Origin of the sequence: Methylophilus sp. 3sh_L (assembly GCF_046766015.1) — a bacterium.
Lineage (GTDB): Bacteria > Pseudomonadota > Gammaproteobacteria > Burkholderiales > Methylophilaceae > Methylophilus.
In genome coordinates, this window is the sequence record NZ_JBKOUF010000001.1 from 909,378 (window position 1) to 1,113,401 (window position 204,024).

A 204,024-nucleotide genomic window follows, 5' to 3' on the forward strand; every position below is an offset into this window, starting at 1 on the left:
TCACGGGTTTTTTGCAGGCAATATTGTTGCGGTGTCATTGTTTAAACAGGGCTTTCAGCAAAATCAGTGGCCAATCATAGGCTTTTAAGGTGGGGCGATGATGATAGATATCGCCACGGCAGGATTTTAATTTATGCGCGATACGTTCGCCACCTGCAATCATCATGCGTAGCTCAAACCCGATTCTGCCAGGCAGGGCTCTCCCCAACGGCTTGCCTGACTTTAATAGGCGCTCTGCCCGCAATACTTGTGTCAAAAAGAACTGTTGCCAGCCGCTGTCCAGACGTTGTGAACGCAAATCCTGCTCACTGATGCCAGCGACATGCATTTCTTCCTGGCTCAAGTAAATACGCCCGGCCTCGCCATGCTTTTGCAGATCCAAGGCAATATCCTGGTAAAAATTGATCAATTGCAGGGCGGTGCATATGTGGTCAGACCATTCCCGATGTTGGGCAGTGTCACTGCCATAGAGCTGCAACATCAGGCGTCCGACCGGATTGGCCGAGCGGCGGCAGTAGTCCAGTACCTCATCAAAGTTGCGGTAACGGGTTTTCACCACATCCTGCTTAAAAGCGTCGATCAGGTCTATCAAGAGTTGTACATCCAACTGATGCGAACGTATCACCGTTTGCAAGGCATGGAACAACGGCATTGCGGGCTGGATATAAGCTTGAATCAATAATAGCTCGTCTTCATAGACTTGAAGCGCTTGCAAGCGCGCTGTTTCGCTGGCCTGGCCTTCATCTGCAATATCGTCTGCCTCGCGTGCAAACTGGTAAATCACCGTGACCGCATGACGTAGAGGTGCCGGAAGCAGTAGGGAGGCGACCGGAAAGTTTTCATAGTGCGTGTGCGCTAGGGTGAGGCTGGGTTGCGGCTGGGCGGGCTTGGAAAAGGCTTGCATGGCTTAAGTATGCCATAAATCCATGATACGCTTATGCCTTGCAGATGAACAATCATAAAGAGAACGTATGTTAGGTATTATTGGGGGCACTGGGCTCACCGCACTGGATAATTTGAATATTTCTAAGCGCCTGATTGTGCGCACGCCGTATGGCGAACCCTCGCAGCCACTGGTGTTTGGCGAAATCAACGGCAAGGAAGTCGTGTTCCTGGCACGTCATGGCGGCGGCCATACCATTCCGCCGCATGCGGTCAATTACCGCGCCAACCTGTGGGCTTTGCATTCAGTCGGGGTGTGCGATTTGCTGGCGGTTGCCACTGTTGGCGGCATTACGCGTAACCTGATCCCTGGCGATATTGTGTTACCAAACCAGATTCTGGACTATACCTATGGCCGCAATAATACGTATCACGACGGCATAGAGTTGCCGGTGCGGCATGTAGACTTTACGCAGCCTTATTCGCAAGCCATGCGTGAGCGTTGCCTCAAAGCAGCTGCCGATGTCGGTTATAGCCTGGTGGATGGCGGGGTCTATGCCTGCGTACAAGGCCCGCGGCTGGAGACGGCGGCAGAGATAGACCGCTATGAACGCGATGGTGCCACGATTGTCGGGATGACAGGCATGCCGGAAGCGGTGCTGGCGCGTGAACTTGGCGTGTCTTATGCGGCGATCTGCCCTGTCGCCAACTTTGCCGCTGGCCGTGGAGATAGTACGCAATCCATCCAGTTTGAGCAGGTGATGCCCTTGCTCCAGCAAACCATGGATAAAGTGCGCATGGTCATTGCGCAGTACTTGTCTGATAATGATTGTGCCGCCGGTTAAACCTGAGGAATCAGCATGGCAGTGAAACCAGTATTACGCATGGGGGAGCCGCTGTTATACCGTGTGGCGGATAAGGTCACGGAGTTTGATACGCCTGCCTTACATGACTTGATTCAGGATATGCATGACACCATGTCGCACATGCAAGGCGCGGGGATTGCCGCGCCGCAAATCGGGGTCAGTTTGCAAGTCGTGATGTTTGGTGTAGGCGCCAATCCACGTTATCCAGGGGCTGAAGCCGTGCCTTTTACCATTTTGATCAATCCGGAACTCACGCCGGTGGATCCTGCGGAAGAGGAGGGCTGGGAAGGTTGCCTGTCTGTACCAGGAATGCGTGGCCTCGTGCCGCGCTACCAGCATCTGCATTACAGGGGGTTTGATCCGCAAGGCAATGTCATTGACCGTACGGTAAGCGGCTTTCATGCACGCGTGGTTCAGCATGAATGCGACCACTTATTTGGGGTGCTTTACCCCATGCGCATCCGTGATCTGACAAAATTTGGCTTTAATGATGTACTTTTTCCTGGAATAACGCTTCCAGATGACTGATTGTTTGCTATAATGCGCGCTTTCGGGAAGAGTGGCAGAGCGGTTTAATGCAACAGTCTTGAAAACTGTCGAGGGTTAACGCCCTCCGTGAGTTCGAATCTCACCTCTTCCGCCAGACATGAAATGCCGCAGTTTTGCGGCATTTCTATTTGCAGTTTTTAAATTCACATTAAGGAACCGTCATGGCTCAAATCATCATCGACAGCAACCCATCCCAAGAGAAACTCAAAGAGCTGGGCGTCTCCAGCTGGAACATCTGGGATTGCCCACCTTCAAAATTCCCACTGGACTTCACCATGACAGAAAAAGCTTACGTGCTGGAAGGTGAATTCAAAGTAACGCCTGCAGGCGGCGAGACTGTTACCATCAAAGCGGGTGACTATGTAGAGTTTCCAAAAGGCCTGAAATCCCAGTGGGAAGTGGTTAAGCAATTGAAAAAACACTACAAACACTTTTAATCAGAAGTTTTATTTAAATATTCAATAAAAAACCCTGTCGATTTGGCAGGGTTTTTTATTTGATGTAACCGCCGGGCGGGTGCTATGGCAAATTGTTACTTAGTGGGGCTGATCTTTTTGGATATTTTAGTATTCCATACACAACAAATAATTACTCCAAGTAAAAGCAACTCAACTGCTTTTGATTCAGGAACAGCAGTAACTCGATAACTTAAATTATCAAGTGCAAATTGAAGACCATTGTTAGCCACAAAAGGCCCATTAGACACTCCACCAAAAGAATGAAATTTAATTTGATTAACATTTTTCCAATTAAGAGTGACTAAAGTCGGAGCTTCTCTCGAGGTTATGAGCAAAATTGAATTGGTTTGAAAGCCATTTAGGTATCCTGTGACTTCAATATTAAGTTCATTCCGCCATGCCGCCGTAATATAAAACGAGTTTAAGGTGAAGGAGTCATTTAAATATGAACTTATATATGCATCGAAACCGGAATCATTAAAAGCCACCGCTGATGAGCTGACTACGCCACTCTCATATCCACTTTTTGGTAGGGAGAAACTGGTGAAGCCAGAGGGGCTTTCGTAATACACCGTAGATGTCCTAAATTTGACACCATCTATGACGGAAAAATTACTCCAATTCAGACCTGCATAATTATATGGAACTGATACTGATCCATATATATTTGCATCTAGGTCATCGAAATTTACAAGAGTAGCTGCGGCATTCGCTAGACTAGAGTGCAACGTAACGCAATATAACGATAACAACTTAAATTTTTTTAAAAGCTTATTCATAGTTTCTGAGAACCTAACAATTTAGTAGTAAGTTAAAAATAATTTTCTCTAAGCATTCTCACTTAAATTAGTTACAATTTTTCAATAATTTTCTAATCTTAGCATATAAAAACTTGTGACTTTTATATAGATTTTATTTTTCGCTAGGCCAAAAGGGCTATTGCCATAATTTTGGTGGCTCTATAGAATTAATTTAAAATCAATTAATTATCAGGATGAGGTTAGTTATGAAGCTCACTACAATGATTGCGACGGCCGCTTTTGTATTCTCTTCCGGTGCTTACGCTGGGCTCAATGCAAGCACCGTGACATCTACATACTACGCTAATGGTGGAGCGTATTTATTTGGAAACCCAACGACCACATTTAATGTGTCAGGAACCTCAGAAAAGCTGGTGTTCGATTCTTTTGATATCACAGTCACTGATAACAAGATCACTTATAACTTTCTTAAAGACACTTACTTTGACTACTCCGCCGAGTCTTACTCAAATAATGGGATATCAATCAACAATGGTAACTTGCTGAGTTTCGCTGGTGCCGACGCAATTACTAGCGTGACTTATGATTCGAAGTCTTTCACAGATATTGGCCTTGGATTAACTTTTAATGCAAACCAAGTTGGTCTCAATTGGGAAAATGTTTCTTTCAAGGCTGGTTCAACAGTGGTTTTGAATTTGGTCACAGTCCCAGTTCCCGAGCCTGAAAATTTTGCATTGTTGCTGGCAGGGCTGGGATTAATTGCTTTGCGTCGCCGTCAATCATAAGATTGAGCGCTTAAACAAAAAGCCCTTGGCAAAAATGCCAAGGGCTTTTTGTTGTGATAATGTGACGTTAGAGGGCGTTTAACGCTAATCCGAGGTCATTTAGTGTTGCTTCATCTAAGACTGCGCCATGGCAATTAGAGATTAAGAAGCTATCTTCTACACGGTTGCCTAGCGTGTTAATTTTTGCATTGTGCAAGGCAATACCATGTTGCTGGAAGATTAATGCCATGCTGGCGAGTAATCCCGGCCGGTCATTGGCGATAATATCCAGTTGCTGCAAGTGTTCTGCTGCGTTTTGAGGATGAGGAACAGGTTTAAAACTGACCTGGGTCGTAATCGGCATGTGTTTAACTTGCCGGCTGACACGGCCGCGAATTGGGGTGAGTGGTTCGGTGTTCTGCAGCTCTGCGTTGAGGCCTTGCTCAATATGCTTCAATAAACCGTTATAGCTGATCTGGCGAGTGTCGGGCTCCAACACAATAAAATTATCCAAGGCATAGCCGTGCGCAGTGGTGTAAATTTTGGCCTGCACAATGTTGTATTGCATGCTGTCAAAAAAATGGCAGATGCGGGCAAAAATTTGTTTTTGGTCGCGGCTGTAAATCATTACCTGTATGCCATCCCCCTTCGGGCTGAGTCTGGCCCGCACAATCGCTTGTTCTGTACGCAGATGTGGAATCAGCAAGCGGCTTTGCCAGGCGATTTCATCGCTGTCAAACCGGCTGAAATAGCCGTTGCCGAAAGCTTGCCACAGTGCAGCGACCGAGGGCTCTTTCAGGTTAAAGCTACTCAGTTTTTGCAAGACCTCTTGCTTACGCAAGCTGAGCTGGGCTTCGGTATCCAGGGATTGCTGCAGGACGCGGCGCGTCTGTAAAAACAGGCTTTCCAGCAGCTTGGCTTTCCACGCATTCCATACATTCGGGCTGGTACCGCGGATATCTGCGACGGTCAGTAAGTATAAGGCTGTCAGTCTGTATTCAGTGCCCACCAGGCGCGCAAAGTTTTCAATAACATCCGGGTCGGATAAATCACTTTTTTGCGCGGTACTGGAGAGTTTCAGGTGGGCCTCTACCAGCCAGGCAACCAGTTCGGTATCGGCTTTGGGTAAGCCATGTTGCTTGCAGAAGCGGCGTGCGTCCAGCGTGCCGAGCAGGGAGTGATCACCCCCCCGGCCTTTGGCAATATCATGAAAAATGGCTGCCAGATACAATAAATGCGGTTGGCTAAATTCATTAAACAGTTGGCTACATAATGGAAACTCATGGCGCAAGTCTGGCTTGGCAAACCGCCTGAGGTTGCGTAAAACGTTCAGCGTATGTTCATCTACAGTATAGACATGAAACAGGTCATGCTGCATTTGGGCGATGACGCGGCCAAATACCGGGATGTAACGACCCAGGATGCCATAACGGTTCATGCGCCTCAGGCTGCGATGCACGCCTTCACGGCTTTTCAGAATCTGTAAAAACAAGGCCTTGTGGTTGGCTTGCTGCCGGAATTGGTGATTGATCAGGGGTTGGGCCACCTGCAATGCGCGCACCAGTGGCGCACTAAATCCTGTAATTTCCGGGTATTGCTGCAAGAGTTGAAAACATTGCAGGATCGTTTCTGGTTTACGTTGAAACAGGTCTGGATCGTTTGCACTCAGCAGGCCTTGTGACAGCGTGAAGTCGGCGGTGAGTACTTGCGCTGGCGTTTGTTCAGGATGAATTCGTGCATGAAGTAATTTGAGCAGCACTTCATTTTCAATAATGATGGCCTTGGCGCTGCTGTAGAAGCCTTGCATCAATTGTTCGCTGGCCCGTTTTTGCGGGGTCGTCACATACCCCATTTGTTCGGCGAGCGTGTTTTGAAAATCAAATACCAGGCGGTCTTCCCGCCGTTTAGCCATCAGATGCAAGCGGATGCGCAGGTTTTGCAGCAAGCGCTCGTGCTTTTTTATTTGCATCGCTTCATGCCGACTTAATAATCCTGACTGGGCAAGGGCTGCCCAATCATTACCCAAGCCCTGGCTTTGCGCGACCCAGAGGATCATATGCAAATCCCTGAGCCCGCCCGGGCTCTCTTTGATATTCGGCTCCAGGTTATAAGCCGTGTCATGAAATTTGGCATGACGGATTTGTTGCTCACGCAGTTTTTCGGCGAAAAAACGGGGTTGATCCAGCGCTGCATGCAGCGACTGCACCAGGGACTTAAACATTTGCCTGTCGCCAGTGAGCCAGCGTGCTTCAAGCAAGTTGGTCATGATGGTGACATCCAGCTGCGCCTCGTTCAGGCACTCTTGCAGATTACGCACACTGTGGCCAATATTCAGGCCGATATCCCACAAGCTGCCTATCAATGACTCCACCAGTGCTTGTAACGCAGAATCGCTGTTTTCCGGCATCAGAATCAGGAGGTCTATGTCCGAGTAGGGGAACATATCGCCACGGCCATATCCGCCTACGGCAATCAAGGAGGCGGAATCAGGTAAGGCGTAGGCCTGCCAGATTTGTTTGAGGAGATGATCTAGGGCACGCGTGTGTTGTTGTAGCAGTGTTTTGGCCTGGGGCTTGGCGAGATAGGCATCGGCCAATTGTTGGCGGGTCAGTTGCAGTGACTCCCGCCACTGTTTGAGTTGTTCTTTGCCAATAACTGTCATGCGCGAGTGACCATCGACATGCCTGCGTTAGACGGTGGGCCGGGCGGGTGTACCCGCAGAGATGGTCATGATTTCAAAGCCTTCTTCAGTGACGAGTACGGTATGCTCCCATTGTGCAGATAGGCTGCGGTCCTTGGTGACTACGGTCCAGCCATCCGGCATGAATTTGATGTCACGGCGGCCAGCGTTAATCATGGGTTCAATGGTGAAAATCATGCCGGGTTTGAGTGTCAAGCCAGCACCTGGTTTGCCATAATGCAAGACTTGGGGTTCGCAGTGGAATTTTTTGCCGATCCCATGCCCGCAGAATTCACGCACAATACTGTAGCCATTTTTTTCTGCAAATGACTGAATGGCGTAGCCAATATCACCCAAGGTATTGCCTGGTTTAACCTTTTCAATGCCGCGCCACATTGCCTGGTAGGTGAGGTCACACAGCCGTTTGGCCTGCGGGGAGACGCTCCCGACCATAAACATACGTGAAGTATCGCCGTGATAGCCGTCTTTGATGACCGTGATATCAAGATTAACGATGTCGCCGGTTTTTAGTTCTTTTTCGCTGGGGACGCCATGGCAGATTTGCTGGTTAATCGAGGTGCAAATAGACTTGGGGTAGGGGGTATGGCCATCCGGGGCATAGTTTAGCGGGGCAGGAATCGCTTGCTGCACATTGACAATGTAATCATGACAAAGCTGGTCCAGTTTATTGGTGGTCACCCCTGCGACCACAAACGGTGTGATGTAATCGAGCACTTCAGAGGCCAGGCGGCCAGCGACGCGCATTTTTTCAATCTCTTCGGGGGTATGCAGAACAATTGCCATATCAGGTGTGACCGCTCTTACGTTCATCCGTTGCCCTGGCGGACGACAGAATTATTAACTAAAACATCATTCTAACATAGACGCATAGTAGTCATGATGTTTGGCCTGCCTTGCTAAAGAAACGCTGAGGCGTGACGTTAATAGGGTTAAGTCATAAAAGAAACTGACTGGCATTCGTGTAATTGATCCCGACATGGCACTTGATTGCAATGATTTATACTCGGGCATGATTTTAGTTGGAGTACCCTTATGGTGACACTCACCGAAGCAAGAGCCAACCGCACGGTTAAAGACTGGGTGGCTTTTTTTAAGGCGGCAGAGATACCTGTTTTACGGCAGACTGCCAGAGAGATTGCTCAATTGCAGGCGCGCGAGGATGAAACCGGTGCGCGTGATATTACCCGCGTGGTGATCAACGATCCGCTTATGATGTTTAAGGTATTGGCTTATGCCAATAATCATCGTAGCCGCCACCAGTTGCAAGACCTGGTGCAGGTGGAGCAAGCGATTATCATGATGGGTACCGGGACATTTTTCGCGCAAATTCCGACCGTCCCGCATGTTGAAGACGTGTTGCATGAGCATATGTCAGCCTTGATTGATTTACTCAAGTTGATGATACGCGCGCATCGGTCGGGCTATTTTGCCGCAGAATTTGCCGCGCATTTGATGGATTTGCACGCAGAAGAAGTCAGGGTGGCAGCCTCGCTACATGATTTTGCCGAAATGCTTATGTGGTGCTTCAATCCTGATGCGATGGGTGAAATCAGTCAGCGTCAGGCGGCAGATAAAACCTTGCGCAGCCGGGTGGTGCAACAAGAGGTGCTAGGCTTCCGATTGCTGGAGTTGCAGGCCGAGCTGGTGCAGGTATTTAATTTGCCGCCGTTGCTCAGCGACCTGATGGATGAAGCGCGCGCCGACCTCCCCAGAGTGCGTAATGTGAAACTGGCCGTCAATTTGGCCAGACATTCTGCCGATGGTTGGGATAATGCCGCCTTGCCTGATGATTACAAAGACATCGCTGACTTATTGCATGTGGATGTAGAGCGCGTCAAACATATCGTCGGCGTGCCATCCCATTAATTAGGGCGGTTTATTTGCCTGCAATCAGCCGTTCATGCTGTTGCGCCAGCAAGTCAGTGATCGCTTGGTGCAGGCGGTCTATCACTTGTTCCCAGGATTCATCATCGCCTTGCCTGAACAGGCGCATGCCTGGGTACCACGGACTATCTTCGCGCTGTTGTAACCAGCGGAAGTGAGGATATTCTGGCAGCAGTAACCATACTTGCTTGCCCAGCGCAGCGGCCAAATGGGCGACTGCCGTGTCCACCGAAATGACCAAATCCATTTGCATGATCAGCCCTGCAGTGGCGGTGAAATCAGTTAATTCAGGGTGATGGCATTCCAGCATGGGAAAACGCTTGAGCATGATATGGTCTTCACGCCGGAATTCTTTTTGCAAGCTGTGCCACTCGACTTCCATATTCAGTAGCGGCGCCATGAGAAACAGCGGGATACTGCGCAAGTGATCATATTTGTTTGACGCGTCCCCACACCAGTTGAGGCCGATCCGCAAACGCCGCCCTGGGCCAAGCAATTGTTGCCAGGGTTCTGTGTGGCGGGGTTGTACGCCCAGATAAGGCAAGTTGGCCGGAATCGTATCTACAAGCGTGTTAAACACCGCTGGTAAGTTCAGCATGGGGCAGAAAACATCAAAATGCGGCATGCTATGCCCATCTTGCCGCACGACGAGTATCGTCACGTCATGTGCCCAATATTCATTCAATAGCTCAAATAAAGCATCCGGGACGGCCAATACCAGGTGGTTAGGCTTACAAGCCTGAACCATTGGCAGGTAGCGGCAATATTGCAGCGTATCACTTAAGGATTGCTCAGCCCAGATCAGGATCGTTTTGCCCACCAGTGAGCCAGAGGATGGCCATAACCGGGTTAAATCCGGCCTAAATTTATCCTGCAGCACCTGAAAACGTGCAGCATACATGGGCCAGCCCGATTCATATTCCCCACGCGCCAGTTTTAGCATACTCATGGTATAGCGGGCTTGCGCATGATTGGGCGCCAATTTTAGGGCAGTTTCCAGGCAAGGGTAAGCTTCTTCATGCTGCCTGTTCTCATACAGCGCCAAACCCAGGTGACACTGTGCTGCAGCATAACCAGGATTGAGCTGCAGGGCCTGGCGGAAATCGGCAATGGCCGCAGTATATTTGCCGAGCTGGCATAACACGACTCCGCGGTTGTTATAGGGCAAGGGGAGGTTAGGTTGAAAGCGGATGGCCTCATCAAAACTGAGTAAAGCCTCTTGTGGCTTACCCTGCGATTGCAAGATGAGCGCACGTTGATGATAAGCATCGGCAAAGTCAGGCTGGATGCGGATAGCCTGGTTCATACATTGTAACGCTTCGTCCATTTGTTGCAATTGCATGCACAAGGCGCCCAGGCGGTAGTGAAAATGTACGTGCTCGGGGTGTGCAGCCACCGCCTGCCTCAAGACATTGGCGGCTGGTTCGATCTGCTGTAATTGCAGCATGAGGTCGGTGCACTCGCTAAAGGCATTGATATGCTGTGCATCCAGCTTGATCGCCGTCCGCAGACGCAAAATGGCTTCCTGGGCGCGGCCCAGGTTTTTAAGTGCACGGGCATCCAGGTAGTAGAGCTGGGATTGTTTGGCATCAAGGGCAATGGCTTGCTTGTAGCACTCATGTGCCGCCTTGAACTGTTGGGTGCGCATATGCAAGTTGGCCAGCTGTACACGAAGCTCCAGCAAATCTGGCCGCAGACTGATCGCTTGCAGCAAATATTGCTCAGCCGCATGAAACTCCTGGTTTTGCAGCATCAGGCCTGCCAGCTTTTGATAGGCATCCCACTTTTGCGGATCCGCAGCAATCAGTTTCAGCAGTTTTGCAATGGCTTCATTTTTCATGGGATAACTTGCAACACTTCAAACGATTGCGGATGACCTTAAATGGATGGATGGCGGATTAAGGTACAATAAGCAGCTGTCAGCGTCAACGACCTGAATGTCATTCACCCCCAGAAAGGAAACACAATGCTGATCAAACTGATCATGTACGGCCTGTTGTTATGGTTGGCCATTTGGGGCTATCGCCAGTATCAGCAGCCCACTACACGTGTCAGCGTCGGCATGAAAGCCCCTGCATTCAGCCTGCCAGATGCGCAAGGAAATATGCGCAAACTCACTGAATGGCAGGGCAAATGGGTGGTCCTGTATTTTTATCCCAAAGACGATACCCCAGGCTGCACGCGTGAAGCCTGCCAATTCAGGGATGATATCCAGCAGATTCACGCACTCGGGGCTGAAGTCGTGGGCATCAGTGTCGATACGGTTGCCAGTCATGCCGCATTTGCGCAAAAGCACAGATTATCTTTTCCGTTGCTGGCTGATAGTAGCGGTCAGGTCGCAGAAGCCTATGGCGCCTTATTCAACCTCGTTGTATTTCAAGCTGCCAAACGCATGACCTTTATTATTGACCCCCAAGGCGTCGTTGCCGAGGCCTACAGCAATGTCAATCCAGACGGGCATAGCGAAGCCATCATCCGTGACCTCAAACGCCTCTCGGCTTTCTAATGAACATGACCATGCAAGCTCTTTCCCTGATCGTCGCCCATGCAGATAACCGTGTCATCGGCCACAATAATCAATTGCCTTGGCATTTGCCCGAGGACCTAAAGCGTTTCAAACAACTGACCATGGGACATCACATCATCATGGGCCGCAAAACCTATGAATCACTGGGACGGTTGTTGCCTGGGCGTACGACCGTGATCGTGACGCGTGATACTGAATATGCCGTTGAAGGCGCCAAAGTCGTACATTCACTGCCACAAGCGCTTGCAGCCTGTGCTGGTGATGACGAGCCATTCCTAATTGGCGGAGCAGAGATGTATGCGCAAGGATTGCCTTATGTTACAAGGCTATACATTACGCGTGTCTATGCACATGTCGGCGGGGATGCATTTTTTCCGGAAATTGAGATGCATGATTGGGAGCTCGTGACTGAGGATGGTCACGTGTCGGTCAATGGATTGCATTACAGCGATATGGTTTATCAGCGACGCTGATAAACACAATTTATTGTATTAATTGATGGACAAAAGATAAAGGTCCTTCTTTAAAGCATGTTTAATCTTAGTTGAAGGTAGTCGAGATTCTCCTCATTCAGGCATAGTGTGAGCAGAGTATGTGCTGCGTCTGCGCAAGCAGCGAGTCAAGTGGTAAGTCGTCATTCCGGCGGAGGCCAGGATCCAGATCAGGTGAATGCTTAGCTGAATCAAGAGTGACTGCCACACTGCAATTCTTAGATGTTTTTGGGAAATCCACATTCCTTTTTCGCCTGTTGGCGAGTTCGAGTTGCTTTTCTTTGCTTGAGCAGGTTATGGTTTACTTTTGAGTGTGCTCTCCAGATGGAGGTGGTCTTTATTTCGCCTTCAGGCGACCATTCTTTCTTATGCTTGTCCATAAGAAAGAAGGCAAAGAACAAGACACCCTAGCTTCCGCTTGTTCCCTGCGTTGCTCACCAAAATAAGCGCTTGCAGAACTCATCCTAGCGGCCTGCACAAAACGCAGGCCACCGCGGGATTCGGACAGCCGCTCGCTTCATCTTATTTTGCCTGCGCTACTCGGCGCGGCAGATAGGGGCCCGAAAACCCCATGAGCGCCACATTTTGCGAATTAAAGAAACGACTAGTGTTTTTCAGCCGCGCAGTTTCACGAATATAAGTTTGGCGAGATGAATCCCATCCCATCACGCTGAGTAGCGCAGGCGAAGTGGGAGTTTTCGGCCATCGGCTGTTTGAGTTCCGCAACAAGCCACGAAGTATGTGGCTTGTCAGGGCGAGTTTCGATGGCTGCCCGCTTTGCCGAGCAACGCAAGGGAGCCGAAGGCCGTGATGGTTGGGTGCCCTCTTCTTTGGTTACTTTCTGTGGGGCAAGCAACAGAAAGTAACTCGCCGAGAGGCGAAACATAACACTGCATAAAATAGCAAAGGTAACCATTAAGTTGCCTTTGCTGAAGCTCAGTAAAAAAATATGTGAGTGAAACTAAAAATTTAATCTTCCTGCTTCACACAGTCGACGTAATACACGGCTTTACCATCCACGACTTGCTTCACCAAACCATGGTTGTCCGTCTCAAAGCCCGGAAATTTCTCGTTAAACTCTCGCGCAAACTTGAGGTAGTTCACAATGACCTTGTTAAAGCGTTCACCTGGAATCAGCAAGGGAATACCCGGCGGGTAGGGCGTTAACAGCACGGCTGTCACGCGGCCTTCCAGTTCATCAATGGCCACACGCTCAATTTTGCGGTGCGCCATTTTCGAGAACGCATCGGTCGGCTTCATGGCAGGCACCATGTCAGACAAATACATTTCTGTGGTCAGGCGGGCGACGTCGTTGGCTTTATAGACTTCGTGAATTTGTGTGCACAAGTCTTGTAGGCCAACACGCTCATAGCGGGGGTGTTTCTGCACAAATTCTGGCAGCACTTTCCATAGGGGCTGGTTCTTGTCGTAGTCGTCCTTAAACTGTTGTAGCGCGGCCACCATGGTGTTCCACCGGCCTTTGGTAATGCCGATGGTGAACATGATGAAGAATGAGTAGAGGCCGGTTTTCTCAACAATCACGCCGTGTTCAGCCAGGTATTTGGTGACGATGGCTGCGGGGATGCCGAACTCCTCTGAGAATTCGCCATCTACATCCAGTCCTGGCGTGATGATGGTGGCCTTGATCGGGTCTAGCATGTTGAAGCCTTCGGCCAGGTTGCCGAAGCCGTGCCAGCGTTCATTGGCTTTGAGCATCCACGCATCACGTTCTTCGAGGCCGTCTTCTGACAAATCTGTCGGTCCCCAGACTTTAAACCACCAGTCGGTGCCCCATTCTTCGTCGACCTTGCGCATGGCACGGCGGAAGTCTAACGCTTCTTTGAGGGATTCTTCTACCAGGGCCGTGCCGCCTGGGGCTTCCATCATTGCCGCGGCCACGTCGCAGCTGGCAATAATCGAATATTGCGGGCTGGTGGAGGTGTGCATCAAATAGGCTTCGTTGAACACGTCACGGTCCAGGCGGTTCTGGTCTGCATCCTGCACCAGAATCTGCGAGGCCTGGCTCAGGCCTGCCAGCAGTTTGTGTGTAGACTGGGTAGAGAACACCATAGATTCTTTACAGCGTGGGCGGTCGGCGCCAATCGCATGATAGTCACCGTAGAAGTCATGGAAGGTCGCATGTGGCAACCAGGCTTCATCAAAGTGCAGGGTGTCTATCTTGCCATCCAGCATTTCCTTGATTTCTTCCACGTTATACAACACGCCATCATAGGTGGATTGCGTGATGGTCAATACGCGTGGTTTGGCGTTTTTGTCGGTGGCAAAAGGGTTGCGCTCGATTTTTTTCTGGATATTTTCCCAGGCAAACTCGCTTTTCGGAATCGGGCCGATAATGCCAAAGTGGTTACGCGTTGGCATCAGGAATACCGGCACCGCCCCGGTCATGATGATGGAGTGCAATACGGATTTATGGCAGTTACGGTCAACCACCACAATGTCACCAGGCGCGACGGTGGAGTTCCAGACGATCTTGTTCGAGGTCGAGGTGCCGTTAGTGACAAAATAGAGGTGATCACAGTTGTAAATGCGCGCAGCGTTACGCTCAGAGGCGGCCACCGGGCCGGTATGATCCAGCAATTGACCGAGCTCATCAACGGCGTTACAGACGTCTGCACGCAGCATGTTCTCGCCAAAAAACTGGTGGAACATCTGGCCGACCGGTGATTTCAGGAACGCGACGCCGCCGGAGTGACCGGGGCAGTGCCAGGAGTAGGAACCATCAGCCGCGTAATGCGTCAGCGCCTTGAAGAAGGGCGGTGGCAGGCTATCCAGATAGGCTTTCGCTTCGCGGATAATCAGGCGCGCCACAAACTCTGGCGTGTCTTCATTCATATGAATAAACCCGTGCAGTTCACGCAGCACATCGTTGGGGATGTGGCGGCTAGTGCGGGTTTCGCCGTGCAAAAAGATAGGAATTTCTTCGTTGCGGTAACGGATTTCTTGCACAAAGTTACGCAGTTGCTCGATGGCTTCTGGTTTCTCTTCAACGATTTCCTCATCATCAATCGACAGGATAAAGGCTGAGGCCCGGCTTTGCTGTTGGGCAAATGAAGTCAAGTCACCATAGCTGGTCACACCAAGCACTTCCAGACCTTCGTCTTCGATCGCTTTGGCCAATACCCTGATGCCCAGGCCAGACGAGTTTTCCGAGCGGAAATCTTCGTCAATAATCACAATGGGAAATCTAAATTTCATAGAGGAATCCTTTTACCGCTTAAGACACAGAGGCACAGGGAAAGCCTGCGCTTAACCCTGTGCCTCTGCCGTGAAATATTCTGGTTGTGTTCAAGAGTATGATTATATCTTTGGTAATGTGACACCAATTTGACCTTGGTATTTTCCACCACGGTCTTTGTAGCTGGTTTCGCAGACTTCGTCAGACTCCAAGAACAATACTTGCGCACAGCCTTCACCTGCGTAAATTTTGGCGGGCAAGGGGGTCGTGTTACTAAATTCCAGTGTGACATAGCCTTCCCACTCCGGTTCAAACGGCGTCACGTTCACAATAATGCCGCAACGTGCGTAAGTGGATTTACCCAGGCAAACCGTGAGTACTGAGCGCGGGATACGGAAATATTCAACCGTCCGTGCCAGAGCAAACGAATTAGGCGGGATGACACAATAGCCTTTGCCCGAGACTTCGACAAATGACTGTGGATCAAATTCCTTCGGGTCAACAATGGTGCTGTTGATGTTGGTAAATACGCGGAATTCGTCCGCACAGCGGATATCGTAGCCATAAGAGGAAGTGCCATAAGACACAATTTTTTGACCATTCACCTCACGCACCAGATTCGGCTCAAACGGCTCAATCATGCCGTGTTGTTCAGCCATCCTGCGTATCCATTTATCCGACTTAATGCTCATTACGATATCCAGTCATTTGCGTCCTAAACGCATGTAATAAAGAGAAAAAAGCGGAGTTTAAACTCCGCTTTTAGTGAGTGCAAATAATAACAACAATTACTGTTAAATTTGCAATTTTTTTAGGCTTGGTGGCGAATTAATTCCGCCCTGGTGTATGAACACCACAGGATTATTTATCGCCGCCTAATTCAATGCTATAGCGCCAGAACTGGTCTTCAGCTTCAAAAATCACTTTAGACGCTTCTGGATCACGGCTGCCAGCAGGATACTGATGTACTGGACGCTTGTCTTCTGCCCAGGCTTTCACGACTGGATCTACCAGGCGCCATTGGGCTTCAGCTTCTGAGATGTGCAGGTAGTTGGAGTTGTCACCTTGCATCAGGTTGAGCAACAGCGCCTCGTAAGCATCTACAGAGTCATCCGAATCCCAGCGGTTGGCAGCATCCAGTTGGATGGTGCGGGTTTGTACATCCAGGCCAGGAATCTTGGACTGGATTTCAAGCTTGATGCACTCACGTGGCTGGATACCAATAATCAGCCAGTTCTGGTCCTGATCATTGATTTGCAACGGCGCTTTTTTGAAGCGGATAGAAATGCGGGTGTCGGCTTCGTGCAAGCGTTTTGCCGTACGGATGTAGAACGGCACGCCTTTCCAGCGTGGGTTGTCAATAAACAGTTTCAAGGCAGCATAGGTTTCTACCACGCTGTCAGTGTTGCCCAGTTCTTCGAGGTAGCCTGGTACTTTTTCGCCATTGATTTCACCTGCGCTATATTGCGCGCGGAAAGCATGCTTTTCCAGTTCGTTGACTGGGATCGGACGAATCTGCTCCAGCAACTTGATCTTGGCGTCACGCACGCCTTCTGGGGTCAGGTCTTTTGGCAGCTCCATGGCGGTGAGGGCCAGCGTCTGTAAAATATGGCTTTGCAGCATGTCGCGCAGGGCACCTGTGCTGTCGTAGAACTGCGTGCGGTCACCTACACCCAGCATTTCGGTGTTGGTGATTTGCACGTGGTCAATATACTGGTTGTTCCAGATCGGCTCTAACACGGTGTTGGTAAAGCGTTGCAGCAAGATATTTTGCAATGCAGATTTACCCAGATAGTGGTCGATACGGTAGATCTGGCTTTCTTTCAGGTGCTTGGTGATTGCCGCTTGCAGTTCTTTGGCAGAGGGCAGGTCGGTACCAAATGGCTTCTCGATCACCACACGGCGCCAGTATTTGTCTTCTTGAGTCAGGCCAACATTCGCCAAGGATTCAACCACTGGAGCGAAGTCCACCGGACGCACAGACAGGAAGTAAGCCAGGTTTTGCGGGAATACTTTTTCGTCGCTCAGCGTGGCTTTCAGTTTATTGAAAGCATCTGGGTCAGTCGGCGGGTTGGCATGGTAAAAGTTACGGGCAATAAAACGCTCAAAGACTTTTTGGTCGTAACCTTTTTTGAATTTGGCATCCAGCATGGATTTGATGTCCGCACGCCAGGCATCCAGATCAACCACTTGACGGCCAACGCCGATAATTTTCATGTCATCAGGCAGGCGGCCCAGCAGGTCGAGCCTGAACAAACCAGGATACAGTTTTACGCGGGCCAGGTTGCCACTTGCGCCAAACAATACCAGGGTGCATGGATCAATTTTATTCGTCATTTCTAACCTTAAGATAAAAATGTAAACGGGAAAGGGCTAGCCTTTCCCATATGTCTATGATTCGCGCGATTAAGTTCTCAAACTTAGTCGTGTCAGCATGTCGCTCTCAACAAATAAGCAAAAAGCCTCTCATGGTGAGAGGCTTGTTCACTTACTTGGTTTTTACTGAGTGACCACCGAATGCATTACGCATCAGTGACAGCAGTTTGTAGCTGTAGCCTTCTGAGTCCTGGCTACGGAAACGTGCTTGCAATGCAGTAGTCAGCACTGGCGCTGCCACACCTTGCTCAACCGCTTCAACCACGGTCCAGCGGCCCTCACCAGAGTCAGCCACGTAAGGTGCAATTTCTTGCAGGCTTTGGTCTTGTTTCAGGGCTTCAGCAGTCAAGTCAAGCAACCAGCTACGCACCACGGAGCCATGACGCCACAATTCAGTGATTTGTGCCAGATCCAGATTGAACTCTTCTTTACCTTTGATCAGGTCCAGGCCTTCAGCAAACGCTTGCATCATGCCGTATTCGATACCGTTGTGGATCATTTTAGTGAAGTGACCAGAACCCACTGGACCGACGTGCGCCCAGCCGCGATCAGCGTGGGTCAATGCCTGTGCGTAAGGTGCCAACACATCTGCAAATTGTTTTTCGCCGCCGTACATCAGGCAGTAGCCGTTGTCCAGGCCCCATACGCCACCGGAAGTACCACAGTCGATAAAGCCGATACCATGTTCAGCCAACATTGCGCCACGGCGCTGACTATGCTTGTAGTTTGAGTTGCCGCCATCGACGATGATGTCGCCTTTGTTCAGCAGGGGGATCAAATCTTTGATTTGGTTTTCGGTGATTTCGCCAGCTGGCAACATCAACCAGACAATTTTTTGGCCTTCGAGTTTGCTCACTGCATCAGCAACAGAAGTCGCTGCTTCCAAGCCTTCTTCTTTAACCAGACGGTTAACGAACTCGGTGTTAAAGTCAAAACCAACCACGTTAATTTTGTGACGCAGCAAGCGAGCAGCCATGTTACCGCCCATTTTGCCCAAGCCAATCATTGCTAATTTCATTCGGATTTTCCTATGGTATGAGGAGAGTTTAAGAGACACCCATCTTTTGGATGGCATGAACCCGATCAGTGCTTCGGATAATTTTGCAGAATTATCATGTCGAGTCAGCTATAATTATAACAAATGCAGTCACGGTCTAAAAGGCTGCGCACGCTTTTTTGTATTGTTTTTTACAGGTTTTCTATGTCTTTGAATGTTCAAACCCGTTGGCACTCGTTTCAATCCCAGGAAGAAATCAACCAGGCAGCACTCAACCGGATATTGGCGGCAGCAGACGCTGCCATTGCCAAATACGGCAGTTTTCTGATTGTGCTGGCTGGCGGCAGTACGCCTAAAGCCGTTTATCAGTTACTGGCAAAAGCCAATGCGGACTGGTCCAAGTGGCATGTCTACCACAATGATGACCGCTGTTTGCCGGTCGATCATGCTGACCGCAACAGCAAAATGGCGCGTGATGCCTGGTTAAGCCATGTGGCGATTCCAGAAAGTCAGATTCACGACATTCCGGCAGAGCTAGGCAATGTGGCAGGCGCGCTGGCCTACAGTGAAATTCTGCAAGGGGTACGCACCTTTGACCTGGTGATTTTGGGGCTGGGTGAGGATGGGCATACCGCCAGTTTATTCCCAGGCCAGGCGGTTGATAACAGTGCCGATGCTGTGCCAGTGTTCAACTCTCCCAAGCCGCCTGCGGACCGCATTACCATTAGCCAACAGCGGCTGAATGATACGCATGAAGTCATGTTCCTGGTGACGGGGGCGGGTAAGCAGGAGGCGGTGGATAACTGGCGTCAAGGCGTCGCGATTCCGGCCACATTGATTCAATCGCCCAATGGTGTGGATGTCTATTGCTTTGGCGTCGTGTTGAAATAAAAATGCACCAATAAAAAACGTAAGCTGTAAAACGCTCATTGAGATACCCTCATAGATTCTTCTATGAGGGTTTTTTATTTGCAGCCTGTGTTAACAACCAGAGGAGTTGACTGTGACAGTGGGCGTTGCGCCAAAACTTAATGCGTATTGATAGTTAACGCTGCACATGGCAGGGTTGGGTGTATTTGCAATATAAAACGAAGTAAACAAGATATTGCTGGTATCCATTTGAAAACCGGAAAACGTCATCCACAAACTGATGTGGGAGCCGTCCATGTTTGAGGTTGGATAGCCGTTATACATGGCTCTTAAAGTCGGGTCGTCGGGCGAAGCAATGACTTCGTTTGACCAGTCTGCGACATTGCAACCCTCTGTGATAAAACATTGGGCATGAGCCATTTGCATTGCGCTTTTTACGGAGCCAGCCAACGCATTAAGGGAGGCAATGCGCGCGTTTTTATCAACACTCGCAAAACGCGGCAAAGCGGTGGCTGCCAAAATAGCCAGAATGGCGATGGTCGTGACCACTTCTACCAGCGTAAAACCGGTGAAATACCTCTTAGTGATGGCCGTTGGTCTCTGATGATGCTTCATGATTGCTTGGTGCATTGTTTGCGATATCGCTGGAAATCAGTAGCGATTCGTGGGCTTAGCCAACATGTGCTCGCTTAAATGGCAATAAAACTTAAGATAACAAAATTAAATGCATATTGAAGTGATAAAAAGAATAGTTAAATAAATTTTAACCGGCTATTTGCATGGACTGCACTCCCTCAGTTCAACGGGGAATTAAAAGCGTTAGCTGAGCGTGACTAAGGCTTTAAGTCAGCCTTTGAGCCAGATTAAAAAGGGGGGGGCTACTCTAATTAGTCGTGCTGACTGTCTGTAGGGATTTTTCTTGCAGTAGTTTTTCGAGCAGTGCGATTTGCTGTTGCTGCAACTGAATCAGATCCTGCCACTGTTGCTCGCGCAAACCATCCATTTTTTCGTGCAGTAACAAAATTTCCAGCTCCGCTTTCAAATTCACTTCGTAATCATGCTCGGCCTGGCGGCGGTCTATCTCGGCCTGCCGGTTTTGTGACATCAGGATAATCGGTGCCTGAATCGAGGCTAGCATCGATAAAAACAGGTTGAGCAGAATGTAAGGGTAGGGGTCAAACGCGCGGTCATAACGCAACAGAATGACTGAGTTTAAAATGACCCAGCAGATCAATATCAGGATAAATATAAAGATAAACGTCCATGAACCACCAAAGCGAGCCATGGCATCGGCTGCACGTTGACCCGGGCTAGGGGTTTCGTGTGTATGGTGAGGTGCAAGATTGCGGGAGAGGGGGTGGCGGTCGGTCAGATGCCTGGCCACCCGCTGCATGTGCTCATCCATGGCCTCATATTGCGCCCCCATCAATTCTTCGGCGATATGGTGTTCACGCAATGCCATCGTTTTTTCCTTTGAGTGAGGCGCCATCCATCTTGATCAGATGTGATCAATCAGGTTTTTTGAATCACGATATTGGGGAATTTGGCACTGTGATCCAGGCTGGCAATCGCGATTTTGCTTGCCGCTTTACGTGCAATCTCTTTATAAGTCTCCGCAATTGCGCTATCTGGATTTGCCACCACGGTAGGCTGCCCACCATCCGCTTGGATGCGGATGCTCATATCCAAAGGCAAACTGCCAAGTAAATCCACGTTGTAATCTTTAGCCATTAATGCACCGCCGCCAGCGCCAAAAATATGTTCTTCATGGCCGCAGTTGGAACAAATATGCGTACTCATGTTTTCCACAATGCCTAAAATCGGGATGCCCACTTTCTCAAACATTTTGAGTCCCTTGCGCGCATCCAGCAGGGCGATGTCTTGCGGGGTGGTGACGATGATCGCACCTGTGACCGGGATTTTTTGTGCCAGGGTCAGCTGGATGTCGCCCGTGCCAGGAGGTAGGTCAATCACCAGGTAATCAAGATCTTGCCAGCGGGTATCTCGCAGCAATTGCTCCAGTGCACCGGTGACCATCGGTCCACGCCACACCATAGGCGTGTCGGTGTCAACCAGAAAGCCGATACTCATGGCCTGGATGCCATGCGCACGCATGGGTTCTATGCTCTTGCCATCGGCGCTATCCGGCCGGCCAGAAATGCCTAGCATCTGTGGCTGGCTAGGGCCGTAAATGTCGGCATCGAGCAAACCCACCGTGGCACCTTCAGCAGCCAGGGCCAAGGCCAGGTTGACCGAAGTGGTGGATTTGCCGACCCCGCCTTTGCCAGAGGCCACGGCAATGACGTTTTTCACGTTGGGTAATAAATTGACGCCACGTTGTACGCTGTGCGCCACAATGCGGCTGCCTACATTGACGGTGATGTTGCCGATGCCGTCTATGCTTTTTAACGCCTCGGTGATTTGTGCACGGATCAGGTCCAGCTGTGTAGCGGCAGGGTAGCCTAGCACCACATCCAGGCTGACATCATTGCCATTGACTTGTATATTTTTGATTGACTTGCTGCTGACAAAGTCCTTGCCAGTATTGGGGTCTATGCTCAGTTTGAGCGTGCTTTGAATCACAATGTCGCTGATGGTCATGCCTAGAGTTCCTACAGAAATGCCTGACTAATTAAATCAGGAATTCTACTCCAACGCTGTTTATTCGTCATGCAATCTCTGCGTTGGTCGTGGCTGGCTGTAAGCGCACACAAGGACTATGGTCAGGATAGTGTTTTTGAAAGGTCTCAAAGCAATGCGCCCAACTCCATTGGCTGCGTGCCTGCTCGCGTATGGCCTCCTTATCCAGCAATGAACACTGCACAATCGCTTGCGCAAGATCCTCGGTGAGAATGCCTGAAAAGCCGTGCTTGATGACATCCCTGGGGCCCGTCACGTCAAATGCCGCCACGGGCAGGCCGTTACACATGGCCTCTATCATCACAATGCCAAACGTATCGGTGCGGGAAGGGAAGGCAAACACATCGTGTTGGGCATAAAGGGCCGCCAGCGCCTTACCATATTGATAGCCAACAAAGTTGACGCGCGGGTATTTCTGCTTGAGTACGCTCAAATAAGGGCCATCGCCCGCAATGGTGATCTCAAACTGATCCTGAAACACACAAATGGCATCCAGGTTTTTTTCACGGCTGACCCGGCCAACATTCAAGACCCGCAGTTTGTGGCTGGCCGCTTGCGGCTGGGCAACGCTCAATAATTGCTCAGAAACCCCGCGTGACCAAATGACCAGATGCTTGAATCCATGCGTTTGCAGAGTCTGGCGCATACTTTCGGTAGTGACAAAAGTGGCATGTGCGCCCTGGTGAAACCAGCGTAAATAAGCATACGTCCAGCGCGCCGGAATCCGCCACATTAACTCAAGGTATTCAGGAAAACGGGTGTGATAAGACGTGGTAAATGCAATCCCGCGCGATTTGCACCAATGGCGTGCCACCAGGCCCATCACCCCCTCAGTGGCAATATGCAATTGTTTGGGCTGGATACGGTTAAGCGTACGCCATAAGCGAAAAGGTTGAATGTTTAGCTGAATTTCTGGATAAAACGGTAAAGGAATCCAGCGGTAAAGACTGGGATGCAATACACGAAACCGCAAGTTGCGGGATTTGGCCACCCGCCGCAGGTTTTTATAGGTCGTAGACACGCCATTGGTTTGCTGAAAAGTGTCCGTCACAATCAACATCGTCATCACACAAGCTCCACAACAAAGTTCAATGATCTTGCCAAGCCTGCATGACGGGTTTATGAACATCTCGCTTTAAAGCTGCGATAACCATTGTCCAGTTGATGATGCCTGCGCACATGCTTCATGGGTGTTCAGCTCGCTGTAAGCTTTGGCCATCCCCCGGTAAGTTAGGCGTAAGGCAGGCTTGTTAAGGTAGCCACATCGACGACAGCTGCACACCAGCCGCTAAAAGTCTCGGTAATACAAGCTTTTGATTCAGTTGAACAATAACTCTGGAGAACACGCATGAACAAACTACTTGCACTCACTTTGTTGGCTATCAGCTACACCCACCACGCTAATGCAGACACCTTGCTACAAACTGTGGATCAAGAAGGCGACTTCAAAACCTTTTTGCAAGCCGTGAAGACCGCTGGCCTGGAAAGTACGCTGAACGAAAAAGGCCCGATTACCCTGTTTGCCCCTAACGATGCTGCCTTTGCCAAGTTGCCTAAAGCAAAACTTAAAGCGTTAATGGCTAACCCAGCCGAGCTCAAAAAAGTGCTCAGCTACCATATCTACCCTGGCAAAATTACCTCGGCAGACGTGAGTGCCGGCAAGGTTAAATCGCTAGAAGGCGCAGATTTGAAATTAACAGTAGGCGATGGCGTGAAAGTGGAAAACGTCAAAGTCATTGGTGATGAAATCAATGCTGATAACGGTGTGATCCATACCATGAGTGCGGTGCTGATTCCAAAAGGCTAGAACACTTTTAGTTATTAAATTTCATTTGCAGAATGCTCGTTTGATCAAGGCTTCTGCAAATGAATAGCCTTTTTATTCAACCAATCCATCCAGCTTTTTAGGCCGAAACTCCTCATTCAAAGTCTCAAAAGCAGACCGTTTGGCCTTCATTTAGGTTTGAAGTATCACCTGTGCAGCCATTTCCGCTTCTTCATCTGCCGGAATGACGAGGATGGGTTTCGATGTGGTTTCACTGATCCAGGCTTGATGGGTTTGGTTGGCGTTTGGGGACAAACGAAAGCCTAAAAATGACAGCGGGTCACAAATGAGTGTTCTGATTTGGCTGGCGTGTTCGCCTATGCCTCCTGTAAACACCAATGCATCAATGCCGCCTGCTTTCGCGGCATAACTGCCTATCATGGCGCGCACGCTACGCGCAAAGTAATCCACCGCAAATTTTGCGGCAGGGCTGTCGCTTTCAAGCAGGGTTTGAATGTCGCTACTTTCGCCGTTAGAGAGCGCGAGCAGGCCGCTTTGATGAAAAATAAGATCCTCTAATTGTGTGTGATCCAATTCTTTTGCCAGTGCCAGCATCACGCCGGGATCCAGGTCGCCACTGCGCGTCGCCATCGGGATGCCGCCTGCTGTGCTGTAACCCATGCTGGTATCGACAGATTGCAGATTTTCAAGCAGGCATAAACTGCATCCGCTGCCAAGATGGGCCACAACGATGTGGCCTTGCGTGATCGTATGGTCCAGCAATCCAGGTAGCTGCTTGGCGATATGCGCATAATTCAAACCATGAAAGCCAAATCGACGTAGCTGCGCTGATTCGGGGATGGCGTAGCGGTATGCCAATGCTGGCAGGTTGTAATGAAAACCATTGTCAAAACATGCCCACTGCGACAGTCGGGGGTGGCCGGAATAGTGAGTTGCACAAAGCCTGACCCCAAGCAAGTTGAGTGGGAGATGCAACGGTGCGAACGAAACCAGTGTTTCAAGACGATCTTGCTCTTCCACCGTCAGTAAACGCGCCGTGTCCTCAATATGGCCACCAAACACAAAACGGTGGGCGATACGGGTTGGACGGGCAGCCCCCAACTCTGCAAAAAGCTGTTTAAATGCAGACTCAAAGCCCTCTATGACGGGAAGGTTTGGGTCGATACGATAATGGTAATTCTGGCGGGCTTTGTCAGATGCAAAGTAGGCCGCTTTGAGGCTGGATGAGCCGCAGTTGATCACCAGTAAAGACTGGTCATCATTCAACATGTTTTGCGTGCTTACTTCTGCCATTGCCACTCATCCTCTTCAGGCATATCCACGCCATGCTCATAGGCGTATTCACAGCAGGCGAGCTGGCGGTTCAGGAGTTCCTCTTGCACATGGGCACCGATATTGCGTAGGCCGGGGATACGGTAAATGGCCTCAATGGCCAGGCTGAAACGGTCAATCTTGTTCTGGATGGCCAGCTCTAGCGGTGTGTTGATACTGCCTTTTTCGCGATAGCCCCTCACATGCAGGTTTGCGTGATTGGCGCGCCGGTAAGTGAGCCTGTGAATCAGGTAGGGGTAGCCGTGAAAATTGAACAAGATGGGCTTGTCCGTGGTAAACAGGCGGTCAAATTCCTTATCGGATAAGCCATGCGGATGCTCGCTATCCGGGGTCAATTTATATAAATCGACGACATTGATAAAGCGGATTTTTAGCGCAGGGAAGTGGTGCATGAGCAGCTGGGTGGCAGCAAGCGCCTCTTTGGTCGGAATGTCGCCCGCACATGCCATAATCAAGTCGGGTTCACTGCCCGCGTCGCTGCTGGCCCAGTCCCAAATCCCCAGCCCCTTTGCGCAATGAATGGTCGCACTGTCAATATCCAGATACTGAAGGTGTTTTTGTTTGTCGCAGACAATCACATTGATGTAATCAGTGCTGCGCAAACAGTGATCCGCCACTGAGAGCAAACAGTTGGCATCGGGGGGTAAATAGATGCGGGTAATTTCCGCGCTTTTGTTGGCGACCAGATCCAGGAATCCCGGGTCCTGATGCGTAAAGCCGTTATGGTCTTGCCGCCAGACCGTGGACGTAATCAATAAATTCAATGAAGAAACCGGCGCACGCCAACTGACTTTTTTCGACATCTCCAGCCATTTGGCATGCTGGTTAAACATAGAGTCGATTACATGTACGAATGACTCGTAAGTGGATAGAAAACCGTGCCTGCCTGTTAATAAATAGCCTTCCAGCCAACCTTCCAGCGTGTGCTCAGACAAATACTCCATGACTTTGCCATCTGCCGCCAGCTCACCGCTATCGTCATCTTCAGGCAATCTATCCGCCAGCCAGGTCTTTTTGCTGGCGGTGTACACGTCCTGCAGTTTGTTCGAGCTGGTTTCATCCGGGCCAAATACGCGAAAATTGTTGGGGTTGGCCGATATCACATCACGCAGCATGCAACCCAGCGGTTGCGTATTGGAGTGAAGGGCGCCTTCTGCCCGTGATGCCATGACAGCGTACTGGCGGTAGTCTGGTAAAGCCAGCGGCTGGCGCAACAGTCCGCCATTGGCATGCGGATTGGCACTCATGCGCCTGGTGCCGCGTGGCGCTAACTCAGCCAGCTCAGGCAATAGATGCCCCTCTGCATCAAATAAGCTTTCAGGTTGATAGCTGCGCAACCACGATTCCAATTGCGCAAGATGTTCAGGGTTCTCCGCAGGTTTGCTGATAGGCACTTGATGCGCGCGCCAGCTGTTTTCCACTTGATGCCCCTCCACTGTTTTGGGGCCAGTCCAGCCTTTGGGGCTGCGTAATACAATCATGGGCCAGCGAGGGCGGCTGGTATCATTGTTGGTTCTCGCGTTTTTCTGGATATCCTTAATTGACTGAATAGCGGCTTCAAGCGCTTGCGCCATCTCCTGATGCATGCGCTCGGGATCATTCCCCTCCACAAAAATGGGTGTCCAGCCATAGCCTTTGAGCAACTCTTCGAGTTCCTGGTGTGATATACGCGCCAACACGGTGGGATTGTTGATTTTGTAGCCATTGAGATGCAACACCGGTAACACCGCCCCATCCCGAATAGGGTTCAGGAACTTGTTTGAATGCCATGCGGTGGCTAAGGGGCCAGTCTCCGCCTCACCATCACCGACCATCACAGCGACCAATAAATCCGGATGATCGAACGCAGCCCCAAAGGCATGCGAAAGGCTGTAGCCCAGTTCACCGCCTTCATGAATGGAGCCCGGCAATTCAGGCGTGCAATGGCTGCCAAATCCTCCTGGAAACGAAAAGTCTTTGAAGAAAGCACGCATACCCAGTTCGGTTTGGGCTTTGTCTGGGTAGATTTCGCTATAAGTGCCTTCCAGATAGGCCGGAGCGAGTACGCCGGGTGCACCATGTCCAGGCCCTGCCAGAAAAATCGCATTCAGGTCGTATTTTTTGATCATGCGATTGATATGGATGTAAGTGAAGCTAAGACCTGGACTGGAACCCCAATGGCCGAGTGGCCGTTGTTTGAGATGACAAGCTTCCAGCGGCTTTTTTAACAGCGGGTTGTCCTGCAAGTAAATCATCCCCGCAGCCAAAAAATTACACGCCGACCAATAACGATTGATGCGGTTGAGTTCATTTTGATCTAATAAAACCCTGTGTTCAGTCATATGCGCAACCCTCTCATTTTCACTGATCATTTGAGTAGTATGTCACTCACTATGGCAAATGGTTTGGTATAAATCAAAAGAAACTACTTTGAAATAGCAATGCCAGCAGCACGCTGCTTCCAGGAATCTGTTTCTAACCCACTTGTAAAGTGTAGAAGTAAGCTGCACTGAATGTGAGCAAAGACTGAGGAATAAGCTTTACGTGGCAATCATTGAAATAGATACGGAGTAAATCGCGGAAAGTGCGTGCTGTTTGCTAAAATAGCGCTTTTACTTTCAATCCTGTTGTCATGACACGCAAAATTCTGGTCACTTCTGCACTCCCTTATGCCAATGGCAGCATCCATCTAGGCCATTTGGTGGAATATATTCAAACTGATATCTGGGTGCGTTTTCAAAAGATGCAGGGCCACACTGTGCATTATGTTTGCGCGGATGATACGCATGGCACGCCGATTATGTTGCGTGCTGAAAAAGAGGGCATTACGCCTGAGGCGTTGATCGAGAAAGTCCACGCTGAACATAGCAGCGACTTTGCTGAATTTTTGGTGCAGTTTGACAACTATTACTCGACCAATTCGCAAGAAAACCGCGAACTGGCGTCTGGCATTTATAGAGCGCTCAAGGCCAACGGCAAAATTGCCAGCAAAACGATTGAACAATATTTTGATCCGGTGAAAAGCATGTTTTTGCCGGACCGCTTTATCAAAGGCGAATGCCCTAAATGTCATGCTAAAGACCAATATGGGGATAACTGTGAAGTGTGCGGCGCAACTTACAGCCCGACTGACCTGATTAATCCATTCTCGGCAGTGTCCGGGGCAACGCCAGTGCGTAAGGAAACAGAGCATTACTTTTTCAAACTGAGCGAGTGCGCTGACTTTTTGCGTGACTGGACCCGATCCGGCACCTTGCAAGCCGAAGCGGCCAACAAGATGAGTGAGTGGGTGGGCGAGGTGGGGGAGAACAAACTCTCTGACTGGGATATTTCGCGCGATGCACCTTATTTTGGCTTTGAGATCCCGGATGCGCCAGGCAAGTATTTTTATGTCTGGCTGGATGCGCCCATTGGTTACATGGCCAGCTTTAAAAACCTGTGCGCCAAGGCCGGGATTGATTTTGATGAGTATTGGAAAAAGGATTCTTCTACCGAGTTGTACCATTTTATCGGCAAGGATATTCTGTATTTTCATGCCTTGTTCTGGCCAGCCACGCTGGAATATTCCGGTCACCGCACACCTACACAGGTGTTTGCGCATGGCTTTTTGACTGTGAACGGCGAAAAAATGTCCAAGTCGCGCGGCACGTTTATCACGGCGCGCAGCTACCTCGAGCACGTCAAAAATCCTGAGTATTTGCGTTACTACTATGCCGCTAAACTGAATGGCAGCATGGAAGATATCGACCTCAACCTGGAAGATTTTGTTGCCCGGGTAAATAGTGACCTGGTGGGCAAATATATCAATATCGCCAGCCGTACGGCAGGGTTTATCGCCAAGAAGTTTAATAATCAGGTCATTCCGGCGCAGCATGCTGTGATTGATGAAATGCGTGCCGCTGCGCCTACGATTGCCGAAGCCTTTGCTGCACGTGACTTTGCGCGTGCCTTGCGTGAAATCATGAAGTTGACCGATGCGGCGAATGGGTATGTCGCCGAAGCGGCACCTTGGGTGGTGGCCAAAGACGAAAGCAAGGCTGCAGAGTTGCACACCATTTGCAGTAACGCGCTGGAAATGTTCCGTCTGTTGACGATTTACCTGAAGCCCGTGTTGCCAAACATCGCTAGTGCGGTAGAGCAGTTTTTGAGTATTCCAGCTTTGCAGTGGTCGCATGTGAACCAAGGGCTGGCTGCGCAAACGATCCAGGCATATAGCCACATGGTGACGCGCCTGGAGGCCAAGCAGATTGAGGCGATGGTCGAAGCCAATAAAGAAAGCCTGCAAGCCGCTGCGCCAGCGGCCACTGAAGCCAAAACGACTGCTAAAGCTGAAGCCAAAGTGGAAAACAAGGCTGCCGAAGAAGGCGCTTATATTTCAATTGATGACTTTGCCAAGGTGGATCTGCGGATTGCCAAGATTGTCAGCGCCGAACATGTGGAAGGCGCTGAGAAGTTGCTGAAGTTGCAATTGGATATTGGTGAGGAGAAACCGCGTCAGGTGTTTGCCGGTATCAAGGCTGCCTACGATCCGGCGACGCTGGTTGGCCGGTTGACTGTGATGGTGGCTAACCTGGCACCACGCAAAATGAAATTCGGCATGAGTGAGGGGATGGTGCTGGCGGCCAGTGATGAGCAGGGTGGCCCTTATATCCTCTCGCCTGATAGTGGTGCGCAAGCAGGCATGCGTGTGAAATAAGCCGTTGTTGGAATTGGCGTCTGCCTTAATCAGGGCAAGCGCCTTTGCGCAAAATCAAGCATGAGTGGGCTTTTTTCTGCTTTAATCGTGATTTGGAAAGTAAGCTAACACATTGATTTATATTATATTCAATCATATAATATAAAGTTATAGATTGTTTCACGGATGCTCCATCACCCAATGGCAACCCCTTTAGCAGTGAGCAGTGCAAATCCCTGGCAAGGGCTGGATATCCAGTCCGAGTGGGAGCGGTTTAGTCAGCGCGATGCTTCTGCAAATGAGGTATGGACCTCGCATGTCTGGGTCGACAACATGCATTGCGCCGCCTGTAGTGGCCGCATAGAGCAGACCATGAAACAAATGCGCGGCGTGCTGGCTGTGCATGCCAGTGCGGCTTCCAAACGCGTCCGCGTGGTTTGGGATGCCCGCCAGATTTCTCCCTCCCAATGGTTTGCTGGTCTCAATGAGATTGGCTATCCCGCCCTCCCGCTTAACGAATACAACGCCATCAGTGACAGAACGGTGCAACAGCGCAAGATGCTGTGGCGGCTGGTGGTTGCCGTATTTTGCATGATGCAAGTCATGATGTATGCCTATCCCACCTATTGGACAGGCAGCAATGACATGGCCCCCGATATGGTGCAGTTGATGAAGTGGGCATCATGGGTGTTGACGCTGCCGGTCATGCTGTTTTCTGCGACGCCATTTCTTTCCCAGGCTTGGACCAGCCTCAAGCAGCGCCAATTAGGCATGGATGTGCCCGTGTCGCTAGGTATCCTGGCGGCCTTTATCATGAGCACCTTGGCGACCTTTGTGCCAGGCGGCTGGTGGGGCGATGTGGTGTATTACGATTCACTGACCATGTTTGTGAGCTTTTTACTGGTTGGCCGCTGGCTGGATGTGAAGCTGCGCAACCGCACGGCAGGCGCGCTGGAAAACATGATGCGGCGTTTGCCGCATGCCGTACTTAAGAAAAATGAAACCGGTGAATGGGTGCAAATTGCCGCCAGCAATATTAATGTCGGCGATGTGCTATATGTGCGTCCGGGTGAGGTGTTTGCCGCAGACGGCAAGATCCTCGCTGGGAACACCAGTGCCGATGAGTCCATGCTAACCGGTGAGTCTGAGCCAGTGTTGAAACCTGCTGGCGCCACGGTAATTGCCGGCTCTGGCAACCTGACTTCTGCCATTGAAATGCAAGTGGAGCAGGTGGGTGAGGGTACGCAGTACCATGCGCTGGTCAATCTGATGGCTTCTGCCTCGACCGAAAAACCTGGGATCGCCTTGTTAGCAGATAAAGTTGCGCAACCCTTTTTGTGGGGTGTGTTACTGGCTGCGTTATATGCCCTGATTTTCTGGTGGACCACCGACCCGGCTAAAGCGATTATGTCGGCGGTGGCGGTACTGGTGGTGACCTGCCCTTGTGCCTTGTCGCTGGCGACCCCTGCTGCCATGCTGGCGAGTGCTGGCACGTTTGCCAAGGGCGGTGTGCTGATCCGCCGTTTACAGGCGATCCAGGCGCTCAGTGAAATTGACACCATTGTGTTTGACAAGACTGGCACCCTGACTGAGAGCTTGCAAGAGGTGAGTCTGGTCGAGGTGGCGCCCGCGCAAGACCGCATGGCGTTGTTAGATATCATCGCCAGCATGAGCCGCGATTCACTGCATCCGGTGGCGCAGGCGTTGCATGTGTTTGCCACCCGCCAAGACGCGAGTGACCTGCTTGAATTGCAAGATTGGCAAGAAATTGTGGGTGGTGGCATGTCTGCGACCTTGATCACAAAAACCGGCGAGACGATGCCTTTAAAATTGGGCAATGCTGAGTTTTGCGGCATTGCGGTGAAGCCGGAACATGAAGCATTACGGACGGTCTATCTGGCCAGCAACGGCCAGATGCTGGCGACATTGGCATTGTCAGAGCAAGTAAAGCCACACGCCAAGGCGGCGGTTTCACAATTAATTGCATCCGGGCTTGATATTCAGCTGTTATCTGGTGATAGAATAGCGGCCGTTAAAAACCTTGCATCGCAACTGGGTATTCAGCGCGCAGCAGGGTTACAAAAAGCAGAAGATAAGCTGCAGCATGTCAAGCAGCTGCAACAACAGGGGCGGAAAGTGTTGATGGTTGGTGATGGTTTGAATGACGGCCCTGTCATTGCAGCAGCGCATACTTCTATTGCAATGGGTTCCGGCGTCCCTTTGACGCAGGCACAGGCCGATATGGTGGTGTTGGGCAATGATATCGGCGTGCTGGTTTCGCTCATTTCGCACTGCAAGAAAACCATCCTCATCGTAAAACAGAATTTGTTGTGGGCGGCGTTGTATAACGCGGCCGGGGTGCCTTTGGCGATTATGGGGCTGCTACCTGCCTGGTTAGCCGGGTTGGGGATGGCGGCCAGTTCGTTACTGGTGCTGTTAAATGCATTGCGATTGACCGACTGGGATAAGTCGGCCTGGCAGAAAGGTTAGGCATCGCTCAATGGAAATTGCATATTTACTGATCCCACTGGCCGTGTTGCTGGTGTTTGTGATTTTGGGTGGCTTGTGGTGGGCCATTCAAACCGGGCAATTTGAAGACCTGGAGGAAGAGGGGTCCAGAATTCTCGAGCAGGATTAGGAATTCTCAAGCAGGACCGGGGATTCTTGAGCAGTATTGATGTGAGTCAAATCAAATTTGTGACATCTCTGAGAAGATCAGGGTGAACAACTAGAAGTTTTTTTAGTGTTGGGTGTTTGTTTTAATCATTGGGAGAAATCCATGCAAAATGCAACCGTGAAGGCTGCGACCTACAACGATAGTGTAGTCCGCCAGTTCGCAATCATGGCAGTGGTTTGGGGTGTTGTGGGTACACTGATGGGCGTGATTGTTGCGTCCCAGCTGGTGTGGCCAGAGCTGAACCTGGGCCTGCCGTTTACCTCTTTTGGCCGCTTGAGACCACTGCATACCAACGCAGTGATTTTCGCGTTTGGTGGCTGTGCGTTGTTCGCGACTTCGTACTATGTCGTGCAACGTACCTGCCAGACACGTTTGTTTAGCGACAAATTGAGTAGTTTTACTTTTTGGGGCTGGCAAGCGGTGATTGTTTCCGCAGCGATTTCCCTGCCATTGGGTTATACCCAAGGTAAGGAATACGGTGAACTGGAATGGCCAATCGATATCCTGATTGCCTTGGTATGGATTGCTTATGCAATTAACTTCTTCGGTACCATCGGTATCCGTAAAGTGAAACATATCTATGTAGCTAACTGGTTCTACGGTGCATTTATCCTGGCGGTGGCTTTGTTGCACATCGTTGAAAGTGCAGCGATTCCAGCTGGTTTCATGAAGTCCTACTCTGCTTATGCCGGCGTACAAGATGCGATGGTGCAGTGGTGGTATGGTCACAACGCGGTTGGTTTCTTCCTGACTGCAGGCTTCCTGGGCATGATGTACTACTTTGTGCCTAAGCAAGCTGAGCGTCCAGTGTACTCTTACAGCTTGTCTATCGTGCACTTCTGGGCATTGATCTTCACTTATATGTGGGCGGGTCCTCACCACCTGCATTACACCGCTTTGCCTGACTGGACACAGTCCTTGGGTATGGTGTTGTCCTTGATCCTGTTTGCACCAAGCTGGGGTGGCATGATCAACGGTATCATGACGCTGTCTGGCGCATGGCACAAACTGCGCACTGACCCTATCTTGCGCTTCCTGATTGTTTCCCTGTCTTTCTACGGCATGAGTACCTTTGAAGGTCCGATGATGGCGATCAAGACAGTGAACGCTTTGTCTCACTACACTGACTGGACCGTAGGTCACGTGCACTCTGGTGCTTTGGGCTGGGTTGGTTTCGTGTCTATCGGTTCCCTGTACTTCCTGATCCCACGTTTGTTTGGTCAAAAACAAATGTACAGCGTGAAAGCGATTGAAGTGCACTTCTGGATGGCAACCATTGGCGTGGTGTTGTACATTGCAGCGCTGTGGATCTCTGGCGTGATGGAAGGTCTGATGTGGCGTGCGATGAATGCTGACGGCACATTGGCATACACCTTCGTTGAGAGTGTGAAAGCCAAGTTCCCATACTACTTCACACGTGCTTTGGGTGGTTTCCTGTACATGAGTGGCCTGGTCATCATGTTGTGGAACACAATTAAAACAGCAACTAACGGCAAAGCGGCGACTGTAGAAGTGCCTGCTGTGGTTGCTCACGCTTAAGGAATTCACTATGGCAACGCATCAAAACAATAGTGGCAACTTTCACGAAAAAATTGAAACCAGCAACTTCCTGCTGATCGTGTTGACCTTCATCACGATCTCATTCGGTGGTCTGGTCGAAATCGTGCCTTTGTTCTTCCAAAAGTCCACAACCGAGCCTATCCGTGGTTTGGAGCCTTATACTGCATTGCAATTGGCTGGCCGTGACATTTATCTGCGTGAAGGTTGCTACAACTGCCACTCACAGATGATCCGTCCTTTCCATGCTGAGACACTGCGTTATGGTCATTACTCTGTCGCTGGCGAGTACGTTTACGATCACCCGTTCCAATGGGGTAGTAAGCGTACTGGTCCTGACTTGCACCGTATTGGTGGCAAGTACAGTGATGACTGGCACCGCGTGCACCTGCACAACCCACGTGATGTTGTTCCAGAGTCCATCATGCCAGCCTACCCATGGCTGGAAGAAAACCTGGTTGACGACAAAACCATTGGTGACCATATGGCTGCGCTGCGTAAAGTTGGCGTGCCTTACACCGACGCGCAGATCAAGGCTGCCGGGGATGAAATCAAAGGCAAAACCGAGCAGGATGCACTGGTGGCTTACCTGCAAGTGTTGGGTACACACCTGAAATAAGGAGACGCGCCATGGATATCAACATACTACGCATATTTTTTACAGTACTGAGTTTCGTCCTGTTTGTGGCAATTTTGATTTGGGCATGGCGCAATCGCAACTCCGCGCAATTCAAGGACGCGCAGAATCTGCCGTTCGATCAAGACTAAATACTGCGCGGAAAGGTTAAGGAAAACATCATGAATGATTTTGTAAATGGTTTTTGGCCGATCTGGATTTCGACCATTACCTTGGGCGGGATTGCTTTCTGTGTCGGTCTGCTGATTTTTGCAAGCCGCGTCAAAGTGCCTTTGGATAGTGATAACACCAATGGTCACGAGTGGGATGGCATCAAGGAAATGAACAATCCGCTGCCGATGTGGTGGGTAGGCTTGTTTATCATTACCGTGATTTTTGGCTTGAGCTATCTGTACCTGTTCCCAGGGTTGGGTACCTACAATGGCAAGTTCGGCTGGACAGAAGTGAAGCAGTATGAAGCTGAAGTGGCCAAAAACAACGAGAAGATTGCACCGTTGTATGCCAAATACGCAGCCATGCCAGTAGAAGAAGTAGCCAAGATTCCTGAGGCACGTGATATCGGTAAGCGTATTTTCCTGAACAACTGTGCAGCTTGCCACGGTTCAGATGCCAAGGGTAGCCGCGGCTTTCCTAACCTGACTGATCACGACTGGTTATATGGTGGCGCACCTGACACCATCAAGTTGACCATCACCAATGGCCGTAACGGCATCATGCCGCCAATGGCTGCTGCGGTAGGTTCAGAAGAAGACGTGAAAAACGTGGCCAACTATGTATTGAGCTTGTCTGGCAGTATTCATGACTCTGGTCGTGCCAATGCCGGTAAAGACAAGTTTGTGGTCTGTGCTGCTTGTCATGGTCCAGAAGGCAAAGGTAACCAAGCGATTGGCGCACCTAACCTGACAGACAACATCTGGTTGCATGGTCAAGGTGAAGCTGCCATTATCAAGCGTATCCACGAAGGTAAAAACAATGTGATGCCAGCCTGGAAAGAAAAATTCAGCCCAGAGCAAATTCACTTGCTGACTGCTTATGTTTGGGGTCTTTCCAACAAATAGGCGAATGCAAATAATCCATGAGCGATATTAAACAAAACGCTGTGAATAAAACCACCATCCCTGAACAGGAGGTGGTTTTATCACTTTATAAGTCCGCAGATAAGATCTATGCCCGTAGTGTCTCCGGATTATTCAACAACTGGCGCTGGGTTATGGTGTGGGCCACCCAACTGTTTTTCTATGGGGTGCCTTGGCTGCAATGGGATGGCCGTCAGGCCATGCTGTTTGACCTCGATGCGAAACGCTTTTACATCTTCGGCCTGATCTTTCATCCGCAGGACCTCATTTACCTGTCGTTTTTGCTGATTGTTTCTGCGTTGTCATTGTTCCTGTTTACGGCGATTGCCGGTCGCTTATGGTGTGGTTATACCTGTCCACAAACGGTGTATACCGAGATTTATATGTGGATGGAAAATAAAATCGAGGGCGATCGTATCGCACGTATGCGTCTCGATGACAGTAAATGGAATCTGAATAAGATCACGCGCAAAACGCTCAAACAACTCGCCTGGATCTGTTTTGGCTTGTGGACAGGCGTGACGTTTGTCGGTTATTTCTCTTCCATCCGTGAGCTGGTGCCTAACATCCTGAGCTGGCAATTGGGCGGTTGGGAAACCTTCTGGATTTGTTTTTACGGCTTTGCCACCTATGGCAACGCAGGCTACATGCGCGAACAGGTCTGCAAATACATGTGTCCGTATGCCCGCTTTCAGAGTGCCATGTTTGATGATGACACCATGATCGTGACCTATGACGAGGCCCGTGGTGAGCCACGCGGGGCACGTTCTAAAAAAGCTGGCGAAAATGCCAATGGCCTGGGCAGTTGTATCGATTGCAGTATCTGTGTGCAAGTCTGTCCCACCGGCATTGATATCCGTAAAGGCTTGCAATACGAGTGTATCGGTTGCGGCGCCTGTATTGATGCCTGTGATGACGTGATGGACAAGATGGGCTATGCCAAGGGTTTAATCAAATACTCCACGCAAAACGGCATGACCAACCGCTGGACCCGTCAGCAAATGCTGCAGCGTCTGCTCCGCCCACGCGTGATCATTTACACCACGATTCTGGTAGCGCTGACCGTAGGGATGATCGTCAGCCTATACTTCAAGCCAGACTTCAGGCTGGATGTGTTGCGTGACCGTGCGGTGATGTCCCGCTACACCGATGAAGGCATGATTGAGAACGTCTACAACCTCAAACTTGAAAATGATACCGAAGCGGTTCATGACTATACATTGAAGGTCACTGGCTTAGATGGCTTGGTGGTGCATTTTGCAGATGATAATACCCAGGATTTCAAAGGCTTGCGTCCGTTTGAAACCCGTAACGTGATCGTTGAGCTGGAATTGCCTGATGGCGTGACCCGCGCCGGTTCGCACAAAATCTTTTTTGAAATGACGGATTTACAAAGCAGCGAAACGGTCAAAGAAAAATCGGTCTTTATCGTGCCGAGTAATTAATGGAGCAGACTTTGTCACAGAATCAAACACAGCAGAAACCGGCCACGCAAGGGACTGACCCAAAACGGTGGTATCAGAACCCTTATGTCTGGATGATTATTGGCGGCCCCTCTGCTGTGATTGTGGCTTCATTCATCACCTTGTATCTGGCCATTACCCACCCGGATCCGGCCATTGATGATTACTACCGCAAGGGGATAGAAATCAACAAGACGCTGGATGCGCAAGCACAAGCAGGCCAAACCGATGCCATGGCACCCGCGATACAGGCACGTAACCATGCGCAGACTGGCCTGAAACCTGCTGAGCAGTAATTCTTCTACTGCATCATAAACGTGTAGGCTTGCTTTTAACCTCTCTTAGATGAGAGGTTAAGCTTTTTTGAGGACGCGTTTAAGCAAAGACGCGTACGTTGAAACCACGCGCTTGTAAGGCTGCAGCATATCGCTGTAACAGGCTTAAATCTGGCGTTTGAATGCTGGCTTGCGTATCTTGTTGGCTAGCTCTGGCAATGCTATATAGTAAAATGCCTGCAATATTTTCTTTGAATGGCTGTAGCGCTTCAATATAGCCGTCTAGTGACGGCGTCGTAACCAGCTTGTTTTCCACTCGCCGCTGCATCACAGCGGTTTGCACCCAAGTCGGACACAGTTGGCTACAAGCCTTTAACCGTTGCAAATGCAAGCTGAGGGGCAAGCGGGCGTCGTTCACGGTCAACATCTCTGCGTCATTGCCTGCATCCAGCTTAAACCAGACTTCACCTTCCATCTGCTGCAGTACGTGCATCGCCTGCTGTGTGGTGGCCAGATGCATCTGGCTGCCATTGGTAATCAGCCTGACCCGCGCCGGACGATCTGCCTCAGGTTTCTGGCTTAATAATTGTTGAACGCAGCTTAAGGCGGCAGAAAATTGCGGTGAGGTGGTGGGTTCGCCGTCTCCGGCAAAGGCAATATCCTGTACATAGTCAGACACGGCAAGTGACGCCGCTGGCAGATGTTCTGTTAACCAATCCAGGCAAGCAGTGAGTTCGTCTTGCAAGCGCGGCATGTCGATCTCAGGCGAGGCGCCGCGTTGCAGCCCGGGCACCTGGCAATAAATGCAATGCCAGTTACAGCAGTGGTTTGGATGCAGGTTGATGCCAATCGAAAGGCCCTGTGCACGGCGGGACCAGACTGGGTAAATATACTGCCAGTCTTGTTGTTCTGCTACCTGGCGCAGGCTATGAAACAGAGCTAAAGGCTGTGTCATCCCTTAGGCAGTTAAAACAGGGAAATGCCCGCTAGCAGGTGCTGGCATTAAAAATGGTTTTGAGTTTTTCGTGGTCCAGAATGCGGATATTTTTTTGCTTGACCTCGATAATGCCTTCATCACTGAATTTGGAGAAAGTGCGGCTCACTGTTTCCAGTTTCATACCCAAATAACTGCCGATTTCCTCACGTGTCATGCGTAAAATCAATTCGCTCTTGGAGTAACCGCGGGCATGCAGACGCTGCAGCAAATTGAGTAGGAACGCTGCCAGGCGTTCTTCGGCGCGCATATTGGCCAATAACATCATGACGCCGTTTTCACGTACGATCTCGCGGCTCATAATTTTGTGCACATGGCGTTGCAACACAGGAATTTCGCGCGACAGGTCTTCCACATGATTGAAAGGCATCACACAGACTTCGGCATCTTCGAGCGCAATCGCATTACAGTTATGTTTGTCGCTGACAATGCCATCCAGCCCCATGATTTCTCCCGCCATCTGGAAGCCAGTGACTTGTTCGCGGCCATCTTCAGAAACGACGCAGGTCTTGAAAAAACCAGTGCGGATCGCGTACAGCGTGGTGAAGGCATCGCCGCTGCTGTAGAGGTGACCGCCTTGTTTGACTTTTTTGCGGGTGGCAACCATGCCATCCAATTTGGTCATTTCTTCCGTGCTCAAGCCGACTGGTAAGCATAACTCACGCAAGTTGCAATTGGAGCAGGCGACCTTGAAACTGGATTCTGCGTGCATGGCAGGCGTCCTTGACTGACGTTGAACATGCGACGAATTATACGCTTCTTCGGTTGCGATTTCATTGAACATGGGCGGGCCTCTTCCTTTTGTATTTAGGCGCATTATGCAGCAGGCCTTACCCCGTGCATTTGACATGCGTCAAAAAGCCCTGCATTGGTTTATGGCACAGTAGCACCACTCAACCCGTAAAGCCCAGTTGCGGGATACCGATAGGAAAGAATTTGCCACAAACCATGAACTCCCCGTTGCTGATTACTCAAGAGCATATTGAGCGCTATGACGTCTCCGGGCCTCGTTATACCTCTTATCCAACCGCTGACCGCTTTGTGGAGGCGTTTGACGCCGCCGCTTATCTGAAGGCTGCCGAGCAGCGCAATATCAGTAACTGGGCGCAGCCGCTCTCGCTGTATGTGCATATCCCGTTTTGTGCTTCGCTGTGTTTTTATTGTGCCTGCAATAAAATCGTCACCAAGCGCTATGAGCAGGGTGCGATTTACCTCAATTACCTGCAGCGCGAGCTGGATTTGCACCTGGATAAATTTGCCAAAAAGCAAACGGTTAACCAGTTGCATTTGGGCGGCGGCACGCCAACTTTTCTGAGTGATGAAGAGCTGACACGCCTCATGCAGATGTTCAGGCAAGCGTTTGCATTTGCAGAAGAAGGGGAGTACTCGATAGAGATTGATCCGCGCACTGTTAATCAGCAGCGCCTGCAACATCTGCATGATCTAGGTTTTAACCGTCTCAGTTTTGGTGTGCAAGACTTTGATGCCGATGTGCAACAGGCCGTGCACCGGGTACAGTCTTATGCGCAGGTGGAAAGCTTGATGCAGCAAGCGCGGGCCATGGGGTTCGAGTCGATTAATACCGACCTGATTTACGGCTTGCCCAAACAAACGCCGGCGACCTTCCGCCAGACCATTAGCCAAATCATTCAATTGCGGCCAGACCGCATCGCGCTGTACGGTTATGCGCATTTGCCATCGCGCTTTAAACCACAACGCCGCATTTTGCAGGCAGTCTTGCCGCATGCTGTGGATAAAATTCAAATGCTGTCGGAAGCGATTCAGCAACTGATGCTGGCGGGCTATGTGTTCATCGGCATGGATCATTTTGCCTTGCCTGATGACCCGCTCGCGATTGCCAAACAGCAGGGCAGGTTGCACCGTAACTTTCAAGGCTACAGCACCATGGCTGATCAGGATATCCTGGCCTTGGGCGTCTCGGCGATTGGCAAGGTGGGCGCTACTTATAGCCAGAATGCCAAAACCCTCGAAGAGTATTACGACTTCCTCGATCAAGGCCAACTCCCTATTGTGCGTGGCCTGGCCTTAAGCCGCGATGACCTGATCCGCCGTGCCGTCATTATGGCAGTCATGTGCCATGGCGAGTTGAGTTACGAATCCATTGAGTTGTCTTACATGGTCAATTTCAAGCAATACTTTCAAGCCGAAATTGCACAGCTGGCGGAAAAAGAAAAGCAAGGGCTGGTGGTGCTTGAAGAAGACGGCCTTAAAGTGACTGAAATGGGTTGGTATTTTGTGCGCGCAATCGCCATGGTGTTTGATCGCTATTTGCAGCACGATGCCAACCGTGCAAGGTTCTCCAAAATCCTTTAAACTGCTGGCATGTTAGCCAGTTTACTCTTGACTGCTTTTGTCATGGGGCTGGCAGGCGGCCCGCACTGTGTGCTGATGTGTGGCGCAGCTTGCGGCGCCATGCAAACGCCGCCGAATCCCGCCAGTCCCCAGCGTTCCATTCCTCTCCGAGTCGTCCAGACCATCCCCTGGAGTTTTTACCTGGGACGCATGCTGGGCTATGGCCTGCTGGGTGCCATTGCAGCCGAAACCTTGCGCGGTTTAGCCTGGTTATCTAATCAAAGTCATTTGTTTCAGCCGCTATGGACGTTCTCGCATACGCTGATATTTGCCTGGGGCGTCTTACTGCTCATCCTCGGCCGACAGCCGCAATGGGCGGTGCAGCGGGCCCAATTGATCTGGGCCTGGATCAAGCAGCATACTTCCCATGCCAAATTTGGTTACCTGTTGACGGGTTTTGTCTGGGCCTTACTCCCGTGTGGCCTGCTTTACTCGGCCGTGATGCTGGCCTCACTCCAATCGCAATGGTTGCAAGGCGCACTGGTGATGATCGCTTTTGCCACCGGTTCCGCCACCATCCTCGCCTTGGCGCCGTTTTTCTGGCGCGCTGGCCAGCAAAGTCTGCCGCGCTGGTTTAGTGAGGCGGCAGGCATGCGCTTGAGTGGTGGCTTGCTGATTGCCCTCAGCCTGGTAGCGCTGTGGATGGATGTCATGCATCACGACAAACTGTGGTGCCAGTTGTTATAACCGTGCCCAATCATTGGCTTGAGTCGCAGCCGCAAGTTGGACTGATTCACCCCCCTGTATTGCCTACGCCCTTAAATTCCGCTAACTTACGATTGTTAAATTAAATTAACATTCGGGAGGGGCGATGATGCGATGGCTACGTATCTGTTTTTGGCTGTGGTTGATCAGCCACAATTTGACATCAGCCTATGCGCAAGTGCCAGAAATATTGTTGGCCCAGGTCTATCATGACGGCCTCCATGTCGATGATTACCTGGTCAGTGAAAAACTGGATGGCATACGCGCCGTCTGGGATGGCAAACAACTGATCAGTCGCCAAGGGCATCCTATTCATGCTCCGGCCTGGTTTGTAAAAGACTTCCCCAAACAAGCGCTTGATGGCGAGTTGTGGATGGGTCGCGCGCAATTCGAACGGCTTTCTGCCACTGTACGCCGCTCTCAGCCAGATGAAGCAGAATGGCGCCGCGTCGCCTACTATGTATTTGAATTACCCACAGCACCAGGTTCCTTTGTACAACGCGCCCGGCAAATCGAGCAACTGGCCCAGCGTCACCCTAGCCGCTACCTCAAAGCCATCAAACAGTTCCGCGTAGCAGATACCGCCGCGCTCAAGCGCACGCTGGACTGGGTAGTGGCGCATAAAGGTGAGGGCCTCATGTTGCATCAAGCCGATGCGCCTTACCTGACTGGCCGTAGCCACGTGTTGCTCAAACTCAAGCCGCATCTGGATGCTGAAGCCAAAGTCCTTGCCTACGTGCCCGGCAAAGGCAAATACCAAGGTAAAATGGGTGCATTAGTGGTCGAAACCGCGCAAGGCATACGCTTCAAACTTGGCACTGGCTTTAAAGATGCTGACCGGGCACATCCACCGCCTATCGGCAGCCAGGTGACGTTTACCTATCGCGACCTCACCAAAAACGGCAAACCAAAATTTGCCCGCTTTTTAAGGGTGCGGCCACCGGAATAATTGAAACAGAAAGGATCACACAATGAAATGGATGCTTGGACTCGCAGTCACATGTTTTGCAATGAACGCCTATGCGTTGGATTTAAGCGGTGTTTACAGCTGTACCGGTGACGATGCACATGAAGGCAAATACACCGGCACAGTCACCATGAAATTGCGCCCAGAGCACAGTAAAGGCGCGGATGCCAGCTATGATTTTGAACTGGCTGTGCCGGACTATGGCACTTATAAAGGCCACGCCGCCGCGCACGGCATGCATGCGGCGATGCATTTTGCCTTGCCGATGGAAAATGGCGAATATGGTGGCAAGACGCATGATTATGGAACCGGGATTGCCGAATTTAAGAAAAATGCCAAGGGGCAGTTGAGTTTTAGGAAGTTTTATTTTGAGCCTGGGTTTAAAGGTGGCAATACGGGAGTCGAGGAGTGCGTGAGGAAGTAATTTTTGTTTTAAGGCTCAAGTATTTTGTGTAGCGTTGGTTTCGCCTCTAGGCGAGTTACTTTCTGTTGCTTGCCCCACAGAAAGTAACCAAAGAAGAGGGCCCCCAGCCATCACGGCCTGGCGGCTCCCTTACTTTGTCTCCGCTACTCAGCGTGATGGAATGGGATTTGTCTCGCCAAACTACGAGCGTAGAAGTTTGGACCGTTCAAAAAAATAATGCTTTTATTCAATCCGCCAACAATGGCAGTCGCATGGTGTTCCGGGGTCCCCATCTGCCGCGCCGAGCAACACAGGGTTGGCGGGAGTACTCGGCCATCGGCTGTCCGAGTTCCGCAACAAGCCACGAAGTCTGTGGCTTGTCAGGGCGAGTTTCGATGGCCGCCCGCCAATCCGAGTAGCGCAGGAAACAAGCGGAAGCTGGGGTGCACTTTCTTTTGGTTACTTTATCTTTGTACAAGCAAAGAAAAGGAACTCGCCGAAAAGGCGAAAAGTCACTCATCGAGTCAACACTTGGCGCACAATAAACAGAACAGACCTTGCAAGCAAAAAGCCCAACAAATCTGACTACGAGCGTAAATCTTAAGCTAGATGTAAGCCGTCATGCTGCATCCCCATTCGCATGCCATGATAAAATCACCCCCCTATGACCGCTGTCTCCTCCATCCAACTCATCAGCCAACTCGAAAAACAACTCTCCCAGTGCATGCTGGCTGACCGCTTTCCGCTCAAGCGCCGGTTGAATCAGTTGCGTGACGCGCTTAAACAAAACAAACCTGTCGATAAATCTCTGGTTGATATCGCACATAAGGTGCAAGCTTCGCAGCAAAGATTGCAAGCCCGCCAGGCGGCGTTGCCTCAGCCTGATTACCCGCCAGAGTTACCGGTGAGTGCTAAAAAGGATGAGATTGCGGCGGCAATTGCCAAGCATCAGGTAGTCATTGTGTGCGGTGAAACCGGCTCCGGTAAAACAACGCAATTGCCTAAAATTTGCCTCGAACTAGGGCGCGGTGTCAGCGGGTTAATCGGCCATACCCAACCACGCCGGATTGCTGCGCGCTCGGTGGCGTCACGGATTGCGCAGGAGCTGAAAACACCGCTGGGTGAGGCGGTGGGTTACAAGGTGCGCTTTAATGACAAGTTGTCTGCCGATAGTTATGTCAAACTGATGACTGACGGTATTTTGCTGGCGGAGACGCAGAGCGATAAATTCCTTAACGGCTATGACACCATTATTATCGACGAGGCGCATGAACGCAGCCTGAATATTGATTTTCTGTTGGGCTATCTCAAACAGTTACTCCCCAAGCGGCCAGACTTAAAAATCATTGTCACCTCGGCGACGATTGATGCGGACCGCTTTTCTAACCACTTTGATGGCGCGCCGGTGATTGAGGTGTCCGGGCGCACCTATCCGGTGGAAATCCGTTACCGGCCTTTAGGCAACAAGACGACCATGGTGGCCGTTGAGGTGCCGGTGGATGATGGGCTGGATGATATAGACCGCTTTGCGCAAGACCTGATGGGGATCAAGCGCAAGCCGCCACGCACCGAGACACGCTGGTTGGAAGAGGATGACGAAGAAGAGGTGATGGAAGATGCCATCCTTGATACGGCCGAGGATTTATTGCGTTTGGGTGATGGCGATATCTTGGTGTTTTTGCCGGGTGAGCGTGAAATCCGTGATACAGCAGAGCATCTGCGTAAATACCAGGGCCGCTCGCCCAAACTCAAGTCGATTGAGATTCTGCCGCTGTTTGCGCGCCTGAGCATAGAAGATCAGCAGAAGATTTTCCGGCCCAGTGGTCAGCGCCGCATTGTGCTGGCCACCAACGTCGCGGAAACCTCGCTGACGGTGCCTGGCATCAAGTATGTGATTGATACGGGGCTGGCACGGGTCAACCGCTACAGCCCGCGCGCCAAGGTCGAGCAATTGCAGATTGAAAAAATCTCGCAAGCGGCGGCCAAGCAGCGGGCAGGGCGCTGCGGCCGTGTCTCAAATGGTATTTGCGTGCGCTTGTACGGTGAGGAGGATTTTAACCAGCGTCCGGCATTTACCGATCCAGAGATTTTGCGTAGCTCGCTGGCCAGCGTGATTTTGCGCATGGCGGATTTACGCCTGGGCGATGTGGCTGAGTTCCCGTTTATTGAAGCCCCTTCTTCACGCCTGATCAGCGATGGCTATCAGTTGCTACAAGAGCTGGGCGCGGTGACCGAGCGCCGCGAGATTACCGAACTGGGCCGCCAGATGGCGCGCTTGCCGCTGGATCCGCGTGTGGCACGCATGATTCTGACCGCCAAAAAAGAAGGCTGCGTGCGCGAGATTCTGATCATTGCCAGCGTGCTAAGTATCCAGGATCCGCGTGAGCGGCCCATGGACAAGCGTGAGGCTGCCGACAATGCACATGCCAAATTCAAGGCCGATGACTCTGATTTTATGAGTTATCTCAAGCTGTGGGATTGGTATGAGCAGGCGCTCAAAACCAAGAAATCCAACCGCGACTTGCTCAATCAGTGTCACCAGAACTTTCTCTCCTTTTTGCGCCTGAAGGAATGGCGTGAATTGCATGCACAGTTGCTGGAGATGGTGGATGAGCTCGATATCAAGCCTAATCAGCAAGAAGCGAATTACGCGCAAATCCACCGCGCTTTGCTGTCCGGCTTGCTAGGCAATATCGGCTTTAAAGATGGCGATAGCGAAACCTATGCCGGGGCGCGTGGCATCCGCTTTACCATTGCGCCTGGCTCGGTGCTGAAGAAAAACCGGCCTAAGTGGGTAATGGCTGCCGAACTGGTCGAAACCACCAAGCTGTATGCGCGTGGCGTTGCAAAAATCGACCCGGACTGGATAGAACCGATTGCGCACGAGGGCGGCGGTAAAGGCATTACACAAAGCCATTACACCGATCCGCGCTGGGACCGTAAAACCGCGCAGGTGGTGGCTTGGGAGCGGGTCAGCCTGTATGGGTTGACGATTGTGCCTAAACGCCGCGTGCATTATGGGCCGATCGCACCAAGCGAGGCACGCGAGATTTTTATCCGCGAAGCCTTGGCCAATATGGCGTTTGATACGCGGGCCCCGTTTTTTGAAGCTAACCGCCGCCTGATTGCCGAAGTAGAGGCACTGGAGCATAAAGCCAGACGTCAGGACGTGCTGGTCGACGAACACCAGTTATTTGTATTTTATGACCAGGTAGTGCCGCCCATAGCCGATCCTTATCGCGTTTACAACGGTGCGGCGTTTGAGAAGTGGCGTCAGGATGCCGAAAAGACCAATCCCAAAGTCCTATACCTGACCCGGGAATCGCTGATGCGGCATGGTGCCAGCGCCATTACAGAAGTACAGTTTCCCGAGAGCATGGTCATCGATGGCGAAACCGTGCCACTCAAATACCGCTTTGAGCCTGGACATGTTTTGGATGGCGTGACGGCGACGATACCACTGGCCTTGCTCAACCAGCTGGATGCTACCGTCACTGACTGGCTGGTGCCAGGCATGGTACGCGACAAAGTGACCGCGCTGATTAAAGCCTTGCCCAAAACCCTGCGCCGCGTCTGTGTGCCGGTGCCGGAGTTTGTGACTGGTTTTCTTGAGGCCAAGCAAACGGCGCAGCCATTATTACCCGCCCTGGCTGAGTTTATCCAGCAAAAAACCGGGCTGAGGCTCAAGCCGGAAGAGTTTGATCTGGCCGGCCTGGAACCGCATCACCGCATGAACTTTAGCGTGGTCGATGAAAAAGGCCGCGAGCTTGGCATGGGGCGCGACTGGAACCAGCTCAAAAAACAGCTGGGCTCTGCCGCACAATTGACGTTTAGGACTGGCTCACCCGGGATTGAAAAATCCGGGCTCAAGCAGTGGGATTTTGGCGACTTGCCAAAAACGCTCACCTTTAGCAAAGATGGCCGTCAACTGACCGGCTACCCAGGGCTGGAGGACAATGGTGACAGTGTGGCCATCAAACTGTTTGATACGCCAGAAGCGGCCTTGGCCGCGCACCGTAAAGGCGTCTGCCGCCTGATGCGTTTTGAGCTCAAGGAGCAGGTCAAGCAGCTAGAAAAAGGCCTGCCCGGCTTTAACCAATATGCCTTGCTGTTGCGCGCCATTATGAACCCTGACCAGTTGCGTGAAGATATGCTGCAATGCATTGCTGACCGTGCGTTTATCGCCGAGGACGAGTTACCGCGGACTAATGCCGAGTTTATGCAACTGAAGACGCGGGCGCGGACCCGCTTGCCAGCGGTGACCGAGGCGCTGACCCGGCAGGCGCAACTGATTGCCAATGAGTATCAGGTGCTGGTTGCCCAGTTACAGAAAATGACGCCGGTGACGCAGAAAATCAAACGCGAGTGTGAGCAACAATTACAGGGCTTGTTATCCCAAGGTTTTTTCAGTAATACCCCCTGGGAGCAATTGCCGCACCTGCCGCGTTACCTCAAAGCCATCAAGCTGCGTATAGACAAATATCCGACCAGCATAGAGCGTGATAGCCGTCATGCGCAGGCATTGGCACAACTTGAGCAGCGTTGGCAGCAAAAAATCGAGCAGCTGCGCAAGGCGCACCAGCCTGTAACCAACCAGTTACAAGACTTTGCGTGGCAATTACAGGAGTTGCGTGTATCATTATTTGCGCAGGAATTAAGAACGCCTTATCCTGTCTCAATCAAACGTCTTGAAAAACTCTGGCAAGAAATGCAATAGTATCGCGTGACCACTGCTAACCTGTGACCCATCCTGTTCATGCAGCCTTCTCCCTTTGAACCATTCAGTACGCCCAATTGGCTAAAGCCCAAGCAACGCGAGCGCGTATTGCGGATTCCGGCACGCCTGATGTGGGCTATCCTGGTGTCGCTGTTGTTGCATGCGATTTTGTTCTGGGGGTTTTTACTTGATTTGCTCAAACCGCTTGAGGAGCCAGCGCAAGAGCCGCTGAATATTGTGCTGGACTTGGGGTTGCCGGTGCCCAACAAGCCCAAGGTGGTTGAGCCGCCGCCAGAAATCCCCCCGATGCCGCAACCGCGGCCAGAGCCTAAACCAAAGGCCAAGGCTGAGCCCAAGTTGCCTAAAAAGATTATTCAATCGCAACGGCCGGATAATGCCTTTAAGTTGCCCGAACCCCAACAGCAACCTAAGCCGCAACCCAAGCCTGAGCCTACGCCTAACCTGCCACCGCCGCCTGTGGAAGATTTTTCCAGCATGATCAAGCGCAAGCAGACGGACCGTTTTGCCGATGAAATGGCGGCCAAGCAAGTCAATGATGCAGCGGCAGCGGCAGAGCGTGGGCCATCCGAGGATGAGCGCCGCACCAAAAACATCATGAATAACCTCAAGTTTGGCACCAACGGCTTATTCCAGATCCGCCGCATGGATCCATTCAACGCGACCTTTAGCTTCAAAGGCTGGGTCAATGATTACACCTCGGCCAATACCCAATACTACGAGGTGGAAGCGCGGAGTGGCGAGGATATCCGGCTGGTGATGGTACGTCGCATGATTAACATTATCCGTGAGCACTATAACGGCGATTTTGACTGGATATCCAACCGTCTGGGCCGCACCGTGACCTTGTCTGCGCGGCCTGCAGACAGTGCCGGTCTCGAAGACTTTTTGATGAAAGAGTTCTTTGGGCCCAATTATAAAAACCAGGATATTTACGGCCACTAGCGCCCGCATACACCAATGGCAGACGACTTTGTAACCCCCACAACGTCGCATCGTCAGGACTGGCAATTCCAGCTGGTATTGTGGTCAGGCATGGCCTTGACTACATTGGCCGGGGTCTGGCAGTTTGCCAACCTCGGCGTGACGCTGCTCACCTTGCTGTATATGTTATGGGTATTGTGGGCGGCTTATTTTTTGCGGTTTGCCACAGCCATGCTGACTGCGGTGACTGCAGTCCTGTTGATCAATTTCTGTTTTATTGAACCGCGGTACACCTTGCGCGTGGCGAGCCTGCACTCGTGGGTGATGCTGATGGTGTTTGCTGTGCTGGCCTTCACGGTGAGCCGTGCCATGCAGCAGCTTAAGCTGCAAATGCAGCAGGCGCAATTGGCCGCGCAGCAATCCCGTTTTTTTCAAACGCTGGCAGAAGTATTATCCAGCCACATGCGCGTTGAAGACTTGTTGCAGGCGGCTTGCCAGCAGCTACAACAGGCGTTTGGCTGGCAAGTGTGCGTGGTGCAATTGATGCCAGGCATGCCACTGCAGCGGCTGGCCGGTGCGCCAGCATTGCAGGTGCAGCCTGCTAGTGTGCAATGGGCGCTAGACTACCAGCGTGCCATAGGCGCGGGGACTCAGGATTGGCCGGAACTCGGCCATTGTTTACTCCCGTTTGGTCTGCCACATCTTGAAGTCATGGTTGTCGCCATGCCGCTTGGTCAGGCACCAGACCTGCATTTTTTACAACGGCTGGTCCATCAATGTGCTGAGGCCACGCTCAAGCTCAGGCAGCAAATTGCCCTGGCAGACGCCGCCCGTGAGACCTGTGAGGCTCAGTTCAAAAAAACGCTGTTAACGGCGTTGTCACATGATATGCGTACGCCACTCACGGCGATTCTGGGCGCAGCCAATGTGCTGGCCGACCAGCAGATTACGCTGGCGCCCACGCAGTCATCGCAGCTATTGCAAAGCATACAGGCGGAGGCGGGGTATTTAAGCCAGGCGACTGAAAACATTCTCACCCTGGTCAAGCTTGAAGCGGGTGAGCGCGCATTGCACCGTGAGTGGCAGTCGTTGCAAGAAGTGGTGCAACATGTTACGCAGCGCTATTTGCAGCGCACACCGCCAGTCGCCCTGGCCTTTAGCTCAGGCGATAAAAGCGAAGAATGGCTGGTGCATATGGATGCGGTGCTGGTGGCGCATGCGCTCTCCAACCTGGTGGATAATGCGTTGCAATGGCGCACGACTGAAACCCCCGTTGCTTTGCAATTGATGAGGGAAGGCGGCTGGCTGGTGTTGGCGGTGATCAACGAAGGTCCAGGCTTTGCGCCCGACTTCGAGATTGCCTCTTTTCACTCACGCCGCGCTGCGCGCAGTGGTAGCCGCGGGTTTGGTCTGGGCCTGAGCATCGTCAATACCATCATGCAACTGCATCAGGGACAATTGCAGCTGATGCAGGCGTCATTAGATCAAGCGCCATCAAATCAAGCCACATTAGATCAGCCTACTATCGTCCAGCGCACCTGCGTGCGTATGCTGTTTCCATTTGTGCCCAGCAACAGCTTGAGTCCAGAAGAGGTCGCATGAGCAAGCCAGTCGATCAACACGCGCATCCACACCTGCTGCTGGTTGAAGATGATCCCGGTGTTTACCAGTTTCTGCTGCCTGCATTGTCTGCACATGGCTATCAAGTGCAGCATGCGCGGGATTTGGCCCAAGCCCGTCAGGCCAGCGGTTTTGCCATGGTGATTCTGGACCTCGGCCTGCCGGACGGGCAGGGCGAGCAATTGATTCCGCATGTGCGCCAGTATTCCGATGTGCCTATCCTGGTGCTCTCAGCGCGGCAGGATGAGGCAGACAAAGTGCAGTGCCTTAACTTAGGCGCAGATGATTATCTAATGAAGCCGTTTGGCTTGCAGGAATTACTGGCCAGGATACAGGCCGCTTTGCGGCGCACGGCCCTGATGCAAATGCGCGACCATCTCTATCAGCACGCCGGGATCAGCATCAACCGCGCCAGCGGAATTATCACCAAGGCGGGAATGCCTCTGCACCTGACGCCGATTGAGCATGCTTTACTGATGCAGCTGGCCAGTAAACCTGGCAGTATCTTCACTCACGCACAATTGCTGCAAGCTGTGTGGGGCCCGGAATATCTGGACGACACGCAATATCTGCGTATCCACATCGGCCGGTTACGCGCCAAACTGGAGGATCAGCCTGCTGAGCCTAAAGTTGTCTTAACCGAGCTGGGGATCGGTTACCGGTTGGCTTAACCATTGCTGCCATCACGGATGCCGTTTTAATCATTTAAACATTGCATCATGTATATGCGATTGATATACGCCTGATTGCACACTGTTTCCATTAATCAACCATAAGGGGATGTGATGGAAACGTTTTCCACCAAAAAAAGCAGTCTGGCCGCCTTGGCCTTAGGGGCGATCGGTGTCGTGTATGGCGATATCGGTACCAGTCCGCTCTATACCGTACAGGTCATTTTTAGCGAGAGCACCGGTGTGCCGCTCAACCAGCCCAATATCCTGGGTGCGATCTCCTCTATTTTCTGGTTACTCATGTTTGTGGTGACCTTTAAATATGTGTTGTTAGTCCTGCGGGCACATAACAAAGGTGAGGGCGGCGTGATGGCCTTGCTGTCGCTGGCAGTCTCCAGCTTGCGGCCACAAGATAAGCGCAGCACCCTGTTGTTATTGCTGGGGGTATTGGGTGCCGCCTTGTTTTATGGCGATAGCGTGCTCACGCCAGCCATTTCGGTATTGTCTGCCGTAGAAGGCCTGCAAGTAGCCTCGCCTGCATTATCGGCACAAGTGTTGCCGATTTCCATCGGCATCCTGATCGGCTTGTTCTGGGTTCAGCGTCATGGCACGCATGCCGTCGGGCGTTTTTTTGGCCCGGTGGTGATTGGCTGGTTCCTGGCGCTGGCGACCATTGGGGTATGGCAAATCAGCCAGGCACCAGAGGTGTTACAAGCCATTCATCCCCAATATGCCTGGCAGTTTTTGCAATCACGCGGTGCGGGGGTATTTATTGCCATCGGCGCCATTCTGCTGGCTGTGACCGGTGCAGAAGCCTTGTATGCCGACATGGGTCACTTTGGCCGTCCAGCCATCCAGCTGGCTTGGTTAGGCCTGGTGTTTCCATGCCTGATTTTGAACTACCTGGGGCAGGGCGCCTTGCTGTTGCATCATCCTGAGGCAGCCAGCAACCCGTTTTACCTGTCGTTTCCTGAGCCGTTGCTGATTCCTGCCGTGATTTTGGCCACTCTGGCTACCATTATTGCCTCGCAAGCCGTGATTTCTGGCGCTTTCTCCATGACACGCCAGGCGATTCAATTAGGCTTTTTGCCACGTATGCGCATTATCCATACTTCGGCCAGCGAATCCGGCCAAATCTACATGCCTTCAGTCAACTGGGCCTTGCTGCTTGCCGTCATCATCGTCTGCCTGGCTTTCCAAAGCTCCTCTGCGCTGGCATCTGCCTATGGCATTGCGGTGACCGGCACCATGCTGATTACCACCATCCTCATGTTTGTCGTGATGCGTCACCGCTGGCAGTTTCCAGTGTGGCTGGCCGGCCTGCTCACCGCCGTATTAGCGAGCGTAGACGCTATCCTGCTCAGTTCAGCCTCCATGAAGTTCATGCAAGGCGGCTGGTTCCCGGTCGCCCTCAGTGTGGTGTTGATCCTGTTTATGACCACCTGGAAAAAAGGCCGTTACAGTCTGCTCAACGGCATTGCGCAGTCAGACCCCAAATTGCTGCCATTTATTGACTCCCTGGCCCACTGTACGCTGCCAAGGGTAGAACGCACCGCGGTATATATGGTTTCCAACCTTGAAACCGTGCCACAAGCCCTGTTGCATAACCTCAAACATAACCAGGTATTGCATCAGCACAATCTGTTTGTGAACGTGATTTTTGAAGAAGTGCCGTTTATGAATGCGCAAGAGCGGATTGTGGTGACGCGGCTGGCACAAGGCTTCTGGCAAATACAGTTACGGTATGGCTTTATGCAACATCCTGATATCCCGCAAGCCTTGCGCGCCGTAGAGCTCGATGGCAAAACCCTGGATCCATTCACCAACTCTTATTTTTTAAGCCGCGAGATTATCGTGCCCGATGTGGGTGGCGCCATGCCGCGTTGGCGTGACCAGTTATTTTCGGTCATGACGCGCAATGCCAGCAGTGCGGTCGAGTTTTTTAATATCCCGGCCAATAGTGTGATTGAGCTAGGCAGCCGCGTGCAATTGTAGTGGGGTGTAGGCAGCAACTTTTGCTAGTTGCTGCCTTTTTGAGCTGAATGATCATTTTTTATCAGATTTAGGCCTTAGCCTATTCGGGCTATTTTGTTAAAAAGCGTGTTCGCCTTATAATTCACAATGAATTAACTATATAAACTATTTGAGGAATATCTTTATGTTTTGGAAACTGGCTTGTGCAGGGGTCATGTTTGCAGCCTTAAACGCAAATGCAGCCGTCACTCAATTTTCATTTTCAGGTTCTGACCAGAATGGCGTTGGTAACAATGGTAAAACGGCAATTGTTGATCTGGTAAACTCGACTAAGACTTTCGATTTGGTTGGTACCTTGGATTTAGATGGTACTTTGCAAACAAATCAGAATCCAGGTTATGTGTTCGGTTTATATAACAGCGGAGTTTTGGTCAAAGGTCTTTCAGATTTTACAGCGTCTTCTGGGGATGTTTACAAGTTCAACTTTACTAATCTTGCTTCGGGTGATTACACCCTGAGATTTGATATCAGAGGTGGTGGTAACTACCAATTAACTGGCAGTATTACTCCATTATCCACAGTCGTTACCCCAGTCCCCGAGCCAGAAAGCATGGCTTTGATGCTGGTTGGTTTGGGCGCAATTGCTGCCCGCCGTTATAAAAAGGCTTAATCAGCCCTAAGCAAAAAGCCCCAGTGATGGGGCTTTTTTATTGGCTAGGTTTTGTGGCTCCCCGCCGCATGTTGTTCATGCAGCAGTTTATACACCTGTTCAATTTCCTTTTGCTCTGCAACATCCAACACGCCGTCATGGTTGGCATCCATGTGCTCAAAGGTTTTTTTCTGATGCGTTGGATCGCCTTGCAAATACTCTTGTAACGAAATCACGCCGTCGCTGTTTTCATCTAGGTAACTAATACTGTAGTTAACCGGTAGTTTGCTACAGTCTGGCATGGCAGGATGCTCATCCGCGTGCGAGTTTTGGTAGAGCGATGGCACCAAAAAAACCATAAAAGTGAAGACAGGAATTTTCATATTTAATCACCCAATTAAGTGAATAATATGATTAACGCGATAGCTAACTGGTTCCGTGCTAAGTGTAAGTTTTGCAAGATTTAATAGATCGTGCAGGCAACAAAAAACCCGCCGCAGCGGGTTTTCAGTCATCTAGTCATCCAAGCAATCCTCGCCTTAATGATCATCCCCATGCCCCGCAATTTTATCCATCCAGGCGAACAGCACGCCGGTGATGATAAAGGTCAGGTGGATGCCCACCAGCCAGGCCATTTGCTCGGTGGTGAAGCTGGCTGTGCCCGAGCTCTGATGCACAAAGGCTTTCAACAGGTCGATGGCAGAAATCGCCACAATCGAACCGATCAGCTTCAGCTTGAGGCCAGAGTAATCGACTTTACCCATCCACTCAGGGCGGTCTTCGCTGTCTGCCGTATCAATGCGTGAGACAAAGTTTTCATACCCGCTAAAAATCACCATGATCAGCAAGTTACCGACTAGGGTGATATCGACCAATGCAAGTAGTGACAGCACGGTTTCTTGCTCAGTGAGCGAACCCAGATGCGCGGCAATATGCATAAATTCCTGGCCAAACTTCACCAGTAAAATCACCAGACCGCCAACCAGGCCGAGATACATCGGCGCCATCAGCCAGCGGCTTTTAAAAATCAAACTCTCTAAAATTCTTTCCAACAACTTCGCCATGAAAACTCCATTTTTTAGTGTTACTACTTATAAGATATCTCGAATAAATATTCGAGCGGGATGAAGTGCAAGGCGCCCGGAGCGCAGAAACCGCAGTGTACACAAAGTACATGAGGATTTAGAGCACCGCGTAACGCCGCAATTCGCCCGCGCAGTTATTTATTTTTAGAACTGTGTGAGCATGTCACGCACAGCTTGCTCATCAATCCCCTTGCCGATAATCACCACGCGGCTAATTGGCTCATCTTCATCCCAGCCTTCAAGCAGCGTAGGCGGGTAGGGCGTAAAGTGCACGGCGTGGATCGCCAGCGGGGCAGGCGCATCTTCCACATGCAAAATGCCCTTCATGCGCAACAGCTTTTCACCATGCGTCTGGCACAGCTTTAAAATCACGCCTTTAAAATCGGCATAAGCCATCGGCTTGGGCAGGTAGACGGTAAACGTGCTCACACCATCATGCGCAGGCGCCTTGGGCAAGGTACCTTTTTTCGCCGCACTAAACCCACTGGCCGGGGCACGCAACCAACGCTGCGGGCTCGCCTGCTTGCTGGCAAAGTCAAACAATCCTACATCAATAATCTGCATCGGGTCTATCTCGCCATGCAACACAAATTGCTGTGTCGCATTGGGGTTGATTTCGCTCAGCTTGGCCTGCAAGGCTTCAATCTGTTCTGGCGTGGCCGTGTCACGCTTGGTAATCAGCAACACATCCGCCACCGCGGCTTGTTTAAGCGCTTCTTTCTGCTCGGCAATTTGCTGCAAACCATACGCCGCATCAATCGTCACCACTACCGCGTCTAATCTGTAAACAGACTCAATCACCGGCTCATTCATCAAGTTAGCTAAAATCGGGCCAGGGTCGGCCATACCAGTGGTTTCAATCACCAGGCGGTTAAATTCCGGCACCGCCTGCAAACTGCGCTTAAAGAACAAATCACGCATGGTGTCAGCCAGCTCATTTTTGAGCGAGCAGCACAAACAGCCAGAACTCAACAACACCGTGTTATCGGCAATATGCTCGCTCTCAATCGTTTGCGAAATCTGGCTATTGGCAAAAATCTGGTCTAAACCTGCTTCACCGAGTTCATTGATGATCACGGCGGTGTCTTTCATCGCCGGGTTATGCAGCAGCTTGTTGAGCAGGGTGGTTTTGCCGCTACCCAGAAAACCTGTGAGTAGCGTGACGGGGATACGTTTATCCATAACATTTCTAATAAAACGAGAGTGGCGGTATTTTAACGTGGATGGTTGCGGGTAGTGCTAAGTGTTTCGACTTATATTGAGATTCAAAGAGATATTCCAAGAAGTATGTATGGTCTTAAAAGACTTGTATAAACCAGATTTAACCAAAGATCTCTTTTTCGATTTCGGCATATATCTGAGTGTTAGGTGATACTAAGGGTGCCATCGTGTCTCTTAAGAAGGCGCATTTGTTGTTTCCACACTTGGTCATATTGAGTTTGCAAATTAATATGCTCATCAAGAATATTAAGATCCAATCGAAATCAATACCGATCCGTTAATTATTTCTGAGCGTTTCCCAATCATCCCGCAATAGATGCCATGGTAAAAAATCTTAAAACAAATTTCTGTGATAGTGATTAATATATTAACCTCTATGAACAGCAAAGCTGTCGTGAACGCCATGGCATGTGTCTTGATGGTAACGGCGGTGATTGTAGAAAGAGTGCTTGGTGAGTTTTTTCTATGGGTTAAAAGTCATCGTAAATTGTATGCAAGCCAAGGGCAAGCTGGAGAGTGAAGGCGATCTAGTGATCCTAATAGGTAATGTATTTTGCGTCGAAGGTTTTAAAGGTAATGGCTTTGATAATCACAAGAAGTCTTTGATAATCACAAGAAGTAAATAGAGAAAGATTTGGATTTCTTAAAGTCTTTCTCTTTGATTTTACTTTCGCATGGTACGAACATTCAACTTATTTGCGCATACTTATGCCCAATCTATTTAGCGCATTCATGGTAATAATCGCAAACGTCAGGTCCGAGATTTCTTGATCAGTAAAATGCGCTTTTAATGCGCTAAAAACATCATCTGGTGTGCCTGAAGTGGTGATGTTGGTCACGGCATCCGTCCAGGCAAGGGCTGCGCGTTCTTTTTCGGTATATTGGTCACTCACTTGCCAGCCGCCTAATTGGTCAATACGGGAGTTGCTTTCACCAGCCGCACGCAGTGATTTGGCGTGAATACCTAAGCAATAAGCACAGCCATTGATGTGTGAAACACGTAGGTTGATGAGTTCAACAAATGGTTTGCCAAGGCTGCTTTTTTCGAGCTGGTGATTAAGCGCTGTGTAGCTAGCCATCAGCTCAGGTGAGAGTTCCCAGAATGCGAGACGTGGTGTCATATTGTTTCCTTTCAAGTTAAAAAATAAGTGTTTAGTTGGCGAGTTTGGCCAGGATTTCGTCGGTGTGTAACCGTGCTTGAGCGACGGCATATTTAGCCGCTTCAGGCCCGTGGTTCATGGCTTCGAGGTAAATGAATTCGATGCTGGTAATGCCTACCGTGCGTAGTATTTCTGTCAGGTAAGGTGTCAAAAAGTCAGGTTGCCAGGCGGGTTGGCGGGTGTGATGCCCACCAGAAGACACAATAATGTAGGTGCGTTTGTCACCAATCAGGCCCACTTTGCCTTGCGGGGTGAGTTTGATGGTGCGGTGCGCGCGTACCACATGGTCTATCCAGGCTTTAAGCACCGAGGGCACGGTGTAGTTATGCATGGGCGTGGCAATCACCAACACATCCGTCGCTTCCAGTTCTGCAATCAGCGTGTCTGAGAGCTGCAAGGCTTCTTGCTCGGCAGCGGTGCGCATGCTTTCCGGCTTTTCTGAGGCCAGCGTATGTTGGCTGTTAACGTGTGGAATAGGGGCATTACTAAGGTCCCGCAACACCACATTTTTAGCGGGTAATGCTTTGCTTAACCCTTTTACAAACTCTTGTGCAAACTGGCCACTGTGCGAACCTGCAGTTTTTGGGCTGCATTGGATATATAGAATGTTGTTCATGTTAATTCCCCAGTTCGTATGAAAAGTGCATGCCCATGGCCAGCATGCCCATGCGGTAGTAAAAGCGTTGTGCGAGTGCGTTGCCGATGCCGGTATCTAAAATGACCTTGCTGTAGTGCTGCGTTTTGGCCAGCGCAAAAATATATTGCAGCAGGCGTTCGCCCAGCTTCTGGCCGCGGCGGCTTTCGCTGGTGATCAGGTCATCCACATAAATAAAATGGCCGTGGATCAGCATTTCTTTATCCCGGTAACCGGCGAGGGCGACGGGCACATCACCTTCTAGCGCCGCCAGCAGGCGGTAACCGCGTTCACGCATGCGCGTGACTTGTTCTAGGAAGCTTTCTGCGCTGATGAGGTTGGGGCGCAGCTCGCGCATGACGTTGAAGCAGGCCAGGACTTCTGCGTCGCTTTCCGCATGCTTGAGTAATATCTGCTGTGTTTTAGCTGCCATGTGCTGCTCCTGAGTATTGATGAACATGTGCACACTGTAGGACTTTGATGACATAATTGACAGGGACATGTTTTAACAAAATGAGTAGGCCATGATGGGTGTTGAACTATGAAATCACACGCGATGAACATTCACTTTGACGCCAATAGCGCCCAGCCGATTTATTTGCAGATTTACCAGCGCTTTCGTGAAGCGATTGCTGAAGGCTTATTGAAACCCGGTGACCGTGTGCCTTCGCTGCGCAGCCTAGCGGCGGAATTGAACCTGGCGCGCGGCACGGTAGAAACCGCGTATGAAATGCTGGTGGGGGAAGGTTATTTTTTGGCGCAAGGGCAGGCGGGGACGGTGGTTGCCCCTTTTTTGGGAGAGCACGCAGGCCAGTTACGCCGCCCGGATGAGATGGTGCCATCCCCTTATCAACGCTCACGCAACTTGAGCGAAACGCCACCGGCACTGCGGATGGGCCTGCCAGCGCTGGATGCTTTTCCACGCAAGTTGTGGGCAAAGCTTGGCTGCCAAGTACTCAAGTCTGCCACGGCTGCTGATATGGGCTATCCTTCGCCGTTGGGCCTGATGTCGCTACGGGCGGCCTTGGCGGCTTACCTGAATGTCTCGCGCGGGATTGCCTGCAAACCGTCGCAGGTGATTATTACGGATGGTTACCGGGGATCTCTGGATTTGATCTGCCGTGCATTCTTGCAGACGGGAGATCAAGTCTGGATGGAAGACCCCGGCTACCCGGCGGCGATGAAACTCATGCAAGCCGCAGGCGGGGCCATTGTGCCGGTGCCGGTTGACCAGGCGGGCATGGTGGTGAATACGGGTATTGCTAAAGCGCCGCAAGCCAAAATCGCAGTGGTGACGCCGTCTCACCAAAGTCCATTGGGCGTGACCATGTCTTTGGAGCGCCGTTTGGCTTTGTTGGAATGGGCCGCAAACAAGCAGTCGTGGATTGTGGAAGACGATTATGACGGCGAATATCGCTATGCTTCGCGGCCATTGCCCGCGCTCAAAAGCCTGGATGTGCAGGACCGCGTGATTTATTGCGGCGCGATCAGCAAGGTCATCTCTCCCGCGTTACGGCTGGCTTATCTGGTGATCCCGGAATCACAAATTGCGCATATCGAATCCGTTTGCCAGATATTCCAGAATGGCTGCCCGTGGGCTACGCAGGCGACGGTAGCGGAATTTATCACCCAGGGCCGTTTTTCCCGCCACCTCAAAAAAATGCGCACGCTCTACAAACAGCGGCGTGAGCAATTTGTGCAGGCGCTGCAAGAGACTTTTGGCAAAGACATCCGCATTGAATTACAGGCTGGCGGCATGCATCTGGTTGTGCGGTTTAATAAGGATTACGACGATCAATACCTGGCGCGTCACCTGAATGAAGCCGGGCTGGCCGTGCATGCCTTGTCCGCTTGGGTCATGCAATATCCCTGCGGGCAAGGGTTGATCATGAGTTTCACCAATGTGCATACACTGGACTACGCCAGGGAGCTGGCGCAACGCATGAAACAGGTGGTAATCAGTAGCCTATAGGGAATGAGAGAATAAAATCTAAGCCTTCCTGGGCTCTTGTGAATTGCACGTTTGTGGAAGAGGCCTTGAAAGCGAATGTGACCCGCCGCCAACACCAGCAAGCGTTTATTGCACGAGGTTTGGCTTCTTCGGCGCTGGCTAAACAAAATCAGGAGTCCTACAGCGCAGAAGCGGTGCTGGCTGAGTTGCAGTCTGTGCTAAATCAATAGTCAATGCACTTATTTTTCATGCGCTAAAACTGACAATGCTGCTCTCGCCAAAAATCCACTGCGAGTTTCATGGTTGGCTGCAACATAGTGGTCTATACGGTTAAGCACAAATTTAGGCAGGCTGATATTGACGCGTTCTGGTTTTGCGTCTAACTGGGTCAAATCCACATCCACAAATCCCCAGGCGGCATCACTAAACGCTGGCTGGGTTTTAAGGGATTCAATTTCACTGACCTTGATATCCACAGATTCGCCCAACTCTAGCAGCGTTTCAATATGTCCAGTGATCGCTTCTTTCGCGTTTGTAAGGGCTTCGTCTACGGTGTCCCCAAACGAGAAACAACCGGGTACGTCTGGCACTGTGACGCCATAACTGGAGTTGGGTTCTTTATGAATAGCGATGGGGAATAACATGCTATTTCCTTTCTCTTACTTGAGTCCTGCTTGCTTCAATATACTACGTACTGTGCCAAGTGGCAGGTCCTTTTTAGGATGCGGAACAGTCACCAGGCCGGGTTTTATTGGGTGCTTTAAATGGTGGTGACTGCCTCTGGTCCTCACTACTTCCCAACCATCTTCATGCAGTAATTGCAATAATGATTTGGAGTCCATCTAAAGCTCCTTTTTATATTTTTGTGTATATTTACACAAAAATATGGGAGGGTCAATTTTGTGGTTAACCGTTGATCTGGATTAAATTAAGAAAAATATAGCGGAGAATTTCCTGAGCATTTATTGTCATAACCATATGCAAACAAAACCATTGCGGCTTAACCCTAAAAAGCTGTTACATTCTAAGTGGACAGCGGTAAAGCCTGTGAATAAAGAAAAACACTTTATGGTGACCAAGCTCATCGTAAGCGGTGAGAAGATGGGTGACGAGGAGACGCAAGTGATTGAAGCCGTTGAGTTAGAAGCGGTGATGACTGGGCGCGTGCAGGTGCTGGATTGGCATGCGTTGCAGAACCGCGAGGTATGGAAACAGGGGTGGGTAGCGTGAAAAATATTGCGGTGATTGGTGCGGGGATGGCGGGCTTGTCTTGCAGCCAGGCGTTGCAGCAGGCCGGGTATCTGGTGACGGTATTTGAAAAGAGCCGTGGGCCTTCCGGGCGGGTGTCTACGCGCCAGGGTGAAGGCTGGCAATGTGACCATGGCGCGCAGTATTTTACGGTGACGCAGCAGCCGTTTGTAACGCAGGTGCAAAAGTGGTTGCAGTTGGGCGTGGTGGCTGAGTGGCAAGGGCGCTTGTATGAGGCGAATGAGGTTAGTTTGCGGGCCAAGCAGTCTGAAAAGCAACGCTATGTGGGCGTGCCCCGTAATACTTGCCCGGCCCGACAGATGGCGCAATCTTTAACCGTGGAGTTGGAGCAGACGGTGCAGCAGATTACCTTTGCCGAGGGTAAATGGCGCGTGCACAGCAAAGAGCACGGTGTGTATCCGCAGGAGTTTGATAAAGTGGTGTTGGCGATTCCGGCACCGCAGGCGCAGGCCTTGTTAGGCTTTAACCTGGAGCTGCAGGCGCTGGCGGCCAGTGTGAAAATGCGGGGTTGCTGGGCGTTGATGGGGCGTTACGCGCATACACTGGATTTGCCTTTTGATGGCTTGTTTGTAAATGCGGGGCCGCTCAGCTGGGTGGCAAGGGATAGCAGCAAGCCGCATCGCCTGCATGAGGGCAGCGCGGTGAAAGAGGTTTGGGTGCTGCATGCAAGCGCTGAATGGTCTGAGGCCAATATTGAACGTGCGCCTGAAGAGGTCGCCTTAGAACTGCTGGCTGCATTTAAGGCGTTAGGGGGCGAAGCTCCTTTGGAACACAGTGTGCACCGCTGGCGCTATGCGGATTGTGCCAATTACATGCACCAGGGCTTTGCCTGGGATGCCGCACAGCAGCTTGGGTTGTGTGGCGACTGGCTCAATGGCGGCAAGGTGGAGGGAGCCTGGATGAGTGGCTATCAGCTTGCACAGGCGATGATACAGGCCTGCGAGCCTTGCTATTGATTAAGGATTACTTGTATTCGTTGTCTTGGGGAGTTTTGGCATCACCCATTTGCGGAACATCAGCGGTGTAATCAGTGTGGTCACTACACCCATTAATACCAGCACCGAGAACAGGTCCTGCCCGATAAAGCCGCGTTCATAGGCAATGCTGGCGATGACCAGCTCCATCACGCCGCGGCCATTCAAGATAAAGCCTATGCCTAAGGCATCGCTTTTGCTCAACCCGATGAGGCGCCCACCCAGCCACCCGGCCAGGATTTTGGTCACAATCGACACCACCAGCACTACGGCCACAAACCAGACCGAATCTATGACCTGGATTTTGAATTCTAGGCCCAGGTAAGCAAAAAACACCGGAGCCAGAAAGCCGCCCGTGATTGAGCTCAGGGTCAGCTCTAGCTCTTTGTAGCGCGCAGGCGAAAAGAAGGTTCGGTCTATGAGCAGGGCACCAAAAAAGGCGCCGATGATGAAGTGAAAGCCGAGGGCTGCACTGACTGAGCCAAACATGAGCACTAGCAGAAGCAGCAAGCCAAACAGTGCTTCGTTGCCGATGAGTGCGACCAGTTTTTCTGACAGCTGGTCGATGAGGATGCCTCTTTGCACCACCTGTTTGATCAGCACACTGATACTCACAATCATCGTCATGAGCAGGATCAGCTTCCAGCTGGCATTCAAGGTGGCACTGGCGACGGCCTGGTAGGATTTTTGTTCGGGCAGGTTGAGAATCACCCCTAATACCAGTAGCGCGGCAATATCGTTAAAAATCGCCGTGGCGACAGAATAACGGGCAATGGTGGAATCCAGCAGCTTAAAACTCTGCAAGATGCTCACGGTGACCGGGAGGGCGGTGATTGAAACGCACAGGCCCAGAAATACCGTGCGGCTGACATCTAGGCCAAAGCCTACCCCGACTAAAATGCCGCCGGTGAGGGGCAGTAAAAAGCCCAGTAGGGCAATGACCGCGCCTTTGCCGCGCATGGAGTCGATGACTTCCTTGAAATTCATTTCCAGCCCGGCCGAGAGCACGATTAAAAAGACGGCAAACTCGGAAAGGCCTGAGAGGGCAGGGCTAGGTGTGATCAGGTTGAGCAAGCTGGGGCCAAGCATCACGCCAGCCAGCATTTCGCCAATTATGGCCGGCTGATTAAAGCGGCTGAAGATCTGCCCGAGCAGGCGGGCAGTAACGATCAGGATCAGTAGCGACGTGAGTAATGGCATCGGCTTCTCTTAGGTTGGGCAGCACGCCACAAGGTGGATCAATGGGATATTTGCGCGAGAGTGCTTGAGGGTTGAACCACTCACAAAAAACCACAGACGTTGCAGGGATGATTTGGCTGCGTGCATGCAAGATAGAGTGTAACGGATTTAGGCGCGTGTGGCATGTCTGCAGACGCTGGTGGCCACGTAAGCGGAGATTCGAGGCAATAGCCGTCGCAAAAAAACCAACAAGTGCTGGGCTTAATGCGTAAACACTTGCACCATTTCTTTGCGGTTTTTGCGCGCACGCTTGTCGGCATACATGCGGTTGTCCGCAATCCGCATCAGGGTTTCGCTGTCTTTGGCCTCATGGGCAAAGACAATGCCTACGCTGGTGCCAGCGCCGACGATGCCCTGCGTTTGCATTTGCAGATGGGTGTATTCCAGCTGGTGCTGGCACCACTCCACATCATCTTCATGGCAGACAATGGCGAACTCATCCCCGCCCAGGCGGTAAAGCTTGCCATGCGTATCAAGCTTATTCGCTAGGATACGGCTAAAGCTTTTGAGCAGTTGATCACCCGCTTCGTGGCCATATTGGTCGTTCACCTGTTTCAGGTTGTCGATATCGAGGAACATCAGGCAGCCATGCTCGGGAAAATGCAGCATCTGGTTCTCTAGCGCATGCCGGTTAGGGATGCCGGTGAGGCGGTCAGTCATGGCCAGCGAGCGGGTAGTTTCCAGTTCGACCAGCATGTGCTCTTTTTCTTGATGCAGGCGGGTGATCTGGTAGGCCACCAGTAGCGACAACAACACCGCTTCTATGGTCACCGAGATTAATCCGAGTTGTTCAACCGACCAAGTATTTGCGGTGACGCGATCCGCAGTGATGGTCAAGCCGCCCAAGATGCCAAACACGGAAATCGCCAGCAGGTATAACTGCGCGATGCGTTGCCCTTTTAAACTGAGGCGGACGCCGCAGGCCAGGCCAAAAACCAAGAAAATGGCTACGCCTAACCTGGCCATTTCCAGCATCCAGTGCGGAGAGATCATCGCTACTACCATCAGCGCCAGCACGCTGAGCCTGGCCACGATAGAAGCTTTATAAAGGTTGGCATGGTGGAGCGAATTGATCCGCAGCAAATGGCAGACAAAGCTGATATAGGCCAGGTTGGAAAACAGGATGGGCAGGCTGGTCAGGTAAAACCAGTGCCAGCCGAACAGTTGCTTGAACAGGCCGAGCACGGCGCTTTGAAAAATCAGGTTACCCAGGATAAACAAGGCATACATGCGCTCGGTGACGTGCCCAGGCATCATGCCGATGGTCATGTAATAACTGAAAATGCCCAGCAAAATCCCCAATAACAATAAGCTGGTCGCGGTGCTGGTATTGGTTTGCTGCTGGTAGCTGGCCAGGTCGGTCACAAAGACTTCTGGTTGCGCCAGGTAATAAGGGGATTGTAGCCAGGTGATCAGGCGGTAGGTGCCCGCATCAAGCTGAACGATACGCCCGTGCCTGAGTAGAAAAGCATCGCCAGGCTCACTGCTGAGTCCCCCCGCAACTATTTGCAGAGTCTGGTGACCATCCGAGATTTCGTGCTGGAACTGGGCGATGGTGGTGGTATTTTTAAAGTCGATGACATATTGCCCTGCTTGCGAGATGGTGAGCACGCCTTGGCAGACAAACCGGCCCCCTTGCAAGGGGATATTGCCAACAATGACGCCTTCGCTGCTCATGCAAGTGGCGCCAGATAAACGCGCTTGCGCCTGGGCTTGCGGACTCAGCCAGGCACAAAGCAGAATCAGGGCGCAAAGGAAAAAGCGTGGCAAGACAGCGGTCCATCAATCGTTATTATCACGGTGCAGTTTACATGAAAAATTCTTCAGGCTCTTGTGGGTGAAGAAATTAAAAAACGCAAAGAATTACTAACTAAAGTGTGATTTTTACCCCGTGCAAACAGGGGGAGCGTCCTGCCTATGATGTGATGGGCGGATTTTCACGGGATGCCACGATGCCTGCTCACGGTTGGCCTGGGGCGGCTTTGAGCTGGCTGGCGATCTGGTCACTGAGTTTGTCCAGGTCTTGGCCCAGCGCACGGACCAGTGCCGGATAACCATTCTCGGCCAGAGGGGTGCTGAATTGAAACGGCTGGATTTTAAGCAGCTGGTTATCGGCCGATACCCATTGCCACTGGCCGCTCATGATGGCCTCGCCGCGTTGATGGCCTTGAAACTGGTCGACGCGTAATTGCAGACGGCTGGCGCGCATTTTTGCACCGGGTAAGGCATCCGTGACCAGTGTGTCAGGCAGGCGTTGCGCCAGGCGGCTGCGCAGGCCTTGGCGTAACTCCTCAGACAAGGAGGCACTCCACAAATGATCTCGGGTCGCCTGGATGGTAATGTCGTCCAACTGGATCAGGATACGGTCACTGTCCAGGGCATCGGCGAGGGTAAGGTTGCCCAGGATCAAGGTGTGAGTTGGTGGTGTGGTGGCGCTGGGCAGGTTGACTTCGGGCAGGCTGTAGCGCTGTGTATTGACCGGCGTTCGGTTACCCAGGCAGGCGCTCAGTGACAGGCAGCAGAGCAGCCAAACCATTGTTTTGAATAAATGGGTTCGCAATAAACGGGTGCGCAAGACAGGGTTTCGCAATAAAAAAGTATACATAGGCATAAAGACTGTCCTTATGGGGCGGCCGGGGCCAGCGGCAGCGGGTCGTTACCGGGTTTGCGGTCAAACAGCAGGGCATTCGGCTGTTCGTTCAGCGTTCTTACCAGCGGCTGCACTTCCCGCAATACTTTTTCCAGCCGTTGCAAGGTACTGCTCAGTTCCTGGTAAGCCGGCGAGTCTGGCGACAGCCCTTTGATGGTGGTACGTAACTCCTGCATGGTCTGGTTCAGGTTGGCCGGCATTTGCTGGAACTCCGGCTGGGCCACAAACTGGTTCACCTGCTGGCTCAGTGCACGGATTTCACGCAAGGTTTGTTCGGACTGTTGCAGATTCTTGTCCAGGCCATTCAATACCGGTTCCACATTCAGCTTGTTCAGTTTATCCAGCAGGTCAGACAGTTTTTGTTCGATCTGTGCCAGGCTGGTGGCGGAGGTAGGCAGCACTGGCAGCCCTTCAAACGTTTCGCGTTTGTAGCGGGTTTTAGGCGCATGCTTATCCATATTAAGGTCAACGAACAGTGACCCGGTCAGCAGATTGCCCGGCTTCAGCGTGGCATGCAGACCATGTTTAAGCATGCTATTGAGGCGCGCTTTCCATTCGTTCAGGTCTGCCTTGCCACTGTCTGCCAGGCGGCCTGGTTCGAGGTGGATGAGCACAGGAATGGCATAGTTGAAATCCTGTTTACGCGCAGGGGAGTTGAATTTCCACGGCACTTGCATCACGGTGCCTACCCGTAGCCCGCGGAACTCGACCGGCGCACCATTGGATAATCCGCGCACCGTATCATCCACCAGCAGCACATATTCCAGATATTGTTCATAGGTTTGCTGGCGCGCCGCTTCTTCATTGGCATATAACTCAAAAGTGGTTTCGGAGGGCACCGGTTTTCCCATGGGCCGATTGTCGGCATGGCCAAAACTGACCCCGCCTGCAATCAGTGATTCTACCGTCGGGATATTGGCTTTGAAGCCTTCGGAGTCGAGCTTGAGGTCTATGCCGACCGTGGTCCAGAAACGCGTATTTTCAGTGATCAAGACGTCATAGGGGTGTTCGATAAATAATTCATGCTGCATCTTGCGTTGCTGCGGATCAAAGGTGGCGCTGGCGACGCGGCCCACCCGCAGGCCCTGATAAGTCACCGGGTCACCCACGCGCAAGGCGTTACCCACGGTGCCGATCAGGTTAATATGCACGCCCTTTGCACCATTTAATGAAATTGGCGCCTGGTCGAGCACGGTAAATTCGTCTGTTTCTTCCTGGCTTTTTCCCGGCTGCAGCTGGATATAGGCGCCAGAAATCACGGTATTGAGGCCACTGATGCCTTCAAGGCCGATGCGGGGTTTGACCACCCATAATTGGGTGTCTTTGACCAGCAAAGGTTGTGCATCAGGCGCGATACGCGCGATGACCTGGATATGCCCGAGATCTTCAGACAGTTTCACTTGTTCGACCAGGCCGATATCGACGCTATGCACCTTGATTTTGGTTTTGCCGGCTTCAATGCCTTCGGCGTTCGTCATGGACAGCGTAATCTGCTTGCCCGCCTTGGTGTAGTTGTCATAGATCAGCCAGCAACCGATCAGCAGTGCGACGATCGGCACGATCCAGATCGGCGAGATGCTCGCCTGTTTGCCGACCCGGGCGAGTAAATGATCATCAGGCGTATCAGTCATGTTGTTTTCCTTGAGTATCCCAGAGCAGGCGTGGATCGAACGCCATCGCCGCCAGCATGGTGGTGATCACTACCGCACAAAATGCCAGCGCTGCCGGCCCCGGCAGCACCGACATCAGGTTACCGGACTGGATCAGCGCAACCATGATGGCAACGACAAATACATCGACCATGGACCAGCGGCCGACAAATTCAGTTAAGTGATAAAGACGGGTTTTTTGCAAGGCGCTGAGCGGGCCAGGATGTTTCACCAACCAGGATAACAGGATTAGCACCAGCATTTTGAGGATGGGCACCAGTACGCTGGCGACAAAAATCACCGCCGCAATTGGTTGCGAGCCGTGCTGCCACAGCTCCAGCATGCCACCGATAATCGTGGCAGCATGGCTTTGCCCCAGTGAGGTGGTAATCATCATCGGGTAGGCATTGGCCGGGATATACAAAATCATCGCCGTCAACAACAGGGCCCAGGTGAATTGCAGGCTGTGTGGCTTGCGCGCATGCAATACGCTGCCGCAACGGACGCAATTGCTTGGGTGGTGCGCTGATAAATGGTTAATCAGGCCGCAGGTGGCGCAACCGGTCACCTGTTGCGCCGCCGCATTCATGCCGCAACGGATATCCTCTGGCGTTTCCGGTTCCCCTGCCAAGCGGTACCACAGCCAATCAATGTCCACCGAACGCGTGGTCATCAGCAACAGCAAGGCAAACACACAATAGGCCCAAAAGGACGCACCCAATTGCACGTCGGCCATGCCTGTCAGTTTTACCAGGCTGATCAGGGCGGCCACCATAAACACATCCGCCATCATCCACGGATGCAGTTGGGAAAACAGGCGCGCAATCACATCGCTATACGCCTTGGGCACCGTACGCAACACATTGGCCTGCATGGCAATGACGCCAACCAGGTACAAGCCCGGCAGCACAATTGCCGTACAGGCCACAATAAAAGCGACGACGGGTTGATGCGATTGCAACAGGGTAGAAGCCGTTTGCGGCAGCTCGATCTGGTTATCCAGCCCCCCAGCATCCACGCTGATAAATGGGAAAGCCACCGCCATCAACAAGGTGATAAGCGCACTGGCTGCCAGCGCGATGCTGCGTTGTACCGGATGCAAATACCGCCGGGCCAGCACATGGCCGCAACGCGGGCAATTGGCGTGTTGGCCCGGCCGCAGTACCGGGATGGCACTGACCATGTCGCAAGCTGGGCAGGCACGCAAGCGTCGCCATTTGGTCGGTTGCTGGGTCGTCATAGAGAGGATAACTGGCAGTGAATACTCAGGATTAACTGGCTTGATACAAGCATACTAATGGGATTGGATTTGATCAGGCAAGAAAAATTCCGTGCCGCCGCATGGGATAAAGATTCTCTGACAGCAGGATCAGTCTGTCTAGGCTGTCTTGCGGCGGGCTTTTGTCAGAGCATAAGGGTTCCTAAAACATCATTGGTTTAAACAGTGAGTGCTTGAATCTGGATTTATTTTTAAACCTGTATTTTTTTAAGCTGTATTTTTTAAACCAAGGATTTATTTTCAAAGCAGACTTCAAGGAGAACCCCATGAGAACGGAATCCCGCCCGGCTTCAAAAAACGCGATGCCTGCCAGCGCAGCCAAACACGATGTCATCGTCTTGCTCAAACAGGACCATAGCAAGGTGAAAAAGTTATTCAGCCAGTTTGATAAGTTGGCGAAACAGCAGGAGATGAAAGCCAAAGTGAAAATTGCTGACCAGATTTGTGCAGAGTTGATTGCACACACCATCGCCGAAGAAGAGATTTTTTATCCGGCTGCCCGCGAAGCGACGCATGCGGATGATATGCTCAACGAGGCCAATGTGGAGCATGACAGTGCCAAGGACTTGATTGCAAAGATTCAAAGTATGGACCCGGCCGATGAGATGTATGACGCCAAAGTGACTGTGTTGGGTGAGTATATTGAACACCATGTGGAGGAAGAGGAGGGCGAGATGTTTCCTAAAGTGCGGGGAACCAAGGCGCTGGACCTCAAGGAAATGGGCGCCATGTTGAGTGCACGCAAGCAACAGTTGATGGCGCAACTGTGTCCGGCCGGGGACGAGGTGGATACCAAGCAACTGGCGCGCATGATGCGGGGCGAACACGCCCATTAACGGCTTCAATTACCCCCATTAACAGCTTCAGCCCGAAGAAACAACGAAGAAACACGGAAAAAAACAGGCGCCACTGGCGCCTGTTTTTGTTGATATCTTGCAATGTGAATCAATAGCCCTAGTGATGCTGGATAACCAGTGTGACATAGCAGCAAGGCGATGTTTCAGGCATGAAAACCGGCCAGCCGCATACAGAACCGCAGCAGCAGACTGACCAGCCCCAACGCTGCAATACTGGCCAGCCAGATCAGACATAACCAGCCAATCCGGCGCGCCCAGCTGGGGCGACGGGCGGCCATTGTGACCTGGTCAGTTGGCGGTGTGGTATGCGTGTCCATCTTAGTGATAGTGTTCATCCCGGTTTACTTTGCCCCGGAAAATATAGTAGCCCCAGGCGGTGTAAATCAAAATAATTGGAATGATGATGAGCGCACCAATCAAGGCGAACATCTGACTGACTTGCGGCGCTGCGGCGGCCTGAATCGGCAGGTCAGGCGGAATAATGTTAGGCCAGATGCTGATGCCCAAGCCGGCATAGCCGAGCAGCACCAAAGCCAAGGTGTAGAGGAAGGGGCTGGTTTCAGCCTGTTGGCGCAGGGCACGTTGCAAGTGGTAAAAGCAGAGGCCAACCAGCAAGGGCACGGGCGAAAGCCATAACAGATTGGGCATGCTGAACCAGCGGCTGGCAATGCGGCTATCCATCCAGGGCGTCCATACGCTAATGATGACAATAATGGCGAACAAGGCAGTGGCAACGTGTTTGGACAAGCGGTAACAGGTCGCTTGCAGCTCGCCATCGGTTTTCATGATCAGCCAGGTGCAGCCAAGCAAGGCATAGGTGACCAGCAGCCCAACGCCGGTAAACAGTGAAAACGGTGAGATCCAGTCCAATGCGCCGCCTGCGTAGGCCTGGTGCGCCATCGGGATGCCTTGCAGGTAAGCCCCCAGCGTCATGCCTTGGAAAAAGGTGGCTGCCATCGAGCCGCCGGTAAAGGCTTTGTCCCAGAAATGTCTTTCGCTGTCTTTGGCGCGGAACCTGAACTCAAATGCGACGCCGCGGAAAATCAGTGCCATCAGCATCAACAGCAAGGGCAAGGCAAAGGCACTTAAAATCACTGAATATGCCAGCGGAAATGCGGCCAGCAAGCCGGCACCGCCCAATACCAGCCAGGTTTCATTACCATCCCAGACCGGCGCCACCGTATTCATCATCAGGTCGCGGTCGCTTTTGTCTTTAAAAAAAGGATACAGAATGCCAATGCCGAGATCGAAGCCATCCATGATGATGTACATCATGATGCCAAACAAAATAATCACAGCCCATACCAAAGACAAGTCCATTGATGAATCCTTTTATTCCCTCGGTTATTCCCTGGATTGATTACCCGCTGACGGATCAGAGGCCGGCGTGGGCGATTTGGTCTCAGGGTGGAACTCTGGCGCCAATGCAAACGGATTGGCTTGATCCAGTTGGGGCGAAAGCGCATCGCCATGTAAGGCTTCGCCTGTGCTGGGTCCGGCTTTAAGCAGCCTGAGCAAAAAGCGCGTCCCCATCCCAAACACGGCCAGGTAAATGATGACAAACAGCGTGAGGGTGAGCGCCACTTCGCTGACTGGATGCGGTGTCACCGCCTGCGCGGTGCGTAGCACACCATACACTACCCAAGGTTGGCGGCCAATTTCGGTGGTAAACCAGCCGGCGAGGATCGCGATGATGCCCGCTGGCCCCATGACCACCGCGAATTTGAAGAACAGCGGGCAAGTGTAAAGTTGCTTCTTCAACCGTAGCCACAGGGAAGACACTGCCAGCAAAATCATCAATAAGCCGAGGGCGACCATGATGCGGAAGGTCCAGAAAATGATGGTGGCATTCGGGCGGTCCTGACGGTCAAATTCTTTGAGTGCCGGAATTTGTTCCGTGAGTGAGTGGCGCAAAATCAGGCTGCCCAGCACCGGGATTTCAAGCACAAAATGATTTTTTTCTTGTTGCATGTCTGGCCAGGCAAACAGGATCAGTGGCGTCGGCTCGCTGCCTTTGTTCTCCCAGTGCGCTTCAATGGCGGCGATTTTGGCAGGTTGATGCTTGAGGGTATTCAAGCCATGCATATCGCCAATCAAAGCTTGCAGGGGCGCAATCAGCAGTATCAGCCACAGACCCATTGAGAACATTTTACGCAGGCCGGGGTTGTCCTGCTTGCGCAGAAAGTGCCAGGCAGCCGTGGCAACCACCAGCAAGGCCGTGGCTAGATAAGCGCCTATGACCATGTGCGTAAGCCGGTAAGGGAAAGAGGGGTTGAAAATAATTTGCCACCAGTCTACCGGCACCACTTTGCCCGCCATCAGCTCATAGCCTTGCGGGGTTTGCATCCAGCTGTTTGAAGCCAGGATCCAGGTGGCCGAAATCAAGGTGCCGACCGCCACCATCAAGGTCGAGACAAAGTGCAGGCCGGGCCCGACTTTGTTCCAGCCAAACAGCATCACACCGAGGAAGCCGGCTTCAAGGAAAAATGCGGTGAGGACTTCATAGGCCAGTAGCGGGCCGGTGACACTGCCGGCGACATTGGAAAACCCCGCCCAGTTGGTGCCAAACTGGTAGGCCATGACCAGGCCGGACACCACGCCCATGCCAAAACACAATGAGAATACCTTGATCCAGAAGTGGTAAAGGTCCAGGTAGACGCTTTGTTTAGTCATGAGCCAGCGTGCTTCCAGCACGGCCAGGTAGCTGGCGAGGCCGATGGTGATGGCCGGGAAAATGATATGAAACGAAATTGTAAAACCAAACTGGATACGTGCCAGCGTCAGTGCCAAATCAGACATATTGATCTTTCTACCACCTTACCACTGCCGGAGAGGGATCTCACCAGCTGTTGCGGAAATCAATCGTATAGACTGCACACCAGCAGATTAAGTTTGCTCATTGGTGCTTCGTAGTCAAAAAATATACACAGTCATTAAATGGCAAATGCAAATAAGCTGCTTTAATAAGTAAAAAGCCTTGCAATGGTGCAAGGCTTTTAGCAACGATCATCGACCACTCAATGATGATCAATGTCTTTGATCAGCTGTTGTTGCAAGAGGATGTCGCTGGGTAAGCTGGTAGCTGCCATCAAGTCCACCATGCCATTATTTGCAACAGGGTCGACGACATGGCTTGACGGAGTATGTCCTGTCCCATGATCGGGCAATAGGTCCGCAATGTGTAGAGGTTCTGTTGCAGCTGGGGCGTTGTCTGTGGCAAAAGCAGAAAATGCAGAGTCTGGAAGCAGCAAAGCGGCCGTGTCCAGGAAGCTATCGCCTGCCTGTAATGAGGCCAGAACATGTTGCAGCAGTTGTGCGTCAATCGCATCGTCACTGGCATGCGGCAGGTAATCGGCGTTTAATTGGGCGTTTAAGGTCATGCTTTGCTGACCTTGCACCCTCAAGCTATCACCCGCGGTTGTCTCCAGTGAAACCTGTGCGCCTTCATGCGCCACAATCCGTTCACCTTCACGTAACCACTCTCCAGCCACCAATTGCCGCTGCTGGCCCATTGCATTGACGACTTCAACCTGTCCCTCCAGGTGTGAAATCTTTGCCACCATGTTATGCATCTTTATATCTCCTCATGCATATTATAGTTCAGAACCCTACAAACCCAGACCTGTCAAGCTTGGACAAGTCAAATATTACAAAAATTTGCCGAAAATTTGCGGCTGGAATGGCAATTTGCAGATGGCTGCGCAGCCGCTAAAAAAATATAAAATATTTCGCAAAAAGTAGTTGACCAAGGGCCGAGGCCTCAGTAATATAGCGCCTTCAAACGATGTACCGATTCCTCAATAGCTCAGTCGGTAGAGCGCCGGACTGTTAATCCGTAGGTCCCTGGTTCGAGCCCAGGTTGAGGAGCCAAATAGAATAAGGCCTTGCAGAGATGCGAGGCCTTTTTGCTTTTGAGCAGAATTGCGAAGCGCTTCGCAATTATTGCCATGTTGAAGAAATTCGATCAAGAAATAGGCCATCCGAAGATGGCCTTTTTTACAGGGATGTACGACCTGTGCATTCAGGTGAATGCGTCATCGATTATATAGCAGATACTGCTGCAAGATCATCATTCAAAAACTCTGGTCAAGAACACTAACAACGTGCCAACGCAAAAATAAAACCATTAAAAAATCAGGCCATCGGAATAAGGTAATATTGGTAATGTTAATTTTTAAAAGTTCAAATAATCAATATATATCAATATGTTATATATAAAAATTAAAGGTAATTAAATAGTAATTTTTAGGTAACTAGATTACATTTTTAATGTGTAATTTACTCAAAAATAAAAGCTAATAAAATCATATAGTTATAAAAAATTACCTTATTTATTACTAAAAATTACCTTTGAAAGGTAATTGATGAATCTATATTCCATGCGGGTTACAAGGCCGTTTAATAGTTTCATTACTAAAGTTACCTCTTTCCGATGAGCAACTCTGATTGCAGACATACTTCAGGCCATATAGGAATAAAAACGGCACTGCATGACATATGTGCATGATTTTGAATTTTCAGCTAGATAAAAAAACATCAATAAGAACCCAGAGCAGGCCTTGCGTAGACCAGGTCATGCATGTGCATGGTTTTGGGCACATAAAGCGGGTGGGCGTGGCGGGGTCACGAGCGCGCGCGCCGGGTCAGAATTGCCTATTTTTTAATCATTTTTGATTTTGGATTTCAATGGGCAAAAAAAAACCGCCCGGGGGCGGTTACAGGATCATTGTGGTGATCTTAACGCTATGATCAGGCTGGCGTGGTTGCTGCTAGTTCGTACTCCCTAAATCTGATCACCTCATCGCCCAGCCATTCATTGAGCGATAGCATGGCAGTTTGTATCGGCTTGAGTTCATTGATGTAGCATACCTTTGCTGCTTTCTCAGCATCGCCGAAGCCGCCTGTATTGTTGGGGATAATCCCCATGAGTTGAGGCGGCACCCGGTGAATGGCCAGCATGTCATCACGGCTGATATTTTTAATGCCGGTGAACTCATCTTTGGCTGCGGCCTCTGCCACAGGTATGATCTGGATCCCTTTCTCTTTCCCCCCGGGTGCATAGACAAACAGGTTACGAAAATTACCCGGCCCCTTGGCATCTTTTAGCGCTTGGCGAATGGCATCAATGTCACCTTTCTCCTGCGCAGAATCAGTCATGTAAAGGATATACCCAGCATGGCTACCATTCTTATAATAGCGGCGGCGGAATAAGGTTGCGCTTTCATTAAGCATAATTGAGTTGATCGCTGACAGATATTGCGGCAGACCGTAAATTTCCTGGTTAATGTCTGGCGACATCAAATGAAACACATTGCCTTTATATTCTGTGAACTCGTTATACTTCGGCACGTAAAAATACTGCTCAGGATCCAGACCAACACGCATGTATTTTGCAGGCAGAATATCGCCCTTGATTTTGTTGCCAAGGATAGACTTTTGCTTCGCATAATAACTGTTACCAAAAACCACAAAATTCAGTGCAAAACGCTGAAACATCATAGAGTCCATGTACTTTGTCGGTTCAAACGTCCCTGAGAGGATATTGCACTTGACCGTTAAAGCGCTGTCGTGATGCACTGCGGCGTTACGCATCTGCGCAAGTCGCGTAAAGTCCACTGGCGGCTCATACCATTTATCTGTCTTGTTGCACTCGATATAGTCAAAAATATCGCGCTTGCTGATGGCCTCAATATCATCGCCAAAGGTAAAGGCCATGACATCATCATCGGTTTGTGTTTTCTTACTCATGAATAAATCTCCACAATGGATTGTTTGTCCGCATTTGCTGCCAGCGGCTCGTTGTAAATGGCGTTAATAATTGCCCAGGCGATATCTGCATGGCTGGTTTTCTTGCTGCGGTCAGACTTGTAAGTCATTGAGCGGCCGCTCTCGGTGAGGGTTTTTTTGATCGAGATAAAAGCGCTGACGATATCTTTATCGCCTGCATCAAACTCCAGGCGGCGCTTGCTGATCACCTGTTTCGCTTTCAGCACCATCAGTGACTTAAGCTCCTGGTTGTAGTTTAGCCCCTGCGCACCTGGGAAGAATTTGACCACCAACTGATGCACAGCTGATCCAATGCTGGTCGCATCAATGGTGATCTTCTCCACGTTGTAGCGCAGCGTGATCTGCCTGATAAACTCGGCTTGCTTCTCATAGTCATCAGACACATGAAATTTATGTTTCTCGATCACCCTAAACTTACCGCCTGGCACCAACGGCGGGGCAATCACCGCAAGTGCCTGGCTGTCTCCACCATTGCTAGGGTCGTAACCAATCCACACGGGGCGATTGCCCAATGGGCGCGTGGCGAATGGTTTGTAATCCTCCCAAACCTCCCAGCTATCCACCATGCACAACTGCATTTCGGACATAGGGAACACGCTGAGCAAGTCATCAATAAACATGCACATCAGCAAGTTGTTGAATTCGTCGGTGCTGTATTCGCGCCGCAGCTGCTCAATATCAAACAAATCGCAGCCACTTCGCACCGCATCCATCACGGTCACAATCTGGCGCCACTGACCATCCGGGCAAAGCATGCCAGCGTTAAGGCGTGGGTCGTTTGCGTCAAGAATCAGTTCCTCATTCTTGCCAGCAAAGAGTTCACCGGTCCAGAATGAATAAGCCTCATGCTGAATGCTCGAAGGCGTAGAGAAATAAGTCTGGCGCCAGTGCTTATGCATCGCCATGCCAGAGGCCACTTTCCTAAATTCGGCAAACTTACCAATCCAGAAAATTTCATCCATATAGATGTTGCCGTGATAACTCTGAGCCGTACGTGCATTGGTCCCCAAAAAGTGCAGCTCTGCACCATTAGGTAAGAAAATCGGATCGCCTTTTAACTCAAGATCAGCCGCTTGCATGGCAAAAGACTTGATGTATTCCTTGAACACATGCGCCTGAGCCTTACTCGCAGACATAAAAATCTGGTTACGCCCAGTCTGCAAAGCATCGTCCAGCGCCTCCCGGGCAAAATACCAGGTCGCACCAATCTGGCGGCTTTTGAGAATATTGCGGATCCGATGCTCAAGGCCCGCGTCGTACCAAAGCTTTTGATAACCAAACAGGTTATCGAGCAAAGCGGTGTGTATTTTTTCTGCCTGCTCTTCGGTGAACTCATTGCGTGGTGGCTTTTTGCGCTCGCCTTTATTTCTGTTTTTTACGTTAGGGTTTAAGTCTGCCTCATTGCCGCCATCGCTATATTTGGTGATTCTCGCCTGGCGCTCCATCTGCCGGCCAAGCAAGTCAATTTCTTTATAGTCAGAGCCGGTTTTATCTTCCTTCATGATCAGCAAGTTATAGCGGGCCTCGGTGGTCAAAATAATCCGCTCATGCGGATCAGTTTCGTCCCACTTATCGCGCCGCTTCCAGCTATCTATGGTTGCTCGTGGTATGCCTAGCTGCTCACTGATTTTGGCAATGCTATGGCCGCCCCAGTATAAAAACTTGGCGCGACGACGTGGATCCAGTTCGGTGATTTGTGTCATGCAGGCAATGTACCCGCCCACAAAACCACGCTGCATTTACGCCAGTTGTATTCAGTAACCGATACAACCGCACCAGATTGAACAATAAAAGCCAACTCTACAGACTAGCCGCAAGTAGATAAGCAACCGAATCAGCAAAGGGAATAAACATGCCAAAGCTCAGCCAGTTCATTGGAATCATCACTGAAGGCGATACAACAGACGGGCGCGAAGTCACCGCGCAAATGATTGAAGAGGCTGCAGAGACCTACAACCCTGACACCTATACCGCACGCATCAACATTGAGCATATCCGCACATTAAGCCCTGACTCAAGTTTCAAGATGCAAGGCGATGTCAAAGCTGTGCGTGTTGGCGAAAAAATGATCTTTGGTCAAAAGAAAAAAACACTAGAGGCACAATTGCTCTGTGATGACCCGATGATTCAGATGGCTACAAAAGATCGTCAGAAGATTTTCTTTAGCGCAGAACTTTGGCCCAACTTTGCCAAAACAGGTAAGTTCTATTTGTCTGGCTTAGCCATGACCGATAATCCGGCCTCACTTGGGACAGAAGTACTGAAATTTGCCTCTACAGCCAAGGTAAATCCATTCAGTACCAGAAAATCTGATCCATCTGCCATGATTGTTGCCGCGGTAGAGGCAGAGCCTCTGCAATTTAGCGATGCGCCAGCGCCAGCTAATACGGTAGAACAGACAAACTTTGCACAAGAGCTGCTGACTGGCCTGGCTGCATTGTTCAAAAAAAATGAGCAAGCACCAGAGCCTAAACCAGAAACAAAGCCAGCTCAAACCGAGACCTTTGATCCTCAAAAATTCACTCAAGAATTGACCACAGGCCTGGCAAAAACTTTCGGCGACCTGATGAACAAACAAAGCGAAACAATTACCGCCTTGCAAACCAGTGTGAATAAAGTCACCAAAGACTTTAATGACATGAAGGATGCACTGGATAAACAACCCGCAGGAGGCCAGCGCGCGCCAGCTGCAGGCACTTCAACTGACTACGAAAAAACCGACTGTTAACAAATCACAAAAGAGACCGGGAACAAATCCAAAGGAATCAACATGAAAAACGAAACACGAAAATTATTCAACGCTTTTTTGGGTGAAATTGCCCAATTAAATGGAATTGATAACCCGGCTCAAAAGTTCGTTGCCGCGCCATCTGTGCAGCAGCGCATGGAGGATCGCATGCAAGAAAGTGCAGAGTTCCTTACCAAGATCAATAATGTCGGCGTAGATGAGCAGCAGGGCGAGAAAATTTTACTCGGTATCGGTTCTCCAGTATCTGGCACAACTGATACTACCAATACGGATAGACAAGTTGTTGATGTTTCGACGCTTGATGCAGATGGTTATATCTGCACACAGACCAACTTTGACACATTCTTATCTTACAAAAAAATTGATATGTGGGCGAAGTTCAAGGACTTTCAAACGCGCATCCGTGATCATTTGCTCTTACGCAAAGCTCTTGATGTGATGATGATTGGATTTAATGGTACAAGTCGCGCAGCAACAAGTAACAAAGTTGCTAATCCATTGTTACAAGACGTGAATATCGGCTGGCTGGAAAAAATTCGCCAGTTTGCCACTGAGCGCTATATTCATGAAGTTGCCGCCGCTTCAAATACCATCGAAATTGGTAAAAGCGTTTCAGCTGCTAATGGGTATAAAAATCTTGATGCCCTGGTGCTGGATATGATCAATAACCTGATTGATCCATGGCATCGTGGTGACACTGGTTTGGTCGTAATCGCCGGCCGTAAGTTGATTGATGATAAAAACTTCGGCCTGATCAACACTGATCAGGCAGCAACCGAACAGATTGCATCACGTATCTTAGTCAGTCAGGCAACCGTTGGCGGCTTACCAGCTGCTCGCGTGCCTTTCTTCCCAGAAGATGCGCTCTTGATTACTCGCTATGACAATCTGTCGCGTTACTTCCAAAACGGTGCTTTGCGCCGCACGATTGTTGACAACGCCAAACGTGACCGCATCGAAAACTACGAATCCAGCAACGACGCGTACGTCGTTGAAGACTACGGCCTCACAGCATTTGCCGAGAATATCGAGCTGGTTGATTAATCAATCAATAAAAAGGGCAGGGGTTCCCTGCCTTTTTTAATTATTGGAGACCCCGCATGTCAGAAGAGAAAAAAAACCGCCAGTTATCCCCAGCTGCCCGCCACCGTGAGCGTGTGCTGGCAGCTAAAAATAGCCAGTCAGCCGGTGAAGATACCCAGGCAGCCAGCCAGTATGAACTTAAGTTGATGGATCTGGCACAAGATCAGCGCGACCTCAAAAATATCAAAGGCCTCGACCTCAAGGCCGCAAAAAAGCTTGAGTTGCTGCCAAAGTATCTACCATGGGTAGAAGGTGTTATCGCCAGCGATGCAGGCACACAAGACGATGTCCTGGTGACCATGCTGGTTTGGGCGATTGATGTCAGCCAGTTTGATCTTGCGCTGATCATTGCTGAGTACTGCATCAAGCATAAATTGTCGATGACTGACAACTATCAGCGCGACCTGCCCAACATTGTGGCAGAGGATATCGCCGAGGCACAGATCAAGTTATTTACTGCTGGGCAGGAAATGTCCTCTTCAATTATCAACCGTGCGATTGAGATCACAAAAGATTGCGATCTTTTCGACCCTGTTCGTGCCAAGTTACACAAAGCGCTTGGCTATGCTTTGCGCACCAGTGAAAACATTCTGATCAAGAAATTGGCACTTGATAATTTAAAACGAGCCCTTGAGTTATTCGATAAGTCCGGTGTTAAAAAAGACATCGAGAACCTTGAGCGTGAAATCAAGAATTCAAGCAGCGCATAGCTGCTATAACCGAGCGTACCCCGCACCAGAGGCGCGGGTGGAGTGCAGGAACGGTCTCCACAGCACAAAGCCCGCCCACCTCTGCTAAGGAATCAATGCCATGTTTGTCACTTCTCCAACCGTTCAAGCGCCAGAAAACGCCATCGAAAACGATGGCTTTTTCCCTGATATTGAAATGGCCAGCTTTCGGGATGAAAACCGAATCGACGCAACTGTCTCTACGCTGCGCCTGCGTCATTGCATTATCAATCACGTGCTGGCGGTCAATCGGCAACTGGCGGTATTCAAAGCCGCTCAACTCGCAGCAGGCGTTAACAGCCTTGAGGATATAGACGCGCCAGAGATTGATGGCAAAAACACCTACACGCATTACTACATGCGCGCTGTCGGCTCACTGGTTAAAGCAGAGGTGATTGAAAAATACCGAGACTTTGATACCACCACGGCCGGCCGTGAAACCGCTGACCAGCTGGCACCCAATATCGAAGAGCTGCGCCGCAATGCCTATTGGGCAATTTCTGACATCTTAGGCAGCCCGCGCAGCAATGTGGAGTTGATTTAATGCAGGTCCGCTCGCAACAAGGCGACAGCGTAGACCTGATTTGTTGGCGCCATTTAAAAACCACGGCCGTGGTCGAGCAGGTGCTAGCCAGCAACCCACATATTGCATTTTTTGGCGCTGAGCTACCTATGGGCACTCTGGTCGAGCTGCCTGAGACCGTAGCAGAGACACAAAAAACACTTATACAACTCTGGGATTAAGGGGATAACAATGACAGAGCCAACCACACTGACAAGCGGATCAATCCTCAGCATTGCTGCGCTGTCCGTTTTCTTTCCAGGCATCAACGAGGCCATATTACTGGGTGCCTTTTGCGGCTCGGTAGTTTTTGTCATGTCCAGTCAAGAGATCAAAACCTTTTACAAGCTTTTTCAGATGCTGGTGTCGCTGTTTTGCGGCCTGTGGGGCGCGGATGGATTTTCGCAGCTGCTATCGAGTGGCCTGGGCATGATCAAGCTAAAAGAGGTCGCCATCAGCCCGGCTATCGGCGCGCTATTTTGCAGCGCGATTGTGGTGCATGTGTTGCTGTATATGGCGCGCATCAACTGGGCAAAAGTATTGCCACTACCTAAAGGAGACGCCTGATGCTTACTTTTCTGCATATTGTTGTCAGCCTGATCATTTTGCTGCGCACGGTGTGTTTTAAAAAGCCGCCAGGTGCCAGCTATAAGCCTGGTATGGCTGCAATTGCTTATCTCATCATCGTGGCTGCTGCCTACGATATTTTTACGCTGGCTTTCACCGCCGCCGATTTAAGCCTGAGCGCTTTGTTTTTCAAAATGCTATTGGCTGCCGCCCTCATCAACAGTCGCGGCAACGTGGTTGACCTGTTTATCACCAGGTATCAGGCGCTCAAGTTTATACAATGGTATCAGCATAAATATGAGCAGGTCACCGCGCCATTTAACAAACTGCCACCCATACACGTGGCGCCACGTGGTAAACCGGATAATGGAGGCGAGCATGCTTAAAAACGGATCAATTGGCTATGAGGTAAGCGGCCTGCAAAAACTGCTAGGCCTGCCCATGACTGGCATCTTTGATGAGGCCACCTATCAAGCCGTTGTGGCAGTGCAAAAGCAGCATAATCTGATCGCAGATGGCATCGCTGGCCCCAAAACCATGACAGCACTCAAGGGCGATAAAAAAGAGATCATCAAGCTGCTCAATATGGATGATATCAACCGCGCTGCAGACCAGCTCAAGGTAGACGCCGCCAGCGTGATTGCGGTGCATAAGGTTGAGAGCCTTGGCACCGGCTTTCTGGCAGATGGCCGCGTCAAAATTCTCTATGAGCGCCACATCATGTATCGGCAGTTAGAGCAATCAGGGTTTGATGCTGCGGATTATCAGCAAAAATTCCCAGCCATCGTGAATAAGGCGCGCGGGGGGTATCTAGGCGGCGCGCGCGAATACGGCCGCCTCGGCATGGCCAGTCAGCTGAGTGTCGCTGACGCGCTTGAGTCCTGTTCATGGGGAGCTTATCAAATTATGGGCTTTCACTGGCAAGCCCTAGGCTTTGAGTCTGTGCATGTGTTTGTGGACCAGATGCAGCAAGGCGAGGGCAAGCAGCTCGATGCCTTTGTCGGCTTTATTACCGCGGATGCCAAGCTGCACGCTGCACTCAAATCAAAAAAATGGGCAGAGTTCGCCAAAATCTACAACGGCCCAGACTACAAAGACAATTTCTACGATCAAAAGCTGGCCTACGCCTATGACAACGCTCAAGCGAATCTCCATTGAGGTCATTGTCCTATTATGCCTGTCCGCAGTCGTCTGGCTGTTTGCGAGCAGCCATGCTACACCGCCAGCGCCAGTGCAAACCATTGAGGCGACCCCGGCACCGGTGCTCATCAACACGCCATTGATCGACATGGCGCTTTCAGGCCCGGTAAAAGTGTATTCTGGCGGCGCAAAAACAAAGCAGAAGCTCAAGCTGCCTGCCAGTGTGGTCAAAGACGATAGCAAGCAAGTGATTGCAGGCACCCGCATCGAGGCAAATGACGATCACCCGAAAACAGTCACCACGGTGATTGATGCCGATACAGGTGAGAGCACCACATACGTCACCACAGAGCCACTGCCATGGCTAGCCGTCGATACGCGTGGTGGCATTGGGCTATACACAGGTTTCAAAAATGGCCAGCAAGTCGCCAGGCTACAAGTGCAGCAAGATGTGCTGCAGATTAAACAGCTGCATGTCGGTGCCATTGCCTCGGTTGATCAACCGCTATCTGGCGCTGGCCAGCAAGACTACTTTATCGGCGTTGGCGCCGAATATCGCTGGTAGAGGCGCGCCATGGATAAAGCCATCTCGCTGCGCGATGCCCTCACAAGCAATATTGAGCAGTTCAAAACCTTCCCAGACAAACTTAAGGTGTTTATCGAAAACGGCAACGTCGTTGCACGCCTGAGTAACCTGAGTTTTGAATACCGCTACGAGCTGAATATCCTGGTCATTGACTACGAAGCTCACCCGGACACCATTTTTCTGCCGCTGCTGCGCTGGGTTGCCGTCAATCAGCCAGATTTAATGCAGAACCCGGACAAAGCCGAGAACCGCATCGCCTTTGAAGCCGAGCCGATTAATCAAGGCATCTACGATATCAATATCAAAATGCCGCTGAGTGAGGCTGTCAAAATCGTCAAAAATGGCAATCAGTATCAAATGACGCATATCCCTGAGCCTGAATTGAACGACCTCACCGGCCCAAGCCCTTGGGAACTGCGGGCGAATGGTGAGTTGGTGACCCCGTGAATGACTTTAAGCAACTAGATGCGCAATTTGCAGCCATCCTGCAAAACCTCGAATCATCACAGCGTCGCAAGCTGGCGCGTGAAGTTTCGATTCAGCTGCGCGCTGCTCATCAAAAGCAAATTTATTCTCAAAGAAACCCTGACGGGACTAGATTTGAGCCGCGTAAGTTGCGTGCAAAACAGGGCAGTATCCGTCGCACAATGTTTAACAAGGTCCGGCTGTCCAAATGGTTAAAAGTAGAGTCTAGTGCTGATAAAGCAGTCGTCTCTTTCAAAGATCAAGTACAAAGAATCATGCAGGTCCATCAAGAAGGCTTGCGTGACAAAGTTTTTAGAGATCGCGACCTGACTGCAAAATACCCAAAACGTAAAACCCTTGGTTTTAACGCTCAAAACATCGAAATGATCCGCGATATTGTCATCAAGCATATCGCTGCCAGCTGAAATACAACCAGCCAAAAACAAAGCCATATCGCGATTGACTATACTCAGCCGCATGGATATTGCTGAACTTTCACGCAGGGTAGAAAACATGATCCGCTTCGGGTCGATTGAACAGATCGACTTTGCGGCTAAACGTGTGCGTGTGAGATCTGGGAACGTACTCACAAATTGGCTGCAATGGCGTGTTGGCCGCGCTGGTCGCACAAAAGAATGGGATCCACCTGATATCGGTGAACAAGTCATGATTTTTTCACCGAGCGGCGTCATTGAAAACGGCATCGTCACACCAAGTATTTATTGCGATGATTTTGACGCGTCAAGTTCAGACCCCAACGTGCATATGCGCGAATACCCAGACGGCGCCAGAATCAGCTATAACCACAGCACCGGAGAATTGATTGCCCATGGCGTTAAAACGGCGCTGGTCGAGGCATCCACCCAAGTCACGCTTGATACGCCGCACGTGCATTTAACAGGCGCGCTTGAAGTCGATGGCCCTATCATCTATCACAACGGCATGACAGGTGTGGCTGGCGATGCGGATAACAGTATCACCATCAACGGCAACCTGATCCACACTGGCGGCATACTTTCCAGCAATGGCATTGTGCTGCACACGCATACCCACCCAGGCACCGGGGGGCCGTTATGACCACTTACACCGGCATGAACCGCTACACCGGCAAGCGCATCACAGATGCCGAGCATATTCATCAATCTTGCTCGGATATTCTCGGGACCCGTTTGGGCACCCGCACCAAGCGGCGCGATTATGGCTCAATTATTGCCGATTTGATTGATCACCCAAACAATGAGGTCACGCGCCTGCGCATGATGGCTGGCGCGGTGCTTGCGCTGACCAGATGGGAGCCGCGCATCGTGATCACACAAGTCAATCACGCGTTTGATCTATCCGGTAAGTCCATCATTGATATCGACAGCATGCGTGTCGATCAATCAGGCAAGGTGCTTTACTCCCTGCCGCTCTCCCTAAAGGTTTAACCCATGGCCAACGCTGTCGATTTTAACTTGTTGCCCACGCCCTCTATCATTGAAACGGTAGACTTTGAGGCCATTCTGGCCGAGAAAAAGGCGCGTTTTATTGCTGACTATCCTGAGTTCGCGGCCGTCATCGAGCTTGAGAGTGAGCCCGCCGTGAAAATCTTGCAAGACGGTGCTTATCAGGAAATGCTGCTGCGCAACCGCTATAACCAAGAGGTGCGCGAGCTATTGCTGGCAACCGCCACAGGTAACAACCTGGACCATATCGGCATCACCTATTACAACGGCGAGCAACGCCTGCTGGTCACGGCCGGTGATCCTGACGCGATCCCACCCACGCTAGACGTTTACGAGACCGACGACGAATATCGCTACCGCCTGAGCCTGCAACCAGAGGGTTACAGCACAGCAGGGCCGGAAGGCGCCTATATTTATCACGCACTGAGTGCCAGTGGCCAGGTGAAAGACGCCAAGCCAGTGAGCACAGTGGCTGCAGGCACCGTTGATGTTTACGTGCTATCACGTATTGGCGACGGCACCGCCGATGCCGCCTTGCTCACTGCCGTAGATAACGCCCTCAACGATAAAATGATCCGGCCGCTGTGTGATGAGGTCAACGTGCACGCCGCGACCATCGTCAACTATCAGCTTGATATCGAGCTGGTATTATACCCAGGCGCCGCCGCCGAGCTGGCAATCAATAATGCTGAGAGCAAATTGGCCTTGTTTGCAGAGGCCATGCACCGCATTGGTGGCGATATTGACGAAAGCGCCATCAAAGGCGTGTCATATGCAAGCAGCATTAAACGCATCATCATCAACCAGCCAGCAGTAAACCTATATTGCAACGATACGCAAGCGCCGTACTGCACCAGTATTAACGTCAGCGTGGCAGGGGTAGAGGCATGAGTCATCAGCTGCCAAATTCAAGCACAGCCCTTGAAAAAGCCCTGGCCACTGTCGCCTACGACTTCAGCAATACACCTACCTTGCTGAGTATCTGGAACGCCGATACCTGCCCGCTAAACTTGCTGCCATACCTTGCCTGGGCATTGAGTGTAGATGAATGGGATAACACCTGGTCAGAAGGCCGCAAGCGCAGCGCCATCAAAGCCGCGCGTGAAATTCACCGGCACAAGGGCACCCCTGGCGGCGTGTTGGCCGCATTAGCCGCACTCGGGCAGCCAGATGCCGAGATTATTGAGCGCGTGCATTGCATAAAGCGTGATGGCACAGCAAAAAGAAGCGGTATTCACAAACGCCTAGGACAACAAGGCTGGCCATATTTCAGAGTCGTTTTAAAAAATCCGGTCACGATTGACCAGGCCTATTTAATGAAACGCACGCTAGATACCGTCAAGCGTAAGTCGATATGGCTGACAGCCATTGATTTTAGTCAGGCGGCAATTAGGCGCAATGGCACAGTAAAACGAGACGGAACATATACCCGCGGCGTAGTCAACACATCATTAAGTTAAGGATAAAACCATGACTGGCATTACAGAAAGTAATAATTGGGCAAACGAAGTCCGCAGATTTGAACCAGAAGACGTTGTTACAGGTGGCGAAGGTTCTGTCGATAATCTGGTATTAGAGCAATTGGCATCGCGCTGCAACTGGCTACGCCTAATGATCACCGCACTCTGCACAGCAGAGTCTGTGCCAGTGGTAAATAATCAGACCACACAGTTCCTCACTGCGCTAGATTCCCGCATTGCATCAGCCATTGCGGGCTTGGTTGATTCATCGCCCGCAGCACTAGACACATTAAACGAGCTGGCTGCAGCCCTGGGAGATGATGCTAACTTTGCTACAACGATGACAAATGCACTGGCACTTAAGGCGCCATTGGCGTCTCCTGATTTTTCAGGGACACCAAAAGTACCTACAGCGGCCGCTGGCACAAGTAGCAAGCAAATTGCTAATACAGAATTTGTTCAGGCTGAGATTGCAGCGATAGCTTCAGGAAAATCCGTAAATGGCGGATTTTATAATATAGAAGCAAATGCAACTGGAACAAATGCCTTAGTTAATATCAAGATTAAAGAACTGGTCACAAATAATGGTGCTGGCGATTACCTCTTAACAAGCAATTGGAACGACACATTAAACCTGACTATACCTGGTGCAGGTGGTTTAGATACAGGAGCTGTTACTACATCAACTTGGTATTACATTTTCGGCATTACAAAAGATGATGGCACCAAAGCTTTTTTAGGATCGCTCAGCTCCACTGCTCCGACACTACCTGCAGGATTTACAAAATGGGCGCGTATCGGTTCATTAAGAACAGATGCAACAGCAAATAAGTTCCCATTAGCATTTAAACAGATGGGCACAGAGGTTAGATATATCGTCAGTGCGGGAAGTAATGTTCAAGGTATGAGAATTATGGCATCCGGTACAGCTGGCTCGCCATCAACACCTACATGGGTACCAGTAGCAACGGGAGCATTTATTCCGCCTACTGCATATAAAATATTGGTATCAGCACTTTTCAATACTGCAACCTCATCTCAAATCGGCATGGTAGCTCCAAATAACAACTATGGTGCTTTTGCTGATCCATCAAACCCTCCGCCAATAGCATTTGCAGGAAGCGCATCAACCGGGGGGGCTGCATATCAAACAACAGAGATGCTTTTGGAGTCATCCAATATATTTTGGGCATCGTCACATACAACAACATCAATCCTTGCCTGTATAGGTTGGATCGATAATTTTTAAAAGGACTAAATCATGGGTTATGCAGTCAAAAAAAATGGTACCGGATGGCGGGCTGTAGATTCATCTTCAGATTGCACTGAAGATGAGTTTTTCAGTGTTGCAGAACCTGCACCAATTAATAAAAATGAAATAAGAACACAATATAGTCCTTTGGATTTTCTTGAGCTGTTCACCGAGCAAGAACAGCTTGCAGTGGTGGCTGCGACCAGAGAATCAGACCCTATCAAACTCTGGTATGACAAAATGCTAGCCTCTTCCTTTGTAGACCTGAATGACAAGCGAACATCTGCAGGGCTGACTGCGCTAGTAGATGCCGGCCTGATTCCCCAAGCGCGTTATGATCAAATCATGGGCACAGTGGCCTCATAATTCATTATCGCGCTTGCAAAAGTTGTATTTAAAAGCGCTTACAACCGCCACCAACCATGCCCTTGTTTGACTGATGCCACAATGCATCAAATCAAACAAGGAGCATGGTCATGGCCGTCACCACACTAGTTACTCTGAATACTTCAGCAGCTGCCGCGAGTGCAGAATTTACGCCAACAGATGACTTTTATGTCGCTGTTGATGCAGGACAAGTTGCATTAGAAGCAAAGCTGCCAGGCAACGATAAGTTTTACCTGGTTTCATCCGTCGGCATTGATAAGGTAAGCCCGGTAGTTCAAGCAGCAAAAACCATTGTTAAGGTCACGCCTTACATGACCGGCACTGTTTATCGTCTTGCACCTCAAACACGCAAGGTTATTGCCAACGTCTTTAAGGAGTAATCAGCATGTTTGGTAATCAATTTAATGATCTCTCAAAAAGATTCCGTGGCTTGATCAATGTATTCACAAAGGCACAGCGTAGCCGTGGTGTAGCATTGGCCGCAGTTGCTAACGTATATACCCCTGATTTTTCTGCCGGGATTTTTTTCAACTTCACGCCTGGTGCTAACTTTACCTTGGCAAATCCTACCAATATGCCAGATCTGGGTGATCATCAGTCAGGCAGTTTTTTTATCACTCAGGATGCTACAGGTAGCCGCACCATCACGTTTGGTAACAAATACCAGGCTGCTGGTGGTATCTCAACAATCGTTTTATCAACTGCGCCAAACACAAAAGACAGAATCGACTATGTGGTCGGGCCGCTCGGTAATGTGCATGTCTCTATTGCGAAGGATATCAAGGCATGATCCCCGGCGCTTTGAATACCTCATTGCTATCAGTATTTGCTGCTTTAAAGGCCATTCCTGGCTTTATGCCAGCCAGTGCAGTCGGCTATACAGGCTCATTCAGAACGATCACGAACGGGCATAATAGCCTGGTTGCCTGGCGAGCAGGTTGCGATACCACATCAATTAATCTTTTTTTTAGCAATACAGTATTATTTGAGAGCCAAAATCTTGAAGAGGCCTACCCGCCAGACGGTTACAACCTGGTCGTAAAGGCAAGATTTTACTTTCCTGTAAAACCCTACGTTAAAACAACGCGAAATTTTGTGGCTGGCGGCTTGGCAGCTGGCGCGACACAAGGCACATTGACTGCAAATGCGCCTGGCTCAACCATTGAGTATGTCGAATTTAGTAATGGTGAATGCAGATTCGTCAAATATAGCAGCACGACCAACCCAAATATTGCGACATGGGATCAGCCGTTATCAAGCGATGTCACCTCCACAGCAAGATTTTGGCAGATGACCTCAGTGCCTGTAATTTTTTCAGGTAATGCAACCGGTTTATTGCAAGGTGGCCAGTTCAGTTTATTAGTCCCACGAGTCGATGGTATTGACGTGCGAGCAAATGATCCAGTATACGTGAATAGCTATATCACTCGTGAAGGCGGTGGCAGCTTCTTACTGCCTGCAAACCAGCCTGCAATCGCAATTGATCAATATAAAACCGGCTTGCTTGAATCATATTTTGACAGCGCCACAGATGCAACTGGCACCAGGTTGGGTTCTGCCCCATGGTATGCCTTATCTCAAGGCGCAAATATGTTCCGTCCCCTAGCTATCACTGCCAATAACGTAGCAAACGCTTTAGCTGGCGATTGTGATGTATTTTCAGACAGCATCGGCACAGTGCAACACAATTGGATTCATAAGTTCTGCCACCTCAATAAAATCCGCTTCAATAACTTTGGTAAAGCAGGCGGCACATTCAGTCAGTTTTTAAGCGCAGTCAATCCAGTGAGAAAACAATGCATCAGTAGCAAAACTGCATTGATAGAAATGGGCATCAACGAGTGGTCTTTATCTGCAGCACAAAATATGTGGAACTGGTGCTGGGATAACGGTTACACAACGATCATTCAGGTATTGCCACCAAATAATACTTCTGCAGGCTCTACTGGTTGGGCAAGTGAAGATACTCAGGTGGCAGATACCACAACACAGGCAACTAATGATCTTGTCATTGCACGGGTAGGGCAGCCACGCGGCCCCACACACGTCATTGATCTGAATACGCCTTGCCGTGGTGTCAATCCGCAAAAGCGCGCAGTAGGTTCTACAAATGACGGCGTTCATATCCCAGAGGTGTGGACTGATACCGTTATCCTGCCTTATTTAACTGCTCAAGGTGTTGCGGCTTATATTACTAAAAGTCCGCAATAATTTTATTGCACTCTAAAAAGTTGTATCTAAAACCCGATACAACCGCCCCCAAACACCTCCTTTAGTGACTTGTGCCACCATCCTTTCAGTCACTAAAGGAGAGCTTCATGGCAACCGATTATCACCACGGTGTCCGCGTTGAAGAGATTAACGAAGGCACCCGACCTATCCGCACCATTGCAACGGCCATTATCGGCCTGGCATTCACGGCCAGCGATGCAGATGCGGCTTATTTTCCGCTCAATACCCCCAAGCTGATCACCTCTGTGCGTGAAGCGGCCAGCAAAGCTGGCGAGCTGGGCACCGGCGCCCGCGTGTTTGATGCGATTGCAGACCAGACCAACCCGATTATTGTTGCCACGCGCGTGGAAGAAGGCGCGAACGCTAACGAGACCAATGCCAATGTGATCGGCTCGTATACCAATGGCGCCTACACCGGGCTTAAGTCGTTGCTGGCTGCCAAAACGCAGCTGGGCGTCAAGCCGCGCATTCTGGTGGCACCTGGTCTTGATAGTCTGCCTGTGGCCACCGAGTTGATCAGCATTGCGCAGGAGCTGCGCGCGTTTACTTACCTTTCAGCACGTGGCGCCAATACCAAAGAAGAGGCCAACACCTACCGCGAAAACTTTGGGGCGCGTGAGGCCATGGTCATCTGGCCAGACTTTCGCGGCTTTAATGCAGAGTCTGCCCAGTATGAAACGCTGTGGGCGACTGCACGTGCGGGCGGCCTGCGCGCCAAGCTCGATGAAGAAATTGGCTGGCACAAAACCTTATCCAATATCCCCGTCAACGGCGTTGAAGGCATCAGCCACGATGTCACCTGGGATCTGCAAAACCCTGCCACCGATGCCGGTTACCTTAACAGCAACGAAGTCACCACGCTGATCCGTGAAAACGGCTTCCGTTTTTGGGGTTCCCGCACCTGCTCAGCTGACCCGCTGTTTGCGTTTGAAAACTACACCCGCACCGCACAGGTGCTGGCTGACACCATGGCAGAGGCGCACATGTGGGCGGTTGATTTGCCGCTTAACCCATCCCTGGCTCGCGACATTATTGAGGGTATTAACGCCAAGTTCCGTGAGCTGCGCGCGCGGGGTTACATCATTGATGGCTCTGCTTGGTATGACGACACCGTCAACAGCAAAGAAACACTCAAAGCAGGCCAGCTGGCCATCGACTACGACTATACCCCTGTGCCACCGCTTGAAAACCTCAAGTTACGCCAGCGCATTACCGACCGTTACCTGGCTGACTTTGCAGCCCGTATGAACGGTTAACCCGATATTAAGCATTCAGGAGAGCAAATATGCTGCCTTCAATCCTCAAAAACTATAATGTCTTTGCAGACGGTGTGAGCTGGCAAGGTGAGGTCGATGAAATCGCACTGCCAAAACTCACCCGTAAGCTCGAAGACTGGCGCGCAGGCGGCATGTCTGGCCCTATCCCCATCGACATGGGCAATGAAAAAATTGAAATCGAAGTCACCCTGGGCGGCTTTGTGCTCGATGCCGTGAAAAAATACGCAGCCACCAAGCACGACGCCGTCATGCTGCGCTTTGCAGGCGCCTATCAAAACGAGACCACTGGCGGTTATGACGCCGTTGAGGTCGTTGTACGTGGCCGCTATGCAGAGATCGACTTCGGCACCGCTAAGGCTGGCGACAAATCACAAACTAAAATCAAGATGACCTGCAGCTATTACAAGCTGACAGTCAACAATGAAACAATCATCGAGCTAGATTTTGTGAACATGATCGAGATCGTCAATGGCGTAGACCTGATGGCCGCACAAAAAGCAGCCATGGGCCTGTAATCGAGTTTTATCGACAAACCGGGCATGACCATGTCCGGTTTTTTTAACTTTAGGAGACCAGTATGAATACGCAAGCCGTCACATTAGATGAACCGATCACCCGCGGTGATACCAAGATCGCATTTATCGAGATCCGCAAACCAAAGTCAGGCGCTTTACGTGGCATCAACCTGGCGGACCTGCTGCAGATGAATACCGATGCCATTATGAAGGTCACGCCACGGGTATCAGAGCCAACTATCACCATTCAGGAAGCCGAGGCGCTGGAGCCTGCTGACCTGCTCAAGATCGGGGCGGCCATTGCCAGTTTTTTGTTACCGAAGGAAGTGCAAAACTCCCTGTAATAGTTGAAGACCCAATGGCCGATATCGCCACAATTTTTCATTGGCATGCTGACTACATGGATGCTTTATATGTAGAGGAACTGATGGACTGGCGTGAACGGGCAAGGGTTAGGAGCCAGGTAGATGGATAAGCTTAAACTTGAAGTGTTATTTCAGGCCATTGAGCGGGTGACCGGCCCGCTCAAGTTTATGCGCACTGAAAGTAAAAACACCAGTGCAGAGATCAAGCAGCTGCAAAGCACGCTTAAAAACCTTGAGGCTACGCAAAAGAAAATCGCTGGATCCAGCGTTAACGGTAGTCAGGCCATGGCAAGCTATCAGCAGCACCTGACTGAATCTGTTAACGAAACAAACCTAAGCCTGCACAAACAATACCAGGAGCTTAATCGCATTAATCAGGTCATGCGGCAGCTGAATGCCGCACGTGCCAATTATGATAAAACCATCGCCATGCGCGACAAGGCGCTCAATGCAGGCGCCTCACTCACGGTGGCTGGCGGTGTCATGGGCGCGCCTATTATCGCCTCAATCAAACAATACGCCAGCTTTGAGGATGCCATGTTGGGCGTTGCCAAGCAGGTAGACGGCGCCCGCGACAAAAACGGCAAGCTAACACCAACTTATTACGAGATGGCAGATGCCATCAAAGCCATGAGCGAGCGCTTGCCCATGGCTGCCAATGATATTGCGGCCATCGTTGAGGCTGGCGCGCGTATGGGCATACAAGGCAAAGATAACCTGATCTTATATGCAGAAACCACTGCCAAGATGGCCGATGCCATGCAAATGAGCGTGGAGGAGGCTGGCGACCAGATCGCCAAAACAGCACAGCTGTATAAAATCCCTATCGCCAGTATCAAAATGCTGGGCGATACAATCAACTTTCTCGATGACAACGCGCTCTCCAAAGGCAATGACATTGTGAACGTGCTCAACCGGATTGCAGGCACTGCAGCGACCGTCAATATGAACTTTAAAGAGGCTGCAGCACTGGGTAGCACATTCTTAAGCAGCGGCTCAACCCCAGAGATTGCAGCCACAGCCACCAATGCCGTGATCCGCGAGCTTGGCATCGCCAACATGCAGACCAAAAAATTTAATGAAGGTCTGGCCATGATTAAGATGAACGGCGCAGAGATTCAAAAAAGCATGTCAGGCAATGCCACCGGCACTATTCTCAAGGTGCTCGACGCTCTCAACAAGCTGCCTAAAGATAAGCAGCTGGAAGCTACCACGCGCTTGTTTGGCAAAGAGTATGGCGACGATGTCGCCAAACTGGCCAACAACATTGCCGAGTATCGGCGCCAGCTGCAATTGGTCCAAAGTGCACAAGCAACTGACTCAATGGATAGAGAGTCATCGGCCCGCCTGCAAAACCTCAGCGCGCAATATCAACTGTTGCGCAATCAGCTGCAAAACACTGCTACCGATATCGGCAGCCTGTTTAAACCGGCACTGGTCGATGTGCTAGACAGCCTCAAGGATATTTTGGGGGCAGTGCGAGGCTGGATGGCTGAGCACCCCAGGCTCACAGCCTTTATCATCAAGTCTGTTGCTTACCTGGCCATTTTTACCACTGCGCTGGGCGCTCTGTTCTTGGGTATTGCATCCATTCTGGGGCCGCTTGCAGTCTTTCGTTATGGCATGGCGCTGCTTTCGATTCTATTTCCTGCTCTGTTGCCTAGCCTGGCAGCTGCCGCAGTGGCCTTTGGCCCCTTTGTGTTGGCTGGCATGGCGGCTGGTGCTGCTGCTGCCTATATTTATAACCATTGGGACAAGATCGTCAATTTTTTCAAAACGACCAACTGGTCAGGCCTGGGCATGGATATTCTGCACGGCATTGAAATCGGTCTCGATGCCGCAACGCTTGGGCTATACAGCAAGCTCAAAAAAATCGCCGAGGGCATATCCAGCACCGTGCGCAGTGCGCTCGGCATTAAATCCCCCAGCCGCGTATTTGCTGAAATCGGTAAATTCACTCTCATGGGGATGGCTGGCGGGCTCGATACAAACCAGGGCACGGTTTACAGCAAAATCAGCCAGGTTGCCAAGCGTATGACCGCACTGGCTGGCGGTATGGCCGTTGCCATGCCTGCGCTGGCCGGCAATGTGCAGTTTGATAATCGCGCACCCATTGGGCGTGCAGCAGCAATGCCAGGCCAAAGCATAGGCGAGGTGCATATCCATATCCACCAGGCCCCTGGGCAAAGCCCGCAAGACGTTGCAGCAGAAGTTGAGCGCGCGCTTGAGCGCATGCGTATGCGTGATGCATCTAATGCTCGAGCAAGTATGAGAGACAGGGAGTAAACATGACCTCAGCCATGGCCGTATTGGGTTTGTTTGTGTTTGGCATTCAAACCCTGCCTTATCAAAGCCTTGATCGTACAACTAACTGGCGGTTTCCAACCAATAGCCGCATCGGGAGGCGAGCTTCCATGCAAGCTGTTGGAGCAGGTGAGGATATTTTGAATATTGCGGGATCCCTACGGCCTGAAATCACAGGCGGACAACTTAGCCTGGCTATGTTGCGGTATATGGCTGAGGGGCAAAAAGCCTGGCCGTTTATTCAAGGCAATGGCATCAGCCTGGGCATGTATGTGATTGAGGAGGTTACCGAGCGCAGCACTGAGTTTTACCCAAATGGAAAGCCCCGGGCGATTGACTTCACCATTAAGCTAAAACGCGCTGACGATAGCCTGCCTGAAGTGCTGGGCGTCTACACCCCTGAATTGCTGGCGATGCTGTAATGTTTACACCTGATTACCGTATTGTTGTTGATGGCCTTGAGATCACACCTACGATCAAAGGCCTGTTAATGAATGCAACGCTGACTGAAAACCGTGGCATTTTCGCTGACCAGCTGAATATTGAGCTGGACGACAGCAAGGGCTTGTTGGATATCCCCGAGCGGGGCGTCATTGTTGAGCTGTGGCTAAAAGGTGCCGGCCAAATGGTTTACAAGGGCAAATACACGGTCGATGAGTGCAACCATCGCGGCGCGCCTGATGTGCTGACCATTATTGCCAAAAGCGTAGACTTTACCAGTGGGATGCAAACCAATGTCGAGCGCTCTTGGCATAACACCACAGTGCACAACATCGTCTATACCATCGCGCTGGAGTGTGACCTTGAGCCCAAGATATCCGATGTGCTGGCCAATGAATCCATCGCCCACATGGACCAGACCAACGAGAGCAATGCCAGCTTTTTGACCAGGCTAGCTACAGAGTTTGATGCCATTGCCGCGGTTAAGGATAAAAATCTGCTATTTATTCCGCGTAGCGCAGCGACTACAGCCAGCGGCAAACCATTCACGGGCAAGACCATCACGCGCAAAGAAGGTGACTATCACAACTTTAACGTTGCAGACCGAGATACTTATACTGGCGTCAAGGCCATGTATCACGATTTGCGGGGGAATAAAAAAGGTGAAGTCATCTGGAACGATGACACAGAAAAAACTGCGCAAAAAGTACCAGCAATCAAGCCCTACGAGCCTGAAAAACCACTCGGGCAATATAAGACCCTTGGCACCACTTATAAATCGCGCGGAAAGGCACAGCATGCAGCCCGCAAAGAGTGGGCGCGCATATCAAAGATCGCCTCTTTATCTGCCGGACTCATTGGCGTCAAAGCCAACTATAAAGACCCGGTGCTAAAAGTCAGTGGCACAGTGGAGTATGGCAAGGCAGACGTAGACAAAAAAATAAAGAGCGCCCAGGCACTCGCCATCCGCGATGATCAGCGCCTGAACTCAGTGGACACCATCACAGCCACCGGAGACAGCGTAAAAACGCTGCGCCACGTCTACGCCTCACAACAAAACGCCACGCGTGCAGCACGTGCAGAGTGGCGTCGTATCAAGCGTGGTATGGCAGAGTTCAGCATCACACTGGCAGATGGTGACCCTGAGCTAATTCCAGAGTTACCCATCACGGTGAGCGGGTTTAAGCCGAAAATTGATAACACTGGCTGGATCATCATCCGGGCCACCCATAACTTTAGTGAGCAAGGCCTGGTGACCAAGTGTGATTTTGAGATTAAGGCGACTGAAATAACAGATTGATCTAGCCTATAAAGGCTGGCTTAATTTTCCACAAAATAACCTGTTAACATCGCTATTTGATTCACAATAATCTTTTGCATTCTCTCGACCAAGCCTACTGAATGATATTTCTCGCGGCAGCTCCAAAAAGTTATACATAGACATATTCTCAAATACTGCATTTTTGAATAAATCCATGTCATAAAATACTTTCATCCCGGTTTGTGATCCCTCATGGCCTAAATTATCAACAGTTGATAACTTGACCATAAATGCAAGAGTGTTATATTTTTTTCCATGCGTTATTTCATCAAGTCGGCTAATAATTTTCTGGGCATCACTAGCAAAATTGATCACCCAGCTTTTGCCAGTGAATGCATCTTTAGAATAATGGGTAATTTCAAGTACTTCACCAAAATCACGGACAGATTCAATATTGCTAGATAAAAATTTAACTCTATCTTCGATAGAGCCATCTGGTAAATCTTTCTTTTGTGGTTGCTCCCATGAAGCTGATACAACAAGAACAATTACATATAGGCTTACCCAAGAGATTATCCATTGTTTTTTAGTTATTGGATGATCGGGATTAGCCGTCAAAATTTCAGGCTTATAACTGGGTAGAAAGCACAATAAAATTGTGAATATGAAAAACCACATCATCATTAATCGCCTCTATTTTTTTGATTTTTTAATAGTGCCAGCACTGCCATAAATCGCATCTGAACAATATTTCTTTGATCCGCTCACCCGACCATCATTGCAGATAAATCGGCCATTCTCACAATGGCTAATCCCGCCAGCGCCTCTATCACATGGCTGCCTGCCGTTGGCTAAACAAATGCTACTACAAAGAGACATGAGCGCAATAGCGCAGACTAAATGAACGAGATTCATACGTCCCCCTAGTTTTTTTTATTTTTAATAATCAGCCCTGCTAGCGTAGTTAAAGCTTTTTTTTCTGATTCATCACCTATTTCATAAGCATGGATTAAATCAGCCAAATCTGAATCGGCAATATATTGCTTATGAAGCTGCTGCGCCTGGTTAAATGCAAACATCTGGGCGACATTTGCCCCAGCTTCTTGGAACTTGAGCAGCACTTCGCCCGTAGGCACATGCTCACCACGCTCGTAATTGCCCCACATCTTGAGACTGACGCCACATTTTTCGGCTGCATTTGCCTGTGTCAACCCGAGTTTTTTACGCTCAGCGACAAAATGTGCAATAAATTGCTCAATAACTGTTGACATAAGGAAATATATTGCCTACCATGGGCACAACCTGTAACACTTTATAACTTTAACACTCATGACTAATCGCCGCACAAAAATCGCTGAACGTGGTGTTTCAGACAAGCCAATCGCATTGCGCTTGCCACGCGATATACGTGATAAAGCCGAACAATTGGCTGCGCAAGAGGGTGTTTCGTTAAATAGACATGCGACAGCAGCTTATTTGCGCGGCATTGCTGATCAAAAATCAGGAGAGCAGGCATGATTACATCGCTCATCCTTTTACCGTCCTCTCAGGGATCGCTAGCCATTGGCGTCTCTCCTCGCTGGCTTGGTTTCTACTCCCTTGCCAAGTCAGCTTTTTTTATTCCATTGGCTGCAATATAACCATGAGCAGCCAAACAATCATGCAGAACGTGTCGCACAAAACCACGATTGCCATTGTGCGTGATGCCGTAGAAGCATGGCGCAAGGAGAATGGCTGGAGCCGTGAAACGGTTTGCCAGACCATTGTTGAGGCACATGAGGCTAACCATTTTGACCAGGTGACTGGCATTGTGTTTGAGCCTAAAACCACAGACGCCTTTAAGCGCCAAAAAGTGAATGCAGACCGTATTTATCGCTGGCTGGATGACGTGGCTAAAGATAACAACCTGTTGCCGGTGAATTTTATGACCAGCATTTTGGCGGCGTTGCCTATGCCTCTACGGGTGAGCACGGCTAACGCTATGCTGCATGCTGTTGGCCTGGTGAGCAGGAGCGCCAACGGTGAGCAGCTGGCGCATAGCACGCTTGAGTTGCTGCACGATATCCTCAAAGAGACGGCCGAGGCGGCAAATAGTGTTGCCAAGTTGTTTACCAGCGACACGGTGGATGATTTGAAGCTTGCCCATAAAGAGGTGAGCGAGGCCATGGAGGCGCTAATACGCGCCCAGGCGGTGATTGAGTTTAAATTGACTACGATGGGTGAGGGCTATGGGCATCAGAAAATCTAACCCTTGCCCGCATTGTGGCTCGCATTGCCGTGTGCGTACATCAAAAGTGATGTCTTTTGATACGCGCGAAAAATACTACCAATGCACAAATTATATCGACTGCGGTTTTGAGTACCGCAGCGTCGAGACCATTATCTCGACGATTAGGGAGTCTCACTCGCCTAATCCACAGGTGAATATTCCGCCCTTTGAGCGACAGAGGGTGCCTATGCCAACCGGCTAAAAAAACCACTTAACCAACCCCTATAAAAAATGCTCGGTTTACCGAGCAGAGGACTTTTTTTGCCTGAAAAAACACATGAACCCGCAACTACACAACAAAGTAACTAGCAGACTGACCAGCGACTACGGCTTTAAGCTCGATGGTAAGGGCAAGTTTTTGCGCCAAGGTCGCTGCCCAAGTTGCAACCACAAAGAGCTCTACACCAATGCAGAGCATCCTTGGGTATTGCGTTGCGGGCGCTTGAACAATTGCGGCGCTGAGTATCACATCAAAGATATTTACTCAGACCTGTTTAACGACTGGTCAGAGAACTTTAAATCTACGCCGGAGGATCCACACGCGGCGGCAGATGCCTACATGCGCGACGGCCGTGGCTTTAAGCTCGATATGGTCAAGGGCTGGTACACGCAAGACAGCTTTTTTGACCGTGACAAAAAAATAGGCTCGGCCACGGTGCGTTTTAACCTGGCTGACGGCATTTTCTGGGAGCGGTTGATAGATCGCCCTGAGCGCTTTGGCCGGCAAAAGGCCAACTTTAGGGGCCAGTACGGCGGCATGTGGTGGGCGGCCCCGGGGGCCAAGCTGGCACAAGCCAAAGAGATTTGGATCGTAGAGGGGATTTTTGACTGCATTGCCCTCATGCACCACAACATCACGGCCGTGAGTGCGCTCACAAGCCACAATTACCCGACGCAATCCCTTGCCGCACTGGCTGAGCTGTGCAAACAAAAAGACATCGAGCGCCCGGCATTGGTCTGGGCACTCGATGGTGACCGCACCGGTCGCCGCTTTACCAAAAAGCACGTGCGCCAGGCAGAAGAGGATGGCTGGGAGTGCAGCGCCGCCCTGATTGACTTTGGCACCGGCAACAAACTGGACTGGAACGACGCGCACCAGCGTGACCGCATGGGCGTCAAGGATATTGAGCTTTATCGCTATAACGGCGATTTGCTGCTGGCGAAAACAGCGTCTGAAAAAGCCTTGCTCATGTGGCGCCGCAACCGTAAGCGCAGCTTTCACCTGGCATTTGAAAACAAGCTGCACTGGTTCGAGCTTGATATGGACAAGTACAGCAAAGCGCTGGAAAAAATCCGCGATGAGGGCACCATCCCAGAAGAGAGCGAGCAGATTGAGGCCGCCATGAAAGAGTCTTGCATTGTGCTCACTCTGGCAGATTGCTACCCGACCGCGCTGTATTTTCAGCAAAACATCCTCACCGATGAAAGCTGGTACTACTTTAGGATTGATTTTCCGCACGATGGCAAGTCAATCAAAAACACGTTCACTGGCGCACAGGTAGCAGGCGCCAGCGAGTTTAAAAAACGCTTGCTCTCCATTGCGCCGGGCGCAGTATTTAGCGGCTCTACGCAACACCTGGACCGCATCATGCAAGACATGCTCTACGGCATCAAAACCGTGGAGACGATTGATTTTGTCGGCTATGTGAAAGAGCACGGTGCCTACATTTATGCTGACATGGCCGTAAAAGATGGGCGCATTTATGAGCTTAACGAAGAAGACTTCTTTGACCTTGGCAAGCTCTCTATCAAAACACTGAGCCAGTCAACACCGCTCAGTATCAATACCAACCTTGAAGACTTTAAACAGGACTGGGTGCAGCTGCTCTGGAAGAGCTACGGCGCCAAGGGTATCGTCGCCCTGGCTTTTTGGATGGGCACCCTGTTTGCTGAGCAGATACGCTCAAAACATAAGTCATTCCCATTTTTAGAGATCATTGGTGACCCGGGCGCGGGTAAATCCACCCTGGTCGAATTCCTTTGGAAGCTCATGGGCCGCGCAGACTACGAAGGTTTTGACCCTTCAAAATCCACCCTGGCCGCACGTGCGCGTAACTTTAGCCAAACAAGCAACATGCCTGTAGTGCTGATTGAGTCTGAGCGTGGCGAAGACAAGGCACACGCCAAAGGCTTTGACTGGGATGAGTTAAAAACCGCCTACAACGGCCGCAGCGTGCGCAGTCGTGGTGTGAAAAACAGCGGCAATGACACCTACGAGCCGCCTTTCCGTGGCGCCATTGTCATCAGCCAGAACGATGCGGTCAATGCCTCTGATGCTGTGCTGCAGCGCATTGTGCACATGCATTTTTATGTTGCCAGCCACACCCAGCAAACCAAGCAGGCAGCAGAGAGGCTAGAACGCTTTGCCATGGATGAATGCTCTGGGTTTTTACCACGGGCCACCCTCAAAGAAAAATCCGTCATGGATAAATTCAACGAGGGACTTGAGGAGATAGAGAGCGTTCTGGGTGCCATGCCGGATATCAAAAACCTGCGCATCATCAAAAACCATGCGCAGATTATCTCGCTGGTCCGCTGCCTGCCCTTGGTCCTTGACCAAATCGAACCGCAATACATCGAGGAGGCCGAAACCGAGATCGTTGACATGGCAACCGAGCGCCAGCGTGCGATCAATGCCGATCATGAAGTCGTTGAAAAATTCTGGGAAATATACGACTACCTTAACGGCAGCGAGGATGAGTCTCGCCTCAACCATAGCCGCGACAAGGATTCCATCGCAGTCAATTTAAACCACTTCATACAAGTGGCCAGCGAGAAAAAGCAGCAAATCCCCATGCTTGAAGACCTCAAGCGCCACCTAAAAACCAGCCGTCGCCGCAAGTTTGTAGCAATCAAAAATGTGAACAGCATCATCCGTGACCGTCACAACAAGCAGCTGTCACCGGTTGAGGCTGTATCAAAAAAGTTAAGCGAGACCATCAAGTGCTGGGTGTTTAGCAAACCAACCAAAGGAGACCGTGATGACTAGCCCTAGAGATATGAACCCGATGATTTATGACCTGAAACAGCTTGAAGAGCACCCGGCAATCACGCACGTGGATCAGCGCCTTGTTGTTAAACACATGGAACATGGAAAAACGGAGTTTGCCTTTCCAGAGATTCGGCAACTGATTGCCGCCAGCGAAACCGTCCTGGAGTGCATCCAGAACGGCGCCATGTTTGCCAGTGATGAAGCCTCAATTAGTGCCTATGTAGAGGCGACTGACCTGCTGGAGTCTGCCATAGAGCAGCTCAAGGCCAAAGGCTTTTAACCCACCTCACAACGGAGAACGATCATGCCTAAGCCCATGCGTCACTATGTTGTTAACTACCAGGTCAACGGCCAAACAGGCTCAATTGATGTGATCTCGTACCACGCCATCACAGCAATGATCATTGCACAAGAAAACTGCAAATTGCCTGTTTGTACAAAGTGGAAAGTCATGCCGGGGAAAAAGGAGGTCCAGCATGCATAACCAGACCCATGCAGTCGGCAAAAGCGTGCACGACCATCCGTTTATCCGTGATGAGGCCTTTGATACCTGCTGGCAAGAAAAGTGGACAGAGGCCACGCCTGCGCAGCGTAAGCAATGGCTTAAAGAGACTTTTCCAGACCGATCAGCAACCGCCTTTAAAAACCGCTCATGGGAATCACTCTACGTGGATATGCGCCGCGACCTGATCACCATCATGAAGCGGGGTATTAGCCATCACCAACCACCAATGCAGGCGCCCGCCGCCATGCCTGCATCGACACAAAAACCATTCTGGTGGCAAGAACAGGAGAAAGACTAATGTGCGACGAAAACGGATTGTTTGCCGAGCCAGAAGTGAGCGACGGCATGCTGGTATCAAAACGCAAATTTAAGCGCAACTGGCGGCGGCCACTGCTAAGCCTTAAAGACCGCATCGAGGTGGCGCTAGAACAGCGAGATTTTGGCCCGATTGCGGCGCTGGTTTATGTGCTGCTGGGCATGCTGCTGGGCATGCTGCTGTTTTTGCTGATTCTCAACGGCGTGGTGTCGCTCTACCGCCTGCTAGAAATCAGCCGGCCGCTGGTATTACCCCTTGGAGGCTGGAACGAGCCATGAACAGACTCATGAAACAACTCAAGCGGCCATTCAGGTTTATGTGGCTGAAACTCACAACCAACTATCACTGGCGCGTTGCCTGGCGGCGTGCGGGGGAATGATTTTTTTTAAACGTATTTTTGGAGACCACCAAAATGAGTATCAGATTAATTAATGCTTCAGTACTTATTAAGTATTCATCAGATGATGGATATCGCTCAGAGGAGTTAATAAGAGCAGGGAAAAGATACCCTATCAAACTTAGACAGTCGGTTGTACCGACAAAAGCTGAGACAGCTTTATTAGATGGCATAGAAGAGCTTGCCAGGCTATGTGCTTTATTTGGCAATACCGACGAAGCCAAAAAAAGGGTTGATGCTGCATTTTCCCGTGTTGAGGAATTTTTTAAACAGGAGGCTCAAAAATCATGAGCAACCTCAACCGCAAACAACGCCGCGCGATGTTGCACGGCAAACGCAATCAGGAATACGTCACCCTTGAAGAGCCGCGCTATCTCACCAAGTGGCGCACCTTTGACGGCATTGACCGCATTCTCACATCCATCGAAAACGGCGAGCTGCTGGCAGAAAACGGGACCCCGGTATTTTTGGGCGTGAACGGTGAGCGCTGCCAGGTGATACCAGCACTTGAGGGCTGGATCATGATGTGGAGACACGCCACGCTCAAGCTGAGTCTGAAAAATGACACCTATACAGTTTTTGAAGTGATACGCCGCTGGCTGGCATCAGATCAGTTGATTCCACGTGGGTTAGTGAAAGCGGCAAGAGTTTGCTACCAGCAACAACGCGAATACTACGACCAGCACCCATACGAAGCATGGCAAAGCATCGCCAAAGACGTGCGGATTCAGATTTATTTGCAGCCAATGCAGGAAGAGGTGGCCGCATGAGAGCAGATATTTTACTCGCAGCGAAAAAGGCGCAGTACTGGCGAATTAGAAGCCAGCTAATGATGCAGTTTGTAGGTTTCAGATGGAAATTGGGCGAGTGGAATGATCATGCTTATTACTGCTCTGGTTTTAATGTGGGCAATGTGCATTTTTATCTTGCTGCGACAGTCTCCCAACAAACCATTTACCGTCAAATGCGAGACTACAGAATGCCTGAAAGGGGAAGGTCAGTTGTATATCGTTTTGAGCGTGATCTATGCGATCAGATGGCAAAAGTTGCAATACAGCAATTGTTGTCAATTGGCTTATCTACTGCTGAGTACATACAGAACTCTGATGAATTGCAGCTCAAATATCATTCCTTGCCAATCTTCACAGGCGAAGAGGCCCCGCTATGAACATTGATCAACACAAATTCGTTGAGGAGCTGCACAACGCTGTCGGTGTTTGTTGCGTCTGCGGCAAGGATAGCTGCCCGGGTAAACAAGCGCTTTCAAACTTACCACCGACCATCCCTACACACATCGTGATGCAAGCGATGCAAAAAGCCAGAATCGAGGAAACACCATGCAAACAGTAATTAAAAAGAAAATCCGCCATTTTCATATGTTCTGCGGGCTGGGTGCCGGGGCCAAGGGCTTTAACAAGGCCAATGCCCGGGTGGGCAACATGGTTGGCGAGTTTGAGTGCTTGGGCGGGATCGATGTAGACCCGGCCGCAATCAAGGACTTTAAGCGCCTGACAGGCGTGGAGGGCACGGTGCTCGACCTGTTTGACCGTGATCAATATATAGCCTTCCACGGCCGTGAGCCGGATAGCAACTGGCGCGAGGCCACAACGGCCGATATTAAACACGCAGCAGGAAACCAACGGCCGCACATTATCTTTTTGAGTGCGCCTTGCAAGGGATTCTCTGGCTTGCTGAATGAGACCAAATCTAAAACCGACAAATACCAGGCACTTAACCGCCTGACATTGCGCGGCGTGTGGTTGATGCTTGAGGCTTGGGCTGATGACTTACCTGAGCTGATTGTGTTTGAAAACGTGCCACGCATCGCCACCCGGGGGCGTCACTTGCTCGACCAGATCACCAGCATGTTGCGCCAGTATGGCTATGCCGTGGCAGAGACAACGCACGATTGCGGCGAGCTGGGCGGCCTGGCACAAAGCCGCAAGCGCTTTTTACTGGTTGCCCGCCAAACTGAGAAGGTGCCGCCGTTTTTATACGAGCCACAAAAAAAGAGCCTGCAATCTGTGGGCACGATACTTGGCCGCATGCCCATGCCGGGCGATATCGCTGGCGGCCCCATGCATCGCATCCCTAACCTGCAATGGAAAACATGGGTGCGCCTGGCGTTTGTTGAGGCTGGCAGCGACTGGCGCAGCCTGAATAAACTGGCGGTAGAGGATAGCGTGTTGCGTGATTACCTGATTGTGCCTGAGTTCTATAACGGTTATTTAGGAGTGAATAAATGGCAGGACCACATCGGCACGATTGATGGGAAAGCCCGCCCTTGTAATGGTGCTTATTCAATCGCAGACCCACGCATGCCACATAGTGAAAACCGCCAATACGGCATTTATAAAATGGTGGATTGGAAAAAAGCTAGCGGCTCAGTCACTGGCGCCGCGCACGTGGCCGGTGCTGCTATGTCTATCGCCGACCCTAGATCACATACAGGCTTTGGCGGCAAAGGTAAGTACATCGTCACGCCGTTTGATAAAAACGCCAACACAGTAATTGCAGCCAGCACGACTGGGCGCGGTGCGTTTGCGGTGGCTGACCCACGTCCGACAAACCAGCGCACCAAAGGCGACAACTACCTGACCAATGGCCATTACGGTGTGGTGCCATTTGATGAACACTGCGGCGCCGTCAGCGCAGCGGCCGGCCACGATAACGGCCGCTGGTCCGTGGCTGATCCGCGACTTCCTGCAGCAGATGAAAAAATGGTGTGCGTCATCCGCGCACTGGATGACACCTGGCATAGACCCTTTACCACGCTGGAGCTGGCCGCGCTGCAATCCATCATCGAGCCGGAGGAGTTTCTTGAACTTGACGGCCTAAGCGACCAGGCATGGCGCGAACGCATCGGCAACGCCGTGCCACCAGATGCCAGCAAGGCCATTGCAGAAGTCATGGGCACCACGCTTCTGCTGGCATGGAGCGGCGAGACCTTTGTACTCTCGGCCACGCCGATATGGGTGCGGCCCGTGGCGATTGCCTTGACGATGGCGCAGGAGGGCTGGGCATGATGGACTATATTGATTTTATAAAGTCAAAAATCAAAGTGGCCAGCTTTGGCGGTTTCGATGTTGACCTTGAGCAGATCAATCCAGCTTTGAAGCCTCATACGCGTGAAATCGTCCGCTGGGCTGTACATGGTGGTCAACGGGCTATATTTGCCAGCTTTGGTTTGCATAAAACGGCCACACAGCTGGAAATCTTGCGTGTGATAGGGCAGCACCATGCCGGAATTCGCGGAATTGTCTTGCCGCTTGGTGTACGTCAGGAGTTCAAGGCTGAAGTGGCGGCCAGATTCCAGGGCGACTATGGCATAGACCTGCGATTTATCCGTCAAGACAATGAAATCGACGATGACCGCACAATCTACATGACGAATTATGAATCAGTGCGTGAAGGAAAGTTAGACCCATCAAAGTGGATTGCTGCCAGTCTGGATGAAGCCAGTGTATTGCGTAGCTATGGCAGCAAAACATATCAGGAGTTTTTGCCGACATTTAATGACGTGAAATTTAAGTTTGTGGCCACCGCCACGCCTTCGCCAAACCGGTACAAGGAAATCATCCACTATGCCGGATTCTTGGGCGTGATGGATACCGGTCAGGCATTAACCCGCTTTTTCCAGCGTGACAGCGAGAAGGCTGGCAACCTGACCTTGTACCCGCACAAAGAGGAAGAGTTCTGGCTGTGGGTGTCCAGCTGGGCGCTGTTTATTCAGAAACCATCTGACCTTGGCTTCAGTGATGAAGGCTATGTTCTGCCTGAAATGGAAGTCAGGTACCACGAAGTGCAATCGAATTATGAGACGGCTGGCGTCGAAAAAGACGGCCAGGCCATGCTCTTCACTGATTCAGCAATCGGCCTGAAAGCCGCGGCGCATGAAAAGCGAGAAAGCATGGCCAGTCGTGTTGCCAAGGCCGTGGAAATCGTCAACGAGTCGCCAGATGATCATTTTGTCGTGTGGCATGACTTGGAGGATGAGCGCCACGCCATCCAGCAGGCCTTACCAGAGGCGATGAGTGTTTGGGGCAGCCAGGACCTTGAACAGCGCGAGCAACGCATTGTTGATTTTAGCGACGGCAAATACCGCGTGTTATCCACTAAACCAAGCATTGCAGGATCCGGTTGTAACTTCCAGCGCCACTGCCACCGAGAAATATTCTCAGGCATTGGATATGAATTTAACGACTTCATCCAGGCCATTCACAGGGTTCAACGCTTCCAGCAAAAGGAAAAGGTCGTGATTGACATTATCCACTCTGAAGCTGAACGCGAAATTCTTAAAACGCTGCAAAAAAAATGGGCGCAGCACAATCACCAGGTAGAAAAAATGACAGAGATTGTTAGGAAGTACGGTTTAAGCAACCTTCAGATTCAGGAAACACTGTCACGCACGATTGGCATTCAACGCATTGAGGTAGCCGGCGAGCGGTTCAAGGTCGCGAACAATGATTGCGTGGATGAAGCCAAGCTGAAGCCAGAAAACAGCGTCGGCCTGATTGTTACTTCAATTCCTTTCGCCAATCACTATGAGTACAGCCCGAGCTATCGAGACTTTGGCCATACGGAAAGTAACGACCAATTCTGGCAGCAGATGGATTACCTGACGCCTGAACTGTTGCGCATCCTGCAACCGGGTCGAATCTACGCCTGTCACGTCAAAGATCGAATTTTGTTTGGAAACCAGCACGGTACCGGCGCGCCGACAGTTTCACCATTCCACTGTGAGGCCATTATGCACGGCCGTAAGCATGGCTTTGATTACATGGGAATGATCACCGTTGTCACTGATGTTGTTCGGGAAAACAACCAGACATATCGCCTTGGCTGGTCTGAGCAGTGCAAGGACGGTACCAAGATGGGAGTAGGCTCACCTGAGTACATCGTGTTATTCCGCAAGCCACAGACTGACCGTTCACGTGGTTACGCTGATGTGCCGGTGACAAAGAGCAAAGACGATTACACCCGTGCCCGCTGGCAGGTAGACGCGCACGCGTTCTGGCGTAGCAGTGGCAATCGTCAAATCACTGCGGACGAACTGGCCACCCTAGGGCCAGAAAAGCTTGCCAAGGCCTTCACGCAGTACAGCCTTGAAAACGTCTATGACTTCGACTTCCACGTAAAGATTGGCGAGGAATTGGAAGCGCGCGGCAGCCTGCCAAGCACATTTATGAGCCTGGCACCTGGCAGCCACCACGCGGACGTATGGCATGACGTGGTGCGCATGATCACCTTGAACAGCGAGCAATCAAAGCGGGCCGTTGAAAAGCATATTTGCCCGCTTCAGTTCGACATCATTGACCGCCTAGTAGAGCGCTTCAGCAATGTGAATGATGAAGTTTATGACCCATTCTGCGGTATTGGCAGCGTACCTGTCCGGGCAATTGTGAAAGGTCGGCGAGGCGGTGGCAGTGAATTGAATCCCGCTTATTTCCTTGATCAGGTGCATTACCTGAAGGCTGCAGAAAAAGAATACAGCATGCCTTCATTGTTCGATGTGCTGGATTTCTTAATTAAAGAGCCAACAGCATGTACTTAATCTTATTGAGTTTGTGAGGAATATATGACCGTCTACGTTGATGATATGCAAGCAAAATATCGCCGCATGGTGATGTGTCACATGCTGGCCGACACTGACGAAGAGCTGCACGCGATGGCATCAGCCATCGACGTAGCCCGTAAGTGGCACCAGAAGCCAGGCACGCCGCACAGTCACTATGACATCTGCATGAGCAAAAAGGCTAAGGCGATCAAACTGGGCGCCAAGCAGATAGGCAGAAAAGAAGTGGCCGAGCTGGTGAATAAAAAACGCCTGGTCAGTTTGGCTATTTTTCAGTTGTTTCAGTGCGAGATGTCGCGGGTGATCGAGCGCAACGAAAGTTATTTTTTTGGGATTGATTATGCGACCAGGCCTGATATCACAACTGTCTCTGTGTTTAAGGGTGTGGGACCTGATATCACTTTTGATCAAATTCAAACTGATAAGGTTAACTCAGCACTTGCAGTGGCAAAGAAATCACCCCAAGCCCGTATTCAGTTCCCTGAGCATCTGGCCCCTATACCTATCGCGGCTGAATGCCCTATCTGTGGCAAGCCTTTGCTGCTTAATGCTGGTGAGGGCTGTGAGCAGGATGCCAATGGCGAATGGATAGCGACTGAAATTGAACTCCTTTGCACCAGTGAGCCAGAGTTTAATAGCCCTGACTGGGATGACTGGTACCGGTGGCACTACAGCATGCCATATGTTGACTGGCTACCGCTTGAGCAGCGCGTGTTGCGGGCGGTCCGTAAGAAGTATTTTTTTAGGGTGGATTGATATGGAAAAACTCGACATTTCAGCAGTCACCGTTGAGGTGCAAAAACTCACTTTGAAGACATCAGACATATTGATTCTTAAGGTGCCAGTAATACTATCAAGAACTGAGAATCGCGCTATTTTAAGCTATATGCAAGACATTAGAGGTGATGGCGGCAAGGTCGTTGTGATTGATGAAACATATGAGCTCAAGGTGATTGAGCATAAGCCCTTTAAATTCATCTTAAAAATGCGCTGCTGGCTGTTTGGATGTGAAGCACACCCGCAGGAGTACTGCCATAGTGATGACCATCTGTTCACCTGTATTCACTGCGGTGAAGAGGCGAGTTATAGCGATATGGTAGGCGATACCAGGATAAACAGATTTAAAAGCTGGATTAATTACTGGTTATTCCGCAAGTGGTGGCCGGTTAAGTGTAGCGACTGTGGTCACAGATTTGGCTGTGATGAGTCAGTCGATCATGTTCCGTTTTAGGAAAGGAATTCTATGAGCTATGTGATAACAGCCGAAGTTCATTTAGATGCGCATATGAATATCAGTGGCGATATTAGTAAAGTCAAAGCGCGCTTTTTTTATAGAAATGACAATAGCATCGTTTTTGATGTTAATGGGTCGTTTGATAGTAAAACGCAAAAAGAGATTGTATTGAAACTATGTCGAGATATGGTTGATGCAGGTTTCTTGGATTTTAGTATCAGGCATAGTTTTTAGGAGTTGATATGGAAGAGGTAAGCACTTTTTTGCCTGATTCAGATATCGAGCGTATCACTGAGATTCGCCGAGGCACTGGCAACAAGAATAAATACCAGCTGCAGTGCGAGGTGTTGCGCAGCATGAGCATCCCTTTTACAACTAGCAGACTCGGCCGGCCCTTGGTGCCGCGATCACTCTATGAAAAATCACAGCCTGTTAAGCCACCTGTGTGGCGGCCAAACGTCTTGCAGGCGGCTCAATAATGGCTTGCGAGCTTTGTGAAAAATCTAGCCTGGTAACCGATGGCAAGTGCTACGGTTGCCTGGCTAGGTACATTTTGCGTATGTACACCACTGACCAGGTGGCCGCTGCCATCGAGGGCTTGGCGAAAAAATACGATCTGGACTATCAAATCCTGCGCGATGAATGCGCAGCGCAATACCGTGCGAATCGCGTCGCTTGATGCTAAAAAATCAATCACATTAAAATATGACTATGGGCAGGAGACCAACTGTTAACTTAAATCTTCCGAAGGGGATGCGCAGCAGAAAGCAGCGCAGCGGAAAGACTTATTATTACCTGGAAACCGGCACAGATAAGCGCAAAGAGATCTCACTTGGCGATGATTATTATGAGGCGCTGAAAAAATATGCCGATGCTAAACAGACCAACACCGAGAATGTTGCAGTATTGACCTTAAAAGATGCCCTGACGGCTTATTTTAAGTCTATGAAGTATCTGGATCTGGCTGAGCGCACCCGCGATGACTATAAGGCCTGTGAGCCTAAAATCCTTGAGTTCTTTAACGATCCGCCTGCAGCACTTGAGACCATCGAAGCCAGCCATATTCAAGAGTTTATGGAGTGGCGGGGTGCTGAATCAAAGCGCCGGGCAAATTATGAACATTCGGTGATCTCTATCGCTTGGAATTATGCCAGGCGCAAAGGTTTGACCAATAAGCCTAACCCCTGCGAGGGCGTACCAAAGTTTGAATTGAAGGCCCGGGATGTGTATGTCGATGATGATGTCTATCTGGCGGTTTATGAAATGGCATGCGCCCCTTTGCGTGATGCAATGGACCTTGCGTATTTGTCTGGCCAACGGCTGGCAGATGTTTTTAAAATGGATGAGACAGCTATAAAAGATTGGCGTTTGAAAATTGTGCAGAATAAGACCAATGTTAAGTTGCGCTTGCGCATTGAAGCTGATCTTAAGATTGTCATTGACCGAATACTTGAGAGAAAGAAAAAAAACGCTGTCTATAGCCTGGCTTTAATCTGTGATGAGAAGGGCAAACGCATCACACAGGATGCAATCTCGCAGCGCTTCAGGAAGATTCGTAAAAAGGTGATTGAAAAATACCCAAAAATGGCGCCTGTATTGCGCAAATTTCAGTTAAGGGACCTGCGCGCGAAATCAGCCACTGACATATTTGACCGCGAGGATATTAAACATGCCCAGAATCTTCTGGGGCATACCGATGCTGGAACGACTGAAATATATGTCAGGTCAGTGCTTGGGCAAGAGGTATCGCCAACACTTCCGAGTAGTAAAATCCGCAGCGCCATCATATCCAGGGCCTCTTAAAAAACCCAAGGCAATACCATCATGCCACCGGACCATTTTTAACGCTTCCTGTGGCTTTTTTTTGCTTCGCAATTGCTTCGCAGTGCCAATGTTTATGCGGCTCTATTTGGCCTTAATTCGGATAATTGCGAAGCAAAAAACACAATAAAAACCTTATAGAATAAGGATTCTCGGTGCGGACTGTTAATCCGTAGGTCCCTGGTTCGAGCCCAGGTTGAGGAGCCAAATTAAAAAAGGCCTTGCAGAAATGCAAGGCCTTTTTGCTTTTGTGCAAAATTGCCAAGTGTTTTGCAATTGCCATCTGTCTCTTTTCATCTTCGCCTTTCCTGCAAGCTCTCCTTTTGATTTTGGTTTCGCCACCGGGGTTTTACTACTGGAGATGTGACCGTCATTGCGAAAACATGCTGCGCGCATCCATTTCTAAGGCGCTTAGTCTGATTGTGTATGCGTGATTTGGGGAGTCGCGGTATGCTTGGTATGATGTGGTTTTTATATTTTCATAAATGTAATTGTGAAAAGCTGTGCTGTTATTTGTGTGTATTGGATGTTGTGTACCAGTGCGATCGTTATTCAAGCTTCTGAAGAAGCTTTATTTTATGAAACGGATGCCGCGCACAGTGATCGGGTATTGAATGTGCCTGAGCCGATGGTGTATGACCTTGTGCGGCCATTGGGCGTGAAGCAGGGGGATTTGGAGATTAATGCGCTGGTGGATGTGAATACGGCGAGCGATGAGGTGAGTTGGGCGCCGGAGCTTGAATATGGGCTGGCGGATGACGTAGGGGTGGAGCTGGAGTTGCCAATTGAAAATACGCGGCACGAAAGGTATAAATTAGCCATTCAACATACCTTGGAGATTTCTAGTGCGCGCGGTGTGGCGACCGGCTGGCAGGCTTTTGTGGATATGCATAAACACAGTAAAGCGCTGTCAGCCGATGCGACCTACATTATCGCTAAACGCTGGACTGAGCAATGGTCGTCGCTAAGTATGCTGGGGCTCAGGGTGCAGAATATCAACCGCCGTGCCAGGACAGATTATTTACTCAACCATTCGGTATTTTATGATGCATCCGCGCGATTGACCCTAGGCATGGAAATGAACCAGGAAATCAGCCGGGGCGGCACTTGGCGCTATCGGTTGACACCGCAAGTGCATTTTGATGCCAGTGAGCGTTATACCTTGCAGATGGGCATGGCGGTATCGACCTTGAACCCTGCAAAAAACTCGGAAAAGTTTTGGAGTTTCAGGCTGATCCGCGTCTTTTGATTGTCAGGGTGGAGGGCGAAAAAGCAAAAAGCGCCCGCAGGCGCTTTTTTAAACACGCTGTTTTGTAGTTAAACCTTGAGTGCGTGCTCAATACGGTCCAGCGCTTCGCGCAGGTTATCCATGCTGGTGGCAAATGAAATGCGGAAGTAGCCTTCTGCGCCAAATGCGGAGCCAGGCACCACTGCCACATTATGTTCTTCGAGCAGGTACTCAGCGAGTGCCATATCGGTGGTTTCCTTGATTTTGCCAGCCTGGTGCAGGTTGGCAATGGCTTGGCGCGCATCCGGGAAGGCATAGAATGCGCCGCCAGCCATCAGGCAGCTCAAGCCTGGCATGGCATTAAAACGATCCACTACATATTTGTGGCGCTCGCGGAAAGCTGCGACCATCGGTTTGATGCAGTCTTGCGAACCGCTGAGGGCTGCTTCGGCCGCATATTGTGAAATTGAGGTCGGGTTGCTGGTGGACTGGCTTTGCAGGATTTCCATGGCCTTGATGATATAAGCGGGACCTGCGGCATAACCAATCCGCCAGCCGGTCATGGAGTACGCTTTTGAGACGCCATTGAGTACGATGCAGCGGTCTTTAAGTCCAGGCGCCGCATTGAGGATGTTATGGAATTTTTCACCAGTCAGGTTGACGTGTTCATACATGTCATCGGTCGCGACCAATACATGCGGGTGCTTCAGCAGCACTTCACCCAAGGCTTTTAATTCGTCCAAAGTGTAGACTGCGCCAGTCGGGTTGGAAGGTGAGTTGAACATCACCAGCTTGGTCTTGGCATTAATGGCGGCTTCCAGTTGTGCTGGCAGCAATTTAAAGCCTTGCTCGATGCCGCATTCGATAATGACTGGTTTGGCCTCTGCCACCATGGCGATATCGGCATAGCTGACCCAGTAAGGCGCTGGCACAATCACTTCATCGCCTGCATTTAACACAGCCAGGCACAGGTTGAAAATCGTTTGCTTGCCGCCAACGCCAACAATGACTTCATTGGCCGCGTAATCAAAGCCGTTTTCCTGTTTGAATTTGTTGACGATGGCTTTTTTAAGTGCCGGGATGCCACTCACAGGGGTGTATTTGGTATATCCGGCATCAATCGCTGCTTTGGCTGCATCTTTAATATGTTGAGGCGTGTCGAAATCGGGTTCACCGGCCGCGAGGCCAATAATTGGGCGGCCTTCAGATTTATACTTTGCCGCTTTGGCAGTGATGGCCAGGGTGGGCGATTCTTTAATGGATAACACGCGTGCGGACAGCACGTTGGCAGCAGCTTGGTTCAAGATCACTTCCTTGTTGGGTCGTATGCTTAATAATCAGGCTGCAACTGCAGCCCGCAAAAAAATGAAAAACGCAATATTTTACGCAAAAACAAGCGGGTAGGGAAGTGAAAGGCGCGCAAACGCGCGCCTGCTGTTTAAGTCTGTCGGTGCTGGCTGGCCGCCATCAGCGGACGAGGATGGCTTACAACAAAGTTAGCACTGCTTGCCACAGCCAAGATAGGCTTGGTAGGCGGAGACCAGGGTAGGGTCTATTTGCTGCAACTTGCTTTCAATCTCGTGCACGGTTTGCTGGTCGCCAAGCTTTTGCGCCATTTCACCGCGCCTGAACCAGGCCTCAACAAACTGTTTATCCAGTTTAACCGCTTCAGCGAAAGCGTTGGCCGCCGTATCAAAGTGCTTGAGGGACATTTCTGCCAAGCCCAGGCTAAACCAGGCATCTGGGCTGTTCGCTTCTTGCTGGGTCCATTGCTGGCTGATTTTTTCCAATGCAGGCCAATCCCGGCGCGACTCAGGCACGGCGGCACGCATGTAATAAGGTTTCTTGTCCTCGTCTTCTTCCCACAGGGCTTTGCCGGAAACCGGAAAAACAGTGCTGGCTGGCATTTTTTCCAGCGTTTCCAGCCACTCTACCGGTAAAGCGAAATGGATGCTGCCGCCATTGCCCGCTGTTTTAAAGGTATTGATACCGACCAGTTTGCCATCCATATCAAAGAGCCCACTGCCGCTGGCACCCATCAGGAACTTGGCGCTGCTACGGATCATGTTGCCGGAAGGCGTGGGGTACAAACCCTGAATTTCACCGACAGAGGTGATGGGCGCTGGTACGCCATTAGAGTGGCCAATGGCGGTAATTTCCTGTCCGCGGCTCAAAGCTAGGCTATTGCCACGTGGCACAGCTTTAAATGGCATGTTATTGGTGGTGACCAGGCACAGGTCGTGCCAGGCATCTGCACGTACGCTGGTGATGGCGTAGCTATCCTCGCCACGCGAGACCCAGGGTTGTTTAGTGGCGCGCATCACGTGGCAGTTGGTCACCACGGCGTTTTCAGCCACGACCACACCTGAACCGTAGGCCATGCCACCGTCTTGATTGTAGCCACGGATCATGACCACACCAAAATAAGCCTCCATCAACGCTTGCTGATTATAGGCATGGACAACTGAAGAAACCACAGAAGAAACTAGTGCCAGAACGGCGACCCAAAAGAATTTCACATGACCCCCAAAAGAATATTATTGATTGCTGCTTGAATGACTGGTGCCTGCGATAAAAGTTCTGGCGAAAAGTAGTTGGGTAAAGTGTAAATCATATGCCTGCATGCGCAAAAGCAGTTAAAATAGATAACATATTCTTTAATCCCATACACAGATTGTTGTTGTGATCGTTACTTTCCCCGGTAGTAAATATGAATTGCACCAGCCGTTTCCACCGGCTGGCGATCAACCGCAGGCGATTGAAAAGCTGACACAAGGGATTAATGACGGTCTACAGTTTCAAACGCTGCTGGGCGTGACCGGCTCTGGCAAGACCTACACCATGGCCAATGTGATCGCCCGCACCGGCAAACCCGCAATTGTGATGGCGCCTAACAAAACTCTGGCTGCGCAGTTATATAGTGAATTCCGCGAGTTTTTCCCTAACAATGCGGTCGAGTATTTCGTCAGTTATTACGATTATTACCAGCCTGAGGCCTATGTGCCTTCACGCGACCTGTTTATCGAAAAAGACTCCAGCATTAACGACCATATTGAGCAGATGCGTTTGTCTGCCACCAAGGCCTTGCTTGAACGTGAAGATGCGGTGATTGTGGCAACCGTTTCCGCCATTTACGGCATTGGCGATCCGGGTGAGTACCATGGTATGGTACTGCATATTCACCAGGGCAAAAAAATTGCGCAAAAAGACATTGTTGCGCACCTGATTGCCATGCAGTATGACCGTAACGACTTTGATTTTGGCCGCGGTTGTTTCCGCGTCCGTGGCGATATTATTGATGTGTTCCCGTCAGAGAACAGTGAAACTGCGGTCAGAATCAGCTTGTTTGATGATGAGATTGATAGCATCCAGTTGTTTGATCCCTTGACCGGGCAGATTTTTAACAAAATCCATAATTTCCGTATTTTCCCATCCAGCCATTATGTGACGGCACGGGAGGCGACCGTCCGTGCCATGGAGACCATCAAGGAGGAATTGCGTCAGCGCGTGAGTTTTTTCTTGAGTGAGAATAAGCTGGTGGAGGCACAACGCATCGAGCAGCGTACTCGCTTTGACCTCGAAATGTTGAATGAAATCGGCTTTTGTAAAGGCATTGAAAACTACAGCCGACATTTGACTGGCCGCAACCCGGGTGATCCGCCGCCTACGCTGATTGATTACCTGCCTGCTCAAGCGCTGATGATCATAGACGAGAGTCATGTGACGGTGCCGCAGATTGGTGGCATGTATCTGGGCGACCGTTCGCGTAAGGCGAATCTGGTGGATTATGGCTGGCGCCTGCCTTCAGCCATGGATAACCGGCCGCTCAAGTTTGAAGAGTTTGAGCGGATCATGCGCCAGTGTGTGTTTGTGTCTGCGACGCCTGCCAATTACGAAAAAGAGCATCAGCAACAAGTGGTTGAGATGATTGCGCGGCCAACCGGACTGGTGGACCCTGAAATCACCGTCAAACCTGCCGATACCCAGGTGGATGATTTGCTGGGCGAGATCAAGCTGCGCGTAGCAGCAGGCGAGCGCGTGCTGGCCACGACCCTGACCAAGCGCATGGCCGAAGACCTGACCGATTATCTGAGTGAGCATGGGGTCAAGGTCCGCTATTTGCACAGCGATATTGATACGGTAGAGCGGGTGGAAATTATCCGCGACTTACGCCTGGGCGAGTTTGATGTATTAGTCGGGATCAACTTGTTGCGTGAAGGGTTGGATATTCCAGAAGTGTCGCTGGTGGCGGTGCTCGACGCCGATAAAGAAGGCTTTTTGCGCTCCGAGCGCTCCTTGATTCAAACCGCTGGCCGTGCCGCACGTAACTTGAATGGCCGGGTGATTTTTTATGCCAACACCATTACGCGCAGCATGAAACTGGCGATGGATGAGGCTGACCGCCGCCGTAAGATTCAGCTGGCGTTTAACGCCGAGCATGGCATTACGCCTAAAGGCGTCACCAAGCGCATCAAAGACATTATTGATGGTGTGTATGACAAAGATGAAGCCCAGCGTGAACGGAAGGCAGCGCAGGAACAAGCCAGCTATGAAAGCATGAGCGAAAAAATGCTGACCAAGGAAATCAAGCGCATTGAAAAAGCCATGCATGACGCGGCCAAAAACCTCGAATTTGAAAAAGCGGCGCAGTTCCGCGATCAACTGAAAAAACTAAAGTTACAAGCCTTTGGTGCCGAAGTAGAAGATTTAAAATGAGTATCTTAAATACCTGTATAGGGTCAATCGCCGCCGTATGCACCACGGTCGCCTTTATCCCACAAGTGTTGCAATCCTGGCGGACCAGGGATTTAAGCGGTATCTCGCTACCGATGTACACCATTTTTACTTCCGGGGTCGTGTTGTGGCTGATTTATGGCCTGTTGATTGGGGATTGGCCAGTGATTATCGCCAATGCCGTGACCGCCTTGTTAGCCGGGATCGTTCTTTGCTTAAAATTGAAATCTATATTAAAAAATTGAGTCACACTTTATTATTGTTTTTATAACTATATTTATTGATTAGGATACGACCATGAAAAAAATTACAAAAGCAGTCTTCCCTGTTGCTGGCTTGGGTACACGTTTTTTACCTGCCACCAAGGCGAGCCCCAAGGAGATGCTCCCTGTCGTCGACAAACCGCTGATTCAATATGCGGCGGAAGAGGCGATTGCAGCCGGTGCGACCGAGTTGATTTTTATCACGGGCCGTAACAAACGCTCGATTGCTGACCATTTTGACAAAGCCTACGAACTGGAAGCCGAGCTTGAAGCCGCAGGCAAACAAAAACTGCTGGATATCGTGCACAGCATTTTGCCCAAAGGTGTCAGCTGCGTGTTTATCCGTCAATCACAGGCCTTGGGGTTGGGCCATGCGGTCCTTTGCGCTAAGCCAGTGGTCGGCGACGAGCCATTTTCTGTACTCCTCGCGGATGATTTACTGGTCGGCGATGTGTCGATTACCAAGCAAATGGTAGATATGTATGAGCAGCAACAATGCTCAATTTTGGGCATTGAGACCGTGGCCCCGGAAGAAACCAGCAGCTACGGCGTGGTAGATGCCGTGGCTAAAACAGATGACTTGCTCGAAGTGAAGGGCATGGTGGAAAAACCAAAACCGGAAGAAGCGCCTTCTAACCTGGCGGTGGTTGGCCGTTATGTGTTGAGTCCACGTATTTTTGATTGCCTGGAGCATGTTAAACCAGGCAAGGGTGGTGAAATCCAGCTGACAGATGGTATTTCTGCCTTGATGCAGTATGAAAAAATCATGGCTTACCGCTACAAGGGCAAGCGCTATGATTGCGGCAGCAAATTAGGCTTTATGCAAGCCAACGTTGAGCTGGGTCTCAAGCACCCAGAAATTGCCGATAGCTTTAAAGCCTATTTGCAAACACTCAGCCTCTAACGCTCATGATTGCGCCGCAGGATCAATTGCCAGCGCACTGGCTGCAACAGTCACAGCTTGTGTTTAACGCTCAAGAGGTTGCCAAAGCGATAGATGAAATCGCTGCGCAACTACAGCAGCGCATTCAGGCCGATGCCATCATCCTGTTGTGTGTCATGCGCGGCGGCCTGTATCTGGCCGGCCAATTGATGGCGCGGCTGCAGTTGCCTGCACGCATAGACTATCTACAGGCCAACCGTTACCAAGGCACTTCCGGGCATGAGATTGTCTGGCGCAAACATCCTGAATTGGATTTGGCCGGACAAAGCGTGGTGATTGTCGACGATATCCTCGACGAAGGGATTACCCTGGCAGAAGTGGCCCGTTTTTGTCATGCTGCGGGTGCTGCCCAGGTGCTGACCGCTGTACTTACTGAAAAAGACAACGGCTTGCAAAAGCCACTGCAAGCCGATGTCGTAGGTTTGGTGGTGCCAAACCGCTATGTGTTTGGGTGCGGTATGGATGTGTATGGCTGGTGGCGCAATTTGCCCGAGATCCGTGCGCTGATCTAGATCGCCCCAAGTAGACAATGGCCGCTTACTGGAAGATTGCTTTCCGCGTAAGCGGCCATTATTTTGTCCAGCGGAATCATTAAGTTTTGCGCGGCGGGAAAATACTTTTTTTCACCAAGGCATGTACGCCCCAGTTACCATCCACCACTTGGGTGATGCCAAAGTCAACCGCAATAGACATCAGTGAGATCGCTTCATCTTCAGTGAGTCCTTGGGTGGTCATCAAGAAATCGCGCATTTTGCGGTAAGCATCCCGCAAGGCTAAATCTACCGAAGATTTGGCAAAGATACTGTTCTGCGCATCTGGCCCCAAATCTGCCAGGTAGTTCGGATAACTGAAGCCATGCAGCAGCCATTCATCTTGCGTTTCCAGCAACGGATATTTCAGGCTTTCCAGTGCCGTGCCAGGCAGGCTGGCTTTTTTATGCAAAATCAGTTGAAAGGTGCCGGTGAGGGAACACTCAATCGCCGTCCCGCACAGCTCAGAGTCGCCTTGCGACGCATGCGGGTCGCCAACGGAAAACAAGCCGCCGGCTACTGACACCGGGTAATACAGCGTGGCACCCTTACCAATCCGCCAGTTATCAATGTTGCCGCCAGTATAGTTAGGTGGAATCGAGTTAACCATGTCGGCTTCACTCGGTGCGACCCCCATGGTGCCAAAGTGCGGGCGGATAGGAATACGGACATTCTTCAGGACATTGTGGTTTTCTTTGATGGTTTTATGGTCGACCGGTACGCCGGGGTAATCAATGATGGAATGCACGATGCCGAAGGGGTCCGTTTGGGGAGTCCAGCGGAAGTTATACACCGCAGAAGCATAGTTTCTTTCGCCGGTCGCATCGACTTCGTAAATAGTGATGACTTCGCGTTTTTTGGGCTCCTCAATGGTATCCCCGTAATGGAAGCCCCACCAGGCCGCTGCATTGCTGCCAAACGCCTTGCCTTTGTATAAGGGGTTTGCGCTGGGTCTGGGGGTCACATCCACAATACGCACTTCCAGGATATCGCCGGGCTCTGCGCCTTTAATCGCAATCGGGCCGGTGCAAATATGGACACCTAAACCACCGCCAGCGCCCACTTTGGCATTCATGGCACCGATGCCGCGCCTATCTACACCTTTGCGCTTGCTGTCCCAGTAAAACACGCTTTCAGCCCCAGGATCGCCACGCACCATACGCTCGGCATCATCATTGGCATGGTGGGTCAGTGTTTCCAACGTGACATAGTCGCCGGATTCCACCTCAATGAGCGGTTTGAGCGATTTACTGAAAAATCCCCAATGCACTGTTTTGTCATTGGCTGGGACATAAAAATGATTGGCCCGGCCAGTCCCCACTTTGGGGCTTTGCGCAAACGCACTCGGCGACATGCTGATGCCTAATGCCCCTAGCGCTGCTGTGCTACTGCCCACCGCAAACGCATCTTTCAGAAACGACCTTCTTGCTTCGTGAAACTCCTCTTTGACCAGCGCCTCTTGTTCTGGGGCAACACCATGTTGACAACCGGGACTACAAGTATGTTCTGACATATTGAAAGACTCCACCGTGTTAGAAAAGGGGCAATGCGCTGCGATGCAAAAGTGCTGCACTTGAATCATTCAGAGCATCTGAGTCACAAGATTGACTCGCAGAGTGAACGCGTTGCGCGTTGTCCATGCTTTAAACGTCAGGGGTGCCGTACCATAGCCATCGCGGCTATCCTGCAACTTAAAGTTTGCATCAGGCGGTAAGCCCCTTGACTCAAGGGAGGCGACTTTAAGCTAAAGGTAAAGGACGTCGTTTCGAAATGGACTCACTGCCAAGCTTGTGTAATTGCTTTATGGTGGCACTCAGGAGGGGTTTTATTAATAAGTTAAACAACGTAGTTCGTGATTGCTTTGCTTATTTCAGATCTTTTGGCGCTTACAAGCAAGGCGTGGCTGATTCCAGCGCTGCTTACAGGGCTGGAATCTTGACCAAATGAGTCAATCACAGAACGCTTGCTAACGTTGGTTAGCAAGCGGATGAGAGCGCAGTTTATACCGGGCGGTTTTCATTAGGGTTACGCACGGGCCCCATCAGCTTCAAGCCTTCCTCATAGCTGATTTCAGGGAAGTTGGCGCTGAAGCTCATTGCTTTGGCAATGACGGCATCCAGCTTGGCGCCAGTATCCAGTTTTTTCAGGTCGTTTTTTTCCAGGCGCAACAGTTCCAGTAGCTCGTTATATACCGTGGCTTCATCAATGGGCAGGATGTAGAAAGTGCTGCCGTTCATCTTGACTGTGTATTTTTTCAACAGGTCAATATTGTTGCAGAAGACGATATATTTGCCTTCTGGGAGCAGCACGTCTTTGAGTGCATCGACGAGTAAATCCAGATAACCAAATGACAACAGGTAGCCGGTAAAAAACGGCATACCACTTTCGCCTTCCTGCGCATAGGCCATGACCTGGTCGCAGGTGATTTCTGGCGGGCGCGCTTCATCGGCCAGTTGTGGGGCAAATTTAATCGCCAGTTCACCGCGGAATCCAAAGCGGCCTGGCACTTTGGTGGCGTCTTTAAATACTGGGTTTTGCAAACGGTTGGCGGCATTGAGTTTGCCGAAAATGGTACTTTCCATGGTGGTCATTGCAAGGTTCTCCTAAATAAATGAGGCCAGGGGTTACGCTGGCTGGTTACGAATAAAATCTGCGGTTTTAAAGAAAGCCTGATCGAGCTGTGCCCTTAACGTGGCATCTGTCACCACTTCCAGCAGGGCACGCCGCATGCATAACATCCAGGCATCTCTTTCTGCCTCGCCGATACCAAACATGGCATGCCGCTGGCGCAGGCGCGGGTGGCCGCGTTCACGGCTGTACTCCTTGGGGCCACCCAGCCATTCGATCAGAAACTGCACCAGCACCGCCTTGGTTTCAGACAAGTCTGCCGCATGCATGGCGCGGATCGCGGCAGCTTCCGGTGCCGTGTTCATATGCACATAAAAGCGGTCGACCAGACGGCTAATGACCGCTTCTCCACCGATCTGAGCAAAGTGCGGATTGCCTTGAATTTGCGCGACCGGTTTGTGGCGGCTGGTATCCAGCGCCGGATTAATGGGGGGTAATGGTTGGTGCATCCTGACCTCTCTGGGAACTGACAGATAGTCCTGATTCAGCAAGTGTTATACCAACAGCTATGCCAATCGGTCTGCAGAAGGCAAGGATCAAGCCTGGATGCGGCTTGGCGGCCAGTTGGTGTAGAAAGCAACGCATTGAAAGGCGGCTGACCGTATGCAGAAAGCTTTGTTTCATACCGCACGCTGGGCGCCGCTTTTGTCGTGTTTGCGACAGAGGGGATTTAAGGGGGTGTGGACTGCGTTTTTATTAAAATATCAATAAAAATCAAATACTTAAATTTTAATTTTTCTGTTGGCACGCTCCTTGCCATACACAGCCTACATGGCCGACACCATCCATCGCCTGATAAGAAAAGTGATTAGGTTGCGATTCGGAATCGGAAGATGGCTGCGTACAGCGACGAATTTTCATTTAAACCAAAGGAGCTTCATTATGGCTGCATTACGTCAAATTGCATTTTATGGCAAAGGTGGCATCGGCAAGTCCACCACTTCTCAAAACACGCTGGCCGCCTTGGCCGAAATGGGTCAGAAAATCCTCATCGTCGGTTGCGACCCTAAAGCCGACTCCACCCGCCTGATTCTGCACGCAAAAGCCCAGGACACCGTATTGTCCCTGGCGGCAGAAGCGGGTTCTGTCGAGGACCTGGAAATCGAAGATGTGATGAAAATCGGTTACCGCGACATCCGTTGCGTGGAATCCGGTGGTCCAGAACCTGGCGTGGGTTGCGCTGGCCGTGGTGTGATTACCTCGATCAACTTCCTGGAAGAAAACGGCGCTTATGACGGCGTGGATTATGTCTCCTACGACGTATTGGGGGACGTGGTGTGCGGTGGTTTCGCCATGCCTATCCGTGAAAACAAGGCACAGGAAATCTATATCGTCATGTCCGGCGAAATGATGGCGATGTATGCCGCCAACAACATTTCCAAAGGCATCCTGAAATATGCCAACTCCGGCGGTGTACGTTTGGGTGGCCTGGTATGTAACGAACGCCAGACTGACAAGGAACTGGAACTGGCTGAAGCCCTGGCAGGCAAACTGGGTACCAAACTGATCCACTTTGTGCCACGTGACAACGTGGTGCAACACGCCGAGTTGCGTCGTATGACCGTGCTGGAATACGCCCCGGACTCCAAGCAAGCTGAGGAATACCGTCAACTGGCACAGAAAGTTCACGCCAACGCCGGTAACGGCACCATCCCAACCCCGATCACCATGGATGAGCTGGAAGACCTGTTGATGGACTTCGGCATCATGAAGAAAGAGGATGAAACACTGATTGGTAAAGCGGCAACCGCAGCTTAGTCAGTCTTTGGCAGGGGGCTTTTGCCCCTTGCCAACCCCTCCAGAGACGGTTTCAAAAGTTGAGGAGGTTACTTCCAGGCAATTTCAACAATTTTTGAAAAGTTTCTTTTTATCACTGGTTTTTAGTCGAACATAGGAGACAACGATGAGTGCGACTGCTGAAACAAAAGTCAACGGCGCCGAGCTGATTCAGGAGGTGTTAAAAGCCTATCCTGAAAAGTCCGCCAAAAAACGTGCAAAACATTTGAATGTGTATGAAGAAGGCAAATCCGAGTGTGATGTGAAATCTAACATCAAATCGCTGCCAGGCGTGATGACCATCCGTGGCTGCGCCTACGCCGGTTCCAAGGGCGTGGTGTGGGGCCCGATTAAAGACATGGTGCATATTTCTCACGGCCCGGTTGGGTGTGGCCAGTATTCCTGGGCGTCACGCCGTAACTACTACATCGGTACCACCGGTATCGACACCTTCGGCACCATGCAGTTTACCTCTGACTTCCAGGAAAAAGACATCGTGTTTGGCGGTGACAAAAAACTGGAAAAAATTATCGACGAAATTCAGGTACTGTTCCCGCTCAACAAGGGGATTACCGTGCAGTCCGAGTGTCCAATTGGTCTGATTGGCGACGATATCGAAGCCGTTTCCAAGAAGAAAGCCAAAGAGTATGAAGGCAAGGTGATTGTGCCTGTGCGTTGTGAGGGTTTCCGTGGCGTGTCGCAATCCCTGGGTCACCACATTGCTAACGACGCCGTGCGTGACTTCGTGTTTGATAAAACCGACCCCGACAAAAACAAATTCGAGGCCAGCCCGTATGACGTGGCGATTATCGGTGACTACAACATCGGTGGCGATGCCTGGTCCAGCCGTATCCTGCTCGAAGAAATGGGGCTGCGCGTGATTGCCCAGTGGTCCGGTGACGGCTCAATTGCCGAGCTGGAAAACACACCCAAGGCCAAACTCAACATCCTGCACTGCTACCGCTCGATGAACTACATCAGCCGCCACATGGAAGAGAAGTACGGGATCCCATGGGTAGAGTACAACTTCTTTGGCCCGTCCAAAATCGAAGAATCGCTGCGCAAAATCGCCAGCTTCTTTGACGACAGCATCAAGGAAAAAACCGAGCAGGTGATTGCCAAATACAAGGCACTGACCGATGCCGTGATCGCCAAATACAAACCACGCCTGCAAGGCAAAAAAGTCATGCTGTTTGTCGGTGGCCTGCGCCCCCGTCACGTGATTGGTGCCTATGAGGATTTGGGCATGGAAGTGGTCGGTACCGGCTACGAGTTTGGCCACAACGATGACTACCAGCGGACCACCCATTACGTCAAAGACGGCACCCTGATCTATGACGACGTGACCGGTTATGAATTTGAGAAGTTTGTAGAAGCCGTGCAACCAGACCTGGTCGGTTCCGGCATCAAGGAAAAATACGTGTTCCAAAAAATGGGCGTGCCTTTCCGTCAAATGCATAGCTGGGATTACTCCGGCCCTTACCACGGCTATGACGGCTTTGCGATTTTTGCCCGTGATATGGACATGGCGATTAACAATCCGGTATGGGGCTTGACCAAAGCACCATGGCAACAAGCGGCTTAAGAGGAGAACTGACATGAGCCAGAATGCTGATAAGGTTTTAGACCATTTTGAACTGTTCCGCGAACCCGAATATACGGAAATGTTCGCCAACAAGAAAAAGAACTTTGAGTTTGCCGTGCCTGCCGACGAGGTGAAAAAGCAGGTCGAATACGCCAAAACGCAGGAGTACAAAGAGAAAAACTTTGCCCGCGAAGCGTTGACGGTGAACCCGGCAAAAGCATGCCAGCCACTTGGAGCGGTATTTGCTGCCAATGGTTTTGAAGGGACCTTGCCCTTTGTGCACGGCTCACAAGGCTGCGTGGCATACTACCGCTCGCACTTCAGCCGTCACTTTAAAGAGCCGACTTCCTGCGTCTCTTCTTCCATGACGGAAGATGCGGCCGTGTTTGGCGGTTTGAACAACATGATTGATGGTTTGGCCAACTCTTACAGTTTGTACAAACCAAAAATGATTGCGGTTTCTACCACATGCATGGCCGAGGTGATCGGTGATGACCTCAACGCTTTCATCAAGACCTCACGCGAAAAAGGCTCCATCCCGGCTGACTACGATGTGCCGTTTGCCCACACGCCTGCATTCGTCGGCAGCCATATCACCGGCTACGACAACGCGCTCAAAGGCATTCTCAACTACTTCTGGGATGGCAAAGCCGGCACTGTACCCGCATTAGAGCGCAAGCCGAATGACAGCATTAACTTTATCGGCGGCTTTGACGGCTACGTGGTTGGCAATAACCGTGAAATCAAACGTATGTTCAACGAGTTTGGTATCACCCCGACCATGCTGTGCGACCCGTCCGATGCCTGGGATACCCCGACTGATGGCGAGTTCCGCATGTATGACGGTGGGACCACACTGGAAGACACCGCCAATGCGATTCATGCCAAAGGCACTATCGTCATGCAGTCCATCTGCGCCGAAAAAACTGCCGAGTATATCCAGAGCAAGGGCCAGGAAGTGGTCAAGCTGCATCACCCCGTAGGCGTGAAAGGCACAGATGAGTTCCTGATGGCTATTTCCAAACTGTCAGGTAAGCCTATTCCTGCCAGCCTGACCAAAGAGCGTGGCCGTCTGGTGGATGCCATTGCTGACTCCAGTGCCCATATCCACGGCAAGAAATTTGCCCTGTATGGTGACCCTGACCTCATGTTGGGCTTGACCGGCTTCCTGCTGGAGCTGGGTGCTGAGCCAACGACGGTACTCTCCACCAATGGTGACGATGCCTGGGCTGCCAAGGTACAAGCGCTGTTTGATGCCAGCCCGTTTGGCAAAAACTGCAAGGTCTATCCGAAGAAAGACCTGTGGCACATGCGCTCCCTGTTATTTACCGAGCCTGTCGATTTCCTGATCGGCAACACCTACGGTAAATACCTGGACCGCGACACCGGTATCCCGCTGATCCGTCTGGGCTTCCCGATTTTTGATCGCCACCACAAACACCGCTATCCGGTGTGGGGTTATCAAGGGGCCCTCAATGTGCTGGTCACTATCCTGGACAAGATCTTTGACCAGATGGACATCAGCACTAACGGCATCGCCACCACCGATTACAGCTTCGATATCATTCGCTAGTCTGTGATTGAACGCATACCGGGTAGGGCAGTTCGATGCCTGGCCCGGCAGCAATGCAGTCCTGTCTCTTCCCCCACTTTACAATGATCGATTGTTGAGTGTTTAAGCCTCCCGGTTGGGAGGCTTTTTTTATCAGGATGAAATGGCAATCCATATTTATTACTTTTCCAATCCATATTTTCATTCATACATTCACGACATCACCGATTCTTTTGTCGCAAACCATACAATGCCAAATCACTTTAAAAATTATTTATAACACATTGTTTTTAAATATTTATTAATTAAAAATTTATCTTGGCACAGCCTGTGCTATTTCAATAGTAATACATTCGGAGATGTCACGATGCGACAAAGCAAGCCAGTCATCAACGATACCACCTTACGTGATGGAGAGCAGACTGCCGGGGTAGCGTTTAGCCGTACCGAGAAATTGCAGATTGCGTTGGCTTTGGCCGAATTGGGTGTACCGGAACTGGAGGTGGGCATTCCAGCCATGGGCGAGGCGGAAATTGCCGATATACGCGCGATTGCAGCCTTGCAGTTGCCTACCAGGCTAATGGTCTGGGGGCGCATGACCGAGGGCGATTTGCTGGCATGTTTGCGGACCGGGGTGCGCCATGTGAATTTGTCGTTGCCGGTGTCTGATTTGCATATCGAGCGCAAGTTGCGGCGTGACCGGTCGTGGGTGTTGCAGCAGGTAGCGCAGGTGGTATCGCAGGCGCGCAAGGAGGGCTTGCTGGTGTCGGTGGGCGGGGAAGATGCCTCGCGTGCAGATCCACATTTCTTGCAGCAGGTGGTGGCGGTGGCAGAAGCGGCGGGGGCTTGCCGCTTTCGCTATGCCGATACCCTGGGCATTCTTGACCCGTTTACCACCTATGAGCACATTGCAGCCTTGCGTGCGATGACAACGCTGGACATCGAAATGCATGCGCATGACGACCTCGGCCTGGCCACGGCCAATGCACTGGCGGCGGTTCGTGCTGGGGCCAGCCATGTCAATACGACGGTGAATGGACTGGGCGAGCGGGCGGGTAATACGCCGCTCGAAGAAGTCGCCACCGCCTTATGGCGTATCCACGGGTTGGATCTTGGCCTGGAGATGCATGCCTTTCCCGAGATTTCGCAGCTGGTGGCGCAGGCGTCTGGGCGGGCAGTGGCGCTCAATAAAAGCATTGTTGGCGCGGCAGTGTTTACCCATGAGTCTGGCATGCATGTGGATGGCCTGCTTAAAGACCCGGCCACCTACGAAGGCTTTGATCCGGCCGCAGTCGGGCGCGAGCGGCATCTGGTGCTGGGCAAGCATTCCGGCAGCCATGGTGTGCGGCATATCTATGCGCAATTAGGCATCTCTCTGCAGTCAGACGAAACCGATTGGTTGTTGCAGCGCATCCGCCAGTTTGCCGTGACGACCAAGCGTAGTCCGCTCATGGAAGAACTCAAGCATTTTTATCTGCAAGGCCAATCCAGGCCGGGGAGCATGTCATGAATGCAGGCGCACCCACACTGTCATTGTTTGGTTTGCTGCGTGAAGACCTCGCCTGTGTGTTTGAGCGCGACCCGGCTGCGCGCCACTGGCTGGAAGTTTTGCTGACCTATCCCGGGTTGCATGCCACCTTGATGCACCGCATTTCACATGGCTTGTGGCGTCGCGGCTGGCGCTTTGCTGCACGCTGGTTGAGTTATGCCACGCGCATGTTCACGCAAATTGATATCCACCCTGGTGCTTGCATCGGCCGCCGTTTTTTTATCGACCATGGCTGTGGCGTGGTCATTGGCGAAACGGCCGTGATTGGCAACGATGTCACGCTGTATCACGGCGTGACACTGGGCGGCGTATCGTGGAATCCTGGCAAACGTCATCCCACTTTATGTGACGGCGTCATGGTGGGCGCGGGCGCCAAAATCCTCGGGCCGGTGGTTGTAGGTGCAGAGGTGCGGGTGGGCGCCAACTCGGTGGTGATACAGGATATTCCGGCAAGAATGACCGTGGTCGGCATCCCCGGCCGCGTGGTGCTGCCTGACAATGCCCGCCGCCAGCCCCAGCAAGGCATAGACCTCGACCACCATTTGATGCCAGACCCGGTAGGCAAGGCGGTCAGTGCCTTGCTTGACCGGATCGACCAGCTGGAACGCACCCTGGCCATGATGCGCGAAGGCCAGCGGGCCGAGTCCGAAGCACTGGTACAACGCAGTGTGGCCGAAGCCAGCTCGCGCAAACGCCTGGATTCCTGATTTAACCAAGATTTTTCCTGGAGAGCCTTATGAGTGCCTTGTTATCCCGTATGCAAACTTTTTCTGCTGCTGAAGAGTTTTTTGAGTTTCTTGATGTGGCGTATGACCCGCAAGTGGTACACGTCAACCGCCTGCATATCCTCAAGCGCTTTCAGCAATATCTGGCGCGTGAACAGGTGGATTCATCCCAACCGGAAAGTGTGCAACTGACTGCTTACCAGCGGTTGCTGCAAACCGCCTATGACGACTTCGTACACTCCAATGCCGCCACCGAAAAAGTGTTTAAGGTATTCCAAGAGGCTGACGGCAGTAAAACCTTCAATCTCAACAGTTTGCGCCAGACATTGCCTTCACAACGCGCCTGATTTGTCGGCTTTGCGACAAATTGTATGGTAGTGATATTTATTTATAAGTGACTGAATTATATATAAAAAATATTTTTTAACGGCGTGGCATGGTTGTTGCAATAGCCTATGTAACAGGGCGCAAATGCGTGCCCCGATAGCCAGAGGAAGGAAACGTTATGCATATTGTGGTTTGTATCAAGCAGGTGCCAGACAGCGCGCAGATCCGTGTGCATCCGGTGACCAACACCATTATGCGGCAGGGCGTGCCGACCATTGTGAACCCTTATGATTTGTACGCGCTGGAAGAAGCGTTGCGCCTGAAAGATGAATATGGTGCCCGTGTCACCGTGCTCACCATGGGGCCACCGATGGCCGAGGCGGCCTTGCGCAAGGCGATTTCGTATGGCGCAGATGACGCGGTGTTGGTGACAGACCGTATTTTTGCCGGGTCTGACACCTTGGCCACTAGCTATGCGCTGGCTGCGGCCATCCAGCAGATCAGCAAGGATATTCCTGTCGATTTGGTGTTTACCGGCAAGCAAACGATTGATGGCGATACTGCGCAAGTCGGCCCCGGCGTGGCAAAACGGCTGGATATGCAGTTGCTCACCTATGTTTCAAAAATCCGTGCGCTGGATACTGACAAGCAAGAAATCGTGGTCGAGCGCCGTTCTGAAGGCGGCGTGCAGGTGCTCAAAACCAAAATCCCCAGCCTGATTACCGTGCTCGAAGGCAATAACGAAATGCGTTTTGCCACCATGGCCAATATGTTCCGTGCGGCCCGTTATCCGGTCAAAATTTGGAACAAAGATGCCGCCGGGATTGAAGACCCGACCAAAACCGGCCTGAAAGGCTCGCCTACCGTGGTTTCTAAAGTGTTTGCACCGACACCACGCGCGACCAAGGCCGAGATCATTCAATGCGAAAGCAACGAGCCCAAAGACCTGAGCGTGACCTTACTTGCCAAAATGTTTACCAAGTTTCCCAACATCGAGAAAGAACTGCTGAAGCGATCAGCTTGAACAGATCCAGGGCGCATGAAGTAAAGGAATCCATATGAGTGAAGAAACCAAAAAACCGGCACCGGCAGGCAAGAAGAAGTTTGAGCTGGATGAACGTCTGAAAGCGTATAAAGGCGTCTGGGTGTTTATTGAACATGAGCGTGGCGCCATCCATCCCGTTTCGCTGGAGTTGCTAGGCGAGGGCCGCAAACTGGCCGATATGCTGGGTGTGGAATTGGCCGGCGTGGTGATGGGCCCACCCGCCGAGACCACCCGCAGCTTTTGCCAGGAGGCCTTTTACCATGGCGCAGACCTGTGCTACCTGATTGAAGACCCGCTGCTGCAAGATTATCGCAACGAGCCTTATACCAAAGGGCTGACTGATCTGGTCAACAAATACCAACCCGAAATCTTGTTCCTTGGTGCAACCACATTGGGCCGCGATTTGGCAGGCAGTGTCGCCACCACCCTTAAAACCGGCCTCACGGCTGACTGTACCGAGCTCAATATCGACCTCGACGTGCGCAGCCTGCTGGCGAGTCGCCCGACCTTTGGCGGCTCCTTGCTGTGTACCATCCAGACCCTGAATTACCGGCCGCAAATGGCCACGGTGAGGCCTCGTGTGATGGCGATGCCAGAGCGCGACGCGACACGGAGTGGGCGCATCATTGAAGACGCCTTGGGCATGATAGAAGACAGCATCATTACCAAAGTGCTGGAATTTATTCCGGACGAGATGCAAGACAAACCGCAACTGCCGTTTGCCGACATTATCGTCGCCGGTGGCCGCGGCATGAAAAAGCCGGAAAACTTCAAACTGATTTGGGAGCTGGCGCAAGTGCTGGGGGCAGAAGTCGGCGCCACTCGCCCCGTGGTGCAGGCGGGTTGGGTAGAGCTGGACCGTCAGGTCGGCCAGTCTGGCAAAACCGTACGCCCCAAACTGTATATCGCAGTGGGTATTTCCGGCGCCATCCAGCACCGGGTTGGCATGGATGCCTCGGATGTGATTATCGCCATCAACAATGATCCCAATGCGCCGATTTTTGACTTTGCCCACTACGGCATTGTCGGCAACGCCATGACCATATTGCCGGCACTCACCGAGGCATTTAAAGCACACCTGGCAACCGCAAGAAAGGCAGGCTAAGCATGAGTGAAAAATTTGATGTGATTATTGTGGGCGCAGGCCCCTCCGGCAATGCGGCTGCCTTGCGTCTGGCGCAGGCGGGCTTAAGTGTGCTGCAACTGGAACGCGGCGAAAGCTCGGGCTCAAAAAACGTGCAGGGCGCCATCCTCTACTCAGATGCGCTGGAAAAACTGATTCCTGACTTCAGGGACGATGCGCCGCTGGAACGGCATATCATTGAGCAGCGCATGTGGATACTGGATGACGACTCTTATATGGGCTCACATTACCGCTCGGACAGCTTTAACAAGCCGCCCTATAACCGTTACACCATGATCCGTTCGCAGTTTGACAAGTGGTTTTCCGAGCGGGTGCAAAAAGCCGGGGCGCTAGTGATTTGCGAAACCACCGTGACCGAGCTGTTGCTGGATGGACAGCGTGTGATCGGCGTGCGCACCGACCGCCAGGGCGGCGAAATCTATGCCGATGCGGTGATATTGGCTGATGGCGTCAACTCCTACCTGGCTAAAAAGGCCGGGTTTCATCCAGAGCTGCATCCCAAAGATGTGGCGCTGGCCGTCAAGGAGATCCACTTCATGCCGACTGAGCTCATCGAGCAGCGCTTTAACGTCAAGGGCGAAGAGGGCGTGGTCATCGAAATGGCGGGCAAAATCACCCAGGGCATGATGGGCACCGGATTTCTGTATACCAACCGTGAGTCGGTCACCATCGGCGTCGGCTGTATGCTGTCCGATTTTAAAGCACAGCAAACCACGCCTTATGCCTTGCTGGAGCAAATGAAAGCACATCCGGCCATCAAGCCGCTGATTGAAGGCGGCGAGATGAAAGAATACACCGCGCACCTGATTCCGGAGGGTGGTTACAACGCCATGCCAGATTTATATGGCGAGGGCTGGCTCATCGTCGGTGACGCTGGCATGTTTGTAAATGCCGTGCACCGCGAAGGCTCCAACCTGGCCATGACCACCGGCATGGTGGCTGCGGATACGCTGATTGCACTGCGTGCCGAGGGTTTGCCCTTCAGCAAGGCCAACCTTAAGCGCTACCAGGCCACGCTTAACGACAGCTTTGTCATGAAAGACCTGAAAAAGTACAAGGACATGCCGGAAATCTTCCACAAAAATCCGCAGTTCTTCAATGACTACCCTGAGTTGCTGTCCAAAGCCGCCCACACCATGTTGACCGTGGATGGCATGGATAAAAAATCTAAAGAAAAACAGATACGCCGCAGTTTCCGTCAACGCCGCTCGCTGGTCGGCCTGATGGGAGACGCGTTCAAGTTATGGAGGGCTTTTGAATGAGTATTGTCGCCAAGGTTGAAGAGAAACTGTTCCAGAACCGCTACAAGGTGGATGGCGGTAAACCGCATATCCAGATTAAAGATGCCGACATCTGCCGCCATTGTGACAGCCACGCTTGTACCGTCTGTTGCCCGGCGGGCTGCTGGACCATGGAAGGCAATGGCAATGTCACCGTGATTAGCGATGGCTGCCTGGAGTGCGGCACCTGCCGCATTATCTGTAACGAGCACCGCAACGTGGCGTGGGAGTATCCGCGTGGGGGTTACGGCATCCTGTTCAAGTTCGGTTAATCCTTTTTTGTATTGCATTGTTGGAGAGATTCATGAGTAAACCCGCCAGACAAGTCTTTGTATGTAACCAAGCCAGGCCACCGGGTCACCCACGCGGCTCGTGCCAGGGCCGGGGCGGCAATGAGATTGTGCAGGCGTTCTGGCAACAGGTACAGGCGCGCAATTTGTGGGAGCAGTTTTCGGTCACTTTTAGCGGTTGCCAGGGCCCTTGCGACAGTGGCCCGCATGTGCTGGTTTACCCGGAAAGTGTGATGTACGGTGGCGTGAGCAAAGACGACGTGGCCGAAATCATAGACAAACACCTGCTGGCAGGCGAAGTGGTCGAGCGCCTGAAAGTGCCCGAAAGCGTGTGGTAAGCGGGCAAGGTATACAGGTGTCTTCCCTCAGTGTTTCCCGGCAATCCTCGCGCGCCATGACTGGGATTGTGGCCCAGGAAGACTTGCCACCGCCAATCGCCGGTTACCTGGCGGCGGCAGCGGCCAGCCGGGACTGGCGTGAAGCGGAATCGCTGTTGTTGCGGGCACAGCAAGCCGCCCCTGACTGTTTGCATGTGTATTACACCTTGTACAAACTGTATGCCGTGCACAACCGCCTCAGTGATGCCGAGCGGGCCGTGCATATGGCGCTGGACGCCGCGGCCAGGCAGGCAAACATCCACAGCCACTGGCAATCACTCACGCAGCAAAGCTGCAACTGGACGCAGATAGATTCGCCGCAACATTTTTACCTGTTTAGCCTGAAGGCCCTTGCCTATATCCGCCTGCGCCAACAACGTCTGGCAGATGTGCGGCAGATTCTGGAGAAACTGCAGGAGATAGACCCGCAAGATACGGTTGGTGCCTCAGTGATTCAAGCTTATGCCGATGGAGTGCCGTGATGACGTTAGCCAGTGCCACCATGCTCAATATCATGCAGCAATCTTGTGAAGCGGTATTGACGCTCACCGAGGATGTTGCACCTGAGGATTTCTTCAGCAGCCAGCTCACCCAGGCCGAAACCCTGCGCTACCTGCGGATTATTGCGGAAAACATTGACCGCTTGCCCATGGAAAGCAAAACCATGATGGCAGAAATCGACTGGGCAGGCTGGAATGTCCTGCTCTCACAAGTCCGTTCGTCGGGCGGCTTCGAGCGTGACGCCATCTGGTTTGCCATTCGCTCCATGGTGCCGGCGACGCTGATCTGGTTACGGGTATTCAGGCAACAGCAACCTGATTTGTTCAGAATGACCCTGTAAAGGGTAGCGGCACCGGAAATTATTTTGCAATACCGCTTTTGATGGGCGGCGAGGGAGCACAATCATGGATAGTTCAGCAGCCTTGTTAACCCGGCACCGGGTGATCTTGTGTCATTTTGATACTTACAGTACCGCCTTGCTATTTGTGCGCTGGCCGCACGGCAGCCTGTTGGCACCGACTGCCTTGCCAGCCTCTGCCGCGGTCGCATTAGCCCCTGCACCAGATGTGTCTGGGCTGATCATGGACGTTGAAGTGATCGGCGTGTTACAAGCCATGGGGGTAGATACGGCCCATGTCAAATACCTGCATGATTTTAATGGTTGCGCAGACGATGAAAGTGGACCGGTCCGTATTCACCTGTGCCGCTATATGACCACCGATGCGCCCAAGCAAGAAATTGCTGCGCTGGGTGGCGAATTTAAACATATGAGTGCATTGCGTGCCGCAGATAAACAAGAGCTGCTGTTATTGCGGCAGGTGTTTGACCTGATCATGGCGGGCGGCGGCCAATAAGGCGATTTTCCTGATCTCTAAATTTTGGGATTGGTGAGGTGTTTGGCACAAAAACTGCATAAGCATGGCATGCGTTATATAATCGAGTATATAGCGTAATGATTCCAACAAATATTGTGACAAACCCGACAAAAGGCAAAGAAACAATGACACAAGCATACACACAAGGGTTACAGGTCGGCGGTTCCCTGACCCTGGGGCCGGAAGCGGCTGCTGGTGCATCCGCACTGCTGAATGACAGGCGGCTGGCTTTACTTGAGCACATCGGCAGCTGCGGATCAATTTCCCAGGCGGCCAAACTGGCTGGCTTTAGTTATAAAGGCGCTTGGGATGCCGTGGACGCCATGAACAGTCTGTTCGGAGTCTCGTTGGTGGTGACCATGACCGGTGGCAAAGGCGGTGGCGGTGCGCAATTGACTGAAACCGGTATCCGCGTCGTGGATGCCAGCCGTGTACTCAGGCGAGAGCACCAGAAGTTTCTAACCGCAGCCAGCGCAGGGATCGCTGATTTTGACAATATCTACACCTGGATGAGGAGATTGACCGTGAGAACCAGTGCGAGAAACCAGTTTTTTGGCAAGGTGGTGGCCATCAAGCAGGCGCAAGTCAATGTGGAGGTGACGTTGCAATTGACCGGTGGTGACCAGATACACGCGGTGATTACCAATGACGGTTTAAACGAGCTTGGGTTGCAAATCGGCAGTGAAGCCTGGGCACTGGTCAAAGCGAGTTGGATGATTTTGGCGACGCCGTCAGCGGCTAGCGGCCTCAGTGCCCGTAACAAACTGGCGGGGGAGGTGATCCGTGTACATCAAGGCGGGGTCAATGCCGAAGTGAGTTTGCGTTGTGCAGGAGGCAATGTGTTGAGTGCCACCTTAACCAATGACAGCGTGGCCGAACTGCAGATTGCGGAGGGCAAGACCATGGTGGCTGTGTTTAAAGCCAGCAGCGTGATTATGGGAGTGACCGACTAAAAGTGCAACGACTTAAGGTTGTTTGCCTATCGCTATAAAGCTGTCTTTATTTCGAGTTTTCAAAAACAGAAACAGGAAGTGACAAATGATGAAAAAAATATGCCCTAGCGTGGGCCTTGCACTCATGATGATGGCTACCCAAACGGATGCCGCATCTGATGTCGACGCACGGATTGAAAAGCTACAACGCTTGTTAGAGCAACAGCAAAAGCAAATGCAAGCGCTTGCCGATGAGTTGAGCGCATTAAAAACGGCTGCTAAACCAGTGGAGCCTACAGGGATGACTACCGATCAAACACAACTATTACGTGACCAGCAGTGGAAGATGGAAGCGATGGCTGATGAAATCAAAGCCCTGCATTCGGCCCGAGGCAAATCTTCCGGTCAGCCAGTGTATGCCAATTTTAAAAATGGCTTGAGTTTTGAGGACGGGAGTGGGGCCTGGAAACTGGGCATCAATGGCCGAGTACAAGCAGATTACCGCAGTTTTTCACCAGATGTCGCTGCAGCAGATACATTTAGTGTGCGTCGCGCCCGCCTTGGGGTGAACGTTGGGATGAAAGATTTTGCCGCACGGTTGGAAGGGGAGTATAGCGGCGTCACTAACAACGGCAGTGTGGGTTTGACCTATGCCAATATCGACTATGTCCGTTTCAACGGACTGAAGTTGCGTATGGGGCAGTTCAAGCCTTTTTATGGACTGGAACGTGCGATGAATGCCAACTTTACCGATTTTCAGGAGCGCAGTGTCACAGATTATCTGTTAGGCCCGACCTTTGATCGCGGTGTGATGGTATTCGGCGAACCTGTGCCAGGCCTGTTCTACAACGCTTCCTGGACCAATGGCAAGGGCGTGACTACGGCGAACAACAATGGTGATGAAACCGATGCCAAATATGACAATAAAGACTTGTTAGTGCGCGTGGTGGGAAATATCGCGCAGTTTGCCAACTGGAAAGATAGCGTCATCCATGCAGGGGGATTTTATGCCAGAGGGCAAGAAGAACCAGGGAGTGGCACGGCCACGATACTGACTGAAGCACGTGGCTACAGTGTTTTTTCCACCGATAACTTTACACGCGCGGTAAAGCGAACCCGGCAGGGCTATGAATTAGCGCTGGCGCATGGTCCGCTTAAGTTTCAGGCGGAACATATCTATGAAAACTTTGATGGCACCGGCTTTGACCGTGACCTGACGGCTTGGTATGCGAGCATCAACTGGCTGGTCACCGGGGAAACCTTTGCCAGTACCTATAAGGATGGGATGTTTGGTCGCTTGCGGCCAAAACAGGATTTCGCCTGGGGCAGTGACGGCTGGGGCGCTTTGCAATTGGGCGCCCGCTATAGCCAATTTGATGGCGGCGACTTTGTCACGACGAATGCCAGCGGCACAGGCAGGCTGGCCAATGGCCGTAGCAACCACTTTGATGCCTGGACCTTGGGCGCCAACTGGATATTGACCCCTTATGTACGCGTGATTGCCAACTATGTGCATACCCATTTCGATACCCCGATCACTACGACCGCAACGGTTTCAGGCATGAGCAAAAGCTATACGCTGAACCATGAAGACGCCGTCACCATGCGCGCGCAATTCGACTTTTAATGTTATTCAGACAAGGAAATCCCATGCGTTTATTTCACTCTCTTTTGCTGGCCGGTATATTGGCCGTTTCCATGCCGCTCCAGGCGGCCGAACCGTTTACCGTCGCGATTGCGGCCAACCTCAAATATGTGTTTGATGATCTGGCGGCTGAATTTAAAAAGCAAACAGGCATTGAGGCACAAAGCGTACTTAACGCTTCAGGCAAGATTGCCACCCAAGTCCGCCAGGGCGCCCCATTTGATGTGTTTATGTCTGCGGACATGGAGTTTCCTGAGGGCTTGTACAAGGAAGGCTTTGCCGTGACAGCGCCCAAACCATACGCTTACGGGCTGCTGGTGCTGTGGTCGCAAACCGGTGCCGATTTAAGCAAGGGCGTGGCTGGTGTGGCAGATCCTGCCGTGGCTAAGGTAGCGATCGCCAACCCCAAAGTGGCGCCGTTTGGCAAGCAGTCACTCAAAGCCATGGAGTTCTACAAGGTAAAAGCAGCCATAGAGCCTAAACTGGTCTATGGTGAGAGCATTACCCAAGTCAGCCAGTATGTGGATAGCAAGGCGGTGGATGTCGGCTTTAGTGCCAAATCGATTGTGATTGCGCCAGAAACAGCGGGCAAGGGCAAATGGGTGCCGGTGCCAGAAGAGAGTTATGAGCCGATTGCGCAAGGCATCGTGATTTTAAAACATGGCATAGACAGCAATGCCGATGCGGCGCGCAAGTTTTACGGGTTTGTACAATCGGAAAAAGCCCGGGCCATTTTTGCCCAATACGGGTATAAACTGCCCTGATGGCAAGTTCTCCTCTCAAATGCGTATTTTAAATAGGTCAATATGAATACTTTTCCCGGCACAGTTACCCATATCGAGAGTAACGGTCAGCTCTCCCTGGTGGATATCGCCATTACGGGCGGCAGCCTCACGGCCACCTTACTGGAAGCACCGGGCACCGCTGCCTATCTGAATATCGGCGCTCCGGTCAGGGTGATGTTCAAGCCCACGGAAGTCTCATTGGCCAAACAACTGCAAGGCATGATCAGTTTACGTAACCGTTTGCCCTGTACCGTCAGTGGCATAGAGCGTGGCACACTGATGGCAGTGGTGACCTTGGCTTATGCCGGATCAAGCTTGCAGTCGGTGATCACCAGCCGGGCGGTGGATGCGCTGCAACTGCGTGTGGGGGATCAGGTCGAGGCGCTGATTAAAGCCAATGAAGTTGTTCTGGGAGCGGCCGCATGAGCATAGACTGGCATCCCCTCTGGCTAACCCTCAAACTGGCCGCGATCACCACAATGATTCTAGCCATTATCGGCATCCCGTTTGCCTGGTGGCTGGCCCAGGCCAAATTCAAAGCCAAACCGGTGATAGAGACGCTGGTTGCCATGCCGTTGGTGTTGCCCCCTTCGGTGCTGGGGTTTTATCTGTTGCTGGCGTTTAGTCCTGAACACTGGTTTGGCCACTGGCTTAATCAGGCATTCGGCCTGAAACTGGCTTTTAGTTTTGCCGGTTTGGTGCTGGCCTCGGTGATTTTCAGTTTTCCATTCCTGGTACACCCGGTACAGGCCGCCTTTCAAAACCTGCCAGCCTCTTTGCAGGAGGCTGCCTGGGTACTGGGTAAATCACGCTGGCAGACATTCGTGCGCGTGTTGTTACCCAATATCAAACCGGCCTTGCTATCCGGGTGCATCCTGGCTTTTGCCCATACTCTGGGCGAGTTTGGTGTGGTATTGATGATAGGTGGCAACTTGCCGGATCAGACCAGGGTCGCCTCCATTGCCATTTATGACGAGGTGGAGTCGCTCAATTACGCTGCGGCCCATGTTTACGCAGGCAGTTTATTTGCCTTGTCGTTTGTCATTTTGCTGGTGGTCTATATCGTCAATCGCCGCTCGGCTAAAGCGGGGGGCAGGCAATGATAGACATCCGTTTGCAAAAAGCCCTGCAAGGCGCTCACGGCCCCTTGGCACTGGCGGTGGAAATGCAGCTACACGCTGGGGAAATGGTCGCCCTGTATGGTGCCTCCGGCGCTGGGAAAACCACCATTTTGCGCTGCCTGGCAGGCCTGACCCAGGCGGATGCCGGTGCCATCCATTTTGCCGGGCAATGCTGGTATGACAGTGCACGCGGCATTCATCTACCACCGCAGCAGCGCCATGTCGGCTTTATGTTCCAGGATTATGCGTTGTTTCCCAATATGACGGTGCGCGGCAATCTCTCTTTTGCCTTAGCCGCAGGGGCACGTGCCAGCAGGGTCGATGACCTGCTGGAGATGATGGGTTTACAGGCGCTGCAGCACAGCCTGCCTGCCGTCTTATCTGGCGGGCAAAAGCAGCGCCTGGCCTTGGCGCGCACGCTGGCCGCCGAGCCGCAGTTGCTGTTACTGGATGAACCGCTATCCGCGCTGGATGCGCAAACGCGTAGCTTGCTACAGCAGGAACTCAGGGACATGCAACGGCGGTTAGGGTTGACCACCATCCTCGTCAGCCATGATGTCGGTGAAGTCTACAAGCTGGCACAGCGGGTGCTGGTGATTGAGGATGGCCACATCAGCCAATCCGGTGCGCCCGTCGAGGTGTTTGCTAAAGGTGGCACCAGCGGCAAGTTCCGCTTTACCGGGGAAGTGCTGGCCATCGAGCCGGTAGAAGTGCTGGTTGCCCTGACTGTGCTGGTCAGTAACCAGATTGTACGGGTGGTGGTGATGCCGGATGAAGCTGCCAATCTCCATGCTGGCGACCATGTCATGCTGGTCTCTAAAGCCTTTAATCCCATGGTGATGAAGCTTGACCGCTAGTCCGCACCGGCAGTCGGCTGCAAAAGGTCTGAATCAATATCGCTAATGAAATGGCAGGTGAATGATGATGCAACCAAAAAACGCACTCCCCTTGGCACAGCATGTTGTCGAGGTCGACTGGCTACATGCATTACCGACCGAGTACCACACGCAAGTGATCACGCCTGTGCATATAGACTATTTTCAAGACCGCCCGGCAAATGCAGAGAAATGGCGGGGGTATGATGCCGCCGGTGAGGCCTGTTACTACCAGCACAGTTTTCTGTTACAGGAAGAGGGCTTTGACTGTGACGAATTTCCGTTATTGATCAATGTGTATTACGAATGTGTGCATGCCTGGCGCCTGAAGCAAGGCGGCTGGCTAAAGGTTTCTACGGTGTCTGACCGCCTGGATCTCTGCCATCACCGTTTCAAGACCCAGCCACCGGTATGGGTGGCCAGTCTCTAGCCGCGCCTGCGTTTTATGAGGCGACAGCGAGGATGACGGCAGAGGCCTTGAACACCACACTGGCCTGCGCCCCTTCCTGTATGGCCAATGCCGCTGCAGCCTCATGTGTGATTGTCGCAAAGACAGCGTTACCGCCGGGCAAGCTAAGTTTAACCTCGGCACTGACCGGACCATTCACCACTTGCTTGACCACGCCTTTTAACACATTGCGGGCACTTAAAGCATAGCCTTCGGCATCCGTCATCACCATCATGGAGGAAGCTTTAACCAGGGCCAATACCGGTTTGCCGGGGCTGAGGCCCAGTCGTTGTGCGCTGCCATTCGTCACGACTGCCACCAGGGTGTCGCCGTTACCCAGGGCAATATCAATTTCGCTATGTACGCTGCCAGGCTGTACCGCCGTGATGGTTCCCTGAAACTGGTTACGGGCACTGATATTCATGATGGCTTCCTTTTGAGGTGTTTAGATGCCAGCAGTGTAGGGATTTACGCTGTATAACATCAACCGCAACGTTTGACCGGCTGGCTGGGACCCCACTATATTGCGCCTCAAGAAGACGACGCAAGCATCAGGCTCACGCAGCGTGTGCCAGGGTTTCCGGCAGGGCTTTCACCAGCGGCGCCAATGCCTCGTAACCGCCCTCTACGCTATACACTTCCTTGTAGCGGAAGTCGTCAAACATCTGCGCAAACACCTTGCTGGCATGACCGTGGTAGCAGTAAATCATCACCGGGATATTGCGGGGCAGGCTGCGTAATATCTGTTCCAACTTGAATTCGGACAACTGGTCTGCGCCAGGGAGATGTCCACGCTGATAAGTATGCAGGTCGCGCGTATCAAAGAGGGCGATTTCCGCAAAACGTTCCGGGTTACTCAACATTTCGGCAGCTTGTGCCGCAGCAATGGTTTGCCAACTCATAGCTCACTCCTCTGGTCCAAAACATAATTCATAATCCACACAGACACCGCAACTGGGCGATTTGCATATCAATACGTTTTCCTGCTCGCACAGCTGCCGGTAAAAAAACTTTTTCCACTTCATGTCGCTACTGTTTTTGGCCACCAATGCCGGAAAATAATCGCGCATCAGTTGCGACAGTTCGGCGCGGCTGGACAGTTTAAGGTCTTGCCACAAATGGTTGGCGCCGCTACAGCAGGTGCCGGCAATCAATCTTGCCAGTGCATAAGTGTTCACGTGTTGATCTAGCGCATGTGCCATCAACAATGCGATCAAATCCTCAAACTCCTCCCAGCCATGGCCAGAAGGCAACATGGAGGTAGCTACAACAGGACTGGGCGGGGAGAGGCTTGTTTGCATAGCGTTTCACCTCAGGCTGGGGCGTGGGTATAGCACTTTTTCGGACAAATCTTGGCGCAGGCTTCGCATCCCACGCAGTTTTCCGGATGGGCAATGGTCATGACTTTCTTTTCATACTCGTCATCCTCATCATCGCCCAGGGTCATGGCGATGCGGTCACCGTCTTCGGTAATGCCGACCAGTTCCAGCACATCACGGCCGCAGACGCGAAAGCAACGGCCACAGCCTATGCATTTTTCTTCGGCGATCTGTTCTGCAAATTGCGGTGTCCACGCCACGCCGCTGGGTAAGGTTACGCTAAATGCCATGGCACGCTCCTAACCACCGGCTGCCGCCAACTTCAGGCGCGCAGCAGTGAGTTGTTGATAGGCTTTAAAGGTTTTCTCGGCCACCTCCGGGATTTTTTCCCAGCCGGTTGGCAGGTCTTCAGACAAATCATGCAAGTCCATTTTGAGCTGGGTGGCCTGGGCATTCAGCTTTTTCACCTCGGCCTTGATGGTGTCTACGTCACTCGTTTCTATGTCACTCATGGCGCGCTCCTAACCGTAATTCACCACTTCGGGGAATTTTTGTATCATCTCCACCGCGGCCTGTACCAGCTTCTGGCCCTCAGCCGCCAGCTTGTCCATGGTTTCAAAACCAAAGCGGTGCACATCGCGCAAGTGCTTGTTCACCACCACCAGACGGCCCGCTGTCAGCAACATCTTGCCAAAGCCCTCATGGTGCATTTTCATCATGGGCGAGACCATGACGCCGGTTTCACGCTCGACTGCCAGGCCCACGGCGTTATAAAACAACTCCAGTCGCCACAGGGTTTCCGGGTCCGGGTCACCGATAATCGGCATCTCGCGGCGCTGCTCCTTGCTGATGATGTAGGGCGCCAGCAAGGTCACATTGTCCTTGCCTTCCCAGGCGCCATGGGTGTCTTGCGCCCGCCATTGTTTAATCAGTTCGATCACAAATGGCGAGGTCCAGGGATCACTGGCTACTGGCGCTTCAGCGACTGCTGTCATGTTTTTCTCCTAAAAAAATATATGTTTTCACCACAGAGGCTCAGAGTTCACAGAGAAAAGCGAAATCAAAACTTGAGTATTAACGCTTACCTATACTGCTTGAACTATTGCCACCTAAGCCACAGAAATTTTTAAAACCTACTTGGTTTTACCTCTGTGTTCTCTGTGCCCTCTGTGGCTATAAGTAAAGGGTTTAAATCTTTTTTAGCCACAGAGGACGCAGAGGTCACAGAGAGAAGCTAATTCAACGTTCGAGTTTTAAGCTTTACCTCTACCGCTATTGCAACGCTACTTGTTTTGTCACAATAAACCTCATTCCGTCATTCCAGCGTAAGCGGGAGTCCATTTTAGTCAATCACTTATATGGATCCCCGCTTACGCGAGGATGACAAGGTGATACGTTTTTAGGTTTTACCTCTGTGGCTTAAAAAGTCTTTAAAACCTAAACCGTTTCTTCTTCCTCATCAAAGTCCAGCGCGGCGGCCTGGTCTTTGAGCAGGGCTTTGCGTAGCCACGGCGGTGGGGTGCCTTTGAGCACGTCCTGCAATTTGCCTAAAATTTCGTCTATCGGTTCATCGGCCGTGACTTTAACTGGGTGTATCTTGTGCGCCACCACGCGCGCAGCGGCAGAGCCGCCTATGGCCGCGACATATAGCAGGGCACAGTCTTTGATGACTTCGAGCTTGGGGGCGAGTTTGTCTTCGTTGCCATCTTCTTTTAAATCGCCATCAAAGGGCACCGAGTGCAAAAAGGTCCAGCTTTCTGGTGTCAGCTCATAAATGGCCAGGTGCTTGGCCCAGCCAAAGTGGGCATCTACCCGTTTTAAATCTTGTGTGGCAAAGGCAACTTTCATGATATGTATCCTTTATCTGTCGGGTTAATTCATCGCCGGGGTTGACCATTGCACCTGCGATTCGATGGGGGATTCATTGCTGTGGCAGCCGCCCGTTGGGCCGCATTGGCAAGCCTGCGATGGTGTGTCAGCTGGTGGTTGTGCATACCAGGTATCTGGCGCTGGCTCGTGCGTTTCTGCCAGAAAGGTATTGGCCAGTTCAAACGCCAGATCGCGCGTGCCGCGGTAACCTACAGTGACTTTATGGGCAGCGCCGATACGGTCAAACACTGGTATGCCGATACGCATAAACGGTAAGTGCAAGCGCTCGGCCATTTGCCTGCCATGGGCGTGGGTGAGTAGCAGGTCGCAGTCTTGCGCGCGTTGCTCGAGGTCTTCGAGGTCGCCAATCAATACTTCATATATGGGCAGTTGTTCCAGAATCGCCGATTGCGTGGTGGTGACTGCGCGCAAATCGCAGCCCATTTCCAGCAGAAACTGGCCATACGCCCATAGCAGGTCAGGCTCGGCACCAATAGCAACGGTTTTGCCGCCAGTGTAAAAGTGCGCATCCAGCATGGCATCCTGACATTGGCTGCGTTGACGACGCAGTTTGAGTGGCACCGGCAAGCCGCTGAGTTCAGACAGGTGCTGGATAAAGGCATCGCTGGCCGAGAGGCCGGTGAGGCGGTCAAACAAACGATAGGCCACGCCGGTTTTTTCTTCCAGTAGCTGTGCCGCCGGACGCATTTGCTCGCCGATGGCAATGTTGGCGCGGGCAGCGCCCAAAGTGTTTAACTGCTCCAGCGTGGTGCCGCCCAGTGTGGTAGGCGTAAAGTCTTCTGGGATATGCCCATCCAGCGAACCCGAAATGTCGGGTAGCATCACGGCTTCTAGCCCAAACAGCTCAATGATGTCGCGGATTTCTTGCAAGTCGCCAGGGGTGAGGTGGCTACCCGCCAGCACATTGACACGGCGGGCATGGCGTATATTGGCCGGTTGCGCAAAGTGCTGCACGATCTTGAGTACCGCCTTGCTCCAGCCATCCTGAAACGCGCCCACGTAGTCAGGCGTCGATACATACAGGATATGCATGTCAGCCAGCTCGGGGTGTTTTTGCGCAATCAGCTTGAGATAGGCATCCACATCATCGCCTTTGGTTTCGGTGAGTCCGGTAGAGGCGATGCCGAGGATGGAGGGCTGGTTGCGTTTCCAGATATTGACGATGGTTTGCTCGATATTGTCCATGCCACCAAGGATGGTGGTGACCTCGCTCATGGCCGTGGTTTGCATAGGGATCATCTCGCGAAAATGCCGCACAAACACCACCAAGCCAAACGAGGTGCAGCCTTGTGAACCGTGCAAGGTAGGCAAGCAGTTTTCCAGCCCCATAAAGGCCAGTGCTGCGCCTATCGGTGCGCTCATTTTGAGCGGGTTGACGCTGCAAGCTTTACTGGTGTGGGTGACTTTAGCCATAAGTATCCGATCAGGCGGCGATTTCGCGGCTATCCGTGGCCGTTTCTGCCACGGGTTGATCCCATGGCGCAGGTTGGCGTACCTGTGCCCACACCGGGTGATACAAGGTCTGGGTAATATTTTTCACCATTGCGACCATGCCCACATAGCCAGCATAAGCATGATGACGCTCCTGGTTAATGTCCATCCAAGGCATTTTGGCTTTGAGCGCCACAAACTGGCTGCGGCCGCCCGAAAGCATGATGTCGGCCCTGGCTTCTTTGAGCATGGCATACATGTCGCGCGGACGCATGTCGTCTATCATGTGCGCATCTTCGCCCATGATTTCCTTGATTTTTTCTTTGTCTTCTTCGGTGGATTTTTTTACGCTGGTGCCAACCACTTCCATACCAGCCTCTTGCAAGGCCGAGACCACCGACCAGGATTTGACGCCACCGGTAATCAGCAACACCCGTTTACCCAGCAAGCGTGGTTTATAAACCTCAATGGCCTGCCATGCCTTGGCCTCTTCACGTGCAATCAACACCTCTGTACGCGCCAGCAACTCGGCATCGGCCCCTTGTTGTACCAGCAGTGTCGCAATCTGGCGCAAGCTATCGCTCATGTCGCCAATGCCATAAAACGAGCCTTCAAAAAAGGGAATGCCATAACGCTCTTCCATCTTGCGCGCCACGTTAATCATGGCTTTGGAACACACCATCATCGCCACTTTGGCCCGGTGCGACTGCGCGACCTCACTGTACTTGGCATCGCCCGAAATACAAGCCAACACGCGTATGCCTAACTCATCCAGCAGCGGTTTGACCTGCCACAACTCACCGGCCAGGTTATATTCCCCGATGATATTGATGTCATACGGTGTGGTGTAATCAGGCTCTTGTGTGCCGATCACATACTCCAGCAAAGCCTCGCCAGCCAGCTTGTTACCCAGGTTTTTCGGGCCAACAAAACCGGGCGAGTTGACCGGAATCACCGGCTTGCCAAACTTTTCGGCCGCTTTTTTGCACACGGTTTCAATGTCATCGCCAGTCAGTGCGGGCACGCAGGTTTGGTAAACAAACACTGCTGGCGGGTCATATTTGGCGATGATTTCTTTAATCGACTTGAACAAGCGCTTTTCACCACCATAAATCACATCCAGCTCGTTCATGTCGGTGGTAAAACCGGTACGGTACAAGCGCGAGGCCGAAGACTTGGCGCCGCGGTTATCCCAGGAGTTGCCCTCGCAGGCAATCGGCCCATGCACCAGATGTGCGACATCGGTAATTGGCTGCAAGGCGATCTTGGCACCATCAAACGCGCAACCACCGGCGGCCGCGCCTGGCGTCAGTTGCTTGGTGCAACCTTTCTTGCGTGCTTTTTCATCCTTGGCCTGATTTTTATCGCAGCCGGGTTCATTAAACACGTCCTGAATTTTTTCGTTCAAACTTGCCATGACAAGACACCTGTGGAGTTCTTGTTGTGGTTATTGCAAGGAGTGTGCCACGCTATGTATTTGTTTTAACTATATGAATTTAAACAAAAATATTTGAAGTTATTGAATGTCGGAAAGCAGACAAATGCGACAATCGGTGTGGGGGTGGATCGCATGTTGTAGGGTGGGCAGGGATGCCCACGCGGGGGGGGCTTGTTGTTTGTGATGTTCTTTTTCGCCTTAATGGCGAGTTACTTTTTTTGCTTGCCCCAAAAAAGTAACCAAAAAGATGGCACCCAGCCATCACGGCCTTCGGCTGCCTTGCGTTGCTCGACAAAGTGGGCGGCCATCTAAACTCGCCCTGACAAGCCACACACTTCGTGGCTTGTTGCGGAACTCGAACAGCCGATGGCCGACATCCCCCACTTCGTCTGTGCTACTCAGCGTGATGGGATGGGATTGATCTCGCCAAAGTCACACTGTTAAAGTTAGAACCGTTCAAAAAAATAATTCTTTTATTCAATCCGCCAACAGTAGCAGTCGCATGGTGTTCCGGGGTCCCCATCTGCCGCGCCGAGTAGTAGTTGTAGGGTGGGCATGGATGCCCACGCGGATACGATAATGGTGGATTAGATCAATCGAGGATTAAAGCGTTGATAGTTTTCGCCTCTAGGCGAGTTACTTTCTGTTGCTTGCCCCACGGAAAGTAACCAAGGATTATGGGAAGCTTGGTACTTTCGCTTTAGTGGTCTTTTTAGAGGATTCTTTTCGCCCCTCGGCGAGTTACTTTTCTTTGCTTGCCCAAAGATAAAGTAACCAAAAGAAAGTGCACCCTAGCTTCCGCTCGTTTCCTGCGTTGCTCAGCAAAATAAGCGCTCGCAGAACTCATCCTAGTAGCCTGCACACTGCGCAGGCTACCGCGGGATTCGGACAGCCGCTCGCTTCATCTTATTTTGCCTGCGCTACTCGGCGCTGCAGATAGGGGCCCGAAAACCCATGAGTGCCCCCATTTGCTGATTAAAGAAAAGAATTTGAGTTTTTCAACGTCCCAATTTCTACGCTGTGAGTTTGGCGAGATAAATCCCATCCCATCACGCTGAGTAGCGCAGACGAAGTGGGGGATGTCGGCCATCGGTTGTTCGAGTTCCGCGGCAGCTTGCGTAGTGTGCAAGCTGCTAGGGCGAGTTTCGATGGACGCCCACTTTGTCGAGCAACGCAAGGGAGCCGAAGGCCGTGATGGCTGGGTGTCGTCCTCTTTGGTTACTTTCTGGGGGACAAGCACCAGAAAGTAACTCGCCTACAGGCGAAATAAATAGCACAAATAGCCACCAACCCTCCGCGTGGGCATTCATGCCCACCCTACAGCTAATCTATGAAAAAATCAGAAGAATCACTTTTTCTCGACTTTGAGGACAAGCGCTTTAATCCATCTCTCTGGCATGATTCAAACTGTATTTCGGTAAAGCAATCGTCAACGCTTCACTACCTATTTTCACCTGACACGCCAATCGCGATTGCGGCGTCAATCCCCAGGCTTTATCCAACTGGTCTTCTTCCTCATCACTGGCCACCGCGAGGCTGGCAGTGCCTTGTTGGATAATGACATGGCAGGTGCTGCAAGCACAAACGCCGTCGCAGGCATGTTCAAGTGCGATACCGGCGTTGAGCAGCGTGTCGCAAAGCACTTTGCCGGGTTTAGCTTCAATCTGCATGCCTTGCGGGCAAAGCTCAGGGTGGGGGAGGATGGTGAGCTGGGTCATACGGTCAGGCTTTCAACATGCTGGCCTGCCAGCGCCTGTTGTATGCTTTGGTCCATGCGGCGCGCGGCGAAGGTGGACGAGGCGTTGTTGAGGGCTTCGGTGGCGTTGCGCAGGTCTTCGACCTTGTTACTGTCGCCCATGATGAGGATTTCAGCCAGGGCATAGATGTGTTGCCAGATATGGTCCCACTCGGCTTTGCTGAGCAGGTTGTGGCCGTCTTCGGCCATGGCGGTTTCGGTGGCGTCTAGCAGGCGTCTGGCATCGACTTGCGCTTCGCGCAAGGCGCGCATGCGTTTGTCGTGTTCGGCGTTTTCGACCCCGGCGCGCAGCAGGCGGGTGATTTCATCTTCACTGAGGCCGTAAGAGGGTTTGATGCTGATTTGGGCAGCGACACCGCTGGTTTGCTCAATGGCAGAGACTGACAGCAGGCCGTCGGCATCGACTTGGAAGGTGACGCGGATGCGGGCGGCGCCGGCCACCATGGGCGGGATGCCGCGCAGTTCAAAGCGGGCCAGTGAGCGGCATTCAGCCACCAGTTCGCGCTCGCCTTGGACCACATGAAAGCTCATGGCGGTTTGGCCGTCTTTAAAGGTGGTGAAATCCTGCGCACGGGCCGTGGGTAGGGTGGCGTTGCGCGGGATGATTTTTTCGCTGAGGCCGCCCATGGTTTCCATGCCCAGCGATAGCGGAATCACATCCAGCAACAGCCACTCCTGGTCGCTGCGATTACCGGCCAGGGCATTGGCCTGCATGGCCGCACCTAGCGCAACAACTTGATCAGGATCTAGGTTGGTGAGCGGGATTTGCTGGAAAAAGTCAGCCACTGTTTGTCTGAGTTGTGGCATGCGGGTGGCCCCGCCGACCAGTACCACGCCCTGAATGTCTTCTATTTGCAAGCCTGCATCGCGCAGAGCGCGGCGGACCGGGCTCAAGGTTTTTGCCAGTAGCGGCTGGCTCAGTTCATAAAACAGTTCGCGACTGAGGATGGCGTTGATCTCGCCATGACTGGACAAATGACAGTGCAATTCGGTGCTGGTCTGGCCTGTGAGGCGCTCTTTGGCTTGACGACACTCATTAAGCAAACTGCGTGTATCGGCGGCATCCAGGGTGTGCAGGTTTAAAGTGCTGCATAGCCAGTGGTAAATGGCGAGATCAAAATCATCGCCGCCCAGCGCCGAATCGCCGCTGGTGGCGAGTACCTCAAACACGCCACGGTTCAAGCGCAGGATGGAAAAATCAAACGTGCCGCCGCCCAGGTCATAGACGCAATACACGCCTTCAGCGGCGTTATCCAACCCGTAGGCAATCGCAGCAGCGGTGGGTTCGTTAAGCAGGCGCAGTACATTGATGCCAGCCAGCGTCGCGGCGTCTTTGGTGGCCTGGCGCTGGGCATCGTCAAAATAGGCCGGGACAGTAATCACGGCGCCTGCCAGTTCGCCACCCAGGCTGTGCTCGGCACGTTCACGTAGCACTTTCAGAATATCGGCAGAAACTTCTACCGGGCTGCGCACGCCGGCCACGGTCTCCAGTTTGACCATGCCCGGGCTGTCAATCAGGGTGTAGGGGAGGTGTCCCAGGTGTTGTATATCCTGCAGGCCGCGCCCCATCAGGCGCTTGACCGAAACAATAGTGTTGCCCGGGTCGCTGGCGGCGGCAAATTTAGCCTCCCAGCCCACCGTGGTTTGTGCCGCCTGGTAGCGTACCACCGAGGGTAACAAGTGGCGGCCATGATCATCTGCCAATGCCACACATTCGCCACTGCGTACGGTAGCCACGAGTGAGTTGGTCGTGCCCAGGTCAATACCGACCGCCAGCCGGTGCTGGTGGGGCGCTGCACTTTGCCCCGGCTCTGCAATTTGCAACAGTGCCATAGTCACTCCTCAGGATACTTGGCGCGGGCGTGCACCCGGCGGGATAATTAAACGCTGAAACTCTCGCCACAGCCACAATTGGCCTTGGCATTGGGGTTGCTGAATTTAAAGCCTTCGTTAAGGCCTTCTTTGGCATAATCCAGCTCGGTGCCATCCAGATAGACCAGGCTGGTCGGGTCTACCAGCACCTTGACGCCATGGCTTTCAAAAATCTGGTCATCGTCTTGTGCTTCATCGACAAATTCCAGCGTGTAGGCCATGCCAGAGCAGCCCGAGGTTTTGACGCCCACGCGCAGGCCTATGCCTTTGCCACGGCTTTGCAGAAACTTTTGTACGCGCCCGGCGGCGCTGGGGGTGAGTGTCACGGTCATCATGGACTCCTGTTGCTTATACCGAGAACGAACTGCCACAACCACAAGTAGCGGTGGCATTGGGGTTGGTAATGACAAAGCGCGCGCCTTCCAGGCCCTCCTGGTAATCGATGGTGGCGCCCATCATGTATTGAAAACTCATGGCATCCACCAGCAGTGCTACCCCGGCTTTTTCTACCACCATGTCGTCTTCGGCCACTTGGTCATCAAAGGCAAAGCTGTACTGAAACCCAGAACAGCCGCCACCGGTCACGTATACACGCAGCTTGAGGGTAGGGTCACCTTCTTCGGCCAGCATTTCGCCGACCTTGCTGGCAGCGTTGTCAGTAAAAATAATCGGGGTCGATACAATCTCGTCACTTAATACGGCTTCAGTCATGGCAGGCTCCTAGGCGTGGGGCTGGCAGGCGTCGTACTCGCCCTGTTCCAGCCCGTTTTTGTTGCGATAATCGGAAATGGCGGCGCGGATGGCGTCTTCAGCCAGCACCGAACAGTGGATCTTCACCGGAGGCAAGGCCAGCTCTTCGGCGATATGGCTGTTCTTGATGTCCATGGCCTGGTCCAGGGTTTTGCCCTTGAGCATCTCGGTCACCAGTGAGGAGGAGGCGATGGCCGAGCCACAACCGTAGGTCTTGAATTTGGCGTCCTCAATCACGCCCTCAGCATTGACCTTGATTTGCAGTTTCATCACGTCGCCGCAGGCTGGCGCACCCACCATGCCAGTGCCGACATCCCCGGCATTCTGGTCAAAACTGCCGACATTGCGCGGGTTTTCATAATGGTCGAGGACCTTGTCGCTATAAGCCATATGTGTCTCCTTAAACAGCCGCCGCGCTGGGTTCGCGGTGCGATTCGGTGCCGTGCACCCAGCTCACGGAAGATAAATCAATGCCAGATTTGACCATCTCCCACAACGGCGAGAGGTCACGCAATTTGCCGATTTTTTCGCTGATCAGGGCGATGGCAAAGTCCACGTCCTGTTCGGTGGTGTAGCGGCCAATCGAAAAACGGATAGAGCTATGCGCCAGTTCGTCTTCACGGCCAATGGCGCGCAGCACGTAAGAAGGCTCCAGGCTGGCCGAGGTACAGGCTGAGCCGCTAGAGACCGCCAATTCTTTAATTGCCATCATCAGTGACTCGCCTTCGACATAGTTAAAGCTAACGTTGAGGTTATGTGGCACACGCTGCTGCAAGTCACCATTCAGGTAAGATTCTTCAATCTGCGACAGGCCAGCCCACAGGCGGTCGCGCAGCACGCGGATACGCGCGTTTTCTTCTGCCATCTCAGCCTTGGCAATGCGAAAGGCTTCGCCCATGCCAACAATCTGGTGTACCGGCAAAGTGCCGGAACGGAAGCCGCGCTCATGGCCGCCGCCATGCATTTGCGCCTCCAGCCGTACCCGTGGTTTGCGGCTGATATACAAGGCGCCTATGCCTTTGGGGCCATAGGTTTTGTGGGCGGAAAAACTCATCAAATCCACCGGCAATGTTTTCAGGTCGATCTCTACCTTGCCGGTCGCCTGCGCTGCGTCCACATGAAAAATCACATTGTTTTCGCGGCAAATTGCGCCCAGCGTGGCGATATCCTGAATCACGCCGATTTCGTTATTGACCAGCATGACCGAGGCCAGCACAGTATCGGGCCGGATGGCGGCTTTAAAAGCTTCAATATCGACCAGGCCATTTTCTAGCGGAGACAAATAGGTAGCGCTAAAGCCCTGACGTTCCAGCTCGCGCACGGTATCCAGCACTGCCTTGTGTTCGGTAGCGACGGTAATGATGTGCTTGCCCTTGCCGCTGGCATAAAACTGCGCCGCCCCTTTAATCGCCAGGTTGTTGGACTCAGTCGCGCCCGAAGTCCAAACAATTTCGCGTGGGTCAGCATTGACCAGCGCCGCCACCTGTCCACGTGCTTCCTCAACAGCGGCTTCAGCCTCCCAGCCGTAGGGATGGCTACGGGAGGCTGGGTTACCAAACTGTTCGGTCAGATAAATCATCATTTTTTCGGCCACGCGTGGATCGACAGGCGTGGTGGCAGAGTAATCAAGGTATATCGGTTTCATACAATCAACCTGACAAAAGAGGGGGTTAGCCCTGTTTCAGCAAGCTCTGTGCCATAGGCTGAAAGTTGATATTAACCTTTTGATTTAAATGATCTTTTTATAAAAATGGCAGGCATACGCCGGATTGTCGCCTTTGTCATGTTTGCGACAAACAGTAAATCAGGCAGATTCACGGTAAATAGGGGCGGGTGAGCCAGATTGCCGTTTTGCTAGGTGCTTGTGGCAAAAAAGTCATTTGTAGCCAACCATGGTTAAACCATAAGGCCCGCGCTGTGCGCCTGGGGATGGTTGCAGAGGCTGGCCCCGTTTCAGGCAAGCAATAAGCACTGATCGGCATGAAAATTGCTGATTTCAAGCTAATTACGATATCGACGGGTGTGAATGATGGCGACTTTGTCTGATTCCAGCCATGTGGCACTGGTAACGATTTATGAGATAGGCAAGATCCTCAGCTCATCGCTGGATTTGCAAAAGACCTTGCGGCAAGTGGTCAATCTGGTAGCGAATCATCTCGGCATGCAGCGTGGCATGGTGTATGTGCGTGACGATGGCGACAGTTTGCAGGTGCTTGCCTCCGTGGGCTTTAGTAAAGAAGAAGTCGCGCGGGCGCGTTTCCAGGTAGGCGAGGGCGTCACCGGCAAAATTTGCCAGATGGGTATGCCAGCCGTGATTCCCGATCTGGTGCAAGAGCCATTATTTTTGAATCGAACTGGTGCGCACCGCGCGGTGGATGGCATGACCGTCGCCTATTTGGGGGTGCCGATTAAAACCGGCCGTGAAACCATAGGCGTGCTCAGTTTTGAGCGCTTTGCCGAGGATAAACAGGGCCTGTTTGAAGAAGACTTGCAACTGCTCACCATGGTCGCCAACCTGATGGGGCAAACCATCTTGCTTAACCAACAGGTGACCAGTGACCGCGAACAGTTGATGCAGGAACGTCAGCGCCTACAAAAAGAGCTAGGCACTAAATACAGCATCCACAACGTGGTCGGCCAATCTAAACGCATGCGTGAAGTGTTTGCTGATGTGCACATGGCTGCACCTGGTAACAGCACCGTCCTGTTGCGTGGCGAGTCTGGCACCGGCAAAGAGGTGATCGCGCGCGCCATCCATTTTTTATCATCCCGCAAAGACAAACCCTTTATCAAGGTCAACTGTGCCGCACTCAGCGAAAGCCTGCTTGAATCCGAGCTGTTTGGTCATGAAAAGGGCGCCTTTACCGGCGCCATGCAAGAACGCAAAGGCCGCTTTGAGCAAGCTCACGGCGGCACGCTGTTTTTAGATGAAATCGGTGATACCTCGCATGCGTTTCAAGTCAAATTGCTGCGTGTGCTTCAAGAGCGCGAGTTTGAACGGGTAGGCGGCAACAAAACCATCAAGGTCGATGTGCGGCTGATTTGCGCCACCAACCGTAACCTGGAAGAAGCCGTCAACAACGGTGACTTCCGTTCCGACCTCTATTTCCGCATCAATGTGATTTCCATCTCGCTGCCCGCCCTGCGTGAGCGCCGTGATGATATCCCTTTGCTGGTCGAGAACTTTTTGGGCAAATTCAACAAAGAAAACAGCGCCCGCGTCAGCATCACCCCAGAAGCCATGAACGTACTCAGCAACTGCCACTGGCCAGGCAACGTGCGCGAGCTGGAAAATTGTGTCGAGCGCTTTGCCACCATGGCGCGCAGTCACCTGATCCGCGAGGTGGATATCCCTTGCCAGACCAACCAGTGTCTGTCCTCCACCCTGTGGAAATACCAGGCCAAAGGCGCAGTCATCCCGATTGCCCCGGTCAATGCCAGCCCTGCAAGTCCGGTAGCGCCAGTCGAGCTACCCACTCCGGCTGAAACCAGCGATATGCCACTTACTGAGCGTGAACAACTGGTGCAAGCCATGGAGAAAAGTGGCTGGGTACAAGCCAAAGCCGCACGGTTGCTAAACCTCACGCCAAGGCAAATGGGCTATGCGCTGAAGAAATACAATATTGAGGTGAAGCGGTTTTGAGTGAATCCTGCGTAAGCTAGTCATTGGCGGGGCTGATTGTGACTGCATGTGCTGGCGAAAATTTATGGTGATTGCGTCTGGTATCGCATGTATCGCTCGTGCAATGCATGTGCAGGTTAATTGCTATCGAGAAAGTCGGCTGGGACATTGCTTGCAGCAAGCAACTCAAGAAAGTCGCTCCAGTCCGCGGGTTTGCTAGAAAGGATCACATCGCCAGTTTCTTCATCCCTACGGATAAACACTTCATTGGTGTTAAATCGATATTCCGCTGGCAAGCGTACCGCCTGACTACGGCCATTGATAAATATTTTTGCAGTCTGACTCATCATCACACTCCAAGTTTTGACGTGGTAGATACCAAAGTGTATATCATCGGTTGGCAGCCATACAATTGGTGCATATGCAAGATAGGTTGGGCGTTATGTCTTCTTTGGTAGCGACCATTTGAATGGTCGCGAGTAAATGTTATTCCACAATTGGTCTTGTACTGTTGCAATGAGGCTGTCTCGTGTAGCCTCCGAAAGAATCTTTTCGAAGATTTCCTTTGGCACGAGAACATGATGCGACTTGCGAGCCTCAAGGCACATGGGGCAGCCATCTTTTATGGAGTAATTTGATAAACTGGTCTGGCACCAACCTACCCGACGAGTCCAACGCTTGTAGCGCCACAAATGCAATAGCCATTCCTTGGCATCTACTTTGGTATAGGGGTACAGGAGGCCAATGGCTGCAAGGTGAATATCGTGGGAAGACGTGTTCCTTATGACAATAGATATTCCAGATGTAGTCACACCTTCAACAGTATCGACGCCAAAAAGTAGATCGACTTTAAATCGAGGTCTAGACTGCAGAACATTCCAGAGGAAAACCACCGAAGAAAGAATGGCCGCATAGATTGCGAGGTAATCAGTAACTTTCAATATGTCAACTTCTCCTTTCTATAACACACGCCACATTTAGACGCTCAAAGTTTGAATTAAGGGGCGCCGTTAGGCGTTCGCTTGAATGATGGGTTTGGCATCTTATTCAATCGACCTCGACCTGAGTAAAGTGAGCGCATAACGTATCACACCCAGGGTTTTCCGACGTATTAAACGGAAAGTCATATAGATCAAGCAATAACTGCTCACAGTATTTGGCTTGGCGGTTTGGCATCTCTGCAAAACTCCAGTAGACGAGAAGCTCTTCTGAGAAGTCCTTTTCTTCCCAGTGTTTGAGAAGGCGCCGTTCAACGTAACCCTTCCCTACGTACAGTGCCCGCATTTGAAACATCCCATGCGTATCACAGTAGTCGTCCTTGTGCCACAAAACGTAGACGCCACTCTTTCGAGAAAGTCCCCATTTGATGATCAAGTGTTCATCGCAAAGCGAATTATCGGAGAACCAGCCGACGTTTGAGTGGCAGATCTGGTGGAGACTTGAGGTGAACCTCGTCTCCTTGTAAAGCAGTTCATCAAACTTCGCCGACGACCAGTTGCAATGGCATGTACATATTGAGTAGCAGGGCATGCGACGCAACGCCTCGTTTGACATAAGGGGCGCGCTTTAGCGCGTCCCGCTTGATGGATGGGTTGGGGCGCGCCTATGGAACTGCAACATAGCAATTGCCCGATCAGTCAACATACCTTCGCACTCCTGGCTCGGTTGGCTTTATAGTCGTTAGGCGATGACTTACATCAGGTGCCTTCTCTGCTTTTTTATTGATGAGTCTGCCCAAGAATATTTGAAGCTCCATGCAACACGTCGAAAGCGTACCGAGCATTTTTTCTCTGTTGCCGCCTTTAATCTCTTTATGATCAACTGTGTAGCCGCTCAACTGACCGATAAGGGCTTGAATGTCGTTGCGAGTGAGAGAAACGCCTTCCCAGTTATGGGCGAATTGATTCCGAACTTTGCGAAGAATCTCCATGTCTTTGTATTGCGCTTCGGTCACGAGACCGAAGGAGTAAGCGGCCTTTGTACGAGAGCCGAAAGTGCCTAATGGTGCACTGAAACCTTCAACGAGCTCCTTGGTGGCTTTGCAGTCTCTGAAATACGCTATCAGTAACCGACCGAGCGTATCTTCGATAAATGTCGCTAACGAGAGCACCATTGCGCGATCATCTTGTGCGCCAACTACCGACAGGAAACGATTCAGATTCTCGAGGGTGTGCTTTTCATCGGTATCGCCTCTCAGCACAAGCCCCTTATCTTTAACCTCAGCGACCTCTGTCATTTAGCGCCCCAAAGTTTGAATTAAGGGGCGCCGTTAGGCGTCCCGCTTGAATGATGGGTTATACAACTCATGGTGCCACCTTAGGCAACATTAATGTAATTTGTTCGACTCTGTCAGAACCTATGGAATGACTAAAATGAAGAACATAATCAGGATAGTCATATCTTTCCCAAGCACCCATTTTACCTAGGATAGCTACTTCTTTCTCAGCACTGAATTTTATAGGGCTACCGTATTTTCTTAATATTTCATCTCTTGTAGTTAAATTATTAACACCATCAAACCCAGCATAACCCTTTGCTAAAAATAAAAAAATAGTTGTAATTGAATTATTTTTGCCTAAATGTATTTCCCATGACTCATCTGGCGCGCTAACACAATACTCTTGCTCCTCACCTTCTTCTAAATTGTCATGGATTTCCAGTATTCCTGAGTTCTCAAACTGATTTGATACATCTTCAAATCGTCTTCCAAGTATCTCTAGAGGGTTCATATTTATCATAATGTATAACGTTGGAGGTAAGGGGCGCGGAGCCGGCTTGCCGGCGGAGCGTCCCTCTTGACCGAAGGGTTAGGCGTTTTTTGGACCATGAGCACTCCATAATTTTTCAAACTCAAGCTGGCTGATAACGGCGCCGAGAAACTCACTTGAGCTATTAATTTCATCCAGCGGTGGTACGGGCGCGGTGCCCAACTCAGTGGTATCGGAGTGCAGCCCAGCGGAAGCGAAGCCCACCTCCCCACGGGAGAAAAACTCCAATTTTCTTATCTCGTATCGAGATTCATCCAGTTCAGACACCAGGCGTACTGGGTACTTTGAGTCTTGATGAATCCATTTAACGTCAATGTATTCCATAGCGCCTAACGTTTGAGATAAGGGGCTGGCGAAGAAGCTGGCACAGCCGTAGTTATTAAAATTATGATCATCGAAGAAAGTTCTCGCCAGTCCCGCTTGATGGAGGGGTTAGAGCGGTATTACATTCGATAAATGTTCTAGTGGTTATACCAAGCCAACCGGTCACACTTTTTGTGCATGCCTCCATTCCGATAGCGTATTTCTCATACTCGGATTTAGTAACTCCAACTCGATTTTCCATAGTGTTGGCTCCGATCACGAATGTATTACCAAGACCTCTTATTTGTTTAAATTTGTTTGTTATCAAACCCTTTGAAACAACCTCAGCAGATATTGGACCTATTTCGTTAAGATATCCAGTTAGAAAGAGAGAATAAAAAATCATGAGAGCTGCAATTGCTGATAAGTCACCATGTCCTCGGAAGCACCCCCATATAATCGTAGTAAGAATGCAAAAAATAATCGTCGCCAAAATAATAAAGTGCGAGAAATTTAGTATTTGAAAACCATAGGGTACAGGGTAAGCAAAAAACAGTGCTAAACCAATAGTGCTTATGAATAGAGGGCCGAACAGATTTATGCGACCACTAAGTAAACGCTTATTATAGGGCTCTCTAATCTCAAATGTGTTTTTGGAAATTAGGTTCGCAATAACCAGTAATGGAAGAAATAAAAGAGCAGATGCTGTTGCCCAATAATAATGCCAATATGGAAAAAGTATGAGCCAACCCAATATAACAAAAGATATTAGTATCAGCGTTACTTTTATAAGTCTCAAACCATTGCGCATAAGCTCTAACTTAAAATAGACATCCGAAAAGACGTAAAACTTTGCGTCATAGGTATTTTTTGTGGTGTAAGTTGATATGGTTTTATCATATTAAACAGAGTGTTAGATCATTTTAGTCTATCCTAAAAGATTAGGTAATAACGTCTTTCTGCCGCTGCAATAATATTAATGACTGCGCCTTAATCATGACACCACTAAAAGCTTGTTATGTTGGGATAATGCCATAGTTGTAAAAAAGTCGAAATAGTTTCCAACTACCTTAGTTTCCATACCCTCTGCTGTTAGCAATCCGACAATCATCTTCCCCCTTTGTCATATAGCTGACAATCTGAAATCCATACAAATACCTATCTAATCAATTGATTTTTAATGGATTATTTTTAATTTTCCAGATGGCATGCGAATTGCAATACTCCTTGTAAATTCATATCGAGGAGCATGCAATGGCAATTTCAGCAGAAAGCCCAGCGAGCACAGGTCGCTTGCGTCCCTTACCCGGCATTAAGGTGGAGGTGGCTGGTCAGGCGGCTTCAGGTTGTAGTACGACTGGTGGCGAAGGCAAGGCCAGTTGCGGTTCCTCCGATGGTCAGGGGGATATGCCTGCGGAAATCTGGGACAAGGTTAAAAATCACCCGTGCTATTCCGAGGAGGCCCATCACCATTATGCGCGCATGCATGTGGCAGTGGCGCCGGCTTGCAATATCCAGTGCAATTATTGCAACCGCAAGTATGACTGTTCTAACGAATCCCGCCCCGGTGTGGTGTCGCAAAAGCTGACACCGGACCAGGCGGTGAAAAAAGTGCTGGCGGTGGCGAGCGAGATTCCACAAATGACGGTGCTGGGCATTGCCGGGCCTGGCGATGCTTTGGCTAACCCGGCCAAGACCTTTGAGACCTTCCGCCAGTTGCAGGAACAGGCACCGGATATCAAGTTGTGTCTTTCAACCAACGGGCTGGCGTTGCCGGACTATGTGGACGAGATTGCCAAATACAACGTGGATCACGTCACTATCACTATCAATATGGTAGACCCGGACGTGGGTGCCCAGATTTATCCCTGGATTTTTTACAACCACAAGCGCATTTACGGCCGCGAAGCCGCCGAGATTTTGACCGAGCGGCAAATGCTGGGTCTGGAAATGCTGACTGCGCGTGGCATTCTCACCAAGATCAACTCGGTGCTGATTCCCGGCATCAACGATGAGCACTTGTATGAGGTAAACCGGGCGGTGAAAGCGCGTGGCGCTTTCTTGCATAACATCATGCCGCTGATCTCAGAGGCTGAGCATGGCACTTATTTTGGCCTCAATGGCCAACGTGGACCGACTGCGCAGGAGCTCAAGGATGTGCAGGATGCCTGCATGGGCGGCGCTAACCTGATGCGGCATTGCCGTCAGTGCCGTGCCGATGCGGTGGGCCTGCTGGGTGAAGACCGTAGTGATGAGTTTACCCTGGACCAGATCGAGCAGATGGACGTGGTGTATGACATCGAGAAACGCCGCGCTTACCAGGAACAAGTCGAAGCCGAGCGTCAGGCCCAGCATGCCGCCAAGCAATCGGCACTGGCTGAGCAGGGCGCTGACGATGGCATGAAAGTGTTGGTGGCAGTGGCAACCACTGGTGGCGGCAAGGTTAACCAGCACTTTGGTCATGCTGACGAATTCCAGATTTATGAACTGACTGCCAGTTCCACCACCTTTGTCGGTCACCGCCGGGTGGATTTGTATTGCCAGGGCGGCTATGGCGAGGATGAGCAATTGCCTTCTATCGTCAATGCCATTAATGACTGCCATGCCGTATTGGTTTCCAAAATCGGTGCTTGCCCACGCGATGAATTGTTGGCGGCAGGCATAGAACCGGTGGAGGAATACGCCCACGAGTTTATTGAAAAAGCCGCCTTGGGCTGGTTCGCAAGCTACCGCGCCCGCGTTGCCAGCGGCGAAATCACCCATATTCCACGCGGCGATGCTGCGATTCGACAAGGCGCATTTAAAGCAGCCTGAGCCATACAGTAAAGGAGACCTCACATGGCATACAAAATTGTAACTTCCCAATGCACAGGCTGTTCAGCCTGCGAGCCGGAGTGCCCTAACCAGGCCATTTATGAAAAAAATGGCGTGTTCATGATCAAGCCGGAAAAATGTACCGAGTGTATCGGCCATTTTGACGAGGCGCAGTGTGTGGCGGCGTGCCCGGTAGATAACACCTGCATTATTGATAACGCCTATCCGCGTTATCAGGCATAAACGGAGAACCGACATGGAACTGACGATCACCCCCAAGGCAGAAAAGTTTATCAGCCGCATGATTCGTTTTAATGGCGGCACCGACCAGCACGGTTTCCGGCTGGTGGTCAGCCCTGGTGGCTGCTCTGGCCTGAGCTCGGAGTTTAGCGTGGAGGCCGCACCATTTGCCGGGGATGCCATTGTTGAGGCCAGCGGGCTGCGCCTGTTTTTACCGGCTGAGTCGCGCATGTTACTGGATGGCGCGGTGGTGGACTTTATGGATAGCCCGATGGAGTCCGGCCTGACCTTTTTGACGCCTAACAGCGGCAGCTGCGGCTGTGGCAGCAGTGGCGGTGGTCATGGTGATCACGCCAGTCATGGCGGTCCGGCTACCGTCAGCGTCGCCAGCATTATGCGTAAAGCCTGAGTAAAGGCCGGGGTAGGGCGTGCTGATGGATGCCGATTTTAAACCAGAGGTGCTGGAAAACAGCTGGTTTGCTGAGCGCTACCGCGCCTTGCCAGCCTCTGCTGCCGAGCAACTGCGTTTGGCCAGCATTCACTATGCTGATAGCAGCCGGGCAGAAACGCACCTGCTGATGGCACGCATGATGGCGCCTCATAATCCTGCCATCAAGGTCGCCGAATATCGCTTTTATTTCTATCAGGCCCGCTGGCCTGAAGCTTTGCGCATCGCCGAGCAATGCATGGCGATGACGGCGTTAGAGCTGGGGTTTCCGTTGAGTTGGCGGCTGGTCAGCCCGCAACATGGCCAGTTTGAAAGCGATGAACCCGCTCACCGCTTTTACCTGTTTTGTCTCAAGGCTTATGCCTATTTGCTGATGCGGCTACAACGCTTGCAGGCGGGGCGCGAAGCCGCGGAAAAACTGATGCAGCTGGACCCAGCCAACAAGGTGGGTGGTCAGTTGTTATTAGACGTGCTGGACCGGGCAGACCGGGAGGCCGAGGATGATTGAGCCCGGCCCTATGGACCACTTGCAGGCAGAAAGCCACTGGACCGACAGTGACTTGCCTGCGGTTGACTGGCTGGGCAATGCCTTGTCATGTGCTGCGTGTGAGCATGCAGACTTAAATGCGCAGGGGCTATGCCAGCGGATGCGCAGTTGTGTGCATGACCGCTATGCCAAGCGTATAGACCGCTTTTTTAGCCAGCATCCGGCGTTAGCGGCACGCTATATCGACCATCCCTATTTTGAAGTGCGCGCAGTCGCGGCCAAGTTTCTGGATGTGTTTCATTTGAACCGCCTGGTCAGTGATAGTGATGAAACCGTACGGGCCAGTGTTGCCTTGCGTTTGCCGTCACATTTATTGCATAAGCTCATCTATGACCCCGACCGTGAAGTCCGCATCCGGGTGGCGTTGCGTTTGCCAGAAGCCGAGCTGGGTAGCCTGTTATATGACAGCGATTATTACGTGCGCGTGATTGTGGCGCGCCGCATTGCCCCCACCCAGTTGTTTTACCTGATGCACGATGCCGATGCCTCGGTACGCCGCGAAGTGGCTGAACGCATCGGCATGGACTGGCTGCCTTTACTGGCAAACGATAGCGCGCAGGAAGTCCGTTTGACGGCTATTCGCCGCTTGCCGGTCACGATGTTGCCCGCATTCCGCCGGGATGCTGACTGGCGCATCCGTTTTGAAGTGGTGTTGCGCATTGCGCCCGAGTTTTTGGCAGACATGAGCCGCGATCGCGACGAAGCGGTGGCGATGGCAGCTGTCGCCAGGTTACATCCGCATCTGCAAGCCCCTGTCCCGTCCCACCCGAATGAACCTAAGGAGAGTGTCCATGGCGACCAATATCGTACGCGACAGTGATGTGGTCGAACTGGTGAATCCGCCCCGGTTTGACTATGGGCAAAAGGTGCGCTCAAAAAAATATGTGCGCAACGATGGCACTTTCCCTGGCAAAGAGGTCGGGGAGATTCTGGTGAAAAAAGGCGATGTTGGCTATGTCACCAGTATAGGCACGTTTTTGCAGCAGTTTTATATCTACGGTGTGGACTTTTACGAGTTGGGTTACCGCGTGGGCATGCGGGGCAAAGAACTGGAAGCAGATGAACCTGAGGACGAAGGCGACCTGGCGAGTGAGCAAACCGGGATCACCACAGCGCAGGCAGAGGAGGCATAAGCATGGCGGAAGCAGAAAACACAAGTGGCGGTTTGGCCGGGTTTAATCTCAAAGAGCCGCGCATGGCCCGTTTTCAGTGGGGGCAACCGGTGATGACTCTGGTTGACCTGCTTAATGATGGCAGCTATCCCGACCTTGCCGAGACGGCTTTGCTGGCCGCGGCAGGTACGCGCGGGGAGGTGGTCAATGTTGGTGTGATAGAGGAGAGTGGCCAGCCCGTGTATCTGGTGGAGTTTGCTGATGGCAAAGTGGTCGGGGTGCTCGAAGAGGAGCTGGCCCCGGTTTGAGGGCAGCGATCACCTATGTTGGTGAGTAGCCTCTGCCCACATCCCAACGAGCTGGACCGCTTGCGTATTGAAAAACTGCTGGAGACACGTAGCCGCTACAAATATGTGGCAGCCAAGGTGACGCCCTGTTGCGAGGGCTACCTGGTGCGCAGCCCATGCTGCTCGCGTACGGTAGATCCACAGGGTGGCGAGATTGATATTGCGCGCATTGAATACCAGTCCGGGGATTTCTGGCGTTTGTACCGTAAGGATGATGCCAGGCAGTGCTGGTGTGCGCATGCGGAATTTCACAGTTTGTCTAGCTTGCTGGATGTGCTGATTGCAGATGTGAACCGGGAGTTCTGGCGATGAAATGGGTATATGCAGACCACAACGCGACCACGCAGCCTTTGCCACAGGTGGTGGAGGCGATGTTGCCGTGGCTAAGCACCTACTTTGGCAATCCTTCCAGCAGTCATCCGCTGGGGAGGCAGGCACGAGAGGCGCTGGTGAATGCGCGTGCCAGTGTGGCGGCTTTTTTGCAGGCGAGCCCGGCCGAAGTGGTGTTTACCAGTGGCGCCACCGAGTCTAACCATTTAGCGATCCAGGCGGCACTGGCAGCCCTGCCCGAGCGGCGGCAGATTGTCACCAGTGCGGTAGAGCATACCTCGACCCGTTTGCTGCTGGCCCAGTTGGCAAAACAAGGCTTTGAGGTGATTGAAATCGGTGTGGATAGCCAAGGGCAATTGTCCATGCCTGACTTGCTGGCGGCGGTGGGGCCACAGACTGCATTGGTCAGCCTGATGCATGCCAACCATGAAACCGGGGTGATTTTTCCGGTGGCTGAAGTGGCCGCAATCGCCCATCGCCATGGGGCACTGATGCATGTGGATGCAGCGCAAAGTGCAGGCAAACTGCCGTTAGACATGGCGGAACTTGGTTGTGACTTACTGGGGTTTTCTGCCCACAAACTGTATGCCGCCAAAGGCTGTGGCGTGCTGTATGTGAAAAAAAGCTTCAACTTGCAACCGATGTTGTGGGGCAACCAGGAGCGTCACCGCCGGGGTGGCACAGAAAACTTGCCTGGCATTGTCGGGCTGGCAAGCGCTTGTGATTATTTACGCGACGCCCAAGGGCACCACGCCATACAGATGGCGAGTTTGCGTGATCAGTTGGAGCAGGCGGTATTGCATGCCTTGCCTGGGGTCGCGGTGAATGGGGGCGGTGCCCGCGTGGCCAATACCAGTAGCCTGTGTTTTGCCGGGCTGGCCGGGGATTTAAATGGTGAGGCCTTGCTGCTACGGCTGGAAAAGCATGGCGTGCTGGCATCGCGGGGCAGTGCCTGCAGTGCAGGGGGGCAGCAGCCTTCGCATGTGTTGCAGGCCATGGGGCTCACGCCTGCACAGGCGCTTTGCTCACTGCGTTTTTCGCTGGGGATCCATAGTACGACCGCAGAGGTGCACGCCTTGCTGGAGGCGCTGGTCAGCACGGTCAGACAGCTGCAGTTGCAAGCTGCTGCTTAACCGCATTTGAAAGGGAGTTTATGAAAGTCATGATACGCCGTACGGAACAGGGCCTGTCGCTCTATGTGCCAAAAAAAGATTTGGAAGAGCCGATTGTTGAACAGGAAAAACCAGAGTTATGGGGGGGCATGATCAAGCTGGCTAACGGCTGGCAATTAAGCCTGCCCGAGATGGCCGCGGACACCCGGCTGCCGATTACCGTGGAAGCCAAACGCATTGGTGAATAAAGGAGTACAGCATGTGTATTGCCGAACAAACCTTGAATGAAATTGCGCAGGCGCTGGGCGATATGCGTGCTGTGACCAGCAACCCGCTCAGCATGCTGCGTGAATGTTTTCCTGAGATCAGCTTTTTGCGTATGAGCGAGCGCGATATGGATGAACTGCCGTTCCGCCGCTTAAACGATTACAACTTGTACCTGCTTGATACCCGCGAGCATTGCGTCAAGCTGACACAGCAACTTGAGCATGCCACCGGCATTGTGCTCACCCAACGGGACGCCTGACATGGCAGACACTGCAAATACTGGCAGTGCCATCGCTTTAAGCAGCGCAGATTATGGCGATTCAGAGCTGGCTGCGCTGCAACTGGTGCTGTGGCGAGAGGCGCAGAGCAGCGGGCCGCTGACCCAGGCGTTTGAGCAGGCGTTTGCTGGCTGGCTGGGGCGTAAACATGCGATTGCTGTCAGCAGTAGCACCATTGCTTGCCTGCTGGTGTTACGGGCCGCCGGCATCGGCAGTGGTGACACGGTGATGGCATCTTCTTATAGCTGGCGCCATTTGGCGCATGCCATCCACTGGAGTGGTGCCCGGCCCTTGCTGAGTGAAATCGATTACTGGTCACAAACCCTGGCAGCAGACAAAATAGAAACTGCCTTGCAGCGTGAGCCACATGCTAAGGTCAAGGCCTTACTGGTCAACAATACCAACGGCCACCCGGCAGATTGGCAGGCTTTGCGCACGCTCGCACACGCACAACAGTGGCTGCTGATAGAAGATGCCAGCGAGTCTATTGGTTCGCGTTATCAGGGCCAGCTCACCGGGTGCTTTGGCGATGTAGCGATCTTTGATTTTAGCCAGCCCTCGGCTTTGTGTTGTGGCAAAGCAGCAATCATCGTCACTGATGACGACACACTTGCGCTCAAACTACGGCATTACCGCCAGCATGGCAGTGAAGACCAGGCTTCACTGAGTGCCAGTTTGCGGCCCCCGCTGGATGCAGGCATCAGCGAACTCACCGCTGCGTTGGGGTTGGTGCAACTCAAACGCCTGCCGGAAATTCTGACCAGGCGCAAACAGGTCGAAGCCTGGTATCAGGCGCAGATTTCCAGTTTTGAAGGCATCAAGCCGCCCTATATCGGCCCGGGGGTGGATGAGGTGCACTGGATGTTGTACTGCGTGCATCTGGGCACGCGTTTTTCAGCCAGCAGCCGTGATGCCATGGTCGAGGATATGGCCACTGAGCGGGTAGAGGCGGCCGCCTATTGCCGCCCATTGCACTTGCAACGCGCCTATGTTGAGCAATATGGCATGCGTAAAGGGCAGCTGCTGGTGACTGAAAAAGTAGCAGACCGTTCGATTGCACTGCCTTTCCATAGCGGACTCACTGAAGACCAGATTGCTTTTATTGTTAAAACCGCCAAGGATGCCTCGATTAATGTCGGCGCCGGAGCGGCGATCTATCTCTAAGCGTAAAGGAAGAACACATGCACACACAATTGCAAACCATACGACAAAGCCTGGCCGAAGGCAGTGTGATTCCCTATCTGGGGCCCGCTGTTCTTGAGCTGGAACCGGCGAGCTGCAAGGTGCCAGCCACACCGGAGGCCCTTGTCGCCTTGCTCACCAGCAAGGTAAGTGTGCCGCACAAAATCCGCACCAACCTGACCGCGGCTGCCCAGTTTATTGAGAACTTCAAGCATCGAAAATCCCTGGTTAACCTGATGACTGAAGCTTATGCGCCTGGTGCTAGCCCGAATGCGCTGCACCGTTTTTTAGCCAGCTTGCCAAAAAAACCGTTGTTGGTGGTGGATAGCTGGTATAGCAATGCCATGGCTCAGGCGCTGGCTGGGCAGCACAACTGGGGCATGATACAGGGCGTGTCGCAGTCGGAACATCTGGGGCAGTGGGTGCATTACCTAGAGCTGGACGGTACGAATATTGAAGCCAGTGAAGCGGATGCGTGGACGACCATCCTCTATCAGCCGCTAGGCAGCAACCAGCCTGCGCAAAACTATATTATTTCTGATTCTGACTATGTCGAAGTGCTGACCGAAATTGATATCCAGACACCGATTCCATCGCGCGTGCAAGAGCTGCGTAGTGGCGCACACTTTTTATTTATGGGTTGCCGCTTCAACCACCAACTCACCCGTACGTATGCCCGCCAGATTATGAAACGCTCATCAGGGCAGCATTGGGCTGTCATCTCCGGGCCACTCACGCGCATGGAAGAAAAATTTCTGGCCGAACAGCAAATCAACCGCATCGACTTACCACTGGCAGATTTTGTGCACTGGCTGCAAACAGCAGAGCTAGCAAAACCGCTAGTCGCTGCCTGAGGAGCTTCTCATGCCTTTGTATGATTTTAAATGCAGCCAATGTGGCCAAGCACAGGAGCTCTTGCTTAAACTCAATGCCAATGCGCCAGCCTGCCCGCATTGCGGCGGTGCACTGCAAAAACAACTATCCAAACCCGCCGACCCAGGCAAAACCGCAGGCATCATCGCCAGTGCCCGTAGCCAAGCTAACAAGGAAGGGCATTTCAGTCATTATTCGGCATCGGAAAGAAAGAAGCTTTGATGCCGCAGTGGCTTGCTATGCTTGCCTAAACCTTATCAAGGCCCCTTTTGTTGTCATGGCTTTTGTTGCCATTTCAGTTTGAAATGACGCTAAAAATCTGAGCAAATACTTGTGCTTTTGATCGCTGATTGCAAAAGCTGAAGGGGTGTTGAGATAAAAGCGCGCTCGCGTTAGCGTGGCTAAGCAAGGTTTTTGACATTGGGGGACTGGCGGAGAAGGGGGGATTCGAACCCCCGATACGCTTTCACGTATGCCTGATTTCGAGTCAGGTACATTCAACCAGCTCTGCCACTTCTCCGGGAGGCCTGTGCAATCAATCATTGCGCGTTCAAGGCCTGATAAGGGCGCTAGTCTACACTGTGGTAGCCTTGCGCTTCAACAAAAATATGCAACAAGCGACTGTCGCGCGCTAGTTTAGTCTAGCGGTAGCGTGATCTGCACGATCAGGCCGGTTTCAGGCGCTGTCTTGTTTTTCAGAGTGAGTTTTCCGCCATGTTTTTCAGCAATCATACGGGCGATGGCGAGGCCCAGGCCGGTGCCGCCGGTTTGGCGGGAGCGGGAATCTTCAAGCCGACGGAAAGGCTCCAGTACTGTGGTCAAGGCGGATTCAGGAATGCCGGGACCATCGTCTGACACAGTACAGATCACTTGTGTCCCTATGACCTGAATGGACAGTGCAGGTGTTTTTGCATAGCTAATCGAATTGTTGAGCAGGTTGGTCAGGCAGCGTGTGAGTAGATGGGCTGAGCCCATTAAGGTAATCACCTGCGCCGGGAATGCGGTTTGGATGGCATGGCCGGCATCTTCAAAGTCGTCGCAGACGGCTGTGGCCAGGGCAGTGAGGTCCACTTTGTTTTTGTGGATGTTTTCGCCGCAAAGTCGCGCAAAATCCAGGCCTTCCCTCACCATTTCTTGTGTCGCGGTCAGGTCTTTGATGAGACCCTGCTTGAGTTCGGCATCTTTGACTTTTTCGAGACGCAAGCGCAAGCGGGTTAAAGGCGTTTGCAGATCATGTGCGATGGCGCCCAGAATAAAGCCACGCTCCTGAATATGCTTGAGGATACTGCGCTGCATTTCATTGAAGGCTTTGGCCGCATGACGGACTTCTGTAGAGCCCCTGTTTTCTGGCAGTGGCGGGTGCTCGATATTATCAGCGAGCTGCAAGGCTGCATCGGCAAGTTTGCGTAGCGGCTTGGTCGCGACAAAGGCGACGGTCCAAACAATCATGAGCAGGCCAAGAAAAGCTAGCAAAACAGCTAAGGGATTGCGCTCGTGTGGTGGCAGCGCTGGCGGCCTATGGTTGCCATAGTGCATTTCAATCAATACCGGTGTGCGGTCTTGAAGATGGGTGTAAATGGCCAGGCATTGCCCATGTGGGCGGGGCGGTGGCTCGAAGCCCATGCCGGGAGGTGGCGGCATCCGCATTCGCCGCGGCGCACAATGGTTGAGAGGCACCAGCTGAATGCTGTCTGCGACTTCAGGGACCAGCAAATTGTTTAAGTGCGCCAGTTCTGCCGGGATGGCCGGAGTTGGTGAGGGTGGTCTTGCACCAATGGTGACCCGGCTGCCCATGCGTTTAAACACGTCTTGAATTTCGACACGTTTTTCGGGCACGGTTGCTTCAAGAATACGTACCATGCTTTCCACGCGGTCAAGGGTAAACTGGTCACGCATGTGGGATTCGTTCTCTTTAAAGTCGCGCTGACCCAGCAGCCTGACCGTGGTGGCGGTCAATAGAATGCCGATCACCGTGATCAGGAAAATACGAACTGACATGGTGCCTAGCCATTTTTTTAGCATGTTGTGTGTCCGGTCATTGAATGTCACGCATTAGTTAACGTAACGTACTATTTAACGTAACGTACTTCTGCAGTGAGTAAATAGCCCTCATTGCGTAGCGTTTTGATCATGGATGGATTTTTAGTATCTACTTCAAGTTTTTGCCTTAACCGACTGATTTGTAAATCTATTGACCTGTCAAAAGGGCCGGCTTCTCGGCCGTGCATTTCTTCCATGAGCTGGTCACGGCTGAGGGTCCGGTTGGCATGGACCAGCATGAAGCGTAAAAACTTGAACTCGGCATTCGAGAGGGGAATCCGGGTATGCTGGCTGTCTACCAAGGTACGGTTTTGAATATCCAGCGTCCAGTCATTAAACTCAATAAAACGTAAAACTGCATGCTCCGTTTGCCATTCGTGATCGGCTTTGCCTGAACTTTCTGACATCATGCGTGAACGCCTGACCACGCTGCGGATACGGGATAGTAATTCCAGCGGCTCAAACGGCTTGGCGACATAATCATCGGCGCCCGTTTCCAACCCCATAATGGTATCCAGGGAGCTGGTCCTGGCGGTCAACATGATGATCGGCAGCAAATGGTATTTCGTGGACTCGCGCAGTTCACGGCATAACTCGATGCCACTGCGTTGCGGCATATTGATATCAAGGATAATGACATCCGGTAAACGCTGCTGCAAGGCTTGCCACATTTGCGCATGATTGCTGGCTTGCTGGGTACTGAGTTGATTATCCTGCAAGAAATCGCACAATAAGTCTCGGATGGCATCGTCGTCATCAACGACAAGTACATGGATGTCAGAATGACCGTCAGTCATAAAAAAGTCTCGGGCTTGCAATGGGATTATTGGAGCACAAAAACCGGCCGTTGTGGCCGGTCTATGGCTAAATGCGCACAAGATTATTCACGCACTGGTTTTTCAGCATGCCCGCCGTCGTGATGCGGGTGTTGCGGAAAGGCATTTTCATCAAATGCTTTCTTCTGGGCATCATTCAGCTGCGCATAAAAAGTACGGATGGCTTTGGCGCGTTCGGCCTGGCGGGCATCACGCTCTTTATCCCAGGCTTCCATTTTGTCCAGGCGCTGCAAGGTATTCAGCTTGCTCAAGGCAGCAAAATCCGGATGTTCCTTCTCTTGCGGTTTGATTTGTGCCTGATAGTTTTTCCAGGCGTTTTCTTGCGTGCTGCTTAATTGCAAAATGGTATGCAATTTTTCCTGATGCTGTTCAAAGTGCTCCAGGCGCTGTGCTTGCCAGTTGGCAGGATCAAATTTGCCTTTACCGCAACCATGGCCATGTTCGGCAAAGGCGGTGCCGCACACCAATACCAGAAGTCCTGCGAATGCCAGTTTTTTCAGTTTCATGATGGATCCTTTCAATCACTATTGCGAATTTGCAATGATGATATTAAAACACCCGAATGTATCGGGTGTTTGTCAGTTGAAAGGTGCTATGTATCGGAGTGTATCGTCCGCGTTTATGCAATACCCTGGCTGGCTAAATAGTCTTCGTAGTTGCCGGTAAAGTCGGTAATGCCATTCGCCTTGATTTCGATAATACGGGTGGCAATTGAGCTGACAAACTCACGGTCATGGCTGACAAAAAACAAGGTACCTTTGTATTTATCCAGTGCCGTATTCAGCGCTTCAATCGACTCCATGTCCATATGGTTGGTCGGTTCGTCCATCAGCAAGACATTGGTTTTGGCCAACATCAGCTTGCCGTAAAGCATGCGGCCTTTTTCGCCCCCAGAGAGCACTTTGACCGATTTTTTTGTCGCTTCGGTCGGGAACAGCAAACGGCCTAGCATGCTGCGCACGGTATTATCGTCATCACCTTGCTGGCGTTGCTTGGTCATCCACTCAAACAAGTCTTCACCTTCGTCAAACTCATATTCATGGTCTTGCGCAAAATAGCCCAGTTTGGCTTTTTCTGCCCATTTCACCTCGCCATGCTTGGGCTGCAAATCCCCAGCCAGGCAACGCAAGAATGTCGTTTTACCAATGCCGTTTTCACCGATGATGGCAACTTTTTCGCCTGCTTCAAAAATCAGTTCCACGTTATTGAACAAGGGCTTGTCAAAGCCATGACCCAGTTTTTTGAGCTCGACTGCATTGCGGTGCAGCTTTTCTTTGTCGTCAAATTCAAAGCGGATAAACGGATATTGACGGCTAGACGGTTTAAACTCTTCGACTTTGATTTTCTCGATTTGTTTGGCGCGACTGGTGGCTTGCTTGGCTTTAGAGGCATTGGCTGAGAACCGACGGACAAAGTCCTGCAAGTCTGCAATTTGCTGCTTGGCTTTGGCATTGTCTTTGGCTTGTTGGTTACGCGCGGCAATGCTGGCTTCCATGTAGTCGTCATAGTTACCTGGGTATGAGGTAATCTTGCCGTAATCCATATCACAGGTATGGGTACATACCTGGTTCAAAAAGTGACGGTCGTGCGAAATAATGACCATGGTGCAGTCACGATTATTGACCACGTCTTCCAGCCAGCGGATGGTGTTGATGTCGAGGTTGTTGGTGGGTTCATCCAGCAATAACACGTCCGGATTTGCAAACAGGGCTTGCACCAGTAACACACGTAACTTCCAGCCAGGTGCCACCGCGCTCATCGGCCCGTTATGCTGTTCCAGGGGAATGCCTACGCCTAACAGCAATTCGCCAGCACGTGCTTCGGCCGTGTAACCGTCGTACTCTGCAAACACGCCTTCCAATTCGGCGGCGCGCATATAGTCGTCTTCGGTGGCTTCGAGGTTGGCATAAATGGCGTCACGCTCTTGCATGGCTTTCCACATTTGTTCATGACCCATCATCACCACGTCCAGCACGCGCTGGTCTTCATAGGCAAATTGGTCCTGCTTCAAAAAGGCCATGCGTTCGTTAGGGTCCAGGCTGACGTTGCCGCTGGTCGGTTCCAGCACACCCGCCAAGATTTTCATAAACGTGGATTTACCACAGCCATTGGCGCCAATCAGACCATAACGGTTGCCATCACCAAATTTGACGGAAACATTTTCAAACAGTGGCTTGGAGCCAAACTGCATGGTGATATTGTTCGCAACTAACATGCAAGAACTCTCAATCAGTAATTAAAAAGGTGCGCCTGCTTCAGGCATCGTAATATTGCTAAAAACGGTTATAAATGACGACTTCATCCATGGCCAATTGGCCGCCACGTGGCTTGGCTGCTTCGAGGGCTTTTCCTACCACGACAAACATCACGGGGACATGATCTTCAGGCAAATTGATTAATTTAGACACAGCGTCAAAATCAAAACCATCCATCGGGCAGGTGTCATAGCCCATTTCTTTGGCGGCCAGCATCAAGGTCATGGCTGCCATGCCGCAAGAACGCATGCCTTCATCGCGTTGTGCCAGAGGTTGATCCGTGTAATAGCCGTGAATGGCCTTGACCAGGTAATCACTGACTGGCTGTGGCGCATTGACCCAGTAGCGGGCAGGCTCTTTTTCCCAGGCTTTTAAATCAGCCGTGAGGATCACCAGCAATGAGGCATCGGTGACTTGTGCCTGGTTCCAGCTCACCGCACGGATCTGGTGACGCAACACCGGGTCAGTCACCACGACAAAGCGCCAGTGTTGAATATTAAAGGCGGTCGGGGAGAGCATGGCCAGGGATAACAGCTGCTGGATTTCTGCCTCGGTCATGCGGTGTGCAGGATCGTAGGCTTTGATAGAGCGGCGTTGTTCAATCGCTTCAAAAACGTTCATGGTAAGTGTTCAATATTTAATGTCTAAAATATCCAGTGACAGCGGGCCGGCCGGACGTTGCCAGACTGTCGTGTCTCCGACTTTACGGCCCAGCAGTGCCTTGGCCACGGGCGATACATAGCTGACTTTATGCTGTGCAATGTCTGCTTCGTCCTCACCGACAATCTGGTAGGCCTGCTGTTCGCCCGATTCGTCTTCTATGGTCACGGTGGCGCCAAACAGTACCGTATGTTGTGGCTGCTGGCCAGGCTCCACCAGTTGTGCAGTTTCCAGCCGTGCGGCAAAGTAACGCAGGTCGCGGTCTATCTCGGCTAACTTCTGTTGCGCGTTGGGATCCTCCTTGCGCTCCGTATATTGCAAGCGCTCGGCTTCCAGCGTTTTCACTGCCAGCTGCAATTGTTGCAGACCGACAGGCGTGACGTAATTCACATGGGGACTCAGCGGGCGTTCCGGTAAATCGGTGCCCGCAAGTTCCAGATCGTCCTCTTTGACAAATCCTCGGCTCATAAAGTTGGCTGAACTAAAAGTAATTCAAGCCCAATGCTGCCCGCACTTCGCTCATGGTTTGTGCCGCCACTTCGCGTGCTTGTTCGGTGCCTTCACGCAGCAACTGCAAAATGTAGCCTTTGTCATTGGCCAGTTCAGCCCGGCGGGTACGAATGGGCTCCAGCATTTCCTGCAGTACGGCTTCCAGGCGTTTTTTGACAATACTGTCTGCCAGGCCGCCACGCGTGTAATGTGCTTTCAATTCAGCCACGGCTGCTTTGTCCGGGTCAAAGGCATCCAGATAGGTAAAGGCAATATTGCCTTCCACATGGCCTGGATCTTCAATCTTCAAATGCAAGGGGTCGGTATAGACGCGCTTCACGGCCTTGGTGACTTCGTCTGCAGTTGCGCCCAGGTTAATCACATTGCCTAATGATTTACTCATTTTGGCCTTGCCATCAATGCCTGGCAAACGGCCAAGTTCTGGTACCAAGGCCTTGGTTTCGACCAGGATTTCCTGTTTGGTTTGAATATTCTTATAGGTGCGGTTGAAACGGCGCACGATTTCATTGGTTTGTTCGATCATGGGGATCTGGTCTTCGCCCACTGGCACCAGCGTCGCTTTAAAGGCCGTAATATCGGCTGCCTGGCTGACCGGGTAGGTCAGAAAACCGGCTGGAATATCACGCTCAAAATCACGCAGGCGGATCTCTTCTTTGACCGTCGGATTGCGTTCCAAGCGGGCCACGGTGACCAGGTTCAGATAGTAAAACGCGAGCTCAGTCAGTTCAGGCACTTGTGACTGGATAAAAATGGTCGACAGTCTCGGGTCTATGCCAACGGCCAGGTAATCCAGTGCCACTTCTACCACATTGCGATGCACTTTATCGATATCATCCATATTATCTGTCAGCGCCTGTGCATCGGCGAGCATGACATATTGCTTGTATTCATGCTGGTATTTGACGCGGTTACGCAGACTGCCGACAAAATGCCCCAAATGTAACGGGCCGGTTGGGCGATCGCCAGTGAGGATAATGGATTTTGTACTCATTGTTTTGTTCTCTGATCCGTGTGAGATTGGTAAATGAATTAAAGTTATTCCCACTCAATGGTAGCCGGTGGTTTGCCGGAAATGTCATATACGACACGGTTAATGCCGCGTACTTCGTTAATGATGCGGTTAGACACTTTACCAAGCAGGCTATAAGGCAACTCTGCCCAATGCGCAGTCATAAAGTCGCTGGTGACCACGGCACGCAAGGCGACGACGTAGTCATAGGTACGCCCATCCCCCATCACGCCGACAGACTTGACCGGCAAGAAGACAGTAAACGCCTGGCTGGTCAGGTCGTACCAGGTTTTGCCGGTGGCGGCATCGACGGTATTACGCAATTCTTCAATGAAAATGGCATCTGCGCGTTGCAGTAACAAGGCATATTCGCGTTTGACTTCGCCCAAAATACGTACCCCCAGGCCAGGACCGGGGAAGGGGTGGCGATAAACCATGTCACGTGGCAAGCCTAGCGCAACCCCCAGTTCACGGACTTCATCCTTGAACAGATCACGTAGGGGCTCCAGTAGTTTCAAGCCTAACTGCTCAGGCAAGCCGCCGACGTTGTGGTGACTCTTGATAGTCACCGCTTTTTTCGATTTGGCGCCCCCGGACTCAATCACATCCGGGTAAATCGTGCCTTGGGCAAGAAAAGTTGCGCCTTTGTGTCCGGCGCCACTGGCTTTGAGCTTGGCCGCTTCTGCTTTAAATACTTCTACAAATTCGGCACCGATAATTTTACGTTTGGCTTCTGGGTCGCTGACGCCAGCCAGTTTGCCCATGAATTGCTCAGTGGCATCAACGCGGATGACTTTGGCGTGCAGGCGGCCTGCAAACATGTCCATGACCATATCGCCTTCGTTCAAACGCAGCAGGCCATGATCGACAAAAACGCATGTCAGTTGATCGCCAATCGCACGGTGTATCAGTGCCGCAGCAACGGATGAGTCAACCCCGCCGGACAAGCCGAGAATGACTTCTTCATCGCCGACTTGCGCCTTGATTCTGGCCACGGCTTCGGCGATGTAATCGCCCATAATCCAATCGGCCTTGGCACGACAGATATCGAGCACAAACCGCTCAAGCATGGCTTGGCCTTGCTTGGTGTGGGTCACTTCGGGGTGAAACTGCACCGCGTAAAACTTGCGGCTTTCATCTGCCATGGCCGCGATGGGGGTCGTCTCGTTGCTGGCGATCACTTTGAAGCCGTCTGGCAGTTCAGTCACTTTGTCGCCGTGGCTCATCCAGACGTCAATCAGACCGTGACCTTCTGCGTTGGTGGTATCCTGAATATCGCGGAACAGGGCAGAGTGGCCACGTGCACGCACTTGGGCATAGCCAAATTCGCGTTTTGCCCCAGCCTCAACCTTACCGCCCAATTGCTGCGCCATGGTCTGCATGCCGTAGCAGATGCCCAATACCGGCACGCCTTGTTCGAATACAGCTTGTGGCGCCTTGTCTGTTTCTTCTTCATAAACGCTGGCGTGGCTACCGCTCAGGATAATGCCATCGGCGCCAAAGTTTTTGACAAAGTCATCAGAAACGTCACAAGGGTGAATCTCGCAATAAACATGCGCTTCGCGTACACGGCGTGCAATCAGTTGTGTGACCTGGGAGCCGAAATCTAGAATCAGGATTTTTGAATGAGACATTTGTTTAGCCACAGAGTGCACAGAGGACACAGAGTCTTAGAGAAGGCTTTTCTCTGTGATCTCGGTGTCCTCTGTGGCTTGGATTAAAATAGATTAAGTTGTGCTTTTCAATACGTGTTAATCAATACGGTAATTCGGTGCTTCTTTGGTAATCTGCACATCATGCACATGCGACTCGCGCATGCCGGCACTGGTGATTTGTACAAATTCGGCCTTGTTGCGCATTTCTTCAATCGAGGAGCAGCCCACATAACCCATCGAAGCCCGCAAGCCGCCCATCAACTGATGAATCACGGCAACTACGCTGCCTTTATAAGGGACGCGGCCTTCAATACCTTCAGGCACCAGTTTGTCAGCGTTTGCTGTATTGTCCTGGAAGTAGCGGTCAGAAGAGCCTTTTTGCATGGCACCAATCGAACCCATGCCACGGTAAGACTTGTAAGAACGGCCTTGGTATAACTCTACTTCGCCAGGCGCTTCTTCAGTACCGGCGAACATACCGCCGAGCATGACGTTATAGGCACCTGCCGCAATGGCTTTAGAAATATCTCCAGAGAAGCGGATGCCGCCGTCTGCAATAAATGGGACCCCAGATTTTTCAAGCGCTTTGGCTACATTGCTGATGGCGGTGATTTGTGGCACACCGACGCCTGCTACGATACGGGTGGTACAGATGGAGCCAGGGCCGATGCCAACCTTCACGCAGTCAGCACCGTGGTCAACCAGGGCTAATGCGGCTTCGGCAGTGGCAATGTTGCCGCCAATCACTTGAAGTTGAGGATAGCGGGTTTTAGCCCACTTCACACGATCGAGCACGCCTTGAGAATGGCCGTGTGCGGTATCTACCACGATAGCATCCACACCCGCTTCAACCAGGGCGGCAATGCGTTCATCGGTACCGTCACCCACGCCCACAGCAGCGCCCACGCGCAAACGGCCTTTTTCGTCTTTACAGGCCAATGGGTGATCAGATGACTTCTGGATATCTTTAACTGTAATCAGGCCTTTGAGCTCGTAGTTCTCACCAACTACCAACAGGCGTTCCAGGCGGTGTTTGTGCAGTAAGCCCATGATTTCTTCACGGCTGGCGCCTTCACGCACTGTGACCAAACGGTCCTGCGGCGTCATGACATTGCTGACTGCTTGATCCAGATTGGTTTCAAAACGCAAGTCGCGGTTGGTGACAATGCCGACCACTTTGCCGTCTTGCAACACGGGCAATCCTGAAATTTTTTGTTGCTGGGTAATATTCATCACCTCACGCACTGTCATGGCGGGGTGGATGGTGACCGGGTCAATGACAACGCCAGACTCAAAGCGTTTGACGCGCGAGACGCGTGAGGCTTGCATCTCTACCGACATATTTTTATGTATGATGCCCATCCCGCCTAATTGCGCCAGGGCGATAGCCATGCGTGCTTCGGTGACGGTGTCCATCGCCGCTGAGAGCAGAGGGATGTTTAAGGTGATGCTCTTGGTCAGCTTGGTGCTAAGATTGACCTCGCGTGGCATCACATTTGAATGGGCTGGAACGAGTAAAACGTCATCAAAGGTAAGAGCTTGTTGCAACAAACGCATGTGAATTCCTTATCTCCAAAATATAATTATACCGATTTCACTTTGGCTTGACAAAGCGTTTTGCGATTTTCTGCGACAGTTTGGCAGCGTCTGGCATGGTTTATGCATAAGAGTTTTACTTGGGGCCTTTTCCAAAGCAAGTATGGATTGATTAAATGAGAGTGACGTTGAAATGGTGGTTAATGCTGGGCTTATGCTGGAGCTTGCAAGCGGCTGCCGAAATTTACAAGTGGCGCGATGAAAAAGGCATTATGAATTATTCGGATACGCCGCCTTTATCCGTCGGGCAATCTGCACAAAAAATCAAAGCGACGACCGTGCCTGCCGACACGCCGCTTACGCGCTCTGATGCCTATTCGCGTGAAGAAACGAATCCTGCCAAGCAAAAAGGGGTTGATAACCCCGCTGGGCAGCCGCCTTCTCCGGAAGCTGAAGCCCTTAAAGCGATGGAAGCCCGGCAAAAAGCACAAAATTGTGCCTCAGCCAGAAGCAATTACCGGAACTATGCGGTGGGTGGTAGGATGCAAAATGTGAACGAAAATGGTCAGCGCGAATATCTTTCAGATGAACAAATTCGTCAGGGTCTGGCGGCCGCGCAACAAGAAATCGACGAAAATTGTCCACCTGAATAATTCGAATGCGCTAAATTCAAAGCCATTTCAAAACCTAATTCTTTTGTTTGTTAGACTTTTTCTGGCTGGCTGCGCGCAATCGCCTTGCCTCTTTGGCGTTGGCAATCAGTGGCCGGTAGATCTCAACCCTGTCCATTGCCTGTAACGGTGTGTTATGGCGGACTTTTTTACCAAAAATACCGACGGCTAATTGGGCATCAAGGGACAACTGATGTTGTTCCAGTAGCCCTGACTGAATGACTGCCTCTATGGCAGTCGTGCCTGGCGCCACTACCAGGCTCACCAAGGTTTGCGACGCTGGCAGGGCATAGACCACTTCTATATGAATGGCTTGGTTGGAGTCTTCAGGCATGGTCGGCTGGCAGCAGGGATGTTTATTTGAGTTGGAGCTTGCCAGCCTGTTTGACAAAGCTGTCAACAAAGGTATTGGCAATATGGCTGAACACCGGCGCGATGATGCGTTCAATCAAGCTGTTGGCAAACACGTATTCAAGCTTGAATTCAATTTTGCAAGCATCTTCGCGCAGTGGAATGAAGTGCCAGTGGCCGCTCAATTGCTTGAAGGGGCCATCCACCAGCGTGATTTCCATGCGGTGCGGGAATTGTTTAAGGTTGCGGGTGGTAAAGTGCTGTTGAATGCCGTGGTAACGGATATGGATGGTGGCTTGCGTTACGGTATCTGTGCGTTCGATGACCTGGCTGCCGCCACACCAGGGTAAAAAGTCAGCATAGGTTTCAACAGCATCGACCAATTGAAACATCGCTTCACACGAATGCATGACCAGCACGGTTTTTTCTACTTGAGCCATTGCGTCAGAACGAAAGTCGGTTTTGGGTTAAAATGCTATTTTAAGTGATTTAAGCCCGCACAGCAGCGTTATGACTATCGCGCAAAACAAAAAAGCGTTTTTTGACTATTTTATTGAAGAAAAATATGAAGCCGGTCTCGTCCTCGAGGGCTGGGAAGTCAAGGCGATACGCGATAACCGCACTAATCTTAAAGAGTCTTATGTAGTGGTGATGCGGGGCGAGTTGTACCTGATCGGGTGCCACATTACGCCGCTAGGCTCGGCATCGACTCATGTGCGTCCAGATGCGATCCGTACACGCAAGTTGCTATTGCACCGCGAAGAGATCGATAAGTTGATCGGTAAGGTTGAGCGTGCAGGCTACACGCTGGTGCCATTGGATATGCACTTCACCCGCGGCAGGGTAAAGGTGCAGATTGGCTTGGCCAAAGGTAAAAAGCAACACGATAAACGGGACACTGAAAAAGAACGCGACTGGAAGCGCGAGCAAAACGCACTGATGAAAAACAAGATGAAGCGGTAATGTGCGGCGTCATTACAATCAACTGCCTGCATAGGCAGGTAAAAGTGAATTGCACCAAATAATTAATTCAATCAATCAGTTCAATTGATTCATCTAACCTTTTAAGTTTTTAAAAGCGTTTGCAATACTGCCGGAATCAGTCCTGGCAAATCATCTGCAATCAATCCCACTCCAAAACAACGCGCGGCTTGCGCATGTATCCAGGTCGCCGCCGCGCAGGCTTCAAAGGCGGGCATGCCTTGGGCCAACAAGCTGGCAATCATGCCCGCCAGCACATCCCCTGCGCCCGCGGTCGCCAAGGTAGGCGGTGCCTGCTCATTGATTAACACCCGGCCGTCCGGGCTGGCGATGATGGTGTTGGTACCTTTGAGCAAGACAATCGCATTGCAGGCGTGTGCTGCAGCCAGGGTTTGCGTGATCCGTGTGGGAAGATCACTTGCCGGGCTGATTCCAAACACTTTCTTGAACTCGCCTTCGTGTGGTGTAAGCACGCAATTTGCGGCAATTTTTTGTTTGAGGATCTCGGCCTGTCCGGCAAAGGCGGTGAGCGCATCGGCATCGATTACCACTGGCTTGCCCATGCTTAGCATGCAGAGGACGCTTGTTTGGGTTGCGTCAGAGATGCCTGCGCCGGGGCCAATTAAATAACTGTTTACACGGCCATCATCAATGAGTAATTGCAATTCTGCTGCATTTGCATAAGGTTTTACCATGACGCTTAAGAGTGCGCTGGCGTAAATAGGGAGCGCGACTTCTGGGGCTGCAATCGCCGTCATGCCCGCCCCGCATCTGGCCGCGGCCATCGCCGCCAGGCGGGCGGCGCCTGTCACCGGGTAGCCGCCCTGGATCAGCAGGAAACCACGGCTATATTTATGGCTGTGCGTGTGGGGTTGCGGCAATAATGATTGCCACAGGCTGGGCGTGTTTGATAGCGCGTTGTTCATGCCTGAATTGTATGCGTAAGCGCAAGGCTTGGCGAGCCGCTGTCAGATTTTATGACTGACTTTCATTGTGGGAGTAAGGGGTTTACGGTAAAATGTTCTCCCGTCTGTAACAATCTCAAAGTACCTGATCCATGACCAAATATGTATTCGTAACCGGCGGTGTTGTTTCTTCTCTTGGAAAAGGTATCGCGGCCGCCAGCCTCGGCGCCATTCTCGAATCGCGTGGCATTAAAGTGACCATGCTCAAGCTGGACCCCTATATTAACGTTGACCCGGGCACCATGTCGCCATTTCAGCACGGCGAAGTGTTTGTGACGGATGATGGCGCGGAAACTGACCTCGATCTTGGCCATTACGAGCGTTTTATCAGCAGCAAAATGTCCAAGCGTAACAACTTCACCACGGGCCAGATTTACGAGACGGTGATCAAAAAAGAGCGCCGCGGCGAATACTTGGGTAAAACCGTACAAGTCATTCCGCATATTACCGATGAAATTAAGGCGCACGTCAAACGGGGTGCCGAAGGTGCGGATGTCGCGATTGTAGAAGTCGGCGGCACGGTTGGGGATATTGAGTCTTTGCCTTTCCTCGAAGCCATCCGCCAGATGGGCATTGAAGAAGGCAGAAATAATGCCTGTTTTATCCACCTGACCCTGTTGCCTTGGATTCCTACCGCAGGTGAACTGAAAACCAAACCGACCCAGCACTCTGTCAAAGAGTTGCGTGAGATCGGTATCCAGCCGGACATTTTGATGTGCCGCGCAGAGCGTGAAATCCCTGAAGATGAAAAACGCAAGATTGCCTTGTTTACCAACGTGGCATATGAGGCTGTGATTACTGCGATTGATAGTGATTCAATCTACAAAATCCCTGGCTTGTTACATGCGCAAATGCTGGATGAGATTGTCTGCCATAAGTTGAATATCCTGGCTAAAGCGGCTGATTTATCTGCCTGGCAAAAAATCACCCATGCGCAAGCCAATCCAAAAGAAATTGTCGATATTGCTTTTGTCGGCAAGTATGTAGACTTGACCGAGTCATACAAGTCCCTGACGGAAGCCTTGATACACGCCGGGATTCACACCGAATCCAAAGTCAAGATTCACTATATGGACAGTGAAGAGATTGAGAAAAACGGTACCGATGGCCTGAAGGACATGGATGCGATCCTGATCCCTGGCGGATTTGGTGTGCGCGGAACCGAAGGCAAAATTGCGGCGATCCGGTATGCCCGTGAAAACAAAGTGCCTTACCTGGGCATCTGCCTGGGCATGCAATTGGCGGTGATTGAATATGCACGCAATGTGGCAGGCCTCAAGGATGCGAATAGCACCGAGTTCAACCCTAAAGCAGAGCATAAACTCATTGGCTTGATTGACGAGTGGCAAGATGCATCCGGCAAGATTGAAAAGCGCGATGAAAACTCTGACCTGGGCGGCACCATGCGTCTTGGTGCACAAAGCTGTCCAATTGTGCCGAATACCTTGGCCGCCAGCATTTACGGCAGCGAGGTGAACGAGCGCCACCGTCACCGATACGAGGTCAACAACCATTATGTAGACCAGTTGAAAAACGCTGGCCTGGTGATTTCCGCACGCACACCACGTGAAGAACTGTGTGAAATGATTGAATTGCCGCAGACCGTGCATCCGTGGTTTGTCGCTTGCCAGTTCCACCCTGAGTTTACGTCTAACCCGCGTGCCGGTCACCCATTGTTTAAAGCCTATGTGCAGGCGGCACTGGCACAAAAAGCCTCCAAAAAATAAGGAATGTTGAATGAAATTATGTGGTTTTGACGTAGGCCTTGAGCATCCGCTGTTCCTGATTGCAGGGCCATGTGTCATTGAATCCAAACAAATGGCGATTGATACCGCTGGTCAATTAAAAGAAATGGCTGCCCGGTTAGGCGTGCCATTTATCTACAAGTCTTCTTACGACAAGGCCAACCGTAGTTCGACCAAGACTTTCCGTGGTTTTGGCATGGAAGAAGGCCTGAAAATTCTGGACGAAGTGCGCGCCCAAATTGGCGTGCCTATTCTCACCGATGTGCATACCGAAGAACAGGTGCCGCATGTGGCGGCGGTGGTGGATGTGCTGCAAACGCCTGCTTTTCTGTGTCGTCAGACCGATTTTATTGTCGCTTGTGCCCAATCCGGCAAGCCAGTGAATATCAAAAAAGGCCAGTTTTTAGCGCCTGGTGACATGAAACAAGTGGTTAACAAGGCTAAAGAAGCCAACGGTGGTGCCGACAATATTATGGTTTGTGAGCGCGGTGCATCCTTTGGCTACAACACGCTGGTGTCTGATATGCGTGGCCTGGCCATCATGCGTGAAACCCAGTGTCCCGTGGTGTTTGATGCGACCCATTCTGTCCAGCAACCCGGTGGGCAGGGTGATAAGAGTGGTGGTCAGCGCGAGTTTGTACCTGTATTGGCGCGAGCCGCAGTCGCCAGCGGCATTGCCGGTGTGTTTATGGAAACTCATCCAGACCCGAGCAAAGCTTTGTCTGATGGCCCCAATGCTTGGCCATTAGGCAAAATGGAAGATTTGTTGCATCTGCTGGTCGATTTGGACAAACTGGTGAAAAAAGCCGGTTTCGCAGAACAAACCCTGTAATTTTATTTCATCTTAAAGATAAGGATAAATCATGAGCGCTATTGTAGATATTATCGCCCGCGAGATTATGGACTCCCGTGGCAACCCGACTGTTGAAGTCGATGTATTGCTGGAAAGTGGTGTCATTGGTCGTGCGGCAGTGCCTTCAGGCGCGTCTACTGGTACCAAAGAAGCGGTTGAGTTGCGTGACGGCGATAAAAGTCGTTACCTGGGTAAGGGCGTATTGAACGCGATTGAGAACGTCAACACGGAAATTACCGAAGCGATCATTGGCCTGGATGCGGAAGAACAAAGCTTTATCGACAAAACGCTGATTGAGCTGGATGGGACAGAAAACAAAGACCGTTTGGGTGCGAATGCGATCTTGGGTGTATCCATGGCCTGTGCACGTGCTGCGGCAGAAGAGAGCGGCCTGCCTCTGTACCGTTACTTGGGTGGTTCTGCGTTCATGCAATTGCCAACGCCAATGATGAACATCATCAACGGCGGCGCACACGCTGACAACTCCGTCGATATTCAGGAGTTCATGATTGTGCCGGCAGGCTTGCCGACCTTCCGTGAAGCGTTGCGCGCGGGGGCTGAAGTGTTTCATGCACTGAAGAAAACCCTGCACTCCAAAGGCTTGGCCACGACCGTCGGTGATGAAGGTGGTTTTGCTCCTAACCTGCCATCTAATGAATCTGCCTTGCAATTGATCATGGAATCGATTGAAGCCGCAGGTTACGAGCCAGGCAAGGACATCTACCTGGGCCTGGATTGCGCCAGTACCGAGTTTTACAAGGATGGTAAATACCACCTTGAATCAGAAGGTGCTTCACTGACTTCACAACAGTTTTCTGACTACCTGGCAACCTTGGCTGACAAATACCCCATCATTACGATTGAAGATGGCATGAGCGAGTTTGACTGGGAGGGCTGGGATATCTTGACCAAGCGCCTGGGTAAAACCACGCAGCTGGTGGGTGATGACCTGTTCGTCACCAATCCAAAAATCTTGCGTGAAGGCATCCAGAAAGGTGCAGCTAACTCTGTGCTGATCAAAGTCAACCAGATTGGTACTTTGACCGAGACCTTCCAAACCATTGAGATGGCAAAACGCGCCAACTACACAGCCGTAGTGTCACATCGTTCTGGTGAAACAGAAGATACCACGATTGCCGACATCTCTGTGGCCACCAATGCCTTGCAGATCAAGACTGGTTCACTGTGCCGCTCAGAACGCGTCGCCAAGTACAACCAGTTGCTGCGTATCGAAGAAGAGTTAGGGGATGCGACCAGCTACGCTGGCTTATCTGCTTTCTATCAGTTGTTCAAATAACTGATGCTGGACCACTGTGCGTAAACTGACAGTTGTATTGGTGGTCCTGATTGCCCTGCTGCAATATCCATTGTGGCTGGGCAAGGGTAGTTGGTTGCGTGTATGGCAATATTCGCAACAGATTGAGGCGCATGAAAAACGCAATGAGTATTACCGGCAGCGCAATGAAACACTGCGTGCCGAGGTGCGTGACCTCAAGCAGGGTCAATCTGCGATTGAAGAGCGGGCGCGTAGCGAACTTGGCTTAGTCAAGCAGGATGAAGTGTTTTTTCAGGTGATCCAGAACAAAACGCCGGCTCCCAAGCCCTCAGACTCACCGTCTGTCACACCGCAGCAGAACCAATAAAAAAGGCGCACTCAGCGCCTTTTTTATTGCCAATCCCTCACTGACTTATCCGTTGAAGGCTGCGTAGCTTAGGGCAGCGTATAAGGTAATTCTTTAAACGCCAAGGGCTGACCTTGCCAGAGAATGGCCCCGGCCTCTTTGGACTCCAACCGGCATTCTGCCAACACTACCCAGCCACCCTGTAATGCATCGGCTGCAACGCGGACCAATTGGCCTGCTTCTTGTGCCTGTGCATCTTGTAAAGCGTCACCGGCCTGCGGGGCTTGTGACGATGCTGGCAGTTGTGCGAGCAGGGTACGCCGTTTGACCTTACCCAGGTAATGCGTACGGGCCACAATCTCCTGGCCGGTATAGCAACCTTTTTTAAAGTTGATGCCATTTAATGCATCAAGATTCACCATTTGTGGCACGAACTGCTCTTTGGTTGCTGCGTAAATTTGCGGAATGCCTGCTTCAATCTCTAAGGCCTCCCACGCTGCTGTACTGGCTGGCGTGAAGGTCGTCCGCAGGGATTGCCAAACCGCTTGAGCTTGTTCGGCACTGACAAGCAGCTGGGCGCGTTGTTGCGCGCCACTGTCCGCTTGGCGGATCAAGATGCCTTGATCTGTTTTAATTAACTGATGTGCTTGCTCAGGCAAGTCGGGAATGCGCTGGGCCAGATCCTCGCTCGCCAAGCCTAAACGATTGAATTTTTCGCTGGCGTCTTCGATGAGTACCTTGCTGCGCAATACATACATACGCAATCGTTTTACCAGGTCTGGCACCAAGGCACGTGGACATTGCAGGTAAATGACATCCTCTACACTAAAGGTGTAAAACAACGCCAGCAAGCGGCCTTTGGGGGTGCAATAGCCATTAAATTGCGCACCCTGGGCCAGCTGTTTAATATCATTGGTGACTTGCCCTTGCAAAAAAGTCTGGCTGTCAGCCCCGCTAATGGCAATCAGGCCATCGCTGGAGAGGTCGAACAATTGTGCGTGCGCGGTCGCTGCCGGAAAAGAGGCTTCACCCTGCGGATTGTATTGGGCGCCTTGCGAGATTAAAAACTGTTGCCATGCCGTTGCGGGATGTGACATAAATGAGGTTTCCTTCCAGGCTGTTGCTATCTAGCCTTTGGTGATTGCAATGAGAAAAGCTATTTTATCAAGTGAAATTGATCTGCGCTTGCAGCCATCCTATCTTTTATGGGGCTGGTGGGGTTTATTTTCAATGCTGGTCGTGGCATGCTTATGGTGGAAATTGCCCTTTGGCTGGGCAGTGAGTGGAACAGGCCTCTATTGCATCGTCAGTGGCTGGCAGTGGACGAAATTGGTCGCAACACCCTGGAAGCATAGTATCCAAACCATACGCGTCGATGTGTTCGGACACATGACCATCACTAATCGGTCCGGCCAAGTCTATCAAGCCACTGTGCTCGCAGATAGTGTCGTGCATCCATGGTGTCTGGTTTTACATCTCCATTTGGATGCCATGGATGAAGATTCGTCCACTGAATCTTGCGCGCGCAATCAGCGTATTTTGCTGCTACCGGACCAGGTGGACAAGGGACAGTTGACCGCCTTCCGTGTCTGGTTAAGGTGGGGGCAAGCTTAGATAAGGGACGCTTGGCACTAGACCAGCTGTTGATGTAATACTGGACTGAATCAGTTTTTTTCCACCAGCCGCTGCTCAACAGATTGCTTGGATCACTGGCTCATTATAGGCCTGAGGCGTTCTCCTCAGGCTTATTGAAAGTGGTTGTCGTGGGCGACTGATTCACCTTTTACAAAAAATCTGGATTGAATTTCACGACGGTAGAGGTGCAGATTCTGCTTGATTTGCCGCCATGGGTGATGGCTCGCATAGGTGGCGAGGATGCATAACCCCGCCAGGGTGGCAAATAACCAACCTAGTGGTAAAGGGGCAATGTCGCGCCGGGCGGGCTTTTGCTCTTTCATCGCTTTAAGGACGGTGTAAGTACTGTCGCCTTTGATAAATTTTGCCCCGATTTCTTTGGTCAGGGATTCCATATATTCGCTGGCCAGTTTCGACACATAGCGGTCATGGTCACCAAAGGCAACGTTATCATCGCGTACGCCCAAAGTACTTTCGGAAATTTGTGCAATGCCGGGTTGCATGGCAAAACTCTCATTAGACCAGTAGCCAATGACCTGATTATCCGGGCTCAGTTTGGGAATCGCCACGCCTTCTTCGGTGCCTATGCCAACAAACAACCAGTCATCCCCGCCTTGAAACTCATCCAGGTTTTTGGTGTTGAATGCATGTAGTTTAGGCGCTTCTTCGCCATCGGTAAAATACAGTACCTGTGCAGGTTCTGGCATGGCACGGACGACTTTGGCGGTCACGAACAGGCTTTCCCGCACACGGCTATTGCCAGACCACGCCATCCGCCAGTCAAGGTGCGCAATGGTGTCCTGAATCGCTGCAAAGTTACTGCATACCTCAATCGGCGCGTACATGGCCGCCACCGAGTTGCCGGCAAACATGCCAATGCTAACTTTGGTGCCGCAGGGTAAGGAAGCCACGACTTCATGCATCATGTTTTGCATATAGGCCATGCGAGTCACTTTTTTGCCATTCAGCATCATGTCTTCTGCGTTCATGCTTTGCGAGATATCGGCAATCAGGAAATAAGCATAAATGTTATGCTTAAACGGGATGCTGGGCCGCAATATCGCTCCCAGCAGGAACAGCAGCGCCAGTGCGAGCAGGGCTGTGTCGCGATGCTTGATAAAATGTCTTAGCCAGATTTTCATGCCATGCCAGTCAATAGGGTCAGATCGAGGTCTAAAAAGTCAGCTGCCTGTTATGGCAATCCATTTGGAATATTGCCCATGATCAAGCCTGGATTGTCAGATTCACCTACACCAGGCGTAGGTTTCTCAGGCAGCAATCCCAGGACACGGTCATAATTGCGGCGCGTGCCCCAATTGCTGTTATCTGCCTTGAGCGCAGCTTTATAGGAGTTGGCCGCTTGTGACAGCAGGTATTCAATTTCATCACGCGTGCTGTTGTCGTTGCCACCAGTCATTTGTATTGCGCGCATGAAAAACATATTGCCGACATTGTGCAAAATGGCTGCGCGCTGGCTGGCATTGGCTTGCTCGATCAACTTGGTAAACAACAGCGTAGATTCTTTGTAACGCTCATTTTTGCCCAGCCAGTAAGCGACCGCATATTTGGCCTCAACACTTTGCTGGTCCGTTTGTGGACTTTTGGCAGTCGCGATCGCCTGGTTAAAGGCTTCGACTTGCTGTATACGTTGCCAGCTATAAGCCATAGAAACCGTTGCAGCCGCGGCGACCACGATTAGCCCGATCACAAGTTTATTTACGCTGAGCGCCATGTATGAATCTCCAAATATTTAACCGCCAGCAGGACAGCAATCATGACGAAAGCAATCCAGTAACACACATTGGTGTAGTCATGGCCGGGAATCTTTTCCAGATATTGAATTGGTTTTTTTTCTTTGCTGTTGATGTCGGCAATTGCGGCCTCTAATGACTTGGGATCGGCAGCCTCATAAGCGCTAAATGGGGTGCGCAGCGTTTGAAAAAACTGGTAAAGCAATACTTCGCTGGGCATTGGGCCGTCGTAGCTGCTTTCAGCGTATTTAGGGTCAAAAATAGTGACGCCTCCAGGCTGGCGCAACACAATCCAATATAAACCGATGTTGTAGCGCTGCAGCCAGTCACGCAGCTTTTGTTGCACCATGTCACTCACGCGTCCGGCACCATCGGAAATCAAGATAATCACGCGCGAACCTGAATCTGGCATATCTTTAAACAACTCCACCGCGCTGGTTAAACCGCCGCCGATATTAGTCTGGAACAGTGAGTTGCCTGCGGTTGCCTGTATGGCGGAGAGAATCGCCTCTTTGTTTTCGGTCAGTGGTAGTACATACATGGCCGAGTTACTAAACGTGATCAAACCCATCATGTCGTTCTGTCGGCTTTGCACAAACTTGGTCATGATACGTGCGGCCGCAACGGATTTGGTTTCACCAACATTGCCATCTTTGTCACCGGCAAAAGGGTCGTCCATGCTGGCACTGCGGTCCAGCACCAGGCCGATTTGCGCGCCTACGCCCGTGCGTTCTACTTGTTGCTCCAGGCTGTGCGGTCCGGCTAAGCCCAAAATAATAAACACAATGCTGATGACCGCTAAAACCTTCAGTAAGAAACCTATGGTTTTAGACAACGGATCTGGTGGCAGCAGACCTACCCAGGAGTAGTGTTTGCTATGCGAGCGTTCCAGCAATAATGGCAGTAGTGCCAAAGGCAGGGCCCACAATAGCCATGGATGTGTGAATGCCATTATGCGCGTACCTCAGGCTTTAAACCACGCTCACAATCACGCATATGGCGGCAGAATTTTTTCAGCCACTCGCGTGGGGGGGCGCCCAGGTCTAGCGGTGTACTGGCATCAAAGAATACTTGGCGGGACAAGGCAAAAAAACGTTCGATTTCTGGTTTGGCCGGTGCAAAGCCTGGTTTTTGCAGCAAGAATTGATCGACGCCGTTACCGAATACACTGTAGCCAGCCACCTGATGCATGGCCTCATGCACGGTGGAAATCGCCTGTTGCAAACCTTGTGCATCCTCTGGCAATTTGCCGATCTTGCGGTAAGCCTTGGCAAAGGCTCCCCCCATGCGCGGCAGCCAGGTACTTGTGCCAAGAATATAAACCAGACCGAGTACGCAAAGGATTAAAACCACCGCAGCCACTTTGAGCATCAGCCATTCTTTATCCGCATGCAATTTGAGTGGCGCGACAAAAGGGCTCATTTCGTTCTTTAAATTGACTTCACCATACACAGAAAGTGGTGAGGTCCGGAAGTTAAACGAGGGCATACGGAACTGTTTGATGTCCTTGCTACCTTGCTGCCGCAGTTTGACGATTTCCCCTCTCAGGATGGCGGGTTTGACCACCCGGCCAGACTTGAACACCTGGTATTCCAGGTGAATGGTGTATACCGTTTGCTGGCGCTCTTTCGATTCTTCCACATCAATCGCCGTCAGCTCAATCCCAGAAACCTGTCCACGGTAGCGATGCTCATAACCGACAATCGGCAGCGACTCTTTGATGAGTTCATACGGTTGCTTGACGGTCAGAATCATGGTGCGTTGCAGTTTGTCACCCACGACAAAGCCTGCATCGCGGCCAGGATTGATCTCTTGGACACTGACAAATTTATTGTCCACCGATGGCAAAATCACATCGGCAGCGCTGTTGAGTGAAACAGACAGCAGGCTGACTACGCATAACATTAAATACAATAGATGGTGGCGCGCGTTCATGGGTCGCTTTCCTCAGGCAGGCACGTATTGATTGAAGTAGTCGGTGAGGGCATCTGCATCAAACCGGTCTTCCACAAAAAAAGGCTGCATATCAAATCTCATAAATATATCTTCAATGGCTTGGCGGCGGGCTTCAAACGCTTTCAGGATACGTTGACGGTAGGATGCGCGCAAAAATAGCGTGCGCCGCTCACCAGTTTCAGGGTCATTAATACTGGTGATGCCAAAATCGGGTAATTGCTTGTACTCGCTACTATTCCATAACACGACGGGGACAATATGGTGGCGCAGCATTAGTAGCAAGGCAGCCTCCAATTGCTCCAAGGGCATATGAAAGTCAGACACCATGAAAATCAGCGAACGCTCACGTGGCAGCAACCTGACGCTTTCCATCAAACCGGCCGCACCCACCTCACTCGGTAGGTGGTTTTCGAGTCGATCTGCCAGCTCGAACATGCTATGTGGACGAGAGGCTAGGGTGCATAACCATTCGTCATGCAAGTCATCATCAAAGCCGATGAAGCCGACTGGGTCTGTATTACGGCAGGCGGATTGCGCGACCGAACGCGTGATTTCGGCGGCTGTCACCAGTTTGGTGTGCGGGGTGCCATATTGCATGGAGCCAGACATATCGCACAGCACAAACACCGGCGTGGCGCTTTTCTGGTTGAAAATACGCACATACACCTGCTCCATCGGGTCGCGTATGGTCTGGCGGATGTCGATCCGGCGTGGATCAGGGTAGGACAGCAGGGTAGTGTGGCCCCTAAACTCCATGCCCATGCCACGCTGGTTACTCTTATGGCGTCCAGGACGGCGTGAACGCGAACGCCAGCCAGTGTGGTAGCTAAATTCCTTAACTGTCTGCATCACTTTTCAATACTCGTTATTCTGCGCATCAGCAGGTAATCAATTAAGGTGCCGCGATTGCGTTGACGATGCCAGAAAGCAATTCACGCGCAATTTCGGTCCTGCGCATTTCATAGACAGGACTGAAGACGAGGCGGTGGGCGATGGTTTCGTGGAATACCGCATGAATATCTTCAGGGACCACTGCCGCACGGTTATTCAGCCAGGCATTGACGCGGGCAGCACGCAACAGCATGCCCATGCCGCGCGGGCTGGCGCCGCTGAGCACCAGGCGTTTCATGTCTACATTGGAGACTTTGACACCATAGGCAACCGGATCTTTGGTGGCCAGCCACAGGTCAAGCGCATATTTGCGCAGGGCTGGGCTGGCTTGAATATTTTCTTGGATTACTTTGGCAAAGCTATTGAGCTGGTCAAACTGGAGAATATCGGCTGGCACATTGGAAATTAGTTGATCCACATCATGGAAGCGGGTATCAAAAATCAGTGACTCCATAATGTCATGCGCAGGCGGCACGACAATTGGGATTTCCATCATGAAACGGTCGCGCGCCGCTGACGGGATATCAAATGTTTCTTCACGTTCCACCTGGTTGCGGTCAGCAAATACCAGCATATGTGGAAAGTAATGCTCTTTGTTGAATGCGGTCAGTGTCCGTTCTGCCATCACGCGCAACATTAAGGAGTGCACCTGCGGACGTGCACGGTTAATTTCATTAAAGAAGAAGATCGACAAATCCTGACCAGACATCAACAGTGGGCCAGGGCTAACATGCGGCTTGCCATCTTCCCCCAGGTAAGTGTGGTAAACCAAATCGTTAGGCATCAGGTCGATGGTGCCTTCAATCCGCTGATAACCGCCACCAATGCCACGGGTAAAGGCGCGTAACAAGGTGGTTTTACCCACGCCCACATCCCCCTCAAGCAATACGTGGCCACGGGCAAAGACGGCGGTGGTAATCAGGCGTACCGGTGTTGCCTGACCGACGACCACTTTATTGACTTCTGACTCGAGTGTGAGCGCATGGGTGCGCCAATCGTTGAGTTGTTGTTCTTGCATGCCTGACTTCCTGATGATTTGAATATATAAAGTGGTTTTGATTGTAACTAAATTGTAACTTCAATAGGGTGAAAAATTCACTAATAGACTTTTAAACCGCGCGCTATTGCCATTTTATGAGATGTAAAATTCAGTAACAATTTCGGGAATCTTACCTGTGTTTTGAATAAAAGTATACAGGTCAGTATAGTCTTGGCATGACAAAAAGCTTTCACTAAACGCAATTTCCGGCGAAAATATTGTTTTATACTAAAAATCTAAAAATACATGACTAGAAAAAGTAGTTTCAGTAAAGAGGAGTTGCTGGCCTGCGGTCGCGGCGAAATGTTTGGGGAAGGTAACGCCCAATTGCCACTGCCTCCCATGTTGATGTTTGACCGCATCGTAAAAATTTCTGATGAGGGTGGTAAATACGGCCAGGGTGAAATTATTGCCGAATTGGATATCCGTCCTGATTTATGGTTTTTTGAGTGTCACTTTACCGGTGACCCTGTGATGCCAGGCTGTCTGGGCTTGGATGCTATGTGGCAGCTAGTTGGTTTTTTCCTGGGCTGGAAAGGTGGGCCTGGCAGAGGTCGAGCCCTCGGTTCCGGCGAGGTCAAGTTTACCGGGCAAGTGTTGCCCAAAGCAAAATTGGTGCGCTACCACATTGACCTGAAGCGCGTGATTATGCGTAAACTGGTCATGGGCATCGCTGATGCGCGCATGGAAGTAGATGGCCGCAAAATTTATGCTGCGAGTGATTTGCGGGTGGGCTTATTTACCACCACCGACAATTTTTAGCAGGATTACTTTAATTTAGTATCCCTGAACGTTTTTTGAAGTTTAAGGAGGCGCAATGCGTCGCGTAGTGATTACAGGATTTGGTATCGTATCAAGTCTCGGTAATAACAAACATGAAGTACTGGAGAGCCTGAAAACCGGGCGCTCCGGGATTAGTTTCCAGCCGGAATATGCCGAGCGCGGCTTGCGCTCGCACGTCGCTGGCTCGATCAAAAATCTTGAGATTGAAGCCCTGATTGACCGCAAGCTATTGCGTTTTATGGCGAAAGGCCATGCCTATGCCTGGCTGGCCATGCAGGAGGCGATTGCAGATGCGCAATTGCCAGAGGAATTGGTTTCTAATGTCAGAACCGGCTTGATTGTAGGGGCTGGTGGCACTTCTACTGAGAGCATGCTTGAAGGCACCAATACGCTGGCCGAAAAAGGGATTCGCCGGGTAGGCCCTTACATGGTGACTAAAACCATGAGTAGCGGGATTGCTGCCTGTTTGGCAACCGGCGCCAAAATCAAGGGCGTTAACTATGGTATCAGCTCTGCCTGCTCGACCAGTGCCCACTGTATTGGTGCTGGCGTAGAGCAAATTCAACTGGGTAAGCAAGACATTGTTTTTGCCGGTGGTGGTGAAGAAGAACACTGGACCATGAGCTACCTGTTTGATGCCATGGGCGCTTTGTCCAGCAAGTATAACGACACGCCGGAAAAAGCTTCACGTACTTATGATGTGGATCGCGATGGATTCGTGATCTCCGGTGGTGGCGGTATTGTTGTGCTGGAAGAGTACGAGCACGCCAAAGCCCGGGGTGCACATATTTATGCCGAGGTCATTGGTTATGGTGCAACCTCAGATGGCTACGATATGGTGGCCCCTAGCGGCGAAGGTGCTGTGCGCTGTATGCAGCAAGCCTTGCAAGGCATTAGCCCTGAAGATATTGATTACATCAATACGCACGGGACCAGTACCCCAGTGGGTGATACCAAAGAGCTGGAGGCCATACGCACGGTTTTTGGTACCCAGAGCCGCGCAGCCATTGCATCGACCAAATCGCTGTCTGGTCATGCCTTAGGGGCCGCAGGAGTGAATGAAGCGATTTACACATTGCTCATGATGCAGCATGGATTTATTGCGGCTTCAGCCAATATTGATAATCTTGACCCTGCTGCGGAAGGCCTAAATATTGTCCGTACCGCGATTCCATCTGCCAAAGTGCAAACAGCACTGTCTAACAGTTTTGGTTTTGGTGGGACCAACGCGACACTGACGTTATCGACTAAAAGTCTGTAGCGTAGCCGAAAGTCTCTTTGAGTGGCGAAATGCCATTTAACGAATAAAAAAACCGTGTGTATTACAGCACACGGTTTTTTTATTCGTTGCCCACTTAGCAGCCGCTATTGTCGGTCTCGATAGATAAGCTGCTCCCTGCGCTTGCCGGCAGGGTATACTGCAATTTGCATTGCGCGCTGTTTCTGGCACCTTGCAAATAATAGATGGCATGCTCGCGGTCAGACAGTGAGGGCTGTATGGCAAATTTTCCGAGATCGATTAACTGGTTGATTGTGCCTGCACCATCGCTACTGCCCAACCAACCGACAGGATAACCATTGCTAAAATAAATAATATTGCCCTCTATGCTGGTTGATGGCGATGCTTGTTGGCTATCGCATTGAGGGTCGGACATGCAAACGCCTTTGGCCATGGTTGCAACAGATTGTAGCGTGGCTTTAAAGTCAGCCAGCGATGCTTGCCTGGCCTGTACATCCACCTGCGAAATGCGCGCATAGGCAGTGACGGCAAGCGCTGATAGAATCAGCAGCACGACAACCAATTCTACCAATGTAAATCCAAGCTGTATGCGATGTTTGTTGTTCATGGTGCGCGATCTTATCGTAGCCGTTTTGTCTGTTGTCAAATTTTGTGGAATGTTGCAAGTGTTAAATAAGGCTTACAAATGCGTCAATTTAAAAAGCTCTGTGTAGGTGTTTCGCTAGCGTTAATGCTGACGCATTGTGTGAGTATGGGCGAACGCACCTTGCATATGAGTACGGCACAACTACAAGAAAACTTGAATCGAAAACTGAAAAAACCGATCACCATCCTGCGTGTGTTCCAGGTCCAACTCTCCAATGCGCGGGTTTCAGTAGAGCAGGGTTCTGGGCGTATTCACACCTTGATGGATGCGAATATCCACAGTGACCTGCTGGCGAATCCCGCCACCGGAAAACTCGGTCTTTCCGGCGTGTTGAATTTTGACCAGGCGAAGCAGGTGGTCGTGCTGGACCAGCCGGAGGTGGATTCATTGCAGCTGGATGAGGCGGGGAGTGAATGGAATGCTTTGGCCCAGCAACTGGCCAAGGAAGTCGGCCGGCAATGGTTCAAACAAGTCGTGTTGTACGAGGTGAAGCCTGAGGACTTAAGTTATGCCGGCAGGCGCTATCAACCGGATCAGTTCAAGGTCACGCCAGAAGGGCTAAGCGTGACCCTCAAACCCCAATAGCGGTTAGGGTGCAGACTGTAAATGCTTCTCTAGCAATAAGGCTGCGACGACTTTCCTGCCTTCTGCACTCAGGATATTAAAAGTGCGGCAAGCGGCTGCCGTGGTCATGCACTCCACTGCAATATGCGCAGACAAAAATGCCTGGGTGTGTTTGGGGTGGATAAAACGCTGTTTATTGCCCGTGCCCAGCAGCACTACTTCCGGTTTGAACGCCAGAATGACTGACAATGCCTGCGCGTCCAGTGTCTCCCATGGCCCTTTAAACCAGTCGTTACTGAGCGCCTGCTCGCTGACAATCACGGCTTGTTCATAACGCTGGTGGTTAATGATCACCGCCTCATGATCCACGCCATGAATCTGGTATTGTTGTTCGCCGGTATGCAGATGTAGTTTCATAGGTTTATCACTCGTGATTGAAGCGTCTGGAAGGTCATTCGTCCTTCAGGACTGACACGATCCCGCGTACCAGGTTCATTGCTGTAGCAGGGGTTTGCAGGTAGAATGAAAGTTTTACTTTAAGAGCTTAACACACGCCAGATGTGTTTGTTAATCCGCTATGCAGCCAGTCAATAAATCCAGCAAACTCAGCAATGTCTGTTACGACATCCGCGGCCCTGTTTTGCAGCGTGCTCGCCAGATGGAGGAAGATGGACAGCGCATTATCAAGCTGAATATCGGTAACCCGATGCCCTTCGGTTTTAATGCGCCAGAAGAAATCGTCCAGGACGTGATTCATAATATGGATCAGGCCTCTGGCTACACCGATTCCAAAGGGTTGTTTGCGGCGCGCAAAGCCATTATGCATTACACCCAGCAAAAGAATATTACGGGTGTGACCATAGACGACATCATTATTGGCAACGGCGTTTCAGAGCTGATTGTCATGGCTATGCAAGGCCTGCTCAATAATGGCGACCAGATCCTGGTACCCATGCCCGACTATCCGTTGTGGACAGCGGCCGTTAACCTGGCTGGCGGTACCGCACGGCACTATGTCTGTGACGAGCAGTCTGGCTGGTTGCCCGATCTCGAAGATATTGAAAACAAAATCAATGCCAACACCAAAGGTATTGTCATTATCAATCCCAATAACCCAACTGGCGCTTTGTATCCCAAAGAAACGCTGGAAGGCATTATTGAAATCGCCCGCCATCACGGCCTGGTGATTTTTGCCGATGAAATTTATGACAAGGTGTTGTACGACGGCAACACGCATACATCGATTGCCTCCTTGGCCGATGATGTCTTGTTTGTGACCTTTAACGGGTTGTCCAAAAATTACCGCGCATGTGGTTACCGCTCTGGCTGGATGATTATTTCAGGCGATAAAAAAGACGCCAAAGACTATATCGAAGGCCTGAATATGCTGGCCTCTATGCGTTTGTGTGCCAACGTTCCTGGACAGTTGGCTATCCAGACGGCGTTAGGTGGTTACCAGAGCATCAACGACCTGGTGGCGCCTGGTGGGCGCTTGTGCAAGCAACGTGACCTCGCCTATGACATGCTGACCGCGATGCCAGGCGTGACCTGTGTTAAACCGCAGGCCGCCATGTATCTGTTCCCCAAATTGGATGCCAATATGTATCCGATTGCTGATGACCAGCAATTTATCCTCGACTTGCTGCTTGAGGAAAAAGTGCTGCTGGTCCAGGGAACCGGTTTCAACTGGAAGTCACCAGATCATTTCCGCGTGGTGTTCCTGCCGAATGTGGATGATTTGACCGAGGCGATGACACGTATCGGGCGTTACCTCGACGGTTACCGAAAGAAACATTCAAAATAAAGGCGTGCCTTGGGGCGCGCCATCAATGGTGAGTATTAAGTATGAAAGAATTAAAAGTTGGGTTGTTAGGCATAGGCACAGTGGGGGGCGGTACTTTTACCGTGCTCACCCGTAACCAGTCAGAGATTGCCCGCCGGATCGGCGGCAATATCCGGATTGTGCAAGTGGCTGACCGCAATCTCGAGCTCGCCAAACAGGTGACAGGCGGACAAGTCGCCCTGACCGATGACGCGTTTGCTGTTGTGAATAACCCTGAAGTGGATGTCGTCGTCGAGCTGATCGGCGGCTACACCATTGCTAAAGAGCTAGTGCTGCAAGCCATTGCCAATGGCAAGCATGTGGTGACTGCCAATAAGGCCTTGCTGGCGGTTCATGGCAACGAAATTTTTAAAGCGGCGGCCGAAAAGGGTGTCATCGTCGCATTTGAGGCAGCAGTAGCCGGCGGTATTCCTATCATCAAGGCCTTGCGTGAAGGCTTGAGTGCCAACAAAATCGAATGGGTGGCTGGCATTATCAATGGCACCACCAACTTTATCCTAAGCGAAATGCGAGATAAAGGCCTTGCCTTCGCCGATGTGCTCAAGGAGGCGCAACGTCTGGGTTATGCTGAGGCTGATCCAACCTTTGATGTGGAAGGGGTTGATGCCGCGCACAAGCTGACCATTATGGCCAGTATTGCATTTGGCATGCCAGTGCAATTTGAGCAAGCCTACACTGAGGGCATTACCCAACTGAGCATCCAGGACATACACTATGCGGCAGAGTTGGGTTACCGCGTTAAATTGTTGGGTATCAGCAAAAAAACGAGCGCGGGCGTGGAACTGCGGGTCCACCCGACCTTGATTCCGGAAAAGCGCCTGATTGCTAATGTGGATGGCGCCATGAATGCGGTTGTGGTGAAAGGTGATGCCGTCGGTCCAACCTTGTATTATGGTGCCGGGGCAGGGGCTGAACCTACCGCGAGTGCCGTGGTAGCTGACCTGGTTGATATTGCCCGCTTGCAAGGCACTCACGCAGAGCAACGAGTGGCCTACTTGGGCTATCAGTTAGACCAGCAGCAAGCGTTGCCAGTATTGCCGATTGCAGAAGTACATTCAGATTACTACCTGCGTTTACGCGCATCGGACAAACCTGGCGTGATGGCAGACCTGACCAAAATCCTGGCGGATCTGCAAATTTCGATTGATGCCATGCTGCAGAAAGAACCGGCAGATGGGGAGTCAGAGGCGGATATTGTCATCCTGACCCATACCACCCAAGAGAAAACCATGGATACTGCGATCGCCCGCATTGAGGCTTTGCCCGCTTTGACCGGCAAAGTGACCAAAATCCGTGTTGAATCCCTGTCGCGCTAAGCCAGTGTCAAGTTGATCCGGCCTAATTGAATGAGTGTCATACAATGAAATATATCAGTACCCGTGGGCAATCGCCTGCTTTGAGTTTTAGTGAGATTTTACTGGGTGGCCTGGCGCCAGACGGTGGCTTGTATCTGCCTGAGCAGTATCCGCAATTCAGCGACGCTGACCTCAATGCCATGCGCGGCATGAATTACCGTGAGCTAGCATTTGCAATTTTGTCACGCCTGGTCGATGACAGTGATATTCCGCACACAGACCTCAAAGCCATTATTGATAAAACCTACCGGGCCGAGGTCTATCAATATGCGCGTGCAGGGCAAGATGCCGAAGAGATTACCCCTACACTCAAGCTGCAAGACAATTTGTATCTGCTGAGTCTCTCAAATGGCCCCACGCTGGCTTTTAAAGATATGGCGATGCAGCTGCTTGGCAACCTGTTTGAATACGTGCTGGAAAAAACCGGCCAAACAACCAATATTCTGGGGGCCACTTCTGGAGATACCGGATCTGCGGCTGAATACGCCATGCGTGGCAAAAAAGGGGTGCGCGTATTTATGCTGTCGCCTTACCAGAAAATGAGCCGTTTCCAGACGGCACAAATGTTTAGCTTGCAAGATAAAAACATCTTCAATATCGCGGTCAAAGGCGTATTTGATGATGCGCAGGACATGGTCAAAGCAGTCTCTAACGATCATGCTTTCAAAGCACAATATAAAATCGGTGCCGTCAATTCTATTAACTGGGGCCGCATCGCTGCCCAGATTGTGTATTACTTTAAAGGCTATTTGGCTGTGACCAAAAACAACAGCCAAAAGGTCAGCTTCACCGTACCGAGCGGTAACTTTGGTAACGTTTGTGCGGGGCATATTGCACGCATGATGGGCTTGCCGATTGACCAGTTAGTGGTTGCCACCAATGAAAACGATGTCCTGGATGAGTTTTTTAATACAGGTGTGTATGCACCGCGTGGTTCAGCGAATACTTACCACACCTCCAGCCCGTCTATGGATATTAGCAAAGCCTCCAATTTTGAGCGTTTTGTCTACGATTTGGTCGGGCAAGACAGCGCTAAAGTGCGGGAGTTATGGGGCGCAGTCGATGGCGGCGGGCAGTTTGATTTGAAGGCGCAAGGGTATTTTGACAAAGTTGCAGGGTTCGGTTTTGTTTCTGGACATAGCAACCATGCCAACCGCATGCAAACTATTCGTGAAACCAAGCAAACCTATGGTGTGACAATAGACACCCATACTGCGGATGGCTTGAAGGTTGCACTGGAGCACCGCAACGCCGAGGTACCAATGCTGGTGCTGGAAACAGCATTGCCAGCAAAATTTGAAGATGCGATTGTCGAGGCGTTGGGTGAGCGTCCTGAGCGGCCTGCCAGCCTGCAAGGCCTGGAAGACTTGCCACAAACATCGACGGTAATGGAGGTGAGTGTCGATGCCATTAAAGCCTTTATCGTCGCCAATACCTAATATAGACAATACCTAAGACCGCAGGAGCCTGCCATGCAACAGTATCATGATTTATTGAACCACGTACTTGCGCAAGGTCATGTCAAAACTGATCGCACCGGCACCGGGACCATCTCAGTGTTTGGCTATCAGATGCGCTTTAACCTGGCAGAGGGTTTTCCTCTGCTCACGACCAAAAAAGTGCATTTAAAATCCATTATTCATGAGCTGCTGTGGTTTTTACAAGGCAGTACCAATATTGCCTACCTTAAGGAAAATGGCGTTACGATTTGGGACGAGTGGGCGGATGCGCAAGGCAACCTCGGGCCTGTTTATGGCTACCAGTGGCGTAACTGGCCAAAGCCGGATGGCAACCATATTGACCAGATTTCGCAAGTCATCGCTCAGATCAAAAACACACCGGATTCCCGCCGTTTGATTGTGTCTGCCTGGAATGTGGCCGATGTTGAGCGTATGAAGTTACCGCCTTGTCATGCTTTCTTCCAGTTTTATGTCGCGGATGGCAAGTTATCTTGCCAGCTATACCAGCGCAGTGCCGATATTTTCCTAGGGGTGCCGTTTAATATTGCTTCTTATGCCTTGTTGACCATGATGGTTGCGCAAGTATGTGACCTGCAATTAGGGGATTTTGTGCATACGCTAGGGGATGCACATATTTACAGCAACCATATGGAGCAGGTGAAAGAACAACTTTCCCGTACGCCACGGTCGCTGCCCACCATGCATATCAATCCTGCAGTCAAAGATATTTTTGCTTTCAAGTTTGAGGATTTCACGTTAGAAAATTACGATCCTTATCCGGCTATCAAGGCGCCAGTTGCAGTCTAAAAGTGCTAAATAGGCTAATAGAATGGTTGTTTTAAACCATTTTGTTAATAAGGTGTAATATTTGCAAAAGCCTTGTTTGTTTTTGATATCCTTTGCAGCGTTATGAGCGTGTAACAGGCGTCCCTAGCGTTGTCTTGCACGTTAAATTCATGACTTAAACTTAGGAGATCATTATGCAAATTAAAGCCTCACTCATCATTGCCGCTGTATGCGGTGCATTGTCAGCACCAGCATTTGCTGACCACGAAACTATCAAACCAAAAGCCTACGACAGCTTGGGTAAGTGCGTAAAAGCCGCCTTGTCCGTGCATGATGGCAAAATTGTAAAAGTTGAAGCGAAATCCGAGCGCAAACAACTGGTTTATGAGTTTGATGTTCAGTCCAAAGACGGTACTGCTTGGGATATCGAGTGCAACGCCAAAACTGGCAAAGTCACAGAAGTAGAGCAAGAAGTGACTGCAGATGACGAAAAATTCAAAGCCTTGGCTAAAGTGTCAGAAGCCGACGCTAAAGCCACAGCATTGGCTGCCCACGCTGGTAAAGTGGTTGAAGTTGAATATGAGCTGGAGCCAGATGGCAAAGCTTCTTATGAATTCGATATCCTTGAAGCTGATAACGAAGAAGTAAAAGTGGAAGTGGATGCGACAACTGGTAAGATCGTAGAAACCAGCTACGAAGTCTACCAAATCGGTCAAGAGTAATTTAGCTGTGCTTGCCTCCTAGTGAGGTCGGCCGGTTTCAAAAAATAAAAAAGGCAGCGCAAATGCGCTGCCTTTTTTATTCTGCATGAGATCAATATGCAAGTTAGGGAGTGGCTACCCCGATACCGGCGGATATGCAGTCTGCTGGTATCGGTCCTAGTGATAGCACACTCCCGGCTGAATTTTAGCATTTCTTGTGCCAACTCTATGTATTCAATTTAACTTAATGTTTTAAAAATCTATTTTCAGAGTAAATAGGATTTCTTCCCGTATTTATGGTGGTTGTGGGTAGCCACTTCTGCTTGGATTTGGTTCCTGGCAACCAGTTTGGTGCATGGCTTGATGGTGCGACGCGCAATCCTTAAGCCATGCTGCGATGTATGGTGGTGACCAGTTTTTTATATTCTCCGCGTTTGATCAAGTCACTTTGTGCCAGCATGTTCAAGAGCAGCGGAGATTGCGAGTGGGCATCCATCTCAGTCAAAAACTTATCTGTGAATCCCAAGTTGCTCGCTACATAGCAAATATTGAACATTTCGCAAAAGGTGCCATACAAGCTACCAAGGAGCAAACTGCGGGCGTACTTTGCTGCCAGGGGAGGTTGATGTTCCAGGCCAAGAGGGAGGCGGCTACGCTGGTCATCAATCAGTAGCAGGCCGTAATCAGACAGTTTTTGTGCAATGAGGGTTTGCTCCGCTTCCAGATGGGCCGGTGACACGACCTTGCTGCTGTCACACCAGACTGCCGATACCGGAAAATTAATGCAATATTTTTCCACCTGGTCGATAAATTGCTGCGTCTGGTTGCATGCCCCTTCCGGAAGCTGCATGACGGGAATGCCCTGTTTTTTTAATGCATGTTCCAGCCTTGTCCCGACGCTAGGGTCAATCAATACATAACCCTGGCTGGCATCCAGATTGCAGAGAATGGCTTGTTGCAGTCCCTGGCGTGCACCGCAGGCGATGTGTTCCGGTGGGACCAAATAGCGCCGCTCATGCGCCAGCAAATTGGCCAGCAAATGTTTAAGGTGATGTAAGCCAGTGACATCGTAATCTGCTTGCCGCAATTTATGCAGATGCAATGCCGCGCGGCGCAAGTGATGAATGCTGCTTTTTTGAATCAGGCTTTCTATGCTATTCGATTCAGTGCGCGGGGCTGACGATGACGGGCTTGAGTCTGCCATCGCTTTGTCTGCTGTGGTGCTACGTTTGATGGTTTCAGCAACAAAAGTGCCACGTTTAGGTTGGGTGTAAATCAGCCCTTGGGCTGACAGTTCTTCATAAACCCGGGAAACTGTCTTACGGTTGATGCCAAGACGTTGCGCAATATCGCGTGTGCTGGGCAAGGGGCTGCCGCCTAACCAGTCACCAGCTTCTATCATCGACCTAAAGTGGTCTATGAGTTGTTGATGGATGGAGGAAGGAGAATCCTTATCTAACACCAGTGAGTAATACCAGGGTCTCAGCACGTCTGCGTTTGCCTTATGTTCAAGAAAAGGGTGCCTGCACATCACATTGGGCACGCTTACCTGAAGGGCACACTAGGACATGGCCTTCCGTAACCAGATGATACAAAAAAAAAGCAATTCAATAAAGTTTTCGGAAAAATTCCCGCTCTGGCCCATGAATAAAACCTGAAACTGGCTGGCTGCCAGGGGCGGTTATTTATATTACAGTTACAAGCGCTTAATAAAGTGACATATATCCGTAACAGGATGTTTCAGCTCTGGAAATCCTAGTGCCAGTGGCAATTTAAGCACCGCGCAATTGAAGTTAACAATTGCTACCTTGTGATTATCTCGGAGATATTACTATCATGAAAATCAAAACTGCTTTTGGTATTGCTGCCAGCGTTGCGCTTGCTATGCCAATGCTCGCATTCGCAGCCGCTGATCAAGAAGCTGCAATGAAAGATCCAAACAACTGGGCTCACCCACGTGGCCAACATAACAACCAAGGCTACAGCGCTTTGGCACAAATCAACAAGGGCAACGTAAAAAATCTGAAAGCTGCCTGGACATTCGCAACCGGTGTAAACCGCGGTCACGAAGGTTCACCAGTGGTTGTGGGCAACATGATGTATGTTCACACTGCTTTCCCAAACAATATCTACGCACTTGACCTGAACGACAACCAAAAAATCGTTTGGTCCTACTTCCCAAAACAAGACCCAAGCGTACAAGCAGTACTGTGCTGTGACAATGTTTCCCGCGGTCTGGGCTACGGCGACGGTAAAATCTTCTTGCAACAAAACGACGGCATGCTGGTTGCTTTGGATGCAAAAACCGGTGCTAAAGTTTGGGACGTAAAAAACACTGATCCAAAAGTTGGCGCAACTAACACTAACGCTCCACACGTGATCAAAGACAAAGTCCTGACAGGTTGCTCAGGTGCTGAGTTCGGCGTACGTTGCTTTATCGTTGCTTACAACCTGAAAGATGGTTCTTTGGCATGGAAAGCCTATTCTACAGGCCCTGACAGCGAAACATTGCATGACGCTAACACTAACAAAGACAATCCTTTGTACAACGCACTGTCTGTTTATCAAGACGTAAACGGTGGTAACAAAGAAGGCGGTTCCTTTAAACGTTTGTCAGCTGACCAAATCAAAGGCGGCGAAAAAGAATTGGGTACACGTACCTGGTTGAAACCACAAGCTGTGAAAGACGGCTGGCAACATGGTGGTGGTTC

223 protein-coding genes and 3 tRNA genes (1 of these 226 cut by a window edge) are annotated in these 204,024 nt (G+C 51.3%); 139 read left to right on the top strand and 87 right to left on the bottom strand.

Annotated features, from left to right (window positions below):
- Together hpnD and hpnC are read right to left on the bottom strand one after the other, a co-directional pair.
- On the bottom strand, positions 1-38 hold the 5' end (the start) of the coding sequence (gene hpnD, locus ACIDF8_RS04605) for a presqualene diphosphate synthase HpnD (protein WP_412009412.1). It extends 805 nt beyond the left edge of the window; the window shows 38 of its 843 coding nt (coding positions 1-38); it begins with the start codon at positions 36-38; its stop codon lies off the left edge, out of view.
- On the bottom strand, positions 35-904 hold the full coding sequence (hpnC, locus tag ACIDF8_RS04610) for a squalene synthase HpnC (RefSeq protein ID WP_412009413.1): 870 nt from the start codon (positions 902-904) through the stop codon (positions 35-37). Before hpnC ends, hpnD begins: the two co-directional genes overlap by 4 nt.
- Before the next feature lie 67 nt (positions 905-971).
- Between hpnC and ACIDF8_RS04615 the strand changes: the two genes are divergently transcribed.
- From ACIDF8_RS04615 to ACIDF8_RS04630, 4 genes are all read left to right on the top strand, one after another.
- Complete coding sequence (locus ACIDF8_RS04615; RefSeq protein WP_412009414.1) at positions 972-1,727, top strand: S-methyl-5'-thioinosine phosphorylase; 756 nt, start codon at positions 972-974, stop codon at positions 1,725-1,727.
- 15 nt (positions 1,728-1,742) lie between these two features.
- Positions 1,743-2,276, top strand: coding sequence for a peptide deformylase (gene def / locus ACIDF8_RS04620; RefSeq protein ID WP_412009415.1), 534 nt, complete (start codon positions 1,743-1,745; stop codon positions 2,274-2,276).
- A 25-nt stretch (positions 2,277-2,301) separates the two neighbouring features.
- Positions 2,302-2,391, top strand: a tRNA-Ser gene (locus ACIDF8_RS04625).
- Between the two features lie 67 nt (positions 2,392-2,458).
- The gene (locus ACIDF8_RS04630) at positions 2,459-2,734 is read left to right on the top strand and encodes a cupin domain-containing protein (RefSeq protein WP_412009416.1); all 276 of its coding nucleotides are present in this window, start codon (positions 2,459-2,461) and stop codon (positions 2,732-2,734) included.
- A 95-nt stretch (positions 2,735-2,829) separates the two neighbouring features.
- Here the strand turns inward: ACIDF8_RS04630 and ACIDF8_RS04635 are convergent, their stop codons facing one another.
- Positions 2,830-3,534: a hypothetical protein gene (locus ACIDF8_RS04635; RefSeq protein ID WP_412009417.1), complete on the bottom strand. Its 705-nt coding sequence runs from the start codon at positions 3,532-3,534 to the stop codon at positions 2,830-2,832.
- A gap of 227 nt (positions 3,535-3,761) precedes the next feature.
- On the opposite strand from ACIDF8_RS04635, the gene ACIDF8_RS04640 reads away from it, so the two are divergent.
- Positions 3,762-4,301, top strand: coding sequence for a PEP-CTERM sorting domain-containing protein (locus ACIDF8_RS04640; protein WP_412009418.1), 540 nt, complete (start codon positions 3,762-3,764; stop codon positions 4,299-4,301).
- A 67-nt stretch (positions 4,302-4,368) separates the two neighbouring features.
- Here the strand turns inward: ACIDF8_RS04640 and ACIDF8_RS04645 are convergent, their stop codons facing one another.
- Together ACIDF8_RS04645 and map are read right to left on the bottom strand one after the other, a co-directional pair.
- Positions 4,369-6,942, bottom strand: coding sequence for a [protein-PII] uridylyltransferase (locus ACIDF8_RS04645; protein ID WP_412009419.1), 2,574 nt, complete (start codon positions 6,940-6,942; stop codon positions 4,369-4,371).
- 27 nt (positions 6,943-6,969) lie between these two features.
- Complete coding sequence (gene map, locus ACIDF8_RS04650) at positions 6,970-7,764, bottom strand: type I methionyl aminopeptidase (protein ID WP_412009420.1); 795 nt, start codon at positions 7,762-7,764, stop codon at positions 6,970-6,972.
- Positions 7,765-8,013: 249 nt separating this feature from the next.
- On the opposite strand from map, the gene ACIDF8_RS04655 reads away from it, so the two are divergent.
- Positions 8,014-8,847 (top strand): HDOD domain-containing protein, encoded by an 834-nt coding sequence (locus tag ACIDF8_RS04655; RefSeq protein WP_412009421.1) that lies wholly within the window; start codon positions 8,014-8,016, stop codon positions 8,845-8,847.
- A 10-nt stretch (positions 8,848-8,857) separates the two neighbouring features.
- Here the strand turns inward: ACIDF8_RS04655 and ACIDF8_RS04660 are convergent, their stop codons facing one another.
- Positions 8,858-10,705, bottom strand: coding sequence for a tetratricopeptide repeat protein (locus ACIDF8_RS04660; protein ID WP_412009422.1), 1,848 nt, complete (start codon positions 10,703-10,705; stop codon positions 8,858-8,860).
- 126 nt (positions 10,706-10,831) lie between these two features.
- Between ACIDF8_RS04660 and ACIDF8_RS04665 the strand changes: the two genes are divergently transcribed.
- Together ACIDF8_RS04665 and ACIDF8_RS04670 are read left to right on the top strand one after the other, a co-directional pair.
- Entirely contained in the window at positions 10,832-11,371 is a 540-nt protein-coding gene (locus ACIDF8_RS04665; protein ID WP_412009423.1) for a peroxiredoxin, read from the top strand.
- An 11-nt stretch (positions 11,372-11,382) separates the two neighbouring features.
- The gene (locus ACIDF8_RS04670) at positions 11,383-11,865 is read left to right on the top strand and encodes a dihydrofolate reductase (protein ID WP_412009424.1); all 483 of its coding nucleotides are present in this window, start codon (positions 11,383-11,385) and stop codon (positions 11,863-11,865) included.
- Between the two features lie 987 nt (positions 11,866-12,852).
- Here ACIDF8_RS04670 and ACIDF8_RS04675 read toward each other — a convergent pair.
- The 4 genes from ACIDF8_RS04675 to gnd all read right to left on the bottom strand — a co-directional run bounded on the left by ACIDF8_RS04675 (position 12,853) and on the right by gnd (position 18,473).
- Complete coding sequence (locus ACIDF8_RS04675; RefSeq protein ID WP_412009425.1) at positions 12,853-15,099, bottom strand: Orn/Lys/Arg decarboxylase N-terminal domain-containing protein; 2,247 nt, start codon at positions 15,097-15,099, stop codon at positions 12,853-12,855.
- Between the two features lie 102 nt (positions 15,100-15,201).
- Entirely contained in the window at positions 15,202-15,771 is a 570-nt protein-coding gene (gene dcd / locus ACIDF8_RS04680; protein WP_412009426.1) for a dCTP deaminase, read from the bottom strand.
- A 169-nt stretch (positions 15,772-15,940) separates the two neighbouring features.
- Positions 15,941-17,416 (bottom strand): glucose-6-phosphate dehydrogenase, encoded by a 1,476-nt coding sequence (zwf, locus tag ACIDF8_RS04685; RefSeq protein WP_412009427.1) that lies wholly within the window; start codon positions 17,414-17,416, stop codon positions 15,941-15,943.
- Between the two features lie 151 nt (positions 17,417-17,567).
- The gene (gnd, locus tag ACIDF8_RS04690) at positions 17,568-18,473 is read right to left on the bottom strand and encodes a phosphogluconate dehydrogenase (NAD(+)-dependent, decarboxylating) (protein WP_412009428.1); all 906 of its coding nucleotides are present in this window, start codon (positions 18,471-18,473) and stop codon (positions 17,568-17,570) included.
- Positions 18,474-18,656: 183 nt separating this feature from the next.
- Here gnd and pgl point away from each other — a divergent pair, with 183 nt between their 5' ends.
- Complete coding sequence (gene pgl, locus ACIDF8_RS04695; protein WP_412009429.1) at positions 18,657-19,343, top strand: 6-phosphogluconolactonase; 687 nt, start codon at positions 18,657-18,659, stop codon at positions 19,341-19,343.
- 90 nt (positions 19,344-19,433) lie between these two features.
- Here the strand turns inward: pgl and ACIDF8_RS04700 are convergent, their stop codons facing one another.
- The 4 genes from ACIDF8_RS04700 to ACIDF8_RS04715 all read right to left on the bottom strand — a co-directional run bounded on the left by ACIDF8_RS04700 (position 19,434) and on the right by ACIDF8_RS04715 (position 23,028).
- Complete coding sequence (locus ACIDF8_RS04700; protein ID WP_412009430.1) at positions 19,434-19,937, bottom strand: prepilin-type N-terminal cleavage/methylation domain-containing protein; 504 nt, start codon at positions 19,935-19,937, stop codon at positions 19,434-19,436.
- A 268-nt stretch (positions 19,938-20,205) separates the two neighbouring features.
- Positions 20,206-20,784 carry a DUF1003 domain-containing protein gene (locus ACIDF8_RS04705; RefSeq protein WP_412009431.1) on the bottom strand — a complete coding sequence of 193 codons (579 nt, stop codon included), beginning with the start codon at positions 20,782-20,784 and terminating at the stop codon, positions 20,206-20,208.
- 50 nt (positions 20,785-20,834) lie between these two features.
- A complete protein-coding gene (gene apbC, locus ACIDF8_RS04710) occupies positions 20,835-21,923 on the bottom strand; it encodes an iron-sulfur cluster carrier protein ApbC (protein WP_412009432.1) in 1,089 nt (362 codons plus the stop codon).
- A gap of 67 nt (positions 21,924-21,990) precedes the next feature.
- Positions 21,991-23,028 (bottom strand): glycosyltransferase family 4 protein, encoded by a 1,038-nt coding sequence (locus ACIDF8_RS04715; protein ID WP_412009433.1) that lies wholly within the window; start codon positions 23,026-23,028, stop codon positions 21,991-21,993.
- Positions 23,029-23,310: 282 nt separating this feature from the next.
- On the opposite strand from ACIDF8_RS04715, the gene ACIDF8_RS04720 reads away from it, so the two are divergent.
- Entirely contained in the window at positions 23,311-23,769 is a 459-nt protein-coding gene (locus tag ACIDF8_RS04720) for a fasciclin domain-containing protein (protein ID WP_379075736.1), read from the top strand.
- 150 nt (positions 23,770-23,919) lie between these two features.
- Here ACIDF8_RS04720 and ACIDF8_RS04725 read toward each other — a convergent pair whose 3' ends face one another.
- Both ACIDF8_RS04725 and ACIDF8_RS04730 read right to left on the bottom strand, forming a co-directional pair.
- A complete protein-coding gene (locus ACIDF8_RS04725; protein WP_412009434.1) occupies positions 23,920-25,041 on the bottom strand; it encodes an acetate/propionate family kinase in 1,122 nt (373 codons plus the stop codon).
- The gene (locus ACIDF8_RS04730) at positions 25,029-27,401 is read right to left on the bottom strand and encodes a phosphoketolase (protein ID WP_412009435.1); all 2,373 of its coding nucleotides are present in this window, start codon (positions 27,399-27,401) and stop codon (positions 25,029-25,031) included. The genes ACIDF8_RS04725 and ACIDF8_RS04730 overlap by 13 nt, the downstream gene beginning before the upstream one ends.
- Before the next feature lie 290 nt (positions 27,402-27,691).
- On the opposite strand from ACIDF8_RS04730, the gene metG reads away from it, so the two are divergent.
- From metG to ACIDF8_RS04775, 9 genes are all read left to right on the top strand, one after another.
- A complete protein-coding gene (metG, locus tag ACIDF8_RS04735; RefSeq protein ID WP_412009436.1) occupies positions 27,692-29,755 on the top strand; it encodes a methionine--tRNA ligase in 2,064 nt (687 codons plus the stop codon).
- A 180-nt stretch (positions 29,756-29,935) separates the two neighbouring features.
- Positions 29,936-32,224 (top strand): heavy metal translocating P-type ATPase, encoded by a 2,289-nt coding sequence (locus tag ACIDF8_RS04740; protein WP_412009437.1) that lies wholly within the window; start codon positions 29,936-29,938, stop codon positions 32,222-32,224.
- A 10-nt stretch (positions 32,225-32,234) separates the two neighbouring features.
- On the top strand, positions 32,235-32,372 hold the full coding sequence (ccoS, locus tag ACIDF8_RS04745) for a cbb3-type cytochrome oxidase assembly protein CcoS (protein WP_194747968.1): 138 nt from the start codon (positions 32,235-32,237) through the stop codon (positions 32,370-32,372).
- A 141-nt stretch (positions 32,373-32,513) separates the two neighbouring features.
- Positions 32,514-33,950 (top strand): cytochrome-c oxidase, cbb3-type subunit I, encoded by a 1,437-nt coding sequence (ccoN, locus tag ACIDF8_RS04750; protein ID WP_412009438.1) that lies wholly within the window; start codon positions 32,514-32,516, stop codon positions 33,948-33,950.
- Between the two features lie 10 nt (positions 33,951-33,960).
- On the top strand, positions 33,961-34,587 hold the full coding sequence (gene ccoO, locus ACIDF8_RS04755; RefSeq protein WP_412009439.1) for a cytochrome-c oxidase, cbb3-type subunit II: 627 nt from the start codon (positions 33,961-33,963) through the stop codon (positions 34,585-34,587).
- Positions 34,588-34,598: 11 nt separating this feature from the next.
- Positions 34,599-34,736, top strand: coding sequence for a cbb3-type cytochrome oxidase subunit 3 (locus ACIDF8_RS04760; RefSeq protein WP_194747960.1), 138 nt, complete (start codon positions 34,599-34,601; stop codon positions 34,734-34,736).
- 30 nt (positions 34,737-34,766) lie between these two features.
- A complete protein-coding gene (gene ccoP, locus ACIDF8_RS04765; RefSeq protein WP_412009440.1) occupies positions 34,767-35,663 on the top strand; it encodes a cytochrome-c oxidase, cbb3-type subunit III in 897 nt (298 codons plus the stop codon).
- 17 nt (positions 35,664-35,680) lie between these two features.
- Entirely contained in the window at positions 35,681-37,126 is a 1,446-nt protein-coding gene (ccoG, locus tag ACIDF8_RS04770) for a cytochrome c oxidase accessory protein CcoG (RefSeq protein ID WP_412009441.1), read from the top strand.
- A gap of 92 nt (positions 37,127-37,218) precedes the next feature.
- Positions 37,219-37,440 (top strand): FixH family protein, encoded by a 222-nt coding sequence (locus ACIDF8_RS04775; RefSeq protein ID WP_412009659.1) that lies wholly within the window; start codon positions 37,219-37,221, stop codon positions 37,438-37,440.
- A gap of 79 nt (positions 37,441-37,519) precedes the next feature.
- Here the strand turns inward: ACIDF8_RS04775 and ACIDF8_RS04780 are convergent, their stop codons facing one another.
- A complete protein-coding gene (locus tag ACIDF8_RS04780; protein ID WP_412009442.1) occupies positions 37,520-38,374 on the bottom strand; it encodes a hypothetical protein in 855 nt (284 codons plus the stop codon).
- A 31-nt stretch (positions 38,375-38,405) separates the two neighbouring features.
- Complete coding sequence (gene fnr / locus ACIDF8_RS04785; protein WP_412009660.1) at positions 38,406-39,125, bottom strand: fumarate/nitrate reduction transcriptional regulator Fnr; 720 nt, start codon at positions 39,123-39,125, stop codon at positions 38,406-38,408.
- Between the two features lie 236 nt (positions 39,126-39,361).
- Here fnr and hemN point away from each other — a divergent pair, with 236 nt between their 5' ends.
- From hemN to ACIDF8_RS04835, 10 genes are all read left to right on the top strand, one after another.
- On the top strand, positions 39,362-40,747 hold the full coding sequence (hemN, locus tag ACIDF8_RS04790) for an oxygen-independent coproporphyrinogen III oxidase (protein ID WP_412009661.1): 1,386 nt from the start codon (positions 39,362-39,364) through the stop codon (positions 40,745-40,747).
- 9 nt (positions 40,748-40,756) lie between these two features.
- Positions 40,757-41,473, top strand: coding sequence for a sulfite exporter TauE/SafE family protein (locus ACIDF8_RS04795; RefSeq protein WP_412009443.1), 717 nt, complete (start codon positions 40,757-40,759; stop codon positions 41,471-41,473).
- A gap of 124 nt (positions 41,474-41,597) precedes the next feature.
- Positions 41,598-42,440: a DNA ligase gene (locus ACIDF8_RS04800; protein WP_412009444.1), complete on the top strand. Its 843-nt coding sequence runs from the start codon at positions 41,598-41,600 to the stop codon at positions 42,438-42,440.
- A 22-nt stretch (positions 42,441-42,462) separates the two neighbouring features.
- On the top strand, positions 42,463-42,882 hold the full coding sequence (locus ACIDF8_RS04805; RefSeq protein ID WP_412009445.1) for a hypothetical protein: 420 nt from the start codon (positions 42,463-42,465) through the stop codon (positions 42,880-42,882).
- A gap of 703 nt (positions 42,883-43,585) precedes the next feature.
- Complete coding sequence (hrpA, locus tag ACIDF8_RS04810) at positions 43,586-47,578, top strand: ATP-dependent RNA helicase HrpA (protein ID WP_412009662.1); 3,993 nt, start codon at positions 43,586-43,588, stop codon at positions 47,576-47,578.
- Between the two features lie 39 nt (positions 47,579-47,617).
- The gene (locus ACIDF8_RS04815) at positions 47,618-48,541 is read left to right on the top strand and encodes a hypothetical protein (protein ID WP_412009446.1); all 924 of its coding nucleotides are present in this window, start codon (positions 47,618-47,620) and stop codon (positions 48,539-48,541) included.
- A gap of 15 nt (positions 48,542-48,556) precedes the next feature.
- On the top strand, positions 48,557-50,122 hold the full coding sequence (locus tag ACIDF8_RS04820; RefSeq protein WP_412009447.1) for a DUF4118 domain-containing protein: 1,566 nt from the start codon (positions 48,557-48,559) through the stop codon (positions 50,120-50,122).
- Positions 50,119-50,811 carry a winged helix-turn-helix domain-containing protein gene (locus tag ACIDF8_RS04825; protein ID WP_412009448.1) on the top strand — a complete coding sequence of 231 codons (693 nt, stop codon included), beginning with the start codon at positions 50,119-50,121 and terminating at the stop codon, positions 50,809-50,811. Before ACIDF8_RS04820 ends, ACIDF8_RS04825 begins: the two co-directional genes overlap by 4 nt.
- A 114-nt stretch (positions 50,812-50,925) precedes the next feature.
- Positions 50,926-52,806, top strand: coding sequence for a potassium transporter Kup (locus tag ACIDF8_RS04830; RefSeq protein ID WP_412009449.1), 1,881 nt, complete (start codon positions 50,926-50,928; stop codon positions 52,804-52,806).
- 163 nt (positions 52,807-52,969) lie between these two features.
- Entirely contained in the window at positions 52,970-53,455 is a 486-nt protein-coding gene (locus ACIDF8_RS04835) for a PEP-CTERM sorting domain-containing protein (RefSeq protein ID WP_412009450.1), read from the top strand.
- A 44-nt stretch (positions 53,456-53,499) separates the two neighbouring features.
- Here ACIDF8_RS04835 and ACIDF8_RS04840 read toward each other — a convergent pair whose 3' ends face one another.
- From ACIDF8_RS04840 to ACIDF8_RS04865, 6 genes are all read right to left on the bottom strand, one after another.
- Positions 53,500-53,817 carry a hypothetical protein gene (locus ACIDF8_RS04840; RefSeq protein WP_412009451.1) on the bottom strand — a complete coding sequence of 106 codons (318 nt, stop codon included), beginning with the start codon at positions 53,815-53,817 and terminating at the stop codon, positions 53,500-53,502.
- Between the two features lie 156 nt (positions 53,818-53,973).
- Complete coding sequence (locus ACIDF8_RS04845; RefSeq protein WP_412009452.1) at positions 53,974-54,498, bottom strand: TIGR00645 family protein; 525 nt, start codon at positions 54,496-54,498, stop codon at positions 53,974-53,976.
- A 165-nt stretch (positions 54,499-54,663) separates the two neighbouring features.
- On the bottom strand, positions 54,664-55,701 hold the full coding sequence (locus ACIDF8_RS04850) for a CobW family GTP-binding protein (RefSeq protein WP_412009453.1): 1,038 nt from the start codon (positions 55,699-55,701) through the stop codon (positions 54,664-54,666).
- Positions 55,702-56,432: 731 nt separating this feature from the next.
- Positions 56,433-56,861: a carboxymuconolactone decarboxylase family protein gene (locus ACIDF8_RS04855; protein ID WP_412009454.1), complete on the bottom strand. Its 429-nt coding sequence runs from the start codon at positions 56,859-56,861 to the stop codon at positions 56,433-56,435.
- Positions 56,862-56,892: 31 nt separating this feature from the next.
- Positions 56,893-57,516 (bottom strand): FMN-dependent NADH-azoreductase, encoded by a 624-nt coding sequence (locus tag ACIDF8_RS04860; RefSeq protein ID WP_412009455.1) that lies wholly within the window; start codon positions 57,514-57,516, stop codon positions 56,893-56,895.
- 1 nt (position 57,517) lies between these two features.
- A complete protein-coding gene (locus tag ACIDF8_RS04865) occupies positions 57,518-57,967 on the bottom strand; it encodes a GNAT family N-acetyltransferase (protein WP_412009456.1) in 450 nt (149 codons plus the stop codon).
- Positions 57,968-58,075: 108 nt separating this feature from the next.
- On the opposite strand from ACIDF8_RS04865, the gene ACIDF8_RS04870 reads away from it, so the two are divergent.
- The gene (locus tag ACIDF8_RS04870; protein ID WP_412009457.1) at positions 58,076-59,506 is read left to right on the top strand and encodes a PLP-dependent aminotransferase family protein; all 1,431 of its coding nucleotides are present in this window, start codon (positions 58,076-58,078) and stop codon (positions 59,504-59,506) included.
- A 38-nt stretch (positions 59,507-59,544) separates the two neighbouring features.
- Positions 59,545-59,715 carry a hypothetical protein gene (locus ACIDF8_RS04875; RefSeq protein ID WP_412009458.1) on the top strand — a complete coding sequence of 57 codons (171 nt, stop codon included), beginning with the start codon at positions 59,545-59,547 and terminating at the stop codon, positions 59,713-59,715.
- Between the two features lie 9 nt (positions 59,716-59,724).
- On the opposite strand, the gene ACIDF8_RS04880 is transcribed toward ACIDF8_RS04875, so the two are convergent.
- Together ACIDF8_RS04880 and ACIDF8_RS04885 are read right to left on the bottom strand one after the other, a co-directional pair.
- Positions 59,725-60,129 carry a type II toxin-antitoxin system HicB family antitoxin gene (locus ACIDF8_RS04880; RefSeq protein ID WP_412009459.1) on the bottom strand — a complete coding sequence of 135 codons (405 nt, stop codon included), beginning with the start codon at positions 60,127-60,129 and terminating at the stop codon, positions 59,725-59,727.
- A 15-nt stretch (positions 60,130-60,144) separates the two neighbouring features.
- Positions 60,145-60,327: a type II toxin-antitoxin system HicA family toxin gene (locus ACIDF8_RS04885; RefSeq protein ID WP_412009460.1), complete on the bottom strand. Its 183-nt coding sequence runs from the start codon at positions 60,325-60,327 to the stop codon at positions 60,145-60,147.
- A 205-nt stretch (positions 60,328-60,532) separates the two neighbouring features.
- Between ACIDF8_RS04885 and ACIDF8_RS04890 the strand changes: the two genes are divergently transcribed.
- Entirely contained in the window at positions 60,533-60,715 is a 183-nt protein-coding gene (locus tag ACIDF8_RS04890; RefSeq protein WP_412009461.1) for a TIGR02450 family Trp-rich protein, read from the top strand.
- The gene (locus ACIDF8_RS04895; RefSeq protein ID WP_412009462.1) at positions 60,691-61,710 is read left to right on the top strand and encodes an NAD(P)/FAD-dependent oxidoreductase; all 1,020 of its coding nucleotides are present in this window, start codon (positions 60,691-60,693) and stop codon (positions 61,708-61,710) included. Before ACIDF8_RS04890 ends, ACIDF8_RS04895 begins: the two co-directional genes overlap by 25 nt.
- On the opposite strand, the gene ACIDF8_RS04900 is transcribed toward ACIDF8_RS04895, so the two are convergent.
- The 5 genes from ACIDF8_RS04900 to ACIDF8_RS04920 all read right to left on the bottom strand — a co-directional run bounded on the left by ACIDF8_RS04900 (position 61,711) and on the right by ACIDF8_RS04920 (position 68,506).
- Positions 61,711-62,928: a cation:proton antiporter gene (locus tag ACIDF8_RS04900; RefSeq protein WP_412009463.1), complete on the bottom strand. Its 1,218-nt coding sequence runs from the start codon at positions 62,926-62,928 to the stop codon at positions 61,711-61,713. It lies immediately after the preceding gene.
- A 240-nt stretch (positions 62,929-63,168) separates the two neighbouring features.
- Positions 63,169-64,737, bottom strand: coding sequence for a GGDEF domain-containing protein (locus ACIDF8_RS04905; protein WP_412009464.1), 1,569 nt, complete (start codon positions 64,735-64,737; stop codon positions 63,169-63,171).
- A gap of 190 nt (positions 64,738-64,927) precedes the next feature.
- The gene (locus tag ACIDF8_RS04910; RefSeq protein ID WP_412009465.1) at positions 64,928-65,503 is read right to left on the bottom strand and encodes a PqiC family protein; all 576 of its coding nucleotides are present in this window, start codon (positions 65,501-65,503) and stop codon (positions 64,928-64,930) included.
- Positions 65,504-65,589: 86 nt separating this feature from the next.
- Positions 65,590-67,248 (bottom strand): intermembrane transport protein PqiB, encoded by a 1,659-nt coding sequence (pqiB, locus tag ACIDF8_RS04915; RefSeq protein WP_412009466.1) that lies wholly within the window; start codon positions 67,246-67,248, stop codon positions 65,590-65,592.
- Positions 67,241-68,506: a PqiA/YebS family transporter subunit gene (locus ACIDF8_RS04920; RefSeq protein ID WP_412009467.1), complete on the bottom strand. Its 1,266-nt coding sequence runs from the start codon at positions 68,504-68,506 to the stop codon at positions 67,241-67,243. The genes pqiB and ACIDF8_RS04920 overlap by 8 nt, the downstream gene beginning before the upstream one ends.
- Before the next feature lie 305 nt (positions 68,507-68,811).
- On the opposite strand from ACIDF8_RS04920, the gene ACIDF8_RS04925 reads away from it, so the two are divergent.
- Positions 68,812-69,381, top strand: a complete 570-nt coding sequence (locus ACIDF8_RS04925; protein ID WP_412009468.1) for a hemerythrin domain-containing protein — start codon at positions 68,812-68,814, stop codon at positions 69,379-69,381.
- Positions 69,382-69,545: 164 nt separating this feature from the next.
- Here the strand turns inward: ACIDF8_RS04925 and ACIDF8_RS04930 are convergent, their stop codons facing one another.
- From ACIDF8_RS04930 to ACIDF8_RS04945, 4 genes are all read right to left on the bottom strand, one after another.
- Positions 69,546-69,737, bottom strand: a complete 192-nt coding sequence (locus tag ACIDF8_RS04930) for a DUF2474 domain-containing protein (protein ID WP_412009469.1) — start codon at positions 69,735-69,737, stop codon at positions 69,546-69,548.
- Positions 69,721-70,722 carry a cytochrome d ubiquinol oxidase subunit II gene (cydB, locus tag ACIDF8_RS04935; protein ID WP_412009470.1) on the bottom strand — a complete coding sequence of 334 codons (1,002 nt, stop codon included), beginning with the start codon at positions 70,720-70,722 and terminating at the stop codon, positions 69,721-69,723. Before cydB ends, ACIDF8_RS04930 begins: the two co-directional genes overlap by 17 nt.
- Before the next feature lie 24 nt (positions 70,723-70,746).
- Complete coding sequence (locus tag ACIDF8_RS04940) at positions 70,747-72,201, bottom strand: cytochrome ubiquinol oxidase subunit I (protein WP_412009471.1); 1,455 nt, start codon at positions 72,199-72,201, stop codon at positions 70,747-70,749.
- 218 nt (positions 72,202-72,419) lie between these two features.
- Positions 72,420-72,974 carry a retention module-containing protein gene (locus ACIDF8_RS04945; protein WP_412009472.1) on the bottom strand — a complete coding sequence of 185 codons (555 nt, stop codon included), beginning with the start codon at positions 72,972-72,974 and terminating at the stop codon, positions 72,420-72,422.
- 222 nt (positions 72,975-73,196) lie between these two features.
- Between ACIDF8_RS04945 and ACIDF8_RS04950 the strand changes: the two genes are divergently transcribed.
- A tRNA-Asn gene (locus ACIDF8_RS04950) sits at positions 73,197-73,272 on the top strand.
- An 879-nt stretch (positions 73,273-74,151) separates the two neighbouring features.
- On the opposite strand, the gene ACIDF8_RS04955 is transcribed toward ACIDF8_RS04950, so the two are convergent.
- A complete protein-coding gene (locus ACIDF8_RS04955) occupies positions 74,152-75,150 on the bottom strand; it encodes a phage portal protein (protein WP_412009473.1) in 999 nt (332 codons plus the stop codon).
- Complete coding sequence (locus ACIDF8_RS04960; RefSeq protein WP_412009474.1) at positions 75,147-76,892, bottom strand: terminase large subunit domain-containing protein; 1,746 nt, start codon at positions 76,890-76,892, stop codon at positions 75,147-75,149. Before ACIDF8_RS04960 ends, ACIDF8_RS04955 begins: the two co-directional genes overlap by 4 nt.
- A 149-nt stretch (positions 76,893-77,041) precedes the next feature.
- Here ACIDF8_RS04960 and ACIDF8_RS04965 point away from each other — a divergent pair, with 149 nt between their 5' ends.
- From ACIDF8_RS04965 to ACIDF8_RS05095, 27 genes are all read left to right on the top strand, one after another.
- Positions 77,042-77,917, top strand: a complete 876-nt coding sequence (locus ACIDF8_RS04965) for a GPO family capsid scaffolding protein (protein ID WP_412009475.1) — start codon at positions 77,042-77,044, stop codon at positions 77,915-77,917.
- A 42-nt stretch (positions 77,918-77,959) separates the two neighbouring features.
- A complete protein-coding gene (locus ACIDF8_RS04970; protein ID WP_412009476.1) occupies positions 77,960-78,982 on the top strand; it encodes a phage major capsid protein, P2 family in 1,023 nt (340 codons plus the stop codon).
- A gap of 56 nt (positions 78,983-79,038) precedes the next feature.
- The gene (gene gpM / locus ACIDF8_RS04975) at positions 79,039-79,731 is read left to right on the top strand and encodes a phage terminase small subunit (RefSeq protein WP_412009477.1); all 693 of its coding nucleotides are present in this window, start codon (positions 79,039-79,041) and stop codon (positions 79,729-79,731) included.
- Positions 79,732-79,831: 100 nt separating this feature from the next.
- Positions 79,832-80,293 carry a head completion/stabilization protein gene (locus ACIDF8_RS04980; RefSeq protein ID WP_412009478.1) on the top strand — a complete coding sequence of 154 codons (462 nt, stop codon included), beginning with the start codon at positions 79,832-79,834 and terminating at the stop codon, positions 80,291-80,293.
- Entirely contained in the window at positions 80,293-80,493 is a 201-nt protein-coding gene (locus tag ACIDF8_RS04985; protein ID WP_412009479.1) for a tail protein X, read from the top strand. Before ACIDF8_RS04980 ends, ACIDF8_RS04985 begins: the two co-directional genes overlap by 1 nt.
- Positions 80,494-80,503: 10 nt before the next feature.
- Positions 80,504-80,878: a putative holin gene (locus ACIDF8_RS04990; protein ID WP_412009480.1), complete on the top strand. Its 375-nt coding sequence runs from the start codon at positions 80,504-80,506 to the stop codon at positions 80,876-80,878.
- Complete coding sequence (locus tag ACIDF8_RS04995; protein WP_412009481.1) at positions 80,878-81,264, top strand: phage holin family protein; 387 nt, start codon at positions 80,878-80,880, stop codon at positions 81,262-81,264. Before ACIDF8_RS04990 ends, ACIDF8_RS04995 begins: the two co-directional genes overlap by 1 nt.
- The gene (locus tag ACIDF8_RS05000) at positions 81,257-82,036 is read left to right on the top strand and encodes an N-acetylmuramidase domain-containing protein (RefSeq protein WP_412009482.1); all 780 of its coding nucleotides are present in this window, start codon (positions 81,257-81,259) and stop codon (positions 82,034-82,036) included. Before ACIDF8_RS04995 ends, ACIDF8_RS05000 begins: the two co-directional genes overlap by 8 nt.
- Positions 82,008-82,583, top strand: coding sequence for a hypothetical protein (locus tag ACIDF8_RS05005; RefSeq protein ID WP_412009483.1), 576 nt, complete (start codon positions 82,008-82,010; stop codon positions 82,581-82,583). Before ACIDF8_RS05000 ends, ACIDF8_RS05005 begins: the two co-directional genes overlap by 29 nt.
- 9 nt (positions 82,584-82,592) lie before the next feature.
- A complete protein-coding gene (locus ACIDF8_RS05010; RefSeq protein ID WP_412009484.1) occupies positions 82,593-83,051 on the top strand; it encodes a phage tail protein in 459 nt (152 codons plus the stop codon).
- Positions 83,048-83,494, top strand: a complete 447-nt coding sequence (locus ACIDF8_RS05015; protein ID WP_412009485.1) for a phage virion morphogenesis protein — start codon at positions 83,048-83,050, stop codon at positions 83,492-83,494. Before ACIDF8_RS05010 ends, ACIDF8_RS05015 begins: the two co-directional genes overlap by 4 nt.
- A gap of 34 nt (positions 83,495-83,528) precedes the next feature.
- On the top strand, positions 83,529-84,146 hold the full coding sequence (locus ACIDF8_RS05020) for a phage baseplate assembly protein V (RefSeq protein WP_412009486.1): 618 nt from the start codon (positions 83,529-83,531) through the stop codon (positions 84,144-84,146).
- Positions 84,143-84,496: a GPW/gp25 family protein gene (locus ACIDF8_RS05025; protein ID WP_412009487.1), complete on the top strand. Its 354-nt coding sequence runs from the start codon at positions 84,143-84,145 to the stop codon at positions 84,494-84,496. Before ACIDF8_RS05020 ends, ACIDF8_RS05025 begins: the two co-directional genes overlap by 4 nt.
- A 3-nt stretch (positions 84,497-84,499) precedes the next feature.
- Positions 84,500-85,405, top strand: coding sequence for a baseplate assembly protein (locus ACIDF8_RS05030; protein ID WP_412009488.1), 906 nt, complete (start codon positions 84,500-84,502; stop codon positions 85,403-85,405).
- A complete protein-coding gene (locus tag ACIDF8_RS05035; RefSeq protein WP_412009489.1) occupies positions 85,402-85,974 on the top strand; it encodes a phage tail protein I in 573 nt (190 codons plus the stop codon). Before ACIDF8_RS05030 ends, ACIDF8_RS05035 begins: the two co-directional genes overlap by 4 nt.
- 10 nt (positions 85,975-85,984) lie before the next feature.
- Positions 85,985-87,223 carry a hypothetical protein gene (locus ACIDF8_RS05040; RefSeq protein ID WP_412009490.1) on the top strand — a complete coding sequence of 413 codons (1,239 nt, stop codon included), beginning with the start codon at positions 85,985-85,987 and terminating at the stop codon, positions 87,221-87,223.
- A gap of 12 nt (positions 87,224-87,235) precedes the next feature.
- Complete coding sequence (locus ACIDF8_RS05045) at positions 87,236-87,592, top strand: hypothetical protein (protein ID WP_412009491.1); 357 nt, start codon at positions 87,236-87,238, stop codon at positions 87,590-87,592.
- A gap of 110 nt (positions 87,593-87,702) precedes the next feature.
- Positions 87,703-87,993 (top strand): hypothetical protein, encoded by a 291-nt coding sequence (locus ACIDF8_RS05050; protein ID WP_412009492.1) that lies wholly within the window; start codon positions 87,703-87,705, stop codon positions 87,991-87,993.
- Positions 87,994-87,998: 5 nt separating this feature from the next.
- Positions 87,999-88,403 carry a hypothetical protein gene (locus tag ACIDF8_RS05055; RefSeq protein ID WP_412009493.1) on the top strand — a complete coding sequence of 135 codons (405 nt, stop codon included), beginning with the start codon at positions 87,999-88,001 and terminating at the stop codon, positions 88,401-88,403.
- Positions 88,400-89,824: a hypothetical protein gene (locus ACIDF8_RS05060; protein WP_412009494.1), complete on the top strand. Its 1,425-nt coding sequence runs from the start codon at positions 88,400-88,402 to the stop codon at positions 89,822-89,824. Before ACIDF8_RS05055 ends, ACIDF8_RS05060 begins: the two co-directional genes overlap by 4 nt.
- Before the next feature lie 107 nt (positions 89,825-89,931).
- The gene (locus ACIDF8_RS05065) at positions 89,932-91,101 is read left to right on the top strand and encodes a phage tail sheath protein (protein ID WP_412009495.1); all 1,170 of its coding nucleotides are present in this window, start codon (positions 89,932-89,934) and stop codon (positions 91,099-91,101) included.
- Positions 91,102-91,130: 29 nt separating this feature from the next.
- A complete protein-coding gene (locus tag ACIDF8_RS05070) occupies positions 91,131-91,637 on the top strand; it encodes a phage major tail tube protein (protein ID WP_412009496.1) in 507 nt (168 codons plus the stop codon).
- A 62-nt stretch (positions 91,638-91,699) separates the two neighbouring features.
- The gene (locus ACIDF8_RS05075) at positions 91,700-91,981 is read left to right on the top strand and encodes a phage tail assembly protein (protein ID WP_412009497.1); all 282 of its coding nucleotides are present in this window, start codon (positions 91,700-91,702) and stop codon (positions 91,979-91,981) included.
- 14 nt (positions 91,982-91,995) lie between these two features.
- Entirely contained in the window at positions 91,996-92,112 is a 117-nt protein-coding gene (locus ACIDF8_RS05080; RefSeq protein WP_412009498.1) for a GpE family phage tail protein, read from the top strand.
- A complete protein-coding gene (locus tag ACIDF8_RS05085; protein ID WP_412009499.1) occupies positions 92,105-94,288 on the top strand; it encodes a phage tail tape measure protein in 2,184 nt (727 codons plus the stop codon). The genes ACIDF8_RS05080 and ACIDF8_RS05085 overlap by 8 nt, the downstream gene beginning before the upstream one ends.
- A 2-nt stretch (positions 94,289-94,290) precedes the next feature.
- Positions 94,291-94,728 carry a phage tail protein gene (locus tag ACIDF8_RS05090; protein ID WP_412009500.1) on the top strand — a complete coding sequence of 146 codons (438 nt, stop codon included), beginning with the start codon at positions 94,291-94,293 and terminating at the stop codon, positions 94,726-94,728.
- On the top strand, positions 94,728-96,047 hold the full coding sequence (locus ACIDF8_RS05095; protein ID WP_412009501.1) for a contractile injection system protein, VgrG/Pvc8 family: 1,320 nt from the start codon (positions 94,728-94,730) through the stop codon (positions 96,045-96,047). Before ACIDF8_RS05090 ends, ACIDF8_RS05095 begins: the two co-directional genes overlap by 1 nt.
- A 6-nt stretch (positions 96,048-96,053) precedes the next feature.
- Here the strand turns inward: ACIDF8_RS05095 and ACIDF8_RS05100 are convergent, their stop codons facing one another.
- Together ACIDF8_RS05100 and ACIDF8_RS05105 are read right to left on the bottom strand one after the other, a co-directional pair.
- Entirely contained in the window at positions 96,054-96,692 is a 639-nt protein-coding gene (locus tag ACIDF8_RS05100) for a hypothetical protein (protein ID WP_412009502.1), read from the bottom strand.
- Between the two features lie 239 nt (positions 96,693-96,931).
- Complete coding sequence (locus ACIDF8_RS05105; RefSeq protein WP_412009503.1) at positions 96,932-97,279, bottom strand: helix-turn-helix domain-containing protein; 348 nt, start codon at positions 97,277-97,279, stop codon at positions 96,932-96,934.
- 58 nt (positions 97,280-97,337) lie between these two features.
- Here ACIDF8_RS05105 and ACIDF8_RS05110 point away from each other — a divergent pair, with 58 nt between their 5' ends.
- The 21 genes from ACIDF8_RS05110 to ACIDF8_RS05210 all read left to right on the top strand — a co-directional run bounded on the left by ACIDF8_RS05110 (position 97,338) and on the right by ACIDF8_RS05210 (position 112,366).
- Positions 97,338-97,526, top strand: a complete 189-nt coding sequence (locus tag ACIDF8_RS05110) for a hypothetical protein (RefSeq protein WP_412009504.1) — start codon at positions 97,338-97,340, stop codon at positions 97,524-97,526.
- A gap of 124 nt (positions 97,527-97,650) precedes the next feature.
- Positions 97,651-98,256, top strand: coding sequence for a hypothetical protein (locus tag ACIDF8_RS05115; protein WP_412009505.1), 606 nt, complete (start codon positions 97,651-97,653; stop codon positions 98,254-98,256).
- Entirely contained in the window at positions 98,237-98,479 is a 243-nt protein-coding gene (locus tag ACIDF8_RS05120; RefSeq protein ID WP_412009506.1) for an ogr/Delta-like zinc finger family protein, read from the top strand. Before ACIDF8_RS05115 ends, ACIDF8_RS05120 begins: the two co-directional genes overlap by 20 nt.
- Positions 98,480-98,554: 75 nt before the next feature.
- On the top strand, positions 98,555-101,266 hold the full coding sequence (locus ACIDF8_RS05125; RefSeq protein ID WP_412009507.1) for a toprim domain-containing protein: 2,712 nt from the start codon (positions 98,555-98,557) through the stop codon (positions 101,264-101,266).
- Complete coding sequence (locus ACIDF8_RS05130; protein WP_412009508.1) at positions 101,259-101,549, top strand: hypothetical protein; 291 nt, start codon at positions 101,259-101,261, stop codon at positions 101,547-101,549. Before ACIDF8_RS05125 ends, ACIDF8_RS05130 begins: the two co-directional genes overlap by 8 nt.
- 24 nt (positions 101,550-101,573) lie before the next feature.
- Positions 101,574-101,753: a hypothetical protein gene (locus tag ACIDF8_RS05135; protein WP_412009509.1), complete on the top strand. Its 180-nt coding sequence runs from the start codon at positions 101,574-101,576 to the stop codon at positions 101,751-101,753.
- Positions 101,746-102,072, top strand: coding sequence for a hypothetical protein (locus ACIDF8_RS05140; protein WP_412009510.1), 327 nt, complete (start codon positions 101,746-101,748; stop codon positions 102,070-102,072). The genes ACIDF8_RS05135 and ACIDF8_RS05140 overlap by 8 nt, the downstream gene beginning before the upstream one ends.
- Complete coding sequence (locus ACIDF8_RS05145) at positions 102,072-102,368, top strand: hypothetical protein (protein WP_412009511.1); 297 nt, start codon at positions 102,072-102,074, stop codon at positions 102,366-102,368. Before ACIDF8_RS05140 ends, ACIDF8_RS05145 begins: the two co-directional genes overlap by 1 nt.
- Before the next feature lie 134 nt (positions 102,369-102,502).
- The gene (locus ACIDF8_RS05150; protein WP_412009512.1) at positions 102,503-102,778 is read left to right on the top strand and encodes a hypothetical protein; all 276 of its coding nucleotides are present in this window, start codon (positions 102,503-102,505) and stop codon (positions 102,776-102,778) included.
- Entirely contained in the window at positions 102,775-103,257 is a 483-nt protein-coding gene (locus ACIDF8_RS05155) for a hypothetical protein (RefSeq protein WP_412009513.1), read from the top strand. The genes ACIDF8_RS05150 and ACIDF8_RS05155 overlap by 4 nt, the downstream gene beginning before the upstream one ends.
- On the top strand, positions 103,254-103,655 hold the full coding sequence (locus ACIDF8_RS05160) for a hypothetical protein (RefSeq protein ID WP_412009514.1): 402 nt from the start codon (positions 103,254-103,256) through the stop codon (positions 103,653-103,655). Before ACIDF8_RS05155 ends, ACIDF8_RS05160 begins: the two co-directional genes overlap by 4 nt.
- Entirely contained in the window at positions 103,652-103,837 is a 186-nt protein-coding gene (locus tag ACIDF8_RS05165) for a hypothetical protein (RefSeq protein ID WP_412009515.1), read from the top strand. The genes ACIDF8_RS05160 and ACIDF8_RS05165 overlap by 4 nt, the downstream gene beginning before the upstream one ends.
- Complete coding sequence (locus tag ACIDF8_RS05170) at positions 103,825-105,513, top strand: DNA cytosine methyltransferase (protein WP_412009516.1); 1,689 nt, start codon at positions 103,825-103,827, stop codon at positions 105,511-105,513. Before ACIDF8_RS05165 ends, ACIDF8_RS05170 begins: the two co-directional genes overlap by 13 nt.
- Positions 105,510-108,041: a DNA methyltransferase gene (locus tag ACIDF8_RS05175; protein WP_412009517.1), complete on the top strand. Its 2,532-nt coding sequence runs from the start codon at positions 105,510-105,512 to the stop codon at positions 108,039-108,041. Before ACIDF8_RS05170 ends, ACIDF8_RS05175 begins: the two co-directional genes overlap by 4 nt.
- Positions 108,042-108,065: 24 nt before the next feature.
- Positions 108,066-108,818: a DUF4031 domain-containing protein gene (locus ACIDF8_RS05180; protein ID WP_412009518.1), complete on the top strand. Its 753-nt coding sequence runs from the start codon at positions 108,066-108,068 to the stop codon at positions 108,816-108,818.
- Position 108,819: 1 nt separating this feature from the next.
- On the top strand, positions 108,820-109,293 hold the full coding sequence (locus ACIDF8_RS05185) for a hypothetical protein (RefSeq protein ID WP_412009519.1): 474 nt from the start codon (positions 108,820-108,822) through the stop codon (positions 109,291-109,293).
- 12 nt (positions 109,294-109,305) lie between these two features.
- Positions 109,306-109,530: a hypothetical protein gene (locus tag ACIDF8_RS05190; protein WP_412009520.1), complete on the top strand. Its 225-nt coding sequence runs from the start codon at positions 109,306-109,308 to the stop codon at positions 109,528-109,530.
- An 8-nt stretch (positions 109,531-109,538) separates the two neighbouring features.
- Positions 109,539-109,775 (top strand): DUF4224 domain-containing protein, encoded by a 237-nt coding sequence (locus ACIDF8_RS05195; RefSeq protein WP_412009521.1) that lies wholly within the window; start codon positions 109,539-109,541, stop codon positions 109,773-109,775.
- Positions 109,775-109,975 carry a hypothetical protein gene (locus ACIDF8_RS05200; RefSeq protein WP_412009522.1) on the top strand — a complete coding sequence of 67 codons (201 nt, stop codon included), beginning with the start codon at positions 109,775-109,777 and terminating at the stop codon, positions 109,973-109,975. Before ACIDF8_RS05195 ends, ACIDF8_RS05200 begins: the two co-directional genes overlap by 1 nt.
- A gap of 74 nt (positions 109,976-110,049) precedes the next feature.
- Positions 110,050-111,099 carry a tyrosine-type recombinase/integrase gene (locus tag ACIDF8_RS05205; RefSeq protein ID WP_412009523.1) on the top strand — a complete coding sequence of 350 codons (1,050 nt, stop codon included), beginning with the start codon at positions 110,050-110,052 and terminating at the stop codon, positions 111,097-111,099.
- Positions 111,100-111,643: 544 nt separating this feature from the next.
- On the top strand, positions 111,644-112,366 hold the full coding sequence (locus ACIDF8_RS05210; protein ID WP_412009524.1) for a hypothetical protein: 723 nt from the start codon (positions 111,644-111,646) through the stop codon (positions 112,364-112,366).
- 68 nt (positions 112,367-112,434) lie between these two features.
- Here the strand turns inward: ACIDF8_RS05210 and ACIDF8_RS05215 are convergent, their stop codons facing one another.
- Both ACIDF8_RS05215 and ACIDF8_RS05220 read right to left on the bottom strand, forming a co-directional pair.
- Positions 112,435-113,649, bottom strand: coding sequence for a pyridoxal phosphate-dependent aminotransferase (locus ACIDF8_RS05215; protein ID WP_412009525.1), 1,215 nt, complete (start codon positions 113,647-113,649; stop codon positions 112,435-112,437).
- 192 nt (positions 113,650-113,841) lie between these two features.
- Positions 113,842-114,864 (bottom strand): trypsin-like peptidase domain-containing protein, encoded by a 1,023-nt coding sequence (locus ACIDF8_RS05220; protein ID WP_412009526.1) that lies wholly within the window; start codon positions 114,862-114,864, stop codon positions 113,842-113,844.
- A gap of 163 nt (positions 114,865-115,027) precedes the next feature.
- Here ACIDF8_RS05220 and uvrB point away from each other — a divergent pair, with 163 nt between their 5' ends.
- Genes uvrB through ACIDF8_RS05240 form a run of 4 tightly spaced genes read left to right on the top strand, consistent with a single transcriptional unit; the run spans position 115,028 to position 118,797 of the window.
- Entirely contained in the window at positions 115,028-117,061 is a 2,034-nt protein-coding gene (gene uvrB, locus ACIDF8_RS05225; RefSeq protein ID WP_412009527.1) for an excinuclease ABC subunit UvrB, read from the top strand.
- The gene (locus ACIDF8_RS05230; RefSeq protein WP_412009528.1) at positions 117,058-117,324 is read left to right on the top strand and encodes a SemiSWEET transporter; all 267 of its coding nucleotides are present in this window, start codon (positions 117,058-117,060) and stop codon (positions 117,322-117,324) included. The genes uvrB and ACIDF8_RS05230 overlap by 4 nt, the downstream gene beginning before the upstream one ends.
- 52 nt (positions 117,325-117,376) lie before the next feature.
- On the top strand, positions 117,377-118,246 hold the full coding sequence (gene galU, locus ACIDF8_RS05235; protein WP_412009529.1) for a UTP--glucose-1-phosphate uridylyltransferase GalU: 870 nt from the start codon (positions 117,377-117,379) through the stop codon (positions 118,244-118,246).
- Positions 118,247-118,251: 5 nt separating this feature from the next.
- Positions 118,252-118,797, top strand: a complete 546-nt coding sequence (locus tag ACIDF8_RS05240; protein WP_412009530.1) for a hypoxanthine-guanine phosphoribosyltransferase — start codon at positions 118,252-118,254, stop codon at positions 118,795-118,797.
- A gap of 79 nt (positions 118,798-118,876) precedes the next feature.
- Here the strand turns inward: ACIDF8_RS05240 and ACIDF8_RS05245 are convergent, their stop codons facing one another.
- From ACIDF8_RS05245 to ACIDF8_RS05255, 3 genes are all read right to left on the bottom strand, one after another.
- Positions 118,877-120,328 carry an acetamidase/formamidase family protein gene (locus tag ACIDF8_RS05245; protein ID WP_412009531.1) on the bottom strand — a complete coding sequence of 484 codons (1,452 nt, stop codon included), beginning with the start codon at positions 120,326-120,328 and terminating at the stop codon, positions 118,877-118,879.
- Between the two features lie 487 nt (positions 120,329-120,815).
- Positions 120,816-121,406, bottom strand: coding sequence for a hypothetical protein (locus ACIDF8_RS05250; protein ID WP_412009532.1), 591 nt, complete (start codon positions 121,404-121,406; stop codon positions 120,816-120,818).
- A 33-nt stretch (positions 121,407-121,439) separates the two neighbouring features.
- On the bottom strand, positions 121,440-121,892 hold the full coding sequence (locus ACIDF8_RS05255) for a group II truncated hemoglobin (RefSeq protein WP_194747315.1): 453 nt from the start codon (positions 121,890-121,892) through the stop codon (positions 121,440-121,442).
- Positions 121,893-122,325: 433 nt separating this feature from the next.
- On the opposite strand from ACIDF8_RS05255, the gene nifH reads away from it, so the two are divergent.
- The 21 genes from nifH to ACIDF8_RS05360 all read left to right on the top strand — a co-directional run bounded on the left by nifH (position 122,326) and on the right by ACIDF8_RS05360 (position 140,257).
- On the top strand, positions 122,326-123,201 hold the full coding sequence (gene nifH / locus ACIDF8_RS05260) for a nitrogenase iron protein (RefSeq protein ID WP_228518672.1): 876 nt from the start codon (positions 122,326-122,328) through the stop codon (positions 123,199-123,201).
- Positions 123,202-123,346: 145 nt separating this feature from the next.
- Complete coding sequence (gene nifD / locus ACIDF8_RS05265; RefSeq protein WP_412009533.1) at positions 123,347-124,804, top strand: nitrogenase molybdenum-iron protein alpha chain; 1,458 nt, start codon at positions 123,347-123,349, stop codon at positions 124,802-124,804.
- Between the two features lie 13 nt (positions 124,805-124,817).
- Entirely contained in the window at positions 124,818-126,377 is a 1,560-nt protein-coding gene (nifK, locus tag ACIDF8_RS05270; RefSeq protein ID WP_412009534.1) for a nitrogenase molybdenum-iron protein subunit beta, read from the top strand.
- Positions 126,378-126,723: 346 nt separating this feature from the next.
- On the top strand, positions 126,724-127,866 hold the full coding sequence (nifV, locus tag ACIDF8_RS05275) for a homocitrate synthase (protein ID WP_412009535.1): 1,143 nt from the start codon (positions 126,724-126,726) through the stop codon (positions 127,864-127,866).
- Entirely contained in the window at positions 127,863-128,612 is a 750-nt protein-coding gene (gene cysE / locus ACIDF8_RS05280; protein ID WP_412009536.1) for a serine O-acetyltransferase, read from the top strand. Before nifV ends, cysE begins: the two co-directional genes overlap by 4 nt.
- Before the next feature lie 29 nt (positions 128,613-128,641).
- Positions 128,642-128,977, top strand: coding sequence for a nitrogenase-stabilizing/protective protein NifW (gene nifW / locus ACIDF8_RS05285; protein ID WP_412009537.1), 336 nt, complete (start codon positions 128,642-128,644; stop codon positions 128,975-128,977).
- 158 nt (positions 128,978-129,135) lie between these two features.
- Positions 129,136-129,981, top strand: a complete 846-nt coding sequence (locus tag ACIDF8_RS05290; protein ID WP_412009538.1) for an electron transfer flavoprotein subunit beta/FixA family protein — start codon at positions 129,136-129,138, stop codon at positions 129,979-129,981.
- A gap of 34 nt (positions 129,982-130,015) precedes the next feature.
- Positions 130,016-131,107 carry an electron transfer flavoprotein subunit alpha/FixB family protein gene (locus ACIDF8_RS05295; protein WP_412009539.1) on the top strand — a complete coding sequence of 364 codons (1,092 nt, stop codon included), beginning with the start codon at positions 130,016-130,018 and terminating at the stop codon, positions 131,105-131,107.
- A 2-nt stretch (positions 131,108-131,109) separates the two neighbouring features.
- Complete coding sequence (locus ACIDF8_RS05300; RefSeq protein WP_412009540.1) at positions 131,110-132,408, top strand: FAD-dependent oxidoreductase; 1,299 nt, start codon at positions 131,110-131,112, stop codon at positions 132,406-132,408.
- A complete protein-coding gene (locus ACIDF8_RS05305) occupies positions 132,405-132,698 on the top strand; it encodes a ferredoxin family protein (RefSeq protein WP_412009541.1) in 294 nt (97 codons plus the stop codon). The genes ACIDF8_RS05300 and ACIDF8_RS05305 overlap by 4 nt, the downstream gene beginning before the upstream one ends.
- A gap of 32 nt (positions 132,699-132,730) precedes the next feature.
- On the top strand, positions 132,731-133,054 hold the full coding sequence (locus ACIDF8_RS05310) for a (2Fe-2S) ferredoxin domain-containing protein (RefSeq protein ID WP_412009542.1): 324 nt from the start codon (positions 132,731-132,733) through the stop codon (positions 133,052-133,054).
- A gap of 17 nt (positions 133,055-133,071) precedes the next feature.
- Complete coding sequence (locus tag ACIDF8_RS05315) at positions 133,072-133,575, top strand: hypothetical protein (protein WP_412009543.1); 504 nt, start codon at positions 133,072-133,074, stop codon at positions 133,573-133,575.
- Positions 133,575-133,934 (top strand): hypothetical protein, encoded by a 360-nt coding sequence (locus ACIDF8_RS05320; RefSeq protein ID WP_412009544.1) that lies wholly within the window; start codon positions 133,575-133,577, stop codon positions 133,932-133,934. Before ACIDF8_RS05315 ends, ACIDF8_RS05320 begins: the two co-directional genes overlap by 1 nt.
- Positions 133,935-133,998: 64 nt before the next feature.
- On the top strand, positions 133,999-134,448 hold the full coding sequence (locus ACIDF8_RS05325) for a hypothetical protein (RefSeq protein ID WP_412009545.1): 450 nt from the start codon (positions 133,999-134,001) through the stop codon (positions 134,446-134,448).
- A gap of 146 nt (positions 134,449-134,594) precedes the next feature.
- Positions 134,595-135,422 carry a TOBE domain-containing protein gene (locus ACIDF8_RS05330; protein ID WP_412009546.1) on the top strand — a complete coding sequence of 276 codons (828 nt, stop codon included), beginning with the start codon at positions 134,595-134,597 and terminating at the stop codon, positions 135,420-135,422.
- An 85-nt stretch (positions 135,423-135,507) separates the two neighbouring features.
- Positions 135,508-137,028, top strand: a complete 1,521-nt coding sequence (locus ACIDF8_RS05335) for a porin (protein WP_412009547.1) — start codon at positions 135,508-135,510, stop codon at positions 137,026-137,028.
- Between the two features lie 23 nt (positions 137,029-137,051).
- A complete protein-coding gene (gene modA, locus ACIDF8_RS05340; protein ID WP_412009548.1) occupies positions 137,052-137,810 on the top strand; it encodes a molybdate ABC transporter substrate-binding protein in 759 nt (252 codons plus the stop codon).
- 42 nt (positions 137,811-137,852) lie between these two features.
- Positions 137,853-138,257: a TOBE domain-containing protein gene (locus tag ACIDF8_RS05345; RefSeq protein WP_412009549.1), complete on the top strand. Its 405-nt coding sequence runs from the start codon at positions 137,853-137,855 to the stop codon at positions 138,255-138,257.
- Positions 138,254-138,934, top strand: coding sequence for a molybdate ABC transporter permease subunit (gene modB, locus ACIDF8_RS05350; protein ID WP_412009550.1), 681 nt, complete (start codon positions 138,254-138,256; stop codon positions 138,932-138,934). The genes ACIDF8_RS05345 and modB overlap by 4 nt, the downstream gene beginning before the upstream one ends.
- On the top strand, positions 138,931-139,809 hold the full coding sequence (locus ACIDF8_RS05355) for a sulfate/molybdate ABC transporter ATP-binding protein (RefSeq protein WP_412009551.1): 879 nt from the start codon (positions 138,931-138,933) through the stop codon (positions 139,807-139,809). The genes modB and ACIDF8_RS05355 overlap by 4 nt, the downstream gene beginning before the upstream one ends.
- A 61-nt stretch (positions 139,810-139,870) precedes the next feature.
- On the top strand, positions 139,871-140,257 hold the full coding sequence (locus ACIDF8_RS05360; RefSeq protein ID WP_412009552.1) for a hypothetical protein: 387 nt from the start codon (positions 139,871-139,873) through the stop codon (positions 140,255-140,257).
- Positions 140,258-140,270: 13 nt separating this feature from the next.
- Here ACIDF8_RS05360 and ACIDF8_RS05365 read toward each other — a convergent pair whose 3' ends face one another.
- From ACIDF8_RS05365 to ACIDF8_RS05435, 15 genes are all read right to left on the bottom strand, one after another.
- Positions 140,271-140,699: a TOBE domain-containing protein gene (locus ACIDF8_RS05365; protein WP_412009553.1), complete on the bottom strand. Its 429-nt coding sequence runs from the start codon at positions 140,697-140,699 to the stop codon at positions 140,271-140,273.
- Positions 140,700-140,832: 133 nt separating this feature from the next.
- Positions 140,833-141,177 carry a rhodanese-like domain-containing protein gene (locus tag ACIDF8_RS05370; RefSeq protein ID WP_412009554.1) on the bottom strand — a complete coding sequence of 115 codons (345 nt, stop codon included), beginning with the start codon at positions 141,175-141,177 and terminating at the stop codon, positions 140,833-140,835.
- Positions 141,178-141,180: 3 nt separating this feature from the next.
- Positions 141,181-141,576, bottom strand: coding sequence for a nitrogen fixation protein NifQ (locus tag ACIDF8_RS05375; protein ID WP_412009555.1), 396 nt, complete (start codon positions 141,574-141,576; stop codon positions 141,181-141,183).
- Between the two features lie 11 nt (positions 141,577-141,587).
- Entirely contained in the window at positions 141,588-141,884 is a 297-nt protein-coding gene (gene fdxB, locus ACIDF8_RS05380) for a ferredoxin III, nif-specific (RefSeq protein WP_313983513.1), read from the bottom strand.
- 9 nt (positions 141,885-141,893) lie between these two features.
- Entirely contained in the window at positions 141,894-142,106 is a 213-nt protein-coding gene (locus ACIDF8_RS05385) for a CCE_0567 family metalloprotein (protein ID WP_412009556.1), read from the bottom strand.
- A 9-nt stretch (positions 142,107-142,115) separates the two neighbouring features.
- Positions 142,116-142,589 carry a NifX-associated nitrogen fixation protein gene (locus ACIDF8_RS05390; RefSeq protein WP_412009557.1) on the bottom strand — a complete coding sequence of 158 codons (474 nt, stop codon included), beginning with the start codon at positions 142,587-142,589 and terminating at the stop codon, positions 142,116-142,118.
- A 442-nt stretch (positions 142,590-143,031) separates the two neighbouring features.
- The gene (nifX, locus tag ACIDF8_RS05395) at positions 143,032-143,442 is read right to left on the bottom strand and encodes a nitrogen fixation protein NifX (protein ID WP_412009558.1); all 411 of its coding nucleotides are present in this window, start codon (positions 143,440-143,442) and stop codon (positions 143,032-143,034) included.
- A gap of 24 nt (positions 143,443-143,466) precedes the next feature.
- Entirely contained in the window at positions 143,467-144,897 is a 1,431-nt protein-coding gene (gene nifN, locus ACIDF8_RS05400) for a nitrogenase iron-molybdenum cofactor biosynthesis protein NifN (protein ID WP_412009559.1), read from the bottom strand.
- Positions 144,898-144,907: 10 nt separating this feature from the next.
- Positions 144,908-146,332 (bottom strand): nitrogenase iron-molybdenum cofactor biosynthesis protein NifE, encoded by a 1,425-nt coding sequence (gene nifE, locus ACIDF8_RS05405; RefSeq protein WP_412009560.1) that lies wholly within the window; start codon positions 146,330-146,332, stop codon positions 144,908-144,910.
- Between the two features lie 1,400 nt (positions 146,333-147,732).
- On the bottom strand, positions 147,733-148,071 hold the full coding sequence (gene fdx / locus ACIDF8_RS05410; RefSeq protein WP_412009561.1) for an ISC system 2Fe-2S type ferredoxin: 339 nt from the start codon (positions 148,069-148,071) through the stop codon (positions 147,733-147,735).
- Entirely contained in the window at positions 148,068-149,942 is a 1,875-nt protein-coding gene (gene hscA, locus ACIDF8_RS05415; protein WP_412009562.1) for a Fe-S protein assembly chaperone HscA, read from the bottom strand. The genes fdx and hscA overlap by 4 nt, the downstream gene beginning before the upstream one ends.
- A gap of 47 nt (positions 149,943-149,989) precedes the next feature.
- Entirely contained in the window at positions 149,990-150,313 is a 324-nt protein-coding gene (iscA, locus tag ACIDF8_RS05420; protein ID WP_412009563.1) for an iron-sulfur cluster assembly protein IscA, read from the bottom strand.
- Between the two features lie 16 nt (positions 150,314-150,329).
- Positions 150,330-150,692, bottom strand: a complete 363-nt coding sequence (gene erpA, locus ACIDF8_RS05425) for an iron-sulfur cluster insertion protein ErpA (protein WP_412009564.1) — start codon at positions 150,690-150,692, stop codon at positions 150,330-150,332.
- Between the two features lie 9 nt (positions 150,693-150,701).
- Entirely contained in the window at positions 150,702-151,121 is a 420-nt protein-coding gene (iscU, locus tag ACIDF8_RS05430; RefSeq protein ID WP_412009565.1) for a Fe-S cluster assembly scaffold IscU, read from the bottom strand.
- Positions 151,122-151,131: 10 nt separating this feature from the next.
- The gene (locus ACIDF8_RS05435) at positions 151,132-152,376 is read right to left on the bottom strand and encodes an IscS subfamily cysteine desulfurase (RefSeq protein WP_412009566.1); all 1,245 of its coding nucleotides are present in this window, start codon (positions 152,374-152,376) and stop codon (positions 151,132-151,134) included.
- A gap of 384 nt (positions 152,377-152,760) precedes the next feature.
- Here ACIDF8_RS05435 and nifA point away from each other — a divergent pair, with 384 nt between their 5' ends.
- On the top strand, positions 152,761-154,374 hold the full coding sequence (gene nifA / locus ACIDF8_RS05440; protein ID WP_412009567.1) for a nif-specific transcriptional activator NifA: 1,614 nt from the start codon (positions 152,761-152,763) through the stop codon (positions 154,372-154,374).
- A 116-nt stretch (positions 154,375-154,490) separates the two neighbouring features.
- Here the strand turns inward: nifA and ACIDF8_RS05445 are convergent, their stop codons facing one another.
- The 5 genes from ACIDF8_RS05445 to ACIDF8_RS05465 all read right to left on the bottom strand — a co-directional run bounded on the left by ACIDF8_RS05445 (position 154,491) and on the right by ACIDF8_RS05465 (position 157,445).
- On the bottom strand, positions 154,491-154,700 hold the full coding sequence (locus ACIDF8_RS05445; protein WP_412009568.1) for an antitoxin: 210 nt from the start codon (positions 154,698-154,700) through the stop codon (positions 154,491-154,493).
- Positions 154,701-154,793: 93 nt separating this feature from the next.
- The gene (locus tag ACIDF8_RS05450) at positions 154,794-155,294 is read right to left on the bottom strand and encodes a hypothetical protein (protein ID WP_412009569.1); all 501 of its coding nucleotides are present in this window, start codon (positions 155,292-155,294) and stop codon (positions 154,794-154,796) included.
- A gap of 692 nt (positions 155,295-155,986) precedes the next feature.
- Positions 155,987-156,589 (bottom strand): hypothetical protein, encoded by a 603-nt coding sequence (locus ACIDF8_RS05455; protein ID WP_412009570.1) that lies wholly within the window; start codon positions 156,587-156,589, stop codon positions 155,987-155,989.
- Between the two features lie 67 nt (positions 156,590-156,656).
- Positions 156,657-157,082 (bottom strand): hypothetical protein, encoded by a 426-nt coding sequence (locus ACIDF8_RS05460; protein WP_194748419.1) that lies wholly within the window; start codon positions 157,080-157,082, stop codon positions 156,657-156,659.
- A gap of 78 nt (positions 157,083-157,160) precedes the next feature.
- Positions 157,161-157,445, bottom strand: coding sequence for a DUF6881 domain-containing protein (locus tag ACIDF8_RS05465; protein ID WP_412009571.1), 285 nt, complete (start codon positions 157,443-157,445; stop codon positions 157,161-157,163).
- Positions 157,446-158,678: 1,233 nt separating this feature from the next.
- On the opposite strand from ACIDF8_RS05465, the gene nifB reads away from it, so the two are divergent.
- Genes nifB through ACIDF8_RS05535 form a run of 14 tightly spaced genes read left to right on the top strand, consistent with a single transcriptional unit; the run spans position 158,679 to position 167,196 of the window.
- A complete protein-coding gene (gene nifB, locus ACIDF8_RS05470; RefSeq protein WP_412009572.1) occupies positions 158,679-160,238 on the top strand; it encodes a nitrogenase cofactor biosynthesis protein NifB in 1,560 nt (519 codons plus the stop codon).
- A 24-nt stretch (positions 160,239-160,262) separates the two neighbouring features.
- Complete coding sequence (locus ACIDF8_RS05475; RefSeq protein ID WP_194747276.1) at positions 160,263-160,481, top strand: 4Fe-4S binding protein; 219 nt, start codon at positions 160,263-160,265, stop codon at positions 160,479-160,481.
- A gap of 13 nt (positions 160,482-160,494) precedes the next feature.
- On the top strand, positions 160,495-160,887 hold the full coding sequence (locus ACIDF8_RS05480; protein ID WP_412009573.1) for a HesB/IscA family protein: 393 nt from the start codon (positions 160,495-160,497) through the stop codon (positions 160,885-160,887).
- A gap of 25 nt (positions 160,888-160,912) precedes the next feature.
- Positions 160,913-161,434 carry a hypothetical protein gene (locus ACIDF8_RS05485; protein ID WP_412009574.1) on the top strand — a complete coding sequence of 174 codons (522 nt, stop codon included), beginning with the start codon at positions 160,913-160,915 and terminating at the stop codon, positions 161,432-161,434.
- Positions 161,427-162,293: a 4Fe4S-binding leucine-rich repeat protein gene (locus tag ACIDF8_RS05490; RefSeq protein WP_412009575.1), complete on the top strand. Its 867-nt coding sequence runs from the start codon at positions 161,427-161,429 to the stop codon at positions 162,291-162,293. Before ACIDF8_RS05485 ends, ACIDF8_RS05490 begins: the two co-directional genes overlap by 8 nt.
- The gene (locus ACIDF8_RS05495) at positions 162,265-162,606 is read left to right on the top strand and encodes a nitrogen fixation protein NifZ (RefSeq protein ID WP_412009576.1); all 342 of its coding nucleotides are present in this window, start codon (positions 162,265-162,267) and stop codon (positions 162,604-162,606) included. The genes ACIDF8_RS05490 and ACIDF8_RS05495 overlap by 29 nt, the downstream gene beginning before the upstream one ends.
- Positions 162,607-162,608: 2 nt before the next feature.
- Entirely contained in the window at positions 162,609-162,893 is a 285-nt protein-coding gene (locus tag ACIDF8_RS05500; RefSeq protein ID WP_412009577.1) for a nitrogen fixation protein NifZ, read from the top strand.
- Between the two features lie 15 nt (positions 162,894-162,908).
- On the top strand, positions 162,909-163,244 hold the full coding sequence (locus tag ACIDF8_RS05505) for a DUF3024 domain-containing protein (protein ID WP_412009578.1): 336 nt from the start codon (positions 162,909-162,911) through the stop codon (positions 163,242-163,244).
- Entirely contained in the window at positions 163,241-164,395 is a 1,155-nt protein-coding gene (locus ACIDF8_RS05510; RefSeq protein ID WP_412009579.1) for a cysteine desulfurase family protein, read from the top strand. The genes ACIDF8_RS05505 and ACIDF8_RS05510 overlap by 4 nt, the downstream gene beginning before the upstream one ends.
- 20 nt (positions 164,396-164,415) lie before the next feature.
- On the top strand, positions 164,416-164,622 hold the full coding sequence (nifT, locus tag ACIDF8_RS05515) for a putative nitrogen fixation protein NifT (RefSeq protein ID WP_412009580.1): 207 nt from the start codon (positions 164,416-164,418) through the stop codon (positions 164,620-164,622).
- Positions 164,623-164,633: 11 nt separating this feature from the next.
- Positions 164,634-164,900 carry a hypothetical protein gene (locus ACIDF8_RS05520; RefSeq protein ID WP_412009581.1) on the top strand — a complete coding sequence of 89 codons (267 nt, stop codon included), beginning with the start codon at positions 164,634-164,636 and terminating at the stop codon, positions 164,898-164,900.
- A 1-nt stretch (position 164,901) separates the two neighbouring features.
- On the top strand, positions 164,902-166,083 hold the full coding sequence (locus ACIDF8_RS05525) for a DegT/DnrJ/EryC1/StrS family aminotransferase (RefSeq protein WP_412009582.1): 1,182 nt from the start codon (positions 164,902-164,904) through the stop codon (positions 166,081-166,083).
- Positions 166,084-166,100: 17 nt separating this feature from the next.
- Entirely contained in the window at positions 166,101-166,955 is an 855-nt protein-coding gene (locus ACIDF8_RS05530) for an SIR2 family protein (RefSeq protein WP_412009583.1), read from the top strand.
- 10 nt (positions 166,956-166,965) lie between these two features.
- A complete protein-coding gene (locus ACIDF8_RS05535; RefSeq protein WP_412009584.1) occupies positions 166,966-167,196 on the top strand; it encodes an FmdB family zinc ribbon protein in 231 nt (76 codons plus the stop codon).
- Between the two features lie 207 nt (positions 167,197-167,403).
- On the opposite strand, the gene ACIDF8_RS05540 is transcribed toward ACIDF8_RS05535, so the two are convergent.
- From ACIDF8_RS05540 to guaB, 10 genes are all read right to left on the bottom strand, one after another.
- Positions 167,404-167,494: transfer RNA gene (locus ACIDF8_RS05540), tRNA-Ser, on the bottom strand.
- A 116-nt stretch (positions 167,495-167,610) separates the two neighbouring features.
- A complete protein-coding gene (locus ACIDF8_RS05545; protein ID WP_412009585.1) occupies positions 167,611-168,972 on the bottom strand; it encodes an ATP-binding protein in 1,362 nt (453 codons plus the stop codon).
- Positions 168,973-169,043: 71 nt separating this feature from the next.
- The gene (locus ACIDF8_RS05550) at positions 169,044-169,811 is read right to left on the bottom strand and encodes a response regulator (protein ID WP_412009586.1); all 768 of its coding nucleotides are present in this window, start codon (positions 169,809-169,811) and stop codon (positions 169,044-169,046) included.
- Positions 169,812-169,894: 83 nt separating this feature from the next.
- Complete coding sequence (locus ACIDF8_RS05555; protein ID WP_412009587.1) at positions 169,895-170,356, bottom strand: Spy/CpxP family protein refolding chaperone; 462 nt, start codon at positions 170,354-170,356, stop codon at positions 169,895-169,897.
- A 113-nt stretch (positions 170,357-170,469) separates the two neighbouring features.
- Positions 170,470-172,065: an ABC-F family ATPase gene (locus ACIDF8_RS05560; RefSeq protein ID WP_412009588.1), complete on the bottom strand. Its 1,596-nt coding sequence runs from the start codon at positions 172,063-172,065 to the stop codon at positions 170,470-170,472.
- A gap of 58 nt (positions 172,066-172,123) precedes the next feature.
- Complete coding sequence (locus ACIDF8_RS05565) at positions 172,124-172,726, bottom strand: nitroreductase family protein (protein ID WP_412009589.1); 603 nt, start codon at positions 172,724-172,726, stop codon at positions 172,124-172,126.
- Between the two features lie 9 nt (positions 172,727-172,735).
- A complete protein-coding gene (locus ACIDF8_RS05570; protein WP_412009590.1) occupies positions 172,736-173,233 on the bottom strand; it encodes a GreA/GreB family elongation factor in 498 nt (165 codons plus the stop codon).
- A gap of 13 nt (positions 173,234-173,246) precedes the next feature.
- Positions 173,247-174,266 (bottom strand): tryptophan--tRNA ligase, encoded by a 1,020-nt coding sequence (trpS, locus tag ACIDF8_RS05575; RefSeq protein ID WP_412009591.1) that lies wholly within the window; start codon positions 174,264-174,266, stop codon positions 173,247-173,249.
- A 44-nt stretch (positions 174,267-174,310) separates the two neighbouring features.
- Positions 174,311-175,918 (bottom strand): glutamine-hydrolyzing GMP synthase, encoded by a 1,608-nt coding sequence (guaA, locus tag ACIDF8_RS05580; RefSeq protein WP_412009592.1) that lies wholly within the window; start codon positions 175,916-175,918, stop codon positions 174,311-174,313.
- A gap of 117 nt (positions 175,919-176,035) precedes the next feature.
- Complete coding sequence (guaB, locus tag ACIDF8_RS05585; RefSeq protein ID WP_412009593.1) at positions 176,036-177,496, bottom strand: IMP dehydrogenase; 1,461 nt, start codon at positions 177,494-177,496, stop codon at positions 176,036-176,038.
- Between the two features lie 155 nt (positions 177,497-177,651).
- On the opposite strand from guaB, the gene ACIDF8_RS05590 reads away from it, so the two are divergent.
- Positions 177,652-178,128 (top strand): DUF4124 domain-containing protein, encoded by a 477-nt coding sequence (locus tag ACIDF8_RS05590; protein ID WP_412009594.1) that lies wholly within the window; start codon positions 177,652-177,654, stop codon positions 178,126-178,128.
- Between the two features lie 34 nt (positions 178,129-178,162).
- Here the strand turns inward: ACIDF8_RS05590 and ACIDF8_RS05595 are convergent, their stop codons facing one another.
- Positions 178,163-178,480, bottom strand: coding sequence for an RnfH family protein (locus tag ACIDF8_RS05595; RefSeq protein ID WP_412009595.1), 318 nt, complete (start codon positions 178,478-178,480; stop codon positions 178,163-178,165).
- A 22-nt stretch (positions 178,481-178,502) separates the two neighbouring features.
- On the bottom strand, positions 178,503-178,937 hold the full coding sequence (locus ACIDF8_RS05600; RefSeq protein ID WP_412009596.1) for a type II toxin-antitoxin system RatA family toxin: 435 nt from the start codon (positions 178,935-178,937) through the stop codon (positions 178,503-178,505).
- 70 nt (positions 178,938-179,007) lie between these two features.
- On the opposite strand from ACIDF8_RS05600, the gene smpB reads away from it, so the two are divergent.
- Positions 179,008-179,460, top strand: coding sequence for an SsrA-binding protein SmpB (gene smpB, locus ACIDF8_RS05605; protein ID WP_412009597.1), 453 nt, complete (start codon positions 179,008-179,010; stop codon positions 179,458-179,460).
- Positions 179,461-179,561: 101 nt separating this feature from the next.
- Here the strand turns inward: smpB and ACIDF8_RS05610 are convergent, their stop codons facing one another.
- Positions 179,562-180,404 (bottom strand): NAD(P)H-hydrate dehydratase, encoded by an 843-nt coding sequence (locus ACIDF8_RS05610; protein WP_412009598.1) that lies wholly within the window; start codon positions 180,402-180,404, stop codon positions 179,562-179,564.
- 131 nt (positions 180,405-180,535) lie between these two features.
- Here ACIDF8_RS05610 and ACIDF8_RS05615 point away from each other — a divergent pair, with 131 nt between their 5' ends.
- Genes ACIDF8_RS05615 through ftsB form a run of 4 tightly spaced genes read left to right on the top strand, consistent with a single transcriptional unit; the run spans position 180,536 to position 184,684 of the window.
- Entirely contained in the window at positions 180,536-182,170 is a 1,635-nt protein-coding gene (locus ACIDF8_RS05615; RefSeq protein WP_412009599.1) for a CTP synthase, read from the top strand.
- 10 nt (positions 182,171-182,180) lie between these two features.
- Positions 182,181-183,020, top strand: coding sequence for a 3-deoxy-8-phosphooctulonate synthase (gene kdsA, locus ACIDF8_RS05620; RefSeq protein WP_412009600.1), 840 nt, complete (start codon positions 182,181-182,183; stop codon positions 183,018-183,020).
- A gap of 31 nt (positions 183,021-183,051) precedes the next feature.
- A complete protein-coding gene (eno, locus tag ACIDF8_RS05625; protein WP_412009601.1) occupies positions 183,052-184,338 on the top strand; it encodes a phosphopyruvate hydratase in 1,287 nt (428 codons plus the stop codon).
- A gap of 16 nt (positions 184,339-184,354) precedes the next feature.
- Positions 184,355-184,684 (top strand): cell division protein FtsB, encoded by a 330-nt coding sequence (gene ftsB / locus ACIDF8_RS05630; RefSeq protein ID WP_412009602.1) that lies wholly within the window; start codon positions 184,355-184,357, stop codon positions 184,682-184,684.
- Positions 184,685-184,752: 68 nt separating this feature from the next.
- On the opposite strand, the gene ACIDF8_RS05635 is transcribed toward ftsB, so the two are convergent.
- Positions 184,753-185,760, bottom strand: coding sequence for a YgfZ/GcvT domain-containing protein (locus tag ACIDF8_RS05635; RefSeq protein ID WP_412009603.1), 1,008 nt, complete (start codon positions 185,758-185,760; stop codon positions 184,753-184,755).
- 49 nt (positions 185,761-185,809) lie between these two features.
- Here ACIDF8_RS05635 and ACIDF8_RS05640 point away from each other — a divergent pair, with 49 nt between their 5' ends.
- Positions 185,810-186,277 carry a hypothetical protein gene (locus ACIDF8_RS05640; RefSeq protein WP_412009604.1) on the top strand — a complete coding sequence of 156 codons (468 nt, stop codon included), beginning with the start codon at positions 185,810-185,812 and terminating at the stop codon, positions 186,275-186,277.
- 131 nt (positions 186,278-186,408) lie between these two features.
- Here ACIDF8_RS05640 and ACIDF8_RS05645 read toward each other — a convergent pair whose 3' ends face one another.
- Genes ACIDF8_RS05645 through ACIDF8_RS05670 form a run of 6 tightly spaced genes read right to left on the bottom strand, consistent with a single transcriptional unit; the run spans position 186,409 to position 191,914 of the window.
- A complete protein-coding gene (locus tag ACIDF8_RS05645) occupies positions 186,409-187,440 on the bottom strand; it encodes a vWA domain-containing protein (RefSeq protein WP_412009605.1) in 1,032 nt (343 codons plus the stop codon).
- 50 nt (positions 187,441-187,490) lie between these two features.
- Positions 187,491-188,030 (bottom strand): hypothetical protein, encoded by a 540-nt coding sequence (locus ACIDF8_RS05650; protein WP_412009606.1) that lies wholly within the window; start codon positions 188,028-188,030, stop codon positions 187,491-187,493.
- Entirely contained in the window at positions 188,015-189,001 is a 987-nt protein-coding gene (locus ACIDF8_RS05655; protein ID WP_412009607.1) for a vWA domain-containing protein, read from the bottom strand. Before ACIDF8_RS05655 ends, ACIDF8_RS05650 begins: the two co-directional genes overlap by 16 nt.
- Complete coding sequence (locus tag ACIDF8_RS05660; protein ID WP_412009608.1) at positions 189,001-189,984, bottom strand: hypothetical protein; 984 nt, start codon at positions 189,982-189,984, stop codon at positions 189,001-189,003. The genes ACIDF8_RS05655 and ACIDF8_RS05660 overlap by 1 nt, the downstream gene beginning before the upstream one ends.
- Before the next feature lie 12 nt (positions 189,985-189,996).
- On the bottom strand, positions 189,997-190,854 hold the full coding sequence (locus ACIDF8_RS05665; protein WP_412009609.1) for a DUF58 domain-containing protein: 858 nt from the start codon (positions 190,852-190,854) through the stop codon (positions 189,997-189,999).
- Between the two features lie 43 nt (positions 190,855-190,897).
- Positions 190,898-191,914: an AAA family ATPase gene (locus ACIDF8_RS05670; RefSeq protein ID WP_412009610.1), complete on the bottom strand. Its 1,017-nt coding sequence runs from the start codon at positions 191,912-191,914 to the stop codon at positions 190,898-190,900.
- A gap of 267 nt (positions 191,915-192,181) precedes the next feature.
- Between ACIDF8_RS05670 and fabA the strand changes: the two genes are divergently transcribed.
- Together fabA and fabB are read left to right on the top strand one after the other, a co-directional pair.
- Complete coding sequence (gene fabA, locus ACIDF8_RS05675) at positions 192,182-192,697, top strand: 3-hydroxyacyl-[acyl-carrier-protein] dehydratase FabA (protein ID WP_412009611.1); 516 nt, start codon at positions 192,182-192,184, stop codon at positions 192,695-192,697.
- Positions 192,698-192,752: 55 nt separating this feature from the next.
- Positions 192,753-193,979 (top strand): beta-ketoacyl-ACP synthase I, encoded by a 1,227-nt coding sequence (gene fabB / locus ACIDF8_RS05680; RefSeq protein WP_412009612.1) that lies wholly within the window; start codon positions 192,753-192,755, stop codon positions 193,977-193,979.
- 94 nt (positions 193,980-194,073) lie between these two features.
- Here the strand turns inward: fabB and ACIDF8_RS05685 are convergent, their stop codons facing one another.
- Entirely contained in the window at positions 194,074-194,565 is a 492-nt protein-coding gene (locus ACIDF8_RS05685) for a prepilin-type N-terminal cleavage/methylation domain-containing protein (protein ID WP_412009613.1), read from the bottom strand.
- Positions 194,566-194,643: 78 nt separating this feature from the next.
- Between ACIDF8_RS05685 and ACIDF8_RS05690 the strand changes: the two genes are divergently transcribed.
- The gene (locus ACIDF8_RS05690; protein ID WP_412009614.1) at positions 194,644-195,189 is read left to right on the top strand and encodes a DUF1439 domain-containing protein; all 546 of its coding nucleotides are present in this window, start codon (positions 194,644-194,646) and stop codon (positions 195,187-195,189) included.
- A gap of 3 nt (positions 195,190-195,192) precedes the next feature.
- Here ACIDF8_RS05690 and ACIDF8_RS05695 read toward each other — a convergent pair whose 3' ends face one another.
- A complete protein-coding gene (locus ACIDF8_RS05695; RefSeq protein ID WP_412009615.1) occupies positions 195,193-195,585 on the bottom strand; it encodes an Mth938-like domain-containing protein in 393 nt (130 codons plus the stop codon).
- 160 nt (positions 195,586-195,745) lie between these two features.
- Here ACIDF8_RS05695 and ACIDF8_RS05700 point away from each other — a divergent pair, with 160 nt between their 5' ends.
- The 5 genes from ACIDF8_RS05700 (at position 195,746) to ACIDF8_RS05720 (ending at position 201,334) form a co-directional block, all read left to right on the top strand.
- Positions 195,746-196,972, top strand: a complete 1,227-nt coding sequence (locus ACIDF8_RS05700; protein ID WP_275355510.1) for a pyridoxal phosphate-dependent aminotransferase — start codon at positions 195,746-195,748, stop codon at positions 196,970-196,972.
- A 41-nt stretch (positions 196,973-197,013) separates the two neighbouring features.
- On the top strand, positions 197,014-198,327 hold the full coding sequence (locus ACIDF8_RS05705; RefSeq protein ID WP_412009616.1) for a homoserine dehydrogenase: 1,314 nt from the start codon (positions 197,014-197,016) through the stop codon (positions 198,325-198,327).
- Positions 198,328-198,371: 44 nt separating this feature from the next.
- On the top strand, positions 198,372-199,805 hold the full coding sequence (gene thrC / locus ACIDF8_RS05710; protein WP_412009617.1) for a threonine synthase: 1,434 nt from the start codon (positions 198,372-198,374) through the stop codon (positions 199,803-199,805).
- A gap of 33 nt (positions 199,806-199,838) precedes the next feature.
- The gene (locus tag ACIDF8_RS05715) at positions 199,839-200,633 is read left to right on the top strand and encodes a thymidylate synthase (protein WP_412009618.1); all 795 of its coding nucleotides are present in this window, start codon (positions 199,839-199,841) and stop codon (positions 200,631-200,633) included.
- Between the two features lie 173 nt (positions 200,634-200,806).
- The gene (locus tag ACIDF8_RS05720; RefSeq protein WP_412009619.1) at positions 200,807-201,334 is read left to right on the top strand and encodes a PepSY domain-containing protein; all 528 of its coding nucleotides are present in this window, start codon (positions 200,807-200,809) and stop codon (positions 201,332-201,334) included.
- Positions 201,335-201,695: 361 nt separating this feature from the next.
- On the opposite strand, the gene ACIDF8_RS05725 is transcribed toward ACIDF8_RS05720, so the two are convergent.
- Positions 201,696-202,802, bottom strand: a complete 1,107-nt coding sequence (locus tag ACIDF8_RS05725) for a GntR family transcriptional regulator (RefSeq protein WP_412009620.1) — start codon at positions 202,800-202,802, stop codon at positions 201,696-201,698.
- A 338-nt stretch (positions 202,803-203,140) separates the two neighbouring features.
- Between ACIDF8_RS05725 and ACIDF8_RS05730 the strand changes: the two genes are divergently transcribed.
- Positions 203,141-204,024: PQQ-binding-like beta-propeller repeat protein (locus tag ACIDF8_RS05730; RefSeq protein WP_412009663.1), on the top strand; the 884-nt coding region annotated here is incomplete at its 3' end.

Excerpts from the sequence above, each read along its gene's own strand:
- nifA (WP_412009567.1), top strand. The coding sequence starts at position 152,761 with ATGGCGACTTTGTCTGATTCCAGCCATGTGGCACTGGTAACGATTTAT.
- ACIDF8_RS05560 (WP_412009588.1), bottom strand. The coding sequence starts at position 172,065 with ATGTTAGTTGCGAACAATATCACCATGCAGTTTGGCTCCAAGCCACTG.
- ACIDF8_RS05320 (WP_412009544.1), top strand. The coding sequence starts at position 133,575 with ATGACGTTAGCCAGTGCCACCATGCTCAATATCATGCAGCAATCTTGT.
- ACIDF8_RS05525 (WP_412009582.1), top strand. The coding sequence starts at position 164,902 with ATGGCAGACACTGCAAATACTGGCAGTGCCATCGCTTTAAGCAGCGCA.
- ACIDF8_RS04855 (WP_412009454.1), bottom strand. The coding sequence starts at position 56,861 with ATGACACCACGTCTCGCATTCTGGGAACTCTCACCTGAGCTGATGGCT.
- nifV (WP_412009535.1), top strand. The coding sequence starts at position 126,724 with ATGCGACAAAGCAAGCCAGTCATCAACGATACCACCTTACGTGATGGA.
- cysE (WP_412009536.1), top strand. The coding sequence starts at position 127,863 with ATGAATGCAGGCGCACCCACACTGTCATTGTTTGGTTTGCTGCGTGAA.
- ACIDF8_RS05715 (WP_412009618.1), top strand. The coding sequence starts at position 199,839 with ATGCAACAGTATCATGATTTATTGAACCACGTACTTGCGCAAGGTCAT.
- ACIDF8_RS05040 (WP_412009490.1), top strand. The coding sequence starts at position 85,985 with ATGACTGGCATTACAGAAAGTAATAATTGGGCAAACGAAGTCCGCAGA.
- ACIDF8_RS05685 (WP_412009613.1), bottom strand. The coding sequence starts at position 194,565 with ATGAACAACAAACATCGCATACAGCTTGGATTTACATTGGTAGAATTG.
- ACIDF8_RS05335 (WP_412009547.1), top strand. The coding sequence starts at position 135,508 with ATGATGAAAAAAATATGCCCTAGCGTGGGCCTTGCACTCATGATGATG.
- ACIDF8_RS05010 (WP_412009484.1), top strand. The coding sequence starts at position 82,593 with ATGGATAAAGCCATCTCGCTGCGCGATGCCCTCACAAGCAATATTGAG.
- ACIDF8_RS05465 (WP_412009571.1), bottom strand. The coding sequence starts at position 157,445 with ATGGAATACATTGACGTTAAATGGATTCATCAAGACTCAAAGTACCCA.
- ACIDF8_RS04840 (WP_412009451.1), bottom strand. The coding sequence starts at position 53,817 with ATGAAAATTCCTGTCTTCACTTTTATGGTTTTTTTGGTGCCATCGCTC.
- ACIDF8_RS04720 (WP_379075736.1), top strand. The coding sequence starts at position 23,311 with ATGAACAAACTACTTGCACTCACTTTGTTGGCTATCAGCTACACCCAC.
- gpM (WP_412009477.1), top strand. The coding sequence starts at position 79,039 with ATGTCAGAAGAGAAAAAAAACCGCCAGTTATCCCCAGCTGCCCGCCAC.
- ACIDF8_RS05665 (WP_412009609.1), bottom strand. The coding sequence starts at position 190,854 with ATGCAGACAGTTAAGGAATTTAGCTACCACACTGGCTGGCGTTCGCGT.
- ACIDF8_RS05105 (WP_412009503.1), bottom strand. The coding sequence starts at position 97,279 with ATGTCAACAGTTATTGAGCAATTTATTGCACATTTTGTCGCTGAGCGT.
- ACIDF8_RS05495 (WP_412009576.1), top strand. The coding sequence starts at position 162,265 with ATGGCGACCAATATCGTACGCGACAGTGATGTGGTCGAACTGGTGAAT.
- ACIDF8_RS04830 (WP_412009449.1), top strand. The coding sequence starts at position 50,926 with ATGGAAACGTTTTCCACCAAAAAAAGCAGTCTGGCCGCCTTGGCCTTA.
- ACIDF8_RS05670 (WP_412009610.1), bottom strand. The coding sequence starts at position 191,914 with ATGCAAGAACAACAACTCAACGATTGGCGCACCCATGCGCTCACACTC.
- ACIDF8_RS05030 (WP_412009488.1), top strand. The coding sequence starts at position 84,500 with ATGGCCAACGCTGTCGATTTTAACTTGTTGCCCACGCCCTCTATCATT.
- ACIDF8_RS05240 (WP_412009530.1), top strand. The coding sequence starts at position 118,252 with ATGATTGCGCCGCAGGATCAATTGCCAGCGCACTGGCTGCAACAGTCA.
- ccoO (WP_412009439.1), top strand. The coding sequence starts at position 33,961 with ATGGCAACGCATCAAAACAATAGTGGCAACTTTCACGAAAAAATTGAA.
- guaB (WP_412009593.1), bottom strand. The coding sequence starts at position 177,496 with ATGCGTTTGTTGCAACAAGCTCTTACCTTTGATGACGTTTTACTCGTT.
- trpS (WP_412009591.1), bottom strand. The coding sequence starts at position 174,266 with ATGAGTACAAAATCCATTATCCTCACTGGCGATCGCCCAACCGGCCCG.
- ccoP (WP_412009440.1), top strand. The coding sequence starts at position 34,767 with ATGAATGATTTTGTAAATGGTTTTTGGCCGATCTGGATTTCGACCATT.
- ACIDF8_RS05330 (WP_412009546.1), top strand. The coding sequence starts at position 134,595 with ATGACACAAGCATACACACAAGGGTTACAGGTCGGCGGTTCCCTGACC.
- ACIDF8_RS05720 (WP_412009619.1), top strand. The coding sequence starts at position 200,807 with ATGCAAATTAAAGCCTCACTCATCATTGCCGCTGTATGCGGTGCATTG.
- ACIDF8_RS04800 (WP_412009444.1), top strand. The coding sequence starts at position 41,598 with ATGATGCGATGGCTACGTATCTGTTTTTGGCTGTGGTTGATCAGCCAC.
- ACIDF8_RS05660 (WP_412009608.1), bottom strand. The coding sequence starts at position 189,984 with ATGAACGCGCGCCACCATCTATTGTATTTAATGTTATGCGTAGTCAGC.
- ACIDF8_RS04930 (WP_412009469.1), bottom strand. The coding sequence starts at position 69,737 with ATGAACACTATCACTAAGATGGACACGCATACCACACCGCCAACTGAC.
- ACIDF8_RS04990 (WP_412009480.1), top strand. The coding sequence starts at position 80,504 with ATGACAGAGCCAACCACACTGACAAGCGGATCAATCCTCAGCATTGCT.
- nifT (WP_412009580.1), top strand. The coding sequence starts at position 164,416 with ATGAAAGTCATGATACGCCGTACGGAACAGGGCCTGTCGCTCTATGTG.
- ACIDF8_RS04845 (WP_412009452.1), bottom strand. The coding sequence starts at position 54,498 with ATGGCGAAGTTGTTGGAAAGAATTTTAGAGAGTTTGATTTTTAAAAGC.
- ACIDF8_RS05140 (WP_412009510.1), top strand. The coding sequence starts at position 101,746 with ATGCATAACCAGACCCATGCAGTCGGCAAAAGCGTGCACGACCATCCG.
- pgl (WP_412009429.1), top strand. The coding sequence starts at position 18,657 with ATGTCTTTGAATGTTCAAACCCGTTGGCACTCGTTTCAATCCCAGGAA.
- ACIDF8_RS05125 (WP_412009507.1), top strand. The coding sequence starts at position 98,555 with ATGAACCCGCAACTACACAACAAAGTAACTAGCAGACTGACCAGCGAC.
- hrpA (WP_412009662.1), top strand. The coding sequence starts at position 43,586 with ATGCTGGCTGACCGCTTTCCGCTCAAGCGCCGGTTGAATCAGTTGCGT.
- ACIDF8_RS05150 (WP_412009512.1), top strand. The coding sequence starts at position 102,503 with ATGAGTATCAGATTAATTAATGCTTCAGTACTTATTAAGTATTCATCA.
- ACIDF8_RS04885 (WP_412009460.1), bottom strand. The coding sequence starts at position 60,327 with ATGGACTCCAAATCATTATTGCAATTACTGCATGAAGATGGTTGGGAA.
- hemN (WP_412009661.1), top strand. The coding sequence starts at position 39,362 with ATGAACTCCCCGTTGCTGATTACTCAAGAGCATATTGAGCGCTATGAC.
- ACIDF8_RS05325 (WP_412009545.1), top strand. The coding sequence starts at position 133,999 with ATGGATAGTTCAGCAGCCTTGTTAACCCGGCACCGGGTGATCTTGTGT.
- ccoG (WP_412009441.1), top strand. The coding sequence starts at position 35,681 with ATGAGCGATATTAAACAAAACGCTGTGAATAAAACCACCATCCCTGAA.
- ACIDF8_RS05570 (WP_412009590.1), bottom strand. The coding sequence starts at position 173,233 with ATGAGCCGAGGATTTGTCAAAGAGGACGATCTGGAACTTGCGGGCACC.
- ACIDF8_RS05635 (WP_412009603.1), bottom strand. The coding sequence starts at position 185,760 with ATGTCACATCCCGCAACGGCATGGCAACAGTTTTTAATCTCGCAAGGC.
- ACIDF8_RS05070 (WP_412009496.1), top strand. The coding sequence starts at position 91,131 with ATGCTGCCTTCAATCCTCAAAAACTATAATGTCTTTGCAGACGGTGTG.
- ACIDF8_RS05120 (WP_412009506.1), top strand. The coding sequence starts at position 98,237 with ATGGGCATCAGAAAATCTAACCCTTGCCCGCATTGTGGCTCGCATTGC.
- ACIDF8_RS05060 (WP_412009494.1), top strand. The coding sequence starts at position 88,400 with ATGATCCCCGGCGCTTTGAATACCTCATTGCTATCAGTATTTGCTGCT.
- ACIDF8_RS04995 (WP_412009481.1), top strand. The coding sequence starts at position 80,878 with ATGCTTACTTTTCTGCATATTGTTGTCAGCCTGATCATTTTGCTGCGC.
- fdx (WP_412009561.1), bottom strand. The coding sequence starts at position 148,071 with ATGACCCAGCTCACCATCCTCCCCCACCCTGAGCTTTGCCCGCAAGGC.
- ACIDF8_RS05180 (WP_412009518.1), top strand. The coding sequence starts at position 108,066 with ATGACCGTCTACGTTGATGATATGCAAGCAAAATATCGCCGCATGGTG.
- ACIDF8_RS05165 (WP_412009515.1), top strand. The coding sequence starts at position 103,652 with ATGAACATTGATCAACACAAATTCGTTGAGGAGCTGCACAACGCTGTC.
- ACIDF8_RS05255 (WP_194747315.1), bottom strand. The coding sequence starts at position 121,892 with ATGCACCAACCATTACCCCCCATTAATCCGGCGCTGGATACCAGCCGC.
- ACIDF8_RS05065 (WP_412009495.1), top strand. The coding sequence starts at position 89,932 with ATGGCAACCGATTATCACCACGGTGTCCGCGTTGAAGAGATTAACGAA.
- ACIDF8_RS04615 (WP_412009414.1), top strand. The coding sequence starts at position 972 with ATGTTAGGTATTATTGGGGGCACTGGGCTCACCGCACTGGATAATTTG.
- ACIDF8_RS05295 (WP_412009539.1), top strand. The coding sequence starts at position 130,016 with ATGAGTGAAGAAACCAAAAAACCGGCACCGGCAGGCAAGAAGAAGTTT.
- ACIDF8_RS04780 (WP_412009442.1), bottom strand. The coding sequence starts at position 38,374 with ATGACACAGCCTTTAGCTCTGTTTCATAGCCTGCGCCAGGTAGCAGAA.
- ACIDF8_RS05190 (WP_412009520.1), top strand. The coding sequence starts at position 109,306 with ATGAGCTATGTGATAACAGCCGAAGTTCATTTAGATGCGCATATGAAT.
- ACIDF8_RS05210 (WP_412009524.1), top strand. The coding sequence starts at position 111,644 with ATGTTGTGTACCAGTGCGATCGTTATTCAAGCTTCTGAAGAAGCTTTA.
- ACIDF8_RS05305 (WP_412009541.1), top strand. The coding sequence starts at position 132,405 with ATGAGTATTGTCGCCAAGGTTGAAGAGAAACTGTTCCAGAACCGCTAC.
- ACIDF8_RS05245 (WP_412009531.1), bottom strand. The coding sequence starts at position 120,328 with ATGTCAGAACATACTTGTAGTCCCGGTTGTCAACATGGTGTTGCCCCA.
- ACIDF8_RS05505 (WP_412009578.1), top strand. The coding sequence starts at position 162,909 with ATGTTGGTGAGTAGCCTCTGCCCACATCCCAACGAGCTGGACCGCTTG.
- fabB (WP_412009612.1), top strand. The coding sequence starts at position 192,753 with ATGCGTCGCGTAGTGATTACAGGATTTGGTATCGTATCAAGTCTCGGT.
- galU (WP_412009529.1), top strand. The coding sequence starts at position 117,377 with ATGAAAAAAATTACAAAAGCAGTCTTCCCTGTTGCTGGCTTGGGTACA.
- ACIDF8_RS05160 (WP_412009514.1), top strand. The coding sequence starts at position 103,254 with ATGAGAGCAGATATTTTACTCGCAGCGAAAAAGGCGCAGTACTGGCGA.
- ACIDF8_RS05195 (WP_412009521.1), top strand. The coding sequence starts at position 109,539 with ATGGAAGAGGTAAGCACTTTTTTGCCTGATTCAGATATCGAGCGTATC.
- ACIDF8_RS05025 (WP_412009487.1), top strand. The coding sequence starts at position 84,143 with ATGACCACTTACACCGGCATGAACCGCTACACCGGCAAGCGCATCACA.
- ACIDF8_RS04635 (WP_412009417.1), bottom strand. The coding sequence starts at position 3,534 with ATGAATAAGCTTTTAAAAAAATTTAAGTTGTTATCGTTATATTGCGTT.
- ACIDF8_RS04670 (WP_412009424.1), top strand. The coding sequence starts at position 11,383 with ATGCAAGCTCTTTCCCTGATCGTCGCCCATGCAGATAACCGTGTCATC.
- ACIDF8_RS05075 (WP_412009497.1), top strand. The coding sequence starts at position 91,700 with ATGAATACGCAAGCCGTCACATTAGATGAACCGATCACCCGCGGTGAT.
- eno (WP_412009601.1), top strand. The coding sequence starts at position 183,052 with ATGAGCGCTATTGTAGATATTATCGCCCGCGAGATTATGGACTCCCGT.
- ACIDF8_RS05485 (WP_412009574.1), top strand. The coding sequence starts at position 160,913 with ATGGATGCCGATTTTAAACCAGAGGTGCTGGAAAACAGCTGGTTTGCT.
- ACIDF8_RS05695 (WP_412009615.1), bottom strand. The coding sequence starts at position 195,585 with ATGAAACTACATCTGCATACCGGCGAACAACAATACCAGATTCATGGC.
- ACIDF8_RS05085 (WP_412009499.1), top strand. The coding sequence starts at position 92,105 with ATGGATAAGCTTAAACTTGAAGTGTTATTTCAGGCCATTGAGCGGGTG.
- ACIDF8_RS04640 (WP_412009418.1), top strand. The coding sequence starts at position 3,762 with ATGAAGCTCACTACAATGATTGCGACGGCCGCTTTTGTATTCTCTTCC.
- ACIDF8_RS05175 (WP_412009517.1), top strand. The coding sequence starts at position 105,510 with ATGATGGACTATATTGATTTTATAAAGTCAAAAATCAAAGTGGCCAGC.
- ACIDF8_RS05205 (WP_412009523.1), top strand. The coding sequence starts at position 110,050 with ATGCGCAGCAGAAAGCAGCGCAGCGGAAAGACTTATTATTACCTGGAA.
- ACIDF8_RS05135 (WP_412009509.1), top strand. The coding sequence starts at position 101,574 with ATGCCTAAGCCCATGCGTCACTATGTTGTTAACTACCAGGTCAACGGC.
- fabA (WP_412009611.1), top strand. The coding sequence starts at position 192,182 with ATGACTAGAAAAAGTAGTTTCAGTAAAGAGGAGTTGCTGGCCTGCGGT.
- ACIDF8_RS05600 (WP_412009596.1), bottom strand. The coding sequence starts at position 178,937 with ATGGCTCAAGTAGAAAAAACCGTGCTGGTCATGCATTCGTGTGAAGCG.
- ACIDF8_RS04985 (WP_412009479.1), top strand. The coding sequence starts at position 80,293 with ATGCAGGTCCGCTCGCAACAAGGCGACAGCGTAGACCTGATTTGTTGG.
- hpnC (WP_412009413.1), bottom strand. The coding sequence starts at position 904 with ATGCAAGCCTTTTCCAAGCCCGCCCAGCCGCAACCCAGCCTCACCCTA.
- ACIDF8_RS04815 (WP_412009446.1), top strand. The coding sequence starts at position 47,618 with ATGCAGCCTTCTCCCTTTGAACCATTCAGTACGCCCAATTGGCTAAAG.
- ACIDF8_RS04645 (WP_412009419.1), bottom strand. The coding sequence starts at position 6,942 with ATGACAGTTATTGGCAAAGAACAACTCAAACAGTGGCGGGAGTCACTG.
- ccoS (WP_194747968.1), top strand. The coding sequence starts at position 32,235 with ATGGAAATTGCATATTTACTGATCCCACTGGCCGTGTTGCTGGTGTTT.
- ACIDF8_RS04900 (WP_412009463.1), bottom strand. The coding sequence starts at position 62,928 with ATGCCATTACTCACGTCGCTACTGATCCTGATCGTTACTGCCCGCCTG.
- ACIDF8_RS05230 (WP_412009528.1), top strand. The coding sequence starts at position 117,058 with ATGAGTATCTTAAATACCTGTATAGGGTCAATCGCCGCCGTATGCACC.
- ACIDF8_RS04660 (WP_412009422.1), bottom strand. The coding sequence starts at position 10,705 with ATGAAAAATGAAGCCATTGCAAAACTGCTGAAACTGATTGCTGCGGAT.
- ACIDF8_RS04675 (WP_412009425.1), bottom strand. The coding sequence starts at position 15,099 with ATGAAATTTAGATTTCCCATTGTGATTATTGACGAAGATTTCCGCTCG.
- ACIDF8_RS04740 (WP_412009437.1), top strand. The coding sequence starts at position 29,936 with ATGGCAACCCCTTTAGCAGTGAGCAGTGCAAATCCCTGGCAAGGGCTG.
- erpA (WP_412009564.1), bottom strand. The coding sequence starts at position 150,692 with ATGACTGAAGCCGTATTAAGTGACGAGATTGTATCGACCCCGATTATT.
- nifX (WP_412009558.1), bottom strand. The coding sequence starts at position 143,442 with ATGAAAGTTGCCTTTGCCACACAAGATTTAAAACGGGTAGATGCCCAC.
- ACIDF8_RS04715 (WP_412009433.1), bottom strand. The coding sequence starts at position 23,028 with ATGACGATGTTGATTGTGACGGACACTTTTCAGCAAACCAATGGCGTG.
- ACIDF8_RS05390 (WP_412009557.1), bottom strand. The coding sequence starts at position 142,589 with ATGACAGCAGTCGCTGAAGCGCCAGTAGCCAGTGATCCCTGGACCTCG.
- ACIDF8_RS05375 (WP_412009555.1), bottom strand. The coding sequence starts at position 141,576 with ATGCAAACAAGCCTCTCCCCGCCCAGTCCTGTTGTAGCTACCTCCATG.
- hscA (WP_412009562.1), bottom strand. The coding sequence starts at position 149,942 with ATGGCACTGTTGCAAATTGCAGAGCCGGGGCAAAGTGCAGCGCCCCAC.
- ACIDF8_RS05655 (WP_412009607.1), bottom strand. The coding sequence starts at position 189,001 with ATGGCATTCACACATCCATGGCTATTGTGGGCCCTGCCTTTGGCACTA.
- ACIDF8_RS05360 (WP_412009552.1), top strand. The coding sequence starts at position 139,871 with ATGATGATGCAACCAAAAAACGCACTCCCCTTGGCACAGCATGTTGTC.
- ACIDF8_RS05095 (WP_412009501.1), top strand. The coding sequence starts at position 94,728 with ATGTTTACACCTGATTACCGTATTGTTGTTGATGGCCTTGAGATCACA.
- ACIDF8_RS05615 (WP_412009599.1), top strand. The coding sequence starts at position 180,536 with ATGACCAAATATGTATTCGTAACCGGCGGTGTTGTTTCTTCTCTTGGA.
- ACIDF8_RS04630 (WP_412009416.1), top strand. The coding sequence starts at position 2,459 with ATGGCTCAAATCATCATCGACAGCAACCCATCCCAAGAGAAACTCAAA.
- ACIDF8_RS05290 (WP_412009538.1), top strand. The coding sequence starts at position 129,136 with ATGCATATTGTGGTTTGTATCAAGCAGGTGCCAGACAGCGCGCAGATC.
- ACIDF8_RS05610 (WP_412009598.1), bottom strand. The coding sequence starts at position 180,404 with ATGAACAACGCGCTATCAAACACGCCCAGCCTGTGGCAATCATTATTG.
- ACIDF8_RS05435 (WP_412009566.1), bottom strand. The coding sequence starts at position 152,376 with ATGAAACCGATATACCTTGATTACTCTGCCACCACGCCTGTCGATCCA.
- ACIDF8_RS05345 (WP_412009549.1), top strand. The coding sequence starts at position 137,853 with ATGAATACTTTTCCCGGCACAGTTACCCATATCGAGAGTAACGGTCAG.
- fnr (WP_412009660.1), bottom strand. The coding sequence starts at position 39,125 with ATGCACGCAGAATCCAGTTTCAAGGTCGCCTGCTCCAATTGCAACTTG.
- iscA (WP_412009563.1), bottom strand. The coding sequence starts at position 150,313 with ATGACCGTGACACTCACCCCCAGCGCCGCCGGGCGCGTACAAAAGTTT.
- ACIDF8_RS05300 (WP_412009540.1), top strand. The coding sequence starts at position 131,110 with ATGAGTGAAAAATTTGATGTGATTATTGTGGGCGCAGGCCCCTCCGGC.
- ACIDF8_RS04965 (WP_412009475.1), top strand. The coding sequence starts at position 77,042 with ATGCCAAAGCTCAGCCAGTTCATTGGAATCATCACTGAAGGCGATACA.
- fdxB (WP_313983513.1), bottom strand. The coding sequence starts at position 141,884 with ATGGCATTTAGCGTAACCTTACCCAGCGGCGTGGCGTGGACACCGCAA.
- metG (WP_412009436.1), top strand. The coding sequence starts at position 27,692 with ATGACACGCAAAATTCTGGTCACTTCTGCACTCCCTTATGCCAATGGC.
- ACIDF8_RS04860 (WP_412009455.1), bottom strand. The coding sequence starts at position 57,516 with ATGAACAACATTCTATATATCCAATGCAGCCCAAAAACTGCAGGTTCG.
- ACIDF8_RS05590 (WP_412009594.1), top strand. The coding sequence starts at position 177,652 with ATGAGAGTGACGTTGAAATGGTGGTTAATGCTGGGCTTATGCTGGAGC.
- ACIDF8_RS05355 (WP_412009551.1), top strand. The coding sequence starts at position 138,931 with ATGATAGACATCCGTTTGCAAAAAGCCCTGCAAGGCGCTCACGGCCCC.
- ACIDF8_RS04665 (WP_412009423.1), top strand. The coding sequence starts at position 10,832 with ATGCTGATCAAACTGATCATGTACGGCCTGTTGTTATGGTTGGCCATT.
- kdsA (WP_412009600.1), top strand. The coding sequence starts at position 182,181 with ATGAAATTATGTGGTTTTGACGTAGGCCTTGAGCATCCGCTGTTCCTG.
- ACIDF8_RS05080 (WP_412009498.1), top strand. The coding sequence starts at position 91,996 with ATGGCCGATATCGCCACAATTTTTCATTGGCATGCTGACTACATGGAT.
- ACIDF8_RS04920 (WP_412009467.1), bottom strand. The coding sequence starts at position 68,506 with ATGACGACCCAGCAACCGACCAAATGGCGACGCTTGCGTGCCTGCCCA.
- ACIDF8_RS05000 (WP_412009482.1), top strand. The coding sequence starts at position 81,257 with ATGCTTAAAAACGGATCAATTGGCTATGAGGTAAGCGGCCTGCAAAAA.
- nifN (WP_412009559.1), bottom strand. The coding sequence starts at position 144,897 with ATGGCTAAAGTCACCCACACCAGTAAAGCTTGCAGCGTCAACCCGCTC.
- ACIDF8_RS05045 (WP_412009491.1), top strand. The coding sequence starts at position 87,236 with ATGGGTTATGCAGTCAAAAAAAATGGTACCGGATGGCGGGCTGTAGAT.
- gnd (WP_412009428.1), bottom strand. The coding sequence starts at position 18,473 with ATGAAATTAGCAATGATTGGCTTGGGCAAAATGGGCGGTAACATGGCT.
- ACIDF8_RS05115 (WP_412009505.1), top strand. The coding sequence starts at position 97,651 with ATGAGCAGCCAAACAATCATGCAGAACGTGTCGCACAAAACCACGATT.
- ACIDF8_RS05090 (WP_412009500.1), top strand. The coding sequence starts at position 94,291 with ATGACCTCAGCCATGGCCGTATTGGGTTTGTTTGTGTTTGGCATTCAA.
- ACIDF8_RS04805 (WP_412009445.1), top strand. The coding sequence starts at position 42,463 with ATGAAATGGATGCTTGGACTCGCAGTCACATGTTTTGCAATGAACGCC.
- ACIDF8_RS05050 (WP_412009492.1), top strand. The coding sequence starts at position 87,703 with ATGGCCGTCACCACACTAGTTACTCTGAATACTTCAGCAGCTGCCGCG.
- smpB (WP_412009597.1), top strand. The coding sequence starts at position 179,008 with ATGACTATCGCGCAAAACAAAAAAGCGTTTTTTGACTATTTTATTGAA.
- ACIDF8_RS05690 (WP_412009614.1), top strand. The coding sequence starts at position 194,644 with ATGCGTCAATTTAAAAAGCTCTGTGTAGGTGTTTCGCTAGCGTTAATG.
- nifW (WP_412009537.1), top strand. The coding sequence starts at position 128,642 with ATGAGTGCCTTGTTATCCCGTATGCAAACTTTTTCTGCTGCTGAAGAG.
- def (WP_412009415.1), top strand. The coding sequence starts at position 1,743 with ATGGCAGTGAAACCAGTATTACGCATGGGGGAGCCGCTGTTATACCGT.
- ACIDF8_RS05705 (WP_412009616.1), top strand. The coding sequence starts at position 197,014 with ATGAAAGAATTAAAAGTTGGGTTGTTAGGCATAGGCACAGTGGGGGGC.
- thrC (WP_412009617.1), top strand. The coding sequence starts at position 198,372 with ATGAAATATATCAGTACCCGTGGGCAATCGCCTGCTTTGAGTTTTAGT.
- ACIDF8_RS04940 (WP_412009471.1), bottom strand. The coding sequence starts at position 72,201 with ATGTCTGATTTGGCACTGACGCTGGCACGTATCCAGTTTGGTTTTACA.
- ACIDF8_RS04880 (WP_412009459.1), bottom strand. The coding sequence starts at position 60,129 with ATGTTATTCCCCATCGCTATTCATAAAGAACCCAACTCCAGTTATGGC.
- ACIDF8_RS05545 (WP_412009585.1), bottom strand. The coding sequence starts at position 168,972 with ATGTCAGTTCGTATTTTCCTGATCACGGTGATCGGCATTCTATTGACC.
- ACIDF8_RS05370 (WP_412009554.1), bottom strand. The coding sequence starts at position 141,177 with ATGAGTTGGCAAACCATTGCTGCGGCACAAGCTGCCGAAATGTTGAGT.
- ACIDF8_RS05200 (WP_412009522.1), top strand. The coding sequence starts at position 109,775 with ATGGCTTGCGAGCTTTGTGAAAAATCTAGCCTGGTAACCGATGGCAAG.
- ACIDF8_RS04955 (WP_412009473.1), bottom strand. The coding sequence starts at position 75,150 with ATGAGTAAGAAAACACAAACCGATGATGATGTCATGGCCTTTACCTTT.
- pqiB (WP_412009466.1), bottom strand. The coding sequence starts at position 67,248 with ATGACTGATACGCCTGATGATCATTTACTCGCCCGGGTCGGCAAACAG.
- ACIDF8_RS05055 (WP_412009493.1), top strand. The coding sequence starts at position 87,999 with ATGTTTGGTAATCAATTTAATGATCTCTCAAAAAGATTCCGTGGCTTG.
- ACIDF8_RS04970 (WP_412009476.1), top strand. The coding sequence starts at position 77,960 with ATGAAAAACGAAACACGAAAATTATTCAACGCTTTTTTGGGTGAAATT.
- ACIDF8_RS05310 (WP_412009542.1), top strand. The coding sequence starts at position 132,731 with ATGAGTAAACCCGCCAGACAAGTCTTTGTATGTAACCAAGCCAGGCCA.
- cydB (WP_412009470.1), bottom strand. The coding sequence starts at position 70,722 with ATGGACTTGTCTTTGGTATGGGCTGTGATTATTTTGTTTGGCATCATG.
- ccoN (WP_412009438.1), top strand. The coding sequence starts at position 32,514 with ATGCAAAATGCAACCGTGAAGGCTGCGACCTACAACGATAGTGTAGTC.
- ACIDF8_RS04795 (WP_412009443.1), top strand. The coding sequence starts at position 40,757 with ATGTTAGCCAGTTTACTCTTGACTGCTTTTGTCATGGGGCTGGCAGGC.
- nifK (WP_412009534.1), top strand. The coding sequence starts at position 124,818 with ATGAGCCAGAATGCTGATAAGGTTTTAGACCATTTTGAACTGTTCCGC.
- ACIDF8_RS04910 (WP_412009465.1), bottom strand. The coding sequence starts at position 65,503 with ATGGTTTGGCTGCTCTGCTGCCTGTCACTGAGCGCCTGCCTGGGTAAC.
- nifD (WP_412009533.1), top strand. The coding sequence starts at position 123,347 with ATGAGTGCGACTGCTGAAACAAAAGTCAACGGCGCCGAGCTGATTCAG.
- dcd (WP_412009426.1), bottom strand. The coding sequence starts at position 15,771 with ATGAGCATTAAGTCGGATAAATGGATACGCAGGATGGCTGAACAACAC.
- ACIDF8_RS04850 (WP_412009453.1), bottom strand. The coding sequence starts at position 55,701 with ATGGATAAACGTATCCCCGTCACGCTACTCACAGGTTTTCTGGGTAGC.
- ACIDF8_RS05110 (WP_412009504.1), top strand. The coding sequence starts at position 97,338 with ATGACTAATCGCCGCACAAAAATCGCTGAACGTGGTGTTTCAGACAAG.
- nifH (WP_228518672.1), top strand. The coding sequence starts at position 122,326 with ATGGCTGCATTACGTCAAATTGCATTTTATGGCAAAGGTGGCATCGGC.
- ACIDF8_RS05445 (WP_412009568.1), bottom strand. The coding sequence starts at position 154,700 with ATGAGTCAGACTGCAAAAATATTTATCAATGGCCGTAGTCAGGCGGTA.
- ACIDF8_RS04865 (WP_412009456.1), bottom strand. The coding sequence starts at position 57,967 with ATGGCAGCTAAAACACAGCAGATATTACTCAAGCATGCGGAAAGCGAC.
- ACIDF8_RS04725 (WP_412009434.1), bottom strand. The coding sequence starts at position 25,041 with ATGGCAGAAGTAAGCACGCAAAACATGTTGAATGATGACCAGTCTTTA.
- ACIDF8_RS05520 (WP_412009581.1), top strand. The coding sequence starts at position 164,634 with ATGTGTATTGCCGAACAAACCTTGAATGAAATTGCGCAGGCGCTGGGC.
- ACIDF8_RS04760 (WP_194747960.1), top strand. The coding sequence starts at position 34,599 with ATGGATATCAACATACTACGCATATTTTTTACAGTACTGAGTTTCGTC.
- ACIDF8_RS05565 (WP_412009589.1), bottom strand. The coding sequence starts at position 172,726 with ATGAACGTTTTTGAAGCGATTGAACAACGCCGCTCTATCAAAGCCTAC.
- ACIDF8_RS05595 (WP_412009595.1), bottom strand. The coding sequence starts at position 178,480 with ATGCCTGAAGACTCCAACCAAGCCATTCATATAGAAGTGGTCTATGCC.
- ACIDF8_RS05250 (WP_412009532.1), bottom strand. The coding sequence starts at position 121,406 with ATGACCACCATGGAAAGTACCATTTTCGGCAAACTCAATGCCGCCAAC.
- ACIDF8_RS05455 (WP_412009570.1), bottom strand. The coding sequence starts at position 156,589 with ATGACAGAGGTCGCTGAGGTTAAAGATAAGGGGCTTGTGCTGAGAGGC.
- modA (WP_412009548.1), top strand. The coding sequence starts at position 137,052 with ATGCGTTTATTTCACTCTCTTTTGCTGGCCGGTATATTGGCCGTTTCC.
- ACIDF8_RS05700 (WP_275355510.1), top strand. The coding sequence starts at position 195,746 with ATGCAGCCAGTCAATAAATCCAGCAAACTCAGCAATGTCTGTTACGAC.
- ACIDF8_RS04820 (WP_412009447.1), top strand. The coding sequence starts at position 48,557 with ATGGCAGACGACTTTGTAACCCCCACAACGTCGCATCGTCAGGACTGG.
- ACIDF8_RS05510 (WP_412009579.1), top strand. The coding sequence starts at position 163,241 with ATGAAATGGGTATATGCAGACCACAACGCGACCACGCAGCCTTTGCCA.
- ACIDF8_RS05640 (WP_412009604.1), top strand. The coding sequence starts at position 185,810 with ATGAGAAAAGCTATTTTATCAAGTGAAATTGATCTGCGCTTGCAGCCA.
- ACIDF8_RS05645 (WP_412009605.1), bottom strand. The coding sequence starts at position 187,440 with ATGAAAATCTGGCTAAGACATTTTATCAAGCATCGCGACACAGCCCTG.
- modB (WP_412009550.1), top strand. The coding sequence starts at position 138,254 with ATGAGCATAGACTGGCATCCCCTCTGGCTAACCCTCAAACTGGCCGCG.
- ACIDF8_RS04700 (WP_412009430.1), bottom strand. The coding sequence starts at position 19,937 with ATGAAGCATCATCAGAGACCAACGGCCATCACTAAGAGGTATTTCACC.
- ACIDF8_RS05100 (WP_412009502.1), bottom strand. The coding sequence starts at position 96,692 with ATGATGATGTGGTTTTTCATATTCACAATTTTATTGTGCTTTCTACCC.
- ACIDF8_RS05475 (WP_194747276.1), top strand. The coding sequence starts at position 160,263 with ATGGCATACAAAATTGTAACTTCCCAATGCACAGGCTGTTCAGCCTGC.
- ACIDF8_RS05035 (WP_412009489.1), top strand. The coding sequence starts at position 85,402 with ATGAGTCATCAGCTGCCAAATTCAAGCACAGCCCTTGAAAAAGCCCTG.
- apbC (WP_412009432.1), bottom strand. The coding sequence starts at position 21,923 with ATGACCATCAGCGACATTGTGATTCAAAGCACGCTCAAACTGAGCATA.
- nifB (WP_412009572.1), top strand. The coding sequence starts at position 158,679 with ATGGCAATTTCAGCAGAAAGCCCAGCGAGCACAGGTCGCTTGCGTCCC.
- ACIDF8_RS05155 (WP_412009513.1), top strand. The coding sequence starts at position 102,775 with ATGAGCAACCTCAACCGCAAACAACGCCGCGCGATGTTGCACGGCAAA.
- ACIDF8_RS05130 (WP_412009508.1), top strand. The coding sequence starts at position 101,259 with ATGACTAGCCCTAGAGATATGAACCCGATGATTTATGACCTGAAACAG.
- nifE (WP_412009560.1), bottom strand. The coding sequence starts at position 146,332 with ATGGCAAGTTTGAACGAAAAAATTCAGGACGTGTTTAATGAACCCGGC.
- ACIDF8_RS04895 (WP_412009462.1), top strand. The coding sequence starts at position 60,691 with ATGGAAACAGGGGTGGGTAGCGTGAAAAATATTGCGGTGATTGGTGCG.
- ACIDF8_RS04835 (WP_412009450.1), top strand. The coding sequence starts at position 52,970 with ATGTTTTGGAAACTGGCTTGTGCAGGGGTCATGTTTGCAGCCTTAAAC.
- ACIDF8_RS05650 (WP_412009606.1), bottom strand. The coding sequence starts at position 188,030 with ATGGCGCTCAGCGTAAATAAACTTGTGATCGGGCTAATCGTGGTCGCC.
- ACIDF8_RS05550 (WP_412009586.1), bottom strand. The coding sequence starts at position 169,811 with ATGACTGACGGTCATTCTGACATCCATGTACTTGTCGTTGATGACGAC.
- ACIDF8_RS04925 (WP_412009468.1), top strand. The coding sequence starts at position 68,812 with ATGAGAACGGAATCCCGCCCGGCTTCAAAAAACGCGATGCCTGCCAGC.
- ACIDF8_RS04960 (WP_412009474.1), bottom strand. The coding sequence starts at position 76,892 with ATGACACAAATCACCGAACTGGATCCACGTCGTCGCGCCAAGTTTTTA.
- ACIDF8_RS05500 (WP_412009577.1), top strand. The coding sequence starts at position 162,609 with ATGGCGGAAGCAGAAAACACAAGTGGCGGTTTGGCCGGGTTTAATCTC.
- ACIDF8_RS04825 (WP_412009448.1), top strand. The coding sequence starts at position 50,119 with ATGAGCAAGCCAGTCGATCAACACGCGCATCCACACCTGCTGCTGGTT.
- ACIDF8_RS04655 (WP_412009421.1), top strand. The coding sequence starts at position 8,014 with ATGGTGACACTCACCGAAGCAAGAGCCAACCGCACGGTTAAAGACTGG.
- ACIDF8_RS05535 (WP_412009584.1), top strand. The coding sequence starts at position 166,966 with ATGCCTTTGTATGATTTTAAATGCAGCCAATGTGGCCAAGCACAGGAG.
- ACIDF8_RS04980 (WP_412009478.1), top strand. The coding sequence starts at position 79,832 with ATGTTTGTCACTTCTCCAACCGTTCAAGCGCCAGAAAACGCCATCGAA.
- ACIDF8_RS05480 (WP_412009573.1), top strand. The coding sequence starts at position 160,495 with ATGGAACTGACGATCACCCCCAAGGCAGAAAAGTTTATCAGCCGCATG.
- ACIDF8_RS05170 (WP_412009516.1), top strand. The coding sequence starts at position 103,825 with ATGCAAACAGTAATTAAAAAGAAAATCCGCCATTTTCATATGTTCTGC.
- iscU (WP_412009565.1), bottom strand. The coding sequence starts at position 151,121 with ATGGCTTATAGCGACAAGGTCCTCGACCATTATGAAAACCCGCGCAAT.
- ACIDF8_RS05145 (WP_412009511.1), top strand. The coding sequence starts at position 102,072 with ATGTGCGACGAAAACGGATTGTTTGCCGAGCCAGAAGTGAGCGACGGC.
- ACIDF8_RS04705 (WP_412009431.1), bottom strand. The coding sequence starts at position 20,784 with ATGGCATTGCGTGAACACCATATCGCCGAAGAATTGATGGGGGCGCAA.
- ACIDF8_RS04775 (WP_412009659.1), top strand. The coding sequence starts at position 37,219 with ATGATTATTGGCGGCCCCTCTGCTGTGATTGTGGCTTCATTCATCACC.
- map (WP_412009420.1), bottom strand. The coding sequence starts at position 7,764 with ATGGCAATTGTTCTGCATACCCCCGAAGAGATTGAAAAAATGCGCGTC.
- ACIDF8_RS05530 (WP_412009583.1), top strand. The coding sequence starts at position 166,101 with ATGCACACACAATTGCAAACCATACGACAAAGCCTGGCCGAAGGCAGT.
- ACIDF8_RS05490 (WP_412009575.1), top strand. The coding sequence starts at position 161,427 with ATGATTGAGCCCGGCCCTATGGACCACTTGCAGGCAGAAAGCCACTGG.
- ACIDF8_RS04945 (WP_412009472.1), bottom strand. The coding sequence starts at position 72,974 with ATGCATAACATGGTGGCAAAGATTTCACACCTGGAGGGACAGGTTGAA.
- ACIDF8_RS05185 (WP_412009519.1), top strand. The coding sequence starts at position 108,820 with ATGGAAAAACTCGACATTTCAGCAGTCACCGTTGAGGTGCAAAAACTC.
- zwf (WP_412009427.1), bottom strand. The coding sequence starts at position 17,416 with ATGACGAATAAAATTGATCCATGCACCCTGGTATTGTTTGGCGCAAGT.
- guaA (WP_412009592.1), bottom strand. The coding sequence starts at position 175,918 with ATGTCTCATTCAAAAATCCTGATTCTAGATTTCGGCTCCCAGGTCACA.
- ACIDF8_RS05005 (WP_412009483.1), top strand. The coding sequence starts at position 82,008 with ATGACAACGCTCAAGCGAATCTCCATTGAGGTCATTGTCCTATTATGC.
- ACIDF8_RS05555 (WP_412009587.1), bottom strand. The coding sequence starts at position 170,356 with ATGAAACTGAAAAAACTGGCATTCGCAGGACTTCTGGTATTGGTGTGC.
- ACIDF8_RS05365 (WP_412009553.1), bottom strand. The coding sequence starts at position 140,699 with ATGAATATCAGTGCCCGTAACCAGTTTCAGGGAACCATCACGGCGGTA.
- ACIDF8_RS04870 (WP_412009457.1), top strand. The coding sequence starts at position 58,076 with ATGAAATCACACGCGATGAACATTCACTTTGACGCCAATAGCGCCCAG.
- ACIDF8_RS05385 (WP_412009556.1), bottom strand. The coding sequence starts at position 142,106 with ATGAGTGACATAGAAACGAGTGACGTAGACACCATCAAGGCCGAGGTG.
- ACIDF8_RS05460 (WP_194748419.1), bottom strand. The coding sequence starts at position 157,082 with ATGAACCCTCTAGAGATACTTGGAAGACGATTTGAAGATGTATCAAAT.
- ACIDF8_RS04730 (WP_412009435.1), bottom strand. The coding sequence starts at position 27,401 with ATGACTGAACACAGGGTTTTATTAGATCAAAATGAACTCAACCGCATC.